At 64.5% G+C, this 227,068-nt stretch carries 223 protein-coding genes, 1 tRNA gene, 1 other RNA gene and 1 pseudogene (2 of these 226 running past the window's edge); 112 read left to right on the forward strand and 114 right to left on the reverse strand.

Annotation, left to right across the window (positions count from 1 at the left end):
- Positions 1-46, forward strand: partial view of a peptidoglycan DD-metalloendopeptidase family protein gene (locus E4P09_RS03790; protein ID WP_137388224.1) — the 3' end only. 1,703 nt of this gene lie to the left of the window's left edge; 46 of the gene's 1,749 nt are visible here — the last part of the coding sequence; its start codon lies beyond the left edge, outside the window; the stop codon is at positions 44-46.
- Positions 47-99: 53 nt separating this feature from the next.
- A complete protein-coding gene (locus E4P09_RS03795; protein WP_205042001.1) occupies positions 100-492 on the forward strand; it encodes a VOC family protein in 393 nt (130 codons plus the stop codon).
- A 45-nt stretch (positions 493-537) separates the two neighbouring features.
- Here the strand turns inward: E4P09_RS03795 and E4P09_RS03800 are convergent, their stop codons facing one another.
- The 4 genes from E4P09_RS03800 to E4P09_RS03815 all read right to left on the reverse strand — a co-directional run bounded on the left by E4P09_RS03800 (position 538) and on the right by E4P09_RS03815 (position 5,095).
- Positions 538-1,551, reverse strand: coding sequence for an LLM class flavin-dependent oxidoreductase (locus tag E4P09_RS03800; RefSeq protein WP_137388225.1), 1,014 nt, complete (start codon positions 1,549-1,551; stop codon positions 538-540).
- A gap of 118 nt (positions 1,552-1,669) precedes the next feature.
- Entirely contained in the window at positions 1,670-2,665 is a 996-nt protein-coding gene (locus tag E4P09_RS03805; RefSeq protein ID WP_239025013.1) for an Hsp33 family molecular chaperone, read from the reverse strand.
- Between the two features lie 284 nt (positions 2,666-2,949).
- Positions 2,950-3,894 (reverse strand): ornithine carbamoyltransferase, encoded by a 945-nt coding sequence (argF, locus tag E4P09_RS03810; protein WP_137388227.1) that lies wholly within the window; start codon positions 3,892-3,894, stop codon positions 2,950-2,952.
- 10 nt (positions 3,895-3,904) lie between these two features.
- Complete coding sequence (locus tag E4P09_RS03815) at positions 3,905-5,095, reverse strand: aspartate aminotransferase family protein (protein WP_137388228.1); 1,191 nt, start codon at positions 5,093-5,095, stop codon at positions 3,905-3,907.
- A 398-nt stretch (positions 5,096-5,493) separates the two neighbouring features.
- Here E4P09_RS03815 and E4P09_RS03820 point away from each other — a divergent pair, with 398 nt between their 5' ends.
- From E4P09_RS03820 to E4P09_RS03835, 4 genes are all read left to right on the forward strand, one after another.
- On the forward strand, positions 5,494-6,006 hold the full coding sequence (locus E4P09_RS03820) for a GcrA family cell cycle regulator (protein WP_137388229.1): 513 nt from the start codon (positions 5,494-5,496) through the stop codon (positions 6,004-6,006).
- Positions 6,007-6,152: 146 nt separating this feature from the next.
- The gene (locus E4P09_RS03825; RefSeq protein ID WP_170984216.1) at positions 6,153-7,808 is read left to right on the forward strand and encodes a carboxylesterase/lipase family protein; all 1,656 of its coding nucleotides are present in this window, start codon (positions 6,153-6,155) and stop codon (positions 7,806-7,808) included.
- 216 nt (positions 7,809-8,024) lie between these two features.
- Entirely contained in the window at positions 8,025-9,107 is a 1,083-nt protein-coding gene (locus E4P09_RS03830; protein WP_170984217.1) for a L,D-transpeptidase family protein, read from the forward strand.
- A 103-nt stretch (positions 9,108-9,210) separates the two neighbouring features.
- Entirely contained in the window at positions 9,211-10,248 is a 1,038-nt protein-coding gene (locus E4P09_RS03835) for a transporter substrate-binding domain-containing protein (protein WP_170984218.1), read from the forward strand.
- On the opposite strand, the gene aroQ is transcribed toward E4P09_RS03835, so the two are convergent.
- Positions 10,230-10,697, reverse strand: a complete 468-nt coding sequence (gene aroQ, locus E4P09_RS03840; RefSeq protein WP_137388233.1) for a type II 3-dehydroquinate dehydratase — start codon at positions 10,695-10,697, stop codon at positions 10,230-10,232. The two genes, E4P09_RS03835 and aroQ, sit on opposite strands and share 19 nt — an antisense overlap.
- A 116-nt stretch (positions 10,698-10,813) precedes the next feature.
- Between aroQ and E4P09_RS03845 the strand changes: the two genes are divergently transcribed.
- The 4 genes from E4P09_RS03845 to E4P09_RS03860 are packed head-to-tail and all read left to right on the forward strand — an operon-like array spanning position 10,814 to position 13,535.
- The gene (locus E4P09_RS03845) at positions 10,814-11,362 is read left to right on the forward strand and encodes a sigma-70 family RNA polymerase sigma factor (RefSeq protein ID WP_137388234.1); all 549 of its coding nucleotides are present in this window, start codon (positions 10,814-10,816) and stop codon (positions 11,360-11,362) included.
- The gene (locus tag E4P09_RS03850; RefSeq protein ID WP_137388235.1) at positions 11,349-12,113 is read left to right on the forward strand and encodes an anti-sigma factor family protein; all 765 of its coding nucleotides are present in this window, start codon (positions 11,349-11,351) and stop codon (positions 12,111-12,113) included. Before E4P09_RS03845 ends, E4P09_RS03850 begins: the two co-directional genes overlap by 14 nt.
- Positions 12,114-12,138: 25 nt before the next feature.
- Entirely contained in the window at positions 12,139-12,861 is a 723-nt protein-coding gene (locus tag E4P09_RS03855; RefSeq protein ID WP_137388236.1) for a Bax inhibitor-1/YccA family protein, read from the forward strand.
- A 35-nt stretch (positions 12,862-12,896) separates the two neighbouring features.
- A complete protein-coding gene (locus E4P09_RS03860; protein WP_137388237.1) occupies positions 12,897-13,535 on the forward strand; it encodes a DUF2076 domain-containing protein in 639 nt (212 codons plus the stop codon).
- A gap of 66 nt (positions 13,536-13,601) precedes the next feature.
- On the opposite strand, the gene E4P09_RS03865 is transcribed toward E4P09_RS03860, so the two are convergent.
- Positions 13,602-14,780 carry a CDP-alcohol phosphatidyltransferase family protein gene (locus E4P09_RS03865; protein ID WP_170984219.1) on the reverse strand — a complete coding sequence of 393 codons (1,179 nt, stop codon included), beginning with the start codon at positions 14,778-14,780 and terminating at the stop codon, positions 13,602-13,604.
- Positions 14,781-15,046: 266 nt separating this feature from the next.
- On the opposite strand from E4P09_RS03865, the gene E4P09_RS03870 reads away from it, so the two are divergent.
- Positions 15,047-15,313, forward strand: a complete 267-nt coding sequence (locus E4P09_RS03870) for a hypothetical protein (protein ID WP_137388239.1) — start codon at positions 15,047-15,049, stop codon at positions 15,311-15,313.
- Between the two features lie 35 nt (positions 15,314-15,348).
- Here E4P09_RS03870 and E4P09_RS26175 read toward each other — a convergent pair whose 3' ends face one another.
- The 8 genes from E4P09_RS26175 to E4P09_RS03905 all read right to left on the reverse strand — a co-directional run bounded on the left by E4P09_RS26175 (position 15,349) and on the right by E4P09_RS03905 (position 21,047).
- Positions 15,349-15,720, reverse strand: a complete 372-nt coding sequence (locus E4P09_RS26175; protein ID WP_205042002.1) for a hypothetical protein — start codon at positions 15,718-15,720, stop codon at positions 15,349-15,351.
- Between the two features lie 17 nt (positions 15,721-15,737).
- Positions 15,738-16,100, reverse strand: coding sequence for a hypothetical protein (locus tag E4P09_RS26180; protein WP_205042003.1), 363 nt, complete (start codon positions 16,098-16,100; stop codon positions 15,738-15,740).
- A complete protein-coding gene (locus E4P09_RS03880) occupies positions 16,097-17,020 on the reverse strand; it encodes a YihY/virulence factor BrkB family protein (RefSeq protein WP_137388240.1) in 924 nt (307 codons plus the stop codon). The genes E4P09_RS26180 and E4P09_RS03880 overlap by 4 nt, the downstream gene beginning before the upstream one ends.
- A 54-nt stretch (positions 17,021-17,074) precedes the next feature.
- Complete coding sequence (locus E4P09_RS03885) at positions 17,075-17,857, reverse strand: tellurite resistance TerB family protein (protein ID WP_239025014.1); 783 nt, start codon at positions 17,855-17,857, stop codon at positions 17,075-17,077.
- A gap of 68 nt (positions 17,858-17,925) precedes the next feature.
- Positions 17,926-18,741 (reverse strand): beta-keto acid cleavage family enzyme, encoded by an 816-nt coding sequence (locus tag E4P09_RS03890; RefSeq protein ID WP_137388241.1) that lies wholly within the window; start codon positions 18,739-18,741, stop codon positions 17,926-17,928.
- Between the two features lie 72 nt (positions 18,742-18,813).
- Positions 18,814-19,176 (reverse strand): hypothetical protein, encoded by a 363-nt coding sequence (locus E4P09_RS03895; protein ID WP_137388242.1) that lies wholly within the window; start codon positions 19,174-19,176, stop codon positions 18,814-18,816.
- A gap of 312 nt (positions 19,177-19,488) precedes the next feature.
- Positions 19,489-20,691, reverse strand: a complete 1,203-nt coding sequence (locus E4P09_RS03900) for a multidrug effflux MFS transporter (protein ID WP_137388243.1) — start codon at positions 20,689-20,691, stop codon at positions 19,489-19,491.
- A 280-nt stretch (positions 20,692-20,971) separates the two neighbouring features.
- A tRNA-Ala gene (locus tag E4P09_RS03905) sits at positions 20,972-21,047 on the reverse strand.
- Between the two features lie 143 nt (positions 21,048-21,190).
- On the opposite strand from E4P09_RS03905, the gene E4P09_RS03910 reads away from it, so the two are divergent.
- Positions 21,191-21,481, forward strand: a complete 291-nt coding sequence (locus E4P09_RS03910) for a YggT family protein (RefSeq protein ID WP_137388244.1) — start codon at positions 21,191-21,193, stop codon at positions 21,479-21,481.
- A gap of 44 nt (positions 21,482-21,525) precedes the next feature.
- Positions 21,526-21,828, forward strand: coding sequence for a DUF167 domain-containing protein (locus tag E4P09_RS03915; protein WP_275406454.1), 303 nt, complete (start codon positions 21,526-21,528; stop codon positions 21,826-21,828).
- On the opposite strand, the gene ppa is transcribed toward E4P09_RS03915, so the two are convergent.
- Entirely contained in the window at positions 21,825-22,370 is a 546-nt protein-coding gene (gene ppa, locus E4P09_RS03920; protein ID WP_137388245.1) for an inorganic diphosphatase, read from the reverse strand. The two genes, E4P09_RS03915 and ppa, sit on opposite strands and share 4 nt — an antisense overlap.
- A 192-nt stretch (positions 22,371-22,562) precedes the next feature.
- Positions 22,563-23,660, reverse strand: coding sequence for an NADH:flavin oxidoreductase/NADH oxidase (locus tag E4P09_RS03925; RefSeq protein ID WP_137388246.1), 1,098 nt, complete (start codon positions 23,658-23,660; stop codon positions 22,563-22,565).
- Positions 23,661-23,928: 268 nt separating this feature from the next.
- On the opposite strand from E4P09_RS03925, the gene E4P09_RS03930 reads away from it, so the two are divergent.
- Positions 23,929-25,158 (forward strand): aromatic ring-hydroxylating oxygenase subunit alpha, encoded by a 1,230-nt coding sequence (locus tag E4P09_RS03930; RefSeq protein WP_137388247.1) that lies wholly within the window; start codon positions 23,929-23,931, stop codon positions 25,156-25,158.
- Positions 25,159-25,186: 28 nt separating this feature from the next.
- The gene (speB, locus tag E4P09_RS03935) at positions 25,187-26,143 is read left to right on the forward strand and encodes an agmatinase (protein WP_137388248.1); all 957 of its coding nucleotides are present in this window, start codon (positions 25,187-25,189) and stop codon (positions 26,141-26,143) included.
- On the opposite strand, the gene E4P09_RS03940 is transcribed toward speB (E4P09_RS03935), so the two are convergent.
- The 3 genes from E4P09_RS03940 to htpX form a co-directional block, all read right to left on the reverse strand.
- Positions 26,144-26,500, reverse strand: a complete 357-nt coding sequence (locus E4P09_RS03940) for a winged helix-turn-helix domain-containing protein (protein WP_137388249.1) — start codon at positions 26,498-26,500, stop codon at positions 26,144-26,146. It abuts the gene before it with no gap.
- A 3-nt stretch (positions 26,501-26,503) separates the two neighbouring features.
- Positions 26,504-27,862: an RsmB/NOP family class I SAM-dependent RNA methyltransferase gene (locus E4P09_RS03945; protein ID WP_137388250.1), complete on the reverse strand. Its 1,359-nt coding sequence runs from the start codon at positions 27,860-27,862 to the stop codon at positions 26,504-26,506.
- A 63-nt stretch (positions 27,863-27,925) separates the two neighbouring features.
- Positions 27,926-28,882 carry a zinc metalloprotease HtpX gene (gene htpX / locus E4P09_RS03950; RefSeq protein ID WP_137388251.1) on the reverse strand — a complete coding sequence of 319 codons (957 nt, stop codon included), beginning with the start codon at positions 28,880-28,882 and terminating at the stop codon, positions 27,926-27,928.
- 113 nt (positions 28,883-28,995) lie between these two features.
- Between htpX and E4P09_RS03955 the strand changes: the two genes are divergently transcribed.
- Entirely contained in the window at positions 28,996-29,196 is a 201-nt protein-coding gene (locus E4P09_RS03955; protein ID WP_137388252.1) for a DUF1674 domain-containing protein, read from the forward strand.
- A gap of 108 nt (positions 29,197-29,304) precedes the next feature.
- Entirely contained in the window at positions 29,305-31,248 is a 1,944-nt protein-coding gene (locus E4P09_RS03960; RefSeq protein WP_137388253.1) for a GGDEF domain-containing protein, read from the forward strand.
- On the opposite strand, the gene phaR is transcribed toward E4P09_RS03960, so the two are convergent.
- Positions 31,245-31,874 (reverse strand): polyhydroxyalkanoate synthesis repressor PhaR, encoded by a 630-nt coding sequence (gene phaR, locus E4P09_RS03965; RefSeq protein WP_137388254.1) that lies wholly within the window; start codon positions 31,872-31,874, stop codon positions 31,245-31,247. The genes E4P09_RS03960 and phaR overlap by 4 nt on opposite strands.
- A gap of 257 nt (positions 31,875-32,131) precedes the next feature.
- Between phaR and E4P09_RS03970 the strand changes: the two genes are divergently transcribed.
- On the forward strand, positions 32,132-33,316 hold the full coding sequence (locus E4P09_RS03970) for an acetyl-CoA C-acetyltransferase (protein ID WP_137388255.1): 1,185 nt from the start codon (positions 32,132-32,134) through the stop codon (positions 33,314-33,316).
- 94 nt (positions 33,317-33,410) lie between these two features.
- Entirely contained in the window at positions 33,411-34,139 is a 729-nt protein-coding gene (gene phbB, locus E4P09_RS03975; protein ID WP_137388256.1) for an acetoacetyl-CoA reductase, read from the forward strand.
- A gap of 216 nt (positions 34,140-34,355) precedes the next feature.
- Here the strand turns inward: phbB and modC are convergent, their stop codons facing one another.
- Genes modC through modA form a run of 3 tightly spaced genes read right to left on the reverse strand, consistent with a single transcriptional unit; the run spans position 34,356 to position 36,920 of the window.
- Complete coding sequence (modC, locus tag E4P09_RS03980) at positions 34,356-35,450, reverse strand: molybdenum ABC transporter ATP-binding protein (RefSeq protein WP_137388257.1); 1,095 nt, start codon at positions 35,448-35,450, stop codon at positions 34,356-34,358.
- Positions 35,447-36,139, reverse strand: a complete 693-nt coding sequence (gene modB, locus E4P09_RS03985; protein ID WP_137388258.1) for a molybdate ABC transporter permease subunit — start codon at positions 36,137-36,139, stop codon at positions 35,447-35,449. The genes modC and modB overlap by 4 nt, the downstream gene beginning before the upstream one ends.
- Positions 36,140-36,143: 4 nt before the next feature.
- On the reverse strand, positions 36,144-36,920 hold the full coding sequence (gene modA, locus E4P09_RS03990) for a molybdate ABC transporter substrate-binding protein (protein WP_137388259.1): 777 nt from the start codon (positions 36,918-36,920) through the stop codon (positions 36,144-36,146).
- A gap of 106 nt (positions 36,921-37,026) precedes the next feature.
- Between modA and rpe the strand changes: the two genes are divergently transcribed.
- The 4 genes from rpe (at position 37,027) to E4P09_RS04010 (ending at position 41,427) form a co-directional block, all read left to right on the forward strand.
- On the forward strand, positions 37,027-37,689 hold the full coding sequence (gene rpe, locus E4P09_RS03995; RefSeq protein ID WP_137388260.1) for a ribulose-phosphate 3-epimerase: 663 nt from the start codon (positions 37,027-37,029) through the stop codon (positions 37,687-37,689).
- Between the two features lie 39 nt (positions 37,690-37,728).
- A complete protein-coding gene (locus tag E4P09_RS04000) occupies positions 37,729-39,474 on the forward strand; it encodes a heparinase II/III family protein (RefSeq protein WP_137388261.1) in 1,746 nt (581 codons plus the stop codon).
- A 95-nt stretch (positions 39,475-39,569) separates the two neighbouring features.
- Complete coding sequence (gene purH / locus E4P09_RS04005) at positions 39,570-41,159, forward strand: bifunctional phosphoribosylaminoimidazolecarboxamide formyltransferase/IMP cyclohydrolase (RefSeq protein WP_137388262.1); 1,590 nt, start codon at positions 39,570-39,572, stop codon at positions 41,157-41,159.
- 67 nt (positions 41,160-41,226) lie between these two features.
- Positions 41,227-41,427, forward strand: a complete 201-nt coding sequence (locus tag E4P09_RS04010) for a DUF2905 domain-containing protein (protein WP_137388263.1) — start codon at positions 41,227-41,229, stop codon at positions 41,425-41,427.
- On the opposite strand, the gene E4P09_RS04015 is transcribed toward E4P09_RS04010, so the two are convergent.
- Both E4P09_RS04015 and E4P09_RS04020 read right to left on the reverse strand, forming a co-directional pair.
- Positions 41,417-42,226, reverse strand: a complete 810-nt coding sequence (locus E4P09_RS04015; protein ID WP_137388264.1) for a class I SAM-dependent methyltransferase — start codon at positions 42,224-42,226, stop codon at positions 41,417-41,419. The genes E4P09_RS04010 and E4P09_RS04015 overlap by 11 nt on opposite strands.
- An 11-nt stretch (positions 42,227-42,237) precedes the next feature.
- Positions 42,238-42,843, reverse strand: a complete 606-nt coding sequence (locus tag E4P09_RS04020; protein ID WP_137388265.1) for a 2-hydroxychromene-2-carboxylate isomerase — start codon at positions 42,841-42,843, stop codon at positions 42,238-42,240.
- 103 nt (positions 42,844-42,946) lie between these two features.
- On the opposite strand from E4P09_RS04020, the gene E4P09_RS04025 reads away from it, so the two are divergent.
- Positions 42,947-44,167 carry an argininosuccinate synthase gene (locus E4P09_RS04025; protein WP_137388266.1) on the forward strand — a complete coding sequence of 407 codons (1,221 nt, stop codon included), beginning with the start codon at positions 42,947-42,949 and terminating at the stop codon, positions 44,165-44,167.
- Positions 44,168-44,192: 25 nt separating this feature from the next.
- Positions 44,193-45,410: an SLC13 family permease gene (locus E4P09_RS04030; protein ID WP_205042004.1), complete on the forward strand. Its 1,218-nt coding sequence runs from the start codon at positions 44,193-44,195 to the stop codon at positions 45,408-45,410.
- Positions 45,411-45,412: 2 nt separating this feature from the next.
- On the opposite strand, the gene E4P09_RS04035 is transcribed toward E4P09_RS04030, so the two are convergent.
- Both E4P09_RS04035 and E4P09_RS04040 read right to left on the reverse strand, forming a co-directional pair.
- Positions 45,413-46,630, reverse strand: coding sequence for a multidrug effflux MFS transporter (locus E4P09_RS04035; protein ID WP_239025015.1), 1,218 nt, complete (start codon positions 46,628-46,630; stop codon positions 45,413-45,415).
- On the reverse strand, positions 46,627-47,025 hold the full coding sequence (locus E4P09_RS04040) for a MarR family winged helix-turn-helix transcriptional regulator (RefSeq protein ID WP_239025016.1): 399 nt from the start codon (positions 47,023-47,025) through the stop codon (positions 46,627-46,629). The genes E4P09_RS04035 and E4P09_RS04040 overlap by 4 nt, the downstream gene beginning before the upstream one ends.
- A gap of 187 nt (positions 47,026-47,212) precedes the next feature.
- Here E4P09_RS04040 and E4P09_RS04045 point away from each other — a divergent pair, with 187 nt between their 5' ends.
- Positions 47,213-47,452, forward strand: a complete 240-nt coding sequence (locus E4P09_RS04045; RefSeq protein ID WP_137388268.1) for a sulfurtransferase TusA family protein — start codon at positions 47,213-47,215, stop codon at positions 47,450-47,452.
- Between the two features lie 6 nt (positions 47,453-47,458).
- Here the strand turns inward: E4P09_RS04045 and E4P09_RS04050 are convergent, their stop codons facing one another.
- The 3 genes from E4P09_RS04050 to E4P09_RS04060 all read right to left on the reverse strand — a co-directional run bounded on the left by E4P09_RS04050 (position 47,459) and on the right by E4P09_RS04060 (position 51,122).
- Positions 47,459-48,637, reverse strand: coding sequence for a CobW family GTP-binding protein (locus E4P09_RS04050; protein WP_137388269.1), 1,179 nt, complete (start codon positions 48,635-48,637; stop codon positions 47,459-47,461).
- Positions 48,621-49,901, reverse strand: coding sequence for a D-alanyl-D-alanine carboxypeptidase family protein (locus tag E4P09_RS04055; protein ID WP_170984220.1), 1,281 nt, complete (start codon positions 49,899-49,901; stop codon positions 48,621-48,623). The genes E4P09_RS04050 and E4P09_RS04055 overlap by 17 nt, the downstream gene beginning before the upstream one ends.
- A 111-nt stretch (positions 49,902-50,012) precedes the next feature.
- A complete protein-coding gene (locus E4P09_RS04060) occupies positions 50,013-51,122 on the reverse strand; it encodes an NAD(P)/FAD-dependent oxidoreductase (RefSeq protein WP_137388271.1) in 1,110 nt (369 codons plus the stop codon).
- A 119-nt stretch (positions 51,123-51,241) separates the two neighbouring features.
- Here E4P09_RS04060 and speB (E4P09_RS04065) point away from each other — a divergent pair, with 119 nt between their 5' ends.
- Positions 51,242-52,198 (forward strand): agmatinase, encoded by a 957-nt coding sequence (gene speB, locus E4P09_RS04065; protein ID WP_137388272.1) that lies wholly within the window; start codon positions 51,242-51,244, stop codon positions 52,196-52,198.
- Here the strand turns inward: speB (E4P09_RS04065) and E4P09_RS04070 are convergent.
- Positions 52,186-52,734 (reverse strand): gamma-glutamylcyclotransferase, encoded by a 549-nt coding sequence (locus E4P09_RS04070; protein ID WP_137388273.1) that lies wholly within the window; start codon positions 52,732-52,734, stop codon positions 52,186-52,188. The genes speB (E4P09_RS04065) and E4P09_RS04070 overlap by 13 nt on opposite strands.
- 97 nt (positions 52,735-52,831) lie before the next feature.
- On the opposite strand from E4P09_RS04070, the gene E4P09_RS04075 reads away from it, so the two are divergent.
- Positions 52,832-53,884, forward strand: a complete 1,053-nt coding sequence (locus E4P09_RS04075; protein WP_170984221.1) for a DUF2125 domain-containing protein — start codon at positions 52,832-52,834, stop codon at positions 53,882-53,884.
- A gap of 12 nt (positions 53,885-53,896) precedes the next feature.
- On the opposite strand, the gene E4P09_RS04080 is transcribed toward E4P09_RS04075, so the two are convergent.
- The 6 genes from E4P09_RS04080 to ftsE form a co-directional block, all read right to left on the reverse strand.
- Positions 53,897-54,349 carry a hypothetical protein gene (locus E4P09_RS04080; RefSeq protein WP_137388275.1) on the reverse strand — a complete coding sequence of 151 codons (453 nt, stop codon included), beginning with the start codon at positions 54,347-54,349 and terminating at the stop codon, positions 53,897-53,899.
- Positions 54,350-54,412: 63 nt separating this feature from the next.
- Positions 54,413-56,722, reverse strand: coding sequence for an adenosylcobalamin-dependent ribonucleoside-diphosphate reductase (locus E4P09_RS04085; protein ID WP_205042005.1), 2,310 nt, complete (start codon positions 56,720-56,722; stop codon positions 54,413-54,415).
- 40 nt (positions 56,723-56,762) lie between these two features.
- A complete protein-coding gene (locus E4P09_RS04090; RefSeq protein ID WP_137388276.1) occupies positions 56,763-57,533 on the reverse strand; it encodes a lysophospholipid acyltransferase family protein in 771 nt (256 codons plus the stop codon).
- Positions 57,534-57,545: 12 nt separating this feature from the next.
- Positions 57,546-58,229, reverse strand: a complete 684-nt coding sequence (locus E4P09_RS04095) for a YdcF family protein (RefSeq protein WP_170984222.1) — start codon at positions 58,227-58,229, stop codon at positions 57,546-57,548.
- Between the two features lie 51 nt (positions 58,230-58,280).
- Positions 58,281-59,258 (reverse strand): cell division protein FtsX, encoded by a 978-nt coding sequence (locus tag E4P09_RS04100; protein ID WP_137388278.1) that lies wholly within the window; start codon positions 59,256-59,258, stop codon positions 58,281-58,283.
- Positions 59,255-59,914, reverse strand: coding sequence for a cell division ATP-binding protein FtsE (gene ftsE / locus E4P09_RS04105; protein ID WP_137388279.1), 660 nt, complete (start codon positions 59,912-59,914; stop codon positions 59,255-59,257). The genes E4P09_RS04100 and ftsE overlap by 4 nt, the downstream gene beginning before the upstream one ends.
- Before the next feature lie 203 nt (positions 59,915-60,117).
- Here ftsE and E4P09_RS04110 point away from each other — a divergent pair, with 203 nt between their 5' ends.
- Together E4P09_RS04110 and hpt are read left to right on the forward strand one after the other, a co-directional pair.
- Entirely contained in the window at positions 60,118-60,750 is a 633-nt protein-coding gene (locus tag E4P09_RS04110) for a hypothetical protein (protein WP_137388280.1), read from the forward strand.
- On the forward strand, positions 60,747-61,298 hold the full coding sequence (gene hpt / locus E4P09_RS04115; RefSeq protein WP_137388281.1) for a hypoxanthine phosphoribosyltransferase: 552 nt from the start codon (positions 60,747-60,749) through the stop codon (positions 61,296-61,298). Before E4P09_RS04110 ends, hpt begins: the two co-directional genes overlap by 4 nt.
- Positions 61,299-61,319: 21 nt before the next feature.
- On the opposite strand, the gene E4P09_RS04120 is transcribed toward hpt, so the two are convergent.
- From E4P09_RS04120 to argH, 4 genes are all read right to left on the reverse strand, one after another.
- Positions 61,320-63,836: a TIGR02302 family protein gene (locus E4P09_RS04120; RefSeq protein ID WP_137388282.1), complete on the reverse strand. Its 2,517-nt coding sequence runs from the start codon at positions 63,834-63,836 to the stop codon at positions 61,320-61,322.
- A gap of 61 nt (positions 63,837-63,897) precedes the next feature.
- Complete coding sequence (gene lysA, locus E4P09_RS04125; RefSeq protein ID WP_137388283.1) at positions 63,898-65,193, reverse strand: diaminopimelate decarboxylase; 1,296 nt, start codon at positions 65,191-65,193, stop codon at positions 63,898-63,900.
- A gap of 12 nt (positions 65,194-65,205) precedes the next feature.
- The gene (lptM, locus tag E4P09_RS04130; protein WP_170984223.1) at positions 65,206-65,373 is read right to left on the reverse strand and encodes an LPS translocon maturation chaperone LptM; all 168 of its coding nucleotides are present in this window, start codon (positions 65,371-65,373) and stop codon (positions 65,206-65,208) included.
- A gap of 99 nt (positions 65,374-65,472) precedes the next feature.
- Positions 65,473-66,852 carry an argininosuccinate lyase gene (gene argH / locus E4P09_RS04135; protein ID WP_137388285.1) on the reverse strand — a complete coding sequence of 460 codons (1,380 nt, stop codon included), beginning with the start codon at positions 66,850-66,852 and terminating at the stop codon, positions 65,473-65,475.
- Positions 66,853-66,899: 47 nt separating this feature from the next.
- Between argH and E4P09_RS04140 the strand changes: the two genes are divergently transcribed.
- Together E4P09_RS04140 and E4P09_RS04145 are read left to right on the forward strand one after the other, a co-directional pair.
- Positions 66,900-67,565 (forward strand): TlpA family protein disulfide reductase, encoded by a 666-nt coding sequence (locus E4P09_RS04140; protein WP_137388286.1) that lies wholly within the window; start codon positions 66,900-66,902, stop codon positions 67,563-67,565.
- 92 nt (positions 67,566-67,657) lie between these two features.
- Positions 67,658-68,050, forward strand: a complete 393-nt coding sequence (locus E4P09_RS04145) for a DUF2794 domain-containing protein (protein WP_137388287.1) — start codon at positions 67,658-67,660, stop codon at positions 68,048-68,050.
- Between the two features lie 237 nt (positions 68,051-68,287).
- On the opposite strand, the gene E4P09_RS04150 is transcribed toward E4P09_RS04145, so the two are convergent.
- From E4P09_RS04150 to E4P09_RS04160, 3 genes are all read right to left on the reverse strand, one after another.
- Entirely contained in the window at positions 68,288-69,061 is a 774-nt protein-coding gene (locus E4P09_RS04150; protein ID WP_137388288.1) for a Bax inhibitor-1/YccA family protein, read from the reverse strand.
- A 165-nt stretch (positions 69,062-69,226) separates the two neighbouring features.
- Entirely contained in the window at positions 69,227-71,818 is a 2,592-nt protein-coding gene (locus E4P09_RS04155; RefSeq protein ID WP_137388289.1) for an ABC transporter permease, read from the reverse strand.
- Entirely contained in the window at positions 71,815-72,528 is a 714-nt protein-coding gene (locus tag E4P09_RS04160; RefSeq protein ID WP_137388290.1) for an ABC transporter ATP-binding protein, read from the reverse strand. The genes E4P09_RS04155 and E4P09_RS04160 overlap by 4 nt, the downstream gene beginning before the upstream one ends.
- A gap of 55 nt (positions 72,529-72,583) precedes the next feature.
- Here E4P09_RS04160 and E4P09_RS04165 point away from each other — a divergent pair, with 55 nt between their 5' ends.
- The 3 genes from E4P09_RS04165 (at position 72,584) to thpR (ending at position 75,075) form a co-directional block, all read left to right on the forward strand.
- Entirely contained in the window at positions 72,584-73,249 is a 666-nt protein-coding gene (locus E4P09_RS04165; protein ID WP_239025017.1) for an arylesterase, read from the forward strand.
- Between the two features lie 81 nt (positions 73,250-73,330).
- Positions 73,331-74,371, forward strand: a complete 1,041-nt coding sequence (locus E4P09_RS04170) for an aldo/keto reductase (protein WP_137388291.1) — start codon at positions 73,331-73,333, stop codon at positions 74,369-74,371.
- Between the two features lie 128 nt (positions 74,372-74,499).
- On the forward strand, positions 74,500-75,075 hold the full coding sequence (gene thpR, locus E4P09_RS04175) for an RNA 2',3'-cyclic phosphodiesterase (protein ID WP_137388292.1): 576 nt from the start codon (positions 74,500-74,502) through the stop codon (positions 75,073-75,075).
- Here the strand turns inward: thpR and E4P09_RS04180 are convergent.
- The gene (locus E4P09_RS04180) at positions 75,051-75,521 is read right to left on the reverse strand and encodes a low molecular weight protein-tyrosine-phosphatase (protein WP_137388293.1); all 471 of its coding nucleotides are present in this window, start codon (positions 75,519-75,521) and stop codon (positions 75,051-75,053) included. The two genes, thpR and E4P09_RS04180, sit on opposite strands and share 25 nt — an antisense overlap.
- Before the next feature lie 97 nt (positions 75,522-75,618).
- Here E4P09_RS04180 and E4P09_RS04185 point away from each other — a divergent pair, with 97 nt between their 5' ends.
- The 7 genes from E4P09_RS04185 (at position 75,619) to E4P09_RS04215 (ending at position 82,894) form a co-directional block, all read left to right on the forward strand.
- Positions 75,619-76,203 (forward strand): cob(I)yrinic acid a,c-diamide adenosyltransferase, encoded by a 585-nt coding sequence (locus E4P09_RS04185; RefSeq protein ID WP_137388294.1) that lies wholly within the window; start codon positions 75,619-75,621, stop codon positions 76,201-76,203.
- 17 nt (positions 76,204-76,220) lie between these two features.
- Positions 76,221-76,910 carry a rhomboid family intramembrane serine protease gene (locus tag E4P09_RS04190; RefSeq protein WP_137388295.1) on the forward strand — a complete coding sequence of 230 codons (690 nt, stop codon included), beginning with the start codon at positions 76,221-76,223 and terminating at the stop codon, positions 76,908-76,910.
- A 238-nt stretch (positions 76,911-77,148) separates the two neighbouring features.
- On the forward strand, positions 77,149-77,898 hold the full coding sequence (locus E4P09_RS04195; RefSeq protein ID WP_137388296.1) for an electron transfer flavoprotein subunit beta/FixA family protein: 750 nt from the start codon (positions 77,149-77,151) through the stop codon (positions 77,896-77,898).
- Positions 77,899-77,900: 2 nt separating this feature from the next.
- Positions 77,901-78,845, forward strand: coding sequence for an electron transfer flavoprotein subunit alpha/FixB family protein (locus E4P09_RS04200; protein WP_137388297.1), 945 nt, complete (start codon positions 77,901-77,903; stop codon positions 78,843-78,845).
- A gap of 148 nt (positions 78,846-78,993) precedes the next feature.
- The gene (locus E4P09_RS04205; protein WP_137388298.1) at positions 78,994-79,872 is read left to right on the forward strand and encodes a 3-hydroxybutyryl-CoA dehydrogenase; all 879 of its coding nucleotides are present in this window, start codon (positions 78,994-78,996) and stop codon (positions 79,870-79,872) included.
- 345 nt (positions 79,873-80,217) lie between these two features.
- A complete protein-coding gene (gene htpG / locus E4P09_RS04210; RefSeq protein ID WP_137388299.1) occupies positions 80,218-82,155 on the forward strand; it encodes a molecular chaperone HtpG in 1,938 nt (645 codons plus the stop codon).
- Positions 82,156-82,498: 343 nt separating this feature from the next.
- Positions 82,499-82,894: a hypothetical protein gene (locus tag E4P09_RS04215; RefSeq protein ID WP_137388300.1), complete on the forward strand. Its 396-nt coding sequence runs from the start codon at positions 82,499-82,501 to the stop codon at positions 82,892-82,894.
- Positions 82,895-82,909: 15 nt separating this feature from the next.
- Here the strand turns inward: E4P09_RS04215 and E4P09_RS04220 are convergent, their stop codons facing one another.
- The 8 genes from E4P09_RS04220 to E4P09_RS04255 form a co-directional block, all read right to left on the reverse strand.
- The gene (locus tag E4P09_RS04220) at positions 82,910-83,515 is read right to left on the reverse strand and encodes a DNA-3-methyladenine glycosylase (RefSeq protein WP_137388301.1); all 606 of its coding nucleotides are present in this window, start codon (positions 83,513-83,515) and stop codon (positions 82,910-82,912) included.
- Positions 83,515-85,125 (reverse strand): cisplatin damage response ATP-dependent DNA ligase, encoded by a 1,611-nt coding sequence (locus E4P09_RS04225; RefSeq protein ID WP_137388302.1) that lies wholly within the window; start codon positions 85,123-85,125, stop codon positions 83,515-83,517. The genes E4P09_RS04220 and E4P09_RS04225 overlap by 1 nt, the downstream gene beginning before the upstream one ends.
- 19 nt (positions 85,126-85,144) lie before the next feature.
- Positions 85,145-86,173: a ligase-associated DNA damage response exonuclease gene (locus tag E4P09_RS04230; RefSeq protein WP_137388303.1), complete on the reverse strand. Its 1,029-nt coding sequence runs from the start codon at positions 86,171-86,173 to the stop codon at positions 85,145-85,147.
- Between the two features lie 47 nt (positions 86,174-86,220).
- Positions 86,221-86,967 (reverse strand): M48 family metallopeptidase, encoded by a 747-nt coding sequence (locus E4P09_RS04235; RefSeq protein WP_137388304.1) that lies wholly within the window; start codon positions 86,965-86,967, stop codon positions 86,221-86,223.
- Between the two features lies 1 nt (position 86,968).
- Entirely contained in the window at positions 86,969-88,192 is a 1,224-nt protein-coding gene (locus tag E4P09_RS04240) for a polyhydroxyalkanoate depolymerase (protein WP_137388305.1), read from the reverse strand.
- 140 nt (positions 88,193-88,332) lie between these two features.
- Entirely contained in the window at positions 88,333-88,944 is a 612-nt protein-coding gene (locus tag E4P09_RS04245) for an SCO family protein (RefSeq protein ID WP_137388306.1), read from the reverse strand.
- A 72-nt stretch (positions 88,945-89,016) separates the two neighbouring features.
- Positions 89,017-89,868, reverse strand: coding sequence for an ABC transporter permease (locus E4P09_RS04250; protein ID WP_137388307.1), 852 nt, complete (start codon positions 89,866-89,868; stop codon positions 89,017-89,019).
- The gene (locus tag E4P09_RS04255; RefSeq protein WP_137388308.1) at positions 89,865-90,623 is read right to left on the reverse strand and encodes an ABC transporter ATP-binding protein; all 759 of its coding nucleotides are present in this window, start codon (positions 90,621-90,623) and stop codon (positions 89,865-89,867) included. Before E4P09_RS04255 ends, E4P09_RS04250 begins: the two co-directional genes overlap by 4 nt.
- 116 nt (positions 90,624-90,739) lie before the next feature.
- On the opposite strand from E4P09_RS04255, the gene E4P09_RS04260 reads away from it, so the two are divergent.
- The 22 genes from E4P09_RS04260 to pnp all read left to right on the forward strand — a co-directional run bounded on the left by E4P09_RS04260 (position 90,740) and on the right by pnp (position 113,846).
- Positions 90,740-92,131: an ActS/PrrB/RegB family redox-sensitive histidine kinase gene (locus tag E4P09_RS04260; RefSeq protein WP_239025018.1), complete on the forward strand. Its 1,392-nt coding sequence runs from the start codon at positions 90,740-90,742 to the stop codon at positions 92,129-92,131.
- 163 nt (positions 92,132-92,294) lie between these two features.
- Complete coding sequence (locus E4P09_RS04265) at positions 92,295-92,852, forward strand: ActR/PrrA/RegA family redox response regulator transcription factor (protein WP_137388309.1); 558 nt, start codon at positions 92,295-92,297, stop codon at positions 92,850-92,852.
- Between the two features lie 5 nt (positions 92,853-92,857).
- Complete coding sequence (tsaB, locus tag E4P09_RS04270) at positions 92,858-93,538, forward strand: tRNA (adenosine(37)-N6)-threonylcarbamoyltransferase complex dimerization subunit type 1 TsaB (protein WP_137388310.1); 681 nt, start codon at positions 92,858-92,860, stop codon at positions 93,536-93,538.
- A gap of 2 nt (positions 93,539-93,540) precedes the next feature.
- On the forward strand, positions 93,541-94,020 hold the full coding sequence (locus tag E4P09_RS04275; protein WP_205042008.1) for a GNAT family N-acetyltransferase: 480 nt from the start codon (positions 93,541-93,543) through the stop codon (positions 94,018-94,020).
- Between the two features lie 75 nt (positions 94,021-94,095).
- The gene (locus E4P09_RS04280) at positions 94,096-94,524 is read left to right on the forward strand and encodes a Fur family transcriptional regulator (protein ID WP_137388311.1); all 429 of its coding nucleotides are present in this window, start codon (positions 94,096-94,098) and stop codon (positions 94,522-94,524) included.
- Positions 94,511-95,419, forward strand: a complete 909-nt coding sequence (locus E4P09_RS04285) for a lysophospholipid acyltransferase family protein (protein WP_137388312.1) — start codon at positions 94,511-94,513, stop codon at positions 95,417-95,419. Before E4P09_RS04280 ends, E4P09_RS04285 begins: the two co-directional genes overlap by 14 nt.
- 19 nt (positions 95,420-95,438) lie before the next feature.
- Entirely contained in the window at positions 95,439-96,830 is a 1,392-nt protein-coding gene (miaB, locus tag E4P09_RS04290) for a tRNA (N6-isopentenyl adenosine(37)-C2)-methylthiotransferase MiaB (RefSeq protein WP_137388313.1), read from the forward strand.
- Positions 96,831-96,844: 14 nt separating this feature from the next.
- Positions 96,845-97,876 carry a PhoH family protein gene (locus E4P09_RS04295; protein ID WP_428977685.1) on the forward strand — a complete coding sequence of 344 codons (1,032 nt, stop codon included), beginning with the start codon at positions 96,845-96,847 and terminating at the stop codon, positions 97,874-97,876.
- Positions 97,873-98,415 carry an rRNA maturation RNase YbeY gene (gene ybeY, locus E4P09_RS04300; RefSeq protein ID WP_428977697.1) on the forward strand — a complete coding sequence of 181 codons (543 nt, stop codon included), beginning with the start codon at positions 97,873-97,875 and terminating at the stop codon, positions 98,413-98,415. Before E4P09_RS04295 ends, ybeY begins: the two co-directional genes overlap by 4 nt.
- A 212-nt stretch (positions 98,416-98,627) precedes the next feature.
- The gene (locus E4P09_RS04305) at positions 98,628-99,503 is read left to right on the forward strand and encodes a hemolysin family protein (protein WP_239025019.1); all 876 of its coding nucleotides are present in this window, start codon (positions 98,628-98,630) and stop codon (positions 99,501-99,503) included.
- A 116-nt stretch (positions 99,504-99,619) separates the two neighbouring features.
- Positions 99,620-101,236: an apolipoprotein N-acyltransferase gene (gene lnt, locus E4P09_RS04310; RefSeq protein WP_205042009.1), complete on the forward strand. Its 1,617-nt coding sequence runs from the start codon at positions 99,620-99,622 to the stop codon at positions 101,234-101,236.
- A 230-nt stretch (positions 101,237-101,466) separates the two neighbouring features.
- A complete protein-coding gene (locus tag E4P09_RS04315; RefSeq protein WP_137388316.1) occupies positions 101,467-101,892 on the forward strand; it encodes a helix-turn-helix domain-containing protein in 426 nt (141 codons plus the stop codon).
- A gap of 178 nt (positions 101,893-102,070) precedes the next feature.
- Positions 102,071-103,240, forward strand: coding sequence for a methionine adenosyltransferase (gene metK / locus E4P09_RS04320; RefSeq protein ID WP_137388317.1), 1,170 nt, complete (start codon positions 102,071-102,073; stop codon positions 103,238-103,240).
- Between the two features lie 52 nt (positions 103,241-103,292).
- Entirely contained in the window at positions 103,293-103,967 is a 675-nt protein-coding gene (gene trmB / locus E4P09_RS04325) for a tRNA (guanosine(46)-N7)-methyltransferase TrmB (protein WP_205042010.1), read from the forward strand.
- Positions 103,968-104,229: 262 nt separating this feature from the next.
- On the forward strand, positions 104,230-104,739 hold the full coding sequence (gene rimP, locus E4P09_RS04330) for a ribosome maturation factor RimP (protein WP_239025020.1): 510 nt from the start codon (positions 104,230-104,232) through the stop codon (positions 104,737-104,739).
- 42 nt (positions 104,740-104,781) lie between these two features.
- The gene (gene nusA, locus E4P09_RS04335; RefSeq protein ID WP_137388319.1) at positions 104,782-106,404 is read left to right on the forward strand and encodes a transcription termination factor NusA; all 1,623 of its coding nucleotides are present in this window, start codon (positions 104,782-104,784) and stop codon (positions 106,402-106,404) included.
- Positions 106,367-107,041, forward strand: coding sequence for an RNA-binding protein (locus tag E4P09_RS04340; protein WP_170984225.1), 675 nt, complete (start codon positions 106,367-106,369; stop codon positions 107,039-107,041). The genes nusA and E4P09_RS04340 overlap by 38 nt, the downstream gene beginning before the upstream one ends.
- A 3-nt stretch (positions 107,042-107,044) precedes the next feature.
- Positions 107,045-109,780 (forward strand): translation initiation factor IF-2, encoded by a 2,736-nt coding sequence (gene infB, locus E4P09_RS04345; RefSeq protein ID WP_137388321.1) that lies wholly within the window; start codon positions 107,045-107,047, stop codon positions 109,778-109,780.
- A gap of 122 nt (positions 109,781-109,902) precedes the next feature.
- Positions 109,903-110,313 carry a 30S ribosome-binding factor RbfA gene (gene rbfA, locus E4P09_RS04350; protein ID WP_137388322.1) on the forward strand — a complete coding sequence of 137 codons (411 nt, stop codon included), beginning with the start codon at positions 109,903-109,905 and terminating at the stop codon, positions 110,311-110,313.
- A 6-nt stretch (positions 110,314-110,319) separates the two neighbouring features.
- The gene (truB, locus tag E4P09_RS04355; RefSeq protein ID WP_428977698.1) at positions 110,320-111,267 is read left to right on the forward strand and encodes a tRNA pseudouridine(55) synthase TruB; all 948 of its coding nucleotides are present in this window, start codon (positions 110,320-110,322) and stop codon (positions 111,265-111,267) included.
- Between the two features lie 32 nt (positions 111,268-111,299).
- A complete protein-coding gene (rpsO, locus tag E4P09_RS04360; RefSeq protein WP_137388324.1) occupies positions 111,300-111,569 on the forward strand; it encodes a 30S ribosomal protein S15 in 270 nt (89 codons plus the stop codon).
- Positions 111,570-111,698: 129 nt separating this feature from the next.
- Positions 111,699-113,846, forward strand: coding sequence for a polyribonucleotide nucleotidyltransferase (pnp, locus tag E4P09_RS04365; RefSeq protein WP_137388325.1), 2,148 nt, complete (start codon positions 111,699-111,701; stop codon positions 113,844-113,846).
- Positions 113,847-113,936: 90 nt separating this feature from the next.
- On the opposite strand, the gene fabI is transcribed toward pnp, so the two are convergent.
- From fabI to fabA, 3 genes are all read right to left on the reverse strand, one after another.
- A complete protein-coding gene (fabI, locus tag E4P09_RS04370) occupies positions 113,937-114,809 on the reverse strand; it encodes an enoyl-ACP reductase FabI (RefSeq protein WP_275406437.1) in 873 nt (290 codons plus the stop codon).
- A 115-nt stretch (positions 114,810-114,924) separates the two neighbouring features.
- Positions 114,925-116,151, reverse strand: a complete 1,227-nt coding sequence (fabB, locus tag E4P09_RS04375; protein ID WP_137388326.1) for a beta-ketoacyl-ACP synthase I — start codon at positions 116,149-116,151, stop codon at positions 114,925-114,927.
- A 36-nt stretch (positions 116,152-116,187) separates the two neighbouring features.
- Positions 116,188-116,703, reverse strand: a complete 516-nt coding sequence (gene fabA, locus E4P09_RS04380) for a 3-hydroxyacyl-[acyl-carrier-protein] dehydratase FabA (protein WP_137388327.1) — start codon at positions 116,701-116,703, stop codon at positions 116,188-116,190.
- Positions 116,704-116,991: 288 nt separating this feature from the next.
- Here fabA and irrA point away from each other — a divergent pair, with 288 nt between their 5' ends.
- On the forward strand, positions 116,992-117,420 hold the full coding sequence (irrA, locus tag E4P09_RS04385) for an iron response transcriptional regulator IrrA (protein WP_137388328.1): 429 nt from the start codon (positions 116,992-116,994) through the stop codon (positions 117,418-117,420).
- A gap of 7 nt (positions 117,421-117,427) precedes the next feature.
- Here the strand turns inward: irrA and E4P09_RS04390 are convergent, their stop codons facing one another.
- Complete coding sequence (locus E4P09_RS04390) at positions 117,428-118,021, reverse strand: SH3 domain-containing protein (RefSeq protein ID WP_170984226.1); 594 nt, start codon at positions 118,019-118,021, stop codon at positions 117,428-117,430.
- A 222-nt stretch (positions 118,022-118,243) separates the two neighbouring features.
- On the opposite strand from E4P09_RS04390, the gene E4P09_RS04395 reads away from it, so the two are divergent.
- Positions 118,244-119,233 (forward strand): 2-hydroxyacid dehydrogenase, encoded by a 990-nt coding sequence (locus E4P09_RS04395; RefSeq protein WP_137388329.1) that lies wholly within the window; start codon positions 118,244-118,246, stop codon positions 119,231-119,233.
- Between the two features lie 24 nt (positions 119,234-119,257).
- Here the strand turns inward: E4P09_RS04395 and gstA are convergent, their stop codons facing one another.
- The 6 genes from gstA to E4P09_RS04425 form a co-directional block, all read right to left on the reverse strand.
- A complete protein-coding gene (gstA, locus tag E4P09_RS04400) occupies positions 119,258-119,869 on the reverse strand; it encodes a glutathione transferase GstA (RefSeq protein WP_137388330.1) in 612 nt (203 codons plus the stop codon).
- Positions 119,870-119,943: 74 nt separating this feature from the next.
- Entirely contained in the window at positions 119,944-120,684 is a 741-nt protein-coding gene (locus E4P09_RS04405; protein WP_137388331.1) for a HesA/MoeB/ThiF family protein, read from the reverse strand.
- Between the two features lie 17 nt (positions 120,685-120,701).
- Entirely contained in the window at positions 120,702-121,151 is a 450-nt protein-coding gene (dut, locus tag E4P09_RS04410) for a dUTP diphosphatase (RefSeq protein WP_137388332.1), read from the reverse strand.
- Entirely contained in the window at positions 121,148-122,362 is a 1,215-nt protein-coding gene (gene coaBC, locus E4P09_RS04415; RefSeq protein WP_137388333.1) for a bifunctional phosphopantothenoylcysteine decarboxylase/phosphopantothenate--cysteine ligase CoaBC, read from the reverse strand. The genes dut and coaBC overlap by 4 nt, the downstream gene beginning before the upstream one ends.
- A 31-nt stretch (positions 122,363-122,393) precedes the next feature.
- Positions 122,394-123,974: a 2-polyprenylphenol 6-hydroxylase gene (gene ubiB / locus E4P09_RS04420; RefSeq protein ID WP_137388334.1), complete on the reverse strand. Its 1,581-nt coding sequence runs from the start codon at positions 123,972-123,974 to the stop codon at positions 122,394-122,396.
- 25 nt (positions 123,975-123,999) lie between these two features.
- The gene (locus tag E4P09_RS04425; RefSeq protein WP_137388335.1) at positions 124,000-124,905 is read right to left on the reverse strand and encodes a class I SAM-dependent methyltransferase; all 906 of its coding nucleotides are present in this window, start codon (positions 124,903-124,905) and stop codon (positions 124,000-124,002) included.
- A gap of 107 nt (positions 124,906-125,012) precedes the next feature.
- Here E4P09_RS04425 and mutM point away from each other — a divergent pair, with 107 nt between their 5' ends.
- From mutM to gyrB, 7 genes are all read left to right on the forward strand, one after another.
- Positions 125,013-125,888 (forward strand): bifunctional DNA-formamidopyrimidine glycosylase/DNA-(apurinic or apyrimidinic site) lyase, encoded by an 876-nt coding sequence (gene mutM, locus E4P09_RS04430; protein ID WP_137388336.1) that lies wholly within the window; start codon positions 125,013-125,015, stop codon positions 125,886-125,888.
- Between the two features lie 69 nt (positions 125,889-125,957).
- Entirely contained in the window at positions 125,958-126,731 is a 774-nt protein-coding gene (locus E4P09_RS04435; RefSeq protein WP_137388337.1) for an enoyl-CoA hydratase, read from the forward strand.
- 103 nt (positions 126,732-126,834) lie between these two features.
- Positions 126,835-127,101, forward strand: a complete 267-nt coding sequence (gene rpsT / locus E4P09_RS04440; protein ID WP_137388338.1) for a 30S ribosomal protein S20 — start codon at positions 126,835-126,837, stop codon at positions 127,099-127,101.
- Between the two features lie 913 nt (positions 127,102-128,014).
- Positions 128,015-129,511: a chromosomal replication initiator protein DnaA gene (gene dnaA / locus E4P09_RS04445; protein ID WP_239025021.1), complete on the forward strand. Its 1,497-nt coding sequence runs from the start codon at positions 128,015-128,017 to the stop codon at positions 129,509-129,511.
- A 185-nt stretch (positions 129,512-129,696) separates the two neighbouring features.
- Positions 129,697-130,815 carry a DNA polymerase III subunit beta gene (gene dnaN, locus E4P09_RS04450; protein WP_137388340.1) on the forward strand — a complete coding sequence of 373 codons (1,119 nt, stop codon included), beginning with the start codon at positions 129,697-129,699 and terminating at the stop codon, positions 130,813-130,815.
- Between the two features lie 144 nt (positions 130,816-130,959).
- Complete coding sequence (gene recF, locus E4P09_RS04455) at positions 130,960-132,162, forward strand: DNA replication/repair protein RecF (RefSeq protein WP_239025022.1); 1,203 nt, start codon at positions 130,960-130,962, stop codon at positions 132,160-132,162.
- 16 nt (positions 132,163-132,178) lie between these two features.
- A complete protein-coding gene (gene gyrB / locus E4P09_RS04460) occupies positions 132,179-134,608 on the forward strand; it encodes a DNA topoisomerase (ATP-hydrolyzing) subunit B (protein WP_137388341.1) in 2,430 nt (809 codons plus the stop codon).
- Positions 134,609-134,623: 15 nt separating this feature from the next.
- Here the strand turns inward: gyrB and E4P09_RS04465 are convergent, their stop codons facing one another.
- Entirely contained in the window at positions 134,624-135,091 is a 468-nt protein-coding gene (locus E4P09_RS04465) for a YbaK/EbsC family protein (protein WP_137388342.1), read from the reverse strand.
- 365 nt (positions 135,092-135,456) lie between these two features.
- Between E4P09_RS04465 and E4P09_RS04470 the strand changes: the two genes are divergently transcribed.
- The 3 genes from E4P09_RS04470 (at position 135,457) to E4P09_RS04480 (ending at position 137,305) form a co-directional block, all read left to right on the forward strand.
- Positions 135,457-135,699 carry a hypothetical protein gene (locus E4P09_RS04470; RefSeq protein ID WP_137388343.1) on the forward strand — a complete coding sequence of 81 codons (243 nt, stop codon included), beginning with the start codon at positions 135,457-135,459 and terminating at the stop codon, positions 135,697-135,699.
- 168 nt (positions 135,700-135,867) lie between these two features.
- A complete protein-coding gene (gene dapB, locus E4P09_RS04475) occupies positions 135,868-136,671 on the forward strand; it encodes a 4-hydroxy-tetrahydrodipicolinate reductase (protein ID WP_137388344.1) in 804 nt (267 codons plus the stop codon).
- Between the two features lie 13 nt (positions 136,672-136,684).
- A complete protein-coding gene (locus E4P09_RS04480) occupies positions 136,685-137,305 on the forward strand; it encodes a 2,3-bisphosphoglycerate-dependent phosphoglycerate mutase (RefSeq protein WP_137388345.1) in 621 nt (206 codons plus the stop codon).
- Positions 137,306-137,379: 74 nt separating this feature from the next.
- On the opposite strand, the gene E4P09_RS04485 is transcribed toward E4P09_RS04480, so the two are convergent.
- Both E4P09_RS04485 and E4P09_RS04490 read right to left on the reverse strand, forming a co-directional pair.
- The gene (locus tag E4P09_RS04485; RefSeq protein ID WP_137388346.1) at positions 137,380-138,021 is read right to left on the reverse strand and encodes a methylated-DNA--[protein]-cysteine S-methyltransferase; all 642 of its coding nucleotides are present in this window, start codon (positions 138,019-138,021) and stop codon (positions 137,380-137,382) included.
- 87 nt (positions 138,022-138,108) lie between these two features.
- Positions 138,109-138,630 (reverse strand): DUF2244 domain-containing protein, encoded by a 522-nt coding sequence (locus tag E4P09_RS04490; RefSeq protein ID WP_137388347.1) that lies wholly within the window; start codon positions 138,628-138,630, stop codon positions 138,109-138,111.
- A gap of 86 nt (positions 138,631-138,716) precedes the next feature.
- Between E4P09_RS04490 and nth the strand changes: the two genes are divergently transcribed.
- Positions 138,717-139,436, forward strand: coding sequence for an endonuclease III (nth, locus tag E4P09_RS04495; RefSeq protein ID WP_137388348.1), 720 nt, complete (start codon positions 138,717-138,719; stop codon positions 139,434-139,436).
- Here the strand turns inward: nth and E4P09_RS04500 are convergent.
- Positions 139,414-140,079 carry a sulfate transporter family protein gene (locus E4P09_RS04500; protein ID WP_137388349.1) on the reverse strand — a complete coding sequence of 222 codons (666 nt, stop codon included), beginning with the start codon at positions 140,077-140,079 and terminating at the stop codon, positions 139,414-139,416. The two genes, nth and E4P09_RS04500, sit on opposite strands and share 23 nt — an antisense overlap.
- 96 nt (positions 140,080-140,175) lie before the next feature.
- Between E4P09_RS04500 and E4P09_RS04505 the strand changes: the two genes are divergently transcribed.
- A complete protein-coding gene (locus tag E4P09_RS04505) occupies positions 140,176-141,174 on the forward strand; it encodes an adenosine kinase (RefSeq protein WP_137388350.1) in 999 nt (332 codons plus the stop codon).
- Positions 141,175-141,202: 28 nt separating this feature from the next.
- Here the strand turns inward: E4P09_RS04505 and E4P09_RS04510 are convergent, their stop codons facing one another.
- The 3 genes from E4P09_RS04510 to E4P09_RS04520 form a co-directional block, all read right to left on the reverse strand.
- Complete coding sequence (locus E4P09_RS04510) at positions 141,203-143,020, reverse strand: chloride channel protein (RefSeq protein ID WP_137388351.1); 1,818 nt, start codon at positions 143,018-143,020, stop codon at positions 141,203-141,205.
- Between the two features lie 138 nt (positions 143,021-143,158).
- Positions 143,159-143,710 carry a hypothetical protein gene (locus tag E4P09_RS04515; RefSeq protein ID WP_137388352.1) on the reverse strand — a complete coding sequence of 184 codons (552 nt, stop codon included), beginning with the start codon at positions 143,708-143,710 and terminating at the stop codon, positions 143,159-143,161.
- A 215-nt stretch (positions 143,711-143,925) separates the two neighbouring features.
- Positions 143,926-144,969, reverse strand: a complete 1,044-nt coding sequence (locus E4P09_RS04520) for a transporter substrate-binding domain-containing protein (RefSeq protein ID WP_137388353.1) — start codon at positions 144,967-144,969, stop codon at positions 143,926-143,928.
- Between the two features lie 144 nt (positions 144,970-145,113).
- On the opposite strand from E4P09_RS04520, the gene E4P09_RS04525 reads away from it, so the two are divergent.
- Complete coding sequence (locus tag E4P09_RS04525) at positions 145,114-147,066, forward strand: glycosyltransferase family 2 protein (protein WP_137388354.1); 1,953 nt, start codon at positions 145,114-145,116, stop codon at positions 147,064-147,066.
- Between the two features lie 206 nt (positions 147,067-147,272).
- Positions 147,273-148,457, forward strand: a complete 1,185-nt coding sequence (locus E4P09_RS04530) for an acetyl-CoA C-acyltransferase (RefSeq protein ID WP_137388355.1) — start codon at positions 147,273-147,275, stop codon at positions 148,455-148,457.
- A 255-nt stretch (positions 148,458-148,712) separates the two neighbouring features.
- Here E4P09_RS04530 and E4P09_RS04535 read toward each other — a convergent pair whose 3' ends face one another.
- The 5 genes from E4P09_RS04535 to E4P09_RS04555 form a co-directional block, all read right to left on the reverse strand.
- Entirely contained in the window at positions 148,713-149,231 is a 519-nt protein-coding gene (locus E4P09_RS04535; protein WP_137388356.1) for a MarR family winged helix-turn-helix transcriptional regulator, read from the reverse strand.
- 409 nt (positions 149,232-149,640) lie between these two features.
- Positions 149,641-150,246 (reverse strand): septation protein A, encoded by a 606-nt coding sequence (locus E4P09_RS04540; RefSeq protein ID WP_137388357.1) that lies wholly within the window; start codon positions 150,244-150,246, stop codon positions 149,641-149,643.
- Positions 150,243-151,553, reverse strand: coding sequence for a signal recognition particle-docking protein FtsY (ftsY, locus tag E4P09_RS04545; RefSeq protein ID WP_137388358.1), 1,311 nt, complete (start codon positions 151,551-151,553; stop codon positions 150,243-150,245). Before ftsY ends, E4P09_RS04540 begins: the two co-directional genes overlap by 4 nt.
- The gene (mtaB, locus tag E4P09_RS04550; protein WP_428977686.1) at positions 151,550-152,758 is read right to left on the reverse strand and encodes a tRNA (N(6)-L-threonylcarbamoyladenosine(37)-C(2))-methylthiotransferase MtaB; all 1,209 of its coding nucleotides are present in this window, start codon (positions 152,756-152,758) and stop codon (positions 151,550-151,552) included. The genes ftsY and mtaB overlap by 4 nt, the downstream gene beginning before the upstream one ends.
- Before the next feature lie 144 nt (positions 152,759-152,902).
- Complete coding sequence (locus E4P09_RS04555) at positions 152,903-153,592, reverse strand: class I SAM-dependent methyltransferase (protein ID WP_137388360.1); 690 nt, start codon at positions 153,590-153,592, stop codon at positions 152,903-152,905.
- Positions 153,593-153,942: 350 nt separating this feature from the next.
- Here E4P09_RS04555 and typA point away from each other — a divergent pair, with 350 nt between their 5' ends.
- Both typA and E4P09_RS04565 read left to right on the forward strand, forming a co-directional pair.
- Positions 153,943-155,772, forward strand: a complete 1,830-nt coding sequence (typA, locus tag E4P09_RS04560) for a translational GTPase TypA (RefSeq protein ID WP_137388361.1) — start codon at positions 153,943-153,945, stop codon at positions 155,770-155,772.
- Positions 155,773-155,885: 113 nt separating this feature from the next.
- Positions 155,886-156,728 carry an enoyl-CoA hydratase-related protein gene (locus tag E4P09_RS04565; RefSeq protein ID WP_137388362.1) on the forward strand — a complete coding sequence of 281 codons (843 nt, stop codon included), beginning with the start codon at positions 155,886-155,888 and terminating at the stop codon, positions 156,726-156,728.
- A 154-nt stretch (positions 156,729-156,882) separates the two neighbouring features.
- Here the strand turns inward: E4P09_RS04565 and E4P09_RS04570 are convergent.
- Both E4P09_RS04570 and E4P09_RS04575 read right to left on the reverse strand, forming a co-directional pair.
- A pseudogene (locus E4P09_RS04570) lies at positions 156,883-157,407 on the reverse strand (DUF1269 domain-containing protein); the annotation flags it as partial.
- Between the two features lie 171 nt (positions 157,408-157,578).
- Positions 157,579-158,727: an acyl-CoA dehydrogenase family protein gene (locus E4P09_RS04575; protein WP_137388364.1), complete on the reverse strand. Its 1,149-nt coding sequence runs from the start codon at positions 158,725-158,727 to the stop codon at positions 157,579-157,581.
- Between the two features lie 198 nt (positions 158,728-158,925).
- Between E4P09_RS04575 and E4P09_RS04580 the strand changes: the two genes are divergently transcribed.
- The 3 genes from E4P09_RS04580 (at position 158,926) to E4P09_RS04590 (ending at position 164,143) form a co-directional block, all read left to right on the forward strand.
- The gene (locus E4P09_RS04580) at positions 158,926-161,127 is read left to right on the forward strand and encodes a dehydrogenase E1 component subunit alpha/beta (RefSeq protein WP_338048983.1); all 2,202 of its coding nucleotides are present in this window, start codon (positions 158,926-158,928) and stop codon (positions 161,125-161,127) included.
- Between the two features lie 67 nt (positions 161,128-161,194).
- Positions 161,195-162,736, forward strand: coding sequence for an ABC transporter substrate-binding protein (locus E4P09_RS04585; protein WP_239025090.1), 1,542 nt, complete (start codon positions 161,195-161,197; stop codon positions 162,734-162,736).
- Positions 162,737-162,913: 177 nt separating this feature from the next.
- Positions 162,914-164,143: an aminotransferase class III-fold pyridoxal phosphate-dependent enzyme gene (locus E4P09_RS04590; protein ID WP_137388367.1), complete on the forward strand. Its 1,230-nt coding sequence runs from the start codon at positions 162,914-162,916 to the stop codon at positions 164,141-164,143.
- Positions 164,144-164,157: 14 nt separating this feature from the next.
- On the opposite strand, the gene E4P09_RS04595 is transcribed toward E4P09_RS04590, so the two are convergent.
- Both E4P09_RS04595 and E4P09_RS04600 read right to left on the reverse strand, forming a co-directional pair.
- The gene (locus E4P09_RS04595; protein ID WP_137388368.1) at positions 164,158-164,931 is read right to left on the reverse strand and encodes a GntR family transcriptional regulator; all 774 of its coding nucleotides are present in this window, start codon (positions 164,929-164,931) and stop codon (positions 164,158-164,160) included.
- 115 nt (positions 164,932-165,046) lie between these two features.
- Complete coding sequence (locus tag E4P09_RS04600; RefSeq protein WP_170984228.1) at positions 165,047-166,204, reverse strand: CaiB/BaiF CoA transferase family protein; 1,158 nt, start codon at positions 166,202-166,204, stop codon at positions 165,047-165,049.
- A gap of 269 nt (positions 166,205-166,473) precedes the next feature.
- Here E4P09_RS04600 and E4P09_RS04605 point away from each other — a divergent pair, with 269 nt between their 5' ends.
- From E4P09_RS04605 to E4P09_RS04615, 3 genes are all read left to right on the forward strand, one after another.
- Positions 166,474-167,232 (forward strand): ABC transporter ATP-binding protein, encoded by a 759-nt coding sequence (locus tag E4P09_RS04605; RefSeq protein ID WP_137388369.1) that lies wholly within the window; start codon positions 166,474-166,476, stop codon positions 167,230-167,232.
- A 76-nt stretch (positions 167,233-167,308) separates the two neighbouring features.
- The gene (locus tag E4P09_RS04610; RefSeq protein WP_137388370.1) at positions 167,309-168,196 is read left to right on the forward strand and encodes a branched-chain amino acid ABC transporter permease; all 888 of its coding nucleotides are present in this window, start codon (positions 167,309-167,311) and stop codon (positions 168,194-168,196) included.
- Positions 168,196-169,185 (forward strand): branched-chain amino acid ABC transporter permease, encoded by a 990-nt coding sequence (locus E4P09_RS04615; protein WP_137388371.1) that lies wholly within the window; start codon positions 168,196-168,198, stop codon positions 169,183-169,185. Before E4P09_RS04610 ends, E4P09_RS04615 begins: the two co-directional genes overlap by 1 nt.
- Positions 169,186-169,208: 23 nt before the next feature.
- Here E4P09_RS04615 and E4P09_RS04620 read toward each other — a convergent pair whose 3' ends face one another.
- Entirely contained in the window at positions 169,209-170,300 is a 1,092-nt protein-coding gene (locus tag E4P09_RS04620) for a quinone-dependent dihydroorotate dehydrogenase (RefSeq protein ID WP_137388372.1), read from the reverse strand.
- Positions 170,301-170,507: 207 nt separating this feature from the next.
- On the opposite strand from E4P09_RS04620, the gene E4P09_RS04625 reads away from it, so the two are divergent.
- A complete protein-coding gene (locus E4P09_RS04625; RefSeq protein ID WP_137388373.1) occupies positions 170,508-171,146 on the forward strand; it encodes a S24 family peptidase in 639 nt (212 codons plus the stop codon).
- A gap of 67 nt (positions 171,147-171,213) precedes the next feature.
- On the opposite strand, the gene E4P09_RS04630 is transcribed toward E4P09_RS04625, so the two are convergent.
- Both E4P09_RS04630 and E4P09_RS04635 read right to left on the reverse strand, forming a co-directional pair.
- Positions 171,214-172,776: a lysine--tRNA ligase gene (locus E4P09_RS04630; RefSeq protein ID WP_137389238.1), complete on the reverse strand. Its 1,563-nt coding sequence runs from the start codon at positions 172,774-172,776 to the stop codon at positions 171,214-171,216.
- Between the two features lie 145 nt (positions 172,777-172,921).
- Positions 172,922-174,610 carry a cation:proton antiporter domain-containing protein gene (locus tag E4P09_RS04635; RefSeq protein ID WP_487392611.1) on the reverse strand — a complete coding sequence of 563 codons (1,689 nt, stop codon included), beginning with the start codon at positions 174,608-174,610 and terminating at the stop codon, positions 172,922-172,924.
- A 263-nt stretch (positions 174,611-174,873) separates the two neighbouring features.
- Between E4P09_RS04635 and E4P09_RS04640 the strand changes: the two genes are divergently transcribed.
- Positions 174,874-177,753, forward strand: a complete 2,880-nt coding sequence (locus E4P09_RS04640) for an ATP-dependent DNA helicase (RefSeq protein ID WP_137388374.1) — start codon at positions 174,874-174,876, stop codon at positions 177,751-177,753.
- 53 nt (positions 177,754-177,806) lie between these two features.
- Positions 177,807-178,223: a tellurite resistance TerB family protein gene (locus E4P09_RS04645; RefSeq protein ID WP_137388375.1), complete on the forward strand. Its 417-nt coding sequence runs from the start codon at positions 177,807-177,809 to the stop codon at positions 178,221-178,223.
- 49 nt (positions 178,224-178,272) lie between these two features.
- On the opposite strand, the gene dnaJ is transcribed toward E4P09_RS04645, so the two are convergent.
- The 7 genes from dnaJ to nudC all read right to left on the reverse strand — a co-directional run bounded on the left by dnaJ (position 178,273) and on the right by nudC (position 186,536).
- Positions 178,273-179,421 carry a molecular chaperone DnaJ gene (gene dnaJ / locus E4P09_RS04650; protein WP_137388376.1) on the reverse strand — a complete coding sequence of 383 codons (1,149 nt, stop codon included), beginning with the start codon at positions 179,419-179,421 and terminating at the stop codon, positions 178,273-178,275.
- Positions 179,422-179,560: 139 nt separating this feature from the next.
- On the reverse strand, positions 179,561-181,486 hold the full coding sequence (gene dnaK / locus E4P09_RS04655) for a molecular chaperone DnaK (RefSeq protein WP_137388377.1): 1,926 nt from the start codon (positions 181,484-181,486) through the stop codon (positions 179,561-179,563).
- A gap of 207 nt (positions 181,487-181,693) precedes the next feature.
- Complete coding sequence (gene grpE / locus E4P09_RS04660; RefSeq protein WP_205042011.1) at positions 181,694-182,314, reverse strand: nucleotide exchange factor GrpE; 621 nt, start codon at positions 182,312-182,314, stop codon at positions 181,694-181,696.
- Between the two features lie 80 nt (positions 182,315-182,394).
- Positions 182,395-183,456 (reverse strand): heat-inducible transcriptional repressor HrcA, encoded by a 1,062-nt coding sequence (gene hrcA / locus E4P09_RS04665; RefSeq protein ID WP_137388379.1) that lies wholly within the window; start codon positions 183,454-183,456, stop codon positions 182,395-182,397.
- A gap of 140 nt (positions 183,457-183,596) precedes the next feature.
- Entirely contained in the window at positions 183,597-183,890 is a 294-nt protein-coding gene (locus E4P09_RS04670; protein ID WP_137388380.1) for a TM2 domain-containing protein, read from the reverse strand.
- Between the two features lie 47 nt (positions 183,891-183,937).
- The gene (locus E4P09_RS04675; RefSeq protein ID WP_137388381.1) at positions 183,938-185,530 is read right to left on the reverse strand and encodes a B12-binding domain-containing radical SAM protein; all 1,593 of its coding nucleotides are present in this window, start codon (positions 185,528-185,530) and stop codon (positions 183,938-183,940) included.
- Positions 185,531-185,630: 100 nt separating this feature from the next.
- Complete coding sequence (nudC, locus tag E4P09_RS04680) at positions 185,631-186,536, reverse strand: NAD(+) diphosphatase (protein ID WP_137388382.1); 906 nt, start codon at positions 186,534-186,536, stop codon at positions 185,631-185,633.
- Between the two features lie 199 nt (positions 186,537-186,735).
- On the opposite strand from nudC, the gene ffs reads away from it, so the two are divergent.
- The 4 genes from ffs (at position 186,736) to recR (ending at position 189,689) form a co-directional block, all read left to right on the forward strand.
- An RNA gene (gene ffs, locus E4P09_RS04685) (signal recognition particle sRNA small type) lies at positions 186,736-186,832 on the forward strand.
- 68 nt (positions 186,833-186,900) lie between these two features.
- Entirely contained in the window at positions 186,901-188,760 is a 1,860-nt protein-coding gene (locus E4P09_RS04690) for a DNA polymerase III subunit gamma/tau (RefSeq protein ID WP_239025024.1), read from the forward strand.
- The gene (locus tag E4P09_RS04695) at positions 188,757-189,077 is read left to right on the forward strand and encodes a YbaB/EbfC family nucleoid-associated protein (protein WP_137388384.1); all 321 of its coding nucleotides are present in this window, start codon (positions 188,757-188,759) and stop codon (positions 189,075-189,077) included. Before E4P09_RS04690 ends, E4P09_RS04695 begins: the two co-directional genes overlap by 4 nt.
- A gap of 6 nt (positions 189,078-189,083) precedes the next feature.
- Entirely contained in the window at positions 189,084-189,689 is a 606-nt protein-coding gene (gene recR, locus E4P09_RS04700) for a recombination mediator RecR (protein ID WP_137388385.1), read from the forward strand.
- A gap of 50 nt (positions 189,690-189,739) precedes the next feature.
- On the opposite strand, the gene coaA is transcribed toward recR, so the two are convergent.
- The 7 genes from coaA to hisB all read right to left on the reverse strand — a co-directional run bounded on the left by coaA (position 189,740) and on the right by hisB (position 194,372).
- The gene (gene coaA / locus E4P09_RS04705) at positions 189,740-190,690 is read right to left on the reverse strand and encodes a type I pantothenate kinase (protein ID WP_137388386.1); all 951 of its coding nucleotides are present in this window, start codon (positions 190,688-190,690) and stop codon (positions 189,740-189,742) included.
- Position 190,691: 1 nt separating this feature from the next.
- The gene (locus E4P09_RS04710) at positions 190,692-191,027 is read right to left on the reverse strand and encodes a phosphoribosyl-ATP diphosphatase (protein ID WP_137388387.1); all 336 of its coding nucleotides are present in this window, start codon (positions 191,025-191,027) and stop codon (positions 190,692-190,694) included.
- A 76-nt stretch (positions 191,028-191,103) separates the two neighbouring features.
- Entirely contained in the window at positions 191,104-191,877 is a 774-nt protein-coding gene (gene hisF, locus E4P09_RS04715; RefSeq protein ID WP_137388388.1) for an imidazole glycerol phosphate synthase subunit HisF, read from the reverse strand.
- Positions 191,870-192,613 (reverse strand): 1-(5-phosphoribosyl)-5-[(5-phosphoribosylamino)methylideneamino]imidazole-4-carboxamide isomerase, encoded by a 744-nt coding sequence (gene hisA, locus E4P09_RS04720; RefSeq protein ID WP_137388389.1) that lies wholly within the window; start codon positions 192,611-192,613, stop codon positions 191,870-191,872. The genes hisF and hisA overlap by 8 nt, the downstream gene beginning before the upstream one ends.
- Positions 192,610-193,260 (reverse strand): imidazole glycerol phosphate synthase subunit HisH, encoded by a 651-nt coding sequence (hisH, locus tag E4P09_RS04725; protein WP_137388390.1) that lies wholly within the window; start codon positions 193,258-193,260, stop codon positions 192,610-192,612. Before hisH ends, hisA begins: the two co-directional genes overlap by 4 nt.
- Positions 193,260-193,751: a DUF2628 domain-containing protein gene (locus E4P09_RS04730; RefSeq protein WP_137388391.1), complete on the reverse strand. Its 492-nt coding sequence runs from the start codon at positions 193,749-193,751 to the stop codon at positions 193,260-193,262. Before E4P09_RS04730 ends, hisH begins: the two co-directional genes overlap by 1 nt.
- 18 nt (positions 193,752-193,769) lie before the next feature.
- Positions 193,770-194,372 (reverse strand): imidazoleglycerol-phosphate dehydratase HisB, encoded by a 603-nt coding sequence (gene hisB, locus E4P09_RS04735; protein ID WP_137388392.1) that lies wholly within the window; start codon positions 194,370-194,372, stop codon positions 193,770-193,772.
- 172 nt (positions 194,373-194,544) lie between these two features.
- On the opposite strand from hisB, the gene hslV reads away from it, so the two are divergent.
- Genes hslV through E4P09_RS04750 form a run of 3 tightly spaced genes read left to right on the forward strand, consistent with a single transcriptional unit; the run spans position 194,545 to position 196,842 of the window.
- Entirely contained in the window at positions 194,545-195,105 is a 561-nt protein-coding gene (hslV, locus tag E4P09_RS04740) for an ATP-dependent protease subunit HslV (RefSeq protein ID WP_428977687.1), read from the forward strand.
- Between the two features lie 52 nt (positions 195,106-195,157).
- Positions 195,158-196,465, forward strand: coding sequence for an ATP-dependent protease ATPase subunit HslU (hslU, locus tag E4P09_RS04745; RefSeq protein ID WP_137388393.1), 1,308 nt, complete (start codon positions 195,158-195,160; stop codon positions 196,463-196,465).
- Between the two features lie 17 nt (positions 196,466-196,482).
- A complete protein-coding gene (locus E4P09_RS04750) occupies positions 196,483-196,842 on the forward strand; it encodes an MmcQ/YjbR family DNA-binding protein (protein WP_137388394.1) in 360 nt (119 codons plus the stop codon).
- Between the two features lie 22 nt (positions 196,843-196,864).
- Here the strand turns inward: E4P09_RS04750 and E4P09_RS04755 are convergent, their stop codons facing one another.
- The 4 genes from E4P09_RS04755 to E4P09_RS04770 all read right to left on the reverse strand — a co-directional run bounded on the left by E4P09_RS04755 (position 196,865) and on the right by E4P09_RS04770 (position 199,973).
- Positions 196,865-197,221: a helix-turn-helix domain-containing protein gene (locus E4P09_RS04755; protein ID WP_137388395.1), complete on the reverse strand. Its 357-nt coding sequence runs from the start codon at positions 197,219-197,221 to the stop codon at positions 196,865-196,867.
- Positions 197,218-197,808, reverse strand: coding sequence for a Smr/MutS family protein (locus E4P09_RS04760; protein WP_239025025.1), 591 nt, complete (start codon positions 197,806-197,808; stop codon positions 197,218-197,220). Before E4P09_RS04760 ends, E4P09_RS04755 begins: the two co-directional genes overlap by 4 nt.
- Positions 197,809-197,855: 47 nt before the next feature.
- Positions 197,856-198,977: a murein transglycosylase A gene (mltA, locus tag E4P09_RS04765; RefSeq protein ID WP_170984229.1), complete on the reverse strand. Its 1,122-nt coding sequence runs from the start codon at positions 198,975-198,977 to the stop codon at positions 197,856-197,858.
- A gap of 258 nt (positions 198,978-199,235) precedes the next feature.
- Positions 199,236-199,973 (reverse strand): Tim44/TimA family putative adaptor protein, encoded by a 738-nt coding sequence (locus E4P09_RS04770; protein WP_137388397.1) that lies wholly within the window; start codon positions 199,971-199,973, stop codon positions 199,236-199,238.
- 215 nt (positions 199,974-200,188) lie between these two features.
- Between E4P09_RS04770 and E4P09_RS04775 the strand changes: the two genes are divergently transcribed.
- Together E4P09_RS04775 and secB are read left to right on the forward strand one after the other, a co-directional pair.
- Complete coding sequence (locus E4P09_RS04775; protein WP_170984230.1) at positions 200,189-200,758, forward strand: FxsA family protein; 570 nt, start codon at positions 200,189-200,191, stop codon at positions 200,756-200,758.
- 95 nt (positions 200,759-200,853) lie between these two features.
- On the forward strand, positions 200,854-201,387 hold the full coding sequence (gene secB, locus E4P09_RS04780) for a protein-export chaperone SecB (RefSeq protein WP_137388399.1): 534 nt from the start codon (positions 200,854-200,856) through the stop codon (positions 201,385-201,387).
- Positions 201,388-201,393: 6 nt separating this feature from the next.
- Here the strand turns inward: secB and purN are convergent, their stop codons facing one another.
- A complete protein-coding gene (gene purN, locus E4P09_RS04785; RefSeq protein WP_170984140.1) occupies positions 201,394-202,047 on the reverse strand; it encodes a phosphoribosylglycinamide formyltransferase in 654 nt (217 codons plus the stop codon).
- A gap of 4 nt (positions 202,048-202,051) precedes the next feature.
- Entirely contained in the window at positions 202,052-203,140 is a 1,089-nt protein-coding gene (gene purM / locus E4P09_RS04790; RefSeq protein WP_137388401.1) for a phosphoribosylformylglycinamidine cyclo-ligase, read from the reverse strand.
- Between the two features lie 199 nt (positions 203,141-203,339).
- Here purM and E4P09_RS04795 point away from each other — a divergent pair, with 199 nt between their 5' ends.
- From E4P09_RS04795 to ppx, 6 genes are all read left to right on the forward strand, one after another.
- On the forward strand, positions 203,340-204,392 hold the full coding sequence (locus E4P09_RS04795; protein WP_239025092.1) for a DUF2066 domain-containing protein: 1,053 nt from the start codon (positions 203,340-203,342) through the stop codon (positions 204,390-204,392).
- A 99-nt stretch (positions 204,393-204,491) separates the two neighbouring features.
- The gene (locus E4P09_RS04800) at positions 204,492-205,064 is read left to right on the forward strand and encodes a CDP-alcohol phosphatidyltransferase family protein (RefSeq protein ID WP_338048984.1); all 573 of its coding nucleotides are present in this window, start codon (positions 204,492-204,494) and stop codon (positions 205,062-205,064) included.
- A 20-nt stretch (positions 205,065-205,084) separates the two neighbouring features.
- Positions 205,085-206,248, forward strand: coding sequence for an AI-2E family transporter (locus E4P09_RS04805; RefSeq protein WP_137388403.1), 1,164 nt, complete (start codon positions 205,085-205,087; stop codon positions 206,246-206,248).
- Positions 206,245-206,955, forward strand: coding sequence for a P-loop NTPase family protein (locus E4P09_RS04810; RefSeq protein WP_137388404.1), 711 nt, complete (start codon positions 206,245-206,247; stop codon positions 206,953-206,955). The genes E4P09_RS04805 and E4P09_RS04810 overlap by 4 nt, the downstream gene beginning before the upstream one ends.
- A 200-nt stretch (positions 206,956-207,155) precedes the next feature.
- A complete protein-coding gene (locus E4P09_RS04815; RefSeq protein ID WP_239025093.1) occupies positions 207,156-209,327 on the forward strand; it encodes an RNA degradosome polyphosphate kinase in 2,172 nt (723 codons plus the stop codon).
- Positions 209,328-210,851 carry an exopolyphosphatase gene (ppx, locus tag E4P09_RS04820; protein WP_137388406.1) on the forward strand — a complete coding sequence of 508 codons (1,524 nt, stop codon included), beginning with the start codon at positions 209,328-209,330 and terminating at the stop codon, positions 210,849-210,851.
- A 23-nt stretch (positions 210,852-210,874) separates the two neighbouring features.
- Here ppx and E4P09_RS04825 read toward each other — a convergent pair whose 3' ends face one another.
- Positions 210,875-211,621, reverse strand: coding sequence for a HugZ family pyridoxamine 5'-phosphate oxidase (locus E4P09_RS04825; protein ID WP_137388407.1), 747 nt, complete (start codon positions 211,619-211,621; stop codon positions 210,875-210,877).
- A gap of 188 nt (positions 211,622-211,809) precedes the next feature.
- Here E4P09_RS04825 and E4P09_RS04830 point away from each other — a divergent pair, with 188 nt between their 5' ends.
- From E4P09_RS04830 to E4P09_RS04850, 5 genes are all read left to right on the forward strand, one after another.
- Positions 211,810-212,508, forward strand: a complete 699-nt coding sequence (locus tag E4P09_RS04830; protein ID WP_137389242.1) for a response regulator transcription factor — start codon at positions 211,810-211,812, stop codon at positions 212,506-212,508.
- Positions 212,509-212,542: 34 nt separating this feature from the next.
- Positions 212,543-214,330 (forward strand): sensor histidine kinase, encoded by a 1,788-nt coding sequence (locus tag E4P09_RS04835; protein ID WP_137388408.1) that lies wholly within the window; start codon positions 212,543-212,545, stop codon positions 214,328-214,330.
- Positions 214,331-214,332: 2 nt separating this feature from the next.
- Entirely contained in the window at positions 214,333-214,824 is a 492-nt protein-coding gene (locus E4P09_RS04840; RefSeq protein WP_137388409.1) for an HPr kinase/phosphorylase, read from the forward strand.
- A gap of 178 nt (positions 214,825-215,002) precedes the next feature.
- Positions 215,003-215,407, forward strand: a complete 405-nt coding sequence (locus tag E4P09_RS04845; protein ID WP_137388410.1) for a PTS sugar transporter subunit IIA — start codon at positions 215,003-215,005, stop codon at positions 215,405-215,407.
- Positions 215,408-215,428: 21 nt separating this feature from the next.
- Positions 215,429-215,719 carry an HPr family phosphocarrier protein gene (locus E4P09_RS04850; protein ID WP_137388411.1) on the forward strand — a complete coding sequence of 97 codons (291 nt, stop codon included), beginning with the start codon at positions 215,429-215,431 and terminating at the stop codon, positions 215,717-215,719.
- Positions 215,720-215,745: 26 nt separating this feature from the next.
- On the opposite strand, the gene E4P09_RS04855 is transcribed toward E4P09_RS04850, so the two are convergent.
- The 10 genes from E4P09_RS04855 to E4P09_RS04900 all read right to left on the reverse strand — a co-directional run bounded on the left by E4P09_RS04855 (position 215,746) and on the right by E4P09_RS04900 (position 226,089).
- Positions 215,746-216,246 (reverse strand): type VI secretion system-associated protein TagO, encoded by a 501-nt coding sequence (locus E4P09_RS04855; RefSeq protein WP_137388412.1) that lies wholly within the window; start codon positions 216,244-216,246, stop codon positions 215,746-215,748.
- 59 nt (positions 216,247-216,305) lie between these two features.
- Entirely contained in the window at positions 216,306-218,420 is a 2,115-nt protein-coding gene (locus E4P09_RS04860) for an acetate--CoA ligase family protein (RefSeq protein WP_137388413.1), read from the reverse strand.
- Positions 218,421-218,449: 29 nt separating this feature from the next.
- On the reverse strand, positions 218,450-219,118 hold the full coding sequence (locus E4P09_RS04865; RefSeq protein WP_137388414.1) for a TetR family transcriptional regulator C-terminal domain-containing protein: 669 nt from the start codon (positions 219,116-219,118) through the stop codon (positions 218,450-218,452).
- Positions 219,119-220,276, reverse strand: coding sequence for an acyl-CoA dehydrogenase family protein (locus tag E4P09_RS04870; protein WP_137388415.1), 1,158 nt, complete (start codon positions 220,274-220,276; stop codon positions 219,119-219,121).
- Between the two features lie 33 nt (positions 220,277-220,309).
- On the reverse strand, positions 220,310-221,098 hold the full coding sequence (locus tag E4P09_RS04875) for an enoyl-CoA hydratase/isomerase family protein (RefSeq protein ID WP_137388416.1): 789 nt from the start codon (positions 221,096-221,098) through the stop codon (positions 220,310-220,312).
- Positions 221,099-221,121: 23 nt separating this feature from the next.
- On the reverse strand, positions 221,122-221,907 hold the full coding sequence (locus tag E4P09_RS04880) for an ABC transporter permease (RefSeq protein WP_338048985.1): 786 nt from the start codon (positions 221,905-221,907) through the stop codon (positions 221,122-221,124).
- 16 nt (positions 221,908-221,923) lie between these two features.
- Positions 221,924-222,823, reverse strand: coding sequence for an ABC transporter permease (locus E4P09_RS04885; protein ID WP_137388418.1), 900 nt, complete (start codon positions 222,821-222,823; stop codon positions 221,924-221,926).
- Between the two features lie 11 nt (positions 222,824-222,834).
- Entirely contained in the window at positions 222,835-223,947 is a 1,113-nt protein-coding gene (locus E4P09_RS04890; RefSeq protein WP_137388419.1) for an ABC transporter ATP-binding protein, read from the reverse strand.
- 117 nt (positions 223,948-224,064) lie between these two features.
- Positions 224,065-225,114, reverse strand: coding sequence for an ABC transporter substrate-binding protein (locus tag E4P09_RS04895; RefSeq protein ID WP_137388420.1), 1,050 nt, complete (start codon positions 225,112-225,114; stop codon positions 224,065-224,067).
- Between the two features lie 141 nt (positions 225,115-225,255).
- Entirely contained in the window at positions 225,256-226,089 is an 834-nt protein-coding gene (locus E4P09_RS04900; protein ID WP_137388421.1) for an enoyl-CoA hydratase-related protein, read from the reverse strand.
- Positions 226,090-226,400: 311 nt separating this feature from the next.
- Here E4P09_RS04900 and E4P09_RS04905 point away from each other — a divergent pair, with 311 nt between their 5' ends.
- Positions 226,401-226,640 (forward strand): hypothetical protein, encoded by a 240-nt coding sequence (locus tag E4P09_RS04905; RefSeq protein WP_137388422.1) that lies wholly within the window; start codon positions 226,401-226,403, stop codon positions 226,638-226,640.
- Here the strand turns inward: E4P09_RS04905 and E4P09_RS04910 are convergent.
- On the reverse strand, positions 226,631-227,068 hold the 3' portion of the coding sequence (locus E4P09_RS04910; protein WP_137388423.1) for a class II aldolase/adducin family protein. It continues 189 nt past the right edge of the window; only the last 438 of its 627 coding nucleotides appear in the window; the start codon falls outside the window, past its right edge — the gene reads right to left on this strand; the stop codon is at positions 226,631-226,633. The genes E4P09_RS04905 and E4P09_RS04910 overlap by 10 nt on opposite strands.

Here is a 227,068-nt window from a genome sequence, read left to right on the forward strand (position 1 = left end):
GCCCACTTCGACCCAAGTCGCGGAAGTCGAGCACAAACGCAATTAAGGTGCGAGCCGACATCCGCGAGCTCATGACCGCAAGATGGCGGAGGTACAGACGTGGCCGCTGAAGGTTTGAGCGCGAGTGCCGTCGCCATGCGGCCGTTCCTGCCTGCCAAGGACTTCCGCGAAAGTCAGCGGTTCTACGCGGCTCTGGGCTTTACCGTCACGTTGCGCGGCGAGAGGATCGCCCATGTTCAGCTGGGCGCGACCAAAAGCGCCCCCTCGTTTCTCTTGCAGGATTTCTACACCAAGGATTTTGCTGAGAACTGCATGATGCAGCTTGTCGTGAGCGAACTCGACGAGTGGTGGCAGCACATCGCCTCGCTGAATCTGGCCGAGAATTTTGCGGTTCGCCCCCCGCGTCCGCCCAAGCTGGAACCCTGGGGAATGCGGGTTGCCTATCTTTGGGATCCAGCCGGCGTTCTCTGGCATATTGCCGCTGCTGCCTGAAAACGACAGCGGCTCACGCCGGAACACAGACCTCCGACATCCCGCTTATCCCACCGCGCGCGCCTCGGCCGGGCGCAGCTGCCGGCGCACCTCCGCGAGGATTTCGTAAGACCGCACACGCGCTCCATGATCATGGATGGCGGCAGCCACCATGAGCTCGTCAGCGCCGGTCCGATCGATGAAAGCCTGCAACCGCTCGCGAACCGTCTCGGCGTCGCCGACGAACGAGCAGGCGAGCATGGCCGAGGCCTGCACCTTCTCCATCGGGCTCCAATAGGTCTCGATATCGTCGATCGGCGCGGGCAGCCTGCCGCGCGTGCCGCGGAACATATTGGTGAAGGTCTGCTGCACCGACGTGAACAGCCGGCGCGCCTCCGCATCTGTATCGGCGGCGATCACATTCACCCCGGCCATCACATAGGACTTGGCGCATTGCTGCGACGGCTGAAAGCGGGCGCGGTAGACCGCCACCGCCTGCATCAAAGCCTCGGGCGCGAAGTGGGAGGCAAAGCCATAAGGAAGGCCCAGCATGGCCGCAAGCTGCGCACCGAACAGGCTCGAGCCGAGGATCCATAGGGGCACATTGGTGTCGGTTCCCGGCACGGCTTGCACCACCTGCCCCGGCTGCAGCGGCCCGAGCAGCGCCTGCAGCTCCAGCACGTCTTGGGGAAAACTGTCGGCGCTGTTCGGATCCCGCCGCAAGGCACGCAGCGTGCGCTGGTCTGTGCCCGGCGCTCGTCCGAGCCCCAGGTCGATGCGACCGGGATAAAGCGTCGCGAGCGTCCCGAACTGCTCGGCAATCACCAGGGGCGAGTGATTCGGCAACATGATGCCACCCGCCCCCACCCGGATCGTGCTGGTGCCGCCCGCCACATAGCCGATCACCACCGACGTGGCGGCGCTCGCAATACCGATCATGTTATGATGCTCGGCCAGCCAGAAACGCTCATAGCCGAGCCGTTCGGCGTTGCGCGCAAGGTCCAGCGTGTTCCGTAGGGCATCCGCCGGCGTCGAGCCTTCCGGCACATGCGCAAGATCGAGAATGGAGATGGGAAGCATCGCAGACCCTCGCGTCACACCGGCCCGGCGGCGGGCGCTTCTATCCTGAACCTCAGCACAAGATCGCCATCGGTGCACGGGAATGCAAGGTGAGGGCGAGACGCACACGGCTTCGCCTTTAGCTGTCCTTCTTCAGCTCCTCCGATTCGAACTCGTACACGGTCGAGCAGAACTCGCACGTTGCGGAAATCTTGCCATCGACCACCATTTCCGCGATCTCGTCGGGACTGAACTGGCTGACGATCTCGGCCACCCGCTCGCGCGAGCACTGGCAATACCGCTGCACTTTCGATGATGGATAAACCGTCACCCCATCCTCGTGGAACAGCCGAAACAGCAGAGCCTCGGGCGACAAGGTCGGATCGAGCAGCTCGTGATCTTCCACGGTGGCGAGGAAGATACGGGCACGCACCCAGTTCTCGTCCTCCTCCAGCGGCTCTTCCTCCTGGCCCTCGGGCACGTCACCCGAATGCACCGGCAACGCCGAGGGATCGCCCTGCGCCGGCAGATGCTGAATCATGATGCCGCCGGCCCGCCAATGCTCGCCGCCTGCTTTGCCGCGGGCCACGATCGGCCCTGCCGCCAGCCGAACGTCCGTCGGCAGCTGTTCCGATTGCTGAAAATAAACGTTGGCGGCTTCGGACAGGCTCACCCCGTCCAGCGGCACGATGCCCTGATAGCGCTCCATGTGCCGCCCCTGGTCGATGGTGAGCGCCAGATGCCCCTTTCCGAGCAGGTCTGGCGAGGGCGGATTTCCGTCCTCCTCGAGGGCGGCCACGCGCGCCTCGTCGTAATGGGCATAGGCGCGGATCTCGCCGGGCGTGGCGAAATCGGCCACCAGCATGTCCACCGGTCCGTCCGTTTTGGTCTGCAGGATCAGCTTGCCGTCGAATTTCAGCGAGGAGCCGAGCATGGTGGTCAGCGCCACCGCTTCGGCCAGCAATGCGGAAACGGCGCGGGGATAGTCATGCCGGCCCACGATTTCGTTGATGGCGCCCGCAAGCCGCACCACCCGGCCGCGCACCCCGAGCGGCTTCACCTCGAACGGCAGAATGGCGTCGTCTCCAGTCTTCATGGAATAGACGCCTGCAGCAGAAAAATCAGCTGATGTCATGATGTCCTAGCCATTGCGGACCTTGTCCGCTTCTTTAGGCGCGCCTTCCAGCCAGGCGCATACAGCAAGAGGAAAAGCCTAAAGCACGAACGGATCAATGCTCCAGGGGCGATGCGCAACACATTGGACGAGAGCAGGGCGGCACCGGCGCTCTCGGCCGCGGCAGCGCTCGATCACTATCGAGAGGCCGATCGATCACTGGCGCGCCACCCTAGCGGGGCCAGGCCAATGCCAGCCGCCACCCCCGTGCCCGCGCCCATGGGCACCCCGTCCGCGGTCCTCGGTCACCCTCGAGCGGTCGCCCCAAGGCACCAGGCCAGAATGCCTTTCTGTATATGGAGGCGGTTCTCCGCTTCGTCAAAGACCACGGACTGAGGACCATCGATCACATCATCCGTGACCTCTTCCCCGCGGTGCGCCGGCAGGCAGTGCATGAACACCGCATCCGGCTTCGCCTGCGCCATCAGTTCGGCATTCACCTGGTAAGGGCTCAGCAGATTGTGCTTGTTGCCAGCCGCATTGTCGCCCATGGACACCCACGTGTCCGCCACCACGCAATCGGCGCCGCGCACCGCCTCGCGCGGGTCGCGGGTGACCATGACGCGGGCATTCTCGCGCTTGGCCCAGCGAATGAGCTCCGGATCGGGGCTCAACGCCTCGGGACAGGCCAGCCGCAGCTCGAAACCGAAGCGCGCGCAGGCATGCACCCAGGAATTGGCCACGTTATTGGCATCCCCGCTCCATGCCACCACCTGGCTGCCAAGCGTGCCTTTCACCTCCTCCAGCGTCAGCAGGTCGGCCATCACCTGGCACGGATGCGAAAGATTGGTCAGCCCATTGATCACCGGCACCGTCGCATGCTCCGCCAGTTCCAGCAGGTTGCTGTGGCTGTTGCAGCGGATCATGATCGCATCCACGTAGCGCGACAGCACCTTGGCGGTATCGGAAATCGTCTCGCCGCGGCCAAGCTGCATGTCGCCCGCCGAAAGCACGATCGTCGAGCCGCCCAGCTGGCGCATGGCCACATCGAACGAGACGCGCGTGCGCGTCGAGGGTTTCTCGAAGATCATCGCGAGCACTCGGCCATCCAGCGGCCGCCCGGGCTCGGCCATGCCACGTCCATGCCCGTTGCGCGCCTGTTTCATCGCGCGGCTATGAGTGAGGAGCGCGCGCAGCGTCGTCTGGTTGAAATCCCTGATATCAAGGAAATGCCTCGGCCGAGATGCCATTGCAGCCCTCCTATGCCTGGTGGCCATTGACTTGCGCGAGTGTCTTGCAGGCCCTTGAAAGACGGCCGACCGCGTCGTCGATCTGCTCATCGGAGATGATGAGCGGCGGCAGCAGCCGCACCACGTTGTCGCCCCCGGCGACGGTGAGCAGCTGTTCCTCGAAGCACGCGCTGATCAGATCCTGGTTCGGGACCTTGCACTTCAAGGCCCGCATCAGCCCGTCGCCGCGCACCGCCTCGATAACGGTGGCATGCTCGTCCTGAAGCTGCGCCAGCTTCTGCGCGAGCTTGCGGGATTTGTCCTGGACCTGCTCCAGGAACCCTTCCTCGAGCACGACGTCCAGCACCGCATTGGCCACGGCCATGGCGAGCGGATTGCCGCCGAAGGTCGAGCCGTGCGAGCCCACGCTCATGCCGGAGGCCGCCTGCTCCGTGGCCAAGCATGCGCCGATGGGAAAGCCACCGCCCAGCCCCTTCGCCACGCCGAGAATATCCGGCGTGACACCGGCCCATTCGTGAGCAAAAAGCTTGCCGGTCCGGCCCATGCCGCATTGCACCTCGTCCATCAGCAGCAGGATACCGTGCTCGTCACAAAGCGCGCGCAGGCCGCGCAGAAAGGCGGGTGAGCAGGTGCGCAGGCCGCCCTCGCCCTGAATGGGCTCGACCAGAATGCCGGCCGTTTCGGGGCCAATCGCGTTCTTCACGGCGTCCAGCTGGCCGAACGGCACCTGGTCGAAGCCGTCGACCACCGGGTCGAAGCCTTCCAGATGCTTCTTCTGTCCGCCGGCGGCGATGGTGGCCAGGGTTCGGCCGTGGAACGCGCCTTCCAGCGTGATGATGCGGTAGCGCCCGGGTGCGCCCTTCGCCCAATGATACCGGCGCGCCATCTTGATGGCGCACTCCAGCGCCTCGGCGCCCGAATTGCAAAAGAATACGGTATCCGCAAAGCTTGCCGCCACCAGCCGCTCGGCGAGCCTTTCCTGGCCCGGCACCTGATATAGGTTCGAAGTATGCCAGATCTTGTCGGCTTGGCGCTTCAAGGCCTCCACGAGATGAGGATGGCGGTGCCCGAGCGCGTTCACTGCGATGCCGGCGCCGAAATCAAGATAGGGTTCGCCCTCCGCCGTATAGAGATAGGCACCCTCGCCCCGTTCGAACGCCACGGGCATGCGCGCATAGGTGGGCAGAACTGCGGAGACCATTCCATCGCTCCAAAAATCAAAATGCCGCCGGATTGCGGCGGCACTTGTTGCTGAAACTCCCGTTCGGCGGCGCATTTATAAGCTTTTTGCGCCCCTGGGTCAACGAAACTGGTCAACCCTGCCCCGCCTGAGTCAGACCGCCGCATGGACGAGGGAGTCACCGGCGACGTAACGTTTCGTTAACTGATCGCTGGACACGCCCCGCGCGAATCCGCTGGGGAAAACCAGCCGATTCGGACGGCCGCTACATTGAACCAGGCCCCGAACTGTAGTACAGTCCTTTGACATAAACCACGAGATATTGAGTCACAATCAAGGTATAGTCGTTTGGCGTTTAGAGTATACCTCTAGCCGGCGGAGGCTGGAGGATTCTGCGAAAACTTTGACGGGGAACTTACATGTGGACCGAAGAACGGGTGGACCTGCTGAAGCGGCTCTGGACCGAAGGGCTCAGCGCCAGCCAGATCGCCAGCAAGCTCGGAGAAGTGACCCGCAACGCCGTGATCGGCAAGGTCCACCGCTTGGGCCTTTCCGGGCGTGGAACCCCCTCGCGCGCTCAGCATGCTCGGCCGCGCACCAAGACGCGGCAAGTCCCGGCCGGAAAGATTGCCCAGTTTCCCACGGCAGGCTCGGCAGCGCTGCAGGTCCAGCCTGAAATCGTGGCGGAAGCGCCACCAGCGCCACGCCCCCAGCCGATCCGGGAGGTCATCACCTCCTCCAGCAGCGGGGTGAGCATTCTTCAGCTCAGTGACAAGACCTGCCGCTGGCCAATAGGCGAGCCCGGCACCGACACTTTTCACTTCTGCGGCTGCGCGCCGAAAGCCGGTTTGCCCTACTGCGACAAGCACGCGCGCATCGCCTACCAGCCGCTGCAGGACCGGCGCCGGCTGAAAGTGCGCGGCGCGGCTTAGCAGCCCTGCTGAGAGCCGGAGCGCCTAGCTCCGGCCACCATTTACAACGATCGCGCTTTCGATTTGCCATTTTCGGCGAGTTGATGGCCAAATGGCGCCCATTGATCAACCGCATGAGAAGATGCGGGGCGACTTGGGGGCGTCAAATGAGGCTCGGACGATTTTTCCCGACCTTGCGTTGTGCGGGTCTGGTGCTGGTGGCCTATACCGCCTTGGCCTGCACCATAGCCGACGAAGCGGTTGCGCAGGCGTCGGCCTGCAACACGCCGACGGTGCAGACCACCAGCGGGGCGGTCTGCGGCTTCCGTCAGGCCACGGAGCGAGGGCCGGTCCGCGCCTATCTCGGTATTCCCTATGCACAATCACCGGCCGGCTCGAACCGCTGGAAGCCGCCGGTCCCGGCCACGCCAGCCGCCGGCGTTATCTCTGCCACCGAGTTCGGCCCGGCTTGTCCGCAAAAGCGCGGCCCCGCCTCGCCCTACAATCAAAGCGAAGACTGTCTTAGCCTCAACATCTGGGCACCCGACAGGGCGGAACGGCGCCCGGTCATGGTATTCATTCACGGCGGTGCCTTTGTCGAAGGCACTAGCGCAGCCTTGCTTTACCAAGGCCAGAATATCGCCGCCAGGGGCGACGTGGTGCTGGTGAGCATCAACTACCGCCTGGGCGCGCTCGGCTTCCTGTCTGGCGTTGAGGGGTTGACCGGCAATTACGGCTTTCTCGACCAGCAGCAGGCGCTGCGCTGGGTGCGGGACAACATCGCCCAGTTCGGCGGCGATCCCGGCAACGTCACCCTGTTCGGCGAAAGCGCCGGCGCCATCTCCATCGGCCTGCACCTGAGCGCGCCGGACAGCCAGCCCCTGTTCCACGCCGCCATCATGCAGAGCAACACCTACGGCCTGCCCCTGCGCTCACTGGACATGAGCAATCGCGCAGGCCCGGCGCTGCGGCGGGATCTCGGATGTTCCGACGATCCCGCCCATAACCTGCAATGCATGCAGCAGGCTCCAGTTGATCTGGTGATCAAGTATCAGATCTCGGCGGGTGTGGAACTCGAAGGCCTGCTCACCGGCATGACCGATATTCTGCAATGGGCACCGGTCATCGATCGCAGAGTCATTCCCCACCAGCCGGTGGAAGCGCAGATAACCAAACCCGTGATCATAGGCACCAACGCCCTCGAAGGAATGGCTTTTGCCGGCGCCATCGATAAGGCCAGGCGTCAGATCACCGAACGGCAATACCGCGCCGCCATCGACTTCCTGTTCGACGGCCAGGCGGCAAGTGCCGTGCTGGCCAACCCGGCCTATGCGCCGCAGCCGGGTGACAATTCCGAGCCCTTCGGTCGGCTGACCACCGATTTCACCTTCACCTGCGCTGGCCGGTTCGTGCTGTCTCGCGCCAAGAACCGGGCCTATGGCTATGTCTTCACGCACCGCACCTCCTATGTGGTGTGGCCCAACCTGCCCTGGTGCGCCATGCCCGACGGCACCTTCGCACCCTGCCACACTGCGGAGCTGCCCTTCGTCTTCGGTAACCCCTACGCGTTGTCCGATCAGCAGCATCCCCAGCGCCATAGCTTCACCCCGGCGGAGCGGACCCTCTCCGACGAAATGATTGCCTACTGGACGGCTTTTGCCACCCACCATGATCTCTCGGGCGTAAAGCCGGCCTGGCCCCGCTTCCCCGCCACACAGGTGCTGGACACACCGGTAACCACTGCCAGCAGTGATCTCGGCGCCAACTGCAGCTTCTGGGACCGGATCGGCTATCTGCAAACCGGCATCTACAAGGATTTCTGAGACGTAGAGGGCTCATGTCGGTCAGTGCACGGCAAAGTGCGCGGCAGAATTGCAGCGAAATTAACTCAAACCGTTTCTTAACCCTGAGAATGGGAGAATCCAGGCAATCCGGGCTGTCGCCCGGCCTCCCGCCCTTGGTGGTCGAAACGCATGCGAGTCCTGTTCAGATGTGTCGTAGCATCGGTTGCCCTCTGCACCAGCGCAGTTCTGCCTGGCTTGGCGCAGACCCCTGAAGCGGCAGGGCATGTCGATCCGGGCACCGGTTTGATCACCGGCAGCATCCCACGCGACCCAAACCAGGTAGCGCCCTCCCCGCGCAGTGGCAGCCTCACGCAAATTCCGCCGTCACACAGCAGAATACCTGCAGAGGACCTTATCGCCCTCACCAATGCCGCACCGTTCGGCGGGAGGCCCTTCAAGCCGGGCAAGCAGGACCCTGTGGTGCTGAAGCTGCAGATCATGCTCGACCGGGCACATGCCTCCCCCGGCGTGATCGATGGCTATTGGGGCGAGAACGTCAGAAAGGCGGTATTCGCGGCCCGCGAGATGCTCGGCCTGCCTCTCAGCGATAAGGTAGATCACGATTTGTGGGCAAGGCTCGAAAGCCTCGATCCTACCCCACCGTTGCGCGCCTACACCCTGACCGCCAAGGACGTGGCCGGCCCCTTCGCGCCCGAGATTCCCAAGGATTACAGCGAGCTCGCCAAGCTTCCGCGCATTGCCTATCGCAGCGTCCAGGAGCTCATCTCCGAGAGATTCCACATGGACGAGAAGCTGGTGCGCCAGCTCAACCCCGAGGTTCGCTTCATCGAGGGCGAACAGATCATCGTTGCAGATACCGGCAAGCCCTATCACGCCAAGGTGGCCCAGCTCATTGCCGACAAGCAGCGCAAGCAGCTGCTGGGCTATGGCGCGGATGGGCGCCTGCTCGTTGCCTATCCCGCCACAATAGGCTCGACCTCGACCCCCTCCCCCACCGGCATCCATGCCATCAAGGCCATCGCTGTCGATGCTGAATACTGGTATCGGCCCCAGGTGAACTTCAAACAGGGCGAGAACGACAAGCCGCTGCGCCTGGCTCCCGGCCCTAACAACCCGATCGGGTCTGTGTGGATCGGGCTCGACAAGCCGACCTTCGGCATCCACGGCACGCCGGAACCGTCGAAGATCGATAAGACTAACAGCCACGGCTGCATCAGGCTCACCAACTGGGACGTCGAGGAGCTGGTGAAGCTTGTCAGGCCCGGCATAACCGTCGAATTCTACGACCCCACGGCCATGGCCAGCGCAGCGCAATAGCATCCAAGCACGAGACCTGATAGGTTCCGCGCCGATGCTTGGCCTCGCTTCATTGTCCGCGGCTGTTCGGCACGGACTTCTGCTTTTCGCAGTGGTGGTGGCCTTGGCTGCGTCAGCCGCGGCACCACCGATCCGCAGCCAGCCCTCTCCCGAAGCGACCGCGCAGGCGCCGCTCACGGTCGGCACCATGGCGGCGCCGCCCTTTGCCATGCAGGCCCGCAGCGGCCAGTGGTCCGGGATCAGCATTGATCTGTGGGCGCTGCTCGCGAAGGAGTTGCAGCTCCAGTACCGGCTGGTTGAGTACCCCACCCTGGAAGCATTGATCGATGCCGTCGCGCGGGGAGAGATCGACGTCGCCGCAGCGGCGCTCACCATAACGGCCGCGCGCGAGCGGATGCTCGATTTCAGCCAGCCCTATTACGTCACGGGGCTGAGCATAGCGGTTCCGACCGATGGCCAAACCCGCTGGCTGGCCCTTCTCCGCGCCGCTTCAGCTCTCGGGCTGGGCCAGGCTGCCGCAAGCCTGCTGGTGATCGCGCTGTTCGTTGCCCTGGCGATGCTGCTGATTGAGCATTTCAGCCGGCTGCGCGGACCGCGTGGCGAGCACGGCTTGTGGTGGGCCGCACATGCACCGGCGCATCAGCAGGCCATCCGGCCGCAAACCTGGCCCGGCCGGATGCTTGGCGCACTCGCGGCGGCCTTGCTGCTGGTTTCCTTTGTGTCGTTCGGCGTGACCCTCGCCTTGAGCTGGCTCGGCCGCAGCGAGCGGCCTCAAGTGAGCAGCATCAGCGACATCGCTCACGTCCGGGTGGGCACTGTGAGCGGCTCGTCCAGCGCGGACTATCTCGAGCGCCACGACATCCGTTTCACAGGCTTCCCGAATGCCGCGGAAGGACTGACGGCGCTGCGCGACGGGAAGCTCGATGCCTTCATCTTCGACAAGCCGCTGCTCTCCTGGGTGGTGCTCCAGCAGTTCTCGTCCTCGGTCGAGGTGCTCGACACCACCTTCGACTTGCAGTCCTATGCACTGGCACTCAAGCAGAACAGCCCCCTGCGGAGCCGCATAGACCCGCTGGTGATCGAAATTGCGCACAGCGAGCAGTGGCAGCACGTCCTGTTCCGCTATCTCGGCGACCAGTGAGCACCGGCATCGGGCTCGGCGAGTGTCTCCGCCATCCAGCGCAGCGCGAGCTGATATCCAGAACCGCCGAGCCCGCAGATCACGCCGGTGGCGACGCGCGACACATAGGAGTGGTGCCGGAACGGCTCCCGCTTGTGGATATTCGACAGATGCACCTCGACGATCGGCCCGGAAAAGGCGCTCAGCGCATCCAGGATCGCAACCGACGTGTGGGTGAAGGCGGCGGGGTTGATGATGATGCCGGCCGCCTTCTCGCGCGCCTCCTGGATCCAGTCCACCAGTACGCCCTCGTGGTTGGTCTGCCGGAAGTCCACCCCCAAGCCCATGGCCTGCCCGGCTGCGACCAAGCCATGCTCGATCTCCGCGAGAGTTGTGTAACCGTAGATCTCGGGCTCGCGCTTGCCCAGAAGGTTGAGATTGGGCCCGTTCAACACAAAAACCACAGCCATGGCGGCCTTTCCTCAGGTTGTGAGCGCACCCTAGCGAGCGCCGCGTGCACTGGCAACGCGCCAGATTTTGTTACGGTAAGCGGGATTAAACGGAAGTCTGGTTCCGTATACGGGTCATGAGGCACGGTAGGCCGCGTTTTGATGTGTTGGGGCAGCTCGGCTCGCTTCGCCGCTATGCCCGTGCGTTGACCCGCGACGATGGCGAGGCCGAGGAACTGGTGCACGACGCGCTCGTGCGCGCTTATGAGAAGCGGTCGAGCTTTAAGCCGGACCGCAATCTGCGGAATTGGCTGCTCGCGATCCTGCACAATGTCTTCATTGACAGGGTGCGCTCCCGGCGCTCCGAGCTGGAGCGCAACGCTCGGGCGGTGGAGATGGCCGATACTGTGGTCGAACCCGATCAGGATCACGCGGTGCGACTGGCGCAGGTGCGCAACAATTTCATGGCGCTGCCGGAAGAACAGCGCGCGGCGCTCCATCTGGTGGCGGTGGAGGGGCTCGCCTATGCGGATGCAGCGGCGACCCTCGGCATCCCGGTAGGCACCCTCATGTCGCGCCTGGGCCGGGCCCGGGCGGCGCTCCGTGCCATGGAAGAGAACCCGAGCAGGCGCGCGTCCAGCGACGGTCGCCTGAGAGTGGTTGGAGGTGAGAATGACGCCCATTGACCCGATCACCGAGGCGGATTTCGACGCCTATGTGGACGACCAGCTGCCGGTTGAGCGCCGCATCGAAGTCGAGGCCTATCTCGCCCGCACCCCTGCGGCGGCGGCCCGGGTCATGGCCGATCTTCGCGCCCGGGATGAGCTGCGGCTGGCCTTGAGCGACATGCCGCGGGTAGCCGATATCACGACCGCCGCGGCCGCCCGCAAGCTGGAGACAGCCATCGCCAGCCAGCATCGCGCCCCCCGGCTGGCCCGGGTGGCGGTGCTTGCCTTGTGCCTCGCTGGCGGCTGGTTTGCCCATGCCCATTTCGGAACGCTCGCCATCAATTCGGTGAACGCGTCCACGCGTGCGCCGGCCTATGTGGGCGATGCGCTGCAGGCTTATCGTGCGCAGCGGCACCATCAGCCCTCGTCCCCGGCTGGCGATGCGGCCTATGACCCGGAGAAGCTCCGCGCGGCAACCGCCATCGTGCTGCCCAAGCTGCCCATGGGCTGGACCGTGCAGCAGGCCAAGGTCCTGCCGGCCACGTTCGGCCCAAGCGTTGAGCTTGACATCAGAGCGAGCAAGCTTGGCGACCTGGCCTTGTTCGCCGTTCGCCCGGGCACCTTCGACGTCATTCCAGCCACCGCCATCCGCGATGGCGAGGCGGCGGCCTACTGGCAGATCGGCGAGACCGCCTATGTGCTGATCGCCGATACCGACGCCAAGGACTTGGAGCACGCCGCAGCGCGGCTCGCTCAGACCCTCTATTGACCCTGAAACTGGAGTATGTGGAAAGATGAACACGCCGAATTATGGTTTCAGCCGGCCGACCGCGACGCCGCGCGTTGATGCCGCCTTGTTTGACGAGGGCCTGCGGCAGCACATGCTGCGGGTCTACAACTATATGGCCCTGGGCCTGGTGCTGACCGGGGTGGTGGCCTTCATCGTCGGCAGCACGCCGGCCCTTTATGTGCCGATTTTCCAGACGCCGCTCAAATGGGTGGTGATGCTGGCGCCGCTCGCTTTCGTCTTCTTCTTCTCGTTCCGTATCCACGCCATGTCGGCCGCCGCGGCGCAGATGACCTTCTGGGCCTTCTGCGCGGTCATGGGCCTGTCGCTGGCCTCCGTCTTCCTGGTGTTCACCGGCACCAGCATCGCCCGCACCTTCTTCATCGCCGCGGCGATGTTCGGCGCAACCAGCCTCTATGGCTACACCACGAAGCGTGATCTGTCGAAGTTCGGCTCGTTCCTGATCATGGGCCTGATCGGCGTCATCCTGGCGAGCATCATCAACATCTTCCTGGGCTCGAGCGCGCTGCAGTTCGTGGTCTCCGTCATCGGCATTCTGGTCTTTATCGGCTTGACCGCTTGGGACACCCAGAACATCAAGGAGCAGTATGCCGAGAATTTCGGTGCCGAGTCCCTGCAGAAGCTGGCGGTGTTCGGAGCGCTCTCGCTCTATCTGAACTTCGTCAACATCTTCCAGCTGCTGCTGAACTTCACGGGCGAGCGGGAATAGTCCCGCTTCCTGGCCGTTCAGTACAGGAGCTGAGAATGGACAATCAAGACCGCACGGCCATCGAGGATCTGTTCCGCAGGCTCGCCGCCGTGGAGCAGCAGGCCGGCCCTCGCGATGCCGAGGCGCAGGGCCTGATCGACAACCTCGTCCGTCAGCAGCCGGCGGCGCCCTACTACATGGCGCAGACCATCGTCATGCAGACCTATGCGCTTGAGGATGCCGAAAGGCGCATAGAGGATCTGGAGCGGCGGCTGGCGGACACGCGGGCAGCCGCGCCATCCGGCGGGTTCCTGTCGGGCCTGTTTGGCGGTGGTCGTGGCGCCGGCTCGGTGCCCAGCGTCGGCCGGGGGCCGCAACCTGGCGCGTCCTATGGCACCATGCCGCCGCAAGCGCCGTTGGCGCAAGGCGCTCCTCGGGGCGGCGGCTTCCTCGCCGGCGCTGCCCAGACCGCCATGGGTGTGGCGGGTGGCGTGCTCCTAGGCAACGCCATTGCCGGCATGTTCGGCAGCAATCCTGCGCAAGCGGCGCCCGCTAGCCAAGCGAGCCAGGAGGCATCCTCCCGGAATGAGCCGGCACAGGACGAATCGGCGCAGGACGCGAGCGCCGATGCGGATCAGGACGAGGAAGGTGGCGGCTTCTTCGACAGCTTCTTCGGCAGCGACGAGGAAATCTGAACCGTTGCGGCCGTGCCGACCCGAGTCGGCACGGCCCCCGTATTTTCAGTATCATGATCTCACCCCTCAGGCGCCCTCTTCCAGCCAGCTGCGGATGGGGGCGCCCTTCCGGTGCTCGCCGAGCGCATAGACATAACGCGCCACATGCACCGACAGGCTCAAATAGATCCACACCAGCATCGCGGCATAGGCGACTGAGGGTCCGGCCAGCAGCGTGACGGCCGTCAGGATGACCACGTTCGGGTTGCGCCGGGCCGTGAACAGCCGAAACCTCGAATCGAACGACCGCCACACATGGATCTTGAGGCCGAACGTCGAGATGAAGGCCTGCTCCACCAGCTTGCCCGTCACATGGCCGATGAGCACCGCCGCCAACATGGCAGTCGACCCGCCGGGCGCAGCCCCCGCAAGCCCTACCCACCAAGCGAGCCACCACAGGGGCGGAGCGATGAGGTCCACCCCATGGTCGAACATATTCCCCCATTTGCTCGAGGTGGCGGTCACCCGGGCGAGCTTGCCGTCCACCGTGTCGAGCAACGCCATGAGCCAGGCGCAGACCAGGCCGGAAAGGAACGCGCCCTGCCAGAACAGCACCAGAGCGGCCACGGCGAAGGCCAAGCTCACCAGCGTGACTTGATTCGGACTGACGCCGAGACGGGTGCAAAGCCGTACGCAATGAAACGCGATGTCCGGCCAAAGATATTTCGTCACCACGTCGGTCACGCCCTTGTAGGAGGCGTCGAACAGGTCGCGTTCGATGCGTGGCGCGGCCGCCGGCGTCGCCTGCGCCGCATAGGCCTCCTGCCGCTTGCGCAGCTGTGCGTTGTGCGATCCGGCCAGCTGCACCGCGGTCGCGGGGATGAAGCCGCTCCGGTCGGGTAAGGTCTCCATTTCCAGCAGCATCGCGGCGTGCGGCACCTCGGCACCATTGCAGCACAGGGCAAGAGGCAGGCCCTCGGGCAGCACCAGCGCGGTTCCCGGCGCAACCGCCAGGGCGGCGATCACCGCATCGTCCATAACCGCATCGGACCGGAACAACAGCACCGACTCACCTGCCGCGGCCGCCGGGGGTGAATCGGTGACGGCGATCCCCTGCCGGAGCAGCTGCCGGCGCAGCCGCTCAGCCGGCGAAACATGCCAGAGGGTGACAGCATTCCGGCCCACGAAGCAGGCATATCGTGCCGGCCCACCCGGCTTCAGCGCACCACCCATGTCCAGATCAGGCCTGTTCTCGGCTGCCATCATTCTCCCCTGCTGAGCGATTCCACCCCGCCGATAGGCAATGTTTCGCATTGGATAGGCTCTTCGCCGTGCTGATGCAACAGTGGGGAAGAAATCAGAACTTATGCAAGCTGTGCGTGTGGCAGTTGGTGACACCCTCGGAATTACAACTGATAGTTGCGCATCCCTCTACACGCGTGTACCCTCATCACCCGAATCGCAGGCGGTGGAGCCGGAGCAAATTCCATTCGCTCTGAAGCGAATACCTCACAGCAAGCCGAAGGAAGGTCATGAACTGGTCGTTGCCGAAAAAACTGTTGGCCATAGGGGGTGGCGCAGGAGGCGCAGCATTGCTCGTTGGTGCTGGCGTCGGCCTTGCTTGGCTGCTTCAACCCGTCACTGAAGCCTTTGCTGCCAAAGTGACGAAGGATGCGATCTCGGACGGCTTCAATACACTCAATAAAGACCTGTATTACCTCCACAAGGATCTCGACAACATCCATCAGGACCTGGCGGCCCTACATCACGACCTTCAAACCACCGATCTCTTGCAGTAATTGCGCATTTCCGGCCTGGAGCCCGATCGGGGCGTTCAGGCCGCCTCGGCGGCGACCACATAGTCGGCGCCGTGGCGAAGCCCGCCCGCAGTTGCATTCAAAGCCAGAGCCCGCTTGCGCAGATCCTCCACATGCTGCTGCAGCGTGCCTGCAAGCGCTCTGTCCGCCAGGCGCGCGATACGCCGGGCGCACATGTTGAGCTGCTCGTTCACGAACCGCTCGCCATAGCGGATGTTGAAGGACTTGACGTCCAGCACCCGGAAACCCGCGCGTTCCAGATGGGCGACCACCCAGTCCGCAGGGTATTCCCGGTACGGTCGCTCGCCGGCCAGCAGCAGGCAGGCATCGCGCAATCGCCCGATCTCGCAGACGATCTGCCCGGCCGCCGTCGTCGCTGGATAAGGCACGTAAGGCTCGAGGCCGATCACATAGAGCCGGCGCCCGACCAGGGGACGCAGCCGTTCGAACAGCGTGTACTGGGCATAGGGCGCGAAGCCGCACCCAGCAGATAGTCCGCAAGCACCGTCTCGAAGACTTCGCCGGCCAATAGACCCGGATCGGTCCAGTTGCCGAGCACGAGACGGTCCTGCGGCCGCAGCCTCTCACCGACGGCCAACTGCACCTTCTCAACCATGCTGGGTGCGCCGGTGACGCCCGTCCATCGTATCGTCTGGAGGCCGCTGACCCAGCGCGCCGACGCCGGCCCGGTGCCCGCATCCAGCAGGGAGCCCCAGGGTCGGCCTGCCTGCAGTGCCTCCACATAGCGAAACAGGAGCGAGGTCGTCATGTTGCCTGCCGCGCCTCGGCGGCAAGCTTCTCCCGCACTTTCCGCCGCAATCGCATCATGCGGTTGAGCTCCCCGCCGAAGATCAGCACAAGCGCCCCGAGATAGATGAAGAACAAGGCGGCGATAATGCCGGCCAGCCCGGCATAGGTGCTGGCGAACTGGCTGAAATTGGCCAGATACATGGAGTAGACCACCGCCAGAACGAGCCAGACGACCACGGTGAACACGATGCCCAGCCAGAGGTCGCGCAAATGCCGCCAGGTGGCCGGCAGCACCACATGTGCGATCGTCAGGCCGAAGGTGAGCAGCACCACCGCGAAGGGATAGCGTAGCATGTCATAGATCTGCGGCCATCGGTCGAGGTCGGGCACGTAGCGGACCAGCAACGCCTTGATGATCGGCGCCAGCACGACGAGAAAGGCCACCGCGAGCATCATCAGCGCGCCACCCATCACGAACAGGATATTCTGTGTGAACAGAACGAAGGCGGAACGGTGCTCGATGAGACCATAGGCCCGGTTGAGCGCGACGCGCACGCTGTCCACCCCGCCTGAGGCAGACCAGATGGTCAGCAGGATGCCGATGCTGAGCGCGCCGCGGCGCTGCTCGGTGAGCACGGACCGGATCTCCGGCACCAGCGGTTCCACCAGCTGCGGCGGTGCCACACTGAGCAGGTAGTCGATCAGCGCCGATGCCAGATGGGCGTCGCCGATAAAGCCGGCGATAGCGGTGAGCACCACCAGAAAGGGGAAAATCGCCAGGATCATGCGAAAGGCGATATTCCCCGCCAGCGGAATCGCCGCATCATCCCACAGCCGCCAGAAGGCGGTGAAGAATATGGTCCAGAACGGCTTGAGTGTGCCATCCCTGCGGGTTGGCGAGTCGCCAAAGAGATACCCGTATTTGCCGCCCTGCGCCATGCCGTCGCGTCACCTCAAAGACATGGCCGATGCGCCCGGATTCTCGCGTCGGTGTCAAGCCTGCTCGGTTGCTGCAGCAATCTCGGCCTCGATGTGGGCCACCAGCCCGGGATCGAGCTGCAAGCGCCGCGCGAGCTGGTCGAGATAGGCCTTCTCCGCCGGGTGATCGGGATCAATGGCCAGCAGCGATGCGGCATAGATCTCCACCGCCTGCTCCGGTGACTTGGCGCTGGCCACAACCGCATCCAGGTTCAGGGGGCGGCGCAACTCGTCCATGACGAAGGCCTTTTCCTCCGTGCCCAACCCCAGCGTGTCCATATGCCCGAACAGCCGCTGCTGCTCCTCGGCGTCAATGTGCCCATCCGCCTTGGCAGCAGCGATCATGGCGCGCAGTACCGCCATGCTGAGCTCGCTTCGGGCGGCCGCATCGGAAGGTGGCGGCAGAAAGCCCGTGCCCTCCGCGCTGGTGACAGCCCTGGCCATGGCGGTGGCGTCCGCGCCGGCCGGAGCGTTAGCCGGCTGCGGCTGGGGCGCAGCACGCTGCTGCGCCTGCCAATCCTGGTAGGCCTTGTAGGCGATGCCGCCCAGCGCCGCGAGGCCGCCATAGACCAGCGCGTTGGACGCAAGCTTCCGGCCCTTTTTCGAGCCGAGCAGCAGCCCGATGACGCCGCTGGCCAGCACGCCGCTGCCAAGCCCGCCCAATCCGCCCCCGGACTTGCCCGACTTGCCGAGCTGATCCAGCCCGGGAATCCGTCCGGCCAGGCCGCCGCCCTTGCCACCCAGGAACTGCTCCAACAACTTCTGCGGATCGAGCATTGCACCGTCCCTTCTGCTCATGATTTAGAACTGCCGCACATATAGGGCCTCGCGGCAGCGCTTCCATCAGCACATGCAAGACGTGGCCGCTAAAGCAACACGGAACGGGCATGCGCACCTGTCGCAGGCGTCCGGCCAAGCTGACGCATCACATCCCGCAGGCGTGCAACCAGCGCCGCATTGTCCGGCGCGACGCCGCCATCGGGGAAGGCGAAACCGTTTTCGAAGCCGATGCGCACATGCCCGCCCATCAGCGCTGCGGAATACAGCACGTCATAGCCTGAAGGGCCAAAGGCGCAGGCCATCCATGACACCGGCCTCAGCTCGGCCGAAAGGAAGCCGATCAGGGCGCGCGCATCCGAAGGCTCGCTGCCGGCATAGCGGCCGACCACGTACAGCACCCGCGGCCGTGGCTCGGGCACGATGCCCCGGCGAATGGCGGCATTCAAGGCGGCCACATCGTCCGTGTCGTAAAGGATATATTGGAGCGCCACGCCCTCCCGCGCACACCAGGCGAACAGCTCCGCCCGCTCCGCATCCGACAGCTCCGGCCGGGCAATCTCTCGCCAGGCCATCGAAGCGGCCCGCGGCCGCGCAGCCTGCAGGAAGGCCATCTGCTCGCGAGCGGAATACCGGCCGAACGCCTCGGTAGTGGTCTGCACCACCGCGGCATCGCCCACCACCGCCGTGATCTTCGCCTCGAGCGCGCGCGCCGCCTCGGCATCGAGGACGTGGGCACCCGAGCCATCCCGCACATGCACGTGCAGCATGCTCGCGCCTTCCGCCACGCAGGCCGCGCACGTTTCGACAATCTCTTCCGTGGTGATTGGCAGGCGCGGATGGTCGGCCTTGCCTGCACGGGCGCCATTCGGCGCAACCGCAAGGATGACGGGAGGCGGCGGCATCAAGGCAGCTCCGCAAAGGCGGGTTGACACAATCCGCCTTCTTACGGTCCCGCCATCCCTGCCGCAAGCCGCTTACGAGACAGGAGCGCCTGTCCGCGGCGGATGTGACGGCACCTGGCCTGCCGGCACCATCGGCACCTGGAAGCTGTTGGGATACTCGTTGATGGCACCGGTGGCCGCATCGACCCCGAGCCCTATGACGCCGCCAAACACCAGATTGCCGGCGGTCCATGCCTCGAAGCTGGACGGGATCACCGCAATGGCGGTCTCATAGCCCGGCGCGTTGCACTCGACCCTGATGTCATCCTTGCTGCGGGCCACCGTAGCCACGCCCGGCGTGACCACTTTCCAGCGCCCTTGGGAACTTGACAGGTCGCACTCCGCGCCGACTACGGGAGGTGACGAAATGGCGATCGACTGGGTTGTCCCGTTCATGATCGACGCACAGCCGCCCAAAACCGGGCCCAACGCAATGAGCCCCCCCACCAACAGTACTCTCATACAAGCCCCCATGCAGAGCACCGCAGCCTCAGGCCTCGGCCGCTCCTTCTCTCATCTTGCTGACTGGAAGAACTAGCCCCCTGGGCAGAAACATATCCGGCAATTTAACAAGTTATCAACCAAGATTTTTCAAACCGCAGAAGCAAAGAGCCAGGCAAAGAGATGATCCGAACGCGGATGAAAATTAAAACGGCTATTTAGATGGAAAAGCAGGATTTAATTCCGCCGTGGATCCGTCAAAAATGATCAGTGTACAATCATCGACTTCGGGAGGGGACGATATGTCAAGGTCTTGACCACGCAGGCCAGCCCCAGCACCGAGATGACCAGGGCCAGGGGCATCGGGCCCAGATGCACCGTATGTCCGATCAGCACGCCGACCACGGCACCGAAGGCCATCTGCAGAAAGCCCATGAGCGAGGAGGCGGCACCCGCCCGCTCCGGAAACGGTGTGATGGCCCCGGCCATCGACTGGGGCAAGGTCAAGCCGACGCCGACCATATAGATCGTGATGGGCAGCAGCAGGTGCCAGAACACCCCCGGCTGGATCTGGATCAGCACCACCATGAGCAGCCCCCCAGCAGCGAGAAAAGCCGTGCCGATCCGGATCACGGCCCTCAAGCCCAACCGCGTCCCGAAGCGTGCGCCGAGAAGGCTGCCGCACACATAGCCGCCCACCGCGGTCGAGAAGGAGAAGCTGAACCCGATCGTGCTGAGGGCGTAATAGCTCTGCAGGATGAACGAAGCGCCCGAGATGAACGCGAACAGCCCGCCATAGCAGAGGCAAACCAGGACGACGAAGTGCCGGAACATCGGGCTCTGGAGCAATACGCCGAAGGAACGGCTCATGTCGGACAGGGTCGCTGCTCTCCTGCGGCTCGCCGCCAATGTTTCCGGCAGCATGAAATAGACAGCGCCAAGCGTGCACAATGCGAGCACGGCGATGACCGCGAACACCGCGCGCCAGCCCAACATCGGGGCGATGATGCCGCCAAGGATCGGCGCCACTGCCGGCACGATCCCCATGAGCGCGCCCATGAGGCTGAGAACGCGGCCGGCCTGCTCGGCGCTATAGAGGTCGCGCACAATGGCCCGCGCGATCACGATGGCGGCGCAGGCCGAGACCGCCTGCCCGAAGCGGGCGAGAATCAAGAGCTCGATGGTGCTGGCCAGCATGCAGCCCGCCGAGGTGACGGCGAACAGCGCCAACCCGCTCAGCAGCACCGGACGGCGGCCGAATCGGTCCGATAGCGGGCCGTAAATAATCTGCCCCACCGCAAAACCGATCAGGAAGACGCTGAGCGTGAGCTGAACCTGCGCCGCACTGGCGCTCAACGCATCGGCAATCGTCGGCAGCGACGGCAGATACATGTCCGTCGACAGCGGGCCCATGGCGGTCAGGCACGCGAGAAGAGCCGTCATTGCCCCGGTGCCGGGTCGCAGTTTCATGAACGCCCTACCCTCGCGCGAGCGGTAACGGCGGCACAGCGCCGGGAAGCGCTGGCCGACGGGCTATGGTCCTCGCCCAGACTTGATTTGCAGCCGGAGCCGCTTTTTGCGCGCCGGTCAGGAGCAGCCCGTCGCAACCGTTGCTGGATGTTCGGATTATCCGGAAAGGTCAAGCGCTTTTACAGGGTGCGCCGGTAATGCAGCTTGCCGTTGCAGCCCTGCATCAGAATGAAACAGTTTGAGAGTGGTACTGAGACCGGCCGGCCATCCCTTGGCGGGGTGGTGGAGTCGAGGGGAATCGAACCCCTGACCTCGTCATTGCGAACGACGCGCTCTCCCAACTGAGCTACGACCCCGGTCCGCCCGGTATCTAGGCGCCCGCTCCCGTCCCTGTCAAGCGGCTGGCCCGCGACAAGTCTTGTCGCTGTGAGGCTTGCGCGCCCGGGACACGGGGGCTACATCTCCCTCGGCAGTGTCGCGGGAAAATTTGGAACCGACGATGAACCCCTTCTTGTGGCTGATCATCACGATCATCAATATTTACATTTGGATCATTATCGCGGGCGCGATTCTGAGCTGGCTATTCGCCTTCAACATTGTGAACCCGCGCAACAGCTTCGTTCGTCAGATCGCCTATTCGATCGATGCCTTGACGGAGCCGGTGCTTGGTCCCGTGCGCCGCTTGCTCCCCAGTCTTGGCGGCATCGACATCTCGCCGCTGATCGTGATCGTCGGGCTGCTCTTCCTGGAGCGGCTGGTGGTCTACATCTTCACCGGTGCGAGCTACTGAGCGGCGCCGATAAACCTTACCGCCGCATCCCAAACGGCATTGCCATCGCGGTCCGCGTAACCCCGAGGGCCGCCGTCGACGGCATAACGGGAATTTGGCAGGCCGCCGATACCGCAGGCGCATCCTGCGCCCTGCAGGTGAAGGTTCATGCCCAACCCGAAGACGGCAAGGCCAATGCAGCCGTGATCTCGGTGCTGGCTAAGGCGCTCGAGCTGCCCAAGTCGCACCTCACCCTCACCGCAGGACACAAGGAGCGTCTCAAGACAGTTATCGCCAAGGGCGACACCGCCGCCCTGGAGCATGCCCTTCAGGAGATAGTCCGGCGCGCGGCAGCAAGCGTGGATTAGGCGATGACCTTCGCCGTGACCTTCGCCGTTTCGATCGCCTTGGCGATCAGTGCCTCGGCCTCTTCCGCGTCACCGAAGCCCACCACCTTGACCCACTTGCTACCCTCGAGATCCTTGTAGTGCTCGAAGAAATGGGCGATCTGCTGCAGCAAGATATCCGGTAAATCCTGGTAGCTGTGCACCTTGTCGTACATGGCCGTCAGCCGGCGCGACGGCACGGCGATGATCTTCTCGTCCTCCCCGGCCTCGTCACGCATGTGCAAAACGCCCACCGGCCGGCAGGCGAGCACCGCACCGGGCACGATTGACCGGCGATTGGCAACCAGCACGTCGACGGGGTCGCCGTCATCCGACAGCGTATGGGGGATGAAGCCGTAGTTTCCGGGATAGCGCATCGAGGTATACAGGAACCGATCCACGAATAAGGCACCGGACTCCTTATCCATTTCATATTTGATCGGCTCACCCCCGAGCGGGATCTCCACGACGACGTTCACTTCCTTGGGCGGATTCACTCCGATGGCAATCTTATCGAGGCGCATTGGTCCACTTTTCCGGCGGCTGATTGTGCGCCGCAAAAGAGCGGAACTTTGCGATCTTTTCAAGGCCCCTCGTGCGGATGCGTGGAAAAGCCGACCAGCGTGGCTGCCGGACCCTGCACTGCGCACGACGGGGCCCCACCGCCACTCGGCGAGCCGCGCCAGCTCCGCTTGAGTAGGGGTGGTGCCGGGAAATCACTCCGGCCAGCGCGGCCAGCTCTTCGCGCTGGCGCGGGCATATTGGATGGGCCAGGTGAGCGGTTGGCCCAATGCTTCGCCGGCGCGCCACGGCCAGCGCGGGTCGGCGAGCATCGCGCGGGCAAGCGCCACCCAATCAGCCTTTCCGGAGGTGATAATTTCTTCCGCCTGGTGAGGTGAAGTAATCAGCCCCACCGCCCGCACCGGAATATTTACACTGCGCTTCACTTCTGCCGCGAACGGCACCTGGTAATTGGGGCCGATCGCGATGGCCTGGCGCGAGTCGAGCCCTCCACTGGTCACGTCCACAAACGCGGCACCGCGGTCTTCAAGCGCCCGGGCATAAGCCGCGCCATCGGCCGGAGTCGCCCCGCCCTCCACCCAATCGGAGCCGCTGATGCGGGCGCCCACCGCCATGCCGGCCGGCGCGGCCTTGCGCACCGCCTCGAACACGCGCAGCGGAAACCGCATGCGGTTTTCCAGCGAGCCGCCATAGGCGTCTTCCCGCACATTGCTCAGGGGCGAGAAAAACTGGTGGAGGAGATAGCCATGCGCGGAATGCAGTTCGATCACGTCGAAGCCGATACGCACGGCCCGGTGGGTGGCCTCCACAAACGCCTGCTCGACCCGGTCGAGGTCGGCCTCGGTCATCGCAACGGGCGTGTGCCAGTCGGGGCTGAACGGCAGAGCGGAGGCGGAATACGTGGTCCAAGCGCCCTCTTCCGGGCTCAAGGCATGCCCGCCCTGCCATGGCACATGGGTCGAAGCCTTGCGCCCTGCATGGGCCAGCTGGATGGCCAACTTCGCCTCGGGCGCCACCTTGCGCACCCGCGCGATCACGTCACCGAGCGCGGCTTCATTGTCGTCGGAATAAAGGCCAAGGCAGTGCAGGGTGATCCGCCCGGCCGCCTCCACCCCCGTCGCTTCCACGGTAATGAGCGCCGCCCCAGACAAGGCCAGCGACCCGAGATGGACCACGTGCCAGTCGGTGGCATTGCCGTCCACGGCGCTGTACTGGCACATGGGGGCGACGGCGATGCGGTTCTTGAGCTCGAGCGGGCCGAGGCTGATCGGCGTAAGAAGGTTGTTCGACATGTCTACCGTAAGTGTCTGATGAGAAGCCATCGCGGCGGGAGCCAGCGCGAGATGGGTGCACCGGCGTGCTGAATGTAATCCCAAAACCGAAACTGTCACGGCTCCAGTGCTTTAGGCAAGCAACACGGTTTCGTTACGGCATCGCACGCCAGCGGGTGTCGTAAAATGCTCAAAATGCGTCGTATTTCATCCAAGCGCGCCATGGGCTGTGGTTAGATTAATTCAACACTGCTCGCGCGAGCCGGAGCAGCGAGGTTTGGAGAAGCACATGCACGCGCTCCCCTTAACACAGCCGTCGCAACCAGCCGACTGGATCGACAGGCTCATCGCCGAGCACAGGCCGGGCTATGGTCTCGCCCGCCCCTTCTACATGGACCCGGCCATTTTCGAGCGCGACATGGAACGGCTGATCCGCCGCCACTGGCACTGCCTCGGCCACGAGAGCATCATCCCCAACCCGGGTGACTTCGAACTGTTCAAGCTCGAGAACGAGGCGATCATCCTCACCCGCGGCATGGACGGAGTCATCCACGCCATGCTGAACGTGTGTCGTCACCGTGGCGCCGAGGTCTGCACGAAGCCGAAGGGCAACGCCAAGGTGTTCGTCTGCCCCTACCACGCCTGGACCTATGCCAATGACGGCACTCTGCGCGCCGCCCGGTTGATGCCCAAGGATTTCGACCGGCACGCCCATGGGCTTAAGAAGCTCCATGTGCGTGTCGCCGAGGGCCTGATCTTCATCTCCTTCGCGGAAAGGCCGCTCGACTTCGACCCCATCGCCCAGGCCCTGCGCGCCAGCTGCGGGCAATATGGCTGGGCGGAGGCCAAAGTCGCCCACCGCGAGACCTATGAGCTGGAGGCCAACTGGAAGCTGGCGGTCGAAAACTACGTCGAGTGCTACCACTGCGGGCCGGCACACCCGGAATATTCACAGACGCACGCTCTGGAGCAGCCGGCCGAAATGATCGCTGAGCTGAACGCCAAGATGGAGCAGCGCACCTGCGCCCTCGGCATCGACATCATCAGCAAGGACCAGTGGCAGACCTCAGAGAACGGCCAGGAGGCGATCCACACCTTCCGCTATGCCCTTTACGATGGCGTCGCTACCGGCAGCGAGGATGGCAAGCCGCTCGCCCCGCTCATGGGCCGTTTCACCGCCTATGACGGCGGCGTGACGTCGATCCACCTGGGCGGCACCAGCTTTCTCGTCTGCTATGCCGACCACGGCATGATCTACCGCTTCATCCCGCGATCGGTCGACCGCTGCGACATGGAGCTCGTCTGGCTCGTGCGCAGGGATGCGACCGAAGGCGTGGACTATGATCTCGACAAGCTGACCTGGCTGTGGAAGGTCACCACGGAAGAGGACAAGAAGATCATCGAGCACACCGCGCGCGGCGTGAAATCCCACTATTTCGAGCCGGGCCCGATCGCGCCCATGGAGTATAACGAGCTGCGCTACATCAACTGGTATCTCGAGGAGCTTGCCCGGGCCTGACAGCCCGCGCGCTCAGAGGGGAGAGCTCATGACCGTATCCGACGCCTTCAAGCCGATCGACTCGTCCCTAACGCCCCGCTATGCGGAAATCGCCACGTTCATGCGCGCGGCACGGACCGATATTGCGCCACCGCTGGAGATTGCCCTGGCTGGCGTGCCGCTCGATCTCGGCGCCAGCTATCGCTCCGGTTCGCGCCAGGGGCCATCGGGCGTGCGCGAAGCCTCGCGCCTCATCCGCCAGGTCAACCCCACCACCAGCGTGGCGCCCTACCGGCTGTGCAACATTGGCGACGTGGGCGACGCGCCGACCCATCCCCTGAGCGTCGAGCGCAGCGTCGATCTCATCCAGCAGTTCTTCGAGCGGATCCACGCCGCCGGCGCCTGGCCCATTGCCATGGGCGGCGACCACACCGTTCCACTTCCGATCCTGCGCGCCATCGCCAAAGGGCGGCCGCTGGGGCTCATTCAGATCGACTCCCATGCGGACACCTTCGATGTGTTCATGGGCACCAAGATCAACCACGCCACCTTCGTGCGCCGGGCGGTCGAGGAAGGCCTGCTCGACCCCAAGCGCATCATCCAGATCGGCCTGCGCGGCACGCGCTATGGCGACGACGACATCGTCTTCGGCGATCAGGCTGGCATCCGCATGGTCAGCATGGATGAGTACGAGGAGCTGGGCCGCACCGGCATCATCCAGGAGATCCGCCGGGTGGTGGGCGACGGTGAGACCTATATCACCATCGACATCGATGGCCTCGACCCCAAGGACGCACCGGGCACCGGCGTGCCCGAGCCCGGCGGCATCATGATGCGCGACCTGCAGATGATCCTCCGGTCGCTCACCGGCCTGAATGTGGTCGGCGCCGATATTTGCGAGGTCGTGCCATCGCTCGATCCCAGCGGCATCACCTGCATCAATGCTGCCAACCTGATGTTCGAGCTCACCTGTCTCGCCGCGGTGGCCCGCAGCAAGCGGCGCTGATCAGCCCCCCTTTGAGCTTAGCAGCTGGCGCAGCGCGGCCATGGCCTCCGCCGCACCGGCCTCCGCCTGATCCGATGCCCGGTCGAAGAGCACGACCACCTTCTCGCCCAGAGGGGTCAGGCGGGCACCGCCCCGCGCATGCCCGCCCGAAAAGGTCTCCACCAGCGACTCCCCGCAGATCTTGTTGATCTCGTCGAGCAGCAGCCAGGCCCGTCGATAGGACATGCCCATGGACCGGGCCGCCGCCGCAATCGAGTGATGCTCGGCCACCCGCTTGAGCAGAGTGATCTTGCCCGGGCCGATTTCACCCCCTGCCAGACGGATCTTGATCCAGAGCTTCGGTGCGGGATCTGACATCGTCTAATGCCGCACCAGCCGGCAGGCATAGAAGCCATCGAGCCCACGGATCCCCCGCTCTTCATCCAGCATTATGCTGGGCAGCGTGCGCAGGTCGCCCGCCGGTGTAATCGCGCGGGCGAGCCCACCGATCTCCTCCGGCTGGATGGGCAAACGTTCAACTGGTAGGCCTTCGTCCAGCGCCGCCTCGACCCGCGCCTCGCCCTCCTCCGGCTCCAGCGAGCAGGTGCAATAGACGATGATCCCGCCCGGCTTGGTCAGTGCAACGGCCTGCCGCAACAGCCGGTCCTGTAGCGCGCTCAACGCGGTCAGCTGTTCCGCGGTCTTGGTGTAGGGGATATCCGGATGCCGCCGAATGGTGCCGGTGGCAGAACAGGGCGCATCGAGCAGCACGGCGTCCGCGGGTTGCTCGGTGCTGAACGCTGTCGCATCGGCGCACACCACCTCGGCAGCAAGGCCGGTTCGGGCCAGATTGTCTCTCACCCGGGCCAAGCGAGGCTCCGAAAGATCGACCGCAGTGACATGCGCCCCGGCCGCAGCGAGCTGCAGTGTCTTGCCGCCCGGCGCGGCGCACAGATCGATGACCCGCTTGCCGCCAACATCGCCGAGCAACCGGGCAGGCAGCGCCGCTGCCGCGTCCTGCACCCACCATTCGCCGGCAGCATATCCCTCGAGCGCCTCCACCCGGCCATGGTGTTCGGTCAGCCGCACAGTGCCGGTGGGCAGGGCAGTCCCGCCGAGCCGGTCCGCCAAAGAGGCCGCATCGCCGTCGCGCGGGGTCAGGTCCAGCGGCGGCTCCTGTATATGGGCCTCGGCGATGGCGCGGGTCTCCGCCTCGCCATAGTGACCCAGCCATCGGTTCCATAGCCAGTCCGGCGTGTTCAGCCTGGCATCATCCTGCGATGCAAGCAGGGCCGGGCCCTCGCGGGACATCCGCCGCAGCACCGCATTGGCAAGCCCCTTGAGATGGTTGATCGGGCGCGACTGGCCGATCAGGGTCACCGCCGTATCGATGGCTGCATGGTGCGCCACACGCATGAACAGCAGCTGAGCGGCCGCGACCAGCAAGAGGGGCTGGAGGAGGTCGTAATGTTTCGGCCGGCCGCGGGTAAGAAACCGATCGACCAGAGCGTCGATCTGCCCTTTGCGCCGGAGCGCTGTGGCAACGATCGCCCGCAACAAGGCGCGGTCACGCCCGTTGAGCGACGCGGCACGCCGCTCCAGGCTCTCGTTCAGCAGATCATCCAGCGGCTGCTGCTTGAAGAGGACTGCACCCAACAGCCTGGCGGCCTCGCTGCGAATGAGGAGGCCGCCCTTGTCAGGCTCTGCTGCGGTCGCGCTGCGGCGGTTCGGGCTTGGCATCCACAGTGTCTAGATCGGCGGAGCGCCGAGTTCAACGCGCACGCATGCCCCAGCGGTCGAACTTCAACTCCACGGGCCACGACGGCGGCTGCCGCCCCAAGGGCCGCCCCCTGTCCAGGGGCTGCCGGCCGCGGCAGGGCTCGGCCGGCCGGCAAACCGGCCCACAGCGCCGGTGCCCATCTGAGCCGCCAATTCCTGCAGGGCCGCGATCCTGTTCTCCGTGCTCGGGTGGGTGGAGAACAGGTTGTCCATGCGCGCGCCCGACAGCGGATTGATGATGAACATATGTGCCGTCGCCGGGTGGGTCTCAGCCTCCATGTTCGGAACGCGGTGCGCGGCGCTCTGGATCTTCGCCAAAGCAGAGGCGAGCCACATCGGCTGCCCGCAGATCTCGGCGCCAGCCCGGTCCGCCGCGTATTCGCGCGTGCGGCTGATGGCCATCTGCACCAGCATCGCGGCCAGCGGCGCCACGATCATCATCACCAGCGTGCCGAAAATACCGAACGGGTTGTCGCGGTCGCGGCTGCCGCCGAAGAACATGGCGAAATTGGCGAGCATGGAGATGGCACCGGCAAAGGTCGCCGTGATCGTCATGATCAGCGTGTCATGGTTGCGGATATGGGCGAGCTCATGCGCCATCACCCCGGCGATTTCCTCGCGCGACAGGCTCTGCAGCAGCCCTGTCGAGGCCGCCACCGCCGCATTCTGTGGGTTGCGCCCGGTGGCGAAGGCATTGGGCTGCGCATTGTCGATCACATAAACCCGCGGCATGGGCAGGCCGGCGCGCTGAGCGAGCTCTCTGACGATGCCGTAATATTCGGGGGCGCTGCGCTCGTCGACCTCATGGGCGCCGTACATGCGCAGAACCATCTTGTCGGAATTCCAATAGGTGAACGCATTCATCGCCAAGGCCACGAGCAAGGCGATCCACATGCCGTGCTGGCCGCCGATCATGGCACCGATACCCATGAACAGCGCCGTCATCCCGGCAAGCAATATGGCAGTCTTCAGATAGTTCATGGCGATGGCTCACCCGACATTCACAATTCCTTGCAGCGGCGCGGCTTGAGGCCGCCGGCAGCGCTCGTATATGTTGGTTGTCCGGCGAAAAACGGCAAGGATCTGGGAACGGAATGGAACAGGGATCGGAGCCTCGAGACAAGCGCGACCTGCCGCCCGCTGCGCGACGCGCGCTGGCCGAAGCCGCCGAGCGGCGGGCGCAGGCCGAGCGCATCCCGGCGCCGCCGCGGCCCAAGGAGGTGAACGGCCCGCAGGGACCGGAGCCGACCCGTTACGGCGACTGGGAATCGAAGGGCATCGCCAGCGATTTCTGACGACAGTCCTGTCCGACGCGTTTTCTTAAGAAATTCATCCTAGTCCTCGATTGCCGAACCCGTATATCATCAGCCTCTGCTGTTTGCCGGGTGCGTGGGGACCAGCCATTGGCGGAATACAGGGACAGATCAGGCGATCCGGCCGGCTCGCCGCCCAGCGCCTTTGATGGCGCGGCGGCCGCGCACACATCCGCCGACAGCTCGGAACTGGCAAGCCGCGGCTATCTCGAACTCGCCACCATGGCGGCCGGCTGCGCCGCCTATCACTGGGACATCCGCAAGGACATCCTGAGTTGGAGCGCCAATGCCGCGGCAATTCTCGGCGTCGAACCCCACCTGCTGGCGAGCAACCGGTCCTATGCCAGCCTGATCGCCCGCGATGGGGCGACCGGCCGCTATGATGCGGTGCACCTGTCTGTCGAGCCGGACGAAGGGGCGGGCGTCGCCTTCCAGACTGAATACCGCCTTCGCCAGAAGGCGCAGGGCTCGCCCATCGTGTGGGTCGAGGATTGCGGCAGGTGGTTCGCCGGGCTCGACGGCCGTCCGGCTGATGTGTTCGGCGTCGTGCGTGTCGTCGATCAACGCCGGCGCCAGGAAGAGCGGCTGCGCTACCTGAGCGCCCACGACTCGCTCACCGGCCTCATGAACCGCGAGCTGGTGGTGGAGAAGCTGAGCGCCGCGCTCGACCGCGCCAAGATCAGTTCGGAGCCGGCCGCTCTGCTGCTTCTGTCCATCGACAATCTGCAGGCTATTAACGAAGCCTTCGGTACCGACGTGGCCGACAGCGTCATCCGGCGCATCGGCCGCCTGCTCGCGCGGGTGATGCGAGCCGGCGACCATCTCGGCCGGTTCGCCGGCAACAAGCTCGCTTTCGTCCTGCAGCACTGTTCTGCCGACGAAATGCGCGTCGCCAGCGAGCGTTTTCTCGACGCTGTGCGCGAGACGGTGATCCCCACGCCTTTTGGCCCCGTCTGGGCCACCGTGTCCATCGGGGGCGTCGCCTTGCATGCCGGCATCACCACGGCCAAGCAGGCGCTCAACACGGCCGAGCATGCGCTTTCCCGCGCGCGGGCCCAAACATCCGGCCGCTTCTTTGCTGGTGACCTCCCCCAGGAATGGCCTGGCCTGCACCGGCAGAACATGGAGCAGGCCGCCGTCATCCTGCGCGCGTTGCAAGAAGACAAGATCGTGTTGGGCTGCCATCCGATCATGCGTCCGGCCACTGCCGCCGTGGTCATGCACGACATCAGGCCGCACATCCTGGGCAGCCCCCTTCCCTTCGCATCACCGACCACCGACTTCATCGGCACATGCCGGAGGCTGGGGCTGGCGAGCCTCATAGAGGTGCATCTCGTTCGCCTCGCCTTGGGGTTGCTGCGGATCGACCCGGCGCTGACCCTGAGCGTGCCTTTGTCGCTGTCCACCATCGAGATGCCGCGGGCGCGAGCGCAGATCCTGCAGGAGATCGAGCGGGCAGCCGGATTGGCACCGCGGCTTCTGGTCGACACGCCCCTTTCGGGCATCGTGGCCGCCACAGCCCCAGCCCGCGCCTTCTTGGCCGAGGTTCGGGCGCGCAAGGCGCGGGTTGCGCTGAGCGGCTTCGGCGTGGACGGCTTGCCTCTCTTCCGCACCACCGATGATTTTCCGGGCGAGTTCGTGCGGGTCGACGGCACGCTCCTGCGCGAGGCGAGCGCATCGACCATGGGCAGGGCCCGCCTGAACACCGCCCTCGAGATCGTGCGCAGCTATGGCGCGGAGATCATCGCGCTCGATCTCGACCCGGATGCGGATGTGCCCCGCATCATTGACTATGGCATCGATCTCGTGCGTGTCCGTCCGAGAGCAGACCGGTTCCACCCGGCGGCTCCGCCACAATCGGCCGCGGTCATGACGCCCGATGCTGCCATTGCGCCTTTGCGTAAGGACGTGGTGCGGCTGCGTGCGGCGCTGGCGGAACTCAACAGCCGTCTCGCATTGAAGGCCGACCTCGTCGGCGGGAACAGTGAACGAGCCTCGGGCTCCGCAGGGGCTTTGAAGGGGTCCTCGCCCTAGCGCTTGAGCTTGGCCAAGGCATCGATCTGGCGCTGCATGGCGCTGAGCTGCTCCTTCAGCTGCCGCATTTCCTCGGCCGCCTGGTCTCGCTGCTCCTGCTGCTCGGGACGTCGCTCCTGCGGCCGCGCCTCCTCCTCGCCCGCGGACTGGGCGCCTGCCAGCACGGCGAAAGGATTGAACATCGACAATGCCTTCTCGAACATCGCGATATTGTGGCGCGTCTGCTCCTCCATCATCTTGAAGGGGTCGCCACCCAGCGCCTGGGCGAATTGGTTGCGCAGCCTTTCCTGCTCCCGCGAGAGCGCCTCGATGCTGAACTCGAGATAGCGCGGCACCAGCGACTGCATGTTGTCGCCGTAGTAGCGGATGAGCTGGCGCAGGAAGCGGATGGGCAACAGGTTCTGCTCGCCCTTGTTCTCTTCTTCGAAGATGATTTGCGTGAGCACCGATCGCGTGATGTCTTCGCCGGTCTTGGCGTCATAGACGGCGAACTCGAGGCCCTGCTTCACCATATCCGCCAAATCGTCGAGGGTCACGTAGGAGCTGGTGGCCGTGTTGTAGAGCCTCCTATTCGCGTATTTCTTGATGGTGATGGGCTTTTCATTAGGCCTTGCGTCCTGATCCACGAGGCACGATCCTTCTTTACCGTGGGATGCGTGGCGCGCTCCCTATTCCGCCATGAAGCAACCGCTGTTAGTTTCGCAGGGCACAATGCCTGTGTGCAAGGGCAAACACAGATATGCCTTGGTGACCACTCGGCCAGCTTGCATTCGCGCCATCTTTGTCGCAATGGGAGAGTAGCTATTGCTCATATGGATAGCATGGGGATGTTCCCCGCCCGGCCCGCGACGGCTGACGCCTATGTTTCATAAGGAGGTTTTTCATGTCTGATCAAGAGCACGTGGTCATTGTCGCAGCGCAGCGAACACCGGTTGGCGCCTTCAACGGGTCCTTCGCCGCTGTTCCCGCTCATGAGCTGGGGGCCGTGGCGATCCGGGCCGCATTGGACAGGGCCGGCGTCGCCGCGGAGGAGGTTGACGAAGTGATCATGGGCCAGGTGCTCACGGCCGCCGCGGGGCAGAACCCGGCCCGTCAGGCAGCCGTTGCGGCGGGCGTGCCGAAAGATGCCACCGCTTGGGTGGTCAACCAGGTCTGTGGCTCGGGCCTGCGCTCGGTGGCTTTGGGCATGCAGCAGATCATGACCGGTGACGCCCAGATCATCGTCGCCGGCGGCCAGGAGAACATGTCCCTCAGCCCCCATGCTGCCCATCTGCGCGTCGGCCACAAGATGGGCGACTATCAGATGATCGACACCATGATCAAGGACGGCTTGTGGGACGCCTTTCATGGCTACCACATGGGCAACACTGCGGAAAATGTCGCAAACCAGTGGCAGATTACCCGCGAGATGCAGGACACGTTCGCAGTCGCGTCACAGAACAAGGCCGAGGCTGCCCAGAAGGCCGGGCGCTTCAAGGACGAGATCGCGCCGGTGACGGTGAAGGAGCGCAAGGGCGAGCGGGTGGTGGCCGACGACGAATACATCCGCCACGGCGCAAGCCTGGAGGCCATGCAGAAGCTGCGGCCGGCCTTCGTCAAGGACGGCACGGTGACCGCCGGCAACGCCTCAGGCATAAATGACGGCGCCGCCGCCCTGGTGCTGATGAGCGCCGCCGAGGCGAACCGCCGCGGACTGGAGCCGCTGGCCCGCATCGCCTCCTGGGCCACCGCAGGGGTCGACCCCCAGGTGATGGGCTCGGGCCCCATTCCCGCCTCGCGCAAGGCTCTGGCCAAGGCCGGCTGGAACCCGTCTGAGCTCGATGTCATTGAGGCCAACGAGGCCTTTGCCGCCCAGGCTTGTGCCGTGAACAAGGACATGGGCTGGGATACCGGGAGGGTGAACGTGAACGGCGGCTCGATCGCCATCGGCCATCCGATCGGAGCATCGGGCGCTCGCATCCTGACCACGCTGCTGCATCAGATGAAACGGAGCGATGCCAAAAAGGGCCTTGCCACCTTGTGCATCGGCGGCGGTATGGGAATAGCCATGTGCGTCGAGCGGAATTGACGCGCGACAGACAATCGTTGCGGGCACCGGCCTGATACCTGCCGGAAGAGCAGGCCAGGCCATCCCGCGAGCTTTGGGGTAGGGAGCATAGTCGATGGGTAGAGTGGCAGTTGTGACCGGGGGAACCCGCGGTATTGGGGCATGCATCTCGAAGGCCCTGCACGAGGAGGGCTATGCGGTTGCCGCCGTCTATTGCGGCAATGACGAGAAGGCGAAGGCCTTCCGCGACGAGACGGGTATCGCGGTCTACAAGTGGAATGTCGGCAATCCCGAGGAATGCGCGGCCGGCATCCGCGATGTCGAGGCGGACCTGGGGCCCATCTGCACCCTGGTCAACAATGCGGGCATCACCCGCGATGGCATGCTGCACAAGATGAGCTACGAGCAGTGGTCGGAAGTGATGCGGGTCAATCTGGATTCCATGTTCAACATGACCCGGCCGCTGATCGAGCCCATGCGCGAGCGCAATTTTGGCCGCATCATCAACATCTCGTCCATCAACGGCCAGAAGGGCCAGATGGGGCAGACCAATTATTCGGCGGCGAAGGCCGGCGTCATCGGCTTCACCAAGGCGCTGGCGCAGGAGACCGCCCGTAAGGGCATCACGGTCAACTGCATCTGTCCCGGCTATGTGGATACCGACATGGTCGCGGCCGTGCCGCCGAAGGTGCTGGAGGGCATCATTGCCTCCATCCCCGTCGGCCGGCTCGGCACCGGCCCGGAAATCGCCGACATGGTCTGCTTTCTCGCACGGGAGAGCGCCGGCTTCACCACCGGAGCGGTGATCGCGGTCAATGGCGGCCAATATATCGCGAACGGCTGAGCTGAGAGGATGATCCCGAACCGAAGATCCACAAAGCAAAAGGTGGATGCCGGAAAGATCATGCTCCATCGATCCGCTAAACGTCATGCCCTGGCTTGACCAGGGCATTCAGGGCCACGCGGCGCGGCCTCTCCCATCTGGCCCCTGGACCGCCGCGTCGGAGCCCGGCGGTGACGCAAATTTGGCATTGGCTCTAGATTGCGCTGCTCGCTAACTCTAAGGCTCGGCCGGCGGACTGCGGTCGATGATCACCGTCTTGAAGATCGCATAGACGGCCTGCCCCTCGGCGAGGCCCAGGCGGCTGCACGAATAGGCGGTGATGCGAGCGAAAAGCCGGGTGCCGCCGCAGTCCAGTGAGAGCTCCACCTCGTCACCATCGCCCCGCAAGCTGGTGATGGTGGCGGGGAGCACGTTGTTGGCGCTGATCTCGCCGGCTATGGCAGCGCGCGAGACGAGAATGTCGCGCGCCCTGATGCGGACGCGCAATTCGGTCCCGACCGGCCTGCTCACCAGGGGAGCCGTGATGATGCCGCCGCTGAAGCTGAGCCTGCTCACCCCGAACGCCGGCAAGTGCTCCAAGACGGTCGCGCGAATCACCGCGCCCGCGTCAGCCTTGCCGGCCAGAGCCTGCATGTCGTCGCGGCTCAAAACCGCGTCGATATCGCCGAAGGCGGTGACCCGGCCGTGGTCGAACACGGCAATCGAATCGGCAAGCCGGGTGACCTCGTCGAGCGAATGGGTCACATAGACCATAGGCAGCGCCAGATGGTCGCGCAGCCGCTCGAGATAACGGAGGATCTCTTCCCGGCGGGCCGCGTCCAGCGCGGTCAGCGGCTCGTCCAGCAGCAGCAGCCTTGGCGCGGCGAGCAGGGCGCGGCCGATGGCGACGCGCTGCCGCTCGCCGCCGGAAAGCTTGCCAGGCCGACGGTCCAAAAGCGGCGCCAGGCCGAGCAGCGCGATCACCTCCTCGATCTCCACCTGACCCAGCGGACGGCCGGCCCGTTTCCAGCCGAACAGGAGGTTGCTGCGCACGGAAAGATGCGGGAACAGCCGCGCATCCTGGAATACATAGCCCACCCGCCGCGCGCGGGCTGGCACGGAAATCTGCCGGGCCGCATCGAAGACGGTTTCGCCGTTGAGGACGATGCGCCCGTGCCGCGGCGTGATCAGGCCGGCAATCGCGTTCACGGTTGTGGTCTTGCCGGAACCTGAGGGCCCGAACAGCGCGGTGACCCCCGCCTGCGGCACCTCGAACCGCGCCTCCAGCGAGAAGGTGCCGGCAGCATGCCCGATATCGACCTGCAGGCTCATCCGGCGAGATAGGCCTTGAGCCTTCGGGCGCTGAACTCGGCCAGGAACAGCCCTACCAGAGCCAGAATAATGGACAAGCCCGCCAGCCGCGCGGCCGCGGCCTCGCCCCCGGGGGTCTGGATCGCCGTGTAGATGGCGAGCGGAATGGTTCGGGTCTCGCCGGGAATATTGGAAACGAAGGTGATGATCGCGCCGAACTCCCCGAGGCTTGCGGCGAAGGCGGTAATGGCGCCGGCAATGATGCCCGGCAGGGCCAAAGGCAGAGTGATTGCGAACAGCCGGTCGAGCGGCCCTGCGCCCAGCGTCTCAGCTGCGGTCTCCAAGCCGTAGTCGACCGCCTCCAGCGACAACCTGATGGCCCGCAGCTGGAACGGGAAGGTCACGAGGGCGGCGGCGAGCGCAGCACCGGTCCAGCTGAACACGAAACGGATGCCGAATGTTTCCATGAGCCATGCGCCGAGCGGCGCCTTTGTCCCGAGCAGGACTAAAAGGAGGTAGCCCATGACCACCGGCGGCAGGATCAGCGGCAGGTGCAGCATGCCGTCCACGATCGTCTTGCCCGGGAAACGGCAGCGCGCCAGCACCAGGGCCGCCGCGATTGCGAACGGCAATGCGCAAGCCACCGCAACCACGGAGATCTTCAGGCTGAGCAGAAGGGCCTCGATTTCCGCTGAGGTCAGCACGCCCATTTGATCACTTCACCTTGAAGCCGAAGGTCCGGTAAATCTCCTGCGCCTTGGGGCCGGTGATGAAGGCGAAGGCCTGGCGCACCTCCGGCCTATCCTGTCCGCTCGCGATGGCAAAGGGGTAAGTGATGGGTGGGGTGACCTCGGCGGGAAAGGTGGCGAGCACCTTCACCTTGTCCGATTGCCGCGCATCCGTGGCATAGACGATGCCAAGCGGCGCCTCCCCTCGCTCCACCAGCGCAAGGGCGGCCCGCACATTGTCGGCACGCGCGAGCCGCGGCTCCACGGATCTCCACAAGCCGAGCTTCGTCAGCGCCTGCCTGGCATAGATCCCGGCCGGCACGTGATCGGGGTCTCCGACCGAAAGCCGCCCTTCAGGACCAAGCAGAGCCGGGAGGTCAAGCGCGGAGGAAAGCTCGACCGGCTGCTGCGCACTTGCTGCCGGCGCGACAAGCACCAGGCTGTTGCCGATGGGGCTGGTCCGGCTGCCCGCGACGATCATCTGGCGCTTGGCGAGATAGTCCATCCACTGCTCATCGGCCGAGGCGAAGATCTGCGCCGGGGCGCCAAGCTCGATCTGCCGCGCCAAGGTCGAGGACGAGGCGAAGGAGAAGCGCAGCGGCTGCCCTGTTTCGCGCGTATAGGCCTCGGCTGAGGTCTGCAGGGCATCGGTCAGACTTGCCGCTGCAAACACGGTCACTGCGCCGTCAGCCCGTGCATCTGAAGATGCGCCAGCGAGAGCCAGCCCCGCCAGCGTCAGCAACATGCCGAAAAACCGTCTCATCCAGCCTCCCCTGCCGCAGGTAAGCCGTAATATTCACTCGGATATAGCGGCGGAGTCAACGGCACGCAGCCTTGCTCAGTTTTGGCCGGACTGGTAGAGCGGTGGCATGAGCACGCCGAACATCAAGGTCGCCGCTTCCGTCCTCGCAGCTCGTTTCGACAAGCTGGGCGAAGAGGTCCGCGCAGTGGACAAAGCCGGCGCCGACCACATTCATCTCGATGTGATGGACGGGCATTTCGTGCCGAACATCTCTTTCGGCGCCAGCGTTATCAAATCGTTAAGATCCTGCTCGGATAAGATATTCGACGTGCACTTGATGATTGCGCCGGTCGATCCTTTCATCGAGGCATTCGCCGCAGCTGGAGCGGATATCATAACCGCCCATGTTGAGGCGGGCCCGCACACCCACCGCACGATCCAGGCGATCAAGCACGCGGGGTGCAAGGCAGGGCTCGCGCTCAATCCGGGGACGCCTGTCGAGGCCGTGGAGCCTCTCATGGACGACCTCGATCTGGTGCTGGTCATGACGGTCAATCCCGGCTTCGGCGGACAGTCCTTCATCGAAAGCACCCTTCGCAAGGTGGCGAAGGTGCGGGAGATGATCGATCGCAGCGGACGCGAGATTGATCTGGAAGTCGATGGCGGTATCAACCCGAGTACAGCAGCACGCTGCGTTGCAGCCGGCGCGAATGTCCTGGTGGCCGGCACAGCCATTTTCGGCGGCGGGCCTCAGCGCTATGCCGCAGAAATTGCAGCCATTCGCGGCTGACACGCCCTCGTCTTTCGCGCCGGCGGAGGCCTGCTAGCCATGGCCGCCGCGGGAAGCGTTGCCGGATCGCCCGCCGCGGAGCTCATGGACGCCTTGGCGCGGCGCACCGCCCACCGTCTGATCGACCGCGCCGCTGGCCTGGTCCCGCGCCTCGCCTTCCGTGCCGCCAGCTTGAGCCATCCACCCCGTCCGCTGCTGCGGGGCGATCCGGATTTCGCCGCTGCCATTTATCGCGGCCGATTCGCGCTTGCCGGTCACACGGTCGAGGCCGGCAGCCGCTCGATCTTCGCGCTTCTCGAGCTGCCCGCGAATTTTGCGGCCGAGCTCCATGGCTTTTCCTGGCTCAAGCATCTGGAGGCCGCGGACACCGAGCTTGCCCGCATCCAGGGGCGGGCTCACATCAGCGATTGGATCACCACCCGCTGCTATAAGTCCACCGTGGCCCGCGACCTGTCCGTGGCCGCGCGCCGGCTGATCTCCTGGCTCCTGCACGGGCCGTTTCTCCTGCACAACGCCGACCCGGCCTTCGCCCGCCTGTTCTTGGGCAGTCTCAATCGGCAGGCCAGCCACCTCGCGCGGGCGCTCCATCTTGCGCCCACCAACCGCGGCCGGCTCGATGCCGCCATTGCCCTCGGCTATGCGGCGATCTCGCTCGGCGGGCTCGAGAAGCTGCGCACCGAGCTGCTGGACCGACTGGGGCAGGAGCTTGAGGAGCAGGTTCTGCCCGATGGCGGTCACATCTCGCGCAATCCGGCGGCCACGGTGGAATTGCTGCTCGATCTGCTGCCTTTGCGGGAAGCGGTCCACGCCCGCAAGCTGCACGCACCGCCACCACTCGATGCGGCAGTCGAACGCATGCTGCCCTTCCTGCGCTTCCTGCTGCATGGCGACGGGGGCATCGCCACCTTCAACGGCGTCACCGATCACATGGCGGGTGCGGTGCGGGCGCTGATCGATGCGGACGACGTGCGCGGCAAGCCCATTACCCTTGCCCGGCACACCGGCTACGCCCGCTTGGCCTTCGGGCGCTCGACCGTGCTGGTGGATGTTGGCCGCCCCCCGGCGGTGGGGCTCAATCCGGCCATGCAGTCGGGGCCGCTCGCCTTCGAATTCAGCGATGGGCCGCATCGCATCGTGGTCAATTGCGGCACCTCGAAGACGGGCAATGCCGCCTGGGCGGCTGCTTCGCGACGCACGGCGGCGCACTCCACCGTGTGCATGGGCGACCGCTCGGCCAGTCTGATCATCGATAACGGCCTGACGGCGCGGATCTTCGGCGGGCCGGTGCTGCTCGGCCCACAAACGGTCTATGGCGAGCTCACGGCGCACGAGACCGGGTCGGTGCTGGAGGCCTATCACAACGGCTATCTCGCCCAGTTCGGCTATCTGCACGAGCGGCGCCTGTTCCTGGCCAAACATGGTGCGGATCTGCGCGGCGAAGATCGCTTCCTGGCCGCGCCCGACGGTCGCGTTATGGCACCGGACACGCCCTTTACCGTGCGCTTCCACATCCATCCCGCCGTGAAGGTGATGACGGCGCGCGACGGAACGAGCGTGAGTCTGCTGCTACCGAACCGGGTCGGTTGGAAATTCTCCGCCCGCGGCGCCGCGATGCGTGTCGAGAACAGCGTATACCTGCCTGGCTTGGCAGCGCCCCGGCGTGCCCAGCAGATCGTGCTCTCTGGCCGCGTGGGCGCGAGCCGCACCGTGAGGTGGGCCTTCAAGCGCATCGACAAGCCGGCCACCGCCAGCCACCAGGGCTCAGCGCCAGAACTGCCACTCTAATATTTTCGAGCGAGGTAGATACCACAGGCCCTAGACCAGGTTCCTTCCGGGAACGAGACGTGTTATCGGGCGATTGCTCGTTTGGAGTTTCGCGAATGCCCGATCTCGTCCCCGTCCGCCGTGCCCTGTTGTCGGTTTCCGACAAGAGGGGAGTGGCCGATCTTGCCCGCCGGCTGCACGAACGCGGAATCGGCCTGATCTCCACTGGCGGCACCGCGCGGATGCTGATCGACGCGGGGCTCCCGGTCGAGGATGTGTCCAGCGTGACCGGCTTCCCCGAGATGATGGACGGCCGAGTGAAGACGCTGCATCCCAAGATTCATGGCGGCCTGCTCGCCATTCGCAGCAACCCCGAGCACGAGGCGGCACGCCTCGCCCATGATATCCCGCGCATCGACCTGCTGGTGGTCAACCTCTACCCCTTCGAGGAAACACTGGCCCGGAAGGCCTCCACCGCCGAGACCATCGAAAACATCGATATTGGCGGCCCGGCGATGATTCGCGCGGCGGCAAAGAACCACCAGGACGTGGCGGTTGTGGTCGACCCAGTTGACTACGCCCCCTTACTGGACGAGCTTGCTGCTCATGACGGTGCGACGAGTCTTGCCCTTCGTCGCCGCCTGGCCGCCAAGGCCTTCTCCCGCACCGCTGCCTATGATGCCGCCATCAGCAACTGGTTCCTGGGTGAGGTCGACGCGCCAGACGAGACCTATCGCGCTTTCGGCGGCAAGCTGTTGCAGCCCCTGCGCTATGGCGAGAACCCGCATCAGGCGGCAGCGTTCTACAAGACGGCGGAGCAGCGTTTCGGCGTGGCCTCCGCCCGGCAGGTTCAGGGCAAGGAGCTGTCCTACAACAACATAAACGACACGGACGCCGCCTTCGAATGCGTCGCCGAGTTCGACCCGGCCGAGACAGCCGCGGTGGTGATCGTCAAGCACGCCAATCCATGCGGCGCCGCGGTGGGCGACACACTGGCGGAAGCTTATCGCAAGGCCCTGCGCTGCGATCCGGTGAGCGCGTTTGGCGGCATTATCGCCCTCAACCGGCCCATGGACGCGGAGGTGGCGGAAGAGATCGCCAAGCTGTTCACTGAGGTCATCATCGCCCCAGACGCCGACGAGGCCGCGCTCGCCGTGCTTGCGGCCAAGAAGAACCTGCGGGTGCTGCTCACCGGCGGTCTGCCCGACCCCCGCGCGCCGGGTGTGCTGGTGAAATCGGTTGCGGGCGGCCTGCTCGTTCAGGGGCGCGATACCGGCCGCACGGATCCCGCATCACTCAAGGTGGTCACCAAGCGCGCGCCCACACCGCGGGAGTTCGCGGATCTTTGCTTCGCCTTCACTCTTTGCAAGCACGTGAAATCGAACGCCATCGTCTATGCCAAGGAGGGGGCCACGGTCGGCATCGGCGCCGGTCAGATGAGCCGGGTGGATTCCGCCCGCACCGCCGCGCGCAAGGCAGCGGATGCGGCGCAGGCGGCCGGCCTGACGGAGCCCCTAACCCACGGCTCGGTGGTGGCTTCGGACGCATTCTTTCCCTTCGCCGATGGCCTGCTGGCGGCAGTGGAAGCCGGCGCCACCGCCGTCATCCAGCCCGGCGGCTCCATGCGTGATGATGAGGTGATCGCCGCGGCGGATGAGGCAGGATTGGCCATGGTGTTCACGGGCATCCGCCATTTCCGGCACTGACAATACCCCTGGTCTCGCGGGCCTGCCGCGCCCATATCGATGTACAGGAAATCTTGGGCGCTGCACCATGTCTCGCACCCTGATCATCATCGGTTTGGCCATTGCCGCAGCCGGCCTGCTGTGGCCCTGGCTGCGCGAGCTTGGGCTCGGCAAGCTGCCAGGTGACATCCTCATCGAGCGCGAGAACTTCACCTTTTATGCACCCATCACCACCGGGCTGCTCATCAGCGTGGTGCTTTCTCTGGTGCTATGGCTAATCAATCGTTGAGCGATCGCAGCCATTCGCTGCCCAGGCAAAACTCGATCTGAGCCTGGTTGATCTTGCCAAGCGGCGGCTCTGTCAGTTCGAACAGGTGGACGTCGCTCTCGCTGTCATGGGTATATCGCCAGTTTCGCTGGAAGTTCGCGCGCAGGAAACGCGCATTGGCCGTACGCCCATCCACCAGCACCAACGTCCCCGGTAGAAGGAAATGCTCGAGCGTCAGAAGGTCGGCGGCCATGGGCATGCGATCCTTAGCCCTGGTCGAGATGCCGCGCACGTCCCCGGTTACCGAGAACTGACTGGGCCCGTCCAGATAGATCAGGTCCGGGCAGATGTTAGGCAGCGTCTCGTAATAGGTGCAGATGCGACCGTTGAAGGTGCCCATGGCACAGGGGCTGAATTGCAGCGTAACCCGCGCCCGCAAGTGCTCGGGCATCATCTGTCGCGTCGACTCTATGAACTCGGCCATGTCGTCGACGGAAAAGAGCTCGAAGGGTGTTGCCTTGCGCAGCCCGTCGATCTGCTGGCCATAAGCCACCTCGTTACAGGCCAGCGCATGGGCGAGCACGAGGGTCGACCAGCCGACCCCGAACTCCAGGATGGTCATCACCTTCCGGTCGCGCACCAGCCGGTGCAGGCGCACCAGGTCGCGCCATTGCGGCGGGAACGGGGTCTTGTTGGCTGGATCTACGCTGTCATAACGGTTTTCGCCGCGGAACGCCGCATCGAAGGCAGGCAGCTCCGCCAAGCCGCTCTCACGGATATAGGCGCCGAGTTCGGCCGCCGACATGGCGAGCGAAAGCATGTTTATCTTCCTCAAGCTTGAGGCTGAGCGTGCCAGCGCGACCGTCTCGCCCAGGCGATGGCCCGGTCAAGCCGGTCGTGCCCCCAGAACACCTCCCCGTCGGCCAGAACGAAGGAGGGCGCGCCGAACAGACCGATCCGCAGCGCTTCCGCCGTTTCATCCCGCAGCCTCTGTTTCACCGCGTCAGTCGCCGCATCGGCCAGCACCGACTCGGGCTCCAGCCCGATCTCGGTGAGCAGGTGAGCGATCTCGCCTTTCTCGGAAATGGACCGGCCCCGCGCGAATTCGTGGTCGAAAACCTCGCGGCTGAACACGGCGCGCTGTGGGGAGACTTGGGCGGTCATCGCCACCCGCGACACCAGCAGACTGTTCTGCGGAAACGGGTCCGGTGCACGGTAAGGCAGGCCGTATTCGCTGCACAGCCGCTCCATATCCCGTTGCATATACCGCACCTTCACATCAGGTTGGCGCGTCCCCAGCTCCTTCGCCAGCCCGCCCATGAAGAACGGCCGCCATTGCACGGTCAGGCCGGCATCCTCGGCCAGAGCATCGATCCGAATCGCCGCCAGGTAGGAATAGGGCGAGGCGAAGTCATACCAGAAATCGATGGTTCCCATGGCTATCCCTGCAGATTGATCCGGCGGCGGGCCGATATTGCCGATCACCCTGCGCCGCTCTATAAGCGGCGGCAATATCCTTCCCCGCATAAAGAGGGCATGTATGTCGGACGTCAAGAAGGTGGTGCTCGCCTATTCTGGCGGGTTGGACACCTCGATCATCCTCAAGTGGCTGCAGACCACCTATAACTGCGAGGTGGTGCCGTTCACCGCCGATCTCGGCCAGGGCGAGGAACTAGGCCCCGCCCGCAAAAAGGCGGAGATGCTGGGCTGCAAGGAAATCTTCGTCGAGGACCTGCGCGAGGAGTTCGTCCGCGACTTCGTGTTTCCCATGTTCCGCGCCAACGCGCTCTATGAAGGCGTCTATCTGCTCGGCACATCCATTGCCCGGCCGCTGATCGCCAAGCGCCAGATCGAGATCGCCCGCCAGACCGGCGCCGACGCCGTGTGCCATGGCGCGACCGGGAAGGGCAACGACCAGGTGCGGTTCGAGCTTTCCTATTACGCGCTGGAGCCAGGCATCAAGGTCATCGCCCCCTGGCGTGAGTGGAGCTTCAAGAGCCGATCCGACCTCATCGACTTCGCCGAGAAGCACCAGATCCCCGTGCCCAAGGACAAGCGCGGCGAGGCGCCTTTCTCTGTGGATGCCAACCTGCTGCACTCGTCTTCGGAAGGCAAGGTGCTGGAAGACCCCTGGACCGCGCCGCCGGACTATGTGTTCCAGCGCACCCTCTCGCCCGAGGAAGCGCCAGACCAGGCGACCGAGATCGAAATCGGCTTCGAGCGGGGTGATCCGGTATCGATCAACGGCGAGCGGCTCTCGCCGGCAACCCTGCTCACCCGGCTGAACGAGCTGGGCAAGGCCAACGGCATCGGCCGGCTCGACATGGTGGAGAATCGCTTCGTCGGCATGAAGTCGCGCGGCATCTATGAGACGCCCGGCGGCACCATCCTGCTCGCCGCTCACCGCGCGATGGAATCGATCACCCTCGATCGTGGCGCTGCTCATCTCAAGGACGAGCTGATGCCGCGCTACGCAGAGCTGATCTATTACGGCTTCTGGTTCTCGCCCGAGCGTGAGATGCTGCAGGCGCTCATCGACAAGAGCCAGGAGAATGTGGAAGGCACCGTCCGGCTGAAGCTCTACAAGGGCAACGTGATCGTGATCGGCCGCCAGAGCGACAAGTCGCTCTATTCCGAATCCCTGGTCACCTTCGAGGACGACGCGGGCGCCTATAACCAGCAGGACGCGGAAGGCTTCATCAAGCTGAACGCCCTGCGCCTGCGCACCCTGGCGGCACGGCGTCGGCTGCTGGAGGGCTGACACCCACGCCATAGACATCCCGCCCGTGTCGGGTCTCGTCACTGCGGTCTTCTGCCTGACCTATATGGGCATGGCGCTTGGGCGTCTGCCCGGCCTGGCGGTGGACCGCACCGGCATCGCCCTGATCGGCATCACCATTCTCATCGCGTCCGGGGCCCTGCCCCTGTCCGAAGCAGCGCGGGCGGTAGACCTGCCGACCATCATCCTGCTGTTCGCGCTGATGATCGTCTCGGCCCAGTTCCAGGGCTCCGGCTTCTACGACCTCTGCGCCCGCGCCGTAACCAGCAGCGCGCAACATCCGGCCCGGCTCCTGGCCCTGCTGATCGGCGTTACCGGCCTTCTTTCGGCACTACTGACCAATGATGTCGTGGTCTTCGCCTTGACGCCGCTGATCTGCCAGGGCCTGCTTGCCCGCGGGCTCGATCCCCGCCCCTATCTGATCGCGTTGGCCGGCGCGGCCAATGCCGGCTCGGCGGCAACCCTCATCGGCAATCCGCAGAACATCCTCATCGGCCAGGTCGGGCAAATCGACTTCTGGCGTTTCGCGGCGATCTGCACGCCGGTGGCCATCGCGAGCCTGGCCATCGTCTACGCAACGGTGCGGCTCACTTGGGCAGCCGCCCTGGCGCAGAAGCCAAGGCCGTCGACAGCGGCAGCACCGGCTGAAGCCGACCGGTTCCAGATCGGCAAGGGCTTTGCCGGCCTTGTGCTACTGGTCGCCCTCTTCGCAACGGATATCCCCCGTGAGGTCAGCGCCCTTGGCATCGCCGGCATCATGCTGCTCTCTCGCCGCATCTCCAGCCGCAATCTGCTGCAGCTGGTCGACTGGCCACTGCTGCTGCTCTTCCTGGCACTATTCGGCATTACCGCGGCATTTGCTCAGACCGGGCTTGCCGCTGCGGCCCTGGGTTGGGCGGCCGAGCGGAACCTGACCCCGGCGCAGCTTCCCGTCCTGGCGCCGCTTGCGCTGCTTCTGTCCAACACCATCGGCAATGTGCCGGCCGTGATCTTGCTCACCACTCTGCTGCCCGACCTTAGCGAGCAAACGCTGATTGCCCTCTCGCTGCTGTCGACCTTGGCCGGCAATTTGCTGCTCACCGGCTCCATCGCCAACATCATCGTTGCCGAGCGGGCGTCCCGAGCCGGCGTGGGGCTGAGCTTTTCCGATTTTGCCCACTCCGGCATCCCGATGACTCTTGCGAGCTTCGCCGTGGCGCTGATCTGGCTTTATGCCCTGCTCTGAGGCTACTCAGCCGGTGCAATCGACGAGGCAGAGGCTTGCTTGCGGCTGCGGAGGGCGGAGAGATGGATCAGCCCCGCTGTCACCCCCATGATGGGCAGCAAGGTTGCGAGCGCGGTGAGCGGCTCGCCAAAGAGAGCCGCCGCTAGGGTGCCGGTGAAGCCCGCCCCGATCTGCAGGAAGCCCATGAGAGCGGAAGCGGATCCAGCCACTTTCGGGAACGGTGCCAAGGCATCCGTGGTCGTGGCCGGCAGCACGAAGGCGAGGCCGAATGCCCAGATGCCCACCGGGATCATCACACTGAGAAAGCTCGGCTCCACCGTCCGTAGGACGACGGCCATGGCGATGCCGGAGATCAGGATCGCGCCAAGTCCCACCGGCACCACCTTGCGTGCGTCCCGATGCCTGAGGATCTGGCTCACGATCATCGCGCCGGCCAGGAACGAACCGGACTGCATCAGCATGCCCAGGCCGAATTGCGTCGGCGTCAGGCCCACCTTGTCGACCAGCACGAAGGGCAGGATGGCCGCCATTGTATAAAGGCCGCCAAGGCACAGCGCGATCACCAGGGTTGGCTTCGCAAACCGGCCATCACGGATCAGCATGGCGTAGTTGCGCAGCATGGTGCGTGGACGCAGCTTCGAAGGGTCGCGCTCGGCCAACGTCTCCGGCAGCGCAAACACCACCAGCGCCGCCAGTCCTGCCCCATAGAGCACCATGGCGATGAAGATGGCGTGCCAGCCGAAGGAGGTGAGCAGGATCCCGCCCAGGGTGGGCGAGATGGCCGGTCCGAGGGCCAGGGTCATGCCGATGGCGTTCATGATGCGCGCCGAGGCTTGGCCCGTGAACTGGTCCCGCACGATGGCGCGCGACAGCGCCACGCCAGCCGCGGCGCCGATCCCCTGGAGCACCCGCCCCGCCAGCAGCCAATCCACGGTCGGGGTGACGGCACAGATCAGGCTGCCGGCAATATAAATCGCGAAAAAAGCCAGGGTGGTCGGTCGCCGGCCAAAGGCATCGGAGAACGGACCGCTGATCAGCTGTGCCACGGAGAACCCGGCAAAATACACCGAGAGGGTCAGCTTGATGGTGGCCGGGTCCGTCTGGAAGGTGTGCACCAGGGCCGGCATGGCGGGCGTATAGAGCGCCATGCTGATCGAGCCCATGGCCACGAGCAGGCCGCCCATGATGGCGGTGCGAGTCGGCGACATCAACGGGGTCAAGCCTTCGGCTCCTTTTCGTCGGCCATCAGATTGCTACGCATGAGCTGCAGGATCTGGCGGAGCTCATCCACCACCTCCGGCGACAGGCCGTCTGTAGCACTGGCGCGCGTTACGGCGGCAATCTCTGCGACACGGGTCACGATCGGCCTGGCGGCTTCGGTGACGTGCACAAGCTTCGCACGCCGGTCATCCGGGTCCGGCACGCGCTGCACCAGGGCCCGCGCCTCCAACTTGTCGAGAAAGCCCACCAGCGTCATGGGTTCTACGCCCATCAGTTCTGCAAGCGTGGTCTGCCGCGATCCTTCGAACTTGGCGGCATAGGCCAGCGTGCGCGCCTCGCCGGACGTGAGCCCCAGCCCGGCGCGATCGAGCGCCCGGTCCGTGCGCCGCCGCATCAGGCGCGCAACCTCGAAGAGAAGGAAGCCGAAATGTTCCGTGGGGGAAGGCATAAAGAACAGGGAACGCTATAATAAGGCAACCGTACTAGATATAAGAATGTTTGCCCGCATTGAAGAGGAAAGGCAGCCGCATCGCCTGCGACAAAGAATGGCAAGACGCGGCAAACCGTGGCAAAAGCGCCCTATGTCTACACCCGACATAGCCATTTTGGACGCACGAGACTTGCAATGCCCCTGGCCCGTGCTCAAGGCGCGCAAGCGGCTGCTGATGCTGGCACCAGGCGCGGTTCTGCAGGTTGAAGCCACCGACCCCATGTCCGCGATCGACATTCCCCATTTCTGCGCGGAAGCCGGGCACGCGCTGATCGCCCAGACCGTTGAGAACGGGATCTATCGCTTCGTCATTCGTCGCGGCGAGAGGTGACAGGCCTCACGACAGGAGGCCGGTCGAGTCATCCAGGGACAAGGTCTTGTCGCTGAGGCCTGCGCCCGATCCGGTGAGACGATCGGTGAACGCGTTGAGTAGCGCCTCCACCCGTTCCCTTTCCACGTCGCGGGTGATGAAGACCAGGCGTGTGCGCCGGTCGCTCCCTGGCCACTGGTCCAGGCGCAACGGGGGATGCAGCATGCCCTGCACCCCATGTACCACGACTGGCCGGTCCGGGTCCTCCGCCAGCTTGACGATACCCTTCATGCGCAGGAGATCCTTGCCGTACTGCGCATTGAGCAGCTCCAGAAACAGTCCGAACGGCGTCTCACCGATCGGCTGCGGCGTGGTGATGCAATAGGCGCGGATGCGGTCATCGTGGCGATTGACGTCATGACCAAGGACGGGGTGATCGTGGGCATGATCATGGTTATGGTTGTGGTTGTGCCCGTGGTCGTCATTCCCCGCGGCATAGGCCTCTTCGGCCAGCCAGCGCGCCACCTCGATGGTCTTGGTCTCGGGATTGTACAGGCCCGCATTCAGCAGCCTCGATGCCTCGATGCCGTCCTGCGCGGCATCGAGCACCGGCGCCCCCGGGTTGAGGGCGGCAAGCCGCTGCCTCAATGCCACCAGCGCTGCGGTGTCTGTGGCAAGGTCCGTCTTGGTGAGAACGAGACGGTCGGCCATGGCCGCCTGCTTAACCGCTTCCGCATGGGCGTCCAGCGTTGCGAAGCCACTCACCGCGTCCACCACAGTGATGACGCTGTCGAGCCGCAGCCGTTGCACCAGCAGCGGGTGAGCCATCAGCACGTGCAGCACCGGCGCCGGGTCGGCAAGGCCGGTGGTTTCGATGATGATCCGGTCGAAGGCCGCGATCTCGCCGTCGTCCCGACGCTCCAGCAACCCAACCAGCGTGTCCACCAGATCGCCGCGAATGGTGCAGCAGAGGCAGCCGCTGGACATCTCGATCACATTGTCCGTGCTGTGCTCGACCAGGAGGTGGTCGAGGCCGATCTCGCCGAACTCGTTGATGATGACGGCGGTGCGGCTTAGGCCGGGGTCGGTCAGCAGACGGTTCAGCAGCGTTGTCTTGCCGGCGCCGAGAAATCCGGTGAGCACGGAAACCGGCAGCGGTTCACCCGGGGAAGGCCGGCGTCCGGAAGCGTCACTCCTCGTTGCCATTGCCCTGCGCAGGCGCGTTGGCCGCTCCGCCGGCCGCTTCCACTTTGACGTTGGGACCCTTGCCCTGGGCGACCTCTTCCCTGTTCTCCTCGGCGAGCCTCACGAACACATCCGGGCTCATGATCTGGCACGGCGCATTGTTCGAGCGCAAATAGCTGCAGACCGACTGCGTCTGAGTTTGGTTGAGATCATCCACCAGCACCAGATAGTCGCCTTTGTAGGGCACGCGCAGGATGGTGCCCCGCCCGCCATAAAAGACATAGCGGGTGGCGAGCAGCCACTTGTTCATCATCTCGGTGGCGGCTTGTGGAGTACCGAATCGGCCGAAGGCCACGCCCCAGCCCTGCAGATCCTCGGGCTTGCTCACCTCGAAGGCCGGCTTCCAGTTGCAGACCTGAGGCGTCAAGTCACTCGGGAGAGCAGCACTGGACAGCGCGCCGGCCTTCAGCCGGTAAACGGTGGTTGAGCTCGCCGGTGTCGTGAACCCTTGCTCGAGCAGCGACTGCGCCTTCGCAGTCCGGTCATTGACATTGGCCGCGCCCAGAACCACCGCCACCAGGCGGCGGCCGTCTTGGCTGGCACTGGCGATGAGATTGTAACCGGAACTGCAGATATAGCCGGTCTTGATACCGTCGGCATTTTTCATTTGCCGCAGCAGGTTGTTGCGATTGGCGAACTCGCGCGTGCCCACCACCACGGAAGGATCCGCGAAATAGTGCTGATGCTCCGGGAAGTCGCGGATGATGGTGTTGGTGAGAATGGCCAGATCGCGCGCGGTGGTCACCTGGCGGATATCCGGCAGCCCGTGCGGATTGGCGAAATAGGTGCCGGTCATGCCCAGCCGACGTGCGGTCTCGTTCATCATCTGCACAAAGCGCGGTACCGAACCGCCGATATTCTCGGCAATGGCAACGGCGAAATCATTGGCCGAGCGGACCAGCATGCCCTCGAGCGCCAGGTCCAGCTTCAGGCTGCTGCCTGGCTCCAGGCCGATCTTACTCGGCGGCTGATTGGCAGCGCGCGCGGAATAGGTGATGTCCGACTGAAGCGAGACGCGGCCACCCTTGATGGCCAGGAAAGTGACGTAGGCCGTCATCAGCTTGGTGAGCGACGCCGGGTGCCACGGCTCGCTGTCGCCTTCCCCCGCGATGATCCGCCCTGATCCCGCTTCGAACACCAGGCTTGGTCCCGCCGAGGCCGCAGCGGCCTGCCAGAGAATGGCAATGCTCGCAAGGCCAATGACTGCGGGATGACGAAGTCGCAAAATATGCCTCAAGATTGCGGAGCGAAGCAGTGCGCTTCCCTTGGTAACATTCCTAGCCGACGGTGATCAACGACCCAGCACCGAATAAGTGCCTTGCCCCTGTTTTCAAGGTTACCGAAATCGGGCCGGATCAAGCTGAGCCCTAACGGTCCGTTCATCATCACCGGCCGCTTTTTCGCCCAGAATAATGGCAGAAGCGAGCCGCGAGGCCGCCGGTGAGGTCTGAATGCCATAGCCGCCTTGGCCGGCGAGCCAGAAGAAGCCTTCGGCGGCAGGGTCGAATCCGATGACCGGCGTGCGATCACGGGCGAAGGTGCGCAAGCCGGCCCAGCTGCGCTCTATACGGGTGACGCGGATGGTCACCGCCTGCTCGAATCGATCGAGCCCCTCCGCCAGCACCATGTCGTCGGGATAAGCATCGTGCGGCTCCATCGGGTCCTCTTCTGCGGGCGAGACATAGAGGGTTCCGGCTTCAGCCTTGCAGTACCAGAGTTCTCGCGCCGGACCGAAGACGGGCCACCGGCTGACATCGTAGCCCTCCGGCGCCGGCAGCACCGCCATGCTGCGGCGGCAGGGGGTGAGGCCGATCGGATCGAGGCCGGCCATGGCGGCGACCTTGTCGGCCCAGGCGCCGGCCGCATTTACCACCACCGCGGCGGAAACCACTCCGGCCGGGCTTTCGATGAGCCAGCGGTTGCCCTCGCGGGTGAGCTTGCTGACGCGCGCGTTGCACAAGAGGGTGCCGCCCCGCTTGCGCATGACCTTGATCCAGCCCTGATGCAGCGCATGGACATCGATGTCGGACGCGTTTTCGATGGCGGCGCGGCGCACCTTCTCCGGCCGCAGGATCGGCACGAGCGAAAGGGCCTCGCGAGGTGAGATCTCCCTGAGTAACGCGCTGCCTTCGACTTGGCGGATGAACACGTCCTCGTCGCTGCCGTCGGTGATCATGAGCTCGCCTCGCGGCGAGAGCAGCGGCGTTTCCGTAACCTCCGCAGGCGGGTTGAGGTAAAAGGCCTCGCTCCTGGCCGTCAGCCATCTGATCGTATCGTTGCCGTAATGCTTGAGGTAAACGGCTGCGGAGCGTCCGGTCGCGTGATAGCCCGGCTGCTCCTCCGCCTCGAGCACCAGCACGCTGCGCGAGCGGGCAAGTTCCGCACCGATGCCGATGCCGGCAATCCCGGCCCCGATGATCGCAACGTCCACGTCATAATCAGCCATCCCGCACGCGTCCCTTGCAATAACTCTTGGAGCGCAATCCGCCCCTTGCCATCAGAAGCAGGAGGCGCTTTCTCTGTCCAGTGTGTTGGGGTCCCATTCTTCGCGAGAGGCTGGCTTAGATGACGCGAGTGCTCAATCAACCCTTGAGCGGCAACGACATGCCGCGCTTCGGCGGCATCGCCACCATGATGCGTTTGCCGCATGTGGACAGCGCCGAAGGGCTCGATGCCTGCTTCGTCGGCGTGCCCATGGACATCGGCACCAGCAACCGCCCGGGCACCCGGTTCGGGCCCCGTCAGATCCGTACGGAATCGGTCATGCTGCGCCCCTACAACATGGCGACGCGCGCGGCACCCTTCGATTCGCTCCAGGTGGCCGATATCGGCGACGTGCCGACCAATCCCTATGACCTGAAGGACTCGGTGCGCATCATCGAGGCGTTCTACACCAACAGGATTCTGAACCAGGGCGCGCGCCCCCTGACCCTTGGTGGCGACCACACGCTGGTGTTGCCCATACTCAGGGCCATGGCCAGGAAATACGGGCCGGTGGGTCTTATCCACGTGGATGCCCATGCCGACATCAACGACACCATGTTCGGCGAGAAGATCGCCCACGGCACGCCGTTCCGCCGGGCAGTGGAGGACCGGGCCATCGATCCCAAGCGGGTCTGGCAGATCGGCCTGCGCGGCACCGGCTACGCGGCGGAGGACTTCGACTGGCCGCGCAATCAAGGCTTCCGGGTGGTGCAGGTCGAGGAGTGCTGGCACAAATCGTTGGCACCACTGATGGAAGAAGTGCGGGCCAATCTCGGCAGCGGCCCCGTCTATCTGAGCTTCGACATCGACAGCCTCGATCCGGCCTATGCGCCAGGCACCGGCACCCCGGAAATCGGCGGTCTCACCGTGCCTCAGGGCATCGAGATCATCCGCGGCTGCCGCGGGCTCGATCTCGTCGGCTGCGACCTGGTCGAGGTCTCCCCGCCCTATGATACGACCGGAAATACGGCGATCACCGCGGCGAACCTTCTTTTCGAGATGCTCTGCGTACTGCCGGGCGTCACCTATCGCACCTGAACGAGGGCCTCGGCGTCGTCGACCGCCTGCAGCAAGGCTTCGAGCTCGGGGTCACGAATGCCGAGCTCGCGCAGATGCAGCACGGTCGAGCGCACATAGTCGGGGCAGCGGCCTGAGATGCCGCAGCCCTGCAGGATGAGGTTGACCTGCTCGGCGATGCTGAGCTGGCCCGCATATTGTGGATGCCTTCGGTCGATCAGGAAAACGAGCGCGGCTGCGGCGCCGCCTTTCGTGTCGACGAAGGAGATTCGGCGGAGCGCCTCGCGATAGACGTTGGTCACCTGTTCGCGGGCCACCAGATAGGCGCGCACCTCCGCCCAGTTCTCAGGCGCGACGCGGAAGGCTGTTCCCCGGCACGAGCCGCCGAGGTCGAGCCCCAGCACCAGGCCCGGCTTTTCCGGGGTGCCGCGATGCACGTGCGACAACACGCACAAGGAACGGTGTGCGCCGCGGAGCAAGGCGGGCCGCTGTTCCTCGTAGGCGAAGCCCGGCCGCCACATGAGCGATCCGTAGCCAAAGACCCAGAACTCCTGCATGATCCCCCAAACATCCGTATGTAACGTCGTTATGGCACATCCTATAGATCAGTCCGCCCAGGACCCCAACCACTCTGGCACGGCGAATGGGACGAGATTGGGCCCTTGGCGGGTCGCACTGCCGCTGATCGGCGTGCTGGTGCTGTTTGCCCTCTGGTCGGGCTATTGGTGGTACGTCTCCCAGATGAGCCGCAACGGGTTCGAGCGCTGGGTCCACGAGGTGGTCCAGCGCGGGATGACGGTGAGCTGCGGCGAGCAGCAATGGGGCGGCTACCCCTTTCGGGTCGAGATGAGCTGCGCGCCCTTGCAGCTGTCCTGGACGAATTCGGCCGGCGCAGGGTCGATCGACCTAGGCCGGCTGGAGAGCGTCTTCCAGGTCTATAATCCCCGCCATGTGCTGGCGGCGGCTTCGGCCCCGGCCTCCTACCGCATTGGCGCGTCCGGCGGCGGCGCGCCGAATGCGCTGGTATCGGCCACCTTTGCGCCGGCAACCGCCAGCCTGGTTCTGGCCAATGGCGGCTTTGCCCGAAGTGATCTCGTGGTTCGCGAGCTGGTTGCGGATTTCGGCGGTGCCGAGGGTTTCGGCGCACAAGGACGCGCCCGCAGTCTTGAGCTGCACAGCCGGTTCGTGCAGCGCGATGAGACCGCGCCGATGATCCTGGAAATCGCGGGCACGGCCGAGGACATTTCCCTGGCCGGACCGGCGGTCACCTACGCCACCGGCATACCGATCGCCCTCGACGCGATGACGCTTCGGGCCGAGATGGATGGCGCCTTCACCGCAGCGGTCGACCCCAGCACGGCCCTGCGCGCCTTCGTGGCCTCGGGGGGCAAGGTGCGCATCACCCAGCTGAACGGTCGCCAGGGCAAGGTGACCATCGACGCGACGGGCGAGCTCACCTTCGATAGCGACGGCCAGGCCAATGGGGAGCTCGACTCCACCGTGGTGAATTTGAAGAGCATACTCGACCAGCTGCGGGAGGCCGGCCGCCTCGGCGAGCTCGAAGCCGCTTTCTCGCTCAACATGCTCTCCATGCTGGAGGGTGCGACCTCCGGCCGCGAGGGATCGTTGCGGGTCAAGGTGGTCATCAAGGATGGCAACGTCTATTTCGGCCCATTCAAGATCCTGGAACTGCCGCCGCTATTCTGACGCCGTATCTGGTCACGTCTGAAACATCCCGCGGAACGCCGGAAACCAACGGTGGAGCCGGCGGCGGGCCGAAGCCTCCGGCTCGCTCAAATCGGCCTGGCCATCGGAGGCACGGGCCGGCAGCAGCGCCGCCGACAGATCCGCCAAGGTTGCCTCGACCTCCGGCTCCGTCTCGGCCAGAAGATGCACATGCACTTCGTTCACCCCGTGCCGATCCGCCAAGCCGCTCGGCAGCGAGGACGCTTCCAGCACTGACGAGAACCGGCCGATGGCGCAGACGACCCGCTGGCCCGAGCGCTCACGTCGCACGGCCAGGTAGATCGCGCCGGGGAAAGGTGGGCAATCACCCAGCCGGAACACACTGTGGATGTAGCGCCGGCCGGAAGAACCGTTCCAGTACCAGAACCGATCGCCAAACGGGCCGTCGCGGTTCACTTGAGCGGAATGGGAGAGGGTCTTGATCATGTGGTTACGCTAGAACAAAACACGAACACATGTCAAGCCCCGTTCGCGCGTGTGTTGTCAGCCTCAGCTGCAGCGGGAATAGCCGCAGGACATGCAGGTGGCGCAGCCTTCCTGAAAAACCAGCGCCGCCGACCCGCAGCGTGGGCATTGCGCCGGTGCGCGCGCAGCCGAAGCCCCTTCCGCAGCCGCGGCATTCTCGCGAACAGCGGCAGCAGGATCACGGTCGAGAAACCGGCCGTCGGGCGCGAGAAAGCCGATATCCACCATGTGCTCCTCGATCACGCCGCCAATGGCCGCAAGCAGGCTTGGCACGTAGCGCCCCTTCATCCATTGTCCGCCGCGCGGGTCGAACACCGCCTTCAGCTCCTCCACCACGAAGGAGACGTCGCCGCCCCGCCGGAACACCGCCGAGATCATCCGGGTCAGCGCCACGGTCCAGGCGTAGTGCTCCATGTTCTTGGAATTGATGAAGATCTCGAACGGCAGCCGCCGGCCATCACGGATGATGTCGTTCATGGTGATATAGATGGCGTGGTCGGAGTCCGGCCATTTCAGCTTGTAGGTGAAGCCCGGCAGCACCGCGTCTCGCTCCATGGGCGTATAATCGCCTGCCGGTCCGGTCGCGGCGGGCGCGGCACCGGGCGAAGACGAGGCAGAAACCTGATCCACGCTCAAGACCGAGCCGGTGATCTCGTTCGGCCGATAAGTGGTGCAGCCTTTCAGCCCCATGTCATAGGCCAGCTGATAGACATCACGGAATGCCTCGAAGGAAATGTCCTGCGGCACGTTCACGGTCTTGGAGATGGAGCTGTCCACATGGGCCTGCAGCGCCGCCTCCATCACGAGGTGATCGCGCGGGCTGAGCTCCTGGGTGGTCACGAAATGGTCCGGCAGTTCGGCGTCCTCGCCGAACAGACGGCGGAACATGCGATAGGCATGGTCGGACACCTGCTCCATGCGAAAGCTGCCGTCCGGCAGCAGCACCCGCCGCTGGTAGCTGTAGCTGAATACCGGCTCGACACCGCTCGACACATTGTCCGCAAACAGGGATATGGTGCCGGTTGGCGCGATTGACGTGAGCAGCGCGTTGCGGATGCCATGCTCGGCAACGCGGGCGCGCAGCTCCTCAGGCAATTGGGCTGCATGGCCGCTGGCCAGGTAGCCTGCCGCGTCGAACAGGGGGAACGGTCCTTTTTCCACAGCAAGATCGATGCTGGCGGAATAAGCAGCACGCTCGATGGCGGCCATCCACGCCTTGGCACGGGCCGCCGCGGCATCGCTGCCATAGCGCAGCCCGCACATGATCAGCGCATCCGCCAGGCCTGTCACGCCCAGGCCAATGCGGCGCTTGGCCTGGGCCTCCTGCCTCTGGGCATCAAGCGGGTAGTTGGACACGTCGATGACGTTGTCCATCATGCGCACGGCGGTCGCCACAAGCCGGCCCAGCTCCTCCTCATCGATTCGCGCTTGCCCCGAGAATGGATCATGCACCAGCCGTGCAAGATTGATGGAACCGAGCAGGCAGGCGCCATAGGGCGGCAATGGCTGCTCGCCGCATGGATTGGTGGCGGTGATTCGCTCGCAATAGTGCAGATTGTTGAGCGCATTCACCCGGTCGATGAAGATCACGCCCGGCTCGGCATAATCGTAGGTGGCGCGCATGATCTTGTCCCACAGCGCGCGCGCCTCCACCGTCTTGAAGACCCGCCCGCCGAACACCAGCGGCCAGTCCTTGTCATCGCGCACCGCCGCCATGAACGCGTCGGTCACCAGCACCGAGAGATTGAACATGCGCAGCCGGCCTGGGTCGCGCTTCGCCTCGATGAACGCCTCGATATCGGGGTGGTCGCAGCGCATCGTCGCCATCATCGCGCCGCGACGCGAGCCCGCCGACATGATCGTCCGGCACATGGCGTCCCACACATCCATGAAGCTGAGCGGCCCGGAGGCATCCGCGCCCACCCCCTTTACCGGCGCACCACGCGGCCTGAGGGTCGAGAAGTCATGGCCGATTCCGCCGCCTTGCTGCATGGTCAGCGCGGCTTCGCGCAGGCCCTCGAAGATCGCCGACATATCATCGGCGATGGTTCCCATGACGAAGCAGTTGAACAGCGTCACCTGGCGCCCGGTGCCGGCACCGGCCAGAATGCGGCCGGCCGGCAGGAAGCGATAACCAGCCATGGCCTCGTAGAACTGGGCCGCGAACGCCTCCCGCCGTGCTGGCGGCTCGGGCTGCGCGAGCGCGCGTGCCACCCGCCACCAGGTATCGTCCACGGTCTGGTCGATCGGCGTGCCGTCCGGCTGTTTGAGACGATACTTCATGTCCCAGATCTCGCGGGCGATCGGGGACAGCTCTCGTGCCATTTCGGTCATGGATTTCGGCCGCCAGGTTTCTGGGGAGCTAAATATAGTATCAGGCCGGCGCAGAGTCGAGTTGGCGTTCTCTTTTTGTGCCATTCGTATCGCGAGGTCCGCCCGCTTCGGCGACCAGCCGGTCCGTGGCGGTTTCGATGCGCTCCTGCAGAACGAGATCGAACTGTCGGCGGTCTAGTCCGGGTGGGATCTGTGGCAGGATCTCCACAATGACCGTGCCGGGATAGCGCAGGAACTTGCGCCGCGGCCAGAACAGGCCGGAATTGAGGGCGATCGGCACGCAGGGCAAGTCCAGCTTGCGATAGAGCGCGGCCGTGCCGGGGCGATAGGCCGGCGGTGCGCCCGGCGCCCGCCGTGTGCCTTCGGGGAACACGATGATCTGCCGCCCGGCCGCCTTTTCCCGTTCGGCCGTCTCGAGCATGCGCCGCAGCGCGGGGGCCCCCGCGCTGCGATCCACCGGAATCATGCGGAATTTCAGCGCAAACCAGCCGAATAACGGAATGTAGGTCAGCTCGCGCTTGAGCACCACAGCTGGATCCTTGAACAGCGGCAGCAGCGCAAATGTTTCCCACAGCGACTGGTGTTTGGAGGCGACCAGCAGCGGTCCCTCCGTGAGGTTTTCCCTCCCGCGCACCTCCACATCGAGGCCGACGATCCAGCGCAGCAGCAGAAGGGATGAACGGGCCCAAACCTTCAGCGCAGCGATCGACCACGCGCGCGGCGTCACGTAGAACACCGCTCCCAGCACCATGAAGGCGATTAGGTTCAGGTAAAAGGCCAGGTTGAACAGCAGGGATCGGAGCGCCAGCATCTCGGCCTGCCGTCAGGACCGGGCCGGCGCCGCGCTGCTGCGCCAGCTGTCCCAAGCGATCATCCGCGCAAGCGCGATCAGATATTTCGCATATTCGATGGCGACGAGCCGCAGGGCCGTATGGTCGGTCAGCATGTCCCGCGCGGAGCCGGTGGCCGGTGAGCCCGTAGTGACGGGATAGGGGATCACCGTAACGTCGGGCAGATAGCGGCGGAATTCGATGAGGCTGCGCGGCATGTGATAGTTGCTGGTCACCAGAATGACGCTGGCGAAGTTCTGCTCGCGCACCCACTCCGCCGCCTCGGCCGCATTGCCTTCGGTATTCACGGCCTCACGGCCCAGGTCGACGCAGCAGCTGAACAGCGCCTTGTCCGCATCGAGCTGCGACCGCAGTGCCTCGCGGCTGGTCGCGACGTTCACCCCGGTGATCAGAAGGCGCTTGGCGCGGCCATTGTGGAGAAGCTTCAGCGCCTCGGAAATGCGTGCCGCTCCGCCAGTGAGCACCACGATCCCGTCGGCGCGCGGATCGGTCTGCGGCCGACCTTGTGCGACCTTTGCCACGAAAACCCCCAAGCCCGACACCAGCGCGGCCGCGACGAGCAAAGCCAGGCTGATCAGGGCAAACGTCCAGCGCTTCCCGCCGGACGAACGGGCGGGCATCGGGTGGTGCGCCTCGCTGCGGGAGCTGCCCTCCATCTTCTGCTCGTGAGAACCTCTGCCATCATGCATGAGCGAAGCCCTATCCGACTAAAGAACCTCGCTCAAGATGCGCATGACCGTCACCCGCGACGTTACCAGGCTGACCACGACCGCAACAATTGGGATGAGAAGAAACAGTGCATAGTTCTGCAGAGCAAAAGTGGTGGGCGCGAAGATCAGCGCGCGGCTGGCAGCCGTAAGCCCGCCGGGAACATTGCCGGGCCCGACAAGCGCCAGCAAAGCCACGCTGATCGCCCCGGCCACCGTGCCGATGATGCCGGCGCGAAAGGCCAGTTTGACGAAGTGCCATTGCACCTGCCCGGCGATGAACCGGTCGCGCGCGCCCACCAGGTGCAGCACCTCCACGATGTTGCGATTCGCGGCGATGGCCGCCCGGGTGGCGAACACCGTGACCGCGGCCGTCGCGACGGTGATGATCGCCAGCACCCCGTAGCCGATCCACCGCAGGGTGTCGGCCGTCCGGCTGAGCTGCGCCTGCCATTGCTGGTGCGTATCGAGCTCCGCACCCGGAATTTCCGCGGCAAGGGCCGACCGTAGCGCGGCCAGGTCGGGCGGATTGTTGGGGTCCGTCTGGATGGCGATCATGCGGGGGATCGGCAGGTCCTCGATCACCGGCATCGAACCGAGCCACGGCTCGAGCAGCTCGGCGGCCTTGGCCTTGTCGATGATCCGCAAGGACGTGACGCCTCGCGTCGATTGCAGGATGACATAGGCCTTTTCCACCTCGGTATCCACATTTGAGCCCTCCACCGGCCTGATCTGCAGGGTCAGCTCCCTGGCGATGTCGGCGCTCCAGGTGGACACTGCCTGGCTGATGATCAGAACGCCGGCCAAAGCAAGGCAGGCCAGATAGGACATGAGGACGACCACCAGCAGCAAGGATCTCCCGGCCACCGTGCCCTCGGGCATGATCGGTGCCGCATAGCGCGGCTGACTCTCGCTGCGTGGCGCGACGGCAGCCTTCGGCGGAGCTGCGAGCGTGGGCTCTTTGCGGATCGCCGTCATGGCATCACTTCGAGATAGCCGTCATCGAGCACGAGCTTGGGCGCTCTCAGTTCATCCATGAGCGCGACATCGTGGGTCGCGATCAGCACCGTGGATCCGAAGCGGTTCAATTCGACGAACAGCCGCAAAAGGCGCCGAGCGAGATCGGGGTCCACGTTGCCCGTGGGCTCGTCCGCCAGAATGAGCTCGGGCCGGCCGACCACCGCCCGGGCTATGGCGGCCCGCTGCTGCTCTCCGCCCGAGAGCACCGGTGGAAACGCGTCCGCCCGGTCGCCCAGCCCAACCCAATCGAGCAATTCGAGCACATTCTCCCGGTAATGCTCCACCCGCTCGCCACGCACGCGGAGTGGTAGAGCCACGTTGTCGAACGTGCTGAGGTGATTGAGCAGCCGGAAATCCTGAAAAACCACCCCGATGCGGCGGCGCAGATCCGGCAGCTGTCGCCGGCTCAGAGCCGAGATGTCCCGGTTGAAAAGGGTGATGGCGCCACGGGTAGGCTTCAGCGACAGGAACAGCAGCCGTAGCAGCGAGGTCTTGCCGGCACCTGACGGGCCGGTGAGGAAATGAAACGAGCCGCCCGCGAGCTGGAAACTCACATCCCTCAGCACCTCCCGGCCCTTGCCGTAGCGCAATCCGACATTCTCGAGACGGATCACCGAACATCCTCCGCAAATCACCAAGTCAGGGCACCGTATCAGATCTGCACGCTAGTGCTTAACCTCGCCTTAACCCTAGTATTGCTTCACTGAATTGCATGGGTTCGAGCACAGGTTGCGAGCCTGCGGTGAATGCGATCAGCCGTCGAGTGCCGATGACAGTATCCTGCCCCGCCTGCGCAAAGCGTACGGAGAGAGCGGAGATGATCCTGGTTGGGCAGCGGCGTGGGTTCTGCTGCAGGCGATGCAACCATGTATGGCTCGATCGCCAGGCGCAGCAGCCAAGGCACTCTGCCTTGCCCCGCACGGGGCTGATCGGGCAAGCCGCGGGCCGGGCCCGGCAGCGGCAGCCATCGCTGTCGAGACAGAAGCCGCGGGTCCGTCGGCGCGAACTGGCCAGCTGGCTCGCGCTCTTGGGCGCGACGGCCATGCTCGCCGCCGCCCTCCTGATCTGGCCGCGGCAAATTGTCAGCGCTTTTCCGGCCGCCGCGCGACTCTACCAGAAAATCGGTATCGAGGTGAACGTGGTCGGCCTCGCCTTCGCGCAGGTGAAGACGCGGGTGATCTATGCGGATGGCGTGCCGAACCTGAGGGTTGAGGGCCTGATCATCAACACCTCGGGTGTCCAGCGCAAGGTGCCTGAGCTGCGGTTCACCCTGCGCGACGAGCAAGGCCAGGACATTTACGCCTGGACGGAGCGCGTCCTGGACGAGCCCCTGCCGGCGGATGGGCGGATTGGCTTCTTGACTGAGATAGCTGCGCCGCCCGAGGCTGCGCATCGTATAGAGGTGCGGTTCAACCGGATCGATGACGCAGCTGTGGCCGCCACTCAATGAGCAACATCAACACCGCCGAGATCGAGATCCTGTTCAGCGAAAGCACCATCGCCGAACGGATCGAGGAGCTGGCCAGGGAAATCGCAGCGCTCGCCCTGCCAAGGCTCTTGGTCGTGCCGATCCTCAAGGGTAGCTTCATTTTCGCGGCGGACTTGATCCGGGCGATGCACCGCGCAGGGTTGCAACCGGAAATCGATTTCCTGATGCTCGCCAGCTATCATGCAGGTACGGAATCTTCCGGGCGCATAGACGTTCTGCGCGATATCGCAACCGACGTGCGGGGCAGAGGCGTCCTGCTCATCGACGATATTCTGGAATCAGGCCGGACGCTTGCCTATGCCAAAGGCTTGATGATCGAGCGCGGCGCCGTCGACGTCAGAACGGCGGTTCTCCTGGAGAAGCCGAACCGTCGTGCCGTGGCCATGGATGCGGACCTGGTCGGCTTCTCCTGTCCGGACCTGTTCGTGGTGGGCTACGGCATGGACATGGCCCACAGTTACCGGGAGTTGCCGTTCATCGGGGTGATTCGCCAGCATGCTCGGCCTTGAACCGAGCGCCAGCGCCTCAGCCTAATAGATGCCCCGCAGCAGCCGTTCGAGATAATCGAGCTCCAGCTGCGGTCGTGCCGGTTCGTTCATCCGCTGCCGCAGGATGCGCAGGACTTCCTGGGCGCGCATCACCGACATTTCATCGGGCACGATATTGCGGCGCTCGCCGAATTGCTCGCCTTCCGTTGGTCCCGGCCTCCCCAGCGGGTCGATTTCTTCGCCCGGGCGCCCTCGGCCATACGGGCCCTGCTGATTGCCCGCCTGCGCCGGCCCTTGCTGCATCTGCTGCGCCAGTGATTCGGCCCCTTGCCGCATCTGGTCGAGCGCCTCGCCCTGCTGGGCGAGCGCCTCGCCGCGCTGGCTGTTGCGTAAGGCTTCGGCCGCACGTCGCATCGCCTCCTGCGCCTTGCCGAGCGCACCGGGCGATTGCATGCCCATCTGCCCCATTTGATCGAGCAGCTGCTGAAGCGTCTGGCCAAGTGCGCCCTGCTGCTGGCTGAGCTCGCCGCCTTGGCCCGGCTGCCCTTGTTGCCCCTGCTGCCCTTGCTGACCCTGCTCGCCCGGCTGGCCGTCGCCCGGCATGCGATGGGTCTGGTCCATCAGGCGCTGCTGGCGGCCCATGATCTCGCCCAGTTGGTTCAGCGCCTGCCCCATGGGTGAATTGCCCGGCGGCTGCGCGAAGTTGGGCCGCAAGCCCTGCAGAATGGAATTGAGCTCTGCCAGAAGCTGCTGGGCGGCATCCCGTGCCCCCGACCGGGCCAGTTTCTCGATCATGTCCATCATGCGCGAGAGATCCTGCGGCTGGATCATCCGCATGTTGGGGTCGACCGGCTGCACCTGGCCGTTGGCCATGTTCCGCTGCGCCTGCTCGATCAGCGCCTGCATGTAGCGGTTCAGCGCCTCACGCAGCTGGCGCATCAGCTCTTCGATCCGCTCCTGTGGCGCGTTCTCGGCCAGAGCCTTCTGCAGCTCCCGTTGCAAGGCCTGCAGCTCGCGCTCTGCGAAGGAGAGGTCGCCGTCCTCAACCGAAAGGGCGATCTCCCACAGGAGGTCGGTTACCTCCTTCATCTGCTCGCGGTCTTGCGCGTGCAGCAGCCTGCGAAAGGCGGTACGGATGCCGAGATAGACACCGCTGCGGTCGATCAGGCCTTCCGGATAGATCGTGAGCGCGTCCAGGGTACGCGCAACGAGTGGCTGGCGATTGGGATCGTGCAGCAGGTTGCGCCGCTGCTCGGCCAGCGCCTGCGCGAGCGGATGGCGGAACGGCCGCTCCGGCAGGGTGAAGCTCACCTGTCGGCTACGGGCAATCTGCCCGGCCTCGTCCTTGGCCTCGAGCCACATCTCGACTGTGGCGCCCGCCCAGGGATGCGCGGTCAGGTCGCGCTGCTCGCGCCCTTTTACCCGGCGCGGCCTGGAGCCCTGAAGGACAACGTCGAAATCCGGCTGATCGAACAGGAACAGGCCCGGCGTGGCAAGGCCTTCCTCCCCGTTCTGGTTGTCCGACAGTTGGAAGCGGACCTTGAGCGAGGTCAGGCCGTAGTCATCCGAAGCCGTATAGTCGAAGGCCAAGGCGCCGGACGGCATGGCGCCGGGCTCGCCCACGAGTTCCACCTGCGGCGCGGCATCGACAATGATCCTGATGGGCCAGCGCCCACGTACGCCATCCGCATCCTCGACGACAACCGTTGCGCTCTCGGCGAGCTTGGTCCGCAGTTCGTTCACATTGGGCGCGACGGCCGGCATGGCGAGCCGCTGCGGGGCTGCCTGTTGTTGGCCGGCCGGCGTCGTGTGCGCTGCCGGCTCGATCCTCACCAGCGGCTGCTCCGCGTTGTTGAAGCGCACCACCAGCTCGCTGTTCGCCGGCACGGTAATTTCCGACGGCCCGTCGGCTTTCCCCGCTGTTCCGCCGCCGGCCAGAAACACCGGTGGCCGGCCGGTATAGCGCGGCGGCGTGATCCAGGCATCGAGCCCCACCACCGCCTCGGGCGCGGCCGCGCCGATATTGGCCGCCTGACGCAATTGTCCCCGCCAGTTTTCGCCGGTGAGAATCACCGCCGCGATCAGCGCGAGCGCGAGCGCGCTGCGCAGAGCCAGCGGATCCTGCTGATAGAGGTGCGAGCGAGGCCAGCCCGCCCGCAGCGCCTGAATACGCTCGACCAGCCTGCGTTTGTGGGCGTGCCAGAGCGCTTCCTGCTCCGGGCTGCTGATGGGTGCCGAAAGGCTGTCGCTATACGAGGTCGCCGGGCGGTGCGGCAGGCCGGCACGCCGCTCCAGATGCCGCAAGGCGCTCTCGTCGTCCGGCCAGCGTAGGCCCAAGAGCGGACGCAGCGCCCACACGAAGGCGGCGGCAAATACGATCAGCGCGGCAATATGAAGCAGGCGGGGAAGGAAGCCGAACAGCCCGACGAGGCTTGCCAGAACGAACAGGCCGGCCACGACCAGCGCGGGAAAAGCCGCGCTCCATGCCGCTTCGAGGAACAGCACCACTTTGGCCTGTGCTGTCTTGCCGGCCAGATATCTATCCGGGCGATCGCTCATCACCCAACTATAACACAGCGGAGCTTAAGGTGTTGCTTCGGTATGCAGGCCGGCATTCACGTCATTGCGATGAGGCGGTCGTGTGGCAAGTATCCTGCTGCCATGGCGCGAAGGCATCAAGGCCGATGATCTCGTCATAGCTCGGCCGCCGACGCACGACGGCGAACTCGCCGCCGCTGACCAGCACCTCCGGAATCAACCTGCGCGTATTATAGGTGCCCGCCTGCACGGCCCCATAGGCGCCGGTTGTCATCAGCACCAGCAGGTCGCCGCGCTCCACCTCGGGTAAGCGCCGGTTCTGCGCGAGGAAATCGCCGCTCTCGCAAACCGGCCCCACCACATCCACCATGCGTTCCTCGGCGCTCCGGCGCGCGTCGACCCGCCGGATCTCATGATAGGCGTCGTACAAGGTTGGCCGAATGAGATCATTCATCGCCGCGTCCACAATGACGAACGATTTGGCGTCTCCGTGCTTCACGAACAGCACGGAGGTGGCGAGGATGCCCGCATTACCCGCAATCAGCCGGCCAGGCTCGAGAATCAGCTTGCAGTCGAGATGGGCGAGCAGGCGCTTGGCCATGGCCGCATATTCTGCTGGCGAGGGCGGCGCAGGCTCGTTGTCCTTGTAGGGAATGCCAAGCCCGCCGCCGAGATCGACATGCTGGATACGATGGCCTGCAGCGCGCAGCCGCTGCACCAGCTGGCCGATGAGGATGGTCGCCTTTTCGAAAGGCTCGAGCGAGGTGATCTGGCTGCCGATATGCATGTCGACGCCGATCACCTCCAGCGCCGGCAACTGCCGCGCCCGGTCGTACACTGCTTCGGCGCCGCTCCAGGAAATCCCGAACTTGTTCTCCGCCTTGCCGGTGGAGATCTTGGCATGGGTCCTGGCGTCCACGTCCGGGTTGATGCGCAACGATATCGGCGCGCGCTTGCCCTTCTGCGACGCGACCTGGCTCAAGAGCTCCAGCTCGGGCTCGGATTCCACATTGAAGCAATGAATGTTTTCGTCCAGCGCGTAGGCCATTTCGCCGGCCGTCTTGCCCACGCCCGAGAACACGATGCGGCTGCCCGGCACGCCCGCGCGCCGGGCACGGCGCAACTCGCCCTCGGAAACCACGTCCATGCCGGCGCCCAGATCGGCCAGGGTCTTGATCACCGCCTGGTTGGAATTCGCCTTGGGCGAATAGCAGATCATATGCTCGATGCCGGCGAAGGCCTCGTCGAACACCCGATAGTGCCGTTCGAGTGTGGCGCGAGAATAGCAGTAGAACGGCGTGCCCACCGCAGCAGCGATCCTGCGCAGGTCGACATCTTCGGCATGGAGGATGCCGTCACGATACTCGAAGAAATGCATGGGTGCCGGCCGTCAGGAGTAGGGTTTGGGAGCAGGCGTGATCAAAGGGTCGAGCAGCACCGGCTCTTCTGGGTCGGGCTCGCGCCCGCCCGGCGGCGGGTCGAGAGGCCCACGCACGCCGCAGCCGGCAAGGGAGAGGGCCGTCAGCACCAAGGCTGCGATCGCTGTTGTCCGCCGCACCGGGATACCTCTCCGCAATTTGCGCTCGCCCACAAGGAGCGCCGTTCCGCGCTGTTGTACTCCAAGCGGCCGCATCCGCCAAGCCGCGGCGAAGCCGCCTCACCCGAGCTTGGCCAGCCAACGCTCGGCTTCGGCGAGTACATTTTCAGGCGCCGTGCCGCCCAGGCTCTTGCGCGAGCGCACCGAGGCCTCGACGGTGAGCACCGAGAACACGTCTTCCGTCATGCGCGGCTCCACCTCCTGCATCTCCGCCAGTGACAGATCGGCGAGATCGACCCCCCGTCCCTCCGCTTTCGCCACCAGGCCACCCGTCACATGGTGCGCCTGCCGGAAGGGCAGCCCCAGCACCCGCACCAGCCAGTCAGCGAGGTCCGTTGCCGTCGAAAAGCCTGAATCCGCTGCCGCGCGCAGTTCAGGAAGGTTCGGCTCGAGGTCATCAATCATGCCCGTCATGGCCGCTATGGAGAGGGACAGGGTGTCGAGCGCGTCGAACAGCGGCTCCTTATCCTCCTGCATGTCCTTGCCGTAAGCGAGCGGCAAGCCCTTCATCATCACCAGCAACGAGACCAGCGCGCCGATCACGCGGCCGGCCTTGCCGCGCACCAGCTCGGCCGCGTCCGGGTTGCGCTTCTGTGGCATGATGGACGAGCCGGTGGTGAAGCGGTCGGAAAGGCTGACGAAGCGGAACTGCGCCGAGGTCCATAAGACCAGCTCCTCCGCCAGGCGCGACAGGTGCATGGCGGCTATGGACGCGGCGCTCAACGTCTCGATGACGAAATCCCGCGCCGAAACCGCGTCCAGCGAGTTGTGCATGGGGCCCTCGAAGCCCAGCATCCTCGAGGTCATCTCGCGATCGATGGGGAAAGAGGTTCCGGCAAGCGCCGCGGCCCCCAGCGGGTTCTGGTTCACACGCTTGCGTGCATCCACGAAGCGCTCACGATCACGCCCAAACATCTCCACATAGGCCAGGCAATGGTGCCCGAACGTGACCGGCTGGGCCGTCTGCAGATGGGTGAAGCCTGGCATGATGGCCTCCGCATAGGCCTTCGCCTTGGCGGCGAGCGCCTTTTGCAGGGCGGCAAGCTGCACGTCCAGGTGATCGATTATGTCGCGCACATACAATCTGAGATCGGTCGCCACCTGGTCGTTGCGGGAGCGTGCGGTGTGCAGCCGCCCGGCCGCCGGCCCGATGATCTCCGCAAGCCTTGCCTCCACATTCATGTGGATGTCCTCCAGGCTGCGCGAGAATGTGAAGGTTCCGCTTTCGATCTCCGATTGCACCTGATCGAGGCCGCGCATAATCTCCGCCGCGTCGCCGGGGCTGATGATCCCGGTTGCGGCGAGCATTTGGCAATGGGCCTTCGAGCCTGCGATATCCTGGGCGAAGAGCCGCTTGTCGAAGTCGATGGAGCTGTTGACCTCCTGCATGATTTCGCTTGGCGTCTCGGCGAAGCGACCGCCCCACATCCGGTTCGTCACGTCAGGCCTCTTGGTTAGCCGTTTCGAATTTCAGCGAGATAGAGATCATGAACGACAGTGCACCTCGCCCAAAGCGCCGCTGGTTGACGGTGGTCGCTTGCCTGGCTCTGCTCGCAGCCGTTGGTGCAGCCCTTTACTTCATCCCAGGCGCGTTGCGCAACGCGCCAGATGGCGACGGCACCGCCGCCGGGAACGCGATCTCACTTCCCTCGGCGGCGGCCACGGGACAAATGGCCGCCTTCGTTCTGCACAAGAAGCCGCAGGACGTGCCGGCATTCGCCTTCCAGGATGGCGAGGGACGCGAATACACCCTGGCGGACTGGCGGGGAAAGACGGTTCTCGTAAATCTTTGGGCCACCTGGTGCGCTCCTTGCCGCGAGGAGATGCCGGCGCTTGCCAATCTGCGCAAGACCTTCGCCGGCCGCGACTTCGATGTGGTGGCGATCAGCCTGGATCAGAAGGGCGTGCCGGCGGCCAAGGCATTTCTCGATGAAATCAAGGTCAGCGACCTCGTGCCCTATGCGGACCCCACCACCGAGGCCCTGCGGTCGCTCAACAGCGCTGGCTTGCCGACCACCGTGCTCATCGATGCCCAGGGCAAGGAAATTGGGCGTCTGCTCGGGTCAGCCGTGTGGGATTCGCCCGAGGCGGTCCGCCTGATCGAGGCAACCCTGGCGCAAGGGGCTCCGCCCGGCGGCAAGCCGCAGTCCTGATCAGCCATATTGTTGCCATCTTGCCAAGCCCGCGGGCCTGGGCCATCATGACAGAAAGATGAAGCCCGAAGGCCCAAGTTTCTGGAGAGGCGATGAGCGATACTGAACCCATAGTTCAGTTCGGAGCGCGGGCCAGTGCGACCGCGCTCCAGGCGGCAGGAGGCAAGGCCTCCGTCAGCGGCATTGGCACAACAGCATTCGATCGGCAGGAGCTGGCGGCGATTCTTTCGCTTTATGGGCGCAGGGTTGCCGAGGGGGCGTGGCGGGACTACGCCATCGACCACGGCGGCGACAAGGCGGTGTTCTCGATCTTCCGGCGCACGAGCGAGGTGCCGCTCTATCGGATCGAGAAGCAGCCGAAGCTGCGCCATAAGCAGGGTCTCTATGCGATCGTCGCGCAGACCGGCGCCATCCTCAGGCGCGGGCATGACATCAAACAGGTCCTGAAGGCGATAGACCGGCAGCCGAAGTTGGTGTCTGCCTGAACGCGTGGATCCCGAGAAGCGGTCACCGCTTTTCGAAAAGGCCATGCTCAAACAATGGACTGGAGTGGCCCACCCAAAGCGGTTACCGATTTTGGGCTCTTATGCACAGCGAGTTTTGGAGCGGAGAAGGCGGAGGGAGCTCCACTGACAGCCTGAAGGAAACAAGGGGAGGCGTCAGCGAAAACCCCCGGGAGCAATCCCGGGGGTTTTTGATTTTGTGGATCTGCTTTTGGAGGCTTACTGCCGGTTGCCGAACAGACGCAGCAACATCAGGAACAGGTTAATGAAGTCGAGATACAGCCGCAGCGCGCCCAGAATGGCCTTGCGGCCGGCCACCTCGGCGCCGTCGCCCTCGAAATACATCTCCTTGATCGACTGCGTGTCATAGGCGGTGAGGCCTGCAAAAATCAGCACGCCCAGCACCGACACGACGAACTCGAGCCCGGGGCTGGCAAGGAACAGGTTCACCACCGAGGCGATGATGATGCCGATGAGGCCCATGATCAGGAACGACCCCCACGGCGAAAGATCCCGCTTGGTCGTGTAGCCCCACAGGCTCAAGGCACCGAACGCAGCGGCGGTGATGAAGAAGACCCGCGCGATCGAACCATGGGTATAGACCAGGAAGATCGACGACAGCGAGATGCCCATCAGCAGGGCAAAGGCCCAGAAGGCCAGCTGGGCGCCCCCGACGCTCATGGCGTTTAGCCGGAAGCTCAGGAAGAACACCATCGCCAGCGGCGCGAAGATCACCACCCATTTGAGCGGGCTGACGAACAGCGTATAGCCCACCTGCGTCAACAGGACGTCGCCGGCGCGGGCAACCGCTTCGCTTTCGACGCTGGTGACGGATAGCGCGTAGACCGCTAGGGCTGCGAACCCCGTGATCAGGAGTCCGATGGTCATATAGTTGTAGACGCGCAGCATATAGGACCGGAGGCCTTCGTCGATCGCGAAGGTTGTTCCGGCTACGCCTGGCCGCGCGTATCCGCGATTGTTGAGATCTGCCATGATCGCTGCCTCCTCAAGCTCGGGCTTGCGCTTAGATATGGGCTGATTTCCGGTTGTTGACAAGCGCGTCTGCCGCCGCTGGTTATCGGGCGCTGATCAGCGGGCGCCCGCGCCTTGCACCGTCGTGCAGAATGCGCGATTCCCTCCGGAGATTCATCGCACGCCTCACTCGTTCCGCAAGATCGGCGTCGGCTTGGCGCGCAACGCCGCCCAGGTGGTCACGAGGCCGGCCGCGATGGTCACCGCTGTCGCCAGCACCGCAGTGCTTAGCGCAACAGCCGGTGAAAAGATCCAGTCGCTCTGCATGGCGAAGGTGAGGATCGCATAGCTTGCCGCCGCCCCAGCGATGATGGCGAACAGGGCCGTGGTAAGCCCCAGCAGCCCATACTCGAGAGCATAGGCTGACAGGAGCTGTTGCCGCCTGGCGCCGAAGGTCTTGAGCACGACCGCGTCATAGATGCGCGTGCGCAATCCCGTCGCCAGCGCGCCGGCCAGCACCAGCACCCCGACCAGCAGGGTGACCGCATTGGCCCCGCGCACGGCTGTGAGCAGCTGCTCCATAAGCTCGTTCACCGTGTCCAGCGCCTCCTTCACGCGCACCGCAGTGCTGTTGGGGAAAGCATCCGACATGGTCTTCAAAATGGCCGGCTCGTTCTCGGGCGGCGCCTTGACGGTGATTAGGAACGTATGCGGCGCACCGCGCAGAGCGTTGGGCGAGAACACCAGCACGAAGTTCATGGCCAGCGAGCGCCATTCCACCTGGCGCAGGCTGGCTATGCGGGCCGTGATCTCTCGGCCCAGCACGTTCACCGTGAGCGCGTCCCCGACCGACAGTCCGAGGCCGCGGGCGGCGTCCTCCGCCATCGACACCAGCGGCTCCCCGGAATAGTCCGCCGGCCACCACTCGCCCGCGGTCACCACGGAGTTGGCGGGCGGCGTTTCGGAATAGGTGAGCCCCCGGTCGCCGCGCAGCACCCACGCCACTTCAGGGTCGGCCCGCACCTGGCGGGAGGGCACGCCGTTCACCTGCACGATCGTGCCCCTCAGCATGGGCACGCTCTGGATGTCATGCGTGCCGGGCTGCGCCGCCAGCATCTGCTCGAACGGCTCGTGCTGGTCCGGTTGGATGTCCAGGAAGAAGAACGAAGGAGCCTGCCCGGGAAGGTTGCGCTTGAGCTCGCGCGTGAGGTTGCTGTCCACCAGCGCCAAGGTCACGAACAGCGCGAGGCCGAGGCCCAATGACAGCACGACCGATACCGTCGGCGCTGCAGGACGGTGCAGATTGCCGATCGCTAGGCGCGCGATGGGACCGTTGCGCAGCGGCACGCGGGCGGCGGCCCAAGTGAGGCCTTTTCCCAGGCCGATCAGGATGACGAACCCGGCCGCCAGCCCGAAAATATACCACAAGGTCAGCTGCCGATCCTCGAAGGCCCACAGCGCCACCGCGGCAAGCAAGCCCAGAACCACGGCGATGGAAACCATATAGCCCTGGCGCGGGAGGGCGCGGGCCGGGGTGATGGCATCGCGGAACAGGGATTGGGCGGGCAGGTCGCGGGCGCGCCCCAGCGGCCAAATGGCGAAGGCAAGCGTAACCAGCAGGCCGAACGCAGCGGCAGTCAGCAAGGCAACAGGGTGGAGCCCCGGCTCCAGCGGCAGGGGCAACAGCTCGGCCAGGGTGTAGGCCAGAACGATTGGGATGGCTGCGCCGATGGTGAGGCCGATGGCGATCGCCAATGCTGCCAGGGCAAGCACCTGGATCAGGTAGATCTGGAAGATCGACTGGCCCGGCGCGCCGACGCATTTGAGAATGGCGATGTTGCGTCGGCGGGCATCCAGAAAGTTGGTGACGGCGTTGGCAATGCCCACGCCACCAACGAAAAGGGCGGTGAGACCCACCAATGAGAGAAACAGCGTCAGCCGGCTGACGAAGCGCTGCACTCCCGGCGCCGCGTTCTCGCGCGACTTTATCCGCCAGCCCGCATCGGGAAAGCCGCTGCGCGCCTCGGCCAGCAGGCTGCGCAGCGCCCCATCGCCATCGTTTCCGGCAAGCTTCAGGCGATAGGCATAGGTCACCAGGCTGCCGGGCTGAACGAGCCCGCTCGCGGCCAGGGCCTCGCGCGACAGGAACAGCCGCGGTCCGAACATCAGCCCCTCCGACAGCCGGTCCGGTTCATGGGCGAGGGGCTGGCGTACCTCCACCTGGAGCTCGCCGACTTGGAGCAGGTCGCCGGGCGCGACCCCGAGCCGCGTGAGCAGCACGGGATCCACGACCACGCCCCACCGGCCGTTCCGCTGGGCCAGAGCGTCATGCAGCGGCTCTCCACCCTCGAGTGTCACCTCGCCGAACAGAGGATAGGTCCGGTCCACCGCCTTCAGCTCCACCAGGGCGCGGCCATCACCGGCAACCGAACGGGCCATCGCCCGCATGGTGGCGATCTCACTCAAGCTTCCATGCGCCTGCAGGAAGGCCAGCTCCTGGGGATTTGCCTGGCGGTGAACCAGCGAGAACTCGGCATCGCCGCCGAGGATCACCTGACCTCGATTTGCCAGCCCCTCGTCCAGGGCGGCAGAGAGCGAGCGCACGCCCGCGAGCGAGGCAACGCCGAGGATCAGGCACAGGAGGAAGATCCCGAAGCCCTGTAGACCCGAACGCAGCTCCCGCATGGCGATTCGGAAGCTGGTCGGCAGCGCCGCGGCTGCGGGCCGCCTTCCCGCCCCTTCCGCTAATGCTTGCCCGGTGGCTTGGGCATCGCTCATGCCGGCACTTCCGCCGGCGCCTTGGCGACGACCGCCCTGTCCCGGACGATGCGGCCGTCCGCCATGTGGACAACGCGCGAGCAGCGCTCGGCCAGCACCGGGTCATGCGTCACCAGCACCAGGGTGGCATTCTCTTCCCGCTGCACGCCGAACAGCAAATCCACGATTTGGGCGCCGGTTTCGAGATCGAGATTGCCGGTGGGCTCGTCTGCCAGCAGCAGGCGCGCGCCGGTGGCCAAGGCCCGGGCGATCGCCACCCGCTGCTGTTCGCCGCCCGACAACTGACCCGGATAATGATCGAGCCGGTGCCCCAGCCGCACCCGCTTGAGCTGCGCCGCGGCAATCTCGAACGCATTCCGCTCGCCTTTGAACTCAAGCGGCACTGCCACGTTTTCGAGCGCGGTCATGGTCGGGATCAGGTGGAAGGCCTGGAACACGATTCCCACATTGTCGCGGCGGAACGTGGCCAGCGCATCTTCGCCGAGGCCGTCGAGACCCTGCCCCGCGACTGCGACCGTGCCGGAGGAAGGCGCCTCGAGCCCCGCCAGCACCATCAGCAACGTGGTCTTGCCCGAGCCGGAGGGACCGACCAGCCCGATCGCCTCGCCCGGGTCGATCACGAGATCGACACCGCGCAGGATCTCGACGGGACCGGCGCGGCTTGGCAAGGTCAGGCGGACATCCGCTAGCGCGACAATCGGTTGGGCCAAGGGAAATTGCTCGCGGTGTTATGGATATCAACAACTTGACGCATATGGATGGCTCATGCGGCAAATCAAGACGGTGTTACTCCTCATGCTCGCGCTGATGGTTTCGGCGGCATCGGTGGGCGTTCCCGGCCCGGCCCGGGCGCAGACAGCGCCGCTGAAGCTCGTGGTGCTCGGCGACAGCCTGTCCGCCGGCTATCGGCTGGGGGCGGGCGAGGACTTCCCCTCTCAGCTCGAAGCGGCCCTGAAGCAGCGCGGACACAACGTTACCGTGGTGAATGCCGGCGTGTCCGGCGATACGGCTTCGGGCGGATTGTCGCGCCTGGATTGGGCCGTGCCAGAGGATGCCGACGCCGTCATCGTCGAGCTGGGCGCGAATGACGCGCTACGGGGTGTCGACCCCGCGGTGACGGAGAAGGCGCTAAATGCCATTCTTCAGCGCCTGGGCGAGCGGGGCATTCCGGTGCTGCTCGCCGGAATGATCGCACCGCCCAACATGGGCAAGGACTATGGCGAGGCCTTCAACCCCATCTATTCCCGCCTGGCACAGCAGCACGATGCCCTGCTCTACCCCTTCTTCCTGGAGGGGGTCGCAACGGATGCGGCCCTGAACCTTGACGACGGCATGCACCCCAATGCCAAGGGCATAGCGGCCATTGTCGAGCGCATCACGCCTCTCGTCGAGCAGCTGCTGGAGCGGGCCGAGGCAGCTCGGGCCGGGTAAGCTTCCGTTCACCATCTGGACACGTCGGCCGGGCTGGGCTACCCCGCCCCCATCTGCAAGCAAATCAACCGGGAGAGACAGGTGGAATATCGCAGGCTGGGCCGCACCGGCCTCCAGGTCAGTCACGTATGTCTTGGCACCATGACGTGGGGGCAGCAGAACAGCGAGGCGGAAGGCCACGCGCAGCTCGATTACGCGCTGGACCGGGGTGTCAATTTCATCGATACGGCCGAGCTTTACGCCATTCCACCGAAGCCCGAAACCCAAGGCAGCACCGAGCGCATCATCGGCGCCTGGTTCAAGTCCCGCGGCCGGCGTGACCAAGTGGTCCTCGCCACCAAGATCGTGGGTCGCACCGACCGCACCTGGTTCCGCGACAATGCGGTTCCAGCGCGGCTCACCCCCGCCCAGATCTTCGAAGCCTGCGAGAAGAGCCTTAAGCGCCTGAATACGGATTACATCGACCTCTACCAGCTGCACTGGCCCGACCGTCGCGTTTCCACGTTCGGGGAGCGCCTGCCGTTGACGGTCGGCGACGACGAGGTGCCGATCGAGGATCAGCTGGGAGCGCTTGGCCGGCTGGTCGAGCAGGGCAAGGTGCGTCATGTCGGCCTGTCCAACGAGACGCCCTGGGGCACCATGCGGTTTCTGATGGCAGCCGAGACGAAGGGGCTACCCCGGGTCCAGTCGATTCAGAATGCCTATTCTCTGGTCAACCGCACCTTCGAGGAGGGCCTTGCCGAGATCGCCATTCGCGAGAATGTAGGCCTGCTCGCCTATTCGCCGCTGGCCCAGGGCTATCTCACCGGCAAATACCTGAACGGCGCGCTCCCGACCGGTTCACGCAAGCAGCTGTTCGACCGGCTGCAGCGTTACGAGGGCCCGGGCAGCCAGGTCGCCATCGAATCCTATGCCGCCTTGGCTCGCCGATACGGGCTCGATCCGGCGCGAATGGCCATCGCCTTCGTCGCCTCCCGCCCCTTCGTGACCTCCGTCATCATCGGCGCCACCACCATGGAGCAGCTCGCGACCGACATCGAGGCGGGCAGCGAAAAGCTCGACGAGGCGGTGCTTCGCGAGATCGAGGCCATCCACCTGGTCCACAAGAACCCCTGTCCATGAGCAGAGCCGACCCTATATTGGCTATGTGAGGGGCTCGTCCGGGCCTCTCTCATTGCATCGCCGGCGAATCCGTATAGCGTTGGTGCTCGTACGGACCATGTTCGGCAAGACGGCCAGGAGGTGCACTCATGCCTCGTCTCTTCACCGGCCTCGAAATCCCATCGGACATCGCAGACGAGCTTCAGCTTATGCGCGGTGGCGTTTGGGGCGCTCACTGGATCGAGCCCGATGCCTACCACATTACCTTGCGTTTCATCGGCGATATTTCCGAAGGCCTTGCCAGGGAGGTGGCGGAGGCGCTCGACGAGGTCGAGATGCCGAGCTTTGTGCTGCGCTTGAAGGGTGTCGGCAGCTTCGGCGGCGCCAAGCCGCGCGCCATCTGGGCCGGCGTCGACAATGAAGACGGCAACCTCCGGCGCCTGCAGGGCTGGCATGAGCGGCTGGTTCAGCTCGTGGGCCTCAGGCCGGAGAGCCGCAAGTTCACACCACACGTGACCCTCGCCAGGCTCCGTGATTCGGGGGTGGAGGGCGTGCAGAATTTCGTTTCCGCCCATAGCCTCTTCGAGAGCCGGCCGTTCGAGGTCCGCCAGTTCGTGCTCTATTCGTCACGCCCCTCGCGCGGCGGCGGCCCCTATGCGGTGGAGGAGGTCTACCCGCTGAAGGACTATGCCGAGGAATACTACGCTCTCAGCGAAATGAGATAGCCGGCCAGGCCGCGCACGCCGTCCTCGATGAGGTCGAGCACCAGCTCGAAATCGGCCTCGTCGCCGAAATAGGGCGTGGGCACTTCGCGCTCGGTCGTGCTCTCGGCAAAGTCCATGAGCAGACGGATTTTGTTCACGCATTGGTGGTCGGCCATGTTGACGAGCGAGCGATGGACCTCTTCGTCCAAAGCCAGGATCATGTCGGAGCGCTCGAAATCGCCCGGCCCGATCAGGCGGGAGCGGTGGTCCGAGATGTCCAGCCCGCGCGCAAGCCCCGCCGCGAGCGCCCGGCCATCCGGTTTTTCCCGGAGATGCCACGAGCTTACGGCTGCCGAGTCCACGTGCACCCCTTTCATGCCGCGGCGCGCCGCCTCGACGCGGAATGCCGCAGCTGCCAATGGGGATCGGCAAATATTTCCCAAGCAGACGAACAAGAGATGTTGCATGATCCTAATTGGCACCTCTTCCAATGGTGGCACTCGGACTCTGCACCAACAGACGGACTTCCGTGACGGCCTTCGCGACGGCCCAGAGGATTGAGATATGGTCGTTCTCAATAAGATCTACACCCGCACTGGCGACGACGGTACGACCGCCCTGTCAACCGGCGAACGGCTGCCCAAATCCCACATCCGCATCGAGAGCTACGGCACCGTGGATGAGACCAACGCCACCATCGGGGTCGCGCGTCAGTATCTGCAAGCGCCGCAATTTGCCGAGCTCGACCGCATGCTCGAGCAGATCCAGAACGATCTCTTCGATCTCGGCGCTGATTTGTGCACCCCCGACAAGGGTGAGCCTCTTCCCTATGAGCCGCTGCGCATCGTCTCTTCCCAGGTCGAGCGCCTGGAGAAGGAAATTGACCAGCTGAATGCCGAACTTCCGCCGCTGCGCTCCTTCGTGCTGCCTGGCGGTCACCCGGCCGCGGCGGCGCTGCATGTCAGCCGCACGGTTTGCCGCCGCGCCGAGCGGCTGATGGTTCATCTGGCCGCCCTTGATGGCGAAGCCGTCAGCGGACCGGCGCTTCGCTACATGAACCGGCTTTCGGACTTTCTGTTCGTCGCCAGCCGGTGGGTTAATGCCAGGGGCCCCGGCGACGTGCTGTGGACACCCGGCGCCAATCGCTAGCGACTGGCGCAAGTCCGATGTTCGTGCCTCTCTACGACGACAATCCACTGAGGGTGATCCGGTTCCAATACGTCACCGGAGCGCTCGTCGGACTTAACTTGTTGATTTTCCTGCTGACGGACTGGCGCCTGCCGGCCGAGCGCTATGATGCGATGGTCATGGGACTCGGCGTGATCCCCAGCGTGATCACCGACCAGGCCGTGCTGTCGCCCGATCTGGCGCTCATCCCGCCATCGCTCACCCTGCTCACCTACATGTTTATCCACGGCGGATGGATGCACCTGATCGGCAACATGCTGTTCCTGTGGGTTTTCGGCGACAATATCGAAGACATCATGGGCAGCTGGCGCTTCCTTCTGTTCTTCCTGTTCTGCGGAGTGGTGGCGGCACTAGCCCATGTGGCTCTGGTACCGGACTCGAACGCGCCGCTGATCGGCGCCAGCGGTGCGGTGGCCGGCGTCATGGCCGCCTATCTCGTGTTCTACCCGCGGCGACGGGTCTGGATCCTGCTCTTCCTCCGCATTCCCCTGCCGATGCCAGCGAGCTTCGTATTGATCGGCTGGCTGCTCTTCCAGGTCCTGAGCATATTCGTGACGGTGAATGACGAGGTGCAGATCGCCTGGATCGCCCATATCTCCGGATTTGCAGTCGGTGCGATCATCGCCTATGCAGTCCGTAGGCGCTGGCCCGTTCTTGCCAAGGGATGACATCCTGTCGCATAAGACGGGGGTCTTGTCGGCAAGCCGATTGACGAGCCTTGCATTGCCGCACTAGCGTGCTGCGCGTGCGAGATTGAGGTTCGCTTCGCGATCCCCCGAACGGTGATATGCAGTTCGAGCGGCGGGTCACGGGTTGTCGTCACCCCTCGCGGGGACGCGATTGCTTCAACCTACGTTCACGTCGGCAGGCGGCTTCAAAGACCGGCGGATGGGAGTTGGGAACACGATGAAGGTACTGGTAGCGGTCAAGAGGGTCGTTGACTACAACGTCAAGATCCGGGTCAAGGCGGACGGATCCGGCGTCGAGCTGGCCAACGTCAAGATGTCGATGAACCCCTTCGACGAAATCGCCGTGGAGGAGGCGGTTCGTCTGAAGGAAGCCGGTAAGGCCACCGAAATCGTGGCCGTGTCCATCGGCCCCCAGCAGGCGCAGGAGACCATCCGCACGGCTCTTGCCATGGGCGCCGACCGCGGCATTCTGGTCAAGCATGACGGCGTGGTCGAGCCGCTCGCGGTCGCCAAGATCCTGAAGGGCGTGGTCGAGCAGGAGCAGCCGGGCCTGGTGATCCTGGGCAAGCAGGCCATCGACGACGACGCCAACCAGACCGGCCAGATGCTGGCGGCGCTGCTCCGCTGGCCGCAGGCCACCTTCTGCTCGAAGATCGAGATCGCCGACGGCAGCGCCACCATCATGCGCGAAATCGACGGTGGCCTGCAGACGCTGAAGGTGAAGACCCCCTTCATCGCCACCACCGACTTGCGCCTCAACCAGCCGCGCTATGCGTCGTTGCCCAACATCATGAAAGCCAAGAAGAAGCCCATCGACGAGAAGACCCCTGCCGATTTCGGCGTCGACACGACGCCGCGGCTGAAGGTGCTCAGCACCAGCGAGCCGCCGAAGCGCCAAGGCGGTGTCAAGGTCGGCTCCATCGCCGAGCTCGTCGGCAAGCTGAAGAATGAAGCGGGAGTGATCTGATTATGACCACCCTTTTGGTTGCTGAGCACGACAATGCGGGCCTGAAGGATGCCACCCACAAGGCGCTGACGGCAGCACGCGAGATCGGCGATGACGTGCATGTGCTGGTGGCCGGCAACAACGCCGAGGCCGCGGCGAAGCAGGCTGCGGCTCTCCCGGGCGTAACCAAGGTGCTGCATGTCGACGATGCCGCCCTGGAGCGTCCGCTGGCGGAGACCATGGCCGATCTGATCGTTGGCCTCGCTCAGAACTACGACGTGCTGATGGCGCCGGCGACCTCCAACGGCAAGAACATCATGCCGCGCGTTGCGGCGCTGCTGGATGTCATGCAGGTGTCCGACATCACCGCCATCAAGGGCAAGGACACGTTCGAGCGTCCGATCTATGCGGGCAATGCCGTCGAGACGGTGCAATCCACGGACGGCAAGAAGGTGATCACCGTGCGCACCTCCGCCTTCCAGGCGGCGCCCGCCGAAGGCGGCTCAGCCGCTGTCGAGAAGGTGGCCGCACCGGCGCCGGCCGGGCTGTCCGAATATGTATCGGAGAACCTGTCCAAATCGGACCGGCCCGAGCTCACCTCGGCGCGCATCGTCATTTCCGGCGGCCGCGGCATGCAGTCCGGCGAGAACTTCCAGCTGCTGGAGAAGGTGGCCGACCGGCTGGGTGCGGCGGTTGGCGCCTCGCGCGCCGCGGTCGATGCGGGCTTCGTGCCCAACAACTACCAGGTGGGCCAGACCGGGAAAGTGGTCTCGCCCGAACTCTACATCGCTGTTGGTATTTCTGGCGCGATCCAGCATTTGGCTGGCATGAAGGATTCCAAGGTCATCGTCGCCATCAATAAGGACGAGGAGGCGCCTATTTTCCAGGTAGCCGACTACGGGTATGTGGGCGACCTGTTCACCGCCGTTCCGGAGCTTGACGCGGAGTTGGAAAAGGCCGGCTACTAAGCCTTTTACCCTCGTGCCGCCTTCGCCGTCCGGCTGACGGCGGCATGGCAAAGCGTTGAATGCGGTGCAATATCCGCCTTTGTCGGGTCATTCCATCGCGAGACGATATGCGCTAGTCTCGCGGGCCCCGAGGCGATTTTTGGTGGTAATGATGAAGATCCGCAGGGTTGGCGTGATTGGCGCGGGCCAGATGGGCAACGGAATTGCTCATGTGTGCGCGCTTGCCGGTCATAAAGTCTATTTGAACGACCTGTCGCGGGAGATCATCGAATCGGCGCTGGCCACCATCAACGGGAACATGGCGCGGCAGGTCCGCAACGGCCGCATCACGGAAGAGCAGCGCAAGGAAGCGCTCGGCCGCATCGAGATCGCGGAATCCTTCGAGGTGCTCGAGCCGTGCGATCTCGTGATTGAATCGGCCAGCGAGGACGAGCAGGTCAAGCGCAAGATCTTCGCTGGGCTCTGTCCCGTCCTTCGCCCGGACACTCTCGTCGCCACGAACACTTCGTCGATCTCGATCACCAGGCTCGCGGCAGCCACCGATCGACCCGAGCGCTTCATGGGCATCCATTTCATGAACCCGGTGCCGGTCATGGAGCTGGTCGAACTGATCCGCGGCATCGCCACGGACGACGAGACTTTCAACACGGTCCGCAACTTCACCATCGATCTCGGCAAGACCGTCGCTGTCGCCGAGGACTTTCCGGCCTTCATCGTCAATCGCATCCTGCTCCCGATGATCAACGAGGCGGTCTATACGCTCTATGAGGGCGTCGGCACCGTGGAAGCGATCGACACGGCCATGAAGCTTGGCGCTCACCACCCCATGGGCCCGCTGGAGCTGGCCGACTTCATCGGACTCGACACCTGCTTGTCGATCATGCAGGTGCTGTATGACGGCCTCGCGGACTCGAAATACCGGCCTTGCCCTCTGCTGGTAAAATATGTGGAGGCCGGCTGGCTCGGGCGCAAAACCCAGCGCGGCTTCTACGATTATCGCGGGGAGAAGCCCGTCCCCACGCGCTGATTTCACGAGCAGCAGCTACAAACCATCCTTTCGCCACGAACCAGCCCTTCTACGGCCGAATTGCAAAGGCAGGTTTTTCCACGTTGCCTCAGGTGGTTCGACCCCGAGAAGGGCTTCGGAGATCTCAGCCCCCCAGCCCCCCTCGAGGTCCTTCGAGGAGTCGAACCATCGCGTATCTCCCTTGAGTTCAGTCAGTGGCAGGTAACAGGTCGGGCCGGCAGTCAGGAGAACTGGCTGTCGGCCCGGTCTTTTCACCGCCCCTCTCTCGCGCCCCAATCTTGATTTCGCTTCGGCTTTTGCCGATATCCCGCTGTGTTTCAATTGCATGCCAGGGATATGACCTAGATGACCGCGGCAAACAAGTCCGGTAGCGGGACCGCTGCCGAAACGCTTGCATCGGGGGAAACCCATTCATTCCAGGCCGAAGTGGCCCGCCTCCTGCACCTTATGGTGCATTCCGTCTATTCCGATACGGACGTCTTCCTGCGTGAGCTGATTTCGAACGCGGCCGACGCCTGCGACAAGCTGCGCTACGAAGCTCTATCCAACCCGTCCTTGCTTGCCGACGATCCGGAGCTGGCGGTTCTGCTCACTGCGGACAAGGCGGCCGGCACGCTCACCGTGGCCGACAACGGGATCGGCATGAGCCGGGCCGAGCTCATCGACAATCTCGGCACCATCGCCCGTTCCGGCACCCACGCCTTCATGGAGAAGCTCACCGAGGGCAGCAATGCGCCCAAGCTGATCGGGCAGTTCGGCGTGGGCTTTTATGCAGCCTTCATGGTCGCATCCCGGGTGGACGTGGTTTCGCGCCGCGCCGGCAGCGATGAAACCTGGATGTGGTCTTCCGATGGCTCCGGCACCTTCACCGTCGAGCCTTACGCCGGCGATGATGCGCCGCGCCGCGGCACCCTAATCAGGCTGACCTTGAAGGAGGACGCCAAGCCGTTCCTCGAGCCGTGGAAAATCGAGCAGATCGTCCGCGCCTATTCCGACCATGTGGCCATTCCGATCCGGCTCAGCGAGGTCAAGGACGGCAAGCCGACGGAGCCGCGCCAGATCAACACCGCGGCCGCCCTGTGGACCCGCCCGAAGGCGGACATCAGCCCCGAGCAGTACAAGGAGTTCTTCGGCGCCCTGGCCGGCATCTATAGCGATCCGGCGCTCACCATCCACTACCGGGCCGAGGGCCGGCATGAATACACCGTGCTCTTGTGCATCCCCTCCGAGCCCCCTTTCGATCTGTTCGATCCGGAGCGGCGCGGCCGGCAGAAGCTCTACGTTCGGCGCGTCTTCATCACCGATGATGCCGAATTCCTCCCCGGCTATCTCCGTTTCGTGCGTGGCATCATCGACAGTGAGGACATGCCGCTCAACATCTCCCGCGAGATGCTGCAGAACAATCCCCTGGTGGCCCAAATCCGCAAGGCGGTGACGAAACGGGTGCTCTCGGAGCTGAGACGCACCGCGGAGCAGGATCCGGACACCTTCGCCAAGATCTGGTCGGCCTACGGCGCCGTGGTCAAGGAGGGCCTCTACGAGGACGGCGAGCGCCGCGACGAGCTGTTCGACATCGCACGCTTCCACACCACCAGGAGCGAGGGCGCAATGCGCACCCTCAAGGACTATGTGGCGGCCATGAAGCCCAATCAGACCGCCATTTACTACGTGACCGCCGAGGATGCGGTGAAAGCGGCTGCCGCGCCGCAGCTGGAGGGATTCAAGGCGCGCGGCATCGAGGTGCTGCTGCTCACCGACCCCGTCGACAATTTCTGGACCCGCACGGCGCTCGGTTTCGATGGCAAACCGTTCCGGTCCGTGACCCAGGGGGCGGCTGACCTCGCCGCCATCCCCCTGGAGAAGGCCGACGAGAAAGCCGCCGAGCAGGAACAGGACAAGTCAGCCCTGGGCACCCTGGTTGCGGTCTTCAAGCAGACCCTGCGCGATGCGGTGAAAGACGTGCGCTTGTCCGAACGGCTGACCTCGTCGCCGGTCTGCCTGGTGGCGGATGCGGCCGGGCTCGATCGGAACCTGGAACGCCTGCTTGCCAAGCAGACCGCGGGCGCAAAGCAAAGCCAGCCCATTCTCGAGCTTAATCCAAGCCATCCCGTCATTGCCGGCCTGGCGCGCCGGGCCAAGGCCAATGGTGTGTCCGACGAGCTCAACGAGGCAGCCTGGCTGCTGCTCGACGAGGCCTACATCCTCGAAGGCGAGCCGGTGCCAGATCCCGCAGCCTTCGCCCGCCGGCTGACTGGCGTCATGAGCAAGGGGCTGGCGAGTTAGAGCAGCGCCAGCGGCTCGGTGGCCAGGCATGACGAGTTCAATACGCACCCCTCTTATCGTTGCTGCGCTCGACGCGGCAATCCAGGATGCCGGGGGAAAGCGAGTGCCGTGGGCCTGGATGCCGGCTCAAGGCCGGCATGACGGGCTTACAGCCACCCAGTTATTGCCGCGCTTAACGCGGCATTCTAGGGCCAAGCGGAACGCCCTTGCGCCGCTGACCTGTACGCCGGCCCCGGGGCGACATGGTCTAGAAATGCAATTATAGATTGCATAACCAGAAACCCGAAGCGTAAGGTCGCAAACTCGAATCACGACCCATTTTCGTGTCGCGGAGTTGCAAGCCATGCCTTTCGTAACCTGGCCGGTTGTTATAGAAAAGGAAGCTACAAACAAGTTCATAGTTCGTCCAAACGTATCGAAGCTGGAAATAAGTGGCGAAACATTCTATCGCATACCGCAAGACGACTTGCTGACGTACAAAAATCCAATAGAACAGAAAATAAACATCGCCTCTTCGATTAATGAGTTCAAAGATATAAACGGCCGGATATTCGTGGAAAAGAGCGTAACAGACCTGACCAAGGACTTCTGGAAAGGGGTCGCGCATGGTGTGGGCGTTGGCTTTACACCGCTGGTCGGCCTGGGCGTTGCTGGCGGAGTGGCTCTAGACCGCTGGCTTCTCGACCCTCATCACACGTCGGATGACACGAGCCACAAGGACGATTTCTGGCCGCACTGATGCTGGTCCGTTCCGTCAGCTCGCACGGACTGGCACCGACGCAAACCTCTTGCTCAGGTAGCGCGAGCCCCTGAGGCCAAAACGCCAGGGGGTTTCCACCCCCTTGCTGATACCGATGCGCGGGCCTGAGGCGATCGGCTGCGGCGCATCGGCACCGAGCAGCAGGAAGGGCGGCTCGTCCAGCGGCAAGCCGTTATGGGCGATGCTGAGACCCAGCGCTTGGCACACGCGCCCGGGGCCGGCGCAAAGCTGTAGCGGATTGCTGAGACCGCGCCGCTCCACCATGGCGGCGATGCCTTGGGTAGGCTCGATCGCGCGGATCAGCACGGCCGCCCCGGTGGCAAGGCCATCGCCTACGCCCGACCGGCACACGAAATTCACGCACCAGTGTATGCCATAGGATCGATAGATATAGGCATGTCCCGGCTCCCCGAACATCACCCGGTTGCGCGCAGTCGGGCCGGAATAGCTGTGGGATGCCGGATCCTCCCGGTCATAGGCCTCCGTTTCCACGATCATCCCGCCCACACCGTCAACCAAGAGGGTGGCGCCGATCAGGTCACGCGCGACCTCGACCACGTTGCGGGCAAAGAAGCCCCTGCCGAGAAGGCGCTTGCCCATCAGGCACGTCCTTGGCCATCGATGAGCTTCTCCAGCGCCTCCAGGCGGTCCGCCTCCTCGGCCGGCTTGTCCCAGCGGATGCGGTGAATTCTCGGAAAGCGCATGGCAACCCCGGACTTGTGGCGGGTGGAGGAATGCACGGAATCGAAGGCAACCTCAAGCACGATGCCCGGCTTCACCGCCCGCACCGGCCCGAACCGGTCCACCGTGTTGTTGCGGATCCAGCGGTCGAGCCGCAACAGCTCCTCGTCCGTGTAGCCGGAATAGGCCTTGCCCACCGGCACCAGCTCGTCCTCGCCGTTTTCTCGCTGACGCCAGGCACCGAACGTGTAATCGGAATAGTAGGATGACCGCTTCCCGGAGCCGCGTTGGGCGTACATCAGCACGAGATCGAGGGTGAGCGGCGAGCGCTTCCACTTCCACCAATAGCCTTTGGGCCGCCCGGCGAGATAGGCGCTGTCGCGGCGCTTGAGCATCAGGCCCTCGATGCCGTTTTCCCGCGAGCTCTCCCACAGTCGGTTCAGGGCCTCGAAGCTGTCGAAGGCGATGAGCTGGGAGACGTCCGTGCGCGGCACCCGCGCCAGCCCGTGCCATTCCTCGAGCCGCTGGCGCCGCTCGAGCAGCGGTAGCGGGCGCAGGTCGTCGTCGCCTTCCATCAGCATGTCGTAGAGGCGCACATGGGCGGGGTAGTCCGTGATCATGCTGGGGGTGACGGTCTTCCGGTTCAGCCGCTGCTGAAGATCGTTGAAGGGCGCGATCTCGCCGCCGCGCATCACCAGGAGTTCGCCGTCCAGCACCACGTGCCGGCCCCGAAAAGCGATGGCCACCTCGGGAAAGCTACCGGAAATCTCGTCACCTGCACGGGAATAAAGCCGCACCTCGTCGCCTTTGGCCGCGACTTGCACGCGGATGCCGTCCCATTTCCATTCGGCCAGATAGTCCTCCGGCTTGAGGTTGGGCCAGTCCCCCTCCTCGATCGGATGGGCCAGCATGAGGGGACGGAAGATCGGTTTGGCGCCGGGATCGGGGCGCTCACCCTTGGCGTCGAGCCAGGCGAACAGGTCCACATAGGGCGGCGAAATGCCGTGCCAGACCTCTTCGATATCGGCCGGCTCGACCCCGCCATAGGTCGCAATGGCAGTCTTGGCGAGGCGCGCGGAGACACCGACGCGCAGCGCCCCGGTCAGCAGCTTCAGCAGAGCCCAGCGACCCTCCGCATCCAGCCGGTCGAGCCAGCCCGCAACCAGATCCGTCAGCTCCGACTTGTGCGCCGATGCGATCGCGTCCACCACCTCGGCCAGGCGCGGCGGCGGCAGTCGCGCAATGTGCGATTTCGGCGGCTCCGGCCAGATCAGCGCCACCGTCTCGGCCGTATCGCCCACATAGTCGCGAGAGAGGCCATAGAGCACCGGATCGACTCGCGGCTCGATCAGCTCCGTGACCAGCCGTCGCACCGGCAACCGGAAGAACAGACCGTCGGTCAACGCCGCCACCGCCCAGCCTCGGTCCGGGTCCGGCGTCTCGCGCAAGTAAGCCACCAGCAGCGCAAGCTTGCCATTCCGTGATGGCGTGAAAGCCAGCCGGTTCAGCAGGTTCGAGAACGCCCTCATGGGTCGGTCCTGCCCCGCATCATTCGTCCTCGTCCTCGTAGCCGATCAGGGCGAGCGCCCGGCCTCGGCGTCCCATCTTGCCGATCTGGTGCACCAGGGCATCGTCACGGCCATGGGTCACCCAGATCTCCTCGGCCTCCGTCTCGGCAATGGTCTCGACCAGGGCATCCCAGTCCGCGTGGTCCGAAACCACCAGCGGCAGTTCGACACCGCGCTGGCGTGCCCGCCCGCGCACCCGCATCCATCCCGAGGCGAACACGGTCAGCGGCTCTGCAAGCCGACGCGACCAGCGGTCGTTGAGGGCCGATGGGGGCGCGATCACGATCTCTCCGGCCAGCCGGTCCCCGGCTAATCGCTCTCCGCCAGCCTCGTTCACCGGCACGAGCATGCCGAGATCGATGCCGAGGGTCTGGTAGAGGGTGCACAGCGCGACCATGGCGCCGTGGAGGTAGATGGGCCGGTCATAGCCCAGACTGCGAAGCACGGCGATCATGCGTTGCGCCTTGCCCAGGCTGTAGGCGCCGAGCAGATGGGTGCGCTCCGGTACCATGCTCAGCGAGGCAAGAAGGCGCGCGGCTTCTTTTTCCGCCGGCTCGTGCCGGAACACCGGCAGGCCGAAGGTGGCCTCGGTCACGAACACGTCGCAGGTCACCAGCTCGAACGGCGCACAGGTCGGGTCAGCCTCGCGCTTATAGTCGCCGGAAACCACAGCGCGCTTGCCGCCCCATTCCATCACCACCTGCGCGCTGCCGAGAATGTGCCCCGCCGGCACTAGCCGCACGGACACCCCATTCACATCGATGGCGTGGCCATAAGCCAGCGGCTCGAAATTGCCGCCGGCGAACGCGCCATAGCGCGCCTTCATCACCGCTATGGTTTCCGCGGTGGCCAGCACCGCGCCATGGCCTGGCCGGGCATGGTCGCTGTGGCCATGGGTGATCACCGCGCGGTCCACCGCCATGCGCGGGTCGATGAAAAACTGCCCCGGGGCGCAATACAGCCCCTCGGACGTTGTATAGAGCCAGCTGCGGACGGGTGTGTTGGTCATTCGTATGGAGCCACCACCCGCCAAAATGGTGCCTTGAAAGGCTAAGCTCAAGCGCCGTAGCGATGCAGCGCCGCCCCGTTGGTCTTCAGCCAGCGCCTTGCCTCCCGCCAATGAGGACAATGCAGAGCCACCACGGCCCAGAACCGATCGCTGTGATTCATTTCGATGAGATGGGCGACTTCATGCGCGGCCACATAGTCGAGCACATGAGGCGGGGTGAGAATCAGCCGCCAGGAATAGGACAGGCGCCCGTCCGATGTACACGAGCCCCACCGGCTCTTCTGGTCGCGGACGGCCAGACGCCGGTAGCGGACGCCCATGGCCTGCGCATAGCGGTCCGAGGCGGCGGCAAGCTCAGCCTTGGCCTGCCTCTTCAGCCAGTCCGCAAGCCGGCGCGCCAGATGCGCTATCTCGCCATGCACCACAAGCCGCGCCTCGCCGCCGGAATAATCGGCATGCACCAGCCCACGCGCCCGGGCGCCATGGCTGATGACATGCGGTTCGCCCCTGAACGGCAGGATCTGCCCGGGGTGGAATTCCACCCGCTCGGCCTGATCGTTTAGGCGCGACAGGATCCAATTGCTGTTGCGCCTGGCGAAGGCCAGCCCGTCCTGCTCGCTCACCCGCGGCGGCAAGGTGAGCACCACGCCGTCGCCGTCGGGCGCAAGCCGCAGAATCATGCGGCGCGCCCTCGCATTGCGGCGAATCTTGACCAGCACGGTCACGTCGTCGATCGTGAGGCCGGCGACCTGCAGGCCGCTCGCTCTGGGCTGTGACCGGCGCAGGAGGCCCATGTCAGGCAGGCAGGTTGTCTCGGATGAACTGCGTTATGCGCGGAGCGATCTGCGCATTGAAGCGCGAGCCGTTGAACACGCCATAGTGGCCGACACCCCGTTGCAGGTGATGCAGCCGCCGCTCGGCGGGAATGTTTCTGCACAGGTCATGTGCCGCCTCGGTCTGGCCCACCCCGGAGATGTCATCGAGCTCGCCCTCCACCGTCATCAGCGCCGTCTTGGTGATTGCTTCGGGCCGCACCGGGCGGCCGCGGTGGGTGAGCTCGCCTTTGGGCAGCTGGTGCTTTATGAACACGTTCTCGACCGTCTGGAGATAGAATTCCGCGGTCAGATCCATAACCGACAGATATTCGTCATAGAATTCGTCGTGCTTCTCGGCGCTGTCTCCATCGCCCTGGACCAGATGCCAGAACAGATTCCGATGCGCGGAGATGTGCCGGTCCAGATTCATGGTCATGAAGCCGGTGAGCTGGAGAAAGCCGGGATAGACTTGGCGCATGAACCCGGGATTGCCGAACGGCACCGTGCTGATGACGTTGTTGCGGAACCATTCGATGTCGTGCTGGGAGGCCAGCTTGTTGACCTCTGTCGGATTGCGGCGGGTGTCGATCGGGCCACCCATGAGCACCATGGCCCCGGGCACGTTCGGGTCCTTGGCATCCGCCATCAGCGATACCGCCGCGAGAACCGGCACCGAGGGTTGGCACACCGCCATGACGGCGGTGTCCGGCCCGAGCAGCCGCAGCATCTGGATGAGGTAATCCACATAGTCGTCGAGATCGAATCGCCCGAGCGACAAGGGTACCTGCCGGGCATCGGCCCAGTCCGTAATGTAGACGTCATGGTCTTGCACCATGGTGCGCACGGTGCCGCGCAGCAGGGTCGCGAAATGCCCGGACATCGGCGCGACGATCAGCAGCTTTGGCTGCTTCAGCCTCGCCTTCTTCTTGAAATGCAGCAAGTTGCAGAATGGCTTGCGCCAGACGACCTCTTCCTCGATCGCGACGGTCTTGCCGTTGACCACCATCTCGTCGATGCCGAAGGCCGGCTTGCCGTAGCGACGGGTGATGCGCTCGAAAACGTCGAGCCCGGCGGTGATAGCCCGGCCGAAATAGGTTGCCGCCAGCGGGTTCAGCGGCGCATTCCACAGCATCCGGCTGGCATTCGCTGCCGCCCGCCACGGCGCGACCGCAGCGTGGTTCATCTCGTAGAGGTAATACAGCAAACCAAACCCTCGCGACGTGACGTGTCAGGCAGCCCAGACCGGGCCTTGGCCGGCAGGAAGGCAGTCAGTGGAGGGACATAATAGCATCAACTTTGCTGGGCCGTGCAAGAATCTTCGCAGGCGCAGCAATGTGAGCAGATTCAGGACTTTGCCAGCTCTTCTTTGATGCCCTTGGCCATGGTATCGGCGTCCGTGCCGTAGGAGAACACGCGCCTGAACGTGCCGTTCTCGTCCATGAGGAAGACGAGGCTGGTGTGGTCCATCAGATATTCGGCGGACGAGCTTTCGTCCTTCACCTTGGCGAAATAGATGCGGTAGGCCTGGGTCGCCTTGACGATATCTTCCGTAGAGCCGGTCAAGCCGATGAGGCCGCCATCGAAATTGGAAACATAGGTCTTCATCTGCTCGACCGTGTCCCGCTCGGGGTCCACGGTGATGAAGATGGGCTGCACGCGCTTGGCGTCTTCCCCAAGGCGGGTAACCGCCGTGGTCATGGCCTGCAGCTCGGTCGGGCAAACATCCGGGCAAAAGGTGTAGCCGAAATAGACGAGCATGAACTTGCCGCGGAAGTCCTTGTCGGTGACCCGCTTGCCGTCCTGGTCGGTGAGTTCGAACGGGCCGCCGACCAGCGCCGTGCCCGTGACCTGCGAGCCTTGCTGCGCGGGCGACAGCAGCCACGGCACGGCAACCCCGGTCGCCGCGATGACGATCAGCGCGATCGCAATGAGCAGAAGGGTGTTCTGTCTGGTCATGCGTCTTCATTTGCTGAGGTTCGCGCCTCTGGCAAGTAGCCGCAACGCCGCATGAGACGACCGGGCAAAATTTCACTCGCCGAGCGAAAGCAGTTGTCCTCGCCGGCGCGCATCGCGGTGAAACCAGGCAAAGCTTGCCGCGCCGATGGCGAAATAGAGCGCATTGAGGGCAAGCGCGCTGACCATCAGGTCCGGCCGCACCACCCCGTGCAGCAGCAGGCTGCGCATGCCCTCGAACACGTAAGTCGGGGCAAGCGCCAGGGAAATCGGCTGCAGCCAGTCCGGCAGAACGCTGACCGGATAATAGACGCAAGCCAGCGGCATGAACAGGAACATCAGGCTCCAGGCGATGTTCTCGGCCCCAAGCCCGTAGCGCAGCAGCAATCCGCACACGAACAGGCCCACCGCCCAGCTCGTGAGGATGAGATTGAGGAAGAAGGCGACCAGCCACAGGCCCATGCTGTAGACATTGAAGCCGAAATAGGCCCAGGCAAGAAAGGTGACCGGCAGAAGCCCGATCCACACCCGGATGACGCTCATCACCATGAGCGCGGTGATGAACTCGGTGGGGCGCAACGGACTGACCATGAGATGCCCCAGATTGCGGGAATACATCTCTTCCAGGAACGAGATGGTGAACCCGAGCTGGCCCCGGAACAGCACGTCCCACAGCAGCGCCGAGCCGAGCAGGATGCCCACCGCCTGCGCAAGCGCCCCGCTCTGCTGGGCTAGGTAGATCTGCAGGAAGCCCCACATGAGCAGCTGCACCGTCGGCCAATAGATCAGATCGAACAGGCGCGGCCATGAGGCGCGGAGGAGATAGAGGTAGCGCAGCACCAAGGCGCCTACGCGCGGCAGGGAAAAGCCGGTCGCATGGCGCAGCCGGGGCAGTGCGAACGGTCGTTGCTGCGGAGTGTCGGTCATGATGCGGCAGTCAGGTGATTGCCGCGGGCGACATCGAGGAAAACCTCCTCCATATTCTCGCGCCCATAGCGGCGGATGAGATCAGCCGGACTTCCCGTATCCACAATGCGCCCTTGCTTGGTCATCAGAACATTGTCGCACAGCCGCTCCACCTCCGCCATGTTGTGGGAGGCGAGCAGCATGGTGGCCCCCCTGCCCCGGCAATAGGCTTGCAGATGCCCGCGCACCCAATCTGCCGTATCCGGGTCGAGCGAAGCCGTGGGCTCGTCCAGAAGCAGGACCAACGGTTGGTTGATCAGCGCCTTGGCCAGGCTCACCCGCGTCTTCTGCCCGGCGGAGAGCTTGCCGCTGGCCCGGTCGATGAAGCTGCCGAGGTCGAGTTCTTCCGCCAGCTGCGCGATGCGCTTCTCGAGGTCGGGAACCCCATAGAGCCGGCCGTACACCGTCAGGTTCTGGCGCACGGTGAGCCGCAGCGGCATCTCGACATAGGGGCTCTCGAAATTCATATATGGCAGGACGCGATAGCGGTCGTGCACGATATCGATGCCGAGAACCTCGATGGTGCCTGATGTGGGCAGCACCAAGCCGAGCAGCATACCGATGGTGGTGGTCTTGCCGGCGCCATTGCCGCCGAGCAGGCCGGTGATCGATCCGCGCGGCACCGTGAAGCTGATGCCGTCGACGGCGGTGACGCTCCCATAGCGCTTCACCAGGTCGACGACCCTTATCGCGGCGTGGTCATGTGTTTGAGGCACGAATTGCTCGCGAGAGAACTTCGTCGACGAACTTAACCCAAGATCCGGGGAGGATAGCCGGATTTTCCGATCTGGCCAATGTGGAGGCTCGCCCCCACTCGTGCAAGGAGAGGCCGTTGAAACCAATCAGAGTCCTGACGCAAGGGGCGGCTCCCGTCGATACTGCTGTCGTCGGACAAACCTTCCATGACAGTGGCGGGCGGCTGCGCCTGCAGACGCTGGTGCGCCTGCGCTGGCTCGCTGTTTCCGGCCAGTCGGCGGCGGTGCTTGCGGTCTATTTTTGGCTGGGCTTTCATCTGCCGCTGGGATTGTGCCTGGGTGTCATCGCCCTCTCGGCCTGGCTCAACATCTGGCTGGGTCTCAAATGGCCCTCCACCCTGCGCCTCAGCGACCGCTATGCCGCGATGCTCTTAGGCTACGACGTGGTTCAGCTCGCCGTGCTGCTCTATCTCACTGGCGGCCTGCAGAACCCCTTCGCTTTCCTCTTCGTGGTGCCGGTTTCCGTTTCGGCCTCGAGCCTGCCCGTGGAGCGCACCGTCGCGCTGAGCGCCCTGTGCCTGGGCGCGGTCTCGCTGCTCACGGTCTATCACATGCCGTTGCCCTGGTATCCCGGCCAGCCTTTGGAGCTGCCGCGGCTTTACGTGGCCGGGATGTGGACGGCCGTCGTGTCCGGCACGGTCTTCGCGGCGCTCTACTCCCGGTTCATCGCGGAGGAGGCCCGGCGCATGTCGGCCGCCCTGTCGGCCACCGAAATGGCGCTGGCACGGGAACAGAAGCTCTCGGCTCTGGACGGGCTGGCCGCCGCCGCTGCCCACGAGCTGGGTACGCCGCTCGCCACCATCGCGCTGGTTGCCAAGGAGCTTCGCCGGGAAATGCCGGACGACGAGCGCTTTCGCGAGGATCTCGAGCTTCTGTCGAGCCAGACGGAGCGTTGCCGGGTCATTCTCGCGCGCCTTGCCAACCAGGATGCGGTGGGCGACCACGTCTTCGACCGGCTGCGGCTCAAGGTCATGATCCAGGAATGCGCCGAGCCGGTGAGCGGCAGCGATGTGGAGGTGGTGGTGGACTGCCGCCCCGCACCCTACGTCGAGGGGCAGGATGCTGCCGAGCCGGTGTTCCTGCGCAGTCCCGGCATCCGCTATGGTCTTGGCAATCTCCTCGATAACGCGGTCGATTTCGCCCAGAAACGCGTTGAGATCGAGGCGCGCTGGGATGCCGAGCGGGTGGTGGTGACGCTGCGGGACGACGGCCCCGGCTTTGCCCAGGACATCATGGACAAGATCGGCGAGCCCTATGTGACCAGCCGGCGCGGCGCTTTCGACCGTGGCGACGGCGGCCATGACGGCATGGGGCTGGGCTTCTTCATCGCGAAGACGCTGCTGGAGCGTTCAGGCGCCACCGTCACTTTGGCCAACAGACCGCCGCCGGACCATGGGGCCACGGTTCGCATCGAGTGGCAACGCAACGAAATCGATCTCCTGAGGACGAATCCAGGCATGCAGGCTTGAAAATTGCCCAACCAAGAGGCAAATGGAGGCCGCATGTGACTAATTGTCGTCCCGGATGGTGCGGGGTTGCGCTAACGTTGTTCTGCACATTCGCGACCGTTCCATGCGTAACCCGGTATGATGAAGGCCTGAGGTATGGCCTTGCGTAATGAGGCGATCTGACATGATCGAACAGAACAGCGACCAGGCATCTGGCCGCGACCGCACCTTGCTCATCGTCGATGACGACAAGCCGTTCCTCACCCGTCTCGGCCGGGCGATGGAATCCCGCGGCTTTTCCGTCGAAATCGCGGAGACCGTGGCCGAGGGCGTCGATCGCGTCGCCAAGCTGCCGCCGGCCTATGCGGTGGTGGACATGCGGCTCGAGGACGGCAACGGGCTCGACGTAATCGAGGCGCTGCACAAGGCGCGGCCCGATGCGCGCGCCATCGTGCTCACCGGCTATGGGAACATCGCCACCGCCGTGAACGCCATCAAGCTTGGTGCAGTGGATTATCTGGCCAAGCCGGCCGATGCGGACGACGTGTATAATGCCTTGGTCGCCGATGGCGACATCAAGGCGCCACCGCCGGAGAATCCGATGTCGGCCGACCGGGTCCGGTGGGAACACATCCAGCGCGTCTATGAGCTGTGCGGCCGCAATGTGTCCGAGACGGCCCGCCGGCTGAACATGCACCGCCGCACCCTCCAGCGCATCCTCGCCAAGCGCGCGCCACGCTGAAGCCGATGCGCATCCTGGCTCTCGATACCGCCATGAACGCGTGCTCCGTGGCGGTGGTTGATGCGGCGGACGAAGCGCTGACGGTTCTGGCGGTGCGCAGTGAGCCGATGGAACGGGGTCATGCCGAGGCGCTGATCCCGATGGTGGGCGAGGCCATGTCGGCGGCCGGCCTCACCTTTGCGGAGCTCGACCGGGTGGCAGTCACCATCGGTCCCGGCAGCTTCACCGGCACCCGAATCGGCGTTTCGGCGGCACACGGCTACGCGCTGGCCAGAGGCATACCGGCCGCTGGGGTCACCACGCTCCAGGCGGTCGCCCTGACCACCAGGGGTCTCTACCCCGACGACCGAGACATCATCGTTCTGTTCGATGCACAGCGCGGCGAAGTCTATGGCCAGGCGTTCCGCGGGCCGTTTTGCGTGCCGATCGCAGAGCCAGCCGCCTATACCGTGGCCGGCGCCATGCAGCTGCTGCCCCGCGGCAGCTGCATTTTGGCCGGCTCCGGCGCTCACCTCCTGGCGCAAGCGTCCCGCCGCGGCAATCTCGCGCTTGCGGACGTGAGCAGCCTGCCAGACCCGGTTTGTGTCGCGCGTCTCGGCCTGCATGCGAGAGACCAGGCAATGCCGCTCTACCTGCGCCCGCCCGATGCCAAGCCGCAAGCGCCGCAGATCCTTCGGGCAGGTTGAGCTTGTGCGCATCCGGCTCATGGGTGATTGGGGCAGCCGGCGCAGCTGACATTCCCCTGCTCGCGCAGCTTCATGGGGACTGCTTTGCCGATGCGTGGAGCAGCGCGGATTTCGCGAAGCTTCTGGCCATGCCTGGAACGCTCGGGCTCATCGCCAACCGCCGCGGCCAGCCGGAGGGATTCGCCTTGCTTCGCCACACCGGAGAGGAGGCGGAAATCCTGACCATCGGCGTTCTGCCAGCCGCACGCCGCAAGGGGCTCGGGCGAGCGCTGCTCGCAACCGCGCTCGACTGTGCGGCGAAGCTTTCCGCCCGCGACGTCTTCATCGAGGTCGACATCCACAATGCTCCGGCCCTGGCGCTGTATCGAGCGCTGGGCTTCGCCGAATGCGGCCGGCGCCGCGGCTATTATCATTATCGCGACGGAACGGTGGCGGATGCGCTCATCATGCGCTGGCGCGGGCCCCTGGCGGGCGGCGCCTGAGCATTGCGCTCGATCGTTTGAATTTCTATACCTTGAAGTTGAGCATGTGAGCCGGACGGAGTACTGGGCGAAGGCATGGAGGAGCAGACCAGCATAGAGCAGCGGTGCATCGAAAAAGGACTGCGGATGACCGACCAGCGGCGCACCATCGCGCGGGTGCTGGCGGAGGCGACCGACCATCCTGATGTTGAGGAGCTGCATCGCCGCGCCGCGGCCGTCGATGAACGCATCTCGCTGGCGACTGTCTATCGCACGGTGAAGCTGTTCGAAGACGAAGGCATACTCGACCGGCATGACTTCCGGGACGGCCGTGCCCGCTATGAGCAGGCGTCCGAGACCCATCATGACCATCTGATCGACGTTGAATCCGGCGATATCATCGAGTTCCGCGACGAGGAGATCGAGCGCCTGCAGGAGCTGATCGCCCGCAGGCTCGGTTATCGCCTGATCGATCACAGGCTGGAGCTGTTCGCGGTGCCACTGAAGCCGGATGAAAACAACTGACGAGCCGGTCGGCATCGTGCCGGGCATCGCCGGCCGGGCGCGAGCCTTGGGCATCATCGCAACGCTTGGCCTGATCACGCCATCCCTGATGGTGCTGCAGTGGCTGTTTCTGCGCTTCTGGCCCAAAGGCGCGCGGCAGCTGCCTCATCATTACCATCGGCTGGTGGCACGCATTATCGGCATGCGCATCACCGTGCAGGGGACGCGGCCGGAGCCTGGCCCGTGCCTCATCGCGGCCAACCACTGCTCCTGGCTCGATATCGTCGCGCTCAGTGCGGTGGCACCCCTCTCGTTCATCGCGAAATCGGAAGTGGCGGCCTGGCCGCTTTTCGGCACCTTCGCCCGGCTGCAGCGCACCGTGTTCGTCGACCGCCAGCGCCGCGTCAAGGTGACCTCCTCCCGCGACGAGATCCGGGAGCGCCTCGCCGGAGGCGAGCGGCTGGTGCTGTTTCCCGAGGGCACCTCGACCGATGGCATGCGGGTCTTGCCGTTCAAAAGTGCCCTCCTCGGCGCGGCGGAAACCGTCGTTGACGGGCGGCCTGTACCGGTCCAGCCGCTCACGATTGTCTATACAGGCTATCGCGGAGTGCTTATGGATCGCTGGCTTCGGCCTGCCTATACATGGTATGGCGACATGGAGCTGGCGCCCCATCTCTGGCGCGTGCTGCAGCTGGGCCCGTTCGAGGTGACGGTTGAACTGCACGAGCCGCTGACGCTTGCCGCTGTTGGCAGCCGCAAGGCGCTGGCGTGCAAGGCCGAGCAGAAGGTGCGGGCGGGCCTGATTAAGGCCTTGACCGGGCATGATCGGCCCGAACGTTCGCGTTCGGGGCTTGACGTGCAGCCGACGGCGGTCGAGATGGAGCAGGCAAATAACGCCATGCCCGCAGCGAGCTGATCCTTGGAAAAAGGCTGAAATGACCGAGACCCGGAAAAAGGTGTTCATCAAGACCTATGGCTGCCAGATGAACGTCTATGATTCCGAGCGCATGGGCGATGTGCTCGCTGGCCTGGGCTACGGTGTGACCGAGACCGCCGACGAGGCGGACCTGGTCATACTGAATACCTGCCATATCCGGGAGAAGGCGGCGGAGAAGGTCTATTCGGAGCTCGGCCGCTATCGCGAGCAGAAGCGGGCACGGGCACGGGACGGCAAGCCGCTCGTCATCGGGGTTGCAGGTTGCGTGGCGCAAGCCGAGGGCGAGGAAATCGTGCGCCGGGCGCCAATGGTGGATTTGGTCTTCGGCCCGCAGACATACCACAGGCTGCCGCATCTGCTGACCCGCTTCGCCGAACAGGGCCGGCCCGTGGTCGAAACCGACTTTCCCGCCGAGGACAAGTTCGACCATATGCCCACCACACCGCATGCCGGCGGGCGGCGGGCGGTAACGGCGTTCCTCACCGTTCAGGAGGGTTGCGACAAATTCTGCACCTTCTGCGTGGTACCCTATACCAGGGGCGCGGAGGCGTCGCGCCCGGTGCGCAAGATCATCGAGGACGCGCGCCGCATGGTCGACCAGGGCGTGCGCGAGATCACGCTGCTCGGCCAGAATATCAATGCTTATCGCGGCGAAGCGCCAGATGGGCGGCGCTGGTCGCTCGGCCGCCTCATCAACGAGCTGTCGGCGATCGAAGGCTTGGCGCGCCTCCGCTATACCACCAGCCATCCCCGTGACATGGATGACGAGCTCATCGCCGCCCATCGCGACAATCCCAAACTGATGCCCTATCTGCACCTGCCGGTGCAGTCGGGTTCGGACGCGGTCCTCAAGGCCATGAACCGCCGGCACACGGCCGCGAGCTATCTGGAGATTATCGGCAAGATCCGTGCCGGCCGGCCCGATATCGCGCTCTCTTCCGATTTCATCGTCGGCTTCCCCGGCGAGACGGAACGGGATTTCGAGGCGACCATGGCGCTCGTCGAAGCCGTCGGCTACGCCTCGGCCTTCTCTTTCAAATACAGTCCGCGTCCCGGCACGCCCGCCGCCGAGATGGACAACCAGGTGCCAGAGCCCGTCAAGGCCGAACGCCTGACCCGCCTGCAGGCGCTGCTTAATAGCCAAAATCGGGCGTTCCTTGCGTCCTGCGTCGGACGCGAGATGGACATTCTCATCGAAAAACCTGGCCGCAAGGCGGGACAACTGGCGGGACGGTCACCATATCTTCAAGCTGTGCATGTAGAAGACGCGCATCACAGTATTGGTGATATGGTCCGAGTGTGCATAGACTCTGTTGGCGGTAGCAGTCTTTCGGCACATATTATACCCAGTGGTGCCGATTCTCCGGTACACGCCAAGGCAACGGCCTGAGGAGAACCAACACTTTGTGTCCTGTTACGCAGGCGGGTGACGACATTATCGAAGGCGCGCGGCAGACGGCCGCTGGACAAGATACGCTGATCTTAGCCTTTGACGACAACCGGCTCCTTTCGGAGCTCTTCGGCGAACATGACGAACATCTCGCACTGATCGAGGAACGGCTCGGCATCGAGGCCACGCCGCGCGGCAACAGAGTTGCCCTGCACGGTCCCGCCGCGGCTACCGAGACGGGCCGCCAGGTGCTGCTTGCCTTGTTCGACAAGCTCCGCCGCGGGGCGCGCATCGATCTGGGCGAGGTTGAAGGCCAGATCAGGCTGGTGCGTGCCCGGGCGCACAGCCCCGAGCTGCCGGCGGGCGATGTCAGCATCCGCACCAAGCGCAAGATCATTCATCCGCGCTCGCCCACACAGCGCGCCTATATGGCAGCCATGAAGAGCCATGAACTGGTGTTCGGCTCGGGGCCCGCGGGCACCGGTAAGACCTATCTTGCGGTGGCGGCGGCTGCAGCCTCCCTTGCTGCGGGTGAGGTCGACCGGATCATCCTGTCGCGTCCCGCGGTCGAGGCCGGCGAGCGTCTGGGCTTCCTGCCCGGCGACATGAAGGAGAAGGTCGATCCCTATCTTCGCCCGCTCTACGACGCGCTCTATGACATGCTGCCCGCCAATCTGGTGGCCCGCGGCCTGACCGATGGCACCATAGAGATCGCGCCCTTGGCCTTCATGCGCGGCCGCACCCTGCAGCGTGCTTTTATCATTCTGGACGAGGCGCAGAACACCACGCCGCAACAGATGAAGATGTTCCTGACGCGGCTTGGCGAGCGCAGCCGCATGGTGGTCACCGGCGATCCCACGCAGGTCGATCTGCCCAAGGGGGTGCGTTCGGGCCTGGTCGACGCGCTGCGGCTCCTTGACGGGGTCGAGGGCATTGCCCATGTGAGGTTCACCCAGGCCGACATCGTGCGCCACCCGTTGGTGACGCGCATCGTGGAGGCCTATGACCGCGACCGCTCGAGCACGCGGCCCGAAGATACGGACTGATAATGGACGGACTGTCGGCGCCCTCAGAGGCGCCCAGGCTCAGCATCGATATCCTGATCGAGGATCAGGCCTGGAATGATAACGATGTGGACGATCTCGAAGGCCTGACCTGCTCGGCCGTGGAAGCGGCTTGCTCGGTGGCTGGCCTTGTTGGCCAGGAGACCGAAGTTTGCGTCCTGTTCACGGATGACGACGAGATTCGCCGGCTCAACGCGGAATTTCGCGGCAAGGACAAGCCGACAAACGTGCTGTCCTTTCCGGCCGGTGACGGCCCCCAGCCAGAAGGTGCTCCGCTGATGCTCGGCGACATCGTGCTCGCCCGCGGCGTTGTGGTTGCGGAAGCCGCCGCGCAAGGGAAGCCATTGGCAAGTCATGTCGCGCACCTTATCGTGCATGGCATGTTGCATCTCGCCGGCTTCGATCATGAGCAGCATGAGGAGGCCGAGCTTATGGAGGCGCTTGAAGCCAAGGCGCTTGCACGGCTTGGAGTGCCGGACCCGTACGGCCAAACCAGCGCTGCAGCAGCGCAGGAACATTGATCTAACCCATGGACGACGACCCTCGATCTAGACCAAACATGGTGGTGCCCGGTGACGGCGCCGCTTCTTCCCCTGTGATGACCGGCGCGACCTCGGAACGAAGGCCGCTCAGCCAGTTCTGGTCACGCCTGCGCCAGGTTTTCCGATCGGATGACCCGGGCCTTGGCCAAAGTCTGCAAGCAATGCTGCAGAGCCAGGATCCTGCTGGCGCCGTGGCCACCGCGACCCCTGAAGCCCGGGCGATGCTGCTGAAGATTCTCGAATTCGGCGAGCTCCGCGTGGACGACGTGATGGTCTCGCGCGCCGATATCATCGCCATCAGCGAGAAGGCGAAGCTGAACGAGGCGCTGCTGATGTTCGCGGACGCCACCCACTCGCGGCTGCCCGTGTACCGGGAGACCCTGGACGAGCCGGTTGGCATGCTGCACATCAAGGACCTGCTGCAGTGGCTCATCAGCCGAGGCATGGCGGGCCAGCCGCTGCCGCAACGGACGGAAGACGGCGATATCAGCGCCATCATCCAGGCCGCACCCCAGCTGAGCCTTGCCGCGGTGCCGCTCGATATCGAGATCGCCGCGACGGGCTGCATTCGCGACGTGCTGTTTGTGCCGCCCTCCATGCCGGCGGCCGACCTGCTGGTTCGGATGCAGGCGACCCGTAGCCACATGGCGCTGGTGGTGGATGAATATGGCGGCATCGCGGGCCTTGTGACCATCGAGGACATCGTCGAGGAGATCGTTGGCGACATCGACGACGAGCACGACGAGGAAGAGCCCATGATCCGCCAGGAGCCGGACGGCACCTATGTTGCGGATGCGCGTGCGGCGATCGAGGATGTGGAAGGGGTCCTCCAGGTTGACCTTTTGCCCGACGAAGAAGACGAGGACGTGGATACCCTGAGCGGACTGCTGTTCTCGCTGGTTCGGCGCGTTCCGGCACGAGGCGAGACCGTGACGCACCCCAGCGGCATCACGTTCGAGGTGCTGGACAGCGATCCGCGGCGGCTTAAGACGATCAGGATCATTCCAGGGCCGGAGCGGCCGTCTCCGGGCAACGGCAACGGCAGCAGCGGCTATCTCACCCAGTAGCCGGAAACGCCCGGACCCGTAAGCCCGCTGCACCTGGGGATGGCCCTCCACTTTTGGTTGACCTCTATCCGGGCAGGTCATATCGCATCCCCATGCAACGAACCGTCGCACGAATCATGGCGCTGACCGGCTGGCGGCGGCTGTCCCTCGCTGGCCTGGCCGGCGTGCTGGCAGCTTTGGCCCAACCACCGATCTATGTCCTGCCTGCGCTATTCGTCGCTTTTCCGGTTCTGGTCCTGTTGCTCGATGGCGTGGCCCAGGCCCACGCACCAAGCCGCCGCCGATTCGCAGCAGCGTTTGCAACGGGCTGGGCTTTCGGTTTCGGCTATTTCCTCCTGAGCTTGTATTGGGTTGGCGAGGCCTTTCTCGTTGAGGCGGAGACCTATGCCTGGATGCTTCCCCTGGGTGTCGTGGTTCTGCCTGCCGGAATGGCGCTCTACTGGGGCCTCGGCAGCGCCCTGGCCATAGCGCTGTGGCCGAGAGGACCGGCCCCATTGGGCGTGGGCAGGCTGCTCGCACTCAGTGCGTGTCTCAGCGCGACGGAATGGCTGCGCGGCCACCTCTTCACCGGCTTTCCCTGGGCTCTTCCCGGCTACGCGCTTGGGCTTTCGGAAAGTCTCGCCCAAGGCGCGTCACTCGTCGGCGCCTATGGCCTGACGTTGCTGATGGTTTTCGCCGCCTGCCTGCCGGTGCTGCTGATCGACCGCGCCGCATTGTCGCTGCGGCGGTCGCTGCCGTTTCTGGCGACCATGGCCTTCTTCGCCGGACTGTGGACATTCGGGGCGGAGCGGCTGTCGCATGATGCCAGTACGGCCGCCCCTGGCCCCCGCGTGCGCATCGTCCAGCCCGACATTCCGCAGGGCGCGAAGTGGAACCCGCAATACGCCACTGAGATCCTCGATCTGTTCCTGGAGCTCTCGACGGCCAAGCCGCCTACCAATCCGCGGGGTCTCGCGGCCGTCGATTACCTGATCTGGCCGGAAAGCGCCCTGCCTTTCCTGCTTGACGAGCGGGCCGACGTGCGCGGGGTGATCGGCGCGGTGCTCCCGGATAACGTCACTCTGTTCACCGGCGCGATCCGGCGCGGCCCGGATCCCGACAATCCCGGCAGCCAGGGACTTTTTTACAACAGCCTGCAAGTGATCGACCATACCGGCACCGTGATCGCCGGTTATGACAAGCAGCACCTGGTCCCCTTCGGGGAGTATCTGCCTTTCGAAAGCCTGTTGCGGCCCCTCGGATTTCGCAAGCTGGTGACGGTGCCGGCCGGTTTTGCAGCCGGATCCGGCCCCCGGACGCTTGCTTTGCCCGGCATTCCGCCCTTCAGCCCCTTGATCTGCTACGAGATCATCTTTCCCGGCGCCGTCGCGGACGAGGCCAGGCGTCCGCAATGGCTCCTCAACGTGACCAACGATGCCTGGTTCGGCCAGTCCCTGGGCCCGCACCAGCATTTCGTCCAGGCGAGGTTTCGCGCCATCGAGGAGGGGCTGCCGCTGGTCAGGTCAGCCAACACGGGTATTTCAGCCGTCATTGACCCGTATGGCCGAATTGTGGAACAGATCGGGCTTGGTGAACGAGGCTTGATCGACACCGATTTACCATCAGCTTTACCGCCAACTGTGTATTCCCAATATCATGAATGGATCCTTAGTCTTCTAATCGTTTCCGCTCTATTGATTTCAATTCGAGTCAATTCTTCATTATCGAACATCAATTGGGCAAAGTCGTTCTGAAATCACGCCACACTACGACGCGACTTAGGATCCCCGAATCGAGCTCGGAACCGTTTCTGCTCCCTCGCGCTTGGCCGATCTGTACAGAGCGACGCGGCGTCACAAGTTGCGACTGCCTTGACGGGGGATGAGTCTTATACAATCGTGTAGTGCAGATTACTGTTCTGGTGTATCGATTCTCCACATTGCGAACATTGTCAGGCTGGGGGTACGCGGCCTGAGGGGCTAGTATGGTAAAACGGAATCCTAATCCAATCGACGTCCACGTCGGTAGCCGTGTCCGGATGCGCCGGATGCTGATCGGCATGAGCCAGGAAAAGCTGGGGGAGCAGCTCGGGCTGACCTTCCAACAGGTTCAGAAATACGAAAAGGGGTCGAACCGCGTCAGTGCCAGCCGCCTATATCAAATGGGCCGCATTCTCGGCGTGAATGTGCAGTACTTCTTCGACGAACTGCCGCACACCACCGTGAGCGCCGCCCTTGAGCCGGGCTTCGCGGAGAGTGCTGGAGAGCCGATCATCATGGACTTCCTCACGAGTTCCGAAGGCCTGCAACTCAACAAGGCTTTCACCCAGATCAAGGACCCGGGCGTGCGCCGTAAGGTGGTGGAGCTCGTCCGAACTCTGGCTGGTGAGAACACCGAGCGCGAAGAGTAGCTGAGGCGTATCGACCTGGGGGAGAGGATTGATTCCCCATCTTGACGACGTGCCGTTCGTTTGACAGAACAACGCTCCGGCGCACAGCGCGCTCGCTACGGGAGTGGGGGTCACGCTCGTTCGTGCAAGTCCTTGGCCGCGTTCGTCGCGCCCATGGCCAACCAGGTCAGATACGTCAGTGGCTAGAAAGCAATATCTCTTCACCAGCGAATCGGTTTCGGAAGGTCACCCCGACAAGGTGTGCGACCGCATTTCCGACGCTGTGGTAGACACCTACCTCGCGGCTGATCCGTATTCTCGCGTGGCCTGCGAGACCCTTGCCACCACCAACCGTGTCGTCCTGGCTGGCGAGGTACGGGGGCCAGGCACCGTCACCAAGGATCACCTGGTCGAGGTCGCACGCGCCGCCGTCCGCGACATCGGCTATGAGCAGGAAGGCTTCCATTGGCGGGATGCCGACGTGCAGGTCTATCTGCATGCGCAGTCCGCCGATATCGCGATGGGTGTCGATGCATCCGGCAACAAGGATGAAGGCGCCGGTGATCAGGGCATCATGTTCGGATATGCCTGCCGGGAGACCGACGCGCTGATGCCCGCGCCGATCATCTACTCCCACCGCATTCTGAAGAGCCTGGCCGAAGCGCGGCATTCCGGTGCCCAGCCCGACCTCGGTCCGGATGCCAAGAGCCAAGTCACCCTGCTGTATGAGAACGGCAAGCCGGTCAAGGCCACGTCGGTGGTGGTGTCGACCCAGCATTCAGAGAAGGTCTCGGTCGATCAGGTCCGTGAAATCGTGCGGCCCTATGTCCTCTCGGTCCTGCCGGACGGCTGGTTCCCCTCCGAGGATGAATTCTACGTCAACCCCACCGGGCGCTTCGTCATCGGCGGCCCGGACGGCGATGCCGGCCTGACCGGCCGCAAGATCATCGTCGATACCTATGGCGGTGCGGCCCCTCACGGCGGGGGCGCCTTCTCCGGCAAGGACCCCACCAAGGTGGACCGTTCGGCCGCCTACGCCTGCCGTTATCTGGCAAAGAACGTGGTGGCCGCCGGCTTGGCTGACCGGTGCACCATCCAGATCTCCTATGCAATCGGCGTCTCGAAGCCGCTATCGCTTTACGTCGACACCCACGGCACCGGCAATGTGGACGAAAGCCGGCTCGAGATGATCCTCGGGGAGCTGGTCGACCTTTCGCCCCGCGGCATCCGCGAGCACCTGCAGCTCAATCGGCCGATCTATGCGCGCACCTCCGCCTATGGCCATTTCGGTCGCGAACCGGAGGCTGACGGCGGCTTCTCATGGGAAAAGACCGACTTGGTCGATGAACTGCGGCGTGCCTTCTCCTGACAGAGGCGGGGGCCCGGATACCGGCCGCCCTGAAGGACAACGCCGCCGTGCCATGGTCTATGGGCGCCGCAGCGGCCACAAGCTGCGGCCCAGCCAGGCTGCGCTCACCGAAACACTGCTCCCCCGGCTGCGGCTGGATCCGTCCGCACTGCCGTTGCCACTCGAGCGGGCGTTCAAGGCACCCGTCCGGGAGATATGGCTTGAAATCGGCTTCGGCGGCGCCGAGCACCTTCTCTGGCATGCCCGGCGCAATCCTCAGGTCGGCTTTATCGGTGTCGAGCCCTTCATCAACGGCATGGCCAAGCTCCTGTCGGCCGTCCAATCGGAGGGGCTCGCCAACATCCGGGTCTATGACGGCGATGCACGCCTTCTTCTCCCCGAGCTCCCGACCGCCTGCCTGAGCCGCGCCTTCGTGCTGTTTCCAGATCCCTGGCCCAAGAAGCGCCACAACAAGCGCCGTATCATCAATGCCGAGACGCTGGCTGAGCTCGCCCGCGTGCTGAAGCACGGTGGCGAGTTGCGCCTGGCCAGCGACATTCCCGATTACGTCAGGTGGATGCTTGCTCATGCCCGCCGGGTACCGCAGTTCGTTTGGGCGGCTGAGCGAGCGGAGGACTGGCGGACCCGCCCCGAGGACTGGCCGCAGACCCGCTACGAGCAGAAGGCTGTCCGCGAGGGGCGGACCCCTGCCTACCTGCGCTTTCACCGTGCGGCGCCAGCCAGTTGATCATCCGGCTTCAGCGCCCTTGGCTCGGCGATGCGCATCGCCCGACGCACCCCCAACGGGGTTGTCATCTCCGCGCAAGACGCTATATTGCGGCCTAAGCATGGTCATTCTCATATAGTCGACCTCGCGAGAGGCTCGAAGTTGTGGGAGTGGGCCCGTCAAGGGTCCGCTTTTTTTGTTATTGGACGCATCTAACGCACAGGACCGGGAACCGGATTCGAGCTGGAACGCCCGTCTGGCGCGGGAGGAAGGGCCCGCGCGCGTGGTGGCTGAGTTGGTCGAGCCGGTTCTGACGGACATGGGCTACCGCCTGGTCCGGGTCAGGATCACCAGCGAGCGCGGCCAAACCTTGCAAATCATGGCCGAGCGCCCCGATGGCACGATGACCATCGACGACTGTGAGGCGGTAAGCCGCGTGATCTCGCCCTTGCTGGATGTCGAGGACCCGATCGCCGGTGAGTACACGCTGGAGGTCTCCTCTCCGGGCCTCGACCGGCCATTGGTTCGCCTGGGCGATTTCGAGCGCTGGATGGGGCATGAGGCCCGGATCGATCTGGTGCGGCCGGTGGACGGCCGCCGTCGGCATCGCGGGATTATCAAGGGTGTGACCGGCCGCAGCGTAAGCGTCCTCGTGGACGAGGGCGCCGCTGGCAAGGTCGAGATGGTGGTGGCCTTCGACGATATTGCCGAGGCCAAGCTGGTAATGACGGACGAACTGTTCCGTATGGCGCTCAAGCGCCAGGGCAAACAGGGCAAGGACTTTCTGGATTAACCGATCGCGCAATGCGGCGTCGGTGATGATCGGAGTAGAGGAATGGCTGACACGGCGGTAAGCGCGAACAGGCTTGAGCTGCTGCAGATCGCGGATGCAGTTGCCCGCGAGAAGTCGATCGACAAGACAGTGGTCCTCCAGGCCATGGAGGATGCGATCCAGCGGGCCGCCCGGTCGCGCTATGGCACCGAGAACGACATCCGCGCGGAGATTGATCCCAAGACCGGCGAGATGCGCCTGCAACGGCTGCTCGAGGTGGTCGAGGAGGTCGAGAACGAGCACACCCAGATCAGCCTGAAGGACGCCAGCCGGCGCAACCCGGCCGCCCGGATCGGCGATTTCATCGCCGAACCGCTGCCACCCATCGATTTCGGCCGCATCGCCGCGCAAAATGCCAAGCAGGTGATCGTGCAGAAGGTGCGCGAGGCGGAACGCGAGCGGCAGTACAACGAGTACAAGGACCGGATCGGCGACATCGTGCACGGGCTGGTCAAGCGCGTCGAGTATGGCAACGTGATCGTCGATCTCGGCCGTGGCGAGGCCATTCTGCGCCGGGACGAGACGCTGCCGCGTGAGACGGTGCGCAATGGGGACCGCATCCGCGCCTATATCCAGGACGTGCGCCGCGAGCAGCGCGGGCCGCAGATCTTCCTGTCCCGGACCCATCCCGCCTTCATGGCCAAGCTGTTCGCCCAGGAGGTGCCGGAGGTCTATGACGGCATCGTCGAGATCGTTTCGGTAGCCCGTGACCCCGGCAGCCGTGCCAAGATCGCGGTGCGCTCCAAGGACAGCTCCATTGATCCGGTTGGCGCCTGCGTCGGCATGCGCGGCAGTCGCGTCCAGGCTGTGGTGAACGAGCTGCAGGGCGAGAAGATCGACATTATCCCGTGGTCCCCTGACGCGGCGACGTTCATCGTCAACGCCTTGGCACCGGCGGAAGTGACTAAGGTCGTGCTCGATGAAGAGGCCCAGCGTATTGAAGTCGTCGTGCCGGATGACCAGCTTTCGCTTGCGATCGGTCGCCGCGGTCAGAACGTGCGCCTCGCCTCTCAGCTCACCGGCTGGGACATCGACATCATGACCGAGGCGGAGGAATCGGAGCGGCGCCAGAAGGAGTTCGCCGAGCGGACCCAGCTGTTCATGGATGCGCTCGACGTGGACGAAATGATCGCCCAGCTTCTCGCGTCGGAGGGCTTTGATTCGATCGAGGAGGTCGCCTATGTCCCCGTGGACGCCCTTGCCGAGATCGAAGGCTTCGATGACGCCACCGCGCAAGAGCTGCAGATGCGCGCCAACGAATACCTGGACCGCCAGGCGGCCCAGTATGACCAGCGCCGGCGCGAACTCGGCGTCGAGGACGCCCTGGCAGAGATCGACGGTGTGACCCCGGCCATCATGGTCGCGTTGGGCGAGAATGGCATCAAGACGGTGGAGGACCTGGCCGATTGCGCGACGGACGAGCTCGCCGGCTGGACAGAGCGCCAGAAGGGCGAGGTGACCAAGCACGACGGGCACCTGTCGCCTCTCGGTGTGACCGCTGCGGAAGCAGCAGCAATGATCATGGGGGCCCGCGTGAAGGCCGGTTGGATCGAGCCCGAACAGGCCGAACCAGATGCGGAGGTCGAGGATGACGATGCCGCAACACGCGAGGAGGGTGCCGCCTGACGCAAAGCCCGCCGTGGCAGGCGATCGGGCCAAGGTTGAGCGCCGCTGCATTGTCACGCGCGACGTGCGTGAGCCTGAGGATATGGTGCGATTCGTCCTGGCGCCCGATGCCTCGGTCACGCCGGATCTGAAACGCGAGTTGCCCGGCCGCGGCGTCTGGATCACGGCGCGGCGGCACCTGGTCGAGGAGGCTGTACGCAAAAAGCTGTTTGCGCGCGGCTTCAAGCAGCAGGTCACGGTCGCCGACGACCTGGCGGATCGTGTGGCGAAGCTCATGGCGGATCGGGCGCTCGGCCTTCTGAGCTTTGCCAACAGGGCCGGTCTCGTGGCGACCGGTTTCGAGAAAGTGGCGGAAGCCATAGCAAGCGGACGGACCGCGGTGTTGCTTCAGGCCGCGGATGGCGCGATGAATGGCCGCCAGAAGCTCGCAGGAAAGCTTGCGGGCTCGGGCAGGACGGACGTGGAGATCATCGAGATCTTCACAGGAGAACAATTGAGTTTGGCATTGGGCAGGTCAAATGTGATACACGCTTCGCTCGGCCAAGATAGACTGACAAAGGCGTTCCTGAAGGCAGCGCACAGGTACGAGCACTTCACTCTGCCACCCGGCAGATCAGCGGCGCTGCAGGACCGTTGAGGAATGACGGATACAAAAGACACAGATAACACGACAGCAGGCGGTGGGCGGACCTTGAGTCTGCGCCGAAGCACCGTGGAGCAGAGCCGCGTCAAGCAGAACTTCTCGCATGGCCGCACCAAGCAGGTGGTGGTGGAGAAGAAGCGCAAGCGCGTGCTCGGCCCGGGAACGCCTGGAGCACGTCCGGATCTCGCCGGCCAGGCAGAAGCGGCGCCACAGCAGCGTCGCGCTACGGCCCCCGCGACCCCGCCCGCAGGCGGCGCCCAGGCACGCCCGGCCCAGGTGCATGCGCCGCAGCCTGCGGCCCAGCCGGCAGACGAGACCCGTGGCGATCAGCGCCGTTCGGCGCCCGGTCGCGACGGCGGCGCCGGACGCTCCGGCGTGGTGTTGCGCACCCTGACCGAGGAAGAGCGCGAGGCGCGCAGCCAGGCCCTGGCGGAAGCCAGAGTGCGTGATGCCGAGGAACGTCGCCGTGCCGAGGAAGAGGCAAGGCGGCGAGCCGAAATCGAGGAGCAGGAGCGCCGCGAGCGCGAGGCTGAGGAGCGTCGCCGCGCCGAAGAGGCGCGTCTGAGGGAGGCTGAGGCTGGTAAGGCGGAAGTGCCGCAGACAGAAGCGACCCCGCAACAGGCGCCCGCAGCACCCGAGCCCGCCGCGGCCCCTGCGCCCCATGCCGCGCGCACCGGCGAGCAGCGCCCCGCCGAGGCCCGCAAGACTGAGGCCCGGCCTGCTGCACCGGCCGTCCAGCCCAAAGCTGTCGAGGTCGATGACGAGGAGGATGTGCGGGGCCGGGGCAAGGCCAAGCGCGAAGTGAAGGCGCCGACCCGCGTCAAGACAGACATCGAACGCCGCCGTGGCCGGCTGACGATCGGCAACGCTTTGAGTGCAGACGAGGACCGCGAGCGCTCGCTCGCGTCCATGCGCCGGCGCCAGGAACGGCAGAAGAAGCAGGCCGGACAATTCCAGCAATCGACCGAAAAGATCGTGCGCGACGTGATCATCCCCGAGGCGATCACCATCCAAGAACTGGCGAGCCGCATGGCTGAACGCGCGGTGGACGTCATCAAGTACCTGATGCGTCAGGGGCAGATGCACAAGATCAACGACATCATCGATGCCGATACCGCCCAGCTGATCGCCGAGGAAATGGGCCACCGCGTCAAGCGTGTTTCGGAAGCGGATGTGGAAGAAGGCCTGATGGGCGTCGAAGACACCGCCGAGAACACCCAGCCGCGGGCGCCGGTGGTGACCGTGATGGGCCACGTCGACCATGGCAAGACCTCCCTTCTCGACGCGATCCGCCATGCGGATGTGGCGGCCGGGGAGGCAGGCGGCATCACCCAGCATATCGGCGCCTATCAGGTGGAAACGCCCAGCGGCATGATCACCTTCATCGACACGCCGGGCCACGCCGCCTTCACGGCCATGCGCGCCCGTGGTGCGAAAGTGACCGATATCGTGGTGCTGGTGGTCGCGGCCGACGACGGCGTGATGCCGCAGACGATCGAGGCCATCAACCATGCGCGGGCGGCCCACGTGCCGCTCATTGTGGCCATCAACAAGATCGACAAGCCCGATTCGGACCCGAACCGAGTGCGGACGGATCTGCTGCGCCACGAGGTCGTGGTGGAGAGCATGGGTGGCGACACCTTGGAGGTCGAGGTCTCGGCGCTCAAGGGAACCAACCTCGACAAGCTGCTCGAGACCATTTTGCTGCAGGCCGAGCTGTTGGAGCTTCGGGCCAATCCCGATCGGCCGGCCGATGGCACTGTGGTCGAGGCGCAGCTGGACAAGGGCCGCGGCCCCGTGGCAACCGTGCTCATTCAGCGCGGCACACTCCGCGTGGGCGACATCTTCGTGGCCGGCACCGCGTGGGGCCGGGTGCGCGCGCTGGTGAACGATCGCGGCGTGAACATCATGGAGGCCGGCCCATCCGTGCCGGTAGAGGTGCTGGGTCTGGGCTCCACGCCCGAAGCAGGCGACCAATTCGTGGTGGTGGATTCCGAAGGCCGGGCGCGCGAGATCACCGAGTACCGCGAGCGCAAGCGGCGCGAGCTGAAGGGCGTGGCACCAAGCGCCAGGGCATCCCTCGAGCAGATGATGAGTCAGCTGCGCGAGGGCGCACGCAAGGAAGTGCCGGTGGTGATCAAGGGCGACGTCCAAGGCTCGGCCGAAGCCATCGTGCAGGCCTTGGAGAAGCTCGGCAACGAGGAGGTCACCGCCCGCGTGCTGCTGTATGGCGTCGGCGGCATCACGGAATCGGACGTCACGCTTGCGGCCGCGTCCGGTGCCGTCATCCTCGGCTTCAATGTCCGCGCCAATGCCCAGGCGCGGGTGGCGGCCGAGCAAGCCGGCATCGAGATCCGCTATTACAACGTCATCTACGATCTGGTGGACGACGTGAAGCGGACCATGTCCGGCCTGTTGGCGCCGGAGCTTCGCGAGGAGTTCCTGGGCAATGCGGAGGTGCTGGAGATCTTCAATATCTCCAAGGTCGGCAAGATCGCCGGCTGCCGGGTCACCGACGGCACCGTTCAGCGCGGCGCCAAGGTGCGCCTCATCCGCAACAATGTGGTCATCCACGAAGGCACCTTGTCCACGCTCAAGCGTTTCAAGGACGAAGTGCGCGAGGTGGTGGCGGGCCAGGAATGCGGCATGGCGTTCGAAGGCTACCAGGACATGCGCCCTGGCGATGTCATCGAATGCTATCGGGTGGAGACGATCGCTCGCACCCTGGACTGATGCTGGTCGCGTGAATGACGTGGGAGCCGGGGCTTTAGGGGCCCGGCTCTCGTCATATTCAGCGGATCGAAACCAGATCCGAGCTCAAGCGGCGGAAAAGCATCGGCCCTGAAGAGGCTTCAATGGCAGATCATCGGAAAGGCGCACCCAGCCAGCGGCAATTGCGAGTAGGCGAGCTCATACGCCATGCTCTGGCTGAGATCTTCTCGCGCGGCGACACTTACGACCCGGCGCTCGACGGAGCGGTCACCGTTGTCGAAGTGTCGATGAGCCCGGACCTGCGGCACGCGACCGCCTATGTCATGCCCTTTGCCGGCCACCGCTCGAACGAGGTGATGGCCGCGCTCGAACGGTCCCGCAAGCGCATCCGTGGCGAGGTGGGACGGCGGGTAACCCTCAAGTTCCTGCCGGACTTGCACTTCCGCCAGGACACATCCCTCGACTACGCGGCCCGCGTCGACGAGATCCTGCATCGTCCGGACGTGGCGCGCGATCTCGCGCGCCGCGACGAGGACGACCAAGACCATGAGTGAACACCCATAGAGCACGAGGCGAACGGAACGATGGGGCGCAGACGGAAGGGCGATGCGGTCAATGGCTGGATTCTGCTGGACAAGCCCAAGGGCATGACCTCGACCCAGGCGGTTGCCCAGGTGAAGCGGCTGTTTAATGCCCAGAAGGCCGGCCATGGCGGCACGCTCGACCCGCTGGCCACCGGCATGTTGCCGATCGCGCTCGGTGAGGCGACCAAGACCGTGCCCTTCGTTGTGGAAGGCACCAAGGTCTACCGATTCACCGTGCGCTGGGGCCAGGAGACAAATACGGATGACATGGAAGGCGAGGTCACGGCCGAAAGCGCCACCCGCCCGGCGCCCGAGCAGGTGGACGACATTCTGGACGACTATCTCGGCGTGATCATGCAAACGCCCCCGCAGTTTTCGGCCATCAAGATCGCCGGCGAGCGCGCCTATGACCTGGCGCGCACCGGCCAGAGCGTGACGATCGCCGCGCGCGAGGTGGTGATCGATCGGCTGGATCTTGTGGAGATCCTGGATGATGACCATTTCGTCTTCGAAGCGGAATGCGGACCTGGCACCTATGTTCGCGCGTTGGCCCGCGACATGGGCCGGCAGCTCGGCTGTTACGGACATGTGGTGGCACTGCGGCGGCTGCGCGTCGGCCCGCTCGGCGCAGACGACATGATTTCGCTGGAAGAGCTGGAGGAATTGAGCGATAAGACACCCGGCCGCGAGGCCCTTTATGAAGTTCTCCGCCCTGTCGGGACCGCGCTGGACGACATCCCGGCCCTGGCCATCGGCAGTGCGGATGCGGCTCGCCTCAAGAGAGGTCAGCCGGTCATCATGCGCGGCAGAGACGCTCCCGTTCTCGACGGCACCTTTCTCGCACAGCTTCACGGCAAGCCCGTGGCGCTTGTCGAGATCAGCCAGGGAGCCCTCAAGCCAAAGCGTGTGTTCAATCTGGCCTGATTGAGGCCGCCGAGACTGAGAGGAGCTACCCGATGTCGATTACTGCCGAGCGCAAGCTCGAGATCATCAAGGACAACGCCCAGTCGGACACGGACACGGGTTCGGCCTATGTGCAGATTGCCGTGCTGACCGAGCGGATCAAGAACCTGACCGAGCATTTCCAGACCCATGCCAAGGATAACCATTCCCGGCGCGGACTGTTGAAGCTGGTCAGCCGCCGTCGCAAGCTGCTGGATTATCTCAAGCGCAAGGATGAGGCCGGCTATCAGGCCATCATCAAGAAGCTGGGGATCCGTCGCTGATTTTCGCCCCCGTCCAGGGGGCAACACGTTTCATGAGGTCGCCGGCACGGGGTCGGCGACCCGCAAGCCCATAGGATGCCGCCAGGGAAGTGAACTGGTGAGGCGGCGAGGGCTTAAGGAAGGTACGACATGTTTGATATCCACACAGAAGAATTGGAATGGGGTGGACGGCCGCTCAAGTTCGAGACGGGCCGCATTGCGCGCCAGGCCGACGGGGCCGTATTGGTAACCTATGGCGAGACCACGGTGCTTGCCACCGCCGTCGCCGAGCGCACCGCCAAGCCGGGCGTCGACTTTTTCCCCCTGACCGTCAACTATCAGGAGAAGAGCTATGCCGCCGGAAAGATTCCAGGCGGCTTTTTTAAGCGCGAGGCCCGGCCCTCGGAAAAGGAGACCCTGGTTTCCCGCCTGATCGACCGTCCGATACGGCCGCTCTTCGTCCCGGGCTTCCGCAACGAGACGCAGGTGATCGTCACCGTCATCTCGCACGACATGGAAAACGATCCGGATATCGTTTCCATGGTGGCGGCATCGGCCGCTCTGACGATTTCAGGCATCCCGTTCATGGGCCCCATCGGGGCCGCGCGCGTCGGCTATATCGACGGCCAGTATGTGCTCAACCCCAGCCTGCAGGAAATGCCGGACACCAAGCTCGATCTGGTGGTGGCGGGCAGCGCCGACGCGGTGCTGATGGTCGAATCCGAAGCGCATGAGCTGTCGGAAGAGGCCATGCTCGGCGCCGTGATGTTCGGGCACCGGGCGTTCCAGCCGGTCATCGACGCCATCGTGCGCCTGGCCGAAAAGGCCGCGCGCGAGCCGCGCGAGGTGCAGCTCCCCGACACGAGCGAGGTCTATGCCAAGGTGAAGTCGCTGGCCGAAGCCAAGCTCCGCGAGGCCTATGCGGTCGTATCCAAGGCAGCGCGCCAGGAAGCGGTAAGCCGGGTCAAGGACGAAGTGGTCGAGGCGCTTGCCGGTGCCTCTGCCGAAACCCCTGCTGACCTTCAGGCGGTGGGCGAGGCGTTCAAGACCCTTGAAAAGGAAATCGTCCGCGGCAACATCCTCGACACGGGCAAGCGCATCGACGGGCGCACCCTGACCGACATCCGCCCCATCGACTGCCAGGTTGGCGTGATCCCGCGCGCTCATGGCACCGCGCTGTTCACCCGTGGCGAGACGCAGGCGCTGGTGTTCACCACCTTGGGTACGGGCGAGGACGAGCAGTTTGTGGATGCGCTTGAAGGAACCTACAAGGAGTCCTTCATGCTGCACTACAATTTCCCGCCCTTCTCAGTGGGCGAGACCGGCCGCACCGGCTTCACCGGCCGTCGGGAAATCGGCCACGGCAAGCTCGCATGGCGCGCCGTCCATCCGCTGCTGCCCTCCAAGGAGCAGTTCCCCTACACGATCCGCGTTGTCTCGGAGATCACCGAGTCGAACGGCTCGTCGTCCATGGCGACGGTGTGCGGATCCTCGCTCGCGCTGATGGATGCGGGCGTGCCGCTGAAGCGCCCGGTGGCCGGCATCGCCATGGGTCTGATCAAGGAAGAGGACCGGGTGGCGGTGCTCTCCGACATCCTCGGCGACGAGGACCACCTGGGCGACATGGATTTCAAGGTGGCCGGTACCCAGGAAGGCATCACCTCGCTGCAGATGGACATCAAGATCTCCGGCATCACCGAAGAGATCATGCGTACCGCGCTGTTCCAGGCCCGCGAAGGGCGCATGCACATCCTGGGCGAGATGAACAAGGCGCTGGGCTCGGCCCGCTCCGGTCTTGGCGAACACGCACCGCGCATCGAGGTCATGACCATTCCGGTGGATAAGATCCGTGAGGTCATCGGTACGGGCGGCAAGGTCATCCGCGAGATCGTCGAGAAGACCGGCGCCAAGATCGACATCTCCGACGATGGCACCATCAAGATCGCCTCCTCAAAGGGCGACCAGATCGACGCGGCCATCAAGTGGATCAAGAGCATCGTCTCCGAGCCGGAGATCGGTGAGATCTACGACGGCAAGGTGGTCAAGGTCGTGGACTTCGGTGCCTTCGTGAACTTCTTCGGCAGCCGCGACGGTCTGGTCCATGTGTCGGAACTGGCGCCGCACCGGGTCGAGAAGGTCTCCGACGTGGTGAAGGAAGGCCAGTCCGTGAAGGTGAAGCTGATCGGCTTCGACCCACGCGGCAAGGTGCGCCTGTCCATGAAGGCGGTGGACCAGGAGACGGGTGCCGATCTCACCAAGCAGGCAAGCCCGGAAGCCAAGGAAGAAGTCGGCGGCTGACAAGCACAGCCCCCGATTTGCAGCAGGGAATGAGGCGCAGCCACAACGGCTTGCGCCTTTTTCATTGCGCGGTTGCCCAAGAGAGCAGGTCTACTGCGCGGCATCCCGCGGGGCGATGATCCCCACCGGCTCCTCTTCGACCGCTTCGCGGCTGATGTCGTCGGGGCGCGGCATCGAGATGATGTTATAGCCCGAATCCACGTAATGGATCTCGCCGGTGACGCCGTTGGACAGCTCAGAGACCAGATACAGCGCCGCCCCGCCGACCTCGTCGAGGGTCACGGTACGCCTCAGCGGCGCGTGCTTCTTCTGGTAGTTGTACATGATGCGGGCGTCCGAAATACCAGAGCCGGCGAGGGTACGCATAGGTCCCGCGGAAATGGCATTCACCCGGACGTTTTGCGGGCCGTAGTCGGCCGCGAGATAGCGGACACTGGCTTCGAGCCCTGCCTTGGCGACCCCCATCACATTGTAATTCGGCATCACCCGGGTGGAGCCGCCATAGGTGAGTGTGAGCAGCGAGCCGCCATTGGGCATCAGCGGCGCGGCCCGGCGGGCGACCTCGGTGAACGAAAAGCACGAGATCACCATGGTGCGGATGAAATTCTGTCGTGTGGTGTCCGCATAGCGGCCCTTGAGCTCGCCCTTGTCGGAATAGGCGATGGCATGCACCACGAAATCGAGGCTGCCCCAGCTCTTGCCCAGCTGCTCAAATACCTCGTCCACGGTCGTGATATCTTCGACGTCGCAAGGCAGCAGGATATCGCTGCCGACGGACGCGGCAAGCGGCCTCACCCTGCGGCCGAAAGCTTCCCCCTGATAGGTGAAGGCCAGCTCCGCGCCATGCTTGCGGAGCGTGAGCGCGATGCCCCAAGCGATGGAGTGGTCGTTGGCCACGCCCATGATCAGGCCCCGCTTGCCCGCCATGAGACCGCTTTCCGTCGTCTGAACCATCGTTCCCATAAGTCTCGCCCCTTCGGACTGGAGCGGCACGCCCGGAAGTGATCACCGTTGGGCAGCGCCGCACGATCAAAAAGCTTAGAGCAAAGCACCTGATTTCGAAATCGGGTCTTTCGCCTTAAGCCACGTATTTCCTGAAGATCAGCGTTCCGTTGGTCCCGCCAAACCCGAAGGAGTTGGACATCACGGTGTTGACTTCGACATTGTCGATCCGCTGCCGCACGATGGGCATATCGGCGAAAGCGGGATCGAGCTCTTCGATATGGGCGCTTTCGGCGATGAAGCGGTTCTGCATCATCAGCAGCGAATAGATCGCTTCTTGCACCCCGGCCGCGCCGAGCGAATGGCCGGTCAGCGCCTTGGTGGCGGAAATCGGCGGGCACTGGTCACCGGAGCCGAAGATGCGCCGGATCGCGTCGATTTCCGGGCCATCCCCTGCTGGTGTCGAGGTCGCATGCGGATTGATATAGTCGATCCTTTCACCGTTCAGGCCGGCCATGGCCAGCCGCATGCACCGTTCCGCGCCTTCGCCGGAGGGTGCCACCATGTCATAGCCGTCGGACGTCGCGCCATAGCCCGCCACCTCCGCGTAGATCTTCGCGCCACGTGCCTTGGCGTGTTCCAGCTCCTCCAGCACCAATACGCCTGCCCCTCCGGCAATGACGAAACCGTCGCGGTTCACGTCATAAGGCCGAGAGGCCGTCTCAGGCGTTGCATTATACTTCGACGACATGGCGCCCATCGCATCGAACAGGTTCGACAGGGACCAGTCGAGCTCCTCGCATCCGCCAGCGAAGACGATGTCCTGCTTGCCCCACTGGATGAGCTCGGCCGCATTGCCGATGCAATGGGTCGAGGTGGCGCAGGCGGAGGAGATGGAGTAGTTGACGCCTTTGATCTTGAACCAGGTCGCGAGCGTTGCCGAAGCGGTGGACGACATCGCCTTGGGTACCGCGAATGGCCCTATCCGTTTAGGGCCCTTCTCCCGGGTGATGTCCGCCGCCTCCACGATCGCGCGGGTGGAAGGGCCGCCCGAGCCCATCACGATCCCGGTGCGCGGGTTCGAGACCTCGTCCGGCTCTAGGCCTGCGTCCCGGATGGCCTGTTCCATCGCCACGTGGTTCCAGGCCGCCCCGCCGCCGAGGAAGCGCATGGCGCGCCGATCCACCGCCTCGCCGGGTTCCAGTGTCGGGGCGCCATGCACCTGGCAGCGGAACCCCAGCTCTGCATATTCTTTTGCGCGGCTGATGCCTGACTTCGCCTCGCGCAGGGAGGCCAGCACTTCCTGGCTGTTATTGCCTATGCTCGATACGATACCTAGTCCTGTTACGACCACACGCCTCACGGCTCGGTCCTTCTATCTGTTGTCGATGCCCGGTCCTCACGCCTTACTTGGGGTGAAGAGGCCGACCTTCAAATCCTGTGCGGTATAAAGCGCACGGCCGTCGGCCTTCAGCAGGCCGTCGGCAATCCCAAGCGTCAGCTTGCGCTGGATCACGCGCTTGAGATTCACAACATATTCGACCTTCGTGACAGACGGCACAACCATGTCGGTGAATTTTACCTCCCCGACGCTGAGCGCACGCCCCTTGCCTGGGCTGCCCAGCCAGCCCAGGAAAAAGCCGAGAAGCTGCCAGAGAGCATCGAGACCGAGGCAGCCCGGCATCACCGGATCACCCAGGAAATGGCACGGAAAGAACCACAGATCCGGCTTTATATCGAGCTCGGCGACGATCTCGCCCTTGCCATATTCCCCGCCCTGCTCCGAGATCGAGGAAATCCGGTCGAACATGAGCATGGGCGGAAGCGGAAGCTGCGCGTTTCCCGGACCGAATAGCTCGCCCCGGGCACAGGCGAGCAGTTCCTCATAGCCATAGCTCGATTTCCGCTGAAGCATTCCTTGCCCAAGCTTTGTTTGCAATTGAGCCTTTTTGCATCAAGGCCCTATGTTTGAACCTAGATATGCGTGGCGCTGCCACAGCCGCGTGGTGCTGGCCTCGCGGCTTTGCCGCTTCCTATCATACCAGAGCCGTCGCTGAAAGCCTCTCGCCACCTCATGGTGAGACGCCATGCTATGCGGCGGAATGAAACTTGCTGGCGCCTCCCACAAATGCTACATGCGAGGCATTCTCACCGCGTCGTCAAAAACGCGGCGATGTCTTGTTGAATGGACGAAGGTTGCTGAATGAATGAACCGGTGCTTCAGGCTGGAGAGGCGACTGTCGTAGCCAAGCTGCGGCATGCAGGCCTGCGTCCGACCCGGCAGCGCGTCTCGCTGGCTCGCCTTCTGTTCAGCGTTGGCGATCGTCACGTCACGGCGGAAGAGCTGCACGATGAGGCGGTGCGGGCGCGCGTGCCGGTTTCGCTGGCCACCGTCTACAACACCCTCAACCAGTTCACGCGCGCAGGCTTGCTGCGTGAGGTTGCGGTCGAGGGCGCCAAGACCTATTTCGACACAAACACCTCCAACCATTATCACTTTTTCGTCGAAAACACCGGCAAGCTGGTGGATATCGAGAGTGATGAGCTGCAGGTGGTCGGCATTCCGGAAGCGCCGGAAGGCACGTCGATCTCGCGCATCGACGTCATCATCCGTCTGGCTCAGGAAAGCTGAGCCAGCTTCATTCGATCTTCTCGCCGGGATAGACGCCCCACAGCATGTTCTGCGGCAGCCAGCCGCTATAGCTGCCGATCTGCACCCGGCACCAGCGTCCTGTACATTGCTGCACAAAGCCGAGGACGCCCGACTCCACCTTGGCGACCGGCCGGCTGCTCTCGTCTGACTGCTGCATCATCATGGTGCTTGCCCCTTCCTTCCAGGGCGAGACCAATACGGTGCGCCGGCTCGACAGCAGGCTGTGATACACCCAGCCCTCCTCCCCGTCACTGTCGCGCACCCGGCGCCAATTCTCGAACTCGGCGATGATCTCCACTGGCAGGTTGCGCCGGGAATACACCCATACGATCTGGTGCTCGCTGCTAGGACCACGGCGCACGTTCACCTCGTCCGACTTGAGGCTGACGAAGCGGGGCAGCGGCAAGCCGCTGGGCCCGAGCGTGCGGGACCCGCTCGGTGCCGCATCCGACTTCGCCTCCTCTCCCGTCGCGTTGGCCAGCTGATTGAGGCCGGCAGTGCCGGCCACGGCGAGCGCCAGCGCCACCGCGCCCATCAGGATGACGGCGAGAGATGCCGCACGTCTGCTCCTTTGCTTCATGCGCGAATCACCCGGCGTCTATCTCACCCACGATCCGGGACAAGAGCATAGAAACCGTTTCCAAAACGTGTTGAGTCTGCTGATCGAGCTGGGCCAGGAGAAGCCCTGTGTCCTTGCCTGCGCAGTTTACACAAGCACCATCCGGACTTAAAGAGTGTGCCTCAGCCTATAGGAGGGGCTGAGCGGGAGCGCCACACCCGTTCCAGGTTGAGGAGGGGCTCAATGCCGAAGCGGAAGCCGCTGGTGATCGTCACGCGTAAGCTGCCGGACGTGGTGGAAACGCGCATGCGCGAGCTCTTCGACACGCGATTGAACCTGGACGATATGCCGCTGTCCCAGGCCGAGCTTGTTCACGCGGTGCAGACCGCTGACGTGTTGGTGCCGACGGTGACGGACCGTATCGACAAGGCGGTGCTGTCGCAGTCTGGTCCGCAGCTCAGATTGATCGCCAATTTCGGCACCGGCGTCGACAACATCGATGTGGAAACCGCCAGCGCGCGGGGAATCATCGTCACCAACACGCCGGGAGTACTCACCGAAGACACCGCCGACATGACCATGGCCCTCATTCTGGCCGTGGCGCGCCGTCTCACCGAGGGGGCAGCGATCATCGGCGGCGAAAAACCCTGGACTGGCTGGTCGCCGACCTGGATGCTCGGCCACCGCATCTATGGCAAGCGCCTGGGCATCATCGGCATGGGCCGCATCGGCTCGGCGGTCGCACGGCGGGCCAAGGCCTTCGGCCTGCAGATCCACTATCACAACCGGCGGCCGGTCAACGCGCGCCTCGAGGAGGAGCTGGAGGCGACCTACTGGGAAAGCCTCGACCAGATGCTGGCGCGCATGGACGTGATCTCGGTCAACTGCCCCCACACGCCCGCCACCTACCACCTGCTGAACGCACGCCGGCTGCGGCTGATGAAGCCCACGGCCATCATCGTGAACACGTCGCGCGGCGAGGTTATCGACGAAAACGCCCTTGCGCGCATGCTGGAGGCCGGCGAGCTGGCCGGGGCCGGCCTCGACGTGTTCGAGCATGAGCCGGCCGTCAATCCACGGCTCATCAAGTGCTCGCGCGCCGTGTTGCTGCCTCATATGGGCTCGGCAACGATCGAGGGTCGCATCGACATGGGCGAGAAGGTCATCATCAACATCAAGACCTTCGTCGATGGGCACACGCCGCCAGACCGCGTGCTGCCCACCATGCTGTAACGGGCGCAGGGGAACCCTTGCGCCTCAGGCAAGGCCCTCCTCGCTCCGGGCCCGCTGCACGGCTGGACGCGCGCGGACGTCCTCCAGGAAGCGAAGGATGCCGGGGTAGGCGCTGAGGTCCACGCCCGCGCGACGGGACCAGCTCAGCACGACCCATGCATAGGCATCGGCGACGGTGAAAGTATCCCCCGTCAGAAAGGGGTTTCGCGCGAGCGCCTGGTCCACCACCTTGAGCCGTTGCGCCAGCACGGAGCGGGCCAACTCCTTCGCGGCTTCCGGGGCATTGGCCACAAACAGCGGGAAATAGTTCTTGTGCAGCTCGGCACCGGTGAAGGCGAGCCATTCCTGGACCCGATAGCGGTCTAGAGAGCCGGCCGGCGGAATCAGGCTTGCCTCCGGCTTCCGGTCGGCAAGATACTGCACGACCACGGCCACCTCTGTGAGCACCTGGCCGTTGTCAAGCTCGAGTGCCGGGACATAGCCTTTCGGGTTGACGGCCAGATAGTCATCGCCGGTTTCGGTCTTCTTGGTCGCGAGGTCGACGGATACCAGGTCCAGCGGGATCCCGGCTTCGCAGGCGACGATATGGGGCGCCAGCGAGCACGCGCCGGCCTTGTAATAGAGCGTGAATGTCACGAGCGAATCTCCTTCAAAAAATGAACGCTCCGATAGCACCGGCCCCGCGGCGGCTCAATGCCCATCGCAGGACCTTAGCCGATCGCCATTTCGTAGAAGCGGGGCCCCAAGGCATCATAGACCAGCAGCCGCCCGGCCAGGCTGTCGCCTATGCCCAGCAGTTCTTTGATCACCTCCACCGCCTGCAGGGAGCCGATGACACCGGTCAGCGCCCCGATGATGCCCACCTCCTCGCAAGTGGGCAGCGCGCCGGGATCGAGGCCCTCGGGATAGAGATCGCGATAGGATGGCCAGGGACTCCCATCCGGCCGCATCTGATAGGGTTTGAACGTGGTGATCTGCCCATCGAACCTGGCGACCGCCGCCGAGACCAGGGGAATGCGCGCCGCCGCACAGGCATCGCTCACCGCGAGCCGGGTGACATATAGGTCCGACCCATCGGCCACGATGTCATAGCCGGACACGATGTCGTGCGCATTTTCCCGGGTGAGTCGCAGCGTATGCAGTTGCACGGTCACATGGGGGTTGAGCCGGCGCACCGCGGCGGCCGCGCTATCCGTCTTGGCCAAGCCTACGGAGAGCGTGTCATGCACTACCTGTCGCTGGAGGTTCGGAAGGCTCACCCTGTCATCGTCGACGATGCCAAGGGTGCCGATGCCTGCCGCGGCCAGATAAAGCAGCACCGGCGCACCGAGGCCGCCCGCGCCCACCACCAGCACCCTGGCTGCCTTGAGCCGCTGCTGACCGGGCCCCCCGACCTCCTTCAGCAGCAGGTGCCGGGCATAGCGCTCGATCTCGCCTTCGCTGAGAACCATCCGATGAACCCCCAGCCTCAGCGCCGGCCGGAGGAGCCGAAGCCGCCGGCCCCGCGAGGCGTCTCATCCAGCGCCTCCACCCGCTCCCAGACGGCTCTCGTCACCGGGGCCAGCACCATCTGCGCGATGCGGTCCCCCCGTTCGAGGGTTACGGGCTCCTGGCCGAGATTGATGAGGATCACCTTGACCTCGCCGCGAAAATCCGCATCGATCGTGCCCGGCGAATTGAGGCAGGTGACGCCATGGCGCAGGGCAAGGCCCGAACGGGGTCTCACCTGGGCCTCGTAGCCTTCCGGCAGGGCTATTGCGATGCCGGTGGGCACCAGCCCCCTGTCGCCCGGGGCGAGCGTCAAGGGCGCATCGAGGGCCGCGCGCAGATCCATGCCTGCCGCGAGCATCGTCTCATAGCCGGGCAGAGGCAGGTCCTGCCCATGCGGCAGCTGCTGGATGGCGACGGTGACGTTCATCGGGCCGCGGCTCGGACGGCCTCGGCCACCCGCTCCATGAGCTTCCGGCCGACCTCCGCCTTGGGCAGGTTGGGCCACTCCTCCACCCCCTCGCCGGTCACCAGGTGGATCGTATTGTTGGGACCGCCCATGATGCCCGTGGCGGGCGACACGTCATTGGCGACGATCCAGTCGCAGCCCTTCGCTTCGCGTTTGCGCGTGGCATTTGTGATTACGTCTTGCGTCTCGGCGGCAAAGCCCACCACCAGCCGGGGCCGCCGGTTCTGCAAACGCGCGATGGTCTTGAGAATGTCGGGATTCTCCACCAGCCGGAGGGGCGGTAGCTCGCCCTTGCGCTTTTTGATCTTCTGGTCGGCGGCGTTGCCCACCCGCCAGTCCGCTACCGCCGCGGCGAATATGCCGACATCGCAGGGCAGCTCCGCCTCGCAGGCTTCCAGCATCTGCTGCGCCGTCTCGACCCGCCGCAGCGTGACGCCGGCGGGAGCATCGAGCGCGGTCGGGCCGCTCACCAGAACCGTGTCGGCCCCCAGCTGCTGGCTCGCGGCGGCAATGGCATAGCCCTGCTGCCCGGAGGAACGGTTGGCGATGTAGCGTACCGGGTCGATCGGCTCGTGTGTCGGGCCGGCGGTCACCAGCACCTTGAAGCCAGCCAGCGGTCGGTGTACCGCTGCCGCGAAGAAATCCTCGATGGCGGCAACGATCGCTTCCGGCTCGGCCATGCGCCCGTAGCCATACTCGCCGCAGGCCATGTCCCCCTGCTCCGGCCCCACCACGATTACGCCATCGCTCCGCAGGGTGGCCATGTTCCGCTTCGTCGCTGGATGCTCCCACATGCGCACATTCATCGCCGGGGCGATCAGCACGGGTGTGTCGGTGGCCAGCACGGTGGTGGAGGCGAGGTCATCCGCCCGCCCCGCAGCCATCTTGGCGATGAGGTCGGCCGTGGCCGGCGCCACCACCAGGAGGTCGGCCGAACGGGAGAGCTGGATGTGTCCCATCTCCGATTCGTCCGTCAGGTTGAACAGATCGGTGTAGACCTTGTTCTCCGAAAGGCTCGCGACCGATAACGGCGTCACGAACTGCTCGGCTGCCTTGGTGAGGATGGCTTGCACCGAGGCGCCGCGCTCGCGGAGCCGCCGGATCAGGATGAGATCCTTGTAAGCGGCTATGCCGCCGCCGACGATCAGCAATATGCGCTTGTCCCTGAGCATGGCTGCCTCGCTGCCAAATCCCGCCTGCACCTTACATGAATTGGCCAATCGCAAGCACCACCAATGCCAGAACGCCGATCCACAGGGCAATCCTGGCAGTGAGATTGTGCCGCGCCTGGGCGGCGGCAAGGGCCTCGCTGGTGGACTCGTCGAGCCGCAAGCCACCCGCATAGGCCATATCGGCCAGCAGCTTGGCCGTCCGCTCCGCCTCGGTGAACAGCTCCGGCAGGTTGCTGACCAGCCGCCCGAGCGTCGCCGCGCCCTCTGCTGCAGTGTGGAGATAGGCGCCCGGACCCAGGTTTTGCTCGGCCCAGTCTCGCACCACCGGCTCGGCGGTGGCCCACATATTGAGCCGCGGGTTCAAGGTGCGGGCCACGCCTTCCACCACCACCATGGTCTTCTGCAGAAGCAAAAGCTGCGGCTGGGTGGCCATGTTGAACTGCTCGGTCACGTGGAACAGCTGGCCCAGCAGCCGCGCCATCGAGATTTGCTCCGCCGGCTTGTCCATCAGCGGTTCGCCGATCGCGCGCAGGGCCTGCGCGAACAGCTGTGGCGACTGGTCGAGCGGCACATAGCCCGCCTGGAAGTGCACGTCCGAGACCCGCTGATAATCCCGGGTTATGAACCCCCACAGGATTTCGGCCAGGAACCGCCTGTCCTTCATGTCGAGACGGCCGGTGATGCCGAAATCCACCGCGACCAGCAGCCCGGCCTCATCCACGAAGAGGTTGCCCGGGTGCATGTCCGCATGAAAGAAGCCGTCGCGGATGGCTTGCCGGAGGAAAGTCTGGATGATGATGTCGCCAAGAGCCTCGAGATTGATCCCTCGCGCCCGCAGAGCATCGATGTCGCTCAGCGGCGTGCCGTTGATCCACTCCGTGGTCAGCACCCGCCGCCCGGTGCGTTCCCAGTCGACCCGCGGCACGCGGAACCCCGGGTCGTTACGGGTATTGTCGGCCATTTCGGAAATGGCCGCAGCCTCCATGCGCAAATCCATCTCGAGCTTCACCGATTGGGCCAGCATGTCGATGGTCTTGACCGGCCGCAGCCGGCGCGATGGCGGGCTGTGCCGTTCCATCAGCCGCGCAGCGCAGTAGAAGGCCTCGAGATCGCGAGCGAACCGCTGCTCGATGCCCGGCCGCAGCACCTTGACGGCCACCTCCCGCAGCGAGCCGTCCGCCTCCCGCACGGTGGCCTTGTGCACCTGGGCGATGGAGGCGGCGGCGATGGCCGGGCCGATCTCCTCGAACAGCGCCTTGGGCGCTGCGCCGAGGCTCTCGCGGATTTCGTCGAGAGCAGCACCACGCGGAAACGGCGGCAACTTGTCCTGCAGCTTCGACAGCTCGGATGCGCGTTCTGCCCCGATGATGTCGCCGCGCGTTGCGAGAAACTGGCCGAGCTTGATATAGCTCGGGCCGAGCTCGGCAATGGCCGCAGCCAGGCCCTTCTTACGGCCAGGCCGTGATCTTGCTATGCGGCGACCGAGCGCAAGTGCGAGCCGCGCGCCTGCCGGCAATTCGCTGACACTGTCGACCCCGCCGAAAGCGTCGTGCCGGGCGAGCACCCACCCTGTCCGCATCAGGTTCACGATATTCGCAACGCTGCTCACCATGGCACAAGCTGACGTCCGACCCGGATCACAGGCGCCAGGCGGAATGCATGGCAACGATCCCGCCGGTGAGGTTGCGGTACTTCACCTGGGCGAACCCCGCGGCCGCAATCATGGCTTTGAAGGCTTCCTGGTTGGGGAAGGTGCGTATGCTCTCGACCAAATATCGGTAGGGCGCGCCGTCGCCGGTCACCACCTTGCCCATGGCCGGTATGGCGGTGAAAGAATAGATCTCGTAGAGCGCCGCGAGGCCCGGGACATCCACCTCCGAGAACTCGAGGCAAAGGAAGCGGCCGCCCGGCTTCAGCACCCGGTAGGCTTCCGCCAGGGCCTTGTCGATATGCGTGACATTGCGGATGCCGAACGCAATCGTATAGGCATCGAAGCTCTTGTCCGGGAACGGCAATGCCTCCGCGTTGCCGACAGTGAACCGGCAGCGGCTTGCGAGACTTGGCGCGCTCTGCACGGGCCGTCCGCGTCCTGCGAAACGGCGGGTAAAGTCCAGGGCACGAAGGCGCGGCACGCCGGTCTCCCGACTGCCGGCTTCGCGGCCGGCCTCCTCGCGCAGGCGCCGCTGGCCTTCGGCGGCCATGTCGAAGGAAATGTCGCTGAGGGTGACCTGGACGCCGCTGCCACCCTGCTCCAGGATGCGCTGAGCGACGTCGCCCGTGCCGCCGGCCACGTCCAGCACGTGAAAGGGCCGCCCGCCCGTCGGCGGAGCGAGCCATGTCACCATCTCGTCCTTCCACAGACGGTGTAGGCCGCCGGACATGAGATCGTTCATCACGTCGTAGCGGCGCGCCACCTTGGCAAACACGTCATTGACCAGGCGCTGCTTGTCGCCCACGGCCACCGTGCGATAGCCGAATGATGCCGTTGCGGCCGCCGCATCGCGCGGCCCCTGCGGAGCCTTATCGTCTGGAGCTTCGTTCATTGCCGGCGACCATAGCGCAGCATGTCATGCAATTCTATTGGCACGCGCGTATGCTCGGCGTAATCCTGCCGCTATGGTCAACTTGCCGAGCTGCGAGATCTCACGGCATGCCTGAGCTGCCCGAGGTAGAGACGGTCCGGCGTGGCCTTGCCGGTGTGATGGCAGGCCATCGCATCGACCGGCTGGAGCTGCGCCGGCACGATCTGCGCTTTCCCTTTCCGCCCGACTTTCGCCAGCGCCTCCAGGGCGCGCGGGTCGAGCGTATCGACCGCCGCGCCAAATATCTGCTGGGCCTCACCGATCGTGGCGACGTTCTGATCATGCATCTCGGCATGTCCGGCCGCTTCACCATCGTGCCGCCGGAAGGTCAGGCGCGAAAGCCGGGCACGTTCTACCATGCGGCTGCGGCAGGCGCCGGCGAAGGCCCCCATGATCACGTGATCTTCGCCATGGATGACGGAACCCGCATCGTCTATGCCGACCCGCGCCGGTTCGGCATCATGGATCTTGCCGTTGAGGAGGAGCTTGCCGCTCACAGACTGCTCAAGGACATCGGCATGGAGCCGTTGGACGATGCGTTCGATGCCGCCTATCTGGGCGCGCGCTTCGCCGGCCGGCAGGCGCCGCTGAAGGCCGCGCTGCTCGACCAGCGCATCATCGCGGGGCTCGGCAATATATATGTGTGCGAGGCATTGTTCCGGGCCGGACTGTCGCCGGAGCGCAAGGCGGGATCACTCTCGCCGCAAGGGCTCGAGCGGCTTGTCGGCAGCATCAAGGCCGTGTTGCAGGACGCGATTGCCGCAGGCGGCTCCTCGCTGCGCGACTATGCCCAGGCCAATGGCGAGCTTGGCTATTTTCAACACACGTTCGAGGTCTATGACCGGGAAGGCCAACCCTGCCGGCGCGGCGGCTGCGGCGGGACGGTCGAGCGCGTCGTGCAGAGTGGACGTTCCACCTTCTATTGCCGAACCTGCCAGCGTTGACGGGCCGGTTGCATGGCGGCCGATCTTGGCTAGAGTGACGCCACACTCAGGGAAGAGCAGGGAAATTCGATGGCTTACGAGAACATCATCGTTGAGATGCGCGGCCGCGTCGGCCTGATCACCCTCAACCGTCCGAAGGCGCTCAACGCGCTGAACACGGCTTTGATGAACGAGCTGATCCAGGCCCTGGCCGAATTCGACGCCGATGACAGGATCGGCTGCATCGTGCTGACCGGCAGCGACAAGGCCTTTGCCGCCGGCGCCGATATCAAGGAGATGCAGACCAAGACCTATATGGAAGCCTATAAGGGGGACTTTCTGACCTCCTGGGACAAGGTGTCCCAAACCCGCAAGCCCATCGTCGCGGCCGTTGCCGGCTACGCCTTGGGCGGTGGCTGCGAGCTCGCGATGATGTGCGATTTCATCATCGCCGCCGAGAGTGCGAAGTTCGGCCAGCCCGAGATCACCCTTGGGGTGATGCCCGGCGCCGGCGGCACCCAGCGCCTGACCCGCTTCGTCGGCAAGTCGAAGGCCATGGACATGGTGCTGACCGGCCGCATGATGGACGCGGCCGAGGCCGAGCGTTCCGGCTTGGTCAGCCGTGTCGTGCCGGCGGATTCCCTGCTGGACGAGGCCATGAAGGCGGCGGAGAAGATTGCCGGTTTCTCCCTGCCGATCGTGATGCTGGCGAAGGAGGCGGTGAACCGCGCCTATGAGACCACCCTTGCCGAGGGGGTGCGTTTCGAAAGGCGCGTCTTCCAGTCCATGTTCGCGACCGAGGACCAGAAGGAGGGCATGACTGCCTTCATCGACAAGCGGCAGCCAAACTTCAAGAACCGCTGAGTTGACGCTCGCGCTGGTCCCCGGTATAAGCGCCGCGTGAGCGGGTCTCGTGTCGTCGTGCCGGCGCCCGCAAGCTATTTCCGTTCAAGAAGGAACTGTCGTCATGGCCAACACGCGTTCGGCTAAGAAGGCTATCCGCCAGGCGCAAAGGCGTACGGCGATCAATGGCGCGCGCCGTAGCCGCGTGAGGACCTTCGTCCGCAAGGTCGAAGAGGCGATCGCCGGCGGCGACCGCAATGCGGCAGAGGAAGCGTTGAGAGCTGCGCAACCCGAAATTGTGCGCGGCGCAAACAAGGGCGTGCTGCATCACAACGCCGCCGCGCGCAAGATTTCACGTCTGGCGCACCGTATTAAGTCTATGCCAGCCTGACATCACACGGCAATATGAATGAGGACGTGACCGGGAAACCGGCACGTCCTTTTCATTTTCAGATTACTCCGTATAAAGATTTGTCATAATTTCCGCCGCCAGAACAAGTGGTTATCGGCATCCCCTCGGCAGGTGCCGCCGAACCCGTCCGCGGCAGGTGTGTAAAAAATAGGGAAATAAGCAAACCGCAGTTTTCCGCCATTTTTCCACTACCTTTTTTGGTACTGCCGATTCATATGACGACTCAATAACTTGTTAATGGGTTGCTCCTTCTTGGCACCCTGCTCCACCATGCAAATATACGTCCGTATACTGACGTATTGAATCGTTGCCTGTTGTCATGCTCACCGCCTCCGTGTAAGGTCACCAAGCGCTTCAGGGGACCGGCCAAGAAGAACACGGCGCCGGGACCTCGCTGAAGTGGCGTCACCAGTGGCAGGACGGTCGGCAGGCTGGTTCATCTGCGTTTCCGCTCGGTCTTCCGCCACGTCAAAATGCGCGTATTGGTTGTTTTGGTCTGGCGCCCTTGTGGCACCGGAACGGGGGATTTGTGCACGGTCGAACAGGGAGTTTTTGAATACGGAAGGGGGCAGGGCGCCGGCCAATAAGCCGCGCTCGGCGGGCGAGTTTTTCTTTAGCACCAGCTGAGCTGATTAGGGTGGGCGTGGCCATCGCGTCGGCCTGATGAGTTATCGGCGCTGCTCCTGGCAGCGCGAGAGGGGTTTGTCTGATGAAGAGCGTGGGGTCGGTTCAAACTTTGCAATTTTTGCAGAAATCGGGGGCGGGCGGTCCAGATCATTGGCAGGCATCTGATAGCGTGGACCCCTTAAAGGCCCGCTCAGGGGCGGCTGTCTTCTCACCATCGGGCTCTCCAGCCACATCGGCAGGCGTTGCAAGCAGGGGGGACCAGGGCGTGGCATTTGACGAGTCTAGGTCTGGCGATCTTGCGGCGGCGTGGGGACGCATCTCCGACCGGCTCAGAGCGGAACTCGGCGAGGACCTCTTCTCGAGCTGGTTCGCCCGCATGGAAATCGAGGAACGGTCGGGCGCCCGGCTCGTCGTATCGGTGTCTACCCAATTCTTGCGCAACTGGGTCCAGTCCCACTACCTGGACAAGCTGGTGATGCTCGCTGATGCTGAACTGGGCGGCATCAAGGAGGTTCAGATCCGCGTGCGAAGCCGTGGCACACCCGTGCGCATCGTGCGCTCCGAAGCAAGTGGCGAAAGCCGGCAGCCCTCGCAGAAGGCGGCGGCCAACATCTCCGCTGTCGCCCCGGTGTCACAGGCGCAGCGCGTCCCTGCCGCTTCCGCTGCAGCATCGGATAGCGACGGGCGCACCGCTAGCGGCGGCGGGCTCGACCGTGGCAGCCCGCTTGACCCGGATCTCACCTTCGACACCTTCCTGCTCGGCAAGTCCAACGCACTCGCCCATGCGGCGGCGATGCGGGTGGCGGATGCATGTGTGGACGCGCCGGTCAGCTTCAATCCGCTCTATATCCATTCACCCTCCGGCTTCGGGAAAACCCATCTGCTCAATGCCATTGCCTGGCGGGTGCGTGAGACACAGCCGGAACGGCGCGTCATGTTCCTCAGCGCCGAGCGGTTCATGTACCACTTCATCACCGCGATCCGCGCCCGCGACGTCATCCTGTTCAAGGACCAGTTCCAGTCGGTGGATGTCTTGCTGGTCGACGATTTCCAGTTCCTGCAGGGCAAGACCATGCTGCAGGAGTTCCTGCACACCTTCAATTCGCTGGTCGATTCCAAGCGGCAGGTGATCGTTGCCGCCGACGTGCCTCCCACCCAGCTCGACAGTATCGATGCGCGCATGCGCTCGCGCTTGGCGGGCGGGCTGATCGTTGACATTCAACCACCCGAGCTCGAGCTGAGGCGTCGCATTCTGCACGCGCGGCTCATCGAGGCGATCAGGCGGGATCCGTCCGTGGCCGTGCCCGACGACGTGGTCGAGTTCATCGCCAACCGGGTCAATGGCGGTGGGCGCGAGCTCGAAGGGGCGCTGATCCGGGTGATCGCCCATCAGCAGCTGGTTCAGGCGCCCATGTCGGTCGATCTTGCTGCGTCCGCTTTGCGCGATCTGGTGCAGAGCGCGGAAGTGCAGCGGATCAAGATCGACGACATCATGCGGGTGGTCGGCCGCCACTACAACGTTGCCAAGGTGGACCTTCTGTCGCCGCGGCGCGCCCGTTCGATCGTGCGCCCGCGCCAGGTCGGCATGTATCTGGCGAAACGTCTCACCTCGCGTTCGTTGCCGGAAATCGGCCGGCGGTTCGGTGGGCGTGATCACTCCACCGTTCTCCATGCCGTTCGCAAGGTCGAGGAGCTGCTGCAGAAGGATGAGCAGCTGCAGCGCGAGATCGTGCTGCTCACCAAGCTTCTGGAGCAGCCCTGAGCCCGAATGATGCGCAGCGCCCCGGGGCTTGTGATCGCTGCCAATCCGGGGCACATTCCCATGAGAGACACGCCATCCTGCCATGCACGTGCGGAATATCGCGCTGCGGAAGGAACCCGCATCGGCGCGGACCGGGCGGCACGGCGGCATTGCGGAATGGGCAAGAGAGGAGCTGAGTTGCGGCCATGAAGGTCACCATTGAGCGGGCGGCCTTTCTCAAGGCGCTGAACCACGTTCAGAGCGTGGTGGAGCGGCGCAACACCATACCGATTCTATCGAACGTGCTGATCCATGCCCACCAAGGCGAGATCCGCTTGAGCGCCACCGATCTCGATGTGGAAGTCATCGAAACCGTGGCGGCCGACGTGGCACAGGGCGGCGCGACCACCGCGCCCGCTCATATGATGCACGACATCGTGCGCAAGCTGCCGGAAGGCACGCAGCTCCAAATCGAGCAGGGGGCCGATACCGGTCGGGTGGCGATTTTCGCCGGTCGGTCGCGGTTTTCACTGCAGGCGCTGCCGGCGGAGGAGTTCCCCGATATCACCGCGGGAGAGTTCTCGAACAGCTTCACCGTCCAGGCGGCCGACCTCAAGACCATGATCGAGCGCACCCGCTTTGCGATCTCAACCGAGGAGACCCGCTATTATCTCAACGGCATTTACCTCCATGCCGTCCGGGCCGATGGCGGCGACAAGCTGCGGGCTGTGGCGACCGACGGTCATCGCCTCGCCCAGTTCGAGCTGCCCCTGCCCGCGGGCGCCGCTGGCATGCCGGGCGTCATCGTGCCGCGCAAGACCGTGCTCGAAGTGCACCGCTTGATCGAGGACCGGGACGCCACCATCGAGATTGCCCTGTCGCAATCCAAGGTCCGCTTCGGGTTCGATGGCATCGTGCTCACCTCCAAGCTGATCGACGGAACTTTCCCGGATTACGAACGGGTGATCCCCAAGCACAATGACAAGGTGATGGATGTAGACACCAAGCTGTTTGCGCAGGCCGTGGATCGGGTGTCGACCATCTCCAGCGAAAAGGGCCGGGCGGTGAAGCTGCACATCGGCAGTGGCAAGGTCGTGCTCACGGTGAACAATCCGGATAGCGGCTCGGCGGAGGAGGAGTTGGTCGCCGATTACGACGCGCCGGACCTCGATATCGGCTTCAATGCCCGTTATCTGCTTGACATAGCGGGCCAGTTGGAGGGCGATACCGCCCGTTTTCTGTTGGCGGACGCGGGCTCGCCGACCGTCATTCGCGACGTGGTGGACGACGCGGCGCTCTATGTGCTGATGCCGATGCGGGTGTGACCTGATAAAGTGCGCTCCAACCCTGCCGGAAGGCGCAGAAAAGCTTGCAGAATCGCTGTGGCGAGGCCATATAACGCTCGGGCACTGAGCTCGGCGGATTGAGGTATTTTCGTTCGCAGGATCCTGGTCATTGGAGCGCCGACGGTGGCAAAAAACCGCGCTCTGGCGCTGACAAGGCTCACACTGACCGATTTTCGGAATTATGCGCGTCTACGTCTGGATGTGGATGCGGGTCCCGTTGTGCTGACCGGCCCCAATGGAGCCGGGAAGACCAATCTCCTCGAGGCGCTGTCGGTGCTGTGCCCCGGGCGGGGGCTGCGCTCGGCGACTTATGCCGACATGGCGCGTCATGACGGTTCCGGCGGTTGGGCCATTGCCGCCGAGCTCAACGGCCCCCGCGCCGAGCTCCGCGTCGGCACCGCATGGGAAGGCCGGCGGGCCGAACCGGACGACGAAGACGCCTTGGAGATCTCGACCGCTCAGGGCCGGCAGGTGCGCATCGAGGGCACCAGCCATCGCGGTTCAGGCGCCCTTGCCTCGGTCATCCGCATGGTGTGGATCACACCAGCCATGGACAGGCTGTTCAACGGACCGGCTGGCGACCGCCGCCGTTTTCTCGACCGGCTGGTGCTCGGCATAGATCCAGACCATGGCAGCCGGGTGCAAGCCTTCGAGAAGCTGATGCGCGAGCGCAACCGGCTGCTCGAAGACATGCGCGAGGGCCAGCGGCGGGACGGGATCTGGCTCGACGGCATCGAAGCGGCCATGGCCGAGCATGCGGTGGCCATTGCCGCCGCACGGCGGGCAGCGGTGGATGCGCTGCAGCTCGCCTCCGCCCAGCAGCACGGCGAGGCACATATGGGCGGTTTCCCTTGGGGCATCTTCCTCATCGAGGGAGAGCTTGAAGCCGCCATTGCCGATTTGCCGGCGGTGGAGGTGGAAGAGCGCTATCGCAGGACCCTCGCCGATACGCGCCTACTGGATGCCGGTGCTGGCCGTTGCCTGCGCGGACCTCATCGCAGCGACCTCGTCGTGAAGCACGGGCCGAAATCGATGGAGGCCCGCCTTTGCTCCACCGGCGAGCAGAAGGCGCTTCTGATCGGCATTATCCTCGCCAATGCGCGGATGATCGCGGAAGGCTTCGAGGGCTATGCCCCCATCATGCTGCTGGATGAGGTGGCGGCGCACCTGGATGAGGAGCGGCGGCGTGGCCTGTTCGAATGCCTGCTGCGGCTTGGCGCCCAGGCTTGGATGACGGGAACGGACGAGACGTTGTTTGCCGCGCTGCGCGGCGCTGCGCAGTTCTTCAGCGCCCGCGACGGGGCGCTGTGCGAAGCGGTTGCTTGATGGATAGGACGTGTTGATGAACAAGGCCAGCGAGACCAACGGTCAAGGTGCGGATTACGGTGCGGAGTCCATCAAGGTGCTCCGCGGCCTGGATGCGGTGCGCAAGCGTCCGGGCATGTATATCGGCGACACCGACGACGGCTCGGGTCTGCACCACATGGTCTATGAGGTGGTGGACAACGCTATTGACGAGGCGCTGGCCGGCTACTGCGACCACGTGACGGTGACGCTCAATCCCGACGGCTCGGTGACGGTCACCGACAATGGCCGCGGCATCCCCACGGACATCCATTCCGAGGAAGGCGTGTCGGCGGCCGAAGTCATCATGACCCAGCTGCATGCCGGCGGCAAATTCGACCAGAATTCATACAAGGTGTCCGGCGGCCTGCACGGTGTTGGCGTCTCGGTGGTGAATGCTCTGTCGCAGTGGCTGAAACTGACCATCTGGCGCAACGGCTACGAGCACACCATGACGTTCGTGCATGGCGTGGCGCAGGCACCGCTCGCGATCACCGGCCCCTCCGACCGCACCGGAACCGAGGTATCGTTCCTGCCCAGCACCGAGACCTTCAGCATGGTCGAGTTCGACTATGCGACGCTGGAGCATCGCCTGCGCGAGCTTGCCTTCCTGAATTCTGGCGTGCGCATCACCCTGACCGACCGGCGCGGCATCGAGACCAAGGTCCAGGACATGCGCTATGACGGCGGCCTTGAAGCCTTCGTCCGCTATCTCGACCGCGCCAAGCAGCCGCTGTTCGGCGACCCCGTCATGGTCAAGGCCGATCGTGATGGCATCCAGGTAGAATGCGCCCTTTGGTGGAACGACAGCTATCACGAGAACACGCTGTGCTTCACCAACAACATCCCGCAGCGCGACGGCGGCACCCACCTGGCAGGCTTTCGCGCAGCGCTCACGCGCATCATCAACAACTACGCGTCCGAAAGCGGCCTCGCCAAGCGCGAGAAGGTGGCGCTCACGGGCGATGACGCGCGCGAGGGCCTGACCTGCGTGCTCTCGGTGAAGGTGCCCGACCCCAAGTTCTCGTCGCAAACCAAGGATAAGCTTGTTTCATCCGAGGTGCGGCCTGTGGTCGAGGGGGTCGTCAGCGAGCATCTCGGCACCTGGCTCGAGGAGCACCCCACTGAGGCCAAGCTGGTGGTGAACAAGATCGTCGAGGCCGCAGCGGCTCGTGAGGCGGCGCGCAAGGCGCGGGAGCTCACTCGCCGCAAGGGCGCGCTCGACGTTTCCAACCTGCCGGGCAAGCTGGCGGATTGCCAGGAGCGCGACCCCGCCAAGTCCGAGCTGTTCATCGTGGAGGGCGATTCCGCGGGCGGCTCTGCCAAACAGGGCCGCAACCGCGAGAACCAGGCCGTGCTGCCCTTGCGCGGCAAGATCCTCAACGTGGAGCGGGCACGCTTCGACAAGATGCTGTCGTCGGAGCAGATCGGGACGCTGATCACCGCGCTTGGCACCGGTATCGGTCGCGACGATTTCTCACTGGAGAAGCTGCGTTACCACAAGATCATCATCATGACCGACGCGGATGTGGACGGCGCCCATATCCGCACCCTGCTGCTCACCTTCTTCTATCGGCAGATGCCGGAGTTGATCGAGAAGGGTCACCTCTACATTGCCCAGCCGCCGCTGTTCAAAGTGAAGCGCGGTAATTCCGAGCAGTATCTCAAGGACGAGAAGGCGCTGGAGCAATACCTGATCGATGGCGGCATCGGCGACGCAGTGCTGATCCTCGCCAATGGCGACGAGCGCGCGGGCGAGGATCTGCGTCAGATCGTGAACGAGGCGCTGGAGATCCGCGCCATTCTCGACGGGCTGCATACCCGCTATCCCCGTTTCGTGGTCGAGCAGGCGGCGATCGCTGGCGCCTTGAACCCGGAAACGCTCTCAGACCCGGTGCGCGCCCGTGAAGCCGCGCAATATGTAGCACGCCGGCTCGGGCTCCTGTCGGAAGAGACGGAGCGCAACTGGGTAGGCGAGCCGACGCCGGACGGAGGCCTCGAATTCTCGCGCGAGATCCGGGGCGTGCGCGAAGTGCGGACCATTGACGGCAAGCTGATCTCCTCGGCCGATGCCCTGCGGCTCGACAAGAAGATGCCGCATCTGCAGGAGATCTATGCCAAGGCCGCGCGGCTGGTGCGCAAGGGTGAGGAGACCGCCATCCGCGGCCCCGTGCAGCTGCTCGACGCGGTCTTCGCGGCCGGGCGCAAGGGCATCACCCTGCAGCGCTACAAGGGGCTGGGCGAAATGAACCCGCAGCAACTGTGGGAAACGACGCTGGATTCGAACGCCCGCACGCTGCTGAAGGTGCAGGTACGCGAGTTGGACGAGGCCGACGACCTGTTCGCCAAACTCATGGGCGACCTGGTCGAGCCGCGACGGGAGTTCATTCGCGACAACGCTTTGCAGGTGGTCAATCTGGACGTTTGACGAGAGCCCGGGGTCTCAGCCGAGCTCCTGGCAGACATCCACCCACTGCGCACCAACCAGAGCGGCCATCCGCTCGGGTGCTATACGCAGGGCGCTGTGAGTGGAGCCGGCCGCCGGCACCACCTCGTCGAAGGCTTTCAGCGAAACGTCGCAATAGATCGGCAGTGGCGTCTTGAGCCCGAATGGCGAGACGCCGCCCACTGGGTGCCCCGTTATCTGCTCCACCTCTCCCGCATCGAGCATGCGCACCTTCCCGCCGAATGCCGCTTTGGCCTTGCGGTTGTCGAGGCGCGCGTCACCGCGGGTAACCACAAGCAGCACCTGATCGCCCACGCGGAGTGACAGGGTCTTGGCGATCTGCCCGGGAGTGACGCCGTGCCCCGCTGCTGCCAGCTCGACAGTTGCCGTGCTGACGTCGAGCTCCACAATTGAGATGTCGGGGGCGTGCTGAGCGAGAAAGGCGCGAACAGATTGTACGCTCATGGCTGGTGTGTTCGTGTGGCGATTGAGGTCCGGTACCGACGCATGCCGAGCCCGAAGGCAACCTATCGTCGCAGCTTGCGCACCGCAAGCCCGCTTGCCGGCCGAACCGCGTTGACCGGACGCAACCTGCCAACATCATTTAAATTTTGATATTTACACGAGCTACTATGGTGCCTGTTTCGATTGTTAATGTAAACACGGCCACATTTCCTCCCATTGTTGATGGCAATAACCGCCTAATTGTATGACGAGCCCAGCGGAATATAGACGCTGGAATCCACACAAGACTTAACACATCGCTTCATTCATTTCGGAGTGCCTGGCGCGGACGGCCTATGCCCTGCCGCCGGGCGGAGGAGATTTGCGTGGAAACCATGATCGAGCTTACACGGTCCGCCCTTGGACATGCCCGCAAGATGGGTTTGATGCCGCGGATCGCGGCGCTGCGACTTGGCGAATGGGTGGCGAAAGGTGACGTGCTGGAACTGTCCAGCGATGCCCGGTCGGACGAATTCATCGTCCGCGGGCGGCGCGTCTGGATCAATCCGGAAGGCGGACAAGCGCTGATTTTCCTGCTCGACTATCCCGCACACCCGGCGCTAAGGTGACGCCGCCTTGCCCGCCCTGGATTGTGGCGCGCAGGCCACCGATCAGTTGCCGGCCCATCGGATCAAGCCTGAAGCAGCACCGGCTTTTGGACAATCCGGTGCGTCAGCAAAGAACAGAGCGGCGGCGAACCTTGCCGCCGCTTGCGCCGAGGGATGATGATGACTGCGATGAGACTTGCCATCGCCGGAGCCGGCGGCCGCATGGGGCGCGCGCTCACACGGCTCGTACACGAGATGGAAGGCTGCGAGGTGGCCGGCGGCCTCGAGGCACCCGGCTCCCCGTTTGTGGGGGCCGACATGGGCCAGCTGGCTGGCCTGGGAGAGATCGGCGTCGCCGTGCAGGATGATCCCTTGCCGCTGTTTACCCATATCGACGGCGTGATAGACTTCACGACCCCCAGCGCGTCCTTGGGCCTGGCCGAGCTTGCCGCGCAAGCTCGTATTGTCCATGTGATCGGCACCACCGGCTTCAGTGCCGAAGATGACAGGAAGATCGCCGCGGCGGCCCGGCATGCGACCATCGTCAAGTCAGGCAATATGAGCCTGGGGGTTAACCTGCTGGCAGCCATGGTGCGAAAAGTGGCCGCCGCCCTCGACCAGAGCTTCGACATCGAGGTGGTCGAGATGCATCACCGCAACAAGGTGGATGCCCCGTCGGGAACGGCGCTGCTTCTGGGCGAGGCCGCCGCCGAAGGGCGCAACGTCAAGCTCAGCGACGCCGCCGTGAGGGTCCGCGACGGCCATACCGGCCCACGCCAGCGCGGCACCATCGGCTTTGCCACATTGCGTGGCGGCAGCGTTATCGGTGAGCATACCGTCATCTTCGCCGGCGATGGTGAACGGATTGAGCTCGGGCATCGGGCGGAGACGCGCGACGTCTTTGCCCGTGGCGCGGTCAAGGCGGCGCTTTGGGCCCGCGGCCGCAAGCCGGGACTTTATACGATGGTCGATGTGCTCGGCCTCAATGATTGAGTGAGGGCGTTTGATGGACAATCTACTGGTTCTCGTGCGACACGGGCAGAGCGAGTGGAATTTGAAGAATTTATTTACCGGCTGGGCCGATCCGGACCTCACGCCCCTGGGCGAGGAAGAGGCTGACAAGGCCGGCGAACGGCTCAAGGCGCTGGGATTGTCCTTCGATATTGCCTTCACCAGCGCGCTCACTCGAGCCCAGCATACGCTTTCCCGCATCCTGAAGGTGCTGGGCCAGGAGAACCTGCCGATCCAACGCGATCAGGCGCTGAATGAGCGCGATTACGGCGATCTCACCGGCCTCAACAAGGATGAGGCGCGCGCCCGCTGGGGCAAGGAGCAAGTCTTCCTGTGGCGTCGGTCCTATGACGTCCCGCCGCCGGGCGGTGAGAGCCTGAAGGATACGGCAGCGCGAGTCGTCCCCTATTTTCAGAACAACATCGTACCCCAGCTGAGGCAGGGCAAACGTGTGCTCGTCGTCGCCCACGGCAATTCCCTGCGTGCCCTCATCATGCATCTTGAGGATCTGCCGGGCGAGGAGATCGCCCTTCGCGAGCTCGCAACCGGCGCGCCGATCATCTACCGGCTCGATGGCGATATGAAGGTCAGCAGCCGCGAGGAACCGGTCGCCTGATCGCCTGCCCCGTCTGCGCCTTCCCTCGAGGGCCATACGGAACAGCTCGCGCAACCGATGGTCCGAAGGACGCCCTACCCTGCGCCTCCGGCCCGTGTAAGCTCGGCCTCCCAGCTGAGCATCGCGCGCTTGCGGTCGAGACCCCAATGATAGCCGCAGAGCCCGCCTCCTTTACCGATCACCCGATGGCAGGGCACCACGAAGGAGATGGGGTTGCGGCCGACCGCTGCGCCCACCGCGCGCGATGCGCTGGGCTTGCCGAGCGCCATGGCGATTGACGAGTAGTTGGTGGTCTCGCCGACGGGGATCTTGAGGAGCTCCTCCCAGACCTGCACGTGGAAAGCAGTGCCGATCAGCACCACGTTGAGCGGGTTTGTCTCCCGCCATTGCTCTGGATCGAACACCCGGCCGACATAGGTTTCGGTTGCGGACGAATCTTCGATGAACCGCGCCTGCGGCCATCGCCGCGTAATGTCGTTCAATGCAGCGTCGCGCCCATCTTCGTCAGTGAAGCCAAGGGCGGACAGTCCGCCACCGGTTGCGACGAATAAGCCCATCCCAAACGGCGTGGGGTGAAAGCCATAGCTCATCGTCAGCCCGGTGCCCCGCGCCCCATGGAGCGTGGGCGCCACGATATCATGCGTCACGAACAGGTCTCGCGGGCGATCCTGCTCGAATAGGGATCCGGTGCGGCTCAAGGCGTGAGCGGTGGGCATGGTCTGTCCTTCGACGAACTCAATGTGCGCTCACTCTGCGGGATGCAGACCAGCTTGGCTATCCGGAATTTGCGCCTCAAATGGGGCTCACGCCGGCTGAGGCACGGAGACCATGCCGCCCCGCAGCGCCGCCTTCAGGGCCCCGGCGAAATCGCGCCGTTCCTGCGGGGAGAGGAACGAGCCGATTTCAAGCCGCGCACCATGCGAGGTAAGATACAGTGGCCCACAGGTCTCCAGCACTTCGTTCTCGACCAGCTCGACCCGCACCCAATACGGGATGAACCGGAATTCTTTCGTCGGCTCTCTAGGAAACACCTTGCGTACGACAAGGGCGGTATCGGTAATATCGACCTGCTCATGCATGGTGCCGTCCTGGTAGTTGCGACGGAAAGCCCAATAGAGCAGCGCCACGTCCAGGCCGAAAAAACCGAAGACAGGCCAAGCACCCATGACCAGGAAGCCGGTGCCAACGACCGCGCTGACCCCGCCGAAGAACAGCATCAGCAACAGAAAGCCGCGCTGGCTGAGCGAGCGGTGGGGCGTGAGGATGGCCGAGAAGCGGATGGCTTCGCCTGGGGTGCTGCCCGTCTGTATTGCATGGTCGGACATGTCAATCTCGCTCGCCTGCCGCTCGGCCTGTTGACGGTGCATGGCTCCGCCCTTCATAAAGTGCGCCAGGCCGGTGGAGTGTTCCCTTGCGTTCTCCTCGCATCAAAACAAAGCGGCGTCTCGATGCGCACGACATCGAGGAAATTTTCGCCCGATTCGAGCGCCTTGCGCCGGAGCCGCGCGGCGAGCTCGATTATATCAATCATTTCACGCTGCTGGTTGCCGTTGTCTTGTCGGCCCAGGCGACTGATGCCGGCGTGAACAAGGCAACACGCCCCCTTTTCCAGGTCGCCGACACTCCGGAGAAGATGGTGGCGCTCGGGGAAGAAGGCCTCATTTCCTATATTAGGACGATCGGCCTTTACCGCAACAAGGCGAAGAATGTGATCGCCCTGTCGCGCATGCTGATCGATGAGCATGGCGGGAAGGTGCCCCGTGACCGGGAAGCCTTGGAACGGCTTCCGGGCGTTGGCCGCAAGACGGCCAATGTGGTCTTGAACACGGCCTTCGACGAGCCGACCATCGCGGTCGATACCCACCTGTTCCGGGTCGCCAACCGCACCGGCCTCGCGCCGGGTAAGACACCGCTCGATGTGGAACAGAAGCTCAATCGGGTCGTGCCCGAGCAATACAAGCGGCGAGCCCATCACTGGCTGATCCTGCACGGACGTTACATCTGCAAGGCACGCAAGCCCGAATGCCCCCGCTGCCCGATCAACGACATCTGCCTGTTTCCGGACAAGACCGGCCTTGGCGCTGCCCCCGCCGACGAGCCTGCCGCCGCTACAGGGAGCCTCGCTTCCTGATCTGCTTGTAGATATGCACCATGTAGGCGGTGGCGAATAGCGGCACGATGAGGTTGGCCAGCGGCACGAGCGCCAGCAGCGCCGGAATGAAGCCGGCCGCGAGCACTCTGTGGCTGTTCTCGCGACGGAGCAGGCGGGCCTCTTCCACCGGCATGTGCCGCATGGCGATCATCTCGAAGAACTCTCGGCCGAGCAGATAGGCGTTGGCGAGAAGCGCAGCCAGAACGCCTATCCCCAAGAACAAGGTCGGCAGCAGCAGCAGGTTGATCGCCAGCACCAGGAGCCCGAACTGGAGGGCCGTTATGATCGCTTTCGAGAGCGGCAGCTCCCGGCCGACCGGATCGTTCGGGTAATGCTTGCGCTCGACCATCTCCGCCACCCCATCGAGAAACAGGCCGGCAAACAGCGCCGTCACCGGCGCGATCAGCAAAATGGCGAGCGCAATCAGCCCGAGCCCGGCCACCACGGTGATGATCGTGTTGGCCCAGGCCCACGGCAGGAGCGTCAGGCTGTCCACCACGACCTCGATGACCACCCATAGCCCCACCAGCAGCAGGATGGTCAGGCCCAGCGATTTCCAGAGCACCTTCCTGAAGGGTGGCGAGAGAACGTCGGAAAGCGCCTTGAGCGCCGCACTGATCATGGATAGGTTTCCACCTGCCCGTAAACTGCCGGTGGGGTGACTTACTGCCTTCAGCCGATCGCGGCAAGCCATCCCGGCACACTCTCAGGATAGCCCATGACCTCGATGAAGCTCGACGTTCTCGGTATAGGCAATGCCATTGTGGATGTGCTTAGCCGGACGGATGACGAGTTTCTTGCAACTCACCAGCTCTCGAAAGGGGCTATGCGGCTGATCGACGAACCGACGGCCCATACTCTCTATGCAGATATGGGCCCCGGCACGGAGGTTTCGGGCGGGTCTGCCGCCAACACCATTGCTGGCGTTGCATCTTTCGGCGGGCGCGCCGCCTTCATAGGCAAGGTGCGCAACGACCAGCTGGGCGAAGTATTCGGTCATGACATCCGTGCCCACGGCGTGGAATATGCAACCTCCATGGCCACCTCGGGGGCTGCAACCGCGCGCTGCCTCATTCTGGTGACGCCCGATGGCGAACGCACCATGAACACCTTCCTCGGCGCCAGCATCGGGCTTGCGCCGGTCGATGTCGAGCCGCAGCTCGTCGAGCGCGCGGCTGTTACCTACCTCGAAGGCTATCTCTGGGATCCGGAGAACGCGAAGCAGGCCTTCGTCAAGGCCGCGGGCCTTGCACGGGCGGCGGGGAATAAGGTTGCCCTGAGCCTGTCCGATGCTTTCTGCGTGGAGCGTCACCGCGAGAGCTTCCGCGAATTGGTACACAGCCAGGTGGACATCCTCTTTGCGAACGAGGTGGAGATCATGTCGCTCTACCAGACCCCGAGCTTCGAGGAGGCGCTTGCCGCGGCCCGGCATGATTGCCCTCTCGTCGTGCTGACCCGGAGCGAAAAGGGCTGTGTCATCGCTGAAGGGGCAGCCGAGGCGGTGGCCGTCCCAGCGCATCCGGTAGAGCGGGTGGTGGACACGACTGGTGCCGGCGACCTCTTCGCGGCCGGCTTTCTCTATGGCTTTACCCGGGGCATGGCCCATGCCGCGTCAGCCACCCTCGGCACGCTGGCCGCAGCCGAGGTCATCAGCCATATCGGCGCTCGTCCGGAAGAGAACCTGGCCGACTTGGCCAAGCGGCTCCACGTCATCTGAGGATCGCGTCCCGCCCACCGCGGCGGATTTACGTATCGCCCGCCAAGTTGCGTCGAGCCTTTTCCAGCTCTTCCGTATAGCGCCGCAGGGTGTGCGCCTCGGTGAGCAGCCCCACGACCTTGCGGGTTGTGTTGCCGTCGATCACCGCAAGGGCTTCGCTCTCCGTCTCGTCGAAGCGCTGGGCGGCTTCCTTGATGTTCATCCAGGGCAGGAGAGCGGCATCCTTGTAGCGCAGTATGGAGGCTATGGGCTTCGCGGCCGCGCTCGCCTCATCGGCCCCGGCCAGTGTCTCGCTGTGGGCATCGGCAACCAGCACGATGCCGCTATAGCGCCCCTCTCCATCCACAGCCACCACCCTCTGGGTCGAGCCCAGCGGAAATTCCTGGCGAAACTGGGCAACCGGCATGCTGTCCGGTACGGTCCGCACGTCATGCCGCATGAGGCGGCGCACGGTCAGATCGAACATCCAGCCGATGTCGAGCGCGCTGCGAATCGCCTCGCCCCGCAGGTGAAACCGCCAGGTTGCAAAGGAATAGCCGAAAGTACGCCGCACCGTGAGCGACGATACGACGGCCGTGCACAGCACGCCGATGGTCAGGGGCAGGTTGTTGGTCATCTCGAGCGCAAGCAAGGTCATGGTCAATGGCCCGCCGACAATGGCCACGGCGAGCCCCGTCATGGCGATGACCGCGGCGATCTGCGGGTCCGGCGCCAGTTCTGGCGCGATCAGCACGAGAAGCGCCGTGTAGGCTTTGCCGAGAAGTGCCCCAAGAAACAGGGACGCGAAGAACAATCCGCCGCGGAACCCCGAACCAAGCGAGATCGCCGCTGCGATCGCCTTGAGCACCAGCAGGAACAGGATGGCCTGAAGCTCCGGCAGGTTGTCCTGCAGAATGATGGTGATGGCCCCGTGACCGGAAGCCAGTATGCGCGGGGTCAGCATGGCCAACCCACCGATCGCCAGTCCCCCGAGGGCGGGCCGCAACCACGATGGAATCCGGCTGGCCTTGAACAGGCTTTCAACGCCGGTCACCCCGCGCATGATCACGATGCCGGCACCGGCGCTGATCAGCCCCAGCACAACGAGATTGACGATCGCGGTCCGCCCGAGATCGACACTGGAGGCAAGGCTGGTGGCCATTTCGACCATGTGACCGGGCGGAAGCAGGAGCTGTGCGGTCACGACGCCGCAGATCGAAGCAAGGCCGATGGGCGCGAGGGACGCCAGCGTATAGGTGCCGATGATCAGTTCGAAAGCGTAGAAGGCGCCGGCCAACGGCGCGTTGAACGCAGCGCCGATCGCGCCGGCCGCGCCGCAGCCAACGAGGATGCGCAAATCGTTGCGCCGAAGCCGGAACGCCTCGCCCAGCTTCGAAGCTGCGCTTGCCCCGATCTGGGTATAGCCGGCTTCGAGGCCGACCGAAGCGCCGAAGCCGTTTGAAATCATGGTTTGCACGGCGATATAGGCGCTGTCGACGAACGACATCTTGCCGCCCCGCAATGCGTTGGCTTCGATCGGGTCGACCGGGCTGCCGGTCCGGTAGCGCCTATGGACTGAGGTAACCGCCACCAACAACAGGCCGCCAAGGGTGGGCATGAACATGAACCAGCTGGTGGGCAGGCTGTCGACGGCGCTGAGCCGTTGGCTCGAGCTGATGCCGAACAGCACTTCGTGCAGCCATTGCGTGATGAGCGACATCCAGACGACGAGCACGCCGGCGCACATGCCGGCGACGCAGCCGAGCACCGCAAGCCAAACCTCGCTGCGCCGAACCAGTGCACGCAGAGTGCTCGGGGCGAGTGCGAAACGATCGATGATCGGCAGGCCTTGCGCTTCGGTCGACATGAGGTGAATGGCTGGCAAGCAGTCGCAACGGCAGTTTGCCCTACCGTAACCGTGAAGCATGAAGCTTGTCGCGCCTCATCCTACCTACAGCACGATCCTGAAAGACACGCGCGACAGAACGGAACGGCAATGGGCGGATCAGGCCTCGCGCCTCAGCTGCTCCACCGCCTGCTCCAGCGAATCGAATCGCCGCCAGCCCGTTGCGGTCTGCACGTCGACAATGCCGTTGTCGTATTCGATGAAGTGGTGTCCTTCGATGTCACCCTCTTGGACCACCTGCGCAAATCCCCCACTCTCGTCGACGTCTTCGGTGCTGGGCTCGCTTTGTCGCGCCTTGCCGAGGAGAGATCCGCTGCTGCTGCCGACGCTCCGGGCGGAGCCGGCCAGCGGTTCAGAAGCCACGGGGGCCAACGGCGCCGTCGACAGGTCCTGCTCGTCCCGGTCGAAGTCGTGGATCAACCGGATGATCTTGGAGGCAGCGAACGCGATCGCGCCAAGCGTCATCAGGAGATAGCCCAGGAGGATGATCTGCTCGACCGTCGCCAGCCGCATGCCGTCGACCGTCGGGTTGGATGGCAGATAGGGCAGACCGCTGGCTGGCGCCGAAGCTTCCAGCCCGAACCCGGTCAGCAGCACGCCCCATCCGCCGAGGCTGATCAGCGCCCCAAGGACAAGCAAAGCGATTCCCATCCGCGAACTCCCTGTGATGGCTGTGTCGGCGTCTCGCCTCTCCTACAGCCTGTATGCCAATTACACCCTCCACCACAAGAGACGGTAGCATGTCCGATCCGCAACGAGAGCGCGGGGCCAACATTGCTCAGCCGATTTTCGTCCCGCGTTACAGGGCCGCATCATCCCGGTTGCCCCAGCCCCATAGGTGGTTTCTCGGGGCGAGTCATCCCGGTCTAATAGAGATTCGCCGGAAAGTATTTCCGAAGCAGCATGTCATAGGTGCCATTCGCCTTGAGCTGGTCCATGGCATATTCGAAGCCATTGCGCAGTGGCGTATCGCCACGCCTGACGGCGATGCCGGCACCCGTGCCGAAATAGCGGGCCTCCGTGAAGGCGCCGGGGGCCAGGCGGCAGCAATCCGCCGACGAGGCGCTCAGCGTCCAGAACATGAGCGTGGCGCCGTCCGCGAACACGGCGTCGACCTGGCCGGCACGGAGCGCCTCGAGCGCCTCGGAGTCTTTGGTGTAGAGCCGTACCACCGAGCGCGGAAAGAAGGCGGCCAGATAGGCCTCGTGCGCCGTGCCCCTGACCACGCCGATGCGTTTGCCAGGCAGCCCGTTGCCCTCCACCGTCTCGATCCCGGCGTCCTTGCGCACCGCGAATCGCGCCGGCAAGCGGAAATAGGGCTTGGTGAAATCCACGTTCCGCAAGGCGGCCGAGGTAATTCGCATGGATGCGATCAGTGCATCGCCCGTGCCATTCAGCAGGCTCGGCACCAACCGGTCCCAAGCAAGCCCGTTGACCGTGCACTTCACCCGCAGCACCAGGCACATGGCACGCGCCAGGTCCACGTTGAAACCGACGAGCGCGCCCGATTCGTCATGGTAGTTGAACGGCGGGTAGTCGTTGCCCACCAGGACCTTGATCGGCTCGCGGCTGGTCAGGTCCGGCCGGGTGAGGGCGGGGTTCAGGCGCCAGATCTGCGGGGCGATGGCACTTTCTGTTCCATCCGATGTTGGCGGCGCACCGCCCGGCTGCTCGGTCTGAGCAGTTGGCGGGCCTTGGTCCGGCGGCTCGGTCTGAGCAGTTGGCGGGCCTTGGTCCGGTGGCTCGGCCGGCCCCGCTGGTGCCGGTGCGGGCTCGGGCTCCGCAGGCGGGGTGGTCAACGCGGGCAGGCTGCCCCGCTCCACCTCCTCGCCCGGCAGCTGCGCCCAGGCATGCCACTCACCAGCCCAGGCGAGCAATATCAGCACCGCCAGCGCAAACTGTCGAACCACAGTGGATAACTCACCCATGAGCTTCATTTTTGCACAGCCTGGCTTTTGAGCGCCACCATTTCGTGATTTCATGCTGCCGGGGAGAGGTTCTGACCGGGGGGCGGAGCCATTACGGTCAATATCCGGCGGATGGGCGGAAGAGACATGGCGTCCAGCAGGGCGACATCTGTGGATGCCTTGCCTTGGCACACCGGCCTTGCGCACATTCACCCCGACCAACATCTCTCGGATCTCCTTCTGGCACGAGGCTGGATCACCGGCCGCGATCTCCGGATCGCGCAGGAGCTCGCCGCGGCAGCGGACGAGCCGCTGGGGCGCGTGCTGATCGCCGAAGGACTTGTCGATCAATCCACGCTCGCCGCCGCCCTTGCGGACGTGACTGGCCTGCCGCGCACCTCATCAGCCGAGCTGCACGCTGCGCTCGCCCGGCTTTCTGCCGAAACTGTGCAAGATGTGCTGCTGACAGGCTATCTTCCCCTCTGTCTTGGCGATAGCGGTCCGCTTTACGCGACCGCGGACCCCGCTCCATGGCGCGGCGCCGAAATGGGCATGCCGGTCGCCGGTCTGATGACGGCCGATGAGCTTCGCGCGGCATGTCTGCACGTCTGGGGCGGCGCCCTGCTGCACCATGCCCGAGACCGGCTGGCCGATAGCCTGCCCCAGTATTCCGCACGGCGTCGGCTGTCGCGTGGCCAAATCGCCGCGGCCCTTGCCCTGCTGATCGCGGCCGGCGTGTCTCTCTGGCTGGCCCCGCCAGCCGCCATGCTGGCCGCCGCGGTGCTGCTCTGCACGGTGTTCCTTTCGGTCATTGCCCTGAAAGGGCTGGCGCTGATTGCCGACAGGCCCGCGCACCACGTTGCCCCTGACGCACGCCTGCCGGACAGCGAGCTGCCTGTCTACAGCATCCTGGTGCCGGCGTTCAGAGAGGCGGAGGTGCTGCCTCACCTGATCGATGCCTTGCTGGCGCTGGACTACCCGGCAGCGAAGCTCGACATCAAGATCATCCTCGAGCGGGAGGATTGGGAGACGCGCTGTGCCCTGGCGAAGATGAGCCTTCCCGGTTGCTTCGAGACGGTGGTGGTGCCGAAGCTCATGCCACAGACGAAGCCGAAGGCGCTCAACTACGCCATGCGCTTCGTCCGCGGAACATATCTCGTCATCTATGACGCAGAAGATAGGCCGGAGCCGGATCAACTACGGCAGGCAGTCGCCCGCTTTGCTCAGGAACCGGATGACGTCGCCTGCCTGCAGGCGCGCCTGTCCTATTTCAATCACGGCGAGAATTGGCTCACCCGGCAGTTCACCATTGAATATGCGGCGCTGTTCGACCTGCTTTTACCGGTGCTGGCACGCTTTGGCCTGCCACTGCCACTTGGGGGAACCTCCAACCATTTCCGCGTGGACGTTCTGCGCGCAGTTCACGCCTGGGATCCGTTCAACGTGACCGAGGATGCGGATCTGGGCTTGCGCTTTGCCCGGCTGGGGTACCGGGTTGGAGTTATCGCGAGCACCACCTATGAGGAAGCGAATTGTCGGCTGGGCAACTGGCTCCGACAGCGATCGCGCTGGATAAAGGGCTGGATGCAGACGTGGTTGGTGCACATGCGCGCGCCCGGTCTGCTGCTGCGCGAGCTCGGCTGGCGCGGGTTTATCACCTTCCAGGCTGTCACTGCGGGCATTGTGCTCTCAGGCCTGCTGCACCCCCTCTGCGTGGGTGTCCTGCTATGGAAAGCCGTGACTGTTGATCCCTTGGCAGTCCAACTCACGCCGCTGGAATGGCTGCTCGCCGGTCTGGGCACCATCGTTTTCGTCTCCGGACTGGTGGTGGCGCTTGCATCCGGCATGGTCGCACTCGGCCACCGGCCCGAGCTGCTCTATCTACGTAGGTCTCTGCTCACAATGCCGGTTTACTGGCTGCTGATCTCGGCCGGTGCTTGGTACGCTCTCTGGGAACTTGTCCGCAGACCCTTCCACTGGCAGAAGACGCGCCACGGCCTTTCGCGGCAGGCACGCCATCACCAGACCGCAGGTCACAAGCGAGGCCGCGCGTCCCCGCGCGGCGCGGCTGAGACCCAGCTCGTGCCCACAGGCCGTTAGCTCCGGCGGAACCGACAGAACGCCGGCGGAGCCTGGCAATCGAATTTTGCGCGGCAACATTCCTGTCGCCATCACCCGGCAATCGTCTAATCTGCCGTTCTGGTCGCGCCGACGGGTAAACCTGGCCCGCCCGTTTCTCACACTGCTTCCATTCATGATGCGGCTTTGGAAGCGAGCTGAACTCTTTCCGCGAGGGAGGATTTGTCTTGGCTGATGCAGTAATCGTGTCCACCGCACGCACGCCGATCGGTAAGGCTTATCGTGGGGCCCTGAACGACACGCCCGGCCCGACCATGGCAGCCCACGCCATTTCGCATGCGGTTGCGCGCGCCGGGCTTGAGCCGGGCGAAGTGGAGGATGTGGTTATCGGCTGCGCCATGCCGGAGGGAACCACCGGCTATAATGTCGGCCGCCAAGCCGCTTTGCGCGCCGGCTTGCCGGTCTCAATCGCCGGCACCACGGTCGATCGGCAGTGCGCCTCCGGTCTTCAGGCCATTGCCAATGCGGCGCGCGCAATCAAGCTCGGCGAGATTTCGATCGCGGTCGGCGGCGGGGTCGAATCGATCAGCCTTGTGCAGAACGAGCACGCCAACAGCTACCGACGCCAGGACCCCGAACTTTTGGCGCTGCATCCGCATATGTACATGGCCATGATCGACACGGCGGAGGTGGTCGCGGCGCGGTATGGGATCACGCGTGAGGCGCAGGACGCTTACGCCTTGGAGAGCCAGCGGCGGACCGCGGCCGCACAACAGGCTGGCCGCTTCAAGGATGAGATCATGCCCATCGCCACCCGCATGGTGGTCACGGACAAGAAAACCGGCGAAGTATCCCATCGCGATGTCACCCTCTCAAGCGACGAAGGCAACCGGCCGGATACGACTGCCGAAGGCTTGGCGGCACTCAACCCGGTGCGCGGGCCCGATGCGGTGATCACGGCCGGAAATGCCAGTCAGCTCTCCGACGGGGCGAGCGCTTGCGTAATCATGGAGGGATCCCTGGCGGCCCGCCGTGGTCTGGAGCCGCTGGGCCTGTTCCGCGGCATGGCAGTGGCCGGCTGCGAGCCGGACGAGATGGGCATCGGCCCCGTCTACGCGGTTCCCAAGCTGCTGAAGCAGCACGATCTGACAGCGGACGACATTGATCTGTGGGAGCTCAACGAAGCTTTCGCAGTGCAGGTGATCTACTGCCGTGATCGGATCGGCATTGATCCGGACAAGTTGAATGTGAACGGAGGCGCCATTTCCATAGGCCATCCCTACGGGATGTCGGGTGCTCGGCTCGTCGGACATGCCTTGATTGAGACCAAACGGCGCGGCGGCCGGTTTGCGGTCGTCACCATGTGCGTCGGCGGCGGCATGGGCGCAGCCGGTCTATTCGAGGTCGCTTGAAACTGAGACCGGAGGTAAGAGCGCTGACGCAATATCGTCGCGGCGGTGGTGCAGCGCGATACGCCGCTCTAAAGCATTGTTCTGCGCGGGCCTACGTGTTCCCGCAGCACAACCTGGTGCGGCCGGATCTAGCTAGGCAGTGCAGCTGGGCTCGCACATCGTTCCGCTTGACGCAATCTCCGCTGATTTCGGCCCCCCACGAGCCGATCTTCAGGTCATTTGTCAGCTGGAACGTTCGCTTGTCTTTAGGCGTCGCTAGGCATCGGCGCGAGCGCGGCGCTTTGATTTCGTTTCTGCCAATTTCAGCGCTCCATTCGCAGCCTGATCAAGCTGCAGGGAATACGCTTCGGAGACAGCCTGCAAGGCACTCAGGAAATCCTGTTGTAGCGCCCGCGGTATCGCGTTGACGATTTCCCGGTCGACGAGGGCAGCACCAGGCTGCGCTGCCTGCAGGGCGCGCCGCCCCGCCGCAGAGAGTTTGATCGCATTCGTGCGGCCATCCTCTCGTGTTCTCTTTCTTTGCAAGTAGCCATGCTTCAGCAGACGCGCCACCAGATCGGCCAAAGTGGACCGATCGATTCCGGTTATACGCACCAGCTGTGTCTGGCTGGCACCCTCGTTCTGTGCCACAGCGAGTAGAACAGTGAACTGACGATGGGTCAGCCCGCTATAGCCAATCTGATCCGCGAACAGATTCGAGGCATACTGTGCCGCGCGCTTCAAGAGATGAAACGCCGATCTGTTCAGATCAAAGGCTTCGTCGTTTTCTGCCATACTAAAGCCCCCGTATACAAGTCCTCACCTGCGGCAGATCGCTCCGCCGCCTTCCCATGCCGATCAGGCTCCTGTTCCCCCAAGCGGCAAGCATCGATGACCTCGCCACGTGTCGAGAGCCCAACCGGCTATTAAGGTCAGGAATGCTTTTCCCCGCACCTCCAACCTCAATGCCGTTCAACCGAAGTCGCAAAGGTTACGCCTCTCGGTTGCTTTCATTTTAAATGAATAAATCAGAACAGCAGGGACGGCAATTCGTTCCGTGAGCTAAACCAACTATGGTTGCACCGGCCCTGACGCGACGGTCCTAGAAAAAGACCGGACTTCCGCACGGTTACAATCGGATTGTCAGCGGGACATCCGCACGGAAATCAAAACCGGATTGTGAAATTCGTGTCCACGATTGCAGTTATCGATCTCCGTTCTCGGAATTCTTTTGATCGATCAGATAAGTCCGGATCACTGGCAGCTGCATGGCGGCGAACAGTAACGTCAAGGGCATCACTCCGAACACCTTGAAGCTAACCCAGAATTGTGTTGAAAAGTTGCGCCAGACGATCTCGTTGAGTGCTGCCAGAAAGAGGAAGAACAGGGCCCAACGGAACGTGAGCTTGTCCCAGCCCGCATCCTCCAGCATCAGAGCTTCCCCCAAAACTGGCTTGAGCAGAGACTTTCCGAAAGCCAGTCCACCGATCAGGATCATACCGAACAACGCGTTCACAATGGTAGGCTTCATTTTGATGAACAATTCATCCTGAAGCAGAAGTGTCAGTCCTCCGAAGGCGACCACGAAGACGCCGGTCACCAAAGGCATGATGGGCAGGCGCCGGACCAGGAACCAGGTGACCGCCAGCGCAGCCACGGTCGCGACCATGTAAGCAAAGGTGGCGGCGAATATCCCGGCGCGGGCATTGACGAGAAAGAACGCCAGAAGTGGGCCGAGCTCGACTGTGAGCTTGAGCACAGGGCCCAGTGCCCGGTCGCCCCTGCCGGCGGGCTCGAGCTTCTCGCTCATCGCAGCCCCGCAATCGAGCGGGCAAAGTCGTCGGCTTCGAACGGCTGCAGGTCCGCAACGCCTTCACCCACCCCTATGGCATGGACCGGCAGCTTGAACTTCTCCGCCACCGCAACCAATATGCCGCCGCGAGCGGTGCCGTCGAGCTTGGTCATCACCAGCCCGGTAACGCCGGCGACCTTTTGGAAAATTTCGACCTGATTGACCGCGTTCTGGCCCGTTGTCGCGTCGAGCACCAGCACCACCGCGTGCGGCGCGCTCTCATCCTGCTTGCGCAAGACCCGTACGATCTTCTGCAGCTCCGCCATCAGATCAGATTTATTCTGTAGACGGCCCGCCGTGTCGATCATCAGGACGTCGGCACGTTCCGCTCGCGCCCTCTGCAGCGCGTCATAGGCCAGGCCAGCGGCGTCCGCTCCAATGTCCTTGGCCACGACAGGTGCGCCGACCCGCTCGCCCCAGATCTTGATCTGCTCCACCGCCGCAGCGCGAAAGGTGTCGCCGGCCGCCAGCACCACCTGCTTGCCCTGCGCCTTGAACTGGGCAGCCAACTTGCCGATGGTGGTGGTCTTGCCGGTCCCGTTCACGCCCACCACCATGATGACGAACGGCCGTTTGTCACCGTCGACCCGAAGCGGTTGCGCCACCGGCCGCAGCACATCCGCCACCTCCTTGGCCAGAACCCGCTTCACCTCGTCTGGCTCGATCTGCTTGTCATAACGCCCGGCAGCCACCCGCTCGGTGATCCGCGCCGCTGTCTCCACGCCAAGGTCCGCCTGGATCAAGATGTCTTCCAGATCCTGCAGCGTGTCCTCGTCAAGTCTGCGCTTGGTGAAGATGTCGGTGATGCCCGTGCCGAGCGACTGCGACGACTTGCGCAAGCCCTCCGTAAGCCGCTGAAACCAGTTCCGCCTTGCTGGATGCTCGTGCTCGTCCGACGGCGCCTCGACGGGAGGCCCGTCTTGAGGCGCCAAAGGCAAGTCGCCAGCCGTCGGTGCTTCGGCACGACCCGGCTGCTCCACATCGACAGAGGCGGCTTCAGCTTGATCCCGGTCGACAGCCGGAGCGGCACTTTCCGAAACCGGCGCAGCCTGGGAAGCCGGCACGGCCCCTGCGCCCAGCTCCGTCTCATCCGCAGCCAGAGCATTGGGCCCCGTGGCGTCGCCAGCTTCGACTTCGTGGTCCGAGGCGCCTTTTTTGTCTGCGGCGCCCTCAGGTGCTGTGCTCCGGCGCTCCTCTTCCGCCTGAGCATCACGGCCGAAGCCGAACCATCGCTTGAACCGGCTGATGCTGTTCTGCTCTGTCATGCCAACACTCGCCCGACAAGTGAGCCGGAGGTTGCCTGGATGACGTCGACCTCCACCACCGAGCCCGGTGTGACCGGCTCCGCCAAGCGCACAGGGGCATAATGCTGGGTACGGCCAGTCGTTTCCGTTTCGGCCAGCACCTGACGCCGGGCGCCGACTTCCCCCAAGAGGAAGCCGGCAAGCCGCTGCTCGCCCAGAGCACGCAACGCCGCTGCCCGGCGCTTGATGGTGCCCCCGGGCACCTGCGGCATGCGCGCGGCGGGCGTGCCTGGCCGCGGGGAATAGGGGAACACATGCAGGAAGGTCAGGCCGCACTCCTCCACCAGCCGGCAGGAATTGGCAAACATTTCATCGGTTTCGGTGGGGAAGCCGGCAATGATGTCCGCGCCGAAGACGGCGTCCGGCCGCAGCCGGCGCACCGCCTCGCAGAACGCAATGGAATGGCCGCGCAGGTGGCGCCGCTTCATCCGCTTCAGGATCAGGTCGTCGCCGGACTGCAGCGAGAGGTGGAAATGCGGCATCAGCCGCTCTTCCTCGGCAATGGCGCGCATCAGGTCCTCGTCGGCTTCGACCGAATCCAATGAGGAGAGCCGTAGCCGCTGAAGCTCCGGCACCAGCCTCAACACCCGCCGCACCAGCCCGCCCAAGCTCGGCTTGCCCGGCAGGTCAGCCCCATACGCGGTAATGTCCACACCGGTGAGCACAATCTCGCGATAGCCGCGCGCGACCAGATTGCGAACCTGTGCCACCACCTCCCCCGCCGGCACGGAGCGGGAATTGCCTCGGCCGAAGGGAATGATGCAGAAGGTGCAGCGATGGTCGCATCCGTTCTGGATCTGCACGAAGGCGCGGGTCCGCTCGGCAAACCCGTCCACCATATGGGATGCGGTTTCCCGCACCGACATGATCTCGTTGACCACGACCTTTTCATGCGCCCCGGCGCCGAAATCCGCCCCGACGCGCCGCCAGGGCGCAGCCTTCAGCTTGTCCTCGTTGCCCAGCACGAGGTCCACCTCGTCCATGGCGGCGAAGCTCGCCGGGTCGATCTGTGCCGCGCAGCCCGTGACCACGATGCGCGCCTGCGGTCGCTCGCGCCGGGCGCGGCGGATCGCTTGCCTCGCTTGCCGCTGCGCCTCCGCCGTCACCGCGCAAGTATTGATGATGATTGTATTTTCGAGGGCCGCCGCGTCCGCGTGCGCGCGCATGACCTCGGACTCATAAGTATTGAGCCGACAACCAAAGGTGATGATGTCGATCTGTGCCGTCATAACACATGCAGATACGGTGTCCGGTACGAATACGCAAATCCGGAGTCGCCATTTTGGCCTGGCGGCATGAAATTCCGTCCATCAAGATGCCTGTCGCTTGCGCAGCACGAGCAGCCAGTCCACGCCATCCAGGGCGCCTCGACTGAGGCTATCGAAAAAAAGCGCGCTTTCGATTTGGCTGGCCAAATCCCTGCCCAGCTCAGCGGACCAGGCAGGAGAGCTCAGGCGGCCGGTACACAGATATTCTCGGAACATGTCGGCCGTCTTGGGAAAACGGCCATCCTCGATCTGCTCCGGCTGCCACCCAAGATCCTCGATCGCGTAATAGCCTCCCGGCCTTACGTGTGGAAACAGCTCACGGAAGCTGATCTGCTGGTGTTGCGAGGCATGGCTGCCGTCGTCGATCACGATGTCGAACCCGCCAGGCGAGGCGGCCGCCACACGCTGGAGATCGCTCGCGCTGCCTTGATCGCCCTGGAGAATGATGCAATCGGGAATCGGCGGCCCCTCATAGGCGCACAGATCAAGCCCATGGAGCCGCGCTGCGTGGAAATACCGCCGCCACATCTCCAGAGAGGGCGCCCGGGTGATCACGTTTCGGGATTGTCCGGCATTGGCTGTGTTGGGCCGCAGCAAGCCGATCTCGAGGAGCGCTACAGGGGCACGCCGCAAAGGCTTGAACAGGGTGTGATAGACGCGGGTGTAGCCGTGGCCAAAACCAAATCCGGCAAGATAGCCGTGGACCTTGTCGCTGCGATAGCAAACGGCCAAGCGATCGAGACTTGAGTCACTGAAACGCCGGTCACGCCGGAGAATTCGCATAGAAGACGCTTCTGGATAGATTCGACGGATCGAATAATCTCCGCAGCTCTGGCGACAGTCAAGGGTTGCGGTATTCGCATGCTAAAATCAGGTGTTGCAAATTGCGCGTTGCATATGCGACAGGCCTTTTGCTTCAGGACACGATAGCAAACCTGCACAGGTCGTTTCATCCCTTGGTCCAGCGAGCTATAGCGCCTTGGCACGGGCTTGCGCCGGAGGGCTGGTCTCCTATATATGCGGCGCATCATCGCAAGCCGCGGGTTGAAACACGCCCGCGGCCATTTCATTCAGGCAGCGCCATGCACCTTCGCAATATCGCCATCATCGCCCATGTCGACCACGGCAAGACCACGCTGGTCGACCGGCTGCTGGCGCAGTCTGGCGCCTTCCGCTCGAACCAGCGCGTGATGGAGCGCGCCATGGACTCCAACGACCTGGAGCGGGAACGGGGAATCACGATCCTTGCCAAGGTCACCTCGGTGCCCTGGGGCGACACGCGCATCAATATCGTGGACACGCCGGGGCATGCGGATTTTGGCGGCGAGGTCGAGCGCATCCTGCACATGGTGGACGGCGCGGTGCTGCTGGTGGACGCCGCCGAGGGACCGATGCCGCAGACCAAGTTCGTGGTCGGCAAGGCGCTGAAGATCGGCCTGCGCCCCATCGTGGTGATCAACAAGATCGACCGGCCGGACGAGCGGCACACCGAGGTGCTGAACGAGATCTTCGATCTGTTCGTCGCGCTCGATGCGACCGATGAGCAGCTCGATTTCCCCGTGCTGTACGGCTCGTCCAAACAGGGCTGGATGGCGGCGGACCCGGCCGGGCCCCAGCAGGACATGGCCCCCCTGTTCGACCTTGTGCTGCAGCATGTGCCAGCCCCGCGCACCGAGGAAGGGCCCTTCCGGCTGCTGGCCACCACCATCGAAGCGGATCCCTATCTCGGCCGCGTGCTGACGGGACGGATCGCCTCGGGTTCGGTGAAGCCCAATATGACCGTGAAGGCGCTCGCCCGCGACGGCCGGGTGCTGGAAGAAGCGCGCATCTCCAAAGTGCTGGCGTTCCGCGGGCTCGAGCGCACCCCCATCGATGTGGGCGAGGCCGGCGACATCGTGGCGCTGGCCGGCCTCAAGACAGCGACCGTCGCCGACACCATTGCCGCCCCGGAAGTGAGCGAGCCGATCAAGGCCCAGCCTATCGACCCGCCGACCCTGTCCATGACGTTCCGCATCAATGACGGCCCGCTGGCCGGCCAGGAGGGAGACAAGGTGCAGAGCCGCGTCATCCGCGAGCGGCTGCTGCGCGAGGCGGAAGGCAACGTGGCGCTCAAGGTGACGCCGAGCAGCGAGGTCGACAGTTTCGAGGTCGCCGGGCGCGGGGAATTGCAGTTGGCCGTGCTCATCGAAACGATGCGGCGAGAGGGCTTCGAGCTCACCGTCGGCCGGCCGCGCGTGGTCATGAAGCGCGACGAAGCCAGCGGCGAGTTGCTGGAGCCAATCGAGGAAGTGACCATCGACGTCGATGAGGACTATGCCGGCGCGGTGGTGCAGAAATTGTCCGAGCGCCGTGCCGAGCTCGTGGACATGCGGCCGTCTGGCGGCGGCCGGCAGCGGCTCGTCTTCAAGGCGCCGACCCGCGGTCTCATCGGCTATCACAGCGAGCTTCTGTCCGACACCCGCGGCACCGGCATCATGAACCGGGTCTTCCACGCCTATGCGCCCTATGCCGGCGACATTCCGGCACGGCGCACCGGCGTGCTGATCTCGAACGGCGATGGCGACGCTGTGGCCTATGCCCTGTGGAACCTGGAGGACCGTGGCCCGATGTTCATTCATCCTGGCACCCGGGTCTATGCCGGCATGATCGTGGGCGAACACACCCGCGGCAATGACCTGGAGGTGAACGTCCTCAAGGGTAAGAAGCTCAGCAATGTGCGCGCCGCCGGCAAGGACGAGAACGTCATCCTCACGCCTCCGGTCAACATGACCCTGGAAAAGGCGCTGGCCTTCATCGCCGATGACGAGCTGGTGGAGGTCACGCCGAAATCGATCCGGCTGCGCAAGGCTATTCTCGATCCCCATGAGCGCAAGCGGGCTGAACGCAGCAAAGCGGCCGAGATGAGCGCTTGAGGCCAGGCGGTCCTGATGTGCCTTTCGGCAGCTGGCGGGTTGACGCAAGCCACCCCTGCCCTGCACCATCCCTTGCCGTCCGAGCAGGACGATCAGCGAGGGAGGGCGATCCAGTGACCTACGAAGACCTGACCTACGAAAAGGCGGACGGTGTCGTCACCATCTGCCTCAATCGGCCGGACAAGCTGAATGCCGCGCGCGTGGAAACCCACGACGAGCTTCTCACAGCCTTCACCCGAGCCGATGAGGACGACGAGGTCAGGGCAGTGGTGGTGACCGGTAACGGGCGAGCATTCTGCGCCGGCACGGACCTGAGCGGCGGCTTCAACCTCCCCTCCGGTGGTGATCCCGCCACGGGCGAGAATGTGCCAGCCGACCTTGGCGGGCGGGTCAGCCTGCGTCTCTACGAGATGCGCAAGCCGGTCATCGGGGCGATCAACGGCGTCGCCGTCGGCTTCGGCGCAACTGTGCTGCTGCCCATGGACTTCCGCATCGCCGCAAGCGAGGCAAGGTTCGGTTTCATCTTCTCCCGTCGCGGCATCGTGGCGGAGTCCTGCTCCAGCTGGTTCCTGCCCCGCCTCGTCGGCATCGCCACCGCTCTGGACTGGATGATCACCGGCCGGATGATCCCGGCGGACGAAGCCTTGGAGCGCGGCCTGTTGCACAAGGTGGTCGCGCAGGACCAGTTGTTGTCGACGGCCATGGCGCTGGCCCGTGACATTGCCGACAATACCGCGCCGGTGTCGGTGGCCCTCAACCGCCAGCTGCTGTGGAAGATGCTGGGGGCCGACCGTCCGCGCATTGCCCACGATCTGGAATCGCGCGCCTTGTCGGCCACGCTCGCCCTCCCGGATTCCCGCGAGGGCGCACGCGCTTTCACGGAAAAGCGCCCGGCCGCCTTCTCCGGCCGCACCAGCGAAGCTGCCTTCATGGATGCCTGGTGGCAGCAGCGCTGATGCCGCCGTGCAGCCCGGATCAGGCCCCCTGGGGCTTGGCTCCCGTGGGCGTCGTGCCGCTTGCGGGCGCCGGACTCGTGGAGGTCGTGCCCGCCGCGGCTGTGCTCTGTGGCGCTGAACTTGGCGTGCTTTGCACGACAGGGGTCGGTGCTGCCGCCGCAGCCGACCCTACATGCGCCTCGAGCGCTTCACGCAGCTTCTCCTCTTGATCCGGGGCAAGCGAAGTCCGCAGCAGGCGCCCGTGGATGCCCTGCAGCTCGGCCAGCACCTTCTCCGGTTGCGCCTTGCGCACCAGCACGAACAGTGCGGAGCTGTTGTTCGGGATGGTCTGGGCCAGCTGCTTGATGAACCCGTCGTCGATGCCATAGTCGATCATCGACCCCGAAAGGGCGCCGGTGCCCGCGCCGATCATGCCGCCAAGAGCAAAGCCGGCCAGCGGATTGAGGAACAATAACCCAACCAGGGCGCCCCACAGCCCGCCGGACAAGCCGCCGGACGCTGCGCCGAGCGCCATCAGGTTGACGCTCTGTTTCAGCTGCACCTTCCCTTGCGGGTCGCGGACAACCACGACCGCGTCTTCGAGATCGATCAGATGCTCTTTCTTGAGCTGAGTAAGCTTCAGGAGAACGCGATCGGCTTCGGCAGGATCATCGAAACCGACGACTATAAGATCGGACATGGACTAATCTCCTCTCGTCTTCAAAGCTGGCCAGCGACAGCGACTTTCCTGGCCTGGATATACCCGCGCACAGATGAAGAAACTGCAACGAGCGGAAATCGTCTCGCCCCTGAAAGATCATGCCCCCGAGCGCCGCGGCGATGGCTTGCCTGATGCGCCGAGCGGGCCGCTTCAACCTTGCGCGCGCCTGATCATCTCACGGGCGATGACCAGCTGCTGGATCTGCGAGGTGCCTTCGTAGATCCGGAACAGGCGCACATCCCGGTAAAAGCGTTCGGCGGCATAATCGGCCATATAGCCGGCGCCGCCATGAATCTGCACGTTGCGGTCCGCCACCCGGCCGACCATTTCGGAGGCAAACAGCTTGGCTGCCGCCGCTTCCTCGGTGATCGCCCGCCCCTCGTCCCTGCGGCGGGCTGCGTCCAGCACCATGCAGCGGGCGGCATAGGCCTCGGCCCGGCTGTCGGCGAGCATGGCCTGAACCAGTTGGAATTCAGCGATAGGCTTGCCGAACTGGACCCGGCCCATGGCATAGGCGAGGCTGTCGACGATCATGCGTTCGGAAAGCCCGACACAGACGGCCGCGATGTGGAGTCTGCCGCGGTCAAGCACCTTCATAGCGGTTTTGAACCCGAGTCCGGGCACCCCGCCAATGATGTTGTGCGCCGGCACGCGGCAGTTCTCAAAGACGACGTCGCAGGTGACGGTGCCGCGCTGCCCCATCTTGCGGTCAACCTTGCCGAGGATGAGGCCCGGCCTGCCGCGCTCCACCAGGAACGGCGAAATCCCAGGCGCGCCGGGCCCGCCGGTCCGCGCCATGACCGTGAACAAGCCGGCCCGCGGGGCATTGGTGATGAAGCGCTTCGTGCCGTTCAGCACATAGTCCTCGCCGTCAAGCTCGGCCGTGGTGCGCAGCGAGGCGGCGTCCGATCCGGCATCCGGCTCGGTCAGTGCGAAGGAGCCGATGATCTCGCCACGGGCCAACCGCGGCAGCCACTCGGCCTTCTGCTCCTCCGTGCCGTCGGCCACGATCCCCTGCGAACCGATGCCATTATTGGTGCCAATGAGCGAGCGGAATGCCGGCGAGGTCTTCCCCAGCTCGAAGGCGATGTGGACCTCCTCCTCCATGGTGAGGCCCAGGCCGCCATAGGCCTCCGGCACGGACAATCCGAACAGCCCCAGCCCGCGCATCTCGTCCACGAGCGCCTCGGGAATGGCATCGTCGTGGTCGACCTGCGCCTCCAAAGGCACCAGCCGATCGGCCACGAACCGACGCACCGTCTCGACCAGCGCGGCCAAGCTTTCCTCATCCCGTATCATTCGCTTCAGTCTACTCGGAACACATCGCAAATATCGGTTGCTCATCGAGCCTTCCACGGCTTAGCTTCTGTGGCAAGGAAGATGGAATTAAATTCCGCAATTCGAATCTGCGCCTGCGCCCAGGGGAGGAACAATTTCAGGATAGTAAGACCAAGACCGATTCGGATATTTCATATACCGGATAGGGAGAGCACTCTCGTGGCGAGCCGCCGGCCGATCACAACCGACACACCCTGGTACCGGCTCGAGGTCGGCGCCGATGATTGGGCTGCCGAGGACCGGCGCAATCTTGCGCGCTGGTATCAGCAGATGTTGCTGATCCGGCGCTTCGAGGAAAAGATCCTGGATCTTGCCAATGCCGGCCTGGTTCACGGGCCCGCACATGCCAGCATCGGCCAGGAGGCCGGCGCGGTCGGCGCCATGTCGGTCCTGAACACGACCGATCGCATCAACGGCACCCACCGTGCCCATCACCAGGTGCTGGCGAAACTGGTGAATGCGCAGACGCCACCCAACTTCGACCCGCTGGCGCAACCTTTCGCGCCCCCGATGATCGGCGCCCTACAGGGTCTCATGGCCGAGATCATGGGCCTTAACAGCGGCTTCTGTGGCGGCCGTGGCGGGTCGATGCATATGCGTCACGACCCCTCCGGCATTCCCGGCACCAGCGCCATCATCGGCGGCAATCTTCCGCACGCGGCGGGCTACGCGCTTGCCGACAAGCTGCTCGGCACGGGGCGCATCTCGGTCAGCTTCTTCGGCGACGGCACGCTCATGGCCGGTGTTTCTCACGAAGCCCTGAACATCGCCGCCCTTTACGATTTGCCGGTCATCTTCTTCCTCGAAAACAACTTCTACGCCGTCTCGACTCACCTCCGCGAGCAGACCCGCGAGACACGGCTGACCTCACGCGGGCCCATGTTCGGCATTCCGGCGATCGAGGTCGACGGCATGGACATGATCGCCGTGCGCCGCGCCATGCAGGAGGCCCGCGCCATCATCGCTGGAAGGGGAGGGCCGGTGCTGATCGAGGCAATCTGCTACCGGTTCCTGCACCAGAGCGGCAGCCGGCCGGGCAGCGAGTTCGGCTATCGCACCCGCGAGGAGGAGCAGGAATGGCGGGCGCAGGACCCGATCGTCACCGGCGCCGCCCGCCTGACAGAGCTCGGCATCCTCACCGCCGATGACATCGCCCTCTTGGAAGAACGGGCCCAGGCCGCCGTGGAAGAGGCAGCCGCCAAGCTGACCCAGCCAGTGCCCGGGGGCAACAGCTTGCAGATACCGGAACGGCTGTGGCCGGATCCAGCCGAGATCGACCATCACATCCGCGGCGATTTGTCGGAACTCGCCGGCCAGCGCTTCCGCGAGATCGAGGACTATGCCCCCGCGGAGCTCGCCACCACCAAATATATCACCGCTGCCTCGCAAGTGATCGCGCGCGCCATGGAACGCGACCACCGCATCGTCATCATGGGCGAGGATGTCCACCGGCTGCGCGGCGGCGTCAGCGGCGCCACCAAAGGCGCGCTCGAACGCTGGCCGGAGCGGGTGCTGGCCATGCCCATTGCCGAGAACGGCTTCGTGGGGATCGCCCTCGGCGCAGCCTTGTGCGGCCTGCGCCCGATCGTCGAAATCATGTTCGGCGATTTCTGCATTGTCGCCGCCGACCAGCTGTTCAATGCGGTCGGCAAGGTGCGGCACATGTTTGGTGGCGGATTTCCAGTGCCGCTGGTGGTACGGGTGCGCGTCTCGCCTCACACCGGCTACGGCTCGCAGCACTCGGGCGATCCGTCCGGCCTGTTCGCCTCATTTCCCGGCTGGCGGATCGTGGCCCCTTCCACACCCTTTGACTATGTGGGCCTGATGAATTCGGCCTTGCTCTGCGATGACCCGGTGGTGGTGATCGAGCACGTGGCCCTGTTCCAGAACGAAGGCCCGGTCCCCGCCAACGATCTGGACTACTACATCCCGTTCGGCCGGGCGCGGGTGGTCCGGCCGGGCGCGGCTTGTACCGTCCTCACCGCGGCGAGCATGGTGCAGACCACCTTGGATGTGGTGGAGAGCACCGGCACCGACGCCGAGGTGATCGACCTGCGGACCCTTGATCCGACCGGGCTCGATTGGGCAACTGTCGAGGACTCCGTCAAGCGTACCAACCGAGTGGCAATCGTGGAGCAGGTGGCGCGCGGCCTCTCCTTAGGCGGTCGATTGACCCAGGAGATCCAGCACCGGTTGTTCGATCACCTCGACCACGAGGTGCTGCACGTCACCGGCAGCTTGGCAGCGCCCGTGGTCTCGGCCCCGCTGAACCGCGCCGCCCTGGGCGGTCCTGAAAAGATTGCAGACGTCTTGTCACTGCTGACGAAGACTGGCTGGCCCCATGCCCGTGCGATGGCATGATGGCCGCTTAAAACTGGAGGAGGGAGCAGACATGATGAGGACACGAAGTCTCTTGCTCGCCGGGCTCATGGCCTTGGCTGTTGCCGCGCCGACGCCGGCTTCGGCCCAGGATGACCGCCCGATGGTGATCGCGCGCAACATGGATCTGAACTCGCTCGATCCGCACCGCGCCTTCTGCGACACATGCCAGATCTATAATTCCAGCGTCTACGAGACCCTGGTGACGCTCAATGCTGAGAACCAGCTCGTGCCCCTCCTGGCCGAGTCATGGAAGGCCAATGGCGACCAGACGGAGTTCACCTTCACGCTCGCGGCCGATGCCAAGTTCTCGGACGGCTCTCCGGTCGAGGCCAAGGACGTCAAATGGTCGTGGGAGCGCCTGAAGAACCTGAAGGGCAGCGCCTCGTTCCTGATGGGTAATGTTGCCTCGATCGAGACCCCCGACGCGCGCACCGTGGTCGTGAAGATGACCGCGCCCAACTCGGAGTTCGTGAACATAGCCTCCGCGCCTTATACGGCCATCGTAAACAGCGATGTGGCCGAGGCGAATGGCGCCAAGGCGGGGCCCGATGCGGACAGGAAAGACAATGCCGAGGCCTGGTTCCTGCAGAACTCCGCCGGCAGCGCGCCTTTCGTGCTCGAGCGCTATGACCCCAATGCGGAGCTCCGGCTGAAGCGCAATGACGCCTATTGGCGGACGCCGCCGGCGGTGAGCGCCATCGTCTTCCGTCAGGTGAAGGACGCGGTCGCTCAGGCGCAGATGCTGGAAAGCGGCAGCGCCGACATCGCCATGCAGATCGATCCGGACACGGCAAAGACCTTGCAGAACCCGGATGTGACCGTGAAGACGGTGCCGTCCTACAACTTCATCTATCTCGCGCTATCCCCGGGCGCCAAGGCCAACAAGGTGCCCCTCACGAAGGAGGTGCGCGAAGCCTTCGAATATGCTCTGGACCGCAAGGGCATCATCGAGTTCACCATCGGCGACGAGGGCCAGGTGATCACCGCGCCGATCCCGATCGGCTTCCCCGGCGGCGGCGGCTATCCCGAGCCCGAATACAATCCGGAAAAGGCCAAGGAGCTGCTCGCCAAGGCAGGCCATCCCGACGGCATCACCCTTGAGGCCACCTTCCCCAACCTCAACGCCTATGGCATCGACCTGTCGCTCCTGATGCAGAAGGTGCAGCAGGACATGGCCAAGGTCGGCATCAAGATCGAGCTGCAGCCTGTGCAGTTCTCAACGTGGCGCGAGCGGGTGAATGGCGACGGCATTCCGCTCACGGCCGTGTTTTATGCACCGGACTATTTCGGCACCGCCCAATATGTCGAATATTTCGGGATGACCGAAGGCAGCCCCTGGGCCCGCCGCGCCGGCCTCAAGGACCCCGGCGACTTCAACCCACGTGAAGCCGAGCTCTACAAGAAGGCGCTGGCCTCCAGCGGCGACGAGGCGGCGAAGATCTGGCACGAGATCGGGTTGGAGATGATCAAGGACCGCATCATCTTCCCGATTGTCAGCCCCAATCTCATCCTCGCCTATCGCAACGACGTGAAGGGCGTGCGCTACAGCGCCTGCTGCAACCTGCCGCTCGCCGAGCTCAGCCGCTGACGATCATCTCGGGTCCGGAGCGGAGCATCTTCGCTTCGGACCCGATCCGCACTTCATACCAGCACGTCTCATATGGGCCCCGGAGCAGCCGGTGATCGTGGCCCGGACGCTGATTTTCTTTCCGCTCTATATTTTATATGATATATCACATTCAACGATCTTCTGGAAAGCGACCCGATGGAAAGCCTCACCAACTCGCGCGATTCCGCCCTGCGCCGGCGTGCCGAAGCCGTGATCCCCGGCGGCATGTGGGGCCACATGAGCACCCGGCATCTCAGCCCTGCCTACCCGCAGTTCTTTGCGCGAGCGGAAGGGTGCAGGCTTTGGGATGTTGACGGCCGCGAGTACGTGGACCTGATGTGCAGCTGGGGCCCCAATGTGCTGGGGCATCATCATCCGGCCGTCGAGGAGGCCACCGCCCGGCAACGCGGCCTGGGCGATGCCATGAACGGGCCGGCGGAAGTTCTGGTGGAGCTGGCTGAGCTTCTGGTTGCCACCATCGCCCATGCGGATTGGGCCATGCTGCAGAAAAACGGGACCGATGCCACGACCGCTTGCGTCACCATGGCCCGCGCCGGCACCGGCCGCCGTAAGATCCTTGTGGCACGTGGCTCCTATCACGGCGCTGTGCCCTGGTGCACCCCATCCCTGGCGGGCGTCACCGCCGAGGACCGCGCCCACATCATCCATTTCGACTATAACGACGTCGCAAGCCTCGAGGCCGCCGCAGACGAAGCCGGTGACGACCTCGCCGGCATCATCGTCACCGCCTTCCGCCACGACCTCGCCCGCGACCAGGAGATGGCCAGTGTGGCTTTCGCCAGGCGGGCACGAGAGATTTGCACCGCTGCCGACGCGGCGCTCATCTTGGACGACGTGCGCGCCGGCTTCCGCATCGATCTTGCCGGCAGCTGGGAGCCGCTCGGCGTGCGGCCGGATCTCAGCGCCTTCAGCAAGGCCATTGCCAATGGCTATCCCCTCGCAGCGGTGACAGGGAATGACAAGTTTCGCGAGGCGGCCACCAAGATCTATATCACCGGCTCGTTCTGGTATGGGGCGGTCGCCATGGCAGCGGCAATCGCCACCATAGAGACCCTGCGCGACATCAAGGCCATTGCCCATATGGAGGCCATGGGCGCCATGCTCCGCGACGGCCTAAGCGCACTGGCCGCGAAATATGGCGTCAGCCTGCGCCAGACCGGGCCCGTGCAAATGCCGCTGGTGCTCTTCGATGATGACGCGGACCTGCACAAAGGCCAGCTGTTCTGCGCCGGCGCCTTGCGCGCGGGTGCTTATTTCCACCCAAAGCACAACATGTTCCTCTCGGCCGCCCATCAGGAAAGCGACATTGCCCGCGTGCTCGAGGCGGCGGAGGCCGGCATGATCGCGGTGGCGGACAGCGCCTGACCGAACGACCGCGCTCAGCCGCGGGCCCGCGCCCGTCTGGCGATAGCGGCATCCGCTCTGGCCGCATGGGCATCCCGATGCAGCTCCTCGCGGGTAATCTCGCCGGCTTCGAGCCGGCCGAGCAGCTGCACGAGCAGGCGGCCGCCTTCGAGCATATCGTTCTGCACATGCTCGCGCACCGCTGCAGCATCCCGCGCCCGCAGCGCATCGAGTATGTCGAGATGCCTGTGCCGCCCCGGGTAGGTCGGCCGCGCATTGGGATATTGATAATTCACCAACGGCCCGTTGCGCAGCCATATCCCTTCGATGATGGCCAGGAGCTCGGGCCGATCAGCCACCTTGTATAGGCCGTAGTGAAAGTCCCAGTTCGCGCGGACCGCATCGAACCAGCGGCCGGCCTCTTCCGCTTCGATCAGCTGTTCGTGGAGAGCGGCCAGATAGGAGACCTGGCTGTCGCTGATCAGCGGCGTTGCCGCCTCTGCCGCCAATCCCTCAAGCAATAGCCGGATTTCGCGAAGCTCGAGATATTGGGCAAGGCTCAGCTCGGCCACGGTGATCGATCGCGCCGCCTCCATGTCCAGCCCCTTCTCGCGCACAAGCTGCATCAGCGCCTCGCGCACCGGGGTTTCGGAGACACCAAGGCTGGCCGCCAGTTCGCGGATCTTGAACCGGTGTCCCGGCCAGAAGCGCCCTTCCATCAGGGCCGAGCGAAGCTCGCGATAGACCCGCTCCGTCAGATTGTCGCGAAGCACCCGCCCGACCGCTATGTCTCCTCCTGCATCGCTCATGTCTTGGTGATTCCTTGCTCCCTGCCTCAAAGGGAGCAACAGCCGTCGCCCTGTCAAGCCGCATCGCATTCGCCAGGCACCGTATGCGCCGGACCTTGCCGGGGCTCCTGCGGCTTCAGGCCTGCGCTTCGGTTGCAGCCGCGCGTTCCGGCTTGGCTTTCAGCGCCGCGATCTCCTCTGACGAGAAGCCCCAGTCCCGCAGCACCTCTTCCGTGTGCTGTCCCGGTTCCGGCGGTGGCGACTGGATGCCTTCGCGCGTGCGGCTGAATCGCGGAGCGGGCGCGGGCTGGATGACGCCATCACAGTCGACGAACACCGATCGGGCGGCCATGTGCGGATGCGCCCGCGCCTCCGCCAGCGACATCACTGGGGCAAAGCAGATATCCGTGCCCTCCATGACGGCGCACCACTCGTCCCGTGTGCGGCTGCGAAACGCGCTGGCAAACGCCTCGCGCAGCACGGGCCAGTTGTCGTGGCTGCGATCGCGGTATTTTGGATCGGTCAGCCCGAGCGTCTGCAGGAGCAGGTCGTAGAAGCGCTGCTCGATCGCGCCGATCGACACGAACTTGCCGTCCTTGGTCTCGTAGACGTCATACCAAGGCGCCCCGCCATCGAGCAGGTTGTCGGCCCGGCGGTCGCGCCAGAGCCCTGCGCCATACATCCCATAGAGGGGCGCGCCCAGAGATGCCGCGCCGTCCACCATAGCCGCATCCACGACCTGGCCCTGGCCCGAACGGCTCGCCTCGAGCAGGGCGCAGACGACCCCGAAAGCAAGGTAAAGGGCGCCGCCGCCGAAATCGCCCACCAGATTCAGGGGCGGCACGGGCCGCTCGGCCGGACCGATGGCATGCAGCATGCCAGTCAGCGCGATATAGTTGATGTCGTGGCCCGCAGCCTTGGCCAGCGGCCCGGTCTGCCCCCACCCGGTCACACGGCCGTAGACCAGCTTGGGATTGATACCCAACAGTTCGTCCGGCCCGAGGCCGAGGCGCTCCATGACGCCCGGGCGGAACCCCTCGATGATCGCGTCGGCCTGCGCCACCATCTTCTTGATGGCCCGCACCGCTTGCGGCGATTTGAGATTGAGCGCGATGGACCGGCGGCCGCGCTGAGAAACGCTGTAGGGAGCAGGCATCTCGATGCCAAGATCAGCCGACGCTTCCCGGTCGATGCGCACCACCTCCGCGCCCATATCCGAGAGCAGCATGGCGCAGAACGGAGCTGGGCCGATGCCAGCCATTTCGATCACCTTGAATCCCGCCAAAGGTCCCATGGGCAGCCCTCTCCTCACAATCTGTGAATTCGTGCAATCGCACGCCTTGGTAGCCGCCTGCTTTCCAGCGCGCAAGCTGGTCGAGGCCCGAGCGACGGGCTTTGCCTGGATGGCCCATCCGTATAATTGCCCCAGCCGGCAAACTTGCTTATCCCGGTACCTTTCCTGTAGCCGGTTGGTCATGTGGCAGGCTGCTGCATAGATGCGCCAAGCTTGGTCAACGGCGCAAGCTGGCGTAACGTCGGCGACGGGGAACAATGGGAGGGCTCATGGAACCAGATGTCATTCTGGAAACAAAGGACCTGACGAAGGAGTTCTTCGGCTTCCGCGCCGTGGACAATGTATCGCTGAAGGTGCACCGGGGTGAGATCCACGCGCTCATCGGACCCAATGGCGCCGGCAAGACCACCTGCTTCAACCTGCTGACCAAGTTCCTGGCGCCGTCGCACGGAACGATCCGCTACAAGGGCCAGGATATCACTGGGCTGAAGGCCGCCGATGTGGCCCGGCTGGGCCTTGTCCGCTCCTTCCAGATTTCGGCGGTGTTCCCGCATCTGACGGTGCTGGAGAATGTTCGCATCGCGCTGCAGCGGCGCCGGCGCGGCGACAGCTTCGACTTCTGGCGCTCCGAAAAGGTGCTGCATTCGCTCGATGGCGAGGCGAAGGCGCTGATCGAGGCAGTGGGGCTGAAAGACTATGTGGCCGCGCTCGCGGCTGAGCTCTCCTATGGCCGGAAGCGCGCGCTCGAAATCGCCACCACGTTAGCCTTGGACCCTGAGATGCTGCTGCTCGACGAGCCCATGGCCGGCATGAGCCAGGAGGACGTCGAGCGTATCGCGCAGCTCATCCGCAAGGTCGCCAAGGACCGCACGGTATTGATGGTGGAGCACAATCTGTCGGTGGTCGCCTCCCTTTCCGACCGCATCACCGTGTTGGCGCGCGGCCAGGTCTTGGCGGAAGGCGATTATGCCACGGTATCGAAGGATCCCCGGGTGATCGAGGCATATATCGGGGCCGGTCATGCGTAATCAGAACAAGAACGGCGCCCAGCGCGCCAAATCCTCTTTGCATCATCAGTTGTCGAGCCCGGCCGGGAGCTAGCCCATGACCACCATTTTCGGAGTACCCACGGCAGCCCTGTTCGGACAGCTGCTGCTGGGGCTGATCAACGGTTCGTTCTATGCCATCTTGAGCCTTGGGCTTGCCGTGATCTTCGGCATGCTCAACATCATCAACTTCGCCCATGGGGCGCTCTACATGATGGGCGCCTTCGCTGCCTGGATGGCCCTCACCTATCTCGGCCTGAACTACTGGTGGGCGCTGATCGTGGCTCCCCTGGTGGTCGGCGCCATCGGCATCCTCATCGAGCGTACGCTCATCGCGCCCATCGCCAAGCTCGACCACCTCTATGGGTTGCTGCTCACCTTCGGCCTTGCCCTGATCATCCAGGGTATTTTCCGCAACTACTACGGCTCGTCCGGCCTGCCCTATGCGGCGCCGCCACAGCTGAGCGGCGGCCAGAATCTCGGCTTCATGTTCCTGCCCTACTACCGCGGATGGGTGGTCGTAGCCTCGCTCATCGTCTGCCTCGCCACCTGGTACATGATCGAGAAGACGAAGCTCGGCGCCTATCTCCGCGCGGCCACGGAAAACCCCACCCTGGTGCAAGCCTTTGGGGTGAACGTGCCGCTGCTGATCACGCTCACCTATGGCTTCGGTGTCGCGCTTGCCGCCTTCGCCGGGGTGCTGGCTGCGCCGATCTACTCGGTCAACCCCAATATGGGCGTCGATCTCATCATCGTGGTGTTCGCCGTGGTGGTCATCGGCGGCATGGGATCGATCATGGGCTCGATCGTCACCGGCTTCGGATTGGGCGTGGTCGAAGGCCTCACCAAGGTATTCTACCCCGAAGCGTCATCGACCGTGATCTTCATCATCATGGTCATCGTACTGCTTGTTAAGCCCACAGGCCTGTTCGGGAGGGCTGCATAATGTCGGAATCCGTCACCAAGGCGCCTGTCGATACCGACCCGGTCACCATCGAAAGCGAGGCTGCCTCCAGCAGCCACCGGATCCTGTTCGCGATCATCGCGGTGCTGCTGGTCGTCGCGCCCTTCGTCGCCTATCCCGTCTTCGTCATGAAGCTCTTGTGCTTCGCCCTGTTTGCCATGGCCTTCAATCTGCTGCTGGGCTATGGCGGCCTGCTCTCGTTCGGCCATGCCGCCTATTTCGGGATGGCGTCCTATATCTCGGCCTATACGGCCCTCCACTGGAACCTTAACCCGGAATTCGCCATCCTGCTCGGCACTCTTGGGGCTCTCGTGCTTGGTGCCGTGTTCGGCGCCGTCGCCATCCGGCGCACCGGCATCTATTTCGCCATGATTACGCTGGCGCTTGCCCAGATGGTCTATTTCTTCTGTCTGCAGGCCACCGGCTTCACCGGCGGCGAGGATGGCATCCAAGGCGTTCCCCGGGGGCATCTGTTCGGGGTTTTCGACCTTCACAACGACCTTACGCTATATGTCGTCGTGGCCGTGGTGTTCCTGGCCGGCTTTGCCATCATCTATCGCGTGATCCATTCGCCCTTCGGACAGGTGCTCAAGGCCATTCGCGAGAACGAGCCCCGCGCGATCTCGCTTGGGTACCGCACCTCGCGGTACAAATTCGTGGTCTTCGTGCTATCCGCGACCCTCAGCGGCCTCGCCGGCGCCACCAAGGCCATCGTCTTCCAGCTCGCCTCGCTCACGGATGTTGGCCTCGGCACCTCGGGCGAGGTGGTGCTGATGACGCTGATCGGCGGCATGGGCACGGTGCTGGGCCCCATCGTCGGCGCCGGCGTGATCGTGGGCATGTCAAACTATCTCGCATCCCTCGGCGGCTGGGTCACCGTGGTGCAGGGCGTCGTGTTCGTCGTCTGCGTGCTGCTGTTCCGCGAAGGCATCGTCGGTGTTCTGAACAAGTACGCCAAGACGAAGTTCTGAGCGCCGCCTTTGCCGCGTTCTCATCAGCTCGGGTCGAGCTTGCGCTCGGCCCATTCCTCGGCGCCCGTGCCGATCAGCGGAGTCAGGCCCGCCATCTGCCGCTGGTCCAGATGGCGGACCAGCCCGCGCTTTATGTCGGACAAAAGCTTGGGTCCCTGGTAGACGAGGCCGGTATAGAGCTGGATGAGGGTGGCGCCGGCGCGGAGTTTCTCGAGCGCCGTCTCTGCTGATGAGACCCCGCCCACCCCGACCAGCAGAAGCCTCCCCGCTGTCCGTCGGTAGACCCGCGCCAGCGCCCGCGTCGAACGCAGGAAAAGCGGCGGACCGGACAGGCCGCCGCTTTCTTGCGCATGGGGAGAGTGCAAGGCAGGCCTGGTCACCGTGGTATTGGACACAATGATACCATCCGCTCCGTTTGCCAGGCAAATGGAAGCGACCTCGTCCAGGTCCTCGTCCGCCAGGTCTGGCGAGACCTTGACCAGGATCGGCACCGCGCGGCCGAGCTGGTCCGCCACCTCGTCCCGTGCCCCTATCACCCGCGCGAGCAGCACACGCAGGGCCGTGCCTGTCTGAAGATCGCGAAGCCCTGGCGTGTTCGGCGAAGATATATTCACGGTGAGATAGCGGGCAAATGGACCAAATCGCCTAACGCCAAGAACATAGTCTTCAATTCGATCCGTTGAATCCTTATTGGCGCCAATATTCACACCTATCAGCAACTTCCGATCGAACCGCTCAAGACGTCGGGCTACGCAATCATGCCCCTGATTGTTGAACCCCAGCCTATTAATAATTGCAGCATCTGCCTTGAGGCGGAAGATCCGAGGCTTTGGGTTGCCTGGTTGTGGTCGCGGCGTGACCGTGCCCACCTCGGTGAAACCGAAGCCAAGAGCGATGAGGCGATCGGGCACCTCGGCCTCCTTGTCGAAACCGGCAGCCATGCCGATCGGATTGGGCAGGAGTACGCCGAATGCGCGCGTCGCCAGCCGCGGATCGTCCGTTTGGCCGGTCGCCGCCAGCCCCGTGCTGAGCGCCCGTATGGTCAGACGGTGAGCCTTCTCGGCGTCGACCACCTGCAGCATTGGCCGGATCAGAGCAAAAAAATCGGCAGGCATCCTAGGCTTTAGCTCACATTTGTGGACCAGGGGCGGGTTCTGTGCGACATGGAGTATCGTTATGGTTGTGTTTACAAAAATTTTCCCGCATTGAATGTAGCGCCGGGTGCGCGCGGCACGCTGCCAGCGGCCTCCCGCAGTCCGGATTTCAAGCAGGGAATATCCCTCTAATTGTTTGCTGTCCGTTTGTCATTTGAGAGTAAGCACATGTTTTTGCATGATCACATTTGGTCGGCGATCGACGAGCTGGCCGCGCGCAGCAATATGTCCACTTCCGGTCTTGCCAAGAGCTCGGGCCTGGACCCGACCACCTTCAACAAGTCCAAGCGGTTCACCGCTGACGGCCGTCCGCGCTGGCCGACCACCGAAAGCGTCGCCAAGATCCTGCGCGCAACCGGATCGAACATCGTCGAGTTCGCCATGCTGGTGAACGGCCAAGGGGGCTGCGCGTCACCCAACAGCACCATCGTTCCCTTGATCGGCTTGGCTCAAGTGGAATCCTCCGGCTATTTCGACGCCAAAGGGCTGCCCTCGGGCAGCCATTGGGACGCCCTGGCCTTTCCCGGCCTGAACGACCAGCGGGTCTACGCACTGGAGGTCAACGGCGATGAGCACGACCCGATCTATCGCGACGGCGATGTGATCGTGGTCTCGCCCACAGCCTCGCTGCGGCGCGGCGACCGCGTGGTCTTCAAGCAGCGCGATGGCAAGGTGCTGATCCGCACCCTCTACCGGCGCACCGCCCGCGTGCTCGAGACGCTGCCGCTCGACGGCGAGGGCACCCCGGCAACCACGCCGCTGGAAAAGGTCGAGTGGGTTGCCCGTATCGTCTGGGTGAGCCAGTAATCTGCGGGTGACCGGTCCGCTGGGCAGGCGCGCCCGGCGGACCGTTCGCGTATTGCTGGACATGGGTTCAGCTGGCCAGCAGCTTGCCGTCGAGCGCGTCGTCGATGAGCGCGCAAGTCTCCGTCACCCCATAGAGCGCCACGAAGGACCCGAAGCGCGGTCCTTGTGGCTGCCCGAGCAGCACCTCGTACAGCGTCTTGAACCAGTCGCGCAGGTTCTCGAACCCTGCCTGCCGGCCGACATCATAGACGAGGTCTTGGATTGTTTCGCCATTGGCCCTATCGCTCGCGTCCAGCGCTTCCAGGCGGGATTTGAGCTCCAGCAGCGCCCGCCGCTCCGCTTCCGTGGGAACACGATAGGCTTTGGTCGGCCTCACGAAATCATGGAAATAGTGGATCGCATAGCCCGCCATCCGGTCGAGCTCCGGCTGGGTTGCCGGGGATGCGTTCGGCGCATAGCGGCGGATGAAGCCCCACAACACCTCCTTGTCCTCGGCATTGGACGCACTCACCAGATTGAGCAGCAATGAGAAGCTCACCGGCATCTCAATCTTCGGCGGCTCACCCGAATGGATGTGCCACACGGGATTGGCAAGCTTTTCCTTGGTGTCCTGCTCCGCGAACTTGCTGATGAAGGTGAAATACTCGTCCACCGCCTTCGGGATCACGTCGAAATACAGCCGCTTGGCCTTGCGCGGCGCCTGGAACATGTAGAGCTGCAGGCTTTCCGGGCTCGCATAGCGCAGCCATTCCTCTATGGTGAGGCCGTTTCCCTTGGATTTCGAGATCTTCTGCCCCTTCTCGTCCAGGAACAGCTCGTAATTGAAGCCTTCCGGCGGCTCGCCACCGAGGGCCTGACAGATCCGGCTGGACAGCTTGACCGAGTCGATCAGGTCCTTCCCCGACATCTCGTAATCGACGCCCAGCGCATACCAGCGCATCGCCCAGTCCGCCTTCCATTGCAGCTTGCAATGACCACCGGTCACCGGAACTTCGACCAGTTCGCCGGTCCCGGGCTCCCGGTAGACGATGGTGCCGGCATCCAGCTTCCGCTCCTCGATGGGCACCTGCAGCACTTCCCCGGTCCGGGGCGAGACCGGCAGGAACGGCGAATAGGTCTTCTGCCGCTCCTCGCCCAAGGAGGGCAGCATGATGGCCATCACCTCGTCATAGCGCTCGAGCACCCGCAGCAGCGCCTTGTCGAACAGCCCCGACGCGTAGCATTCGGTCGCGCTGCGGAACTCATAACTGAAGCCGAAACGGTCCAGAAAGCTGCGCAGCATGGCGTTGTTGTGGTGGCCGAAGCTCTCGAACTTGCCGAAAGGATCGGGCACCTTGGTCAGCGGCTTGTTGAGATAAGGCCGGATCAGGTCCGGGTTCGGAATATTGTCGGGGATCTTGCGCAGCCCGTCCATATCGTCGGAAAAGCAGATGAGCCGCGTCGGCACGTCGGAGATAAGCGAGAAGGCATGGCGCACCATGGTCGTGCGCGCCACCTCCCCGAAGGTGCCGATATGGGGCAGGCCAGAGGGGCCGTAGCCGGTCTCGAACAGCACGTCCCGTTTGCCCGTCCGCTCCAGGCGCTCCAAAAGCTTGCGGGCCTCTTCGAACGGCCAGGCCTTGCTGGCCATCGCTTCACGGACGAGTTCGGGATCGGTGGTCACGGGATTCTGTCTCTTGAGGCGGCACGACTGGCAGCAAAGCCGGCTGGCCCGCCCGGTTGATTGAAACTGGCCGGGAACCTATGGGCCCAACCGCCCGTCGTCAACAGACTGATCAGTTGGCGCCGGCCGCCAGATCGACTTCCGGCAGACCCGCATTCATGCGCCGTCTCTGCGCAGCCATCGCCGCGAAGGCCGCATGCAATTGCGGATGGCGAGCGACGAACTGCCGGAAATCCCGCGCTGTCATGGTGAGGAAGCGGCAGTAGTCGACAGCGGTCACGTCGGCAGTGCGGCGGTCGCCGCTCAACAGCCCCATCTCACCGAAGAAGTCCCCGGCCTTCAGCTCGATCGCCCGACCGTTCACGTCCACTTGCACCACGCCGGATGAGATGAAATACATCGCGTCCGCCCGGTCGCCCTTGCGGATCACGCGGTCGCCCGGATTAGCCGAACGCGGCCTGAACAGCATTAGCAGCTCCTCCCGCTGCTCCGGCGTCAGCATGGAGAAGATCGGGAATTTCTCCACGATCTGCTGGGCCTCGAGCCCGCGCTCCATCTGGCGGGCCTCGTTGGCCCTGCGCACCGCCGCGAGCTCCTGCTCCAGCGCAGCCATCCGCGCCGCGCCGAAGGCATGCGGGTGGTGGTCCTCGCGGCGGATCAAGGCCAACGCGGCGGAAAAGCTGAGCGGGTTCAGCATGATCGACAGCAGAGCGCCCGCCAGGATCAGGTCGCGTGCCTCTGGCGTCATCAGGCCCAAGCTGGCCCCGAGTCCGGCCAGAATGAACGAGAATTCGCCGATCTGGGCAAGGCTCGCCGAAACCGTCAGGGCAGTCTTGACCGGAAAGCGTAGCAGCAGAACCACGGCGATCGCGGCCAACGACTTGCCCACCACGATGAGTGCCAGCACCGCCAGCACCTTCATCGGCTCGCGCATGAGGATCGTTGGATCGAACAGCATGCCGACGGATACGAAGAACAGCACCGCGAACGCATCCTGCAGCGGGAGTGAGTCGGCCGCGGCGCGGTGGCTGAACTGCGATTCGCTCAAGACCACGCCGGCGAAGAAAGCACCGAGCGCGAAGGAGACCCCGAACACCACCGCCGAGCCATAGGCGATGCCCAGCGCCAGGGCGAGAACCGACAGCGTGAACAGCTCTCGCGAGCCCGTGCGGGCCACCTGGCGGAGGAGCCGGGGCACGATCTTCGGCCCGAGCAGGATCGCAAGGGCAACGAAAGCCGCGACCTTGCCGAGCGTCAGCGCCAAGTCGAAGCCGAGGCCGAGCCCGCTGCCACCGGGACCATGGCCGGCATCAGCACCGGAAAGCCCGTGCCCACCCATCATTTCCGCAAAGGCCGGCAGCAGCACCAGCGCGAGCACCATCGCGAGGTCTTCGACGATCAGCCAGCCCACGGCGATGCGGCCGTTCGGCGTCGCCACCGCATTGCGCTCTTCCAAAGCCCGTAGCAGCACGACAGTGCTGGCGACCGAGAGACAGAGGCCAAACAATATCCCTGAACCCAGGCTCCAGCCCCACCACATGGCCAGGGCCGCCCCCATGATCGTGGCGATCACGATCTGGCCGATCGCGCCGGGCACGGCAATCCCGCGCACCGCCATCAGGTCGGCCGCGGAGAAATGCAGCCCCACGCCGAACATCAGCAGGATCACGCCCATTTCCGCGAGCTGTCCGGCCAGCGCGCTGTCCGCTACGAAGCCTGGCGTGAACGGCCCCATGATGATGCCGGCGAGAAGATAGCCCACCAGGGGTGGCAGCCGCAGCCGGTCGGCCACAAAACCCAAGCCGAACAGCTTACGGCGATCAGGGCGATGAGAGCGGTATCATGCGGCACTGGCTTTCTTTCCCCGGCGGCCTGTCCACAGAAGGATCCCGGCTCCCTCTGCAGGACATCACGGATCGGCTGACCTATGATGCGGCAGGAATTCCGTCCCGTGAACCACATCCCATAGGCATAAGGCAACAATTATAATGCAACCGCATAGGAAGTCCTCCCAATCCACCGGACGGGTGAACGTCGGGCGCGAATAGGCTAGAGTGCGCCCACATGGCCTTTTCATCGCACACCAAGGCGGAGCTGCATGCGCCGGATGCCGTAAGCGCATTCCCGGCGGCCGCGCTGCAAGGCGTGGAGCTGCTCGTCTCGCCGGCCCAGGACCAGCTTCTCGATCAGCCGGCACAGCTCGACGCGGAGGCCGGCCTTGCCTGCTTGGCTGCCGAGCCGCATCTGGTTTGTCACGCGGTATTCCTCGCCAATCGCCTCCAGATTGCGGCACGCGCCGAGCGAACGGCCGCACGTGCCGCGCGCGAGCAGGCGCACTATGATGTCGCCGAGCTGTTCGCGTTCGTTTGCCCGGCCCGTTTCGCCCTGCCCACCCCCGCAGGCATCGCCCGCGCCTTGGGGCTGGACCCCGGCGCGGCTTGCCCCACGGCTCTGCTGCGCGAATGTGCCCGGTGCCTGCTTGCCCACCTCGCCGCCGAGGCGCGCCAGCAATCCGCACGCGAGATGCTGGAACAGGCCCAATTTCTGGCGCGCAGCCGCTGGCCATGGGCGCCGCTGGTGATCCAGGCCATCGAGGAAGGTAGCGGCAATCAGGATATCTCCCCCTTCCTCACAGGTCTCAATGTGTGGGATCGGCTGGCGGAGTGGGAGGACGAGGGACCGCGCCCCCAGCCGGACACCAAGGCCATTCCGCCAGAGGATGTGGAGCGGGAGCTCGCGCGCATCCTGGGCAACGGCTCGGAGACGCGCACCGCCCAGCGCGACTATAGCGTGAAGGTCTCCCAGGCTTTCGCCCCACGCACCAGCCGGCACGAGAACCACATCCTGCTGGCCGAGGCAGGCACCGGGCTGGGCAAGACCCTTGGCTATCTCGCCCCCGCCGCCCTATGGGCGCGCCGCAACAGCGGCACCGTATGGATCTCGACCTACACCAAGAACCTGCAGCGGCAGCTGGAGCAGGAAACCCAGAAGGTCTTTCCCAGCCCAGAAGAGCGCCGCCGCAAGGTGGTCATCCGCAAGGGCCGCGAAAACTACCTGTGCCTTCTGAATCTACAGGAGCGTATCGCGCAGATGAGCGGCAATCCCCGCGGCAATCTGCTGGCGGTGCTCATCGTGCGCTGGGTGAAGGTCAGCCGCGACGGCGACATGATCGGCGGCGATTTCCCGGCCTGGCTCATGTCGCTGTTCGCCGATGGCGGCACCACGGGCGAGCGCGCGCCCTCACCGGCTAATCTCGGTCTCACCGACCGGCGCGGCGAATGCATCTACACCGCCTGCCCCCATTATCGGAAGTGCTTCGTCGAGAAGGCGACCCGGGCGGCCCGCAAGGCGGACATCGTCATCGGCAACCATGCCCTGGTCATGGCCCAAGCCGCCCAGGACCAGCTGCTCGGCCCTGCGCAGACGACGGACGAGCAGACCGCGGCCGGGGCGATTCGCCGACTGATTCTGGACGAAGGCCACCACCTGTTCGACGCTGCCGACAACGCCTTCGCCGCCCACCTGACGGCGATTGAAGCGGCTGAACTGCGCCGCTGGATTCGTGGCGGCGAGACCCGCGGCCGGCGCGGGCGCAGCCTGATCGACCGCATTGGCGACCTCGCCGGCGCCGCGCAGGAGGATGATCAGACCGAGGCCATGCTGCAGGCGGTCATGAACGCCGCCAACAATCTGCCCGGCCCTGGCTGGCAGAGGCGGGTGCAGGCCGGGATGCCGGAGGGTCCGGCCGAGCGCTTCCTGATGATCATCCGTGAGCAGGTGCTTGCCCGCTCCGAAACCGCAGCGCGCTATGCCCTGGAGACAGGCTGCCGGCCTCCCCTCCCCGGCCTGGCGGAGGCGGCGGATGCATTGGCTGCCGCGCTCCAGGAGCTGGCGGCGCCCATGCAGGCGCTGGCGAAGAGCCTCATGGCCCGTCTCGATGACGACGCCGCCAAGCTCGAGACCGCCGAGCGGGCGCGCATCGAATCGGTGGCCCGCGGCCTCAGACGCCGGGCGGAGCTTACCCTGAATGCCTGGATCGACATGCTCGACCGCCTCAGCCGGGAGGAGCCCGAGGGCTTCGCCGAATGGTTCGCCATCGAGCAAAGCTTCGGCCAGGAGGCAGACGTGGGCATGTATCGCCACTGGATCGACCCCACCGTTCCGCTGGCCAAGCTGGTGCTGGAGACGGTCGACGGCGCGGTGATCACCTCGGCCACCCTGCGCGACCGGCTGCCCGAGGCCCCGGATGACTGGGCCAGCGCCGAGATGCGCACCGGGGTCAATCACCTGCCCTATCCCGCCATGCGCTCGGTGCATCACAGCCCCTACGACTATCCGAACCAGGCGCGGATCGTGATCGTCAATGACGTCAACCGCGAGGATCCGGACCAGGTGGCCGCCGCCTATCGCGAGCTGTTCCTCGCCGCGGGCGGCGGTGCTCTCGGTCTGTTCACCGCCATTTCCCGCCTGCGTGAGACTTATCGGCGCATCATCGCCCCGCTGAGCCGCAACGGCCTGTCGCTCTATGCCCAGCACGTGGACCCGGTGGATACCGGCACTTTGGTCGACCTGTTTCGCGCCGAGCAGAACAGCTGCCTGCTCGGAACCGACGCGGTGCGCGACGGGGTGGACGTTCCGGGCGAGGCCTTGCGGCTGATCGTGCTGGAGCGCGTGCCTTGGCCGCAGCCCTCGATCCTGGAGCGGGCGCGGCGTGCTGCCTTCGGCGGCAACATCTATCAGGAAATGATCGTGCGCCTGCGCCTCAGGCAAGCCTTCGGCCGGCTGATTCGCCGGGCGGATGATCGCGGCGTGTTCGTGGTGCTCGACCCACGCCTCGCCTCACGCTTTCTCACCGCCTTTCCGGAAGGCGTGCCGGTGAAGCGCACCGGTCTGGTGGACGCGATCGAGACGGTCCAGACCTTTCTTGCCGAGCGCCCTTGCTGAAACCGTCGTCAACTTCTACTGTGCGGCCCGCGTGAACCGATTTGGGAGTGTGCATGAGTACCGTCGGCCCGCATCAGGCGCTGATCTATGTCATGGTCACCATGTCTGCCGTCGACAACAGGATGGGCGACGCAGAGCTGAAGCGCATTGGCACGATCGTGAAACGCCTGCCCGTATTCCGGGACTTCGACCCCGATCGCCTGGTGCTGACCGCCCAGGAAGCAGGCGAGTTGCTGAGCGCCGACGGCGAGGCGGGGCTGCGCACCCTGTTGGCCCTGGTGAAGCAGGCGTTGCCGGAGCGCCTGCGCGAAACCGCCTATGCGCTCGCAGTTGAAGTTGCGGCGGCGGACATGAAGCTGCCGAAGGAAGAGATCCGGCTCTTGCAGATCCTGCGCGATACGCTGGAGCTCGATAAGCTCACCTGCGCCGCTATCGAGCGTTCGGCCATAGCCCGCTACGCGCAGCTGTGACCCCCCGGCATGGGCGCCCGGCTTACCCCCATGACCCATGGAAACAGCTCTAGTCGGCGGCAAAGCCTTCCCAGAAGGCCTTGGCCTTGGCGAAGAAGCCCTCGGATTCCGGGCTGTTCCTGTTGTGCGACTCACGCTCGAATTCCTCGAGCAGCTCACGCTGGCGCCGTGACAGGTTAACCGGCGTCTCGACCGCCACCTGGATATACATATCGCCATACTGGTGCGAGCGCAGCACCGGCATGCCCTTGGCCTTGAGCCGGAACTGCTTGCCGGTCTGCGTGCCTTCGGGAATGCGCAGCCGTGCCTTCTTGCCGTCGAGGGTCGGCACCTCGATTTCCCCGCCCAATGCGGCGGTGGTCAGCGAAATGGGCACGCGGGAGAACAGGTCGGCGCCGTCTCGCTGGAAGAACTGGTGCGGCTTGATTGACAGGAAGATGTAGAGGTCGCCCGGCGGGCCGCCGCGCAGTCCCGCTTCTCCCTCGCCGGCGATCCTTATCCTGGTGCCGTCCTCGACGCCGGCCGGAATGTTAACAGACAGGGTGCGCTCGCGGCTCACCCGGCCGCTGCCGCCGCAGCTCCGGCATGGGTCGGCGATCACTTCGCCGCGCCCCTGGCATGTCATGCAGGTACGTTCGACCGTGAAGAAGCCCTGGGTGGCGCGCACCCGTCCGGCGCCGGCGCAGACCGGGCAGACCTTGGGCGATGTTCCGGCCTTGGCGCCGGAGCCGTCGCACACCTCGCAGGTGACGCTGGTCGGCACGCGGATCTGGGCCGTCTTGCCCAGATAGGCGTCTTCCAGGGTGATCTCCATGTTGTAGCGGAGATCGGCCCCGCGGGTCGCGGAGCTCTGCCGCCGGCCAGTGCCGCGGCGCGTGCCCATGAACTCGCCGAACAGGTCCTCGAACATGTCCGACATGGTCGAGGAGAAATCGGGCCCGAAGCCGGCGCCGCTGCGGGCAAACCCGCCATGCTCGAAGGCCGCATGCCCGAACTGGTCATAGGCCGCGCGCTTCTGCGGGTCCTTCAGGGCTTCATAAGCCTCGTTGATCTCCTTGAAGCGATGCTCGGCCTCTGCATTCCCGGGGTTGGCATCCGGGTGGTACTGCTTGGCCAGCCGACGATAGGCGGCCTTCAATTCGGTTTCGCCGGCGCTCCGGCTAACGCCCAGGATTTCATAATAGTCGCGCTTCGCCATCGCTCACATCCGATGCCCACGCAAAAGACCCCGCCCCGTTCGACGTCTTGCCGCTCGGGGCGAGGTCCTCTTGCGTGTCTACCCGCTGCCGCCGACCGGGCGGCCCGTCTCCGTCATGGTCAGCCCTCGTGCGCAGCGATCAGGAACCGGTCGACCGCTTGTTCTCGTCCTGCACTTCCTCGAAGTCGGCGTCAACGACATTGTCGTCAGGGCGACCCGAGGAGGAGGGTCCAGCCTCCGCGCCAGCCGCGCCGCCAGCCTGCTGCTGGCGGTACATGGCCTCGCCCAGCTTCATGGCGGCTTCGGTCAGCGTCTGCGTCTTGGCCTGGATCGCGGCCACGTCCTCGCCTTCAAGGCTCGAGCGCAGATCGGCGATGGCCTGCTCGATCGTGCTCTTGTCGGCCTGGCTGACCTTGTCCCCGAACTCGGTCAGTGTCTTCTCGGTCTGATGGATCAGACCCTCCGCGTGGTTGCGGGCCTCGACCAGAGCACGACGCTGCTTGTCCTCGGCCGCATGGGTCTCGGCATCCTTGATCATTGTCTCGATCTCGCTATCGGACAGGCCGCCCGAAGCCTGGATGCGAATCGCCTGCTCCTTGCCGGTCGCCTTGTCCTTGGCGGAGACATTCACGATGCCGTTCGCGTCGATATCGAAGGTGACCTCGATCTGCGGCACGCCACGCGGCGCGGGCGGGATGCCGACCAGATCGAACTGACCCAGCAGCTTGTTGTGGGCCGCGATCTCGCGCTCGCCCTGGAACACGCGGATGGTGACCGCGGTCTGGTTGTCGTCGGCGGTCGAGAACACCTGCGACTTCTTGGTCGGGATGGTGGTGTTGCGGTCGATCAGCCGGGTGAACACGCCGCCCAGTGTTTCGATGCCGAGCGACAGCGGGGTCACGTCGAGCAGGAGCACGTCCTTTACGTCCCCCTGCAGCACGCCGGCCTGGATGGCCGCGCCGATCGCCACCACCTCATCCGGGTTGACCCCCTTGTGCGGCTCCTTGCCGAAGAAGGTCTTCACCGTCTCGATCACTTTGGGCATGCGCGTCATGCCGCCCACCAGGATCACCTCCTGGATCTCGCCCGCACTGATGCCGGCATCCTTCAACGCCGCTTTGCACGGCGCGATGGTCCGTTGGATCAGATCATCGACCAGCGCCTCGAGCTTGGCGCGGGTCAGCTTCATGGTCAGATGCTTGGGGCCGGTCTGATCGGCGGTGATGAAGGGCAGATTGATCTCGGTCTGCGTGGTGGACGACAGCTCGATCTTCGCCTTCTCCGCAGCCTCCTTGAGGCGCTGCAGCGCGAGCTTGTCCTTGCGCAGATCGATGCCGTTCTCCTTCTTGAATTCGTCCGCGAGGTAATCGACCAGGCGCATGTCGAAATCCTCGCCGCCGAGGAAGGTGTCGCCGTTGGTCGACTTCACCTCGAACACGCCGTCGCCGATCTCGAGGATCGAGATGTCGAAGGTGCCGCCGCCCAGGTCATAGACGGCGATCACACCGCTCTGCTTCTTGTCCAGGCCATAGGCCAGGGCAGCCGCCGTCGGCTCGTTGATGATGCGCAGCACCTCGAGCCCGGCGATCTTGCCGGCATCCTTAGTGGCCTGGCGCTGACTGTCATTGAAATAGGCGGGAACGGTGATCACCGCCTGCTCGACCTTCTCGCCCAGATGGCGCTCGGCGGTTTCCTTCATCTTCTGAAGGACGTAAGCCGAGATCTGCGAGGGGGCATATTTCTTGCCGCGGGCCTCGACCCAGGCATCGCCATTGTCGGCCTTTACGATATGATAAGGTACGAGGCCCTTGGCCTTCTCTACCTCTGCATCCCCGAATCGGCGGCCAATCAGGCGCTTGATCGCGAAGAACGTGTTTTCAGGGTTGGTCACCGCCTGGCGCTTCGCCGGCTGCCCGACGAGGACTTCCCCATCATCGGCGAAAGCCACGATCGACGGCGTGGTGCGCGCACCTTCTGCATTCTCGATGACCCGTGGTGACTGACCTTCCATGATGGCCACGCAGGAATTCGTCGTGCCGAGGTCAATACCAATCACTTTAGCCATTCTTTCTACCTCCTTTGCGGCAGGCCGGCTCTGAGGCCTTCTGGCAAGCACCTGTTAATCCGGAGAAGTTGCTGGCTCGCGGATCGCCGGCCTCCTCCAACTCGAACGCGAAATGTTTCGACCTGGAAGCTGGCGTGTATATATGCGCCTCATTCCGGGGCTGCAAGGCGCAGAGCCCTCCAGAAAATGCTGGTTCGGGGGCGGGCATCATGCGGATGCCTGGGGCTTGGGCCCGCCCTTCGAAACACCGACGAGAGCCGGGCGCAAAACCCGGTCGCCGATGCGATAGCCCGTCTGCATCACCTGCACGACCATGCCGGCGGGCTGGCTCTCGTCCTCGACCTCGAACATGGCCTGGTGGAAGTTCGGGTCGAAGCGCTCGCCCAACGGGTCGAAACGGCGGATGCCATGGCGTTCGAAGACGTTGAGCATCTCGCGCTCGGTCATCTCCACGCCCACGACGAGGTTCTTCACCGGCTCGTCCAGTGACGGATCGTCTTTATCCGGGGCGGACGCGAGCGCCCGGCCGAAATTGTCGATGACGTTCAGGAGATCGCGGGCGAAGGATGTATTGGCATATTGCACGGCCTCCGCCTTCTCGCGGTCCGTGCGGCGCCGCAGGTTCTCCTGGTCGGCTATGGCACGGAGGAGCTTGTCCTTCAGGCTGTCGTTCTCGGCCTGGAGGGCTTGGATCGCGGCCGCCATGGTCTCGGGACTGAGCTCTTCGGATTGCGCTTCGGGGGCTTCGGCAGCCTGGGCGGAGGCATCGACCGTGGGCTGATCGTTCTGCTCGTCTGGCGAGGGAGTGGTCTTTGTGTTTGCAGTCATCATCGATCCTTCACGCTCAGCTTCGGCAGGGCCAGGCCTCTGCCGATGCCTGTCCGATATCGACCGTCAAACGCGAAAAATCAAGACAACAGCCGGCTTACCACCTTCGCGGTGTAGTCCACCATGGGGATGATGCGGGCATAATTGAGGCGCGTGGGCCCGATCACGCCGAGCACACCCACCACCCGCTCCTCCGCATCGCGATAGGGCGCGATGATGATGGACGAGCCCGAAAGCGAGAACAGCTTGTTCTCGGAGCCGATAAAGATGCGCACCCCTTCACCTTCTTCCGCCAGGCCGAGCAGGCGGATCAAGTCGCGCTTGGTCTCGAGGTCATCGAGCAGGCTTCGGATGCGCTCCAGATCCTGCAAGGTATCCTTGTCATCGAGCAGGTTGGCCCGCCCACGCACGATCAGCGTCTTTTCTTCCTCGGGGTCGTCGTTGCTCCAGCTCGCGATCCCTTGCTCGACCACCGTCGCGGTGAGCTCGTCGATTTCCTCGCGCAGCCGCTGCACCTCGGTCTTCATCGACTTCTGCATCTCCGCGAGCGTCTTGCCGATGAAACGGGTGCTGAGATAGTTCGTGGCGGACATCAGCACCGATGGAGGCAGGCCAGCCGGAATGGTCATGACGCGGTTCTCGACCGTGCCGTCCTCGCCCACCAGGATCACCAGGGCGCGCTGGGTATCGAGCTTGACGAACTCAATATGCTTGAGCCGCATGTTGATCTTGGGCGCCAGCAGCACCCCGGCGCATTGGCTCAAGCCCGACAGCATATTGGTTGCCGCGGTCAGCACCTCGTCGATCCGCTGGCGATTGTGGCTCGCCACCCGCTGCTCGATCTGGGTGCGCTCCTCCTCATTGATGTTGCCGACCTCCAGCAGGGCGTCGACGAAAAAGCGCAGACCCAGCTCGGTGGGCATGCGGCCGGCGCTGGTGTGAGGGGAGCTGATCAGGCCGATCGCCTCCAGGTCCGACATGACATTGCGGACAGAGGCCGGCGACAGGTTGATCGGCAGCATCTGGGAAATCGTGCGAGATCCCACCGGTTCACCGGTGGACAGATAGGTTTCGACCAGCTGCCGGAAAATTTCGCGGGAACGCTTATCGAGATCAGCCAATCCCAAAAGGCGGTGGTCCATCTTCCATCGGCCCTGTTGGCCGCTCAGCATTTCGTTGCAATGCCCCAAGCGTCATACCAATTTAGGTATCCCACGCCGGCGCGTCAACGCCACGAAAGCCCTTTGGTTCCGGAGGAAATAACCTCAGGTTGTGACAAGCTTTAGGATGCAGCGATGCTGACCTGTCCTGCCAGGCGGCGGCGAAGTTCCTCCTGCTTCTCGCGGATCATGCCGGGAATGAGGAAGGCATCGATCAGCCACCAGACGAAGCCGATGACCACGAAGTAGCTGAGGATCTGCAGGATCGCGGTGCCGGGCCGGCCAAGATAGAACCGGTGCCCTGAGACGAACCACAGGAAGAACCACAGTACATAAGCGGCAACGATGCTCGGCCCCTCATTGGCGACGCGCGTCTCAATGAGGATCTGACGCTCGGTGCTGTTGGTGATGCTCATCAAACCAAACCTCTTAACAACAACGGCTCAAATATAGTGATTGCAATTCACGCTGCCATGCGCTTGCTCGGACCTTTGATCTGGGCCGAGTAGAAGGAGGCATTCTGCTCGCCTTCTAGCGCCTCGCGGGTGAAGCTGATCAGGTGGTGGGCCACGAAAGCCATGCCGAAGACCACATCCACTTGTCCGCGCTTCAGGGCGTGCCAGGCCGCGCGCCAAAACGCGCCGCGATATTTGGGACGGATGCCGAGGTGAAGCAAGGTGCCCCAGGCCATATAGAGCCCGCGCACGAGGTTGGCCACGGAAAGCTTGCCCCGGGCCGGCGTCTTGATTCGGTGGACATAGGTCGCATCCACCTGATGCTTGAAGCGGCTGAACAGCCGCTCGGGCGTATAGGCGTAATCAATGCAGCGCCGCCAGGACTGGACCACCTCATGATACGGGCGCAGGAAGCGAACATTCGATTCGAGGCTGGTGTCATGCACCAGCCGGCCCTCGCGCTCCAGCCGGTCCCATAACGGCGTCTTGGGCAGGGCCTGCAGCAAGTTGATGGTCAAGACCGGTACGTTCGAGGCATCGATAAAGTCTGTGAGCGCCCGCTCGGTCTCGTCCGTGTCGGTGTCGAGCCCGAGTATGATGCCGGACGTGATCTCGAGGCCATAGGAATTGATGATCCTGATCGCCTCATACATGGGCACCGCGTTGTTGTGATCCTTGCGGATGCCCTTGAGCGCCGCCACCTCCGGCGTCTCGATGCCGACGAACACGGTGATGAAGCCGGCCTCGCGCATCATCGCGAGGATCTCCGGCTGCTTGGCGATGTTGAGGGTTGCCTCGCAGGCGAAGTTCAGGGGATAGCCGTGCTTCTTCTGCCAGGCGACGAGATGCGGCAGCATCTCCTTGGTGGCCTTGCGATTGCCGATGAAATTGTCGTCGACGAAATAGACGGTGGCGGGCCGGAACCGCTGGGCCAGCATCTTGTCCAGCTCGGCGGTGAGTTGCTCCGGCGTCTTGAGCCGCGGCTGCCGACCATAGAGCGCCGGGATGTCGCAAAACTCGCAGCGATAGGGGCAGCCGCTCGAGAATTGCAGGCTGCCGATGAGATAGCGGCCGAGATTGATACGGTCATAGGCCGGTATTGGAAAATCGTGCAGCGCGCGTCGCTCGGCGGTCTCGAGCCGCACCTGCTCGGCAGGCCGCGCCGCGCTTTCATCGAGCAGCGCGATCAGCCGGTCGGTCGCATCGCCCAGCTCACCCACATGGAGATAATCGAAGTCCGGGTACATCTCCGGTGCTCCGGATACCGAGGGGCCGCCGAGCACCGCGACTTTTCCGTATTCATGAGCGCGCCGGCCGATGTCCCTGATCTGGGCGGCCTGAATATGCATGCCGCTGACGAAAACGGCATCCGCCCAGGAGAAATCTTCAGGCGTCGCGGGCGCGATGTTTTCGTCGACGAAGCGCACCTCCCACGTGTCCGGCAGATAGGCGGCGATGACGAGAAGGCCTTGCGGCGGCATGAACGCCTTCACACCCGCGATCAGCTTATAGGCATGCTGGAACGTCCCGAATGAGGGGGTATAGTGTGGAAAGACGCACAGGATGCGCCGCCTGTTCGTCGTCCGACCGGAAAATCGCATGTCGCCACCTCCTTGTCCGGCTTGCCCGTGCATCGCCGCCAGCTTACCGCAAGACGCTGCTATACGGTACGCGGTTCTGTGGTGCGCCGCGGCACGTGGATCACGCGCCGATGAAGCTGCGCAACAACCGGTTGGCGATAGCGAACGGTGCCGGGACGATCAAGCCGGCCGGATGCCTGCCCGCGAGCATCGCCCGCACTTCCTCCCGGGTAAACCAGCGGGCGTCCTCCAGTTCCGTACGATCAATGGTTATGGTTTCGCTCAGCCCTTCCGCTAGGACACCGATCATCAGATTGGCTGGGAAGGGCCAGGGCTGGCTGGAGTGATAGCGCACCTCGCCCACGCGTATGCCCGCTTCTTCGAACACCTCGCGCCGGGCCGCTTCCTCGATCGTCTCGCCGGGCTCGATGAAGCCGGCAAGCGCGGAGTACATGCCCGGGGCAAACCGCGCCTGCCGGCCGAGGAGGCAGCGGTCGCCCATGGTGACCAGCATGATGGAGACCGGGTCGGTGCGCGGAAAATGATCAGCGGCGCAGGCCGGGCAGTGGCGCCGATAGCCGCCGTCGCGCATCTCGGAAGGCGCTCCGCAACGGGAGCAGAACCGGTGAGTGGAATGCCAGTGGAGGAGCGTTCGGGCCTGAGCCAGAACACCCAGCATCGGTGGTGGCAGCACGCTCTGCATGGCCAGACTGCGCAGGTCTATGGCCTTCACCTCCTCGCCGAACATGGCGAGATCCTGGTCGTCGGGCAACAGACTCGCGAAGATCGGCTTTTCCTCACCCTCACTGCCGAGAAAGACCGGCTCACGCACGAGGCTGGGGGGCAATGAGTAGAGCGCCAAGCCACCCAGCGGGTTGAGGACCAAGAGGGCGCGCTCACCGATAAACCCGAGATGGCGAGCCTGGGGCAGGTCCATCTGCTGGGCCAGCCAGCCGGCATCGGTGCGCCGGGGCGCCATGCGGTCGAGGGCGTTGACGGTGAAGGCGAGGCTGTCTTCTGCAAACATAAGGGATCTGCCGGATGGGGAGGGTGTTCAAAACAGCCCTACGAGGGCAGGCTTTGCCCGGTGACGTCAAGCGGTGATCTCGTGCGGGCGCGTGGTGATCTCGTGCGGGCGCGTATTGTCAGGTTATCCAGAGGAATGAGCGGTGCGTTGTGGTATCGCACTTGCCTGTTGGGCTCGGAATGCTGATATAGTCGGCTAGAGAGGCTGGCGGCGGGCGTGCCGCTCGCCAACCGGGTCAGGTCCGGAAGGAAGCAGCCCTAACGAATCCGGCACGGGTCGCTCGTTCAGCCTCTCGCCTCCTTTGGCTGTTGCCGGATCATTGGCCGACGCCGAAAGCGCAACTTCGGGTACGGAACGCCGGGACTTGAGTGAACAGCAGGACATCGGTGCGCCGCTTGCGGCCGAGCAAGCGAGCCGGAGGGCGCCCGAGATCGGCGCCCCGGCCTATCGCGTGCTTGCCCGCAAGTACCGCCCCACCACATTCGAGCATCTCATCGGCCAGGATGCCATGGTGCAGACGCTGGAGAACGCGTTTGCCAGCGGCCGCATCGCCCAGGCCTACATGCTCACCGGTGTGCGCGGCATCGGCAAGACCACGACGGCCAGGCTGATTGCGCGGGCGCTCAATTATTCCGAATCCGCCAAACCCACGGTCCGTCTGCCTTCGCTTGGTATCCATTGCGCGGCCATTCTCGAATCCCGCCATCCGGATGTGATCGAGATGGACGCCGCCTCCCGCACCGGCGTGGACGACATTCGCGAGCTGATCGAAGGGGTTCGCTACCGGCCGATCGATGCACGCTACAAGGTCTATATCATCGACGAAGTGCACATGCTCTCCAAGGCGGCGTTCAATGCGCTGCTCAAGACGCTGGAAGAGCCGCCGGAGCATGTGAAGTTCATCTTTGCCACCACCGAAGTGCGCAAGGTGCCGGTCACCGTGCTGTCCCGCTGCCAGCGCTTCGATCTCAAGCGGCTGGACAGCGAGCTGTTGCTCCAGCATTTCCGCAACGTGGCGGGAAACGAAGGCGTGAGCGCCGAGGACGAGGCGCTGGCGCTGATCGCACGTGCATCCGAAGGTTCGGTGCGCGATGGCCTTTCGTTGCTGGACCAGGCGATCGCCTATGGGGGCGACGTGGTGCGGGCGGAGGCAGTGCGGGCCATGCTCGGCCTCGCAGACCGCGGGCGCACCATAGACCTGTTCGAGGCGCTGATGCAGGGCGATGCGGCCGCAGCCCTCGCCCAGCTCAAGCAGCTCTATGATTTCGGCGCCGAGCCGGTGACCATTCTAACCGATCTCGCCGAGCTCACCCACTGGATCACCCGCCTCAAGGTGGTGCCTGATGCGGCCAAGGACCCGGCTCGCGCCGAGGTGGAGCGCGTGCGCGGCATCAGCCTGGCGGAGCGCCTGTCCATGGCGGTGCTGACCCGCGCCTGGCAGATGTTGCTCAAGGGCATCGAGGAAGTGAATCAGGCCGCGCATAGTTTGGCGGCGGCGGAAATGGTCGTCATCCGCATGGCTTATGCGGCCGACCTGCCGACCGTGCGCGAGGTGCTTGAGCGGGAAGGTACCGAGGCGTCCTCTTCGCCGGAGCATCGGGGCGCGCCCGGAGCCGGTGTAAGCGCGGGCGCCGATGCGGTTACGCCCATGCGGCGGCCTTCGTCCGGAGGGGCAATGCGCGCCGAGGCGCCGGTCAGCCCGACCGCATCAACCGGACGGATACGGGAGACGATGGCTGCCGCTGCGCCTGCGCTCGTGCCGGCGGTGCCGCCAGCGGCGGCCGGCGGGTCATCCCTCTCGCACTTCCGCGATGTCGTGCGGCTCGCCGGCGAGCGCCGGGACATCAAGCTGAAGAGCCAGCTGGAGAGCTATGTGCGCCCGGTGCGGGTTGGCGGCAATCAGGTCGAGATCGGGCTCGAGCCCGGCGCCCCCCCGGGTCTCACCAACGAACTCTCGCGCAAGCTCGAGCAATGGACGGGCGAGCGTTGGGTAGTGTCCGTGTCCAGGGATGCCGGCGAGCGGCCTCTGGCCGAACAAGACCGGCTGAAACGCGACACTCTGTTCAACGAGGCGCGTGGCCGGCCGGTCGTGCAGGCTTTGCTCGAGCGGTTTCCCGGAGCGGAAATCGTGGACGTGAGAGATCTCAGCGTCCAGGAGGATGCCGTCGCCGCCCCCGATATGGCCGATGACGAGACGATGGACGGAAACATGGAGGGGCCATGAAGAATCTCGGCGACATGATGAAGCAGATGCAGGAGATGCAGGCGCGGATGCAGGAGATGCAGGCCCGGCTGGAGGAACTGGACGTGGTCGGCACCGCCGGAGCGGGGCTGGTCAGCGTCACCCTCAACGGCAAGGGCGCCATGAAGGGCATCTCCATCGACCCGACCCTGCTCACGGACGATCGTGAGATCCTTGAGGACCTGATCGTCGCCGCCCATGCGGATGCGCGGCAGAAGATGGAAAGCGCTCTGGCGGAAGAGATGAAGCAGCTGACCGGAGGTCTTCCGCTGCCGCCGGGGCTCAATTTCGGCTTCTGATCCCATATGACCAGACGCATCGGCGGCCCGGAGCTCGAGGGGCTGATTCAGCTTCTGTCAAAGCTGCCCGGCCTCGGACCGCGCTCGGCCCGCCGTGCGGTGCTGCATCTGATCAAGAACCGGGCCCGTCTGCTCGACCCCCTCGCCGCGGCGATCGAGGATGTGCGCCGCAGCGTAACCGTCTGCTCGGCTTGCGGCAATATCGACACGACCGACCCCTGTGCGATCTGCCAGGACCACCGCCGGGACCGCTCCGTCATCTGCGTGGTCGAAGAGGTAAGCGATCTCTGGGCCCTGGAGCGCGCCGGCGCCAACAACGGGCTCTATCATGTCCTCGGCGGTGTCATGTCGGCGATCGAGGGTATCGGACCGGAGGAGCTGTCGATCGAGCAGCTCATCCATCGCTGCGCCGAACCGGGCGTGAAGGAGGTCATCCTCGCCGTGAATGCGACGGTGGATGGCCAGACCACGGCCTATTACATCACCGAGCGGCTGCGCGGCCTCGACGTCACCGTCTCAAGGCTCGCCCACGGGGTGCCGGTGGGCGGCGAGCTCGATTACCTCGACGATGGTACGCTGGCCGCGGCGATCAAGTCGCGCCGGGCGTTTTGACCCCCGCGAGCATTGCGCTCTTGGCCCTGGATTTCCAGTGATCCTGCCCCTTATAGCCGCCGCAGCTGCACCTCGTGGATGCTGTGGTCGGCACCTTTGGTGAGAATGAGGTCGGCCCGCTGCCGAGTCGGCAAGATATTCTCGCGCAGATTTGCCAGGTTGATCGTGTTCCACAGCTTCAGGGCCACTTTCCGTGTTTCCTGGTCGCTGAGCTTGGCATAGCGATGGAAATAGGACCGCGGATCGCGGAATGCCGTCTCGCGCAGGCGGAAGAAGCGCTCGATGTACCACTGCTCCAGCAGTGTCTCGTCCGCATCGAGGTAGATCGAGAAATCGAAGAAGTCCGACACGAAGGGGATGGCCTTGCCATCCCTGGGCAGCTTGGCGGGCTGCAGCACGTTCAGCCCCTCCACGATGAGCACGTCGGGCTGGTCGATCACCAGAGCATCCGAATCCAGCACATCATAGAACAGATGCGAATAGACCGGCGCCTTCACCTCGCGCTTGCCGGACTTGATGTCCGACAGGAAGCGCAACAGCCTGGTGACGTCGTAGCTTTCCGGAAAGCCCTTGCGGGTCATGAGCCCTTCCCGCTCCAGCACCGCGTTCGGGAACAGGAAGCCATCGGTCGGCACCAGCGCCACATTCGGTGAGTTCGGCGAACGGCTGAGCAGGGCCTGGAGAATACGGCCGGTGGTGCTTTTGCCCACGGCCACGCTGCCAGCCAGCCCGATGATGAACGGTACCTTGCTGCCGTTGCGGCCCAGGAACCTCTGAGTGGCGCGGAACAGATCGTAGGTTCGCTCCACATAGAGGTTCAACAGCCGCGCCAACGGCAGATAAATCGCGACCACTTCGTCGATCTGCATCCGCTCGTTAAGGCCGCGCAGCTCGTAGACTTCGGTCTCGGTGAGGGTCAAGGGCGTGTCGGCCCTCAACTTTGCCCATTCGTCTCGCGAGAACACGAGATAGGGCGAATATTCGAGCGCGCGTCCGTTCATGTCACGAGCGCCTCGCCTTCTCGACGATGCCGCTGGTGCCCTCTCGCCGCTCGAGCTCGGTCATCACCTCGGCGACCGGGACGTCCGCCGCCTCGAGCAGCACCGTCAGATGATACAGCAGATCGGCCGTCTCGCTCACCACCGCGCCCCGGTCTCCGGATGCCGCGGCAATCACCACCTCGACCGCTTCCTCTCCCAGCTTCTTCGCGCAAGCCGGCACGCCCTTGGCCACCAGCTGTGCCGTATAGGAGCTGTCCGCGCTCGCCAAGCGGCGCTCATGAACCGTGCCTATAAGACGCGCCAAGACGTCGAGCTTGTGGGAAGTGGCGGTCGTCATTCCGAAAAGAGTCCTGCTCACAACGGCGGTGGCTTATCAGGATCATCAGCCCTTGTCACCGCTCCAATCGGACGGGTCAGGCAAGGCGCATGGGAATACCGGCCCGCGCCATATGCTGCTTGGCTTCTCCGATCGTGTAGGTGCCGAAATGGAAGATGGAGGCGGCAAGCACCGCGCTGGCGTGCCCCTGGGTGACCCCCTCGACCAGATGATCGAGATTGCCGACCCCGCCTGAGGCGATCACCGGCACGCTCACCGCATCGGCCACCGCGCGGGTCAGTGCCAGATCGAAGCCCGACTGGGTGCCGTCCCGATCCATGGAGGTCAGCAGGATTTCCCCGGCCCCCAGCGAGACCACCTCCCGGGCAAAGTCCACCGCATCGATGCCGGTGGCATTCCGGCCCCCATGGGTGAAGATCTCCCAGCGCGCCGGCTCGCCATGGTTTGAAACACGCCGCGCGTCTATGGCCACCACGATGCACTGGCTGCCGAACTTCTCCGCCGCGCGGGCCACGAAGGCCCGGTCGTTCACCGCCGCCGTGTTGATCGAAACCTTGTCCGCCCCGGCCAGCAACAGCTTGCGGATATCGTCCACCGTGCGCACGCCGCCGCCCACGGTCAGCGGCATGAAGCAGTGCTCGGCCGTCTTCGCCACCACGTCGAAGATGATGCCGCGGTTTTCGTGAGAAGCGGTGATGTCGAGGAAGCACAACTCGTCCGCACCGGCGGCGTCATAGGCACGGGCCGCTTCCACCGGATCGCCGGCATCTCGCAGCTCCACGAACTGCACGCCCTTGACGACCCGCCCGTCCTTGACGTCCAGGCACGGAATGACTCTGGCCTTAAGCATGGGCCGACTTCGCCTCCGCAATCAGCTGCAGGGCCGCCCGCGCGTCCAGTCTGCCGTCATAGAGCGCGCGGCCGGAAATCGCGCCTTCCAGCACCGCGCAATCCGGCGCGAGCAGCCGCTTCACATCCTCGATCGAGGCGAGGCCGCCTGACGCGATCACCGGGATCGAGACCGCATGCGCCAGTGCCAGCGTCGCCGGAATGTTGAGGCCGCTCAGCACCCCGTCACGATCGATATCCGTGTAGATGATCGCCGCAACGCCCGCATCCTCGATGCGGCGGGCCAGATCCACCGCTTCGAGGTCGGAGGTTTCCGCCCAGCCTTCCACCGCTACCCGGCCGCCCCGCGCGTCGATCCCCACCGCCACCTGGCCCGGGAAAGCCTTGGCCGCCTCCCGCACCAGGGCGGGGTTGCGCACCGCCGCCGTGCCGAGAATGACCCGGCGCACACCCCTGCCAAGCCAGGTCTCGACACCGGCCATGTCGCGGATGCCGCCACCGAGCTGCACCGGCAGCTTCACTGCCCGGATGATCGCCTCCACCGCGTCACCATTGGCGCTGCGGCCCGCAAAGGCGCCGTTCAGGTCCACAACGTGCAGCCACTCGAAGCCTTGCCGCTCGAACGTGGCCGCCTGCGCCGCCGGATCGTGGTTATAGACGGTCGCGTCGGCCATCTCGCCGCGCCGCAGGCGCACGCACTGGCCGTCCTTCAGGTCGATCGCCGGAAACAGGATCATGGCCGCCACCTGAGGAAATTGCCGATCAGCTTGAGTCCCAGCCGCTGGCTCTTCTCTGGATGGAACTGGGTGCCGAACACCGTGTCGCGCGCCACAACCGCGACGACCGGTCCGCCATAATCGGTTTCGGCCACCACTTGTCCCCTGTCCCGCGCGGCGAGCTCATAGGAATGCACGAAATAGGCGTGCAGCCCATCCGGACCCAGGGGGATCCCCTCCAGGATCGGATGTGGCCTGATTTCCGTCAGGGTGTTCCAGCCCATATGCGGCACCTTCAAGCCTGGATCCTTGGGCTCGATGCGCGCCACGTCGCCCGAGATCCAGCCGAAGCCTTCCCAGGTGCCATATTCGAGCCCGCGTTCCGCCATCAGCTGCATGCCGACGCAAATGCCGATGAACGGCCGCGCCCTCACCCGCACCACCTCGTCCAGCGTCTGCCACATGCCATCGATGGCGAGTAGGCCGGCGCGGCAATCGGCAAAGGCGCCGACGCCCGGCAGCGCCACCCGGTCTGCCGCGGCAACTTCCCGCGGATCGCCCGTGACCACCACCTCCGCCGCCACCTCGTGCTCCCGCGCCGCCCGCTCGAACGCCTTATGGGCCGAACGGAGATTGCCGGAGCCGTAATCGACGATTGCCACCTTCATCAGACGCGTCCCGGTTCGGGGAGAATGGAATAGTCGTGGCCGGCCGCCGGCCTTGTCTGTGCCCGCGCAGCGGATGGCGCCAGGCCCGCCTTTTGGCCAGCCTGGGCACAGAGCGCGGTGAAGAACCGATGCTCTGCCGCCACCAGCCTGTCGCCGACCACCACCGCGATCTCGCGCTTGCCGCGCCGCGCCAAGGTCCAGCGCAGGAGATCGTTGCCCTGCAGGCCCATGACCAGGTTGATGCCAAACCCCAGGATCGTCTGCACCGTGGCCGAGATCGGCCACGCATAGGGAATGAGGCCGATACAGACACTCACCCCGATGAACAGCGCCAGCACGATCCACATGCGCTTGTAGATCAGCCACAGGAACGGCACGAAGAAGGCCGGCCAGGAGAAGCCTTCCTTGACGAAATCCAGGCGATCCGCCTCGGCGAGAATGATGGCGGGATCGCTGCTGCGATGGTGGACCGAATAGGTCTTGCTCGACATGGGTGAGATCCTGAGGGATCAGCCGGTGCTGTCGCCCAGCGTTCCTTTGGTTGACGGTACTGCGCCTTGGCTGCGCGGATCCGGCTCGATCGCCGCCCGCAGCGAGCGGGCCAGGGCCTTGAAGCAGGTCTCGGCGATATGGTGGCTGTTCTCGCCGTAGAAATTCTCCACATGGGTGGTGATGCCGGCATTCTGCGCGAAGGCCTGGAACCACTCCCGAAACAGCTCGGTGTCGAAATCCCCCACCTTCTGCGTGGGAAATGTCACCCTCCACACCAGGAACGGACGGCCGGACACATCGAGCGCCACCCTCGTGAGCGCCTCGTCCATGGCCAGGTCGATACTGGCATAGCGGCAGATCCCGGCCTTGTTGCCCAGCGCCTTGGCAACAGCCTGCCCCAGCGCGATGCCGGTATCCTCCACCGTATGATGCATATCGATGTGAAGATCGCCTTTGGCCTTCACGTCCATGTCGATCAGCGAATGGCGCGAGAGCTGCTCCAGCATATGGTCGAGGAAGCCCACGCCCGTGGCAATGGAGAACCGCCCGGTGCCGTCGAGATTGACAGTCACCGAAATCGCCGTTTCGTTGGTCTTCCGCTCTATGGTCGCTTGGCGCACCGGAGGCTCCGTTGGCTCGCTGCGGGCGCATTCTCGCCGCGCGCGTCTTTTATCAGGCGAACGCCCTGGATCAAAGGGCGGTATCGCCACGTATCGCGCCGCATGCTTTTCAATCTTTTATTTGGCGCGCTCACTGCATAGATGTGGCGCCGTATGATATTTCACGAGGGCTATGTTGAACGAGCGCGAGCAGATGCCGCAATGGCATGGAACCACCATCCTCACGGTCCGCAAGGGGAACAAGGTCGTCATCGCCGGCGACGGGCAGGTGAGTTTCGGAAATACGGTGATAAAGTCCAATGCCCGTAAGGTCAGGCCCTTGGGCAAGGGCCAAGTCATCGCCGGCTTCGCAGGGGCCACTGCGGATGCCATGACCCTGTTCGAACGGCTGGAAGGCAAGCTCGAGCAGCACCCGGGCCAGCTGACCCGCGCCTGCGTCGAAATGGCCAAAGACTGGCGCACGGACCGCTATCTGCGCCGCCTGGAAGCCATGATGATCGTGGCCGACCCGAAGGTCACCCTCGTGCTGACCGGCAATGGCGACGTGCTGGAGCCGGAATACGGTCTTATGGGCATCGGCTCCGGCGGCCAGTTCGCGTTGGCTGCGGCGCGTGCCCTCCTGGACAGCGAGCACGACCCGGAGGAGATTGCCCGGCGGGCCATGAAGATCGCCGCGGAGATCTGCATCTATACCAACGACGCCGTCACCATTGAAACATTGGAAGCGGAGTGAGCGCCTGCCGCGCACTGCCCATTCCCTGCTTAGTGTCCCGAGCGAGAGTTAAATGACCGACTTCTCACCGCGCGAGATCGTTTCCGAGCTCGACCGCTATATCGTGGGCCAGCGCGATGCCAAGCGCGCCGTGGCCATCGCCCTGCGCAACCGCTGGCGGCGCCAGCAGCTGGAGGAAGGACTGCGAGAGGAGGTCCTGCCCAAGAACATCCTGATGATTGGCCCGACCGGCGTCGGCAAGACCGAGATCGCCCGGCGGCTCGCCAAGCTGGCCAATGCGCCCTTCATCAAGATCGAGGCCACGAAGTTCACGGAGGTGGGCTATGTGGGTCGCGACGTGGAACAGATCATCCGCGATCTCATGGAAGTGTCGATTGGCCTGGTGCGCCAGAAGCGGCGCAAGGAGGTGGAGGCTGCCGCACAGCTCCATGCGGAAGACCGGGTCCTCGATGCGCTCGTGGGCAAGAGCGCGACCGAGTCGACCCGCGATGCGTTCCGCCGCAAGCTCCGCGCCGGCGAGCTCGACGACAAGGAGGTGGAGATCCAGGTGCTCGACACCGGCGGCATGCCCTCCTTCGAGATCCCCGGCATGCCCGGCGCACAGATCGGCATGGTCAATCTCAGCGATATGCTCGGCAAGGCCTTCGGCCAGCGCACCAAGCCGCGGCGCATGACGGTGCGGGCGAGCTATGACGTGCTGATCGCGGAGGAATCCGACAAGCTTCTCGACCAGGACCAGATCACCCAGGAGGCCATCGCCCTGGCGGAGAACCACGGCATTGTGTTCCTGGACGAGCTGGACAAGGTCTGCGCCCGCTCGGGCGAGCGGATTGGCGGCGACGTCAGCCGCGAGGGCGTGCAGCGCGATCTGCTGCCGCTTCTGGAGGGTACGACCGTCGCCACCAAGTACGGCCCGGTGAAGAGCGATCACGTGCTGTTCATCGCATCCGGCGCCTTCCACATCGCCAAACCCTCGGACCTGCTGCCCGAGCTGCAGGGCCGGCTGCCGATCCGGGTGGAGCTCAACCCGCTCACCCGCGACGACTTCCGGCGGATCCTCACCGAGCCGGAAGCGAGCCTCATCCGCCAGTACAAGGCTCTGATGGCCACCGAAGGGGTAACGCTGAACTTCTCGGATAACGGCGTCGACGCACTGGCGGACCTCGCCGTCGAGATCAACTCGAGCGTCGAGAATATCGGGGCACGCCGGCTGCATACGGTGATGGAGCGGGTGCTCGATGAGATCAGCTTCGATGCCGGCGACAAATCGGGCGCCACGATCACGATCGATGCGGATTACGTGCGCGAGCGCATCGGCGACCTGGCGAAGAACGCGGATTTATCCAAGTTCATCCTTTGACGGCCGGGGGGAGGCGAATGGAGGTTGAGGACTACAACAGCTTCTGCGCCTCGCTTCCCCACAGCACCCACGTCGTGCAGTGGGGCGGCTCTCACGTCTGGAAGGTCGGCGGCAAGGTCTTCGCCGTCGCCGGCTGGGGCGATGGTCCGGAACTGGCCGTCACCTTCAAGTGCTCCGACATTGCCTATGACATCCTGAAGGAGCAGCCAGGCTTGCGGCCGGCACCCTACCTCGCCTCGCGCGGCATGAAATGGATCCAGCGCCGGACCGGCGAGTCCATGGATGATGCTGCGCTCCAGGACTATATCGCTGAGAGCCATCGGCTGGTGGCCGCAGGCCTGCCCAAGAGGGTGCAAAAGGAACTCGGCCTGCTGTGACGGGCGCGAACCGCTACGCGCGTCACCCGCTGCCGCGCAGCTGCTGCAAGAGGCTGTCCAGCTGCTCCTCACTCAGCGTACTGATCCGTTCGGCCAGGAGGTTGGCGAGCTCCGTGGCCTTGGGGGAAAGCCCGCCCGTATCGATCACCGCCCGTGGCTTGGAAATATGCGCGAGCCGGATCAGCTCCTCCGCGTCATCCCAGATGACGTTGAGATAGGCGATGATCCGCTGCAGCAACGGCCAGCTAGGCTGCCCGCGCTTGCCGTGCTCGAGCGCGGAGAGATAGGCGGCCGAAACGCCGATCCCGGCCGCCATCTCCTTAAGCGCTATCCCGCGGGCGGCGCGTAGCTCGCGCAGTCTCTGGCCGAACGGTGTCATGGGCGGCGATCGGGGTTCTTGCGCAAGCGCACATAGAGCGCACCGCCGCCGCCATGCTTGGGATGCGCCGGCTGAAAGCCCGAAACGATGCGGCGGAACTGCGGCTCGTTCAGCCATTCCGGCACGGCACGGCGCAGGCGCCCGGCCCGCTCTGGCGTGTCATAGGGGTCGAGCCCATGCAGCATGTGCCGGGCAAGCGGGGCTGAACCCTTCCCGGTGATTACGATCACGAAGCGGTTGCCTCGCTCATAGGCTTGGCTGAGATAGGCAAAAAGCCGCACCCGTGCGGTCTCGGCGCTTTCACCGTGGAGATCGATTCGCGCTTCAATGGCGATTTGGCCGCGCAGCAGTCTTTGGCTGGTACGCCGGTCGATACCGGTGAGCGGTGGCAATTTGGGGGCTTGCGTCGCCGGCACCCGGGCCACTGACGCCTTGCGTGTCGCAGCCGCAGTGTCACGGGCGCGCCGCCGCGGCTCCGAATGCTTCGGCGGCTCCTGGGCCGGATCGCTGGTGCTGATGGAAGTCGACGATCGGGCACGCTTGTGCAGTGGCGTCACGCTTTCCGTGACCTTCAGCCAAAGCTCCATGTCCGGAACCTTGGCACCCTGCTTCCGCCGCCGCCCGTCCATGGCCGTCAACGCGCAAGTCGCGCGGCGACCGCATGGGGCACGAGGATGGTCATCCGCCCGGGGCTTTGCATCAGCCCGGCAATTTGGGCCGCGCGCGGCCCCGCGCCCCAGAACACGTCGCCTCGCACTTGGCCCTTGATCGCCGTGCCCGTGTCCTGCGCCACCATCAGCCGGCGCATGGGCACGAGCGCGCCTTGCGACCCTGCAGGCACTGCAACGTCCAGCCAAATGGGCGTGCCGAGTGCGTAATAGCTGCGGTCGACCGCAAGGCTGCGCTCCGGCGTGAGCTGCACCTGCTGGGCACCCGGCGGCCCGAGGTCGGGCCGGTCGAACTCGACCTTGCGGAAGAAGATGAAGGACTTGTTCTGCCACATGAGCGCCCGGGCCTGATCGGGATGCCGGGCCAGCCAGTCCAGAATGCTCTGCATGGACACCTGGTCACGGGCAAGCTCCCCCCGTTCGACCAGCACCCGTCCGATCGGCGTATAGGGATGCCCGGACTTCGCGGCGAAACCCACCCGCATCACCTGGCCGTCGGCCAAGCGCACCCGCCCCGATCCCTGCACATGGATGAAGAAGGCATCTGCCCAGCTCTTCAGCCAGACCAGCTCCAGGCCGCGGCCTTTCAGCGCGCCCTGCTCGATTTCCTGTCGTGTCCAGTAAGGCCGCGCCTGGCCGTTCACCCGACGGCCATAGCGCACGCCGATCCGCTTCTCCGTCGCCGCATCGAACGCAACGAGATCGGCCGGCTTGCCATAGAGCGGCACCACATAGGGACCGCCTGGCTTGAGCGAGCCTTCCACCTCCGGCTCGAAATAGCCGGTGAACAGGCTTGTGCCATTGGCCGGCAGCTTCACCGTGAAGGGTATGAAATGCTTTTCGAAGAAGGCGCGCGCCTGCGCGGGAGACAGCGCCGCCCCTGCAGCCAGAGCGGTCTTGCAAACGGGCAGCCAATCCTTCCAGCGTCCCGCAAATTTGGGCGAACCCGCAAATCCGCGGCCCGTGTCGACGAGTTCCCGGCATGACAGCCTGAAGGCAGCAAAGGCCTCCGCATGGTCATCGGCAGCCCAGCCCGGCATGCTGGCATAATCCACGGGCGTGAGTGTCTTGGCTTCAATGGTCTCCATGGACCACCATGCGAAAAAGGCGAGAAGAGAGAACAGGGCGAGCGCCGCTTGGCGCCCGTAACGCCTGTTCGGCCTCCCGCACGAGCAACTCGGTACGGTCACAGGCATCGACAGAACAGATCTCTTATATGTACCCCTCACGCCCGGCGCAGCATGCCTCCAAGCGTGTTCGGCGTGAAGCCGAACAATCTCTTCACTGCCTAGCCCAGGTTGGTTAAGGATGGGTGCCCATCGCCGCCGCGCTCAGCGGCGGCCAGCTCACGCCGAGGGTGCCTCGGTCGCAACCAGGCTCCAATTGGGATCCCGCGATTTCACGTCGCGCGAGAATGTCCACACGTCCACGACATCGCGGATCTTCTTGGGATCGCCGTCCACCACATCCCCGGCCCGGTTCTTGATCGTGGTGATCAGCTGGCTCGCGAACCTTACGGTCACCGAGGCCTGGCGGCCGACCAGCCGTGCATCGGTGATGGTGGCCTGATCTATGCCGACAAAGGTGGTCTCGTTCACCAGCCCTTCGCGCTCTCTCTCGTCGAGGGCGGCACTGAACCCGTCGAACACGTCCTTGCTCAGCAGGTTGCGCAGCGTGAGCCGGTCGCCTTCGGCGAAGGCCACCACGATCATCTCGTAAGCAGCCCGAGCTCCTTCGAGAAAGCCTTTCGGTGTGAAACTCGCGTCAGCCCGGGCGATAGCGTCCAGTCCCGCCGCTGCGGCAGAGCCTTCCTCCGCATAACCCTTCCAGACCGCTGCCTTCTCTTCGTTCTGCATCACCGCCACCGGCTCGCTCGGCCGCCCATCGCGCTGAGGCAGGGTGACCACCTTGCCATCTTGGGTGGCCGCCGGGGCCTTCGCCCGGTCCCGTTCGGTTCGGGCGAACGGATCGACCGGCGGGCGCTCGTTGCCGGTACGGCGGCCCAAGACGCTACGCAGCCGTAAAAAAATCACCACGGCGACGCCAAGCAGCAGAAGGTTGAGTGGGTCAAAGGCTTCATTCATGTGGTGATCCGGCCCATCCGGTCCTTGGGGTCAAACGCCGTCACGGTGAGTTGGCCTACAGTCGTAACGGACATATTGCGTGGTCCTACTCACGACAAGATATAAGACATCTAAAGACGCGTCCAACGGCCATGGTCCCGGTTGGTCAATTTTAATGCGATTATTCGGCTGGCGGGCGCGACCGGCATCGACTTAAAAGCCCGAGGGCATTGCATTTGCGCTTCATCATCCTTCTCGTCCTCCTCGCCCTTCCGCTGCTCGAGATCGCGGTATTCATCAAGGTCGGCGAATGGCTGGGGGCTCCGCTGACCATCCTGCTTGTCGTGCTGTCGGCGGTCGTCGGCCTTTGGATCGTGAGATTGCAGGGCTTTTCCCTGCTGACCAAAGCGCGGGATTCCCTCAGGCAGAACGCAATGCCGGTCGGCTCCGTCGTCCATGGCGCGTTCCTCGTCGTGGCTGGCATCCTGCTGGCCATTCCGGGCTTTCTCACCGACCTCGTCGCCTTCGCCCTTCTCATTCCTCCCGTGCGCGTCATGATTGCTCGCATTATTCTCGAAAAGGTGCGACGATCCGCCAACGTTTCGATCCACGTGGGTGGCAATGGAATGCGCGGCGGCGCAGGGCCGTTCCGTTCTGACCACCGCACCACCGGTGAGGGTCCCGTCATTGAGGGGGAACTCGTCGAGGATCTGACCCCGCCCGAGCCCAACGCGCCGGGCGGCAGCAGTGGCTCAGGCGGCAGTCCCCCGGGCGGTCAGCGGCCGCCCTCGCCGTGGCGAGGATAACTCGGCGCGTTGTCTGCCCCGTGCCTTGCAGCCGCCCAAGAACCATGTTAGCCCAGCGGCCGTAAGGCGCCTCAACCGGATATGGATCGAACATTATGGCCGACAACTCAAACACGAATGGCAATGGCGGGGCAGGCAGTATCCCCGGCGCCGGCCAGCCAGGCGGCGCAGCAGCGCAGAAGCCGTCGATGCGGGTGCTCGCCCAATATCTCAAGGACCTCTCCTTCGAGAACCCCAACGCGCCGCAATCGTTGTCCGGCCAGCTCGCCCAACCCAAGATCGATATTGCTGTCCATGTGAACGCCAGGACCCTCGCGCCCACCGACTACGAGGTGGAGATCCATCTCGAGGCGAAGGCCACCGGCACTGATACAGTCGTGTTCCAGGCGGAGATGCTCTATGCCGGCATCTTCCGCCTCGAGGGCATACCGCAGGAAATGCTGCATCCGGTGGTGCTGATCGAATGCCCGCGCATGCTCTTCCCCTTCGCCCGCCAGATCTTGGCGGATGCAACGCGCAATGGCGGTTTCCCGCCGCTCATGCTCGACCCGATCGACTTCGCCGCCATGTACCAGCAGCGCATCGAGCAGGAGCAGCAGGCGAGCGCCACGGGTGTGGCCCGGGCCTGAAGCCTCTCAGGGCATAGGCGAGAACAGCGCCGGCCCCGCGCGATCCGCCATGCCCGCATAGCGGATCTCATCCCCAGCGACCGTCACTTGGCCCGAAGCGACCAGCCGCAGGGCAAAGGGATAGAGCACATGCTCCGCCGCCAGCACGCGCGCGGCCAGCGAGGCTTCGTCGTCCCCCGCCACCACGGGCACCGCCGCCTGTGCGATGATCGGGCCGGTGTCGACCGCCTTGCGCACGTAGTGCACGGTGCAGCCGGTGATGCGGCCGCCATCCGCCAGCACGCGCCGGTGGGTGTCGAGGCCGGGATAGGCCGGCAGCAGCGCCGGATGAATATTGATCATCCGATTATGCCAGGCATCGACGAAGCCGTCTGACAGGACGCGCAGGTAGCCGGCCATGCAGACGAACTCGACCCCCGCCGCGCGCAAAGCCTCATCCATGGTCCGATCGAAGGCCTCGCGGCTTTCCGCCAGCTTGTGGTCCAGCGCCCGGACCGGAATGCCCGCTGCCCGCGCCCGGTCGAGCCCTGCCGCCTGTGGCCGGTTCGAGATCACCAGCACGATCTCGGCGGGATAGTCCGGGGCTCTTGCGGCGTCGATCAGCGCAGCAAGGTTGCTGCCCCGGCCGGAAATGAGAACACCCACGCGCAGCTTGCTCACCGGATCAGGCTCCACGCCGCAGCTGCCCGCGATACCGCACCCGCTCTCCGCTCCCCTGCGCCTCGATCCGGCCGATCGCGAACACGGTCTCCCCCGCCGCGCGCAGCCGGGCCGCAATATCGCCCGCATCCTCCGCCGAGGTCACCACCACCATGCCGATACCGCAGTTGAAGGTGCGCAGCATCTCCTCTGGCGCGATCGCGCCGAGATCGGCGAGCCAGTGGAACAGCGGCGGCATGTCGAAAGTGTTCAGATCGAAGGCGGCCGCCGTGCCATCGGGCAGCACTCGCGGCACGTTCTCGGTAAGGCCGCCGCCGGTGATATGGGCAATCGCCTTGATCGCGCTCGAATGGCGCAGGCAGGCCAGAAGGCTCGGCACATAGATCCGGGTCGGCGCCAGCAGCGCCTCTCCCAGCGACAGCTCCGGCGCGAATGGTGCCGGGGCAGCGTAGGCGAGCTTGTGGTCCGAAACGAGGCGCCGGATCAGCGAATAGCCGTTGGAATGGGCACCGGACGAGGCGAGCCCGAGGATCACATCGCCAACGGCGACGTCGCCGCGTGGCAACAGCCGGTCGCGCTCGACCACGCCCACCGCAAAGCCCGCGAGGTCGTAATCGCCCGCCGCGTACATGCCTGGCATCTCCGCCGTTTCACCGCCGATCAGCGCAGCGCCCGCCTGGCGGCATCCTTCGCCGATGCCGGCGATCACCGCCCGCGCCGCATCAACCTCCAGCCGCCCGGTCGCGAAATAGTCGAGAAAGAAGATGGGCTCGGCGCCCTGGACGATCAGATCGTTCACGCACATGGCAACGAGATCGATGCCGATGGTCTCATGGCGGCCACTTTCTATGGCGACTTTGAGCTTGGTGCCCACGCCGTCATTGGCGGCGACCAGCAGCGGGTCGCGGTAATTGAGCGCCTTCAGGTCGAACACACCACCGAAGCCGCCCAGAGCCGCATCGGCGCCGGGTCGTGCCGTGGCCCGCGCGATCGGCTTTATGGCTTCCACCAAAGCGTTGCCCGCATTGATATCGACGCCGGCATCGCTATAGGTGTATCCATTAGGCCTTGCGGCCGGTGGCTCTACGGTCATAAGGGGCAAACGCTCCGTTGCGCGATCGAGGTTTACGATTAACGCGAGAACAAGCAGAAAAGCGGGCGGCACACAAGTCGTCCAGTGCTCAGGGATGAAGGTTCTTCAGTCGATGATCGCTCATTCACGCCCGTCCCGGCTCGCCGGCGTACTCATATGGCTCCGGCGAGCCCCGATCGGGAGCTGGACTGGTGTGCTGATGCTCGCCCTGTTCTGCGCGCTCGCGGTGCCCGGCAGCCCCGGTGCCGCCGCCGATCCCTTCACCGTATCCAATATCGAGGTGGACGTCACCGCGAAGGATCCGCAGCAGGCCAAGCTGAAGGCCATCAGCGAGGCGCAGGTCAAGGCCTTTCACGAGCTGATCGAGCGGATAGCCCCACCGGAGCAGGCGGCGCGGCTTGCCTCGCTGGACGCGGCGCGCATCGGTCGCATGATGTCCAGCATGTCGGTCCAGAAGGAGCAGACCGGACCCAACCGCTATATCGCCACGCTGACCATCAGCTTCCTTCCCGACAAGATACGCGAGCTGCTCGATCGCCGCGGGGTGGAGTTCACCGAGACCCAGGCACCGCCCACGACGATTCTTCCGGTCTGGATCGGACGGGATGGTCCGGTGCTGTGGACGAACGACAATCCCTGGCTGGCCGCCTGGCGGAAAATGGACCTGCGCAACGGGGTCGCCCCGGTCGTCCTGCCCCTTGGCGATGCGGCGGATGCAGCCGCCGTGACGGCCGAGAAGGCCCTGTCGAGCGACCCCGCCGCCTTTGATGCCGTCGCCGTGCGCTATCGGACGGAAACCGTGCTCACCGCCACCGCCGAGCAGACCGCCATGAATGCGGTGCGCGTCACTGCCAACGGCCTCACCTCGGCGGGTCCGGTGTCGTTCGACCAGACCTACAATATCGCCGACGGAAACCTGGACGGCACCCTGGCCACCGCGGCCGCGGCCGTGTTCGGCAGCATTCAGCAGCAATGGAAGTCGGTGGCCGCTCAACGCTACGAGCCGCCGGTGCAGACCCAGAAGATCCGCTTGGCGGTCCCCTTCACCTCGCTGGCGGAATGGACGGCCATCCGTGGGCGCCTGCTCTCCACGCCCGGCATTGCCAATATCGATGTCGAGTCGCTGTCCGGCACGGGCGCCATTACCACAATGGAATTCCAGCAAAGTGTCCCCCAGCTGCAGCAGCACCTTGCGAGAAGCGGCTTCATACTCTCGCCGGTTGGTGATACTTGGGTGTTGCAGACCCGCTGAGGCCATGGTCGCGAGAGGAAGGAGCCCGGCATTCAGCACCGACCAGGCCCTCACCTACACCAGCGCGGAGAGCCGTTCGGGGAGCGTGTGCAGGTGCCAATGCCGCGGCCTGACGCGGCGCCATGGGGCGTGGGCTTGACCATACCGAACATCATCACCATTGGACGCATCCTGCTCGTCCCCATGACAGTGTGGCTGATCATTACGGGGCAGTTCCTGTTCGCGCTCGTCGCGTTCGGCGCAGCCGCCGTCAGTGATGCGGTGGACGGGTTCATAGCCAAGCGCTTCGGGCTCACCACCGAGCTCGGCGCCTATCTCGATCCCTTGGCCGACAAGCTGCTGCTGGTCAGCATCTACGTATCCCTTGGCGTGTTGCAGGCATTGCCGCTATGGCTGGTCATCCTCGTGGTCAGCCGCGACATCCTCATCGTCGGCGCTGTCCTGCTGTCGTGGCTGCTGAACAAGCCCGTGCAGATGCGGCCGCTGTGGATCAGCAAGTTCAACACCACCGCCCAGATCCTCCTAGCCGGGGTGGTGCTTGGCGTGCTGGCGCTTGGTGCGGATGTCGGTCGGTTGATGACGGTTGCGCTCTATGTTGTCGGGGCATTTACAGTGCTCTCTGGCGCCGCCTATATGCGGGAGTGGGTGCGCCACATGGCGAACGGGATCTGAACGCACCACGTGAGGTCGCGATGGTGTTGCACAGGCAGATGATCTTCTGGAGCGCAGCGCTGGTCGCGGCCGTGCTGCTGCTTTACCTGTTCAGCGGCATTCTGCTGCCTTTCGTCGCCGGCTTCGCCATCGCCTATTTCCTCGACCCGCTGGCCGACTGGCTGGAGCGCTTGGGCCTCAGTCGCCTTCTGGCCACCCTGACCATCCTGCTCCTGTTCGTGCTGATCCTGGTCGTCCTGGCCTTGAGCCTGCTGCCGACCTTGAGCGGTCAGCTGTCAAGCCTGGCGGAACGGCTGCCGGACTATGCGCGGGCGCTGTCGAACCTTTATCAGAGCAACGCACCCCTCTGGCTTAAGGATCTGTTCGACGTCTCCGACCAGAACCTCTCCCGCAACTTGTCGGACGTCGCCACCAAGGGTGCGGGCTGGGTGGGTACCATTCTCTCGTCCCTGTGGACCGGTGGCCTCGCAGTCATCAATGTCGTCTCGCTGCTGGTGATCACGCCCATTGTCGTATTCTACATGCTCAACGACTGGGACCGCATGGTGGGCATGATCGACGACGCCCTACCCCGCAGCCAGCTGGAGACGATTCGCGGGCTGGCGCGGGAGATGGACACCGCGGTGGCCGGCTTCATTCGCGGCCAGGGCACCGTGTGCCTGATCCTCGGCAGCTTCTATGCGATCGCCTTGACCCTCGTGGGCCTCAATTTCGGCCTGCTGATCGGGCTCACCGCCGGCGTGCTGAGTTTCATTCCCTATGTGGGCACCATCACCGGCTTTCTCATGTCGATCGGCATGGCTCTCGTCCAGTTCTGGCCGGACTGGACCATGGTGCTGATCGTGCTTGCCGTCTTCGTGTTCGGCCAGTTCGTCGAGGGCAATTTCCTGCAGCCGCTACTCGTCGGCGACCGCGTGGGGCTGCACCCGGTCTGGCTGATGTTCGCCCTCTTCGCCTTCGGCTACCTCTTCGGCTTCGCAGGCCTGTTGCTGGCCGTGCCGCTCGCGGCCTGCGTCGGCGTTCTCGTCCGTTTCGCGGTCCGGCGCTACAAGGAGAGCCCGCTGTTCCTCGGCGAATCGGCCGCCGCGCCGCCGCTCCTTGCGGAGGATCCGGCGCCGGCAATTTCTGAAATGCAGCGTGGCGGCCCTCCGGCCCCCGCGCGCGATGAGGTCGCGGGGCCATGAGCAACAGGGCCGAGAGCGCCGAGCGCCCAGCTCAGCTCGCTTTCCGCCTGCCGATCAGGCCGGCCATGGGACGCGACGATTTTCTGGTCGCGCCGAGCAATCAGGCCGCCGTGAATGCGATCGACCGCTGGCCCCACTGGCGTTCGCGCGTGCTGGTCCTGGTCGGGCCCGAGGGCAGCGGCAAGAGTCATCTTGCCCGGGTCTGGCAGGCAACGGCAAAGGCTGCCCTGATCCCATCCCCCGAGCTGAGTCAGGAAGCCGTGCCGCTGCTGGTGGCCTCTGGGGCGGTCATCCTGGAAGACGCGCCGTTCCAGATGGACGAGCACGCCTTGTTTCACCTCATCAATCTTACCAAGGAACAGCGCGGCCACCTGCTGATCACCGCGAGAGACTATCCCGCGCAGTGGGACATCCGGCTGCCCGACCTGGCCACCAGGCTGCGCGCTGCCGAGCTGGCCGAACTCGCTGCGCCGGACGATGCGCTGCTGCGGGCGGTGCTGGTGAAGCTGTTCGACGACCGCCAGCTGCGGGTTGGCGTCGATCTCCTGGAATATATGATCACGCGGATGGAACGCTCCGGCGCCGCAGCGCGACTTCTCGTGGAGCGGCTTGATCGCGCCAGCCTGGAGCGGAAAGCGCCCGTCACCCGCGCTCTCATCCGCGAGATTATCGCCATGAGTGAGCCTGAAAGCCAGCACCGCACGTAATTCCAGGGCTGATGGACATTTTTCCTTCATAGCCGTGATGCATATGGCTGGTATCATGATTGGGGAGAAGGACACCATCCATGAGAGCCAAGACCGTCAAAGGCGCCGAAATCGATGATGTGGTGCTCGACCGCGAACTGGTCGATCCCGATGCCGGCGCCGCACCGGAGATCGCTGCCAAGCCCGCGGCCATCATCCCCATGGTCGCGCCGGACAGCCCGGAGCGGTTCATCAACCGCGAGATCTCCTGGCTTGGCTTCAACTTCCGTGTGCTCGGCGAATCGAAGAACCAGAACCACCCGGTGCTGGAGCGGCTCCGCTTCCTGTCGATCTCGGCGAACAACCTGGATGAGTTCTTCATGGTGCGCGTGGCTGGCCTCATTGGCCAGATCCGCATGGGCGTCACCACCATCAGCGCCGACGGCCTCACCCCTGCCGAGCAGCTGGAGCGGGTGCGTGCCCTGGCCAAGGAGCTGATGAACCAGCAGGACGAGCATTGGCTTACCCTGCAGCGCGAGCTCGCAGACGCCGGCATCCATCTGGTGGCGCCCGATGCGCTTGCGGAAAATGACTCGAAGTGGCTCGAGCAGCAGTTCCTCGATCATATCTTCCCGATCCTGACCCCGATCGCCATCGATCCGGCCCATCCCTTCCCCTTCATCCTGAACAAGGGCCTTACCTTCTGCCTCAGGCTGCGCCGCACCAGCGACGACCACATCATGAACGCGCTGATCCCCATCCCGGGCATGCTGGAGCGCTTCATCCGGCTGCCGTCTGGAAATGCTTCGGACGGGGCCAACCCCTCAGCCAAGTTCGTGCGGCTGGAGGATGTGCTGTCGATCTTCATTGCCCGCCTGTTCCCAGGCTACGAGATCCTCGGCAAGGGCGTGTTCCGGGTCATCCGCGACAGCGATATCGAGATCGAGGAAGAGGCGGAGGACCTTGTCCGCGAATTCGAAAGCGCCCTGCGCCGCCGCCGCCGCGGATCGGTGATCCGGCTCGAGGTCGAGGCCTCCATGCCCGACAAGCTCAGGCGCTTCATCGCCGAGGAGCTGCGCGTCGCGGAAGAGAACATCGTGATCTGCGGCGGCCTTGTCGGCTATGCCGATACCGCTCAGCTCATCCTCGACGAGCGCCCGGACCTCAAGTTCAAGCCGTTCAATCCGCGCTTTCCCGAGCGCATCCGCGACCATGGAGGCGACTGCTTCGCCGCCATTCGCCAGAAGGACATTATCGTGCACCACCCCTACGAATCCTTCGACGTGGTGGTGCAGTTCGTCCGGCAGGCAGCGGAAGACCCGGACGTCGTGGCCATCAAGCAGACCCTCTACCGCACCTCGCCCGGCTCGCCCATCGTCGCGGCTCTCGCCAAGGCGGCGGAAGCCGGCAAGTCGGTGACCGCCATCGTCGAACTCAAGGCGCGGTTCGATGAGGCCGCCAATATCCAGTGGGCGCGCGACCTGGAGCGGGCCGGCGCCCAAGTGGTCTATGGCTTCCTGGAGCTCAAGACCCACGCGAAGGTGTCCATGGTTGTGCGCCGCGAGGGCGGGGGCCTGCGCACCTATGTGCATTTCGGCACGGGCAACTACCACCCGATCACCGCCAAGATCTACACGGACCTGTCTTTCTTCACCTGCGACCCGGCGCTCGCACGCGACGCGAGCAAGCTGTTCAACTTCATTTCCGGCTACGCGCCGCCCATCGACCTGGAGGAGCTGTCGATCTCGCCCATCAACCTGCACACGACCATCCTCGAGAATATCGATGCCGAGATCGCCCATGCCCGCGCCGGGCGCCCGGCCCAGATCTGGGCGAAGCTCAACGCGCTGGTCGACCCGCAGGTGATCGACAAGCTCTACGAGGCGAGCCAGGCCGGCGTGCAGATCGACCTCGTGGTACGCGGCATTTGCTGCCTAAGGCCTGGTGTCCCGGGCCTCTCCGACAATATCCGCGTCAAGAGCATCATCGGCCGGTTCCTGGAGCATTCCCGCATCGTCTGTTTCGGCGCGGGCCACGGGCTGCCCTCCGACAAGGCGAAGGTCTACATCTCCTCCGCCGATTGGATGGACCGCAACCTGCACCGCCGCTGCGAGACCCTGGTGCCCATCCACAACCTGACGGTTCACCAGCAGGTGCTGGACCAGATCATGATCGCCTCGCTTCAGGACAACCAGCAGAGCTGGGAGCTGTTGCCCGACGGCCGCTCCCGCCGCATCGAGCCAGGTCCTAATGACGAATTGTTCAACGCCCACGAATATTTTATGACCAACCCCAGCCTGTCCGGACGGGGGAGTTCACTGAAGGACAGCCTGCCACCAGCGTTGAGTCACAGGATCTCGCAGCATGCGAGGGCGGTTCAGGGCGGAAGCTAAGTGAAGCGAAAGAGGTTTGGGCGCGCCGAGCCGCCAAAGTACCAGCCCGTCGGCATTGTCGATATCGGCTCCAACTCGGTGCGCCTCGTCGTCTATGACGGCCCGAACCGCGCGCCGGCGCCGATCTTCAACGAGAAGATCGCGTGCGGTCTCGGCCGGGGCCTCGCCCTCACGGGGCGGCTGCCGGACGACGCGATCGAGCGCACGTTGAAGGCGCTCGGCCGTTTCCGGCTGCTCTGCGATCAGATCGGCGTCGACAAGTTCTATGCGGTGGCCACCGCGGCGGCACGTGAGGCTGAAAACGGGCCGGCCTTCGTCGAGCGGGCCGAGGAGGCGCTTGGCCATGGCATCGACATTCTCTCCGGCAAGAAGGAAGCGGAGCTTGCCGCCCTCGGCGTCCTCTCGGGAATCCCCGATGCGGATGGGGTGGTGGGCGACCTTGGCGGCGGCAGTCTTGAGCTGGTGGAAATTCGCGATGGCGCCATCCGCTCAGGGGTCACGGTGCCCTTGGGGGCCCTGCGGCTTTTGGACGTCTCCGGCAATTCCATCGAAAAGGCGCGCAAATACATCGATGAGACCTTTGCCAATCTTGAGATCCTCGACAAGCTCAAAGGTCGATCGTTCTATTCCGTAGGCGGCACTTGGCGAAACCTCGCGCGCCTGCACATGGCGCAGACGCACTATCCCTTGCATGTCCTCCATCAGTACCGCTTGAGCCGCACCGCCGCGCGCAGCATCGCCGCCCTGGTCAGCGGCCTTTCGGCGGAAACCATCCGCGACATTCCGGTGATCCAGAAAAGCCGCGCCGACACCCTGCCTTATGGCGCGCTGCTCATGGACCGTCTGCTCAAGCGCAGCAAGGCGCAGGATGTGATCATCTCCGCCTTTGGCCTGCGCGAGGGTCTTATTTTCTCGAAGCTCGAGAAGAGCAAGCGCAAGCGCGATCCCCTCATCGTTGCCTGCATCGATTTCGCAAGGCGCTATGCCCGCTCTGTCGAGCACGAGTTTGAGCTCTGCGACTGGACCGGACAGCTCTTCGGCAAGACGGGCCTCAAGGAAACCCCGGAACAGGAGAAGCTGAGGCACGCCGCCTGCTTCCTCGCCGATATCGGCTGGCGCACCCATCCCAACTACCGGGGCGAGCGCAGCCTTTCCCTGATCTCTCAAGCCTCCTTCGCCGGCGTGGATCATCCAGGCCGCGTGTTTCTCGCCCTGACCGTGTTCTTTCGCTACGAGGGTTCGCTCTCCGACAACGCGCCGGAAACCTTTATGCGTCTGATCGACGATGACGTGATCCCCCGGGCCAGGCTGATCAGCGCGGCCCAGCGCCTGGCCTATGTCATGTCAGGCGCCATGCCTGGCATGCTGCCGCAGATCGGGCTCTCGCTCGAGGGTAACAGGTCACTGGTATTGACGCTGCCGCCCAAGCTCGAGCCGCTGCTGGGCGAGCGGGTCGATCGCGCCTTCAGCGAACTGGCTCTGCTCGCCGGACGCACTCCGGTCACCCGCATCGCCGACAAATAGACCCGCTTCGCCGGGGTCGCGATTCAGGCAGCCGGTTCCATGGCCCGCGCCTTCTTCACCAGGGCGACCAGCGCTTTGCGCACCTCCTCCGCCGTGCGCGCAGGCTCATCGAACGCCAGCCTGAGCACGTCGCGGCCATTCACCAGGTCGCACCCGTCCGGATCCACCGCCGACATCCGCCACGCGCCCGCCGGCGCGCCAAGCAGTTTCGTCGCATAGAGCGCGACCGCATCCGCGTGATCATCGTTCATATGCTCGACGATGCGGCCTTCCGCCGCCGCAACATCTGAGAATTGTGCCTGGTTGAGCAGGAAGTCCTGTGCGGCAAAGGTGACGATACGACCAAAGCCCGCCACGGAGTGGCCGCCTTCCACCTCCAGGCGATAGAAGGCGAAGTCCTTGAAATCGGCGTAGAAAGAGGCTTCCGGGTGGCGCGCCAGAAAGCGCGCGCGCGCATCCTCGCCCGCTGCCGCCACTCTCCCCCACAGACTCACGCGGATGCCCTGCAGCGGATCGCCGTTGGGCCCGGTGCCGTCGATCAGCAGGGAAGCGCGAGTGTCAGCCTTGAGGTTGCGCGTATGCCAAGCCAGGTTCGACATGAGCAGCAGCGGCGCGCCGACCGGGTCGGTTGCAACCGTGACCAGCGTCACCAGCGGCGCGCCGCCCTCTGCCTGCAAGGTGCCAAGAGCCCCCTTGCGCGCCGCGCGAAGCAAATATCGGGCGGATGCCCCAGGTGAACGGGTTCCATCATCAATAGACTGGCTGCTCATCTTTCCTCTCGCGGTGGTTGCGCCACGTTGTGTAAGTCCGCTATAACCCAGAGCTCATACAATGACTGCCAAGGCCGCTCATTCATATGCCAGTCACCTTGGCCTCTGTAACGCATAATATGCGCCACAATTTACCCTTGTTCGCCTTCTAGAGCGCTGGAATAGGATTCACGGTCATGGGCAAGAAAATGCCGACGATTGCGTTGGTCGACGACGACAGGCATATTCTGACATCGGTGAGCATGGCCCTCGAAGCCGAGGGCTACCAGACGCAGACCTATGTCGACGGGGTCGCAGCGCTCAAGGGGCTCGAAGACAACCCGCCGGACATTGCCATCTTCGATATCAAGATGCCGCGCATGGACGGCATGGAGTTGCTGCGTCGCCTGCGCCAGAAGACCGACATGCCCGTCATCTTTCTCACCTCCAAGGATGACGAGATCGACGAGTTGTTCGGCCTCAAGATGGGCGCTGACGACTATATCCGCAAACCCTTCTCGCAGCGCCTGCTGATCGAACGGGTGCGCGCGGTGCTGCGCCGCTCGCAGAACCGGGAGGCGGCCGCGGCCGGCGAGGTTTCGGCCAAGAAGATCGAGCGTGGCGCGCTCATTATGGACCCGGAGCGCCATTCCTGCACCTGGAACGGCAACAGCGTGACCCTGACGGTTACCGAATTCCTGATCCTGCAGGCGTTGGCTCAGCGCCCGGGTGTGGTGAAAAGCCGCGACGCGTTAATGGATGCAGCCTATGATGATCAGGTATATGTCGACGACCGAACGATCGACAGCCACATCAAGCGGCTGCGGAAGAAGTTCAAAGTGGTCGACGATGATTTTGACGCGATCGAGACGCTCTACGGCGTAGGCTATCGCTTCAAGGAAATGTAGCGCAGGGCTCGCGCCCGCGAGCCGATGAACTGGAATGGTAGCGGAGACCGAGCGCGATTATACCATTGATGATGATGATCGCGCTTCGGAAGCGGAAGAAGAGCGCGACCAGCTAGCGGCATCTCGCTCCCTTTCCCTGCTCAGCCCGTCAAGCCTGACAGCCCGAATCATCCTGCTGAACATCGCAGGGCTGATCATCCTCGTTTCAGGCATTCTCTATTTCAACCAGTTCCGTCAGGGCCTGATCGATGCGCGCGTCCAGAGCCTGATACCCCAGGCCCATATCATTGCCGGCGCGATCGCGGCCTCTGCCACGGTCGACACGGATTCCATCCTCATTGACCCGGACAGGTTCCTCGACCTCCAGAGCGGCACCCCCTTCGGCAGCGAGACCGAGAGCCGCAGCTTCGAATTTCCGATCAATCCGGAACGCGCGGGGCAGATCCTGCGGCGGCTGATCTCGCCCACCAAGACCCGGGCACGCATATATGACCGCGAAGGCCTGCTCGTCGTGGATTCGCAGTATCTCTACGGACGTGGCGAGATTCTCCGCTTCGACCTGCCGCCACCGGAGGGCGTTCGCGAGAACATCTTCGCCACCTTGTGGCACAGGTTGAACACTTGGCTGTTCTCGAACGACTACCCTCTCCAGAAGGAGTATGGAAACGAGAACGGCAAGGAATTCCCGGAAATCACCGCGGCGTTGAACGGTGCTTCGGTCAGTGTCGTGCGCGTCAACGAGAAGCACGAGATCGTCGTGTCGGTGGCGGTGCCCATTCAGCGCTTCCGAGCCGTGCTGGGAGCGCTGGTGCTGTCGACTCAAGGTGGCGATATCGATGAACCCCTGCGCGGCGAGCGGCGCATCATCCTGTTCACCTTCCTCTTTGCGGCGCTGGTGACGGTTTTGCTGTCGGTTCTGCTTGCCGGGACCATCGCCGAGCCGATCAAGCGCCTTGCTGCGGCCGCCGAGCGGGTCCGCCACGGCGTCAACAAGCGGGTCGAGATTCCCGACTTCTCCGCCCGCCGTGACGAGATCGGCCACCTCTCCCTCGCGCTGCGCGACATGACCAACGCCCTCTATAGCCGCATTGCCGCCATCGAGAACTTCGCGGCTGACGTGTCGCACGAGCTGAAGAACCCGCTGACCTCCCTGCGCAGCGCCGTCGAGACGCTGGAATACATCAAGAGCGATGATCAGCGCCGGCGCCTGGTGGCGATCATCAAGGACGACGTGAAGCGGCTCGATCGCCTGATCACCGATATTTCGGATGCCTCGCGCCTGGATGCGGAGCTCGCCCGGGCCGAGGCCGAGGAAGTCGATCTGGTCGAGCTGCTCAACATGGTGATCGGCATCGCCAACGAGACGCGGCAGGATGATCAGGCCGAGATCGTGCTGCGCATCATACAGCCCGCCGAGCATCTCGAAAGGCCGTTCTGCGTCATGGGCCACGACATCAGGCTCGGTCAGGTCGTGCGCAACCTGCTCGACAATGCGCGCTCGTTTTCGCCTGCCAGCAGCACCATCCGCGTACGGCTCCGGCGGATTGGCAGCGAGATCGAGATCTGCGTTGACGATGACGGGCCCGGCATCCGCCCGGAGAGCATGGACAAGATCTTTGATCGCTTCCATACTGACCGCCCTGAGGGCTCCTTTGGTCAGAACAGCGGCTTGGGGTTGAGTATCTCCAAGCAGATTGTGGAAGCGCATCGCGGACGGATCTGGGCGGAGAACCGCTACGGCCCCGGCAAAAGCCTCGATGAGCGGCCAGTCCTGGGTGCCCGCTTCATCGTGAGGTTGAAGCCGATCGACAGTGACGAATAGCCATGGCGGCCGGCAGCGCAACGAGCCTCGTGCATGCGACCTGCGTTGCGTTTGAGGACGATGGCGTGCTGATCCTGGGACCGTCGGGATCAGGCAAGTCGGACCTTGCCTTGCGGCTTATCGACGAGAGCGGTTCCGGAGGGGGATTGGAGCCTATGCCTTGCATGCTCGTCAGCGACGACCAGGTCGTTCTGCACCGCGCAGGCGACGTGCTGGTCGCAACGGCACCCGAAGCCTTGCGGGGACTAATCGAGGTGCGCGGACTGGGCATCATGCCCGTTCAGCAGATCAGGGACCGCGCGGTCGTCCGTCTGGCTATCAATTTTTCACCGCATGGCGCGGTAGAGCGGATGCCTGATCCTGCCTTGCCGGAAATCGAGATCGCGGGCGCCTTGGTGCCCGGGCTTAGCCTCTCGCCTTGGGAGGCCTCGGCGCCGGCAAAAGTGCGCATGGCGATCAGGTCGTTGCGCCGAAATCCTTCAAGCGCCACATAGCCAAGTCTGATGGTATGGCAGGGTCCGGGGCCATGGTCGTGAATGAGATGGCAGCGAGCGCAAGAGGTAAGACCGCAACGGGCAAGCCGTCGGTCAACAATGTCGCATGTGCGACGCGCCCAGACATGATACGGCCCCGTTCTGTCTGGCCGCAGCAGAGCAACAGAGAGAGAACCGGATGATCGGACTGGTACTCGTGACCCACGGCCGGCTGGCAGCGGAATTCCGCGCGGCCATGGAGCACGTCGTTGGTCCCCAACAGCAGGTCGAGGCAATTTCCATCGGCCCGGACGACGATATGGAGCAGCGCCGCGCCGATATTCTTGCGGCCGTGGGCCGGGTCGATTCCGGACAGGGGGTGATCTTGCTGACCGACATGTTCGGCGGCACGCCGTCGAACCTCGCCATCTCGACCATGCAGAGCACCAATGTGGAGGTCATCGCCGGCGTGAACCTGCCCATGCTCATCAAGCTCGCCCGCGTCCGCGCCGAGTTGCCGATTGCGGAAGCGGTCGAACAAGCGCAGGATGCCGGCCGCAAATACATCAATATCGCCAGCCGGGTCCTGTCCGGAGACACCTGACCTCCCTAAACGAACTAAGCGATGAGAACAGAAGCTGGAGAAAAGCCGCTCGAGCGCGAGCTTGAGATTGTGAACAGCCGGGGCCTTCATGCGCGGGCATCCGCCAAGTTCGTGAAATGCGCGGACAGCTTCGATGCTCATGTCACGGTGACCCGGGACGGGCAGACGGTGGTCGGCACGTCGATCATGGGGCTGATGATGCTGGCGGCTCACCCCGGCGCGAAGATTCTCGTCACCGCCACCGGCCCGCAGGCCAAGGAAGCCTTGGACGCACTGGAACGGCTCGTCGCCGCCAAGTTCCACGAGGATTGACATCGATCCGGCTAGACCAGCCGTCGCTACCAGCCGCAGGCCTCGCGGATCGGCTTTATCGCCTGATCGAGATCGTCGAGATCGAAGGTCGTGCTTACCGGCGCGACCGAGTTCGGCGCCAGCACCAATGCCAGCTTGTGATGTCCCAGAAGAGACTTGATCAGCGGAAGGCTGGACGCGCTGTCGAACAGCCCGGTGGCTGTATGGCTGCTCGACAAGTCCCAACCGGCGGAGTGTTGGGACCCATCGTCGGTGCGGTACTGAACGGCGGCATGGTCGGCATGAATGGAGCCGTCCCATCGCACATAGATCGCGGTCTTGTCCTGGTAGCAGCGGATGACCAGGGTCGGTATGGTCTCCGAGCCATGCAACGGCGTGACGGGCGTGCCATCCGTCATGATCATGACGGTAATGCTGCCGCCAGTGACCACATCCTCCTCCAGTTTTTGCCAAGCGGCATAGGCCGGGAGGGTGGTCGCGCAGACCAGGGCGAACGAGCAGAACGCCGAAATGAACCGCTTCACCATGCCGCGTTCATGCAGGGCCTCGTTACCGCCGTCAAGACCCGCGCCTGCCCAGCCCGAGCTCAGGCGCTCACGATCAGAGCGTCCGCGGCGACTGCTCCGCGCCCTTCCGGCAGCACCATCAGCGGGTTGACATCGAGCTCGAGCAAAGTGTCGCGGTTGGCTGCCGCATAGTCGGCAATGCTCATGACCGCCGAGATGGCGCCGGCGATATCGCCGCGCGGGCGTCCGCGGAAGCCGTCGAGCAGCTTGAAGCTCTTGAGCCGCCTGATTGCCGTTTCTACCGCCTGGGGCGAGGTCGGCAGCAGCAGCCTCTCCGCATCCCGCAGCAGCTCTACCAGGATGCCACCGGCGCCGACCACCAGCACCAGGCCGAACTGCGCATCGCGCTTCACCCCGACGATGAGCTCCGCCACCGCATCCGTGATCATCGGCTCGATCAGGAAACGGTCCAGGCTGAGCCCTGGTTTGTTCTGCTCCACACGAGCCTTCATCTCCCGCGCCGCCGCCGCCACCGCCGGCGCGTCGGCAAGAGCAAGGACTACCCCGCCGACCTCGGTCTTGTGCAGCAAGTCGTCGTGCAGAGCCTTGAGCGCGAACGGTCCCTGCATATCCGCAACGACCTGCGGCAGTTCCGCAAGGCTCACCACACGGCCCTCCGGCACGCGCAGGCCGAAAGCGGCAAGCGCCGTCTTGGACGCATGCTCGTTCAGGCTGCGTGCCCGAACAGGATCGAGCGGCGCAACCGCGAACGGCACCTGCACCGGTTCGGCCCGGCGGCACCGCTCCGCATAAGCGGTCCACAGGCCCAGCACCGGCCCGGCATCGTGGATCCCTTGCAACGGCAGCAGCCCCTCCGCGATGATCATGCGGCGAAGCACCTCCGGCATGGACTCAGGGTTCACGCACGCCACTGCGCCGGGAATGCCGGTTGCCCGGCTGGCCGAGGCCAGCGAGCGCACCATGGCCTGATGGGCCTTGTCCGGCGCCGGTATCACCTCCGGCCGGGCATGGTCGATCACCAGCAGCGCCTGGTCGTAGTGCCGCGACATCATCTCCGTGAACATCGGGGTCAGTAGGTCCTCGCGTCCCCAATAGCCCGCGGTGAAGTCCAGCGGATTGGACGCGATGCCATAGTCTGGTAGCAGCGCCTGCACCGCCGCGCGCTGGGCTGCGTCGGGCTCCGGCAGCTCGAGCCCGGCAAGCGAGGCATAATCCGCCGCCATCCCGTTATCGCCGCCCGAGCTTGAGAACACGGTGAGCCTTCGTCCACGTGGCTTCGGCCACAGGGAGGCCGTCTTCAAAAGCTCCAGGAACTGCGGCACCGACGTGGTCTGCATCACGCCGAGATGATCGAACAGCGCGTCATAGAGCTCGTTCTGGCCGGCCAGCGAGCTGGTGTGGCTCGCCGCGAGCTTGGCGCCCAGCTCCGAGACTCCCACCCTGAACGCCACCACCGGCACCTCTTTCTCAAGCGCCCGGGCGCAAGCCGCGGCAAACCCCGGTACGTCGCGGATTCCTTCCAGGAATAATCCGATCGCGGTGACATTGGGATCATCGATCAGGACGTCGATATAGTCCTCGAACCCGAGCACCGCCTGGTTGCCGGCGCTGATCACATAGCTGAACGGCACCTCTCGCTGATTCTGTGTGAGATTGATGCAGACATTGCCGCTCTGCCCGATGATGGCGGCGCCGCGTGGGCCCGCATCCGTCATATAGGGCACATTCCACAAGCTGGCGCCGGTCACATAATTCACGACGCCGAAGCAGTTCGGCCCGACGATGGCCATGTCGCCCGCCGCCTCGACCAGCGCCCGATGACGCTGCTGGCCGATGCCCGGCAGCTCCGAAAACCCCGCGGCATAGAGCACGGCCGCCCCGGCGCCGATCTCGTTGAGCTCACGCACCATTTCGATGGTCGCATCTGCCGGGATGTTGAGAAAGGACGCATCCGGCGCCACGTCCAGGTCCTTCACGCTGGGCACGCAGGGAATGCCCGCGATCTCCTTGCGCCGCGGGTGCACCACCATGATCCGCCCGGGAAAGCCGGCGCGCCGCGCGATCTCGATCGCCTCCACGTTGCGCTCGCCGCCGGCAAACATCAGGTGCCGGGGCGCCAGCAGGCGCCGGATGTTCTCCCGCCGGGCAAGATTATGCCCCGTCCTCGCTTCCATGACCCCGAGTCCTAGTTCAAATATTCAGTTCAGGTGCCGAGATCGAGAGGCGCGGCCGCCGCCAGGATGTCGTGGAGATCGGCATGGTTTTCCGGCCGTTCGTGGAAGGTCTCGAACACCCACGAGCACAGCACGTGGCGCGCCTCTTCCAGGTCGTAGATCTGTTCCACCACCCAGCCGAACCACAGGCCGTCCACCAGCTGCGTGAAGGTGAGCGAAGCCACCCGGCTATCCAGCGCGAGCCCGCGGTCGGCCGCGGCAGCCTGGATCATCCGCTCGATCCAGCGGCGGTAGCGTCCGTAGAGTTCTCGGTGAACCGCCAGCATTTCGGGGTTCCAGCGGGCCACGGCCGAGAACGCCAGCCACACCGGTGCCGTCTCCCGCCGGGCGTGCGGTTCGCTGAAACTGACGATGGCCGCCGCAAGCAGCCGCCGGAACGGGTCATGCCCCACCGGCTTGAGCGCCCGCCGCATATGGTCGTCAAGCTGGTTGGCCAGATGCCGGAAGGCTTGCAGCAGCAGGTCTTCCTTGCCGTTGAAGTAATGGCCGATCAGCCCCCTGGACAGGCCCGCGGCATCGCAGATCGACTGCACCGTCGAATTAGTATAGCCGAGCTGCGCGATCGACTTGATCGTGCCGCGAATGAGATCCTGCCGACGCGCTTCGATCGTCGGGGTCAGCTTGACCGGCTTATTCATCTAATGCCTGTACTGTTTCAGGATGTCCTTGGCGATCAGGTCCCGGTGAATTTCGGACGTCCCCTCCCAAATACGCTCCACGCGCGCATCGCGCCAGAAGCGTTGAATGGGGAAGTCTTCCATCACACCCATGCCACCGAAAATTTGCACCGCGTTGTCGGTCACGCGGCCCACCATCTCGGACGCGAACAGGTTGACCATGGAGGCCTCGTGCCGGGTGAGCGTGCCCTGGTCCATCTTCCACGCCGCCTCCTGCACCATCAGCAACGCCAGCCGGATGTCCATGGCCATGTCCGAAATCTTGAAGCCGGTGCCCTGGAACTCGCCGATGGTCTTGCCGAAAGCCTTGCGGTTGGCTGCCCAGTCGCAAGCCATCTCGAACACCCGCTCGGCCCGCCCGGTGCAGTGGGCTGCAAGCATCACCCGGCCCGAATAGAGCCAGTCATTGGCAAAGTTGAAGCCATTGCCCTCCTCCCCCAGGATCTTGGCATTGGGCACCCGCACGTCCTCGAAATAGATCATGTTCGGGTTGTAGCCACGCGTGCAGATCGACTTCATCGGCGTGATGGTCACGCCCGGCGTGTCGCGGTCCACCAGGAACACCGTGAAGCGCTTGCGCTTGCCGTTGGGTGTCTCGTCCTCGCCGGTGACCGCGTTCAAGATGATGAAGTCGGCAGCATCCGCATGCGAGATGAACTGCTTGACCCCATTGATGATCCAGTCGTCCCCGTCGCGCCGGGCGGACGTACGGATGGCGCGGGCGTCCGACCCCGCATGCGGCTCCGTTAGGGCGAAGCAGTCGAGCTTCTCGCCCCTGATGCAGGGCATCAGATATTCCTGGATCTGGTCGCCCTTGCAGGCGAGCAGGATCTGGGTCGGCCGCTTGACGAGGAGGCTCAGCGCCGCCGACGGCTTGCCCATCACCCGCTCGACTTGGGCCAGGGTCTGATAATCCAGGCCACCCCCACCCAGCTCCACCGGCATGTTCATCGCCATGAAGCCTGCTTCCCTGGCCTTGCGCTTGATGTCCTGGGCGATCTCGTCGGGCACGGCGCGCAGCTCTTCCACGATGTCCTCGTGCGGATAGAGCTCTTTTTCCACGAAGGCGGTCAGCGCCTCGACCAGCGCCTGCTGTTCGAATGTCAGTGAAAAGTCCACGGGATGGGTGTCCTCTGCTATCGGCGCGCGCGTCTAGCGGCCGACGAAAACCGGAGCGCGCCGCTCATTGGCAGCCTTGAGCCCTTCTTCGTGATCCGCCGTCTTGGCGCAGATCCGGCCATATTCGGATTCCAGCAGCTGCTGCTCGGCGAGAGACCGCTTGTGCGCGCTATCCATGAGGTGCTTGGCCAGGCCGATCGCCACGGTAGGGCCCGAAGCGAGCTTCTCCGCGAGCGCCATGGTGTCCGCCTCGAGCGCCTCGGGCTCCACAACCCGCGTCACCAGCCCGGTCTCCAGCGCCTTCTCTGCGTCATAGAGCTCGCCCGTATAGGCAAACAGCTTGGCATTCTCGAGCCCCATGACCCGCGGCATCAGCCATGAGCCGCCGCAATCCGGCGGGTAGCCGATGCGGGTATAGGCGCAGATGAACTTGGCCCGGCTGGAGGCGATGCGGAAGTCGCAGGCCAGTGCCATGTCGAGGCCGGCGCCCACCGCCGCCCCGTCGATCATTGCGATGGTCGGCTTGCGCAGGGAATAGACCTCGTGCACCAGCTTGATCGCTTCCTCCACCCAATTATTGTCCGGATGCGGATCGATCCCCTTGATCTTGTCGGCCCATTCCTTGACATCGGCCCCGCCGGAAAAGGCACCGCCGCGGCCGGTGAACACGATGGCGCGCAGGTGCTCGGCCTCGGCAGCCTCCTTCACCGCCTTGCGCATCTGCAGCAGCATCGCCGTGTTGATGGCATTGCGCACATCGGGCCGGTTGAGGGCAATCAGGCGGACGGCGCCGCGGTCTTCCACATCGACAAATCTGGACATGCAGGACTCCTGAACCTCGAATCTCAAGGCGTTTTGCGGCGGTTCGCCAGGAAGTGGAGAATGATCGGCGGAATGGTGGTCAGCACGATCAGCAGCGTGGAGATGGCCGCGATCGTCGGGTCCACCTCATCGCGCAGGGATGAGAACATCCGCTTGGTCAAGGTGGCGCCCTCCCCGCCCGAGATGAGCATCGCGATCACCACCTCGTCGAAGGCGATGATGAAGGCAAGCAGCGCGCCGGAAATCACGGAATAGCGGATCTGCGGCAGCGTCACCGTGAGGAACGCCCACAGCCGCGATGCGCCGAGGCTGCGCGCCACCATCTCCTGGCTCATGTCATAAGTCTTGAGCCCCGCGGCGACGGTCACCAGCACGAAGGGCACGGCGAGCAGGGTGTCGGCCAGAACCAGGCCCGCCGTCGTGTTCACCAGATCAAGCCGCGCATAGAGGAAATAGAGGCCGATCGAGATCAGGATGACGGGCACCATCAGCGGCGCGATCAGCGCGCCATAGATCAGGTTGTTGAGCCTGAACTGCCCCACATGCAGGCCGTAAGCCGCCGCCGTGCCGATCGGCGTTGCCAGCAGCATGGTAAGCACGCTCACTCTGACCGAAACCATGGTGGCATCCTGCCACTGCGGCTTGGTGAAGAACGACTGATACCAACGCCAGGAGAAGCCCGGCGGCGGGAACATGAGCGAATTGGATGATGAGAACGACATCGGCACCACGATGAAGGTCGGCGCGATCAGGAACAGCATGATCAGCGCGGTGAGACCGTAGAGCCAGAGGCGGTTGCTGTGGGGCACGTGATGTTCCATGCGCCTACCCCAGCCTCTTGTTCAGCCGCACTAGGATGAAGCGGCTCAGCAGCAGAAAGGCCACCGTCAGCACCAGCAGAACCACGCCGAGCGCCGCCGCCGGCCCCCAGGTCGGATAGAGCGATACGGACGCCTCCACCCGCTGTGCGATCATCTGCACGCGCCCGCCGCCGAGAATGGCCGGCGTGATGTAGAAGCCCAGACACAGAATGAAGGTGAGGATCAGGCCAGCCACCAGCCCCGGCATCGAGAGCGGGAAGAAGATCTGCCAGAAGGCGCGGGTCGGCGACGCCCCGAGATTGGAGGCCGCGCGCAGGTAGCCCGGATCGATCGCCCGCATGGAGGCATAGAGCGGCAGCACCAGGAACGGCAGCATCACATGCACCATGCCGATCACCGTGCCGGTCATGTTGTGGACCAGGCGCAGCGGCTGATCGATCAGGCCAAGATCCAGCAAAAAGTTGTTCACGATCCCGCGCCGCTGCAGCAGCACCAGCCAGGCATAGGTGCGCACCAGCAGCGACGTCCAAAACGGGATCAGCACGCCCAACAGCAGCAGGCCCGCCCATTTCTGCGGCAGCTGGCTGAGGCAATAGGACAGCGGATAGCCGAGCACGGCGCAGATGAGCGTCACCAGCGTGCTGATCTGAAAGGTGACGATGAAGATCGAGAGATAGGCGCCTTCTGTCCAGATCCGCGCATAATTCTCGATGGTCAGGGCACCCTCACCGTCCACCGCCGAGAGCAGAAACAGCCAGCCCACGGGAAGGCACAGCAGGAAGAGCACGATCAGCAGGCCCGGCGTGCAGAGGGCCAGCAGACCACGCCGCTCGGCACGGGCATCCGCCTCGAGGCCGTCCGCATTGATCGCCTCTGCAGGGAGGGTCAGGACTGTGCTGGTCATGGCACCGCCCCTCAGTTCGCCGCAACCAGCCGTGTATCCTGGACATGCATGGCCAGGCACACGGGCGCGCCGATCTCGGGCAGGCTGCGGGCTTGCAACTTGCTGTTGGGCACCCGGGCGATGATCTCGTGATCACCGCTCAGCCGCACGGTGGCCAGCACGCTCTCGCCCTGGAAAACGGCTTCGGTGAGCGTGCCGCGGAAATGGTTGACGTCGTCGCGGTCGGGCTCGTTCTCGCCGGGACAGAGTTCCAGCTTCTCCGGCCGCAGCAACAGCTGCAGTCCATCCGATGCTCCCCTTGGCTGCTCCGGCAGCTTGAGGGTTACCCCCTCGAAACTGGCGGTCGAGCCATTCACCAACACCGGCAGGAAGCTCGATTCTCCGATGAACTCCGCCACGAAGCGGCTCTGCGGGTGCTCGTAGATCTCCTGCGGTGTGTCGAACTGCATCAGCCGGCCATCGTTGAGCACGGCGACCCGGTCCGACATGGTCAGCGCCTCACGCTGGTCATGGGTGACGGCGATGGTCGTCATGCCGAGCTGGTTGTGCAGCCGCCGGATCTCGATCTGCATATGCTCGCGCAGCTGTTTGTCGAGCGCCGACAGCGGCTCGTCCATCAGCAGAATGCGAGGCTCGAACACGACGGCGCGGGCCAGCGCCACCCGCTGGCGCTGTCCGCCGGACAGCTGGTCCACCCGGCGGTCCTCATAGCCCGTGAGCTGCACCAGGCCCAGCGCCTGCTCCACTTTCTGCCGCGCATCCCCCTTGCCGACCCCGCGCAGCCGCAGGGGATAGGCGATGTTGTCGCCCACGGTCATATGGGGGAACAGAGCGTAATTCTGAAACACCATGCCGATATTCCGCTTGTGCGGCGGCAGGCGCACGATCTCCTGCCCGTCTATGGCGATCGAGCCGCTGTCGGGCCGGCTAAATCCGGCAACCGCCATCAGCAGGGTGGTCTTACCGGAGCCGGAGGGGCCGAGCAGGGTCACGAACTCGCCCGGCGCCACAGCCAGGCTCACCTGGTCCAGCGCCACCACGGCGCCATAACGTTTCGTAAGACCGGTGATGGCAACGGGCAACGCCTTGGCGCCGGGCCGGCGGCCTTGATTGAACCCGGTCATGACTTCTCTCAGCATGCTCACAATCACAGTAAGGGTGGAGCGCGGACCCGCCGGCGCTACCGCGTCGACGACCTTGCAGCCGATCATCGCGACGGCGCCGACAACCTGTGAAGCGCGCTATTGGCTCTTCTGCAGGAACGCGTCCCACATCTCTTGCGACTTCTGCCCGTTCTCGGCCCAGTAAGCCTTGTTCTGCACCACCTGCTTGGCCAGGTTGTCCGGCGATGTATTCGCCTTGGCCGTCTGCTCCGGGGTGATCTTTCCGGTCTCGTAGGCCTTCTGATTGATCGGGCCGTAGGAGACATATTTCGGCAGCTCGGCCTGCAGGTCGGGCGACAGGAAGGAGTTGATCACCTTCATCGCCAGTTCCCGGTTCGGCGCGCCCTTCGGCACCACCAGGCACTCCACGTCCATAATGGCCTGATTATAGGTGAAGGCGTAGGGCGCCCCGTCCTTGATCGCCGCTTCGATACGGGCGACCCAAATGGACAGCATATCCGCTTCGCCGCTGCTGGCGAGCTGCGCCGCCTGCGCGCCGGACGTCCACCACGCAACGATGTGCGGGCGGATCTCCTGCAGCTTTTTGACCGCGCGGTCGAGGTCTATTGGATAGAGCTTGTCCTTCGGCACGCCATCAGCCATGAGCGCGATCTCGGCCGTGGTCGAAAGGCCGTAGCCGCCAAGCGCCCGCGTGCCCGGGAATTTCTCGACGTCCCAGAAATCGGCCCAGCTCTTCGGCGGGTTGTCCCCATAGACCTCCGTGTTGTAGGCGAGCACTGACGAATAGGCGGTGAAGCCCACCCAATGGCTCTGCACCAGGTCCTTCGGGATGCCGTCCGTATTGATCACGTTGTAATCGAGCGGCTCCAACAGCCCCTCGTTGGCCGCCTGCTGGCACTGGCCGGAATAGAGCTCCACTACGTCCCACTCGACCGCACCCGCCTTCACCTGGGTGCGGATGTCAGCGATGCTGGAAAGCGTGTAGTCCTTGATGGTGATGCCGAGCGCCTTGGCGGTGGGGTCGTAGAAGGCCTTTTTCAGCGCCTCCTGATATGCCCCGCCATAGGAGGCGACATTCACGGTCTCTTGTGCGTGAAGCGCGGGCGATGTGAGCGCTGCGCACAGCAGCGGCAAGGCTGCCGCGGCAGCCTTTGCGATAATCTTCATCAGGCGATTCCTCCTCTTTGGTCTTGTCCTCTTGTCCGAGCCCTACCCGGCGAGACTTCGACCTGCGTCTATAATCCACAGCTTCGCGGACTGCACAAGCCGTTTTGTTGGACGTACAAAAAAGCTCCGAACCCTGTAAGCTTACTGGCCGCGCCAGACCGGCTTGCGCTTCTCCAGGAAGGCGCGCGGTCCCTCCTCCGCATCGCGGCTGGCCATCATCCGGCGATAGGTGATGAGGTGTTCAGGGGGCTGCCGGTCGATGCGCATCGCCTCTTCGAGCGGCATCAGCTCCGTTGCCGCGAGCACCTCCTTGAGCGCCTGCATGGCCAGAGGCGCCCCCTCCGCGATTTCGTCCGCCAGGGCCCGTGCTGCGTCCAGGAGCTCGTCGCGGGGGTAAACTGCGTGCACCAGCCCCCAGTGGCGGGCTTCCTGCGCCGTCATCCGCCGGCCCGTCAGCATCAATTCCACCGCCACATTGCGGGGCACGCGGCGCGGCAGCCGCTGCACCCCACCCGCATCGGGCAATATGCCGCGCTGCATCTCCGGCAGCTGGAAGAAGGCATCCTCAGCCATCACAATCACGTCACAGGCCAATGCGATTTCAAACCCCCCGCCGATCGCCGGCGCCTGCACTGCAGCCACCAGAGGCTTCAGCAATCCGGGATAGTTGGTGATCCCCCCAAAGCCGCCGAAATCCATGGGATTTTCCGCAGTATTCCCGAAGGGAGAGCCATGCTCGCTCGCCGTTGCGAGAGCCTCCCGGAAGTCCCATCCGGCCGAGAACGCACGCTCTCCCGCACCGGTCACCAAGCCGACTCCAAGCTCCGAATCCTCCTGCAGCGAACGGGCTGCCGCATAGACCTCGCGGCTGAGGCGACGGTTTATGGCGTTGACCGGCGGATGATCGAGCACTATTTCCAGCACCCGAGCACGCCGTTCCACTTTGACGAGCGGGGACTGCTCCGCACCTGACATGTTTCCTCTCCCAGGCTGTAGGTTGGATGTTCATCCAATCTTCAGGAACGATGTGGGATGAGAAAAGAGGACGCAAGGGGTGCATTAACCGGCGTGTCCAAGATCGCCAGTACCGCGGTTCAGCACGTTAGACACAACGCCCTATTTGCCTGGAGGCCTCGGGGGTGAAGAAACTTTTTTTGCTTGCAACGATCGGCTTGTTCGCTCTCACGTCTCAAGCTGACGCCGGAGGGATGAAGCCCCTGTCCGGTTCGGAAATCCGCGCGCTCTTCCCAGGTTCCTTTGCCGGTACCTGGCAAGGACAACACAGCGTGACCATCACCGCGTCCGGAAACGGCAGCATGTCCGGCAAGGCCATGCTCGCCAGCGACACCGGCATTTGGTCGGTGGTGGGGCGCAAGCTTTGCGTCTCGTTCAAGTCCTGGACCAACAATGCCCGCCACTGCGGCGAAGTCTACAGGCAGGGCGATACCTATGTCGGCTTCGTCAAGAACGGCCGGCCCATGCTGCAGTTCCGCAAGCTGATCGAAAGCGCGCAGAATCAGCCGTAAGTCTCATAGCGCTTGATCGCCGCGGCAATCTCCTCGGCGGTCAGAATGCGCGGGACGCCGGCCGAGCGCGCCAGGAGATACTGGCGGCTCAGGGTTTCCAGCCGCTGCGCCCGCAGGAAGGCGTCGCGCAGCGAGCTGCCGTGGCAGATCATGCCGTGGTTGGCGAGCAGACAGGCGCTCCTGTCGCGCAGGGCCTCCACTGCCAGCCGCCCCAGCTCGGGCGTGCCGAAGGTGGTATAGGGCGCGCAGCGCACATCGCTGCCGCCGAAGCCCACGACCATGTAGTGGAACGCGGGCAAGCCCTCACCGAGACAGGCGAGCGCCGTGCACGCATCCGAGTGGGAATGGATCACCGCCCGCGCCTGCGGGTAGGCGGCGTAGATCTCGGCATGCATGAAGCATTCGCTGGACGGCTTGCCATTGCCGAG

Origin of the sequence: Rhodoligotrophos defluvii (assembly GCF_005281615.1) — a bacterium.
Lineage (GTDB): Bacteria > Pseudomonadota > Alphaproteobacteria > Rhizobiales > Im1 > Rhodoligotrophos > Rhodoligotrophos defluvii.

Bases quoted from the DNA above. Each gene is read 5' to 3' on its own strand.
- E4P09_RS04060 (WP_137388271.1), bottom strand. From the start codon at position 51,122: ATGGCTGATTATGACGTGGACGTTGCGATCATCGGGGCCGGGATTGCC.
- E4P09_RS04185 (WP_137388294.1), top strand. From the start codon at position 75,619: ATGGTCGTTCTCAATAAGATCTACACCCGCACTGGCGACGACGGTACG.
- rbfA (WP_137388322.1), top strand. From the start codon at position 109,903: ATGGCAGATCATCGGAAAGGCGCACCCAGCCAGCGGCAATTGCGAGTA.
- E4P09_RS04600 (WP_170984228.1), bottom strand. From the start codon at position 166,204: ATGGGACCTTTGGCGGGATTCAAGGTGATCGAAATGGCTGGCATCGGC.
- E4P09_RS04480 (WP_137388345.1), top strand. From the start codon at position 136,685: ATGGACAATCTACTGGTTCTCGTGCGACACGGGCAGAGCGAGTGGAAT.
- E4P09_RS04605 (WP_137388369.1), top strand. From the start codon at position 166,474: ATGGAACCAGATGTCATTCTGGAAACAAAGGACCTGACGAAGGAGTTC.
- E4P09_RS04405 (WP_137388331.1), bottom strand. From the start codon at position 120,684: ATGGTTCTCAGCGAAGGCGAGATCGAGCGCTATGCCCGGCACCTGCTG.
- E4P09_RS03910 (WP_137388244.1), top strand. From the start codon at position 21,191: ATGAACCCCTTCTTGTGGCTGATCATCACGATCATCAATATTTACATT.
- E4P09_RS03850 (WP_137388235.1), top strand. From the start codon at position 11,349: ATGACGCCCATTGACCCGATCACCGAGGCGGATTTCGACGCCTATGTG.
- E4P09_RS04885 (WP_137388418.1), bottom strand. From the start codon at position 222,823: ATGACCAGCACAGTCCTGACCCTCCCTGCAGAGGCGATCAATGCGGAC.
- E4P09_RS04595 (WP_137388368.1), bottom strand. From the start codon at position 164,931: ATGAGCGATGCAGGAGGAGACATAGCGGTCGGGCGGGTGCTTCGCGAC.
- E4P09_RS04315 (WP_137388316.1), top strand. From the start codon at position 101,467: ATGGTAAAACGGAATCCTAATCCAATCGACGTCCACGTCGGTAGCCGT.
- E4P09_RS04575 (WP_137388364.1), bottom strand. From the start codon at position 158,727: ATGATACGGGATGAGGAAAGCTTGGCCGCGCTGGTCGAGACGGTGCGT.
- E4P09_RS04590 (WP_137388367.1), top strand. From the start codon at position 162,914: ATGGAAAGCCTCACCAACTCGCGCGATTCCGCCCTGCGCCGGCGTGCC.
- E4P09_RS04145 (WP_137388287.1), top strand. From the start codon at position 67,658: ATGAGCGATACTGAACCCATAGTTCAGTTCGGAGCGCGGGCCAGTGCG.
- htpX (WP_137388251.1), bottom strand. From the start codon at position 28,882: ATGAACTATCTGAAGACTGCCATATTGCTTGCCGGGATGACGGCGCTG.
- E4P09_RS03860 (WP_137388237.1), top strand. From the start codon at position 12,897: ATGGACAATCAAGACCGCACGGCCATCGAGGATCTGTTCCGCAGGCTC.
- E4P09_RS04225 (WP_137388302.1), bottom strand. From the start codon at position 85,125: ATGAGGGCGTTCTCGAACCTGCTGAACCGGCTGGCTTTCACGCCATCA.
- modB (WP_137388258.1), bottom strand. From the start codon at position 36,139: ATGGGCGTGCTGACCTCAGCGGAAATCGAGGCCCTTCTGCTCAGCCTG.
- E4P09_RS04890 (WP_137388419.1), bottom strand. From the start codon at position 223,947: ATGACCGGGTTCAATCAAGGCCGCCGGCCCGGCGCCAAGGCGTTGCCC.
- E4P09_RS04180 (WP_137388293.1), bottom strand. From the start codon at position 75,521: ATGCAACATCTCTTGTTCGTCTGCTTGGGAAATATTTGCCGATCCCCA.
- E4P09_RS04195 (WP_137388296.1), top strand. From the start codon at position 77,149: ATGAAGGTACTGGTAGCGGTCAAGAGGGTCGTTGACTACAACGTCAAG.
- E4P09_RS03825 (WP_170984216.1), top strand. From the start codon at position 6,153: ATGAGGCTCGGACGATTTTTCCCGACCTTGCGTTGTGCGGGTCTGGTG.
- miaB (WP_137388313.1), top strand. From the start codon at position 95,439: ATGACCGAGACCCGGAAAAAGGTGTTCATCAAGACCTATGGCTGCCAG.
- modC (WP_137388257.1), bottom strand. From the start codon at position 35,450: ATGAGCCTGCAGGTCGATATCGGGCATGCTGCCGGCACCTTCTCGCTG.
- E4P09_RS04515 (WP_137388352.1), bottom strand. From the start codon at position 143,710: ATGGGAATCGCTTTGCTTGTCCTTGGGGCGCTGATCAGCCTCGGCGGA.
- tsaB (WP_137388310.1), top strand. From the start codon at position 92,858: ATGCGCATCCTGGCTCTCGATACCGCCATGAACGCGTGCTCCGTGGCG.
- mtaB (WP_428977686.1), bottom strand. From the start codon at position 152,758: ATGCGCGCGCACGCGGACGCGGCGGCCCTCGAAAATACAATCATCATC.
- E4P09_RS04015 (WP_137388264.1), bottom strand. From the start codon at position 42,226: ATGCTTTCGCTCGCCATGTCGGCGGCCGAACTCGGCGCCTATATCCGT.
- mutM (WP_137388336.1), top strand. From the start codon at position 125,013: ATGCCTGAGCTGCCCGAGGTAGAGACGGTCCGGCGTGGCCTTGCCGGT.
- E4P09_RS04425 (WP_137388335.1), bottom strand. From the start codon at position 124,905: ATGAACGAAGCTCCAGACGATAAGGCTCCGCAGGGGCCGCGCGATGCG.
- E4P09_RS04025 (WP_137388266.1), top strand. From the start codon at position 42,947: ATGTCGGACGTCAAGAAGGTGGTGCTCGCCTATTCTGGCGGGTTGGAC.
- E4P09_RS04810 (WP_137388404.1), top strand. From the start codon at position 206,245: ATGAGCAACAGGGCCGAGAGCGCCGAGCGCCCAGCTCAGCTCGCTTTC.
- E4P09_RS04080 (WP_137388275.1), bottom strand. From the start codon at position 54,349: ATGATCAAGACCCTCTCCCATTCCGCTCAAGTGAACCGCGACGGCCCG.
- hrcA (WP_137388379.1), bottom strand. From the start codon at position 183,456: ATGGACCACCGCCTTTTGGGATTGGCTGATCTCGATAAGCGTTCCCGC.
- E4P09_RS04050 (WP_137388269.1), bottom strand. From the start codon at position 48,637: ATGGCAACGAGGAGTGACGCTTCCGGACGCCGGCCTTCCCCGGGTGAA.
- E4P09_RS04040 (WP_239025016.1), bottom strand. From the start codon at position 47,025: ATGCGGCGGCGCACGGACCGGGCGCTCGATCGCGCCGGGCTGGGGCTC.
- hisA (WP_137388389.1), bottom strand. From the start codon at position 192,613: ATGATCCTGTTTCCGGCGATCGACCTGAAGGACGGCCAGTGCGTGCGC.
- E4P09_RS04755 (WP_137388395.1), bottom strand. From the start codon at position 197,221: ATGACACCGTTCGGCCAGAGACTGCGCGAGCTACGCGCCGCCCGCGGG.
- E4P09_RS04090 (WP_137388276.1), bottom strand. From the start codon at position 57,533: ATGCTGGCGCTCCGATCCCTGCTGTTCAACCTGGCCTTTTACCTGAAC.
- E4P09_RS04840 (WP_137388409.1), top strand. From the start codon at position 214,333: ATGGCGGCCGGCAGCGCAACGAGCCTCGTGCATGCGACCTGCGTTGCG.
- E4P09_RS03890 (WP_137388241.1), bottom strand. From the start codon at position 18,741: ATGCCGCCGCCTCCCGTCATCCTTGCGGTTGCGCCGAATGGCGCCCGT.
- trmB (WP_205042010.1), top strand. From the start codon at position 103,293: ATGGTCTATGGGCGCCGCAGCGGCCACAAGCTGCGGCCCAGCCAGGCT.
- nusA (WP_137388319.1), top strand. From the start codon at position 104,782: ATGGCTGACACGGCGGTAAGCGCGAACAGGCTTGAGCTGCTGCAGATC.
- E4P09_RS03925 (WP_137388246.1), bottom strand. From the start codon at position 23,660: ATGTCGAACAACCTTCTTACGCCGATCAGCCTCGGCCCGCTCGAGCTC.
- hisF (WP_137388388.1), bottom strand. From the start codon at position 191,877: ATGCTTAAGGCCAGAGTCATTCCGTGCCTGGACGTCAAGGACGGGCGG.
- E4P09_RS04695 (WP_137388384.1), top strand. From the start codon at position 188,757: ATGAAGAATCTCGGCGACATGATGAAGCAGATGCAGGAGATGCAGGCG.
- ubiB (WP_137388334.1), bottom strand. From the start codon at position 123,974: ATGGTGAGCAGCGTTGCGAATATCGTGAACCTGATGCGGACAGGGTGG.
- modA (WP_137388259.1), bottom strand. From the start codon at position 36,920: ATGAGACGGTTTTTCGGCATGTTGCTGACGCTGGCGGGGCTGGCTCTC.
- dnaK (WP_137388377.1), bottom strand. From the start codon at position 181,486: ATGGCTAAAGTGATTGGTATTGACCTCGGCACGACGAATTCCTGCGTG.
- E4P09_RS04540 (WP_137388357.1), bottom strand. From the start codon at position 150,246: ATGAGCGAGAAGCTCGAGCCCGCCGGCAGGGGCGACCGGGCACTGGGC.
- hslU (WP_137388393.1), top strand. From the start codon at position 195,158: ATGACCGACTTCTCACCGCGCGAGATCGTTTCCGAGCTCGACCGCTAT.
- E4P09_RS04095 (WP_170984222.1), bottom strand. From the start codon at position 58,229: ATGGAGGGCAGCTCCCGCAGCGAGGCGCACCACCCGATGCCCGCCCGT.
- hpt (WP_137388281.1), top strand. From the start codon at position 60,747: ATGAGCAACATCAACACCGCCGAGATCGAGATCCTGTTCAGCGAAAGC.
- E4P09_RS04510 (WP_137388351.1), bottom strand. From the start codon at position 143,020: ATGTCGACCGAAGCGCAAGGCCTGCCGATCATCGATCGTTTCGCACTC.
- E4P09_RS26180 (WP_205042003.1), bottom strand. From the start codon at position 16,100: ATGACGACCTCGCTCCTGTTTCGCTATGTGGAGGCACTGCAGGCAGGC.
- lysA (WP_137388283.1), bottom strand. From the start codon at position 65,193: ATGCATTTCTTCGAGTATCGTGACGGCATCCTCCATGCCGAAGATGTC.
- E4P09_RS04395 (WP_137388329.1), top strand. From the start codon at position 118,244: ATGCCGAAGCGGAAGCCGCTGGTGATCGTCACGCGTAAGCTGCCGGAC.
- E4P09_RS04465 (WP_137388342.1), bottom strand. From the start codon at position 135,091: ATGAGCGTACAATCTGTTCGCGCCTTTCTCGCTCAGCACGCCCCCGAC.
- E4P09_RS04675 (WP_137388381.1), bottom strand. From the start codon at position 185,530: ATGCGATTTTCCGGTCGGACGACGAACAGGCGGCGCATCCTGTGCGTC.
- E4P09_RS04815 (WP_239025093.1), top strand. From the start codon at position 207,156: ATGGTCGCGCCGGACAGCCCGGAGCGGTTCATCAACCGCGAGATCTCC.
- E4P09_RS03805 (WP_239025013.1), bottom strand. From the start codon at position 2,665: ATGACATCAGCTGATTTTTCTGCTGCAGGCGTCTATTCCATGAAGACT.
- E4P09_RS03815 (WP_137388228.1), bottom strand. From the start codon at position 5,095: ATGGTCTCCGCAGTTCTGCCCACCTATGCGCGCATGCCCGTGGCGTTC.
- E4P09_RS03800 (WP_137388225.1), bottom strand. From the start codon at position 1,551: ATGCTTCCCATCTCCATTCTCGATCTTGCGCATGTGCCGGAAGGCTCG.
- E4P09_RS04100 (WP_137388278.1), bottom strand. From the start codon at position 59,258: ATGACGGCGATCCGCAAAGAGCCCACGCTCGCAGCTCCGCCGAAGGCT.
- purM (WP_137388401.1), bottom strand. From the start codon at position 203,140: ATGACCGTAGAGCCACCGGCCGCAAGGCCTAATGGATACACCTATAGC.
- hisH (WP_137388390.1), bottom strand. From the start codon at position 193,260: ATGAAGGTGGCAATCGTCGATTACGGCTCCGGCAATCTCCGTTCGGCC.
- E4P09_RS04245 (WP_137388306.1), bottom strand. From the start codon at position 88,944: ATGACCAGACAGAACACCCTTCTGCTCATTGCGATCGCGCTGATCGTC.
- E4P09_RS03930 (WP_137388247.1), top strand. From the start codon at position 23,929: ATGCACGCGCTCCCCTTAACACAGCCGTCGCAACCAGCCGACTGGATC.
- E4P09_RS03900 (WP_137388243.1), bottom strand. From the start codon at position 20,691: ATGAAACTGCGACCCGGCACCGGGGCAATGACGGCTCTTCTCGCGTGC.
- E4P09_RS04165 (WP_239025017.1), top strand. From the start codon at position 72,584: ATGCGGCAAATCAAGACGGTGTTACTCCTCATGCTCGCGCTGATGGTT.
- E4P09_RS04795 (WP_239025092.1), top strand. From the start codon at position 203,340: ATGCTCGCCCTGTTCTGCGCGCTCGCGGTGCCCGGCAGCCCCGGTGCC.
- E4P09_RS04855 (WP_137388412.1), bottom strand. From the start codon at position 216,246: ATGGTGAAGCGGTTCATTTCGGCGTTCTGCTCGTTCGCCCTGGTCTGC.
- infB (WP_137388321.1), top strand. From the start codon at position 107,045: ATGACGGATACAAAAGACACAGATAACACGACAGCAGGCGGTGGGCGG.
- E4P09_RS03865 (WP_170984219.1), bottom strand. From the start codon at position 14,780: ATGATGGCAGCCGAGAACAGGCCTGATCTGGACATGGGTGGTGCGCTG.
- dapB (WP_137388344.1), top strand. From the start codon at position 135,868: ATGAGACTTGCCATCGCCGGAGCCGGCGGCCGCATGGGGCGCGCGCTC.
- E4P09_RS04865 (WP_137388414.1), bottom strand. From the start codon at position 219,118: ATGAATAAGCCGGTCAAGCTGACCCCGACGATCGAAGCGCGTCGGCAG.
- E4P09_RS04390 (WP_170984226.1), bottom strand. From the start codon at position 118,021: ATGAAGCAAAGGAGCAGACGTGCGGCATCTCTCGCCGTCATCCTGATG.
- thpR (WP_137388292.1), top strand. From the start codon at position 74,500: ATGCCTCGTCTCTTCACCGGCCTCGAAATCCCATCGGACATCGCAGAC.
- E4P09_RS04750 (WP_137388394.1), top strand. From the start codon at position 196,483: ATGGAGGTTGAGGACTACAACAGCTTCTGCGCCTCGCTTCCCCACAGC.
- irrA (WP_137388328.1), top strand. From the start codon at position 116,992: ATGAATGAACCGGTGCTTCAGGCTGGAGAGGCGACTGTCGTAGCCAAG.
- E4P09_RS03855 (WP_137388236.1), top strand. From the start codon at position 12,139: ATGAACACGCCGAATTATGGTTTCAGCCGGCCGACCGCGACGCCGCGC.
- gyrB (WP_137388341.1), top strand. From the start codon at position 132,179: ATGAACAAGGCCAGCGAGACCAACGGTCAAGGTGCGGATTACGGTGCG.
- E4P09_RS04500 (WP_137388349.1), bottom strand. From the start codon at position 140,079: ATGATCAGTGCGGCGCTCAAGGCGCTTTCCGACGTTCTCTCGCCACCC.
- hslV (WP_428977687.1), top strand. From the start codon at position 194,545: ATGTTGAACGAGCGCGAGCAGATGCCGCAATGGCATGGAACCACCATC.
- E4P09_RS04235 (WP_137388304.1), bottom strand. From the start codon at position 86,967: ATGGGCCTCCTGCGCCGGTCACAGCCCAGAGCGAGCGGCCTGCAGGTC.
- E4P09_RS04265 (WP_137388309.1), top strand. From the start codon at position 92,295: ATGATCGAACAGAACAGCGACCAGGCATCTGGCCGCGACCGCACCTTG.
- E4P09_RS03940 (WP_137388249.1), bottom strand. From the start codon at position 26,500: ATGTCAGATCCCGCACCGAAGCTCTGGATCAAGATCCGTCTGGCAGGG.
- E4P09_RS04630 (WP_137389238.1), bottom strand. From the start codon at position 172,776: ATGGCCAGCAAGGCCTGGCCGTTCGAAGAGGCCCGCAAGCTTTTGGAG.
- E4P09_RS04110 (WP_137388280.1), top strand. From the start codon at position 60,118: ATGATCCTGGTTGGGCAGCGGCGTGGGTTCTGCTGCAGGCGATGCAAC.
- E4P09_RS04000 (WP_137388261.1), top strand. From the start codon at position 37,729: ATGGCCGCCGCGGGAAGCGTTGCCGGATCGCCCGCCGCGGAGCTCATG.
- dnaJ (WP_137388376.1), bottom strand. From the start codon at position 179,421: ATGGCGAAGCGCGACTATTATGAAATCCTGGGCGTTAGCCGGAGCGCC.
- E4P09_RS03945 (WP_137388250.1), bottom strand. From the start codon at position 27,862: ATGCCAAGCCCGAACCGCCGCAGCGCGACCGCAGCAGAGCCTGACAAG.
- htpG (WP_137388299.1), top strand. From the start codon at position 80,218: ATGACCGCGGCAAACAAGTCCGGTAGCGGGACCGCTGCCGAAACGCTT.
- E4P09_RS04845 (WP_137388410.1), top strand. From the start codon at position 215,003: ATGATCGGACTGGTACTCGTGACCCACGGCCGGCTGGCAGCGGAATTC.
- E4P09_RS04585 (WP_239025090.1), top strand. From the start codon at position 161,195: ATGGCCTTGGCTGTTGCCGCGCCGACGCCGGCTTCGGCCCAGGATGAC.
- E4P09_RS03970 (WP_137388255.1), top strand. From the start codon at position 32,132: ATGTCTGATCAAGAGCACGTGGTCATTGTCGCAGCGCAGCGAACACCG.
- E4P09_RS03955 (WP_137388252.1), top strand. From the start codon at position 28,996: ATGGAACAGGGATCGGAGCCTCGAGACAAGCGCGACCTGCCGCCCGCT.
- E4P09_RS04485 (WP_137388346.1), bottom strand. From the start codon at position 138,021: ATGCCCACCGCTCACGCCTTGAGCCGCACCGGATCCCTATTCGAGCAG.
- E4P09_RS04860 (WP_137388413.1), bottom strand. From the start codon at position 218,420: ATGGAAGCGAGGACGGGGCATAATCTTGCCCGGCGGGAGAACATCCGG.
- E4P09_RS04805 (WP_137388403.1), top strand. From the start codon at position 205,085: ATGGTGTTGCACAGGCAGATGATCTTCTGGAGCGCAGCGCTGGTCGCG.
- E4P09_RS04505 (WP_137388350.1), top strand. From the start codon at position 140,176: ATGACCTCGATGAAGCTCGACGTTCTCGGTATAGGCAATGCCATTGTG.
- fabI (WP_275406437.1), bottom strand. From the start codon at position 114,809: ATGGGAACGATGGTTCAGACGACGGAAAGCGGTCTCATGGCGGGCAAG.
- phbB (WP_137388256.1), top strand. From the start codon at position 33,411: ATGGGTAGAGTGGCAGTTGTGACCGGGGGAACCCGCGGTATTGGGGCA.
- recR (WP_137388385.1), top strand. From the start codon at position 189,084: ATGACCAGACGCATCGGCGGCCCGGAGCTCGAGGGGCTGATTCAGCTT.
- lnt (WP_205042009.1), top strand. From the start codon at position 99,620: ATGGCGCTGACCGGCTGGCGGCGGCTGTCCCTCGCTGGCCTGGCCGGC.
- E4P09_RS04760 (WP_239025025.1), bottom strand. From the start codon at position 197,808: ATGGAGCTTTGGCTGAAGGTCACGGAAAGCGTGACGCCACTGCACAAG.
- E4P09_RS04640 (WP_137388374.1), top strand. From the start codon at position 174,874: ATGGCCTTTTCATCGCACACCAAGGCGGAGCTGCATGCGCCGGATGCC.
- E4P09_RS04215 (WP_137388300.1), top strand. From the start codon at position 82,499: ATGCCTTTCGTAACCTGGCCGGTTGTTATAGAAAAGGAAGCTACAAAC.
- E4P09_RS04150 (WP_137388288.1), bottom strand. From the start codon at position 69,061: ATGGCAGATCTCAACAATCGCGGATACGCGCGGCCAGGCGTAGCCGGA.
- coaBC (WP_137388333.1), bottom strand. From the start codon at position 122,362: ATGCTCAGGGACAAGCGCATATTGCTGATCGTCGGCGGCGGCATAGCC.
- E4P09_RS04800 (WP_338048984.1), top strand. From the start codon at position 204,492: ATGCCGCGGCCTGACGCGGCGCCATGGGGCGTGGGCTTGACCATACCG.
- E4P09_RS04610 (WP_137388370.1), top strand. From the start codon at position 167,309: ATGACCACCATTTTCGGAGTACCCACGGCAGCCCTGTTCGGACAGCTG.
- E4P09_RS04285 (WP_137388312.1), top strand. From the start codon at position 94,511: ATGAAAACAACTGACGAGCCGGTCGGCATCGTGCCGGGCATCGCCGGC.
- E4P09_RS04875 (WP_137388416.1), bottom strand. From the start codon at position 221,098: ATGTCCAGATTTGTCGATGTGGAAGACCGCGGCGCCGTCCGCCTGATT.
- E4P09_RS04340 (WP_170984225.1), top strand. From the start codon at position 106,367: ATGACGATGCCGCAACACGCGAGGAGGGTGCCGCCTGACGCAAAGCCC.
- E4P09_RS04625 (WP_137388373.1), top strand. From the start codon at position 170,508: ATGTTTTTGCATGATCACATTTGGTCGGCGATCGACGAGCTGGCCGCG.
- rpsT (WP_137388338.1), top strand. From the start codon at position 126,835: ATGGCCAACACGCGTTCGGCTAAGAAGGCTATCCGCCAGGCGCAAAGG.
- E4P09_RS04835 (WP_137388408.1), top strand. From the start codon at position 212,543: ATGGTAGCGGAGACCGAGCGCGATTATACCATTGATGATGATGATCGC.
- fabA (WP_137388327.1), bottom strand. From the start codon at position 116,703: ATGCTTCAGCGGAAATCGAGCTATGGCTATGAGGAACTGCTCGCCTGT.
- E4P09_RS04615 (WP_137388371.1), top strand. From the start codon at position 168,196: ATGTCGGAATCCGTCACCAAGGCGCCTGTCGATACCGACCCGGTCACC.
- E4P09_RS04190 (WP_137388295.1), top strand. From the start codon at position 76,221: ATGTTCGTGCCTCTCTACGACGACAATCCACTGAGGGTGATCCGGTTC.
- coaA (WP_137388386.1), bottom strand. From the start codon at position 190,690: ATGAACGGACGCGCGCTCGAATATTCGCCCTATCTCGTGTTCTCGCGA.
- E4P09_RS04230 (WP_137388303.1), bottom strand. From the start codon at position 86,173: ATGACCAACACACCCGTCCGCAGCTGGCTCTATACAACGTCCGAGGGG.
- ftsY (WP_137388358.1), bottom strand. From the start codon at position 151,553: ATGACAGAGCAGAACAGCATCAGCCGGTTCAAGCGATGGTTCGGCTTC.
- E4P09_RS04120 (WP_137388282.1), bottom strand. From the start codon at position 63,836: ATGAGCGATCGCCCGGATAGATATCTGGCCGGCAAGACAGCACAGGCC.
- E4P09_RS04525 (WP_137388354.1), top strand. From the start codon at position 145,114: ATGGCGTCCAGCAGGGCGACATCTGTGGATGCCTTGCCTTGGCACACC.
- E4P09_RS04200 (WP_137388297.1), top strand. From the start codon at position 77,901: ATGACCACCCTTTTGGTTGCTGAGCACGACAATGCGGGCCTGAAGGAT.
- E4P09_RS04435 (WP_137388337.1), top strand. From the start codon at position 125,958: ATGGCTTACGAGAACATCATCGTTGAGATGCGCGGCCGCGTCGGCCTG.
- purH (WP_137388262.1), top strand. From the start codon at position 39,570: ATGCCCGATCTCGTCCCCGTCCGCCGTGCCCTGTTGTCGGTTTCCGAC.
- rpsO (WP_137388324.1), top strand. From the start codon at position 111,300: ATGTCGATTACTGCCGAGCGCAAGCTCGAGATCATCAAGGACAACGCC.
- mltA (WP_170984229.1), bottom strand. From the start codon at position 198,977: ATGGAGACCATTGAAGCCAAGACACTCACGCCCGTGGATTATGCCAGC.
- pnp (WP_137388325.1), top strand. From the start codon at position 111,699: ATGTTTGATATCCACACAGAAGAATTGGAATGGGGTGGACGGCCGCTC.
- grpE (WP_205042011.1), bottom strand. From the start codon at position 182,314: ATGACTGCAAACACAAAGACCACTCCCTCGCCAGACGAGCAGAACGAT.
- E4P09_RS04535 (WP_137388356.1), bottom strand. From the start codon at position 149,231: ATGGCAGAAAACGACGAAGCCTTTGATCTGAACAGATCGGCGTTTCAT.
- aroQ (WP_137388233.1), bottom strand. From the start codon at position 10,697: ATGGCTGTGGTTTTTGTGTTGAACGGGCCCAATCTCAACCTTCTGGGC.
- dnaN (WP_137388340.1), top strand. From the start codon at position 129,697: ATGAAGGTCACCATTGAGCGGGCGGCCTTTCTCAAGGCGCTGAACCAC.
- ppa (WP_137388245.1), bottom strand. From the start codon at position 22,370: ATGCGCCTCGATAAGATTGCCATCGGAGTGAATCCGCCCAAGGAAGTG.
- speB (WP_137388248.1), top strand. From the start codon at position 25,187: ATGACCGTATCCGACGCCTTCAAGCCGATCGACTCGTCCCTAACGCCC.
- E4P09_RS04205 (WP_137388298.1), top strand. From the start codon at position 78,994: ATGATGAAGATCCGCAGGGTTGGCGTGATTGGCGCGGGCCAGATGGGC.
- E4P09_RS03895 (WP_137388242.1), bottom strand. From the start codon at position 19,176: ATGAACGGGACAACCCAGTCGATCGCCATTTCGTCACCTCCCGTAGTC.
- E4P09_RS03820 (WP_137388229.1), top strand. From the start codon at position 5,494: ATGTGGACCGAAGAACGGGTGGACCTGCTGAAGCGGCTCTGGACCGAA.
- E4P09_RS04280 (WP_137388311.1), top strand. From the start codon at position 94,096: ATGGAGGAGCAGACCAGCATAGAGCAGCGGTGCATCGAAAAAGGACTG.
- E4P09_RS04070 (WP_137388273.1), bottom strand. From the start codon at position 52,734: ATGCAGGAGTTCTGGGTCTTTGGCTACGGATCGCTCATGTGGCGGCCG.
- E4P09_RS04620 (WP_137388372.1), bottom strand. From the start codon at position 170,300: ATGCCTGCCGATTTTTTTGCTCTGATCCGGCCAATGCTGCAGGTGGTC.
- E4P09_RS03870 (WP_137388239.1), top strand. From the start codon at position 15,047: ATGAACTGGTCGTTGCCGAAAAAACTGTTGGCCATAGGGGGTGGCGCA.
- E4P09_RS03845 (WP_137388234.1), top strand. From the start codon at position 10,814: ATGAGGCACGGTAGGCCGCGTTTTGATGTGTTGGGGCAGCTCGGCTCG.
- E4P09_RS04730 (WP_137388391.1), bottom strand. From the start codon at position 193,751: ATGTCGAGCAAGACCTATTCGGTCCACCATCGCAGCAGCGATCCCGCC.
- E4P09_RS04710 (WP_137388387.1), bottom strand. From the start codon at position 191,027: ATGACGACCGCCACTTCCCACAAGCTCGACGTCTTGGCGCGTCTTATA.
- E4P09_RS03885 (WP_239025014.1), bottom strand. From the start codon at position 17,857: ATGAGCAGAAGGGACGGTGCAATGCTCGATCCGCAGAAGTTGTTGGAG.
- E4P09_RS04895 (WP_137388420.1), bottom strand. From the start codon at position 225,114: ATGAAGATTATCGCAAAGGCTGCCGCGGCAGCCTTGCCGCTGCTGTGC.
- dut (WP_137388332.1), bottom strand. From the start codon at position 121,151: ATGAACGTCACCGTCGCCATCCAGCAGCTGCCGCATGGGCAGGACCTG.
- E4P09_RS04830 (WP_137389242.1), top strand. From the start codon at position 211,810: ATGCCGACGATTGCGTTGGTCGACGACGACAGGCATATTCTGACATCG.
- E4P09_RS04900 (WP_137388421.1), bottom strand. From the start codon at position 226,089: ATGTCAGGTGCGGAGCAGTCCCCGCTCGTCAAAGTGGAACGGCGTGCT.
- typA (WP_137388361.1), top strand. From the start codon at position 153,943: ATGCACCTTCGCAATATCGCCATCATCGCCCATGTCGACCACGGCAAG.
- E4P09_RS04140 (WP_137388286.1), top strand. From the start codon at position 66,900: ATGAACGACAGTGCACCTCGCCCAAAGCGCCGCTGGTTGACGGTGGTC.
- secB (WP_137388399.1), top strand. From the start codon at position 200,854: ATGGCCGACAACTCAAACACGAATGGCAATGGCGGGGCAGGCAGTATC.
- argF (WP_137388227.1), bottom strand. From the start codon at position 3,894: ATGGCATCTCGGCCGAGGCATTTCCTTGATATCAGGGATTTCAACCAG.
- E4P09_RS04085 (WP_205042005.1), bottom strand. From the start codon at position 56,722: ATGACCGAAATGGCACGAGAGCTGTCCCCGATCGCCCGCGAGATCTGG.
- E4P09_RS04020 (WP_137388265.1), bottom strand. From the start codon at position 42,843: ATGGGAACCATCGATTTCTGGTATGACTTCGCCTCGCCCTATTCCTAC.
- nudC (WP_137388382.1), bottom strand. From the start codon at position 186,536: ATGTTTGCAGAAGACAGCCTCGCCTTCACCGTCAACGCCCTCGACCGC.
- E4P09_RS03880 (WP_137388240.1), bottom strand. From the start codon at position 17,020: ATGGCGCAGGGCGGCAAATACGGGTATCTCTTTGGCGACTCGCCAACC.
- E4P09_RS04670 (WP_137388380.1), bottom strand. From the start codon at position 183,890: ATGAGCATCACCAACAGCACCGAGCGTCAGATCCTCATTGAGACGCGC.
- rpe (WP_137388260.1), top strand. From the start codon at position 37,027: ATGAGCACGCCGAACATCAAGGTCGCCGCTTCCGTCCTCGCAGCTCGT.
- E4P09_RS04045 (WP_137388268.1), top strand. From the start codon at position 47,213: ATGTCTACACCCGACATAGCCATTTTGGACGCACGAGACTTGCAATGC.
- E4P09_RS04010 (WP_137388263.1), top strand. From the start codon at position 41,227: ATGTCTCGCACCCTGATCATCATCGGTTTGGCCATTGCCGCAGCCGGC.
- E4P09_RS04220 (WP_137388301.1), bottom strand. From the start codon at position 83,515: ATGGGCAAGCGCCTTCTCGGCAGGGGCTTCTTTGCCCGCAACGTGGTC.
- E4P09_RS04850 (WP_137388411.1), top strand. From the start codon at position 215,429: ATGAGAACAGAAGCTGGAGAAAAGCCGCTCGAGCGCGAGCTTGAGATT.
- E4P09_RS04490 (WP_137388347.1), bottom strand. From the start codon at position 138,630: ATGTCCGACCATGCAATACAGACGGGCAGCACCCCAGGCGAAGCCATC.
- E4P09_RS04645 (WP_137388375.1), top strand. From the start codon at position 177,807: ATGAGTACCGTCGGCCCGCATCAGGCGCTGATCTATGTCATGGTCACC.
- E4P09_RS04825 (WP_137388407.1), bottom strand. From the start codon at position 211,621: ATGAGCAGCCAGTCTATTGATGATGGAACCCGTTCACCTGGGGCATCC.
- speB (WP_137388272.1), top strand. From the start codon at position 51,242: ATGACGCGAGTGCTCAATCAACCCTTGAGCGGCAACGACATGCCGCGC.
- E4P09_RS04250 (WP_137388307.1), bottom strand. From the start codon at position 89,868: ATGACCGACACTCCGCAGCAACGACCGTTCGCACTGCCCCGGCTGCGC.
- E4P09_RS04770 (WP_137388397.1), bottom strand. From the start codon at position 199,973: ATGAATGAAGCCTTTGACCCACTCAACCTTCTGCTGCTTGGCGTCGCC.
- E4P09_RS04155 (WP_137388289.1), bottom strand. From the start codon at position 71,818: ATGAGCGATGCCCAAGCCACCGGGCAAGCATTAGCGGAAGGGGCGGGA.